Annotated in this window: 188 protein-coding genes and 1 other RNA gene (1 of these 189 only partly in view); 111 read left to right on the forward strand and 78 right to left on the reverse strand. The window is 40.8% G+C overall.

Annotation, left to right across the window (positions count from 1 at the left end; all coding sequences use genetic code 11):
• The 3 genes in view from ATK78_RS19495 to ATK78_RS19500 are tightly spaced (at most 7 nt apart) and all read left to right on the forward strand, a layout consistent with a single transcriptional unit that may run on beyond the window.
• On the forward strand, positions 1–1,663 hold the 3' portion of the coding sequence (locus ATK78_RS19495; protein WP_133577806.1) for a PIG-L family deacetylase. It extends 776 nt beyond the left edge of the window; the window shows 1,663 of its 2,439 coding nt (coding positions 777–2,439); its start codon lies off the left edge, out of view; it ends in the stop codon at positions 1,661–1,663.
• A 7-nt stretch (positions 1,664–1,670) separates the two neighbouring features.
• Positions 1,671–1,817, forward strand: coding sequence for a hypothetical protein (locus ATK78_RS22805; RefSeq protein WP_166664920.1), 147 nt, complete (start codon positions 1,671–1,673; stop codon positions 1,815–1,817).
• Positions 1,814–3,529, forward strand: a complete 1,716-nt coding sequence (locus tag ATK78_RS19500) for a sodium:solute symporter (protein ID WP_133577807.1) — start codon at positions 1,814–1,816, stop codon at positions 3,527–3,529. Before ATK78_RS22805 ends, ATK78_RS19500 begins: the two co-directional genes overlap by 4 nt.
• A 134-nt stretch (positions 3,530–3,663) precedes the next feature.
• Here the strand turns inward: ATK78_RS19500 and ATK78_RS19505 are convergent, their stop codons facing one another.
• Positions 3,664–4,512: a DUF2911 domain-containing protein gene (locus ATK78_RS19505; RefSeq protein WP_133577808.1), complete on the reverse strand. Its 849-nt coding sequence runs from the start codon at positions 4,510–4,512 to the stop codon at positions 3,664–3,666.
• A 135-nt stretch (positions 4,513–4,647) separates the two neighbouring features.
• On the opposite strand from ATK78_RS19505, the gene ATK78_RS19510 reads away from it, so the two are divergent.
• Positions 4,648–7,218 (forward strand): M1 family metallopeptidase, encoded by a 2,571-nt coding sequence (locus ATK78_RS19510; protein WP_133577809.1) that lies wholly within the window; start codon positions 4,648–4,650, stop codon positions 7,216–7,218.
• Positions 7,219–7,226: 8 nt separating this feature from the next.
• On the opposite strand, the gene ATK78_RS19515 is transcribed toward ATK78_RS19510, so the two are convergent.
• On the reverse strand, positions 7,227–8,015 hold the full coding sequence (locus tag ATK78_RS19515) for a hypothetical protein (protein ID WP_133577810.1): 789 nt from the start codon (positions 8,013–8,015) through the stop codon (positions 7,227–7,229).
• Positions 8,016–8,166: 151 nt separating this feature from the next.
• On the opposite strand from ATK78_RS19515, the gene ATK78_RS19520 reads away from it, so the two are divergent.
• A complete protein-coding gene (locus ATK78_RS19520) occupies positions 8,167–8,529 on the forward strand; it encodes a BlaI/MecI/CopY family transcriptional regulator (protein ID WP_133577811.1) in 363 nt (120 codons plus the stop codon).
• A 4-nt stretch (positions 8,530–8,533) separates the two neighbouring features.
• Positions 8,534–10,048 carry a M56 family metallopeptidase gene (locus ATK78_RS19525; protein WP_133577812.1) on the forward strand — a complete coding sequence of 505 codons (1,515 nt, stop codon included), beginning with the start codon at positions 8,534–8,536 and terminating at the stop codon, positions 10,046–10,048.
• Here the strand turns inward: ATK78_RS19525 and ATK78_RS19530 are convergent.
• Entirely contained in the window at positions 10,038–12,710 is a 2,673-nt protein-coding gene (locus ATK78_RS19530; protein ID WP_133577813.1) for a carboxypeptidase-like regulatory domain-containing protein, read from the reverse strand. The two genes, ATK78_RS19525 and ATK78_RS19530, sit on opposite strands and share 11 nt — an antisense overlap.
• Positions 12,707–13,645, reverse strand: coding sequence for a GLPGLI family protein (locus ATK78_RS19535; RefSeq protein WP_166664921.1), 939 nt, complete (start codon positions 13,643–13,645; stop codon positions 12,707–12,709). The genes ATK78_RS19530 and ATK78_RS19535 overlap by 4 nt, the downstream gene beginning before the upstream one ends.
• Positions 13,646–13,863: 218 nt before the next feature.
• Between ATK78_RS19535 and ATK78_RS19540 the strand changes: the two genes are divergently transcribed.
• The 13 genes from ATK78_RS19540 to ATK78_RS19600 all read left to right on the forward strand — a co-directional run bounded on the left by ATK78_RS19540 (position 13,864) and on the right by ATK78_RS19600 (position 36,136).
• Positions 13,864–15,192 (forward strand): cytochrome ubiquinol oxidase subunit I, encoded by a 1,329-nt coding sequence (locus ATK78_RS19540; protein ID WP_133577815.1) that lies wholly within the window; start codon positions 13,864–13,866, stop codon positions 15,190–15,192.
• 4 nt (positions 15,193–15,196) lie between these two features.
• Positions 15,197–16,216 (forward strand): cytochrome d ubiquinol oxidase subunit II, encoded by a 1,020-nt coding sequence (locus ATK78_RS19545; RefSeq protein ID WP_133577816.1) that lies wholly within the window; start codon positions 15,197–15,199, stop codon positions 16,214–16,216.
• A gap of 79 nt (positions 16,217–16,295) precedes the next feature.
• Positions 16,296–16,703, forward strand: coding sequence for a hypothetical protein (locus ATK78_RS19550; protein WP_133577817.1), 408 nt, complete (start codon positions 16,296–16,298; stop codon positions 16,701–16,703).
• A 332-nt stretch (positions 16,704–17,035) separates the two neighbouring features.
• Complete coding sequence (locus ATK78_RS22930; protein WP_208112405.1) at positions 17,036–18,007, forward strand: hypothetical protein; 972 nt, start codon at positions 17,036–17,038, stop codon at positions 18,005–18,007.
• 62 nt (positions 18,008–18,069) lie between these two features.
• Positions 18,070–20,907: a TonB-dependent receptor gene (locus ATK78_RS19560; RefSeq protein WP_133577818.1), complete on the forward strand. Its 2,838-nt coding sequence runs from the start codon at positions 18,070–18,072 to the stop codon at positions 20,905–20,907.
• A 110-nt stretch (positions 20,908–21,017) separates the two neighbouring features.
• On the forward strand, positions 21,018–23,936 hold the full coding sequence (locus ATK78_RS19565) for a triple tyrosine motif-containing protein (RefSeq protein ID WP_133577819.1): 2,919 nt from the start codon (positions 21,018–21,020) through the stop codon (positions 23,934–23,936).
• A gap of 219 nt (positions 23,937–24,155) precedes the next feature.
• Entirely contained in the window at positions 24,156–27,275 is a 3,120-nt protein-coding gene (locus tag ATK78_RS19570; protein ID WP_133577820.1) for a SusC/RagA family TonB-linked outer membrane protein, read from the forward strand.
• Positions 27,276–27,291: 16 nt separating this feature from the next.
• A complete protein-coding gene (locus ATK78_RS19575) occupies positions 27,292–28,791 on the forward strand; it encodes a RagB/SusD family nutrient uptake outer membrane protein (RefSeq protein ID WP_166664922.1) in 1,500 nt (499 codons plus the stop codon).
• A 12-nt stretch (positions 28,792–28,803) separates the two neighbouring features.
• On the forward strand, positions 28,804–30,210 hold the full coding sequence (locus ATK78_RS19580; RefSeq protein ID WP_133577822.1) for a PKD domain-containing protein: 1,407 nt from the start codon (positions 28,804–28,806) through the stop codon (positions 30,208–30,210).
• A gap of 89 nt (positions 30,211–30,299) precedes the next feature.
• Complete coding sequence (locus ATK78_RS19585; protein WP_243732577.1) at positions 30,300–31,178, forward strand: glycoside hydrolase family 16 protein; 879 nt, start codon at positions 30,300–30,302, stop codon at positions 31,176–31,178.
• 89 nt (positions 31,179–31,267) lie between these two features.
• The gene (locus tag ATK78_RS19590) at positions 31,268–32,698 is read left to right on the forward strand and encodes a glycoside hydrolase family 30 protein (protein WP_133577824.1); all 1,431 of its coding nucleotides are present in this window, start codon (positions 31,268–31,270) and stop codon (positions 32,696–32,698) included.
• 1 nt (position 32,699) lies between these two features.
• Positions 32,700–34,472, forward strand: a complete 1,773-nt coding sequence (locus tag ATK78_RS19595) for a cellulase family glycosylhydrolase (protein WP_243732578.1) — start codon at positions 32,700–32,702, stop codon at positions 34,470–34,472.
• A 131-nt stretch (positions 34,473–34,603) separates the two neighbouring features.
• Positions 34,604–36,136 (forward strand): TlpA family protein disulfide reductase, encoded by a 1,533-nt coding sequence (locus tag ATK78_RS19600; RefSeq protein WP_133577825.1) that lies wholly within the window; start codon positions 34,604–34,606, stop codon positions 36,134–36,136.
• 102 nt (positions 36,137–36,238) lie between these two features.
• Here ATK78_RS19600 and ATK78_RS19605 read toward each other — a convergent pair whose 3' ends face one another.
• Both ATK78_RS19605 and ATK78_RS19610 read right to left on the reverse strand, forming a co-directional pair.
• Positions 36,239–36,568: a DUF3276 family protein gene (locus tag ATK78_RS19605; protein WP_133577826.1), complete on the reverse strand. Its 330-nt coding sequence runs from the start codon at positions 36,566–36,568 to the stop codon at positions 36,239–36,241.
• A gap of 69 nt (positions 36,569–36,637) precedes the next feature.
• Positions 36,638–38,425 (reverse strand): ABC transporter ATP-binding protein, encoded by a 1,788-nt coding sequence (locus ATK78_RS19610; RefSeq protein ID WP_133577827.1) that lies wholly within the window; start codon positions 38,423–38,425, stop codon positions 36,638–36,640.
• 111 nt (positions 38,426–38,536) lie between these two features.
• Here ATK78_RS19610 and ATK78_RS19615 point away from each other — a divergent pair, with 111 nt between their 5' ends.
• The 9 genes from ATK78_RS19615 (at position 38,537) to ATK78_RS19650 (ending at position 44,621) form a co-directional block, all read left to right on the forward strand.
• Positions 38,537–39,625: a Glu/Leu/Phe/Val family dehydrogenase gene (locus tag ATK78_RS19615; RefSeq protein ID WP_133577828.1), complete on the forward strand. Its 1,089-nt coding sequence runs from the start codon at positions 38,537–38,539 to the stop codon at positions 39,623–39,625.
• A 34-nt stretch (positions 39,626–39,659) separates the two neighbouring features.
• Positions 39,660–40,610 carry a transcription antitermination factor NusB gene (nusB, locus tag ATK78_RS19620; RefSeq protein WP_133577829.1) on the forward strand — a complete coding sequence of 317 codons (951 nt, stop codon included), beginning with the start codon at positions 39,660–39,662 and terminating at the stop codon, positions 40,608–40,610.
• 5 nt (positions 40,611–40,615) lie between these two features.
• Positions 40,616–41,068 carry a DUF1573 domain-containing protein gene (locus ATK78_RS19625; protein ID WP_133577830.1) on the forward strand — a complete coding sequence of 151 codons (453 nt, stop codon included), beginning with the start codon at positions 40,616–40,618 and terminating at the stop codon, positions 41,066–41,068.
• Positions 41,069–41,087: 19 nt separating this feature from the next.
• Entirely contained in the window at positions 41,088–41,435 is a 348-nt protein-coding gene (gene yajC, locus ATK78_RS19630) for a preprotein translocase subunit YajC (protein ID WP_133577831.1), read from the forward strand.
• A gap of 147 nt (positions 41,436–41,582) precedes the next feature.
• On the forward strand, positions 41,583–42,464 hold the full coding sequence (locus tag ATK78_RS19635) for a YbbR-like domain-containing protein (RefSeq protein ID WP_243732580.1): 882 nt from the start codon (positions 41,583–41,585) through the stop codon (positions 42,462–42,464).
• On the forward strand, positions 42,464–43,060 hold the full coding sequence (coaE, locus tag ATK78_RS19640; RefSeq protein ID WP_133577833.1) for a dephospho-CoA kinase: 597 nt from the start codon (positions 42,464–42,466) through the stop codon (positions 43,058–43,060). The genes ATK78_RS19635 and coaE overlap by 1 nt, the downstream gene beginning before the upstream one ends.
• Positions 43,060–44,001 (forward strand): exonuclease, encoded by a 942-nt coding sequence (locus ATK78_RS19645; RefSeq protein WP_133577834.1) that lies wholly within the window; start codon positions 43,060–43,062, stop codon positions 43,999–44,001. Before coaE ends, ATK78_RS19645 begins: the two co-directional genes overlap by 1 nt.
• 1 nt (position 44,002) lies before the next feature.
• On the forward strand, positions 44,003–44,158 hold the full coding sequence (locus ATK78_RS22810; protein ID WP_166664923.1) for a DUF5522 domain-containing protein: 156 nt from the start codon (positions 44,003–44,005) through the stop codon (positions 44,156–44,158).
• A 13-nt stretch (positions 44,159–44,171) separates the two neighbouring features.
• Positions 44,172–44,621: a MarR family winged helix-turn-helix transcriptional regulator gene (locus tag ATK78_RS19650; protein WP_133577835.1), complete on the forward strand. Its 450-nt coding sequence runs from the start codon at positions 44,172–44,174 to the stop codon at positions 44,619–44,621.
• On the opposite strand, the gene ATK78_RS19655 is transcribed toward ATK78_RS19650, so the two are convergent.
• From ATK78_RS19655 to ATK78_RS19665, 3 genes are read right to left on the reverse strand one after another with little or no spacing between them, the layout of a single operon-like run.
• A complete protein-coding gene (locus ATK78_RS19655) occupies positions 44,618–45,343 on the reverse strand; it encodes a ZIP family metal transporter (RefSeq protein WP_133577836.1) in 726 nt (241 codons plus the stop codon). The two genes, ATK78_RS19650 and ATK78_RS19655, sit on opposite strands and share 4 nt — an antisense overlap.
• Positions 45,343–45,906 (reverse strand): phosphatase PAP2 family protein, encoded by a 564-nt coding sequence (locus tag ATK78_RS19660; RefSeq protein ID WP_133577837.1) that lies wholly within the window; start codon positions 45,904–45,906, stop codon positions 45,343–45,345. Before ATK78_RS19660 ends, ATK78_RS19655 begins: the two co-directional genes overlap by 1 nt.
• Positions 45,903–46,634, reverse strand: coding sequence for a class I SAM-dependent methyltransferase (locus tag ATK78_RS19665; protein ID WP_133577838.1), 732 nt, complete (start codon positions 46,632–46,634; stop codon positions 45,903–45,905). Before ATK78_RS19665 ends, ATK78_RS19660 begins: the two co-directional genes overlap by 4 nt.
• 174 nt (positions 46,635–46,808) lie before the next feature.
• On the opposite strand from ATK78_RS19665, the gene glmM reads away from it, so the two are divergent.
• The 5 genes from glmM (at position 46,809) to ATK78_RS19690 (ending at position 52,794) form a co-directional block, all read left to right on the forward strand.
• The gene (gene glmM / locus ATK78_RS19670; protein WP_133577839.1) at positions 46,809–48,197 is read left to right on the forward strand and encodes a phosphoglucosamine mutase; all 1,389 of its coding nucleotides are present in this window, start codon (positions 46,809–46,811) and stop codon (positions 48,195–48,197) included.
• A gap of 4 nt (positions 48,198–48,201) precedes the next feature.
• Positions 48,202–49,350: a cysteine desulfurase family protein gene (locus tag ATK78_RS19675; protein WP_133577840.1), complete on the forward strand. Its 1,149-nt coding sequence runs from the start codon at positions 48,202–48,204 to the stop codon at positions 49,348–49,350.
• Positions 49,351–49,432: 82 nt separating this feature from the next.
• A complete protein-coding gene (locus ATK78_RS19680) occupies positions 49,433–49,627 on the forward strand; it encodes a hypothetical protein (RefSeq protein WP_133577841.1) in 195 nt (64 codons plus the stop codon).
• Between the two features lie 174 nt (positions 49,628–49,801).
• Positions 49,802–50,479 (forward strand): basic secretory protein-like protein, encoded by a 678-nt coding sequence (locus ATK78_RS19685; RefSeq protein WP_133577842.1) that lies wholly within the window; start codon positions 49,802–49,804, stop codon positions 50,477–50,479.
• Between the two features lie 23 nt (positions 50,480–50,502).
• The gene (locus ATK78_RS19690) at positions 50,503–52,794 is read left to right on the forward strand and encodes a GH92 family glycosyl hydrolase (RefSeq protein ID WP_133577843.1); all 2,292 of its coding nucleotides are present in this window, start codon (positions 50,503–50,505) and stop codon (positions 52,792–52,794) included.
• Positions 52,795–52,867: 73 nt separating this feature from the next.
• Here the strand turns inward: ATK78_RS19690 and accD are convergent, their stop codons facing one another.
• Entirely contained in the window at positions 52,868–53,713 is an 846-nt protein-coding gene (gene accD / locus ATK78_RS19695; protein WP_133577844.1) for an acetyl-CoA carboxylase, carboxyltransferase subunit beta, read from the reverse strand.
• A gap of 120 nt (positions 53,714–53,833) precedes the next feature.
• On the opposite strand from accD, the gene fbaA reads away from it, so the two are divergent.
• On the forward strand, positions 53,834–54,913 hold the full coding sequence (gene fbaA, locus ATK78_RS19700) for a class II fructose-bisphosphate aldolase (protein ID WP_133577845.1): 1,080 nt from the start codon (positions 53,834–53,836) through the stop codon (positions 54,911–54,913).
• Between the two features lie 81 nt (positions 54,914–54,994).
• Positions 54,995–55,420, forward strand: a complete 426-nt coding sequence (locus ATK78_RS19705) for a GNAT family N-acetyltransferase (protein ID WP_133577846.1) — start codon at positions 54,995–54,997, stop codon at positions 55,418–55,420.
• An 11-nt stretch (positions 55,421–55,431) separates the two neighbouring features.
• Here ATK78_RS19705 and ATK78_RS19710 read toward each other — a convergent pair whose 3' ends face one another.
• The 4 genes from ATK78_RS19710 to ATK78_RS19725 form a co-directional block, all read right to left on the reverse strand.
• Positions 55,432–56,292, reverse strand: coding sequence for a hydroxymethylglutaryl-CoA lyase (locus tag ATK78_RS19710; protein WP_133577847.1), 861 nt, complete (start codon positions 56,290–56,292; stop codon positions 55,432–55,434).
• Positions 56,293–56,413: 121 nt separating this feature from the next.
• Positions 56,414–59,368, reverse strand: coding sequence for a protein translocase subunit SecDF (gene secDF / locus ATK78_RS19715; protein WP_133577848.1), 2,955 nt, complete (start codon positions 59,366–59,368; stop codon positions 56,414–56,416).
• A 113-nt stretch (positions 59,369–59,481) separates the two neighbouring features.
• Positions 59,482–59,967 carry a dihydrofolate reductase gene (locus tag ATK78_RS19720; protein ID WP_133577849.1) on the reverse strand — a complete coding sequence of 162 codons (486 nt, stop codon included), beginning with the start codon at positions 59,965–59,967 and terminating at the stop codon, positions 59,482–59,484.
• Positions 59,964–60,758, reverse strand: a complete 795-nt coding sequence (locus tag ATK78_RS19725) for a thymidylate synthase (protein WP_133577850.1) — start codon at positions 60,756–60,758, stop codon at positions 59,964–59,966. The genes ATK78_RS19720 and ATK78_RS19725 overlap by 4 nt, the downstream gene beginning before the upstream one ends.
• A 463-nt stretch (positions 60,759–61,221) precedes the next feature.
• Between ATK78_RS19725 and ispE the strand changes: the two genes are divergently transcribed.
• The 3 genes from ispE to ATK78_RS19740 are packed head-to-tail and all read left to right on the forward strand — an operon-like array spanning position 61,222 to position 63,642.
• On the forward strand, positions 61,222–62,025 hold the full coding sequence (gene ispE / locus ATK78_RS19730) for a 4-(cytidine 5'-diphospho)-2-C-methyl-D-erythritol kinase (RefSeq protein ID WP_133577851.1): 804 nt from the start codon (positions 61,222–61,224) through the stop codon (positions 62,023–62,025).
• Between the two features lie 29 nt (positions 62,026–62,054).
• The gene (locus ATK78_RS19735) at positions 62,055–62,474 is read left to right on the forward strand and encodes an OsmC family protein (RefSeq protein WP_133577852.1); all 420 of its coding nucleotides are present in this window, start codon (positions 62,055–62,057) and stop codon (positions 62,472–62,474) included.
• A gap of 1 nt (position 62,475) precedes the next feature.
• On the forward strand, positions 62,476–63,642 hold the full coding sequence (locus ATK78_RS19740; protein ID WP_133577853.1) for an O-succinylhomoserine sulfhydrylase: 1,167 nt from the start codon (positions 62,476–62,478) through the stop codon (positions 63,640–63,642).
• Here ATK78_RS19740 and ATK78_RS19745 read toward each other — a convergent pair.
• The 5 genes from ATK78_RS19745 to tgt form a co-directional block, all read right to left on the reverse strand.
• Entirely contained in the window at positions 63,635–63,913 is a 279-nt protein-coding gene (locus ATK78_RS19745) for a LapA family protein (RefSeq protein WP_133577854.1), read from the reverse strand. The genes ATK78_RS19740 and ATK78_RS19745 overlap by 8 nt on opposite strands.
• A gap of 3 nt (positions 63,914–63,916) precedes the next feature.
• A complete protein-coding gene (locus ATK78_RS19750; protein WP_133577855.1) occupies positions 63,917–66,727 on the reverse strand; it encodes a TolB family protein in 2,811 nt (936 codons plus the stop codon).
• Between the two features lie 354 nt (positions 66,728–67,081).
• On the reverse strand, positions 67,082–67,969 hold the full coding sequence (locus ATK78_RS19755) for a DMT family transporter (protein ID WP_133577856.1): 888 nt from the start codon (positions 67,967–67,969) through the stop codon (positions 67,082–67,084).
• On the reverse strand, positions 67,969–69,072 hold the full coding sequence (locus ATK78_RS19760) for an LptF/LptG family permease (RefSeq protein ID WP_133577857.1): 1,104 nt from the start codon (positions 69,070–69,072) through the stop codon (positions 67,969–67,971). Before ATK78_RS19760 ends, ATK78_RS19755 begins: the two co-directional genes overlap by 1 nt.
• A complete protein-coding gene (gene tgt / locus ATK78_RS19765) occupies positions 69,073–70,203 on the reverse strand; it encodes a tRNA guanosine(34) transglycosylase Tgt (RefSeq protein WP_133577858.1) in 1,131 nt (376 codons plus the stop codon). It lies immediately after the preceding gene.
• 244 nt (positions 70,204–70,447) lie between these two features.
• On the opposite strand from tgt, the gene ATK78_RS19770 reads away from it, so the two are divergent.
• Both ATK78_RS19770 and rsmG read left to right on the forward strand, forming a co-directional pair.
• Entirely contained in the window at positions 70,448–71,452 is a 1,005-nt protein-coding gene (locus ATK78_RS19770) for a glycosyltransferase (RefSeq protein ID WP_243732581.1), read from the forward strand.
• Positions 71,443–72,075, forward strand: coding sequence for a 16S rRNA (guanine(527)-N(7))-methyltransferase RsmG (gene rsmG, locus ATK78_RS19775; RefSeq protein WP_133577860.1), 633 nt, complete (start codon positions 71,443–71,445; stop codon positions 72,073–72,075). The genes ATK78_RS19770 and rsmG overlap by 10 nt, the downstream gene beginning before the upstream one ends.
• Before the next feature lie 86 nt (positions 72,076–72,161).
• Here rsmG and ATK78_RS19780 read toward each other — a convergent pair whose 3' ends face one another.
• The 3 genes from ATK78_RS19780 to ATK78_RS19790 all read right to left on the reverse strand — a co-directional run bounded on the left by ATK78_RS19780 (position 72,162) and on the right by ATK78_RS19790 (position 74,849).
• Entirely contained in the window at positions 72,162–72,941 is a 780-nt protein-coding gene (locus tag ATK78_RS19780; protein WP_133577861.1) for a TlpA family protein disulfide reductase, read from the reverse strand.
• Positions 72,942–73,044: 103 nt separating this feature from the next.
• Positions 73,045–74,298: a M56 family metallopeptidase gene (locus ATK78_RS19785; protein WP_166664924.1), complete on the reverse strand. Its 1,254-nt coding sequence runs from the start codon at positions 74,296–74,298 to the stop codon at positions 73,045–73,047.
• Between the two features lie 182 nt (positions 74,299–74,480).
• Entirely contained in the window at positions 74,481–74,849 is a 369-nt protein-coding gene (locus tag ATK78_RS19790; RefSeq protein ID WP_133577863.1) for a BlaI/MecI/CopY family transcriptional regulator, read from the reverse strand.
• A gap of 142 nt (positions 74,850–74,991) precedes the next feature.
• Here ATK78_RS19790 and dprA point away from each other — a divergent pair, with 142 nt between their 5' ends.
• Together dprA and ATK78_RS19800 are read left to right on the forward strand one after the other, a co-directional pair.
• Complete coding sequence (gene dprA, locus ATK78_RS19795; protein ID WP_133577864.1) at positions 74,992–76,092, forward strand: DNA-processing protein DprA; 1,101 nt, start codon at positions 74,992–74,994, stop codon at positions 76,090–76,092.
• 139 nt (positions 76,093–76,231) lie between these two features.
• Positions 76,232–77,593, forward strand: a complete 1,362-nt coding sequence (locus ATK78_RS19800) for a pyridoxal-phosphate dependent enzyme (protein WP_133577865.1) — start codon at positions 76,232–76,234, stop codon at positions 77,591–77,593.
• Between the two features lie 148 nt (positions 77,594–77,741).
• Here ATK78_RS19800 and murA read toward each other — a convergent pair whose 3' ends face one another.
• From murA to ATK78_RS19820, 4 genes are all read right to left on the reverse strand, one after another.
• Positions 77,742–79,067: a UDP-N-acetylglucosamine 1-carboxyvinyltransferase gene (murA, locus tag ATK78_RS19805; RefSeq protein WP_133577866.1), complete on the reverse strand. Its 1,326-nt coding sequence runs from the start codon at positions 79,065–79,067 to the stop codon at positions 77,742–77,744.
• A gap of 34 nt (positions 79,068–79,101) precedes the next feature.
• Positions 79,102–79,800, reverse strand: coding sequence for a DUF4290 domain-containing protein (locus ATK78_RS19810; RefSeq protein ID WP_133577867.1), 699 nt, complete (start codon positions 79,798–79,800; stop codon positions 79,102–79,104).
• 67 nt (positions 79,801–79,867) lie between these two features.
• Positions 79,868–82,186 (reverse strand): ATP-dependent helicase, encoded by a 2,319-nt coding sequence (locus ATK78_RS19815; protein ID WP_133577868.1) that lies wholly within the window; start codon positions 82,184–82,186, stop codon positions 79,868–79,870.
• Between the two features lie 361 nt (positions 82,187–82,547).
• Positions 82,548–83,051 (reverse strand): DUF6169 family protein, encoded by a 504-nt coding sequence (locus ATK78_RS19820; protein ID WP_133577869.1) that lies wholly within the window; start codon positions 83,049–83,051, stop codon positions 82,548–82,550.
• Positions 83,052–83,530: 479 nt separating this feature from the next.
• Here ATK78_RS19820 and ATK78_RS19825 point away from each other — a divergent pair, with 479 nt between their 5' ends.
• Positions 83,531–84,901, forward strand: coding sequence for a dipeptidase (locus tag ATK78_RS19825; RefSeq protein WP_133577870.1), 1,371 nt, complete (start codon positions 83,531–83,533; stop codon positions 84,899–84,901).
• Positions 84,902–85,042: 141 nt separating this feature from the next.
• Positions 85,043–85,885: a glycoside hydrolase family 25 protein gene (locus ATK78_RS19830; protein ID WP_243732582.1), complete on the forward strand. Its 843-nt coding sequence runs from the start codon at positions 85,043–85,045 to the stop codon at positions 85,883–85,885.
• Between the two features lie 57 nt (positions 85,886–85,942).
• Here the strand turns inward: ATK78_RS19830 and ATK78_RS19835 are convergent, their stop codons facing one another.
• Complete coding sequence (locus tag ATK78_RS19835) at positions 85,943–87,043, reverse strand: mandelate racemase/muconate lactonizing enzyme family protein (RefSeq protein ID WP_133577871.1); 1,101 nt, start codon at positions 87,041–87,043, stop codon at positions 85,943–85,945.
• Between the two features lie 51 nt (positions 87,044–87,094).
• Between ATK78_RS19835 and ATK78_RS19840 the strand changes: the two genes are divergently transcribed.
• A complete protein-coding gene (locus tag ATK78_RS19840) occupies positions 87,095–89,110 on the forward strand; it encodes a thioredoxin domain-containing protein (RefSeq protein ID WP_133577872.1) in 2,016 nt (671 codons plus the stop codon).
• Positions 89,111–89,117: 7 nt separating this feature from the next.
• On the forward strand, positions 89,118–89,618 hold the full coding sequence (locus ATK78_RS19845; RefSeq protein ID WP_133577873.1) for an FKBP-type peptidyl-prolyl cis-trans isomerase: 501 nt from the start codon (positions 89,118–89,120) through the stop codon (positions 89,616–89,618).
• 66 nt (positions 89,619–89,684) lie between these two features.
• Here ATK78_RS19845 and ATK78_RS19850 read toward each other — a convergent pair whose 3' ends face one another.
• The 6 genes from ATK78_RS19850 to ATK78_RS19875 form a co-directional block, all read right to left on the reverse strand.
• A complete protein-coding gene (locus ATK78_RS19850; protein ID WP_133577874.1) occupies positions 89,685–90,119 on the reverse strand; it encodes a Fur family transcriptional regulator in 435 nt (144 codons plus the stop codon).
• Positions 90,119–90,556, reverse strand: coding sequence for a hypothetical protein (locus ATK78_RS19855; protein WP_133577875.1), 438 nt, complete (start codon positions 90,554–90,556; stop codon positions 90,119–90,121). The genes ATK78_RS19850 and ATK78_RS19855 overlap by 1 nt, the downstream gene beginning before the upstream one ends.
• 152 nt (positions 90,557–90,708) lie before the next feature.
• A complete protein-coding gene (locus tag ATK78_RS19860; RefSeq protein ID WP_133577876.1) occupies positions 90,709–91,896 on the reverse strand; it encodes an ABC transporter permease in 1,188 nt (395 codons plus the stop codon).
• Positions 91,893–92,522, reverse strand: a complete 630-nt coding sequence (locus ATK78_RS19865; protein ID WP_133577877.1) for an ABC transporter ATP-binding protein — start codon at positions 92,520–92,522, stop codon at positions 91,893–91,895. Before ATK78_RS19865 ends, ATK78_RS19860 begins: the two co-directional genes overlap by 4 nt.
• A 217-nt stretch (positions 92,523–92,739) precedes the next feature.
• Entirely contained in the window at positions 92,740–93,117 is a 378-nt protein-coding gene (locus tag ATK78_RS19870; RefSeq protein ID WP_243732583.1) for a MerC domain-containing protein, read from the reverse strand.
• A gap of 466 nt (positions 93,118–93,583) precedes the next feature.
• Complete coding sequence (locus tag ATK78_RS19875; protein WP_133577879.1) at positions 93,584–95,206, reverse strand: ABC-F family ATP-binding cassette domain-containing protein; 1,623 nt, start codon at positions 95,204–95,206, stop codon at positions 93,584–93,586.
• Between the two features lie 134 nt (positions 95,207–95,340).
• Between ATK78_RS19875 and ATK78_RS19880 the strand changes: the two genes are divergently transcribed.
• The 3 genes from ATK78_RS19880 to ATK78_RS19890 all read left to right on the forward strand — a co-directional run bounded on the left by ATK78_RS19880 (position 95,341) and on the right by ATK78_RS19890 (position 97,143).
• Positions 95,341–95,904 carry a hypothetical protein gene (locus tag ATK78_RS19880; protein ID WP_133577880.1) on the forward strand — a complete coding sequence of 188 codons (564 nt, stop codon included), beginning with the start codon at positions 95,341–95,343 and terminating at the stop codon, positions 95,902–95,904.
• Positions 95,905–96,108: 204 nt separating this feature from the next.
• Entirely contained in the window at positions 96,109–96,687 is a 579-nt protein-coding gene (locus tag ATK78_RS19885) for a nitroreductase family protein (RefSeq protein WP_133577881.1), read from the forward strand.
• A 3-nt stretch (positions 96,688–96,690) separates the two neighbouring features.
• Positions 96,691–97,143 (forward strand): 3-oxoacyl-ACP synthase, encoded by a 453-nt coding sequence (locus tag ATK78_RS19890; protein WP_133577882.1) that lies wholly within the window; start codon positions 96,691–96,693, stop codon positions 97,141–97,143.
• A gap of 10 nt (positions 97,144–97,153) precedes the next feature.
• On the opposite strand, the gene ATK78_RS19895 is transcribed toward ATK78_RS19890, so the two are convergent.
• The gene (locus ATK78_RS19895) at positions 97,154–98,032 is read right to left on the reverse strand and encodes a polysaccharide deacetylase family protein (protein ID WP_133577883.1); all 879 of its coding nucleotides are present in this window, start codon (positions 98,030–98,032) and stop codon (positions 97,154–97,156) included.
• 130 nt (positions 98,033–98,162) lie between these two features.
• Here ATK78_RS19895 and ATK78_RS19900 point away from each other — a divergent pair, with 130 nt between their 5' ends.
• On the forward strand, positions 98,163–100,667 hold the full coding sequence (locus ATK78_RS19900; RefSeq protein WP_133577884.1) for a S9 family peptidase: 2,505 nt from the start codon (positions 98,163–98,165) through the stop codon (positions 100,665–100,667).
• Positions 100,668–100,832: 165 nt separating this feature from the next.
• Positions 100,833–102,314, forward strand: coding sequence for a glycoside hydrolase family 130 protein (locus ATK78_RS19905; RefSeq protein WP_133577885.1), 1,482 nt, complete (start codon positions 100,833–100,835; stop codon positions 102,312–102,314).
• Here ATK78_RS19905 and ATK78_RS19910 read toward each other — a convergent pair.
• Positions 102,311–103,315: a glycosyltransferase family 4 protein gene (locus ATK78_RS19910; RefSeq protein ID WP_133577886.1), complete on the reverse strand. Its 1,005-nt coding sequence runs from the start codon at positions 103,313–103,315 to the stop codon at positions 102,311–102,313. The two genes, ATK78_RS19905 and ATK78_RS19910, sit on opposite strands and share 4 nt — an antisense overlap.
• A gap of 3 nt (positions 103,316–103,318) precedes the next feature.
• Positions 103,319–105,613, reverse strand: a complete 2,295-nt coding sequence (locus ATK78_RS19915; protein ID WP_133577887.1) for a glycosyltransferase family 4 protein — start codon at positions 105,611–105,613, stop codon at positions 103,319–103,321.
• Between the two features lie 184 nt (positions 105,614–105,797).
• Between ATK78_RS19915 and ATK78_RS19920 the strand changes: the two genes are divergently transcribed.
• Positions 105,798–107,006: an MFS transporter gene (locus ATK78_RS19920; protein ID WP_133577888.1), complete on the forward strand. Its 1,209-nt coding sequence runs from the start codon at positions 105,798–105,800 to the stop codon at positions 107,004–107,006.
• 158 nt (positions 107,007–107,164) lie between these two features.
• Here the strand turns inward: ATK78_RS19920 and clpB are convergent, their stop codons facing one another.
• The gene (gene clpB / locus ATK78_RS19925; RefSeq protein ID WP_133577889.1) at positions 107,165–109,774 is read right to left on the reverse strand and encodes an ATP-dependent chaperone ClpB; all 2,610 of its coding nucleotides are present in this window, start codon (positions 109,772–109,774) and stop codon (positions 107,165–107,167) included.
• A 287-nt stretch (positions 109,775–110,061) separates the two neighbouring features.
• On the opposite strand from clpB, the gene ATK78_RS19930 reads away from it, so the two are divergent.
• Positions 110,062–111,162: an NADH:flavin oxidoreductase gene (locus ATK78_RS19930; RefSeq protein WP_133577890.1), complete on the forward strand. Its 1,101-nt coding sequence runs from the start codon at positions 110,062–110,064 to the stop codon at positions 111,160–111,162.
• 81 nt (positions 111,163–111,243) lie between these two features.
• Here the strand turns inward: ATK78_RS19930 and ATK78_RS19935 are convergent, their stop codons facing one another.
• A complete protein-coding gene (locus ATK78_RS19935) occupies positions 111,244–111,642 on the reverse strand; it encodes an SRPBCC family protein (protein WP_133577891.1) in 399 nt (132 codons plus the stop codon).
• A 9-nt stretch (positions 111,643–111,651) separates the two neighbouring features.
• On the reverse strand, positions 111,652–112,311 hold the full coding sequence (gene pyrE, locus ATK78_RS19940) for an orotate phosphoribosyltransferase (protein ID WP_133577892.1): 660 nt from the start codon (positions 112,309–112,311) through the stop codon (positions 111,652–111,654).
• 314 nt (positions 112,312–112,625) lie between these two features.
• On the opposite strand from pyrE, the gene ATK78_RS19945 reads away from it, so the two are divergent.
• Positions 112,626–113,234 carry an NUDIX hydrolase gene (locus ATK78_RS19945; protein WP_133577893.1) on the forward strand — a complete coding sequence of 203 codons (609 nt, stop codon included), beginning with the start codon at positions 112,626–112,628 and terminating at the stop codon, positions 113,232–113,234.
• A gap of 129 nt (positions 113,235–113,363) precedes the next feature.
• Here ATK78_RS19945 and coaD read toward each other — a convergent pair whose 3' ends face one another.
• Genes coaD through ATK78_RS19960 form a run of 3 tightly spaced genes read right to left on the reverse strand, consistent with a single transcriptional unit; the run spans position 113,364 to position 115,244 of the window.
• Positions 113,364–113,825, reverse strand: a complete 462-nt coding sequence (coaD, locus tag ATK78_RS19950; RefSeq protein WP_133577894.1) for a pantetheine-phosphate adenylyltransferase — start codon at positions 113,823–113,825, stop codon at positions 113,364–113,366.
• A 28-nt stretch (positions 113,826–113,853) separates the two neighbouring features.
• A complete protein-coding gene (locus ATK78_RS19955) occupies positions 113,854–114,423 on the reverse strand; it encodes an RsmD family RNA methyltransferase (protein ID WP_133577895.1) in 570 nt (189 codons plus the stop codon).
• Positions 114,414–115,244 (reverse strand): DUF3822 family protein, encoded by an 831-nt coding sequence (locus ATK78_RS19960; RefSeq protein ID WP_133577896.1) that lies wholly within the window; start codon positions 115,242–115,244, stop codon positions 114,414–114,416. The genes ATK78_RS19955 and ATK78_RS19960 overlap by 10 nt, the downstream gene beginning before the upstream one ends.
• A 53-nt stretch (positions 115,245–115,297) precedes the next feature.
• On the opposite strand from ATK78_RS19960, the gene ATK78_RS19965 reads away from it, so the two are divergent.
• Positions 115,298–116,734, forward strand: a complete 1,437-nt coding sequence (locus ATK78_RS19965; protein ID WP_133577897.1) for an ATP-dependent DNA helicase — start codon at positions 115,298–115,300, stop codon at positions 116,732–116,734.
• Positions 116,735–116,773: 39 nt separating this feature from the next.
• Here the strand turns inward: ATK78_RS19965 and ATK78_RS19970 are convergent, their stop codons facing one another.
• On the reverse strand, positions 116,774–118,084 hold the full coding sequence (locus ATK78_RS19970; protein ID WP_133577898.1) for a sensor histidine kinase: 1,311 nt from the start codon (positions 118,082–118,084) through the stop codon (positions 116,774–116,776).
• A gap of 84 nt (positions 118,085–118,168) precedes the next feature.
• On the opposite strand from ATK78_RS19970, the gene ATK78_RS19975 reads away from it, so the two are divergent.
• Positions 118,169–118,579 carry a GtrA family protein gene (locus ATK78_RS19975; protein WP_133577899.1) on the forward strand — a complete coding sequence of 137 codons (411 nt, stop codon included), beginning with the start codon at positions 118,169–118,171 and terminating at the stop codon, positions 118,577–118,579.
• 15 nt (positions 118,580–118,594) lie between these two features.
• Positions 118,595–120,349 carry an ArnT family glycosyltransferase gene (locus ATK78_RS19980; protein ID WP_133577900.1) on the forward strand — a complete coding sequence of 585 codons (1,755 nt, stop codon included), beginning with the start codon at positions 118,595–118,597 and terminating at the stop codon, positions 120,347–120,349.
• Positions 120,350–120,593: 244 nt separating this feature from the next.
• Here the strand turns inward: ATK78_RS19980 and ATK78_RS19985 are convergent, their stop codons facing one another.
• A complete protein-coding gene (locus ATK78_RS19985; protein WP_133577901.1) occupies positions 120,594–120,890 on the reverse strand; it encodes a Dabb family protein in 297 nt (98 codons plus the stop codon).
• Between the two features lie 286 nt (positions 120,891–121,176).
• On the opposite strand from ATK78_RS19985, the gene ATK78_RS19990 reads away from it, so the two are divergent.
• From ATK78_RS19990 to ATK78_RS20025, 8 genes are read left to right on the forward strand one after another with little or no spacing between them, the layout of a single operon-like run.
• Positions 121,177–122,205 carry an AAA family ATPase gene (locus ATK78_RS19990; protein WP_133577902.1) on the forward strand — a complete coding sequence of 343 codons (1,029 nt, stop codon included), beginning with the start codon at positions 121,177–121,179 and terminating at the stop codon, positions 122,203–122,205.
• 3 nt (positions 122,206–122,208) lie between these two features.
• Entirely contained in the window at positions 122,209–123,084 is an 876-nt protein-coding gene (locus ATK78_RS19995; protein WP_133577903.1) for a DUF58 domain-containing protein, read from the forward strand.
• Positions 123,085–123,088: 4 nt separating this feature from the next.
• Complete coding sequence (locus ATK78_RS20000) at positions 123,089–124,066, forward strand: BatD family protein (protein ID WP_133577904.1); 978 nt, start codon at positions 123,089–123,091, stop codon at positions 124,064–124,066.
• Entirely contained in the window at positions 124,053–125,057 is a 1,005-nt protein-coding gene (locus ATK78_RS20005; RefSeq protein ID WP_208112406.1) for a vWA domain-containing protein, read from the forward strand. The genes ATK78_RS20000 and ATK78_RS20005 overlap by 14 nt, the downstream gene beginning before the upstream one ends.
• Before the next feature lie 4 nt (positions 125,058–125,061).
• Positions 125,062–126,102, forward strand: coding sequence for a VWA domain-containing protein (locus ATK78_RS20010; RefSeq protein ID WP_133577905.1), 1,041 nt, complete (start codon positions 125,062–125,064; stop codon positions 126,100–126,102).
• On the forward strand, positions 126,099–126,854 hold the full coding sequence (locus ATK78_RS20015; RefSeq protein ID WP_133577906.1) for a tetratricopeptide repeat protein: 756 nt from the start codon (positions 126,099–126,101) through the stop codon (positions 126,852–126,854). Before ATK78_RS20010 ends, ATK78_RS20015 begins: the two co-directional genes overlap by 4 nt.
• Positions 126,855–126,864: 10 nt before the next feature.
• The gene (locus ATK78_RS20020) at positions 126,865–128,667 is read left to right on the forward strand and encodes a BatD family protein (RefSeq protein WP_133577907.1); all 1,803 of its coding nucleotides are present in this window, start codon (positions 126,865–126,867) and stop codon (positions 128,665–128,667) included.
• A 4-nt stretch (positions 128,668–128,671) separates the two neighbouring features.
• Complete coding sequence (locus tag ATK78_RS20025) at positions 128,672–129,430, forward strand: tetratricopeptide repeat protein (RefSeq protein ID WP_243732584.1); 759 nt, start codon at positions 128,672–128,674, stop codon at positions 129,428–129,430.
• Position 129,431: 1 nt separating this feature from the next.
• Here ATK78_RS20025 and ATK78_RS20030 read toward each other — a convergent pair whose 3' ends face one another.
• The 8 genes from ATK78_RS20030 to ATK78_RS20065 form a co-directional block, all read right to left on the reverse strand.
• The gene (locus tag ATK78_RS20030; protein WP_208112407.1) at positions 129,432–130,361 is read right to left on the reverse strand and encodes a helix-turn-helix domain-containing protein; all 930 of its coding nucleotides are present in this window, start codon (positions 130,359–130,361) and stop codon (positions 129,432–129,434) included.
• Between the two features lie 74 nt (positions 130,362–130,435).
• Positions 130,436–131,530 (reverse strand): efflux RND transporter periplasmic adaptor subunit, encoded by a 1,095-nt coding sequence (locus tag ATK78_RS20035; protein WP_133577908.1) that lies wholly within the window; start codon positions 131,528–131,530, stop codon positions 130,436–130,438.
• A 22-nt stretch (positions 131,531–131,552) separates the two neighbouring features.
• Positions 131,553–134,831, reverse strand: coding sequence for an efflux RND transporter permease subunit (locus ATK78_RS20040; RefSeq protein WP_133577909.1), 3,279 nt, complete (start codon positions 134,829–134,831; stop codon positions 131,553–131,555).
• A 12-nt stretch (positions 134,832–134,843) separates the two neighbouring features.
• Entirely contained in the window at positions 134,844–136,238 is a 1,395-nt protein-coding gene (locus ATK78_RS20045; RefSeq protein WP_133577910.1) for a TolC family protein, read from the reverse strand.
• Between the two features lie 182 nt (positions 136,239–136,420).
• Complete coding sequence (locus ATK78_RS20050; RefSeq protein WP_133577911.1) at positions 136,421–136,612, reverse strand: cold-shock protein; 192 nt, start codon at positions 136,610–136,612, stop codon at positions 136,421–136,423.
• A 141-nt stretch (positions 136,613–136,753) separates the two neighbouring features.
• Positions 136,754–137,200, reverse strand: a complete 447-nt coding sequence (locus ATK78_RS20055; protein ID WP_133577912.1) for a nuclear transport factor 2 family protein — start codon at positions 137,198–137,200, stop codon at positions 136,754–136,756.
• A 69-nt stretch (positions 137,201–137,269) separates the two neighbouring features.
• On the reverse strand, positions 137,270–138,274 hold the full coding sequence (locus tag ATK78_RS20060; protein WP_133577913.1) for an SPFH domain-containing protein: 1,005 nt from the start codon (positions 138,272–138,274) through the stop codon (positions 137,270–137,272).
• Between the two features lie 49 nt (positions 138,275–138,323).
• Complete coding sequence (locus ATK78_RS20065; RefSeq protein ID WP_133577914.1) at positions 138,324–139,670, reverse strand: hypothetical protein; 1,347 nt, start codon at positions 139,668–139,670, stop codon at positions 138,324–138,326.
• Positions 139,671–139,850: 180 nt separating this feature from the next.
• On the opposite strand from ATK78_RS20065, the gene ATK78_RS20070 reads away from it, so the two are divergent.
• The 12 genes from ATK78_RS20070 to ATK78_RS20125 all read left to right on the forward strand — a co-directional run bounded on the left by ATK78_RS20070 (position 139,851) and on the right by ATK78_RS20125 (position 154,663).
• The gene (locus tag ATK78_RS20070) at positions 139,851–140,567 is read left to right on the forward strand and encodes a 3-keto-disaccharide hydrolase (protein ID WP_133577915.1); all 717 of its coding nucleotides are present in this window, start codon (positions 139,851–139,853) and stop codon (positions 140,565–140,567) included.
• Positions 140,568–140,655: 88 nt separating this feature from the next.
• Positions 140,656–141,804, forward strand: coding sequence for a DUF3095 family protein (locus tag ATK78_RS20075; RefSeq protein ID WP_133577916.1), 1,149 nt, complete (start codon positions 140,656–140,658; stop codon positions 141,802–141,804).
• A gap of 734 nt (positions 141,805–142,538) precedes the next feature.
• Positions 142,539–143,123: an RNA polymerase sigma-70 factor gene (locus ATK78_RS20080; RefSeq protein ID WP_133577917.1), complete on the forward strand. Its 585-nt coding sequence runs from the start codon at positions 142,539–142,541 to the stop codon at positions 143,121–143,123.
• Positions 143,124–143,189: 66 nt separating this feature from the next.
• Positions 143,190–143,471, forward strand: coding sequence for a hypothetical protein (locus ATK78_RS20085; protein WP_133577918.1), 282 nt, complete (start codon positions 143,190–143,192; stop codon positions 143,469–143,471).
• A gap of 220 nt (positions 143,472–143,691) precedes the next feature.
• On the forward strand, positions 143,692–144,237 hold the full coding sequence (locus ATK78_RS20090) for an RNA polymerase sigma factor (RefSeq protein WP_133577919.1): 546 nt from the start codon (positions 143,692–143,694) through the stop codon (positions 144,235–144,237).
• A 143-nt stretch (positions 144,238–144,380) separates the two neighbouring features.
• Positions 144,381–145,580, forward strand: coding sequence for a FecR family protein (locus tag ATK78_RS20095; RefSeq protein ID WP_133577920.1), 1,200 nt, complete (start codon positions 144,381–144,383; stop codon positions 145,578–145,580).
• Positions 145,581–145,824: 244 nt separating this feature from the next.
• Complete coding sequence (locus ATK78_RS20100; protein ID WP_243732585.1) at positions 145,825–149,130, forward strand: TonB-dependent receptor; 3,306 nt, start codon at positions 145,825–145,827, stop codon at positions 149,128–149,130.
• A gap of 50 nt (positions 149,131–149,180) precedes the next feature.
• Entirely contained in the window at positions 149,181–150,773 is a 1,593-nt protein-coding gene (locus ATK78_RS20105) for a RagB/SusD family nutrient uptake outer membrane protein (RefSeq protein ID WP_133577921.1), read from the forward strand.
• A gap of 49 nt (positions 150,774–150,822) precedes the next feature.
• Positions 150,823–152,679 (forward strand): alkaline phosphatase, encoded by a 1,857-nt coding sequence (locus ATK78_RS20110; protein ID WP_133577922.1) that lies wholly within the window; start codon positions 150,823–150,825, stop codon positions 152,677–152,679.
• 147 nt (positions 152,680–152,826) lie between these two features.
• Complete coding sequence (locus tag ATK78_RS20115; RefSeq protein ID WP_133577923.1) at positions 152,827–153,477, forward strand: hypothetical protein; 651 nt, start codon at positions 152,827–152,829, stop codon at positions 153,475–153,477.
• 182 nt (positions 153,478–153,659) lie between these two features.
• Positions 153,660–154,064, forward strand: coding sequence for a hypothetical protein (locus ATK78_RS20120; RefSeq protein WP_133577924.1), 405 nt, complete (start codon positions 153,660–153,662; stop codon positions 154,062–154,064).
• Positions 154,065–154,069: 5 nt separating this feature from the next.
• A complete protein-coding gene (locus tag ATK78_RS20125; RefSeq protein WP_133577925.1) occupies positions 154,070–154,663 on the forward strand; it encodes a GNAT family N-acetyltransferase in 594 nt (197 codons plus the stop codon).
• 92 nt (positions 154,664–154,755) lie between these two features.
• On the opposite strand, the gene ATK78_RS20130 is transcribed toward ATK78_RS20125, so the two are convergent.
• Together ATK78_RS20130 and ATK78_RS20135 are read right to left on the reverse strand one after the other, a co-directional pair.
• Positions 154,756–154,980, reverse strand: a complete 225-nt coding sequence (locus ATK78_RS20130) for a helix-turn-helix domain-containing protein (protein ID WP_133577926.1) — start codon at positions 154,978–154,980, stop codon at positions 154,756–154,758.
• Between the two features lie 355 nt (positions 154,981–155,335).
• Positions 155,336–156,490: a PstS family phosphate ABC transporter substrate-binding protein gene (locus ATK78_RS20135; RefSeq protein WP_133577927.1), complete on the reverse strand. Its 1,155-nt coding sequence runs from the start codon at positions 156,488–156,490 to the stop codon at positions 155,336–155,338.
• A gap of 129 nt (positions 156,491–156,619) precedes the next feature.
• Between ATK78_RS20135 and ATK78_RS20140 the strand changes: the two genes are divergently transcribed.
• Complete coding sequence (locus tag ATK78_RS20140) at positions 156,620–157,057, forward strand: hypothetical protein (RefSeq protein WP_133577928.1); 438 nt, start codon at positions 156,620–156,622, stop codon at positions 157,055–157,057.
• Positions 157,058–157,769: 712 nt separating this feature from the next.
• Here ATK78_RS20140 and ATK78_RS20145 read toward each other — a convergent pair.
• Both ATK78_RS20145 and ATK78_RS20150 read right to left on the reverse strand, forming a co-directional pair.
• A complete protein-coding gene (locus ATK78_RS20145; protein WP_133577929.1) occupies positions 157,770–158,978 on the reverse strand; it encodes an MFS transporter in 1,209 nt (402 codons plus the stop codon).
• Between the two features lie 87 nt (positions 158,979–159,065).
• A complete protein-coding gene (locus tag ATK78_RS20150; protein WP_133577930.1) occupies positions 159,066–160,178 on the reverse strand; it encodes a Gfo/Idh/MocA family protein in 1,113 nt (370 codons plus the stop codon).
• Positions 160,179–160,250: 72 nt separating this feature from the next.
• Here ATK78_RS20150 and ATK78_RS20155 point away from each other — a divergent pair, with 72 nt between their 5' ends.
• The 10 genes from ATK78_RS20155 to ATK78_RS20200 all read left to right on the forward strand — a co-directional run bounded on the left by ATK78_RS20155 (position 160,251) and on the right by ATK78_RS20200 (position 173,776).
• Positions 160,251–160,694, forward strand: coding sequence for a GNAT family N-acetyltransferase (locus ATK78_RS20155; protein ID WP_133577931.1), 444 nt, complete (start codon positions 160,251–160,253; stop codon positions 160,692–160,694).
• A gap of 8 nt (positions 160,695–160,702) precedes the next feature.
• Positions 160,703–161,932: a BamA/TamA family outer membrane protein gene (locus tag ATK78_RS20160; RefSeq protein WP_133577932.1), complete on the forward strand. Its 1,230-nt coding sequence runs from the start codon at positions 160,703–160,705 to the stop codon at positions 161,930–161,932.
• A gap of 69 nt (positions 161,933–162,001) precedes the next feature.
• Entirely contained in the window at positions 162,002–162,586 is a 585-nt protein-coding gene (locus tag ATK78_RS20165; RefSeq protein WP_133577933.1) for an RNA polymerase sigma factor, read from the forward strand.
• A 120-nt stretch (positions 162,587–162,706) separates the two neighbouring features.
• Complete coding sequence (locus tag ATK78_RS20170; protein WP_133577934.1) at positions 162,707–163,915, forward strand: FecR family protein; 1,209 nt, start codon at positions 162,707–162,709, stop codon at positions 163,913–163,915.
• 225 nt (positions 163,916–164,140) lie between these two features.
• Positions 164,141–167,512: a SusC/RagA family TonB-linked outer membrane protein gene (locus ATK78_RS20175; RefSeq protein ID WP_243732589.1), complete on the forward strand. Its 3,372-nt coding sequence runs from the start codon at positions 164,141–164,143 to the stop codon at positions 167,510–167,512.
• An 11-nt stretch (positions 167,513–167,523) separates the two neighbouring features.
• Positions 167,524–169,014, forward strand: a complete 1,491-nt coding sequence (locus tag ATK78_RS20180; protein WP_133577936.1) for a RagB/SusD family nutrient uptake outer membrane protein — start codon at positions 167,524–167,526, stop codon at positions 169,012–169,014.
• A gap of 13 nt (positions 169,015–169,027) precedes the next feature.
• Positions 169,028–169,876 carry a DUF4843 domain-containing protein gene (locus ATK78_RS20185; protein ID WP_166664925.1) on the forward strand — a complete coding sequence of 283 codons (849 nt, stop codon included), beginning with the start codon at positions 169,028–169,030 and terminating at the stop codon, positions 169,874–169,876.
• A gap of 20 nt (positions 169,877–169,896) precedes the next feature.
• Positions 169,897–171,336 (forward strand): PKD-like family lipoprotein, encoded by a 1,440-nt coding sequence (locus tag ATK78_RS20190; protein ID WP_133577938.1) that lies wholly within the window; start codon positions 169,897–169,899, stop codon positions 171,334–171,336.
• Between the two features lie 5 nt (positions 171,337–171,341).
• Positions 171,342–172,508, forward strand: coding sequence for a TlpA disulfide reductase family protein (locus tag ATK78_RS20195; protein ID WP_133577939.1), 1,167 nt, complete (start codon positions 171,342–171,344; stop codon positions 172,506–172,508).
• A gap of 128 nt (positions 172,509–172,636) precedes the next feature.
• A complete protein-coding gene (locus tag ATK78_RS20200) occupies positions 172,637–173,776 on the forward strand; it encodes a sialidase/neuraminidase family protein (protein ID WP_133577940.1) in 1,140 nt (379 codons plus the stop codon).
• Here the strand turns inward: ATK78_RS20200 and ATK78_RS20205 are convergent.
• The 4 genes from ATK78_RS20205 to ATK78_RS20220 form a co-directional block, all read right to left on the reverse strand.
• Positions 173,773–174,651, reverse strand: coding sequence for a DUF6266 family protein (locus ATK78_RS20205; RefSeq protein ID WP_133577941.1), 879 nt, complete (start codon positions 174,649–174,651; stop codon positions 173,773–173,775). The two genes, ATK78_RS20200 and ATK78_RS20205, sit on opposite strands and share 4 nt — an antisense overlap.
• 365 nt (positions 174,652–175,016) lie before the next feature.
• Positions 175,017–175,475, reverse strand: coding sequence for a hypothetical protein (locus ATK78_RS20210; RefSeq protein WP_133577942.1), 459 nt, complete (start codon positions 175,473–175,475; stop codon positions 175,017–175,019).
• 56 nt (positions 175,476–175,531) lie between these two features.
• The gene (locus ATK78_RS20215; protein ID WP_133577943.1) at positions 175,532–176,047 is read right to left on the reverse strand and encodes a hypothetical protein; all 516 of its coding nucleotides are present in this window, start codon (positions 176,045–176,047) and stop codon (positions 175,532–175,534) included.
• A 10-nt stretch (positions 176,048–176,057) separates the two neighbouring features.
• A complete protein-coding gene (locus tag ATK78_RS20220; RefSeq protein ID WP_133577944.1) occupies positions 176,058–176,507 on the reverse strand; it encodes a toxin-antitoxin system YwqK family antitoxin in 450 nt (149 codons plus the stop codon).
• A 268-nt stretch (positions 176,508–176,775) separates the two neighbouring features.
• Between ATK78_RS20220 and katG the strand changes: the two genes are divergently transcribed.
• Positions 176,776–179,046: a catalase/peroxidase HPI gene (gene katG, locus ATK78_RS20225; RefSeq protein WP_133577945.1), complete on the forward strand. Its 2,271-nt coding sequence runs from the start codon at positions 176,776–176,778 to the stop codon at positions 179,044–179,046.
• A 160-nt stretch (positions 179,047–179,206) separates the two neighbouring features.
• Here katG and ATK78_RS20230 read toward each other — a convergent pair whose 3' ends face one another.
• Positions 179,207–180,763 (reverse strand): TPM domain-containing protein, encoded by a 1,557-nt coding sequence (locus tag ATK78_RS20230; RefSeq protein WP_133577946.1) that lies wholly within the window; start codon positions 180,761–180,763, stop codon positions 179,207–179,209.
• A gap of 392 nt (positions 180,764–181,155) precedes the next feature.
• Here ATK78_RS20230 and ATK78_RS20235 point away from each other — a divergent pair, with 392 nt between their 5' ends.
• The 8 genes from ATK78_RS20235 to ATK78_RS20270 all read left to right on the forward strand — a co-directional run bounded on the left by ATK78_RS20235 (position 181,156) and on the right by ATK78_RS20270 (position 194,803).
• Complete coding sequence (locus ATK78_RS20235) at positions 181,156–182,532, forward strand: IPT/TIG domain-containing protein (RefSeq protein WP_133577947.1); 1,377 nt, start codon at positions 181,156–181,158, stop codon at positions 182,530–182,532.
• A gap of 101 nt (positions 182,533–182,633) precedes the next feature.
• The gene (locus ATK78_RS20240) at positions 182,634–185,714 is read left to right on the forward strand and encodes a SusC/RagA family TonB-linked outer membrane protein (RefSeq protein WP_133577948.1); all 3,081 of its coding nucleotides are present in this window, start codon (positions 182,634–182,636) and stop codon (positions 185,712–185,714) included.
• A gap of 11 nt (positions 185,715–185,725) precedes the next feature.
• A complete protein-coding gene (locus tag ATK78_RS20245; protein WP_133577949.1) occupies positions 185,726–187,726 on the forward strand; it encodes a RagB/SusD family nutrient uptake outer membrane protein in 2,001 nt (666 codons plus the stop codon).
• 20 nt (positions 187,727–187,746) lie between these two features.
• Positions 187,747–188,748 carry a DUF4973 domain-containing protein gene (locus ATK78_RS20250; RefSeq protein ID WP_133577950.1) on the forward strand — a complete coding sequence of 334 codons (1,002 nt, stop codon included), beginning with the start codon at positions 187,747–187,749 and terminating at the stop codon, positions 188,746–188,748.
• A gap of 261 nt (positions 188,749–189,009) precedes the next feature.
• Positions 189,010–190,641, forward strand: coding sequence for a DUF6377 domain-containing protein (locus tag ATK78_RS20255; RefSeq protein WP_133577951.1), 1,632 nt, complete (start codon positions 189,010–189,012; stop codon positions 190,639–190,641).
• A gap of 24 nt (positions 190,642–190,665) precedes the next feature.
• Positions 190,666–191,136, forward strand: a complete 471-nt coding sequence (locus tag ATK78_RS20260) for a response regulator transcription factor (protein ID WP_133577952.1) — start codon at positions 190,666–190,668, stop codon at positions 191,134–191,136.
• Between the two features lie 114 nt (positions 191,137–191,250).
• A complete protein-coding gene (locus tag ATK78_RS20265) occupies positions 191,251–191,775 on the forward strand; it encodes a DUF4199 domain-containing protein (RefSeq protein WP_133577953.1) in 525 nt (174 codons plus the stop codon).
• Between the two features lie 115 nt (positions 191,776–191,890).
• Positions 191,891–194,803 carry a glycoside hydrolase family 2 protein gene (locus ATK78_RS20270; protein ID WP_133577954.1) on the forward strand — a complete coding sequence of 971 codons (2,913 nt, stop codon included), beginning with the start codon at positions 191,891–191,893 and terminating at the stop codon, positions 194,801–194,803.
• Here the strand turns inward: ATK78_RS20270 and ATK78_RS20275 are convergent, their stop codons facing one another.
• A complete protein-coding gene (locus ATK78_RS20275) occupies positions 194,804–195,817 on the reverse strand; it encodes a LacI family DNA-binding transcriptional regulator (protein ID WP_133577955.1) in 1,014 nt (337 codons plus the stop codon).
• Between the two features lie 146 nt (positions 195,818–195,963).
• The gene (locus ATK78_RS22815; RefSeq protein WP_166664927.1) at positions 195,964–196,227 is read right to left on the reverse strand and encodes a hypothetical protein; all 264 of its coding nucleotides are present in this window, start codon (positions 196,225–196,227) and stop codon (positions 195,964–195,966) included.
• On the opposite strand from ATK78_RS22815, the gene ATK78_RS20280 reads away from it, so the two are divergent.
• The 7 genes from ATK78_RS20280 (at position 196,226) to ATK78_RS20310 (ending at position 209,053) form a co-directional block, all read left to right on the forward strand.
• Positions 196,226–199,207 carry a SusC/RagA family TonB-linked outer membrane protein gene (locus tag ATK78_RS20280; protein WP_166664928.1) on the forward strand — a complete coding sequence of 994 codons (2,982 nt, stop codon included), beginning with the start codon at positions 196,226–196,228 and terminating at the stop codon, positions 199,205–199,207. The genes ATK78_RS22815 and ATK78_RS20280 overlap by 2 nt on opposite strands.
• An 11-nt stretch (positions 199,208–199,218) precedes the next feature.
• Complete coding sequence (locus ATK78_RS20285) at positions 199,219–200,877, forward strand: RagB/SusD family nutrient uptake outer membrane protein (protein ID WP_133577957.1); 1,659 nt, start codon at positions 199,219–199,221, stop codon at positions 200,875–200,877.
• 46 nt (positions 200,878–200,923) lie between these two features.
• Positions 200,924–201,766 carry a sialate O-acetylesterase gene (locus tag ATK78_RS20290; RefSeq protein ID WP_133577958.1) on the forward strand — a complete coding sequence of 281 codons (843 nt, stop codon included), beginning with the start codon at positions 200,924–200,926 and terminating at the stop codon, positions 201,764–201,766.
• Between the two features lie 85 nt (positions 201,767–201,851).
• On the forward strand, positions 201,852–204,131 hold the full coding sequence (locus ATK78_RS20295; protein WP_133577959.1) for an FAD-dependent oxidoreductase: 2,280 nt from the start codon (positions 201,852–201,854) through the stop codon (positions 204,129–204,131).
• Between the two features lie 16 nt (positions 204,132–204,147).
• Positions 204,148–205,821, forward strand: a complete 1,674-nt coding sequence (locus ATK78_RS20300; protein WP_166664929.1) for a sodium:solute symporter family protein — start codon at positions 204,148–204,150, stop codon at positions 205,819–205,821.
• Positions 205,822–205,830: 9 nt separating this feature from the next.
• The gene (locus ATK78_RS20305; protein WP_133577960.1) at positions 205,831–207,771 is read left to right on the forward strand and encodes a sialate O-acetylesterase; all 1,941 of its coding nucleotides are present in this window, start codon (positions 205,831–205,833) and stop codon (positions 207,769–207,771) included.
• Positions 207,772–207,964: 193 nt separating this feature from the next.
• A complete protein-coding gene (locus ATK78_RS20310; protein WP_133577961.1) occupies positions 207,965–209,053 on the forward strand; it encodes a serine hydrolase domain-containing protein in 1,089 nt (362 codons plus the stop codon).
• A gap of 222 nt (positions 209,054–209,275) precedes the next feature.
• Here the strand turns inward: ATK78_RS20310 and ATK78_RS20315 are convergent, their stop codons facing one another.
• Positions 209,276–210,364, reverse strand: a complete 1,089-nt coding sequence (locus ATK78_RS20315) for a nuclease-related domain-containing protein (RefSeq protein ID WP_133577962.1) — start codon at positions 210,362–210,364, stop codon at positions 209,276–209,278.
• A gap of 791 nt (positions 210,365–211,155) precedes the next feature.
• Here ATK78_RS20315 and ATK78_RS20320 point away from each other — a divergent pair.
• Positions 211,156–211,533, forward strand: coding sequence for a VOC family protein (locus ATK78_RS20320; RefSeq protein WP_133577963.1), 378 nt, complete (start codon positions 211,156–211,158; stop codon positions 211,531–211,533).
• Complete coding sequence (locus ATK78_RS20325) at positions 211,526–212,371, forward strand: helix-hairpin-helix domain-containing protein (protein WP_133577964.1); 846 nt, start codon at positions 211,526–211,528, stop codon at positions 212,369–212,371. The genes ATK78_RS20320 and ATK78_RS20325 overlap by 8 nt, the downstream gene beginning before the upstream one ends.
• Positions 212,372–212,483: 112 nt before the next feature.
• Here the strand turns inward: ATK78_RS20325 and ssrA are convergent.
• The 3 genes from ssrA to ATK78_RS20340 form a co-directional block, all read right to left on the reverse strand.
• Positions 212,484–212,849, reverse strand: a transfer-messenger RNA (tmRNA) gene (gene ssrA / locus ATK78_RS20330).
• 68 nt (positions 212,850–212,917) lie between these two features.
• Positions 212,918–214,120: a pyridoxal phosphate-dependent aminotransferase gene (locus tag ATK78_RS20335; RefSeq protein WP_133577965.1), complete on the reverse strand. Its 1,203-nt coding sequence runs from the start codon at positions 214,118–214,120 to the stop codon at positions 212,918–212,920.
• Positions 214,121–214,183: 63 nt separating this feature from the next.
• On the reverse strand, positions 214,184–214,576 hold the full coding sequence (locus ATK78_RS20340; protein ID WP_133577966.1) for a DUF1573 domain-containing protein: 393 nt from the start codon (positions 214,574–214,576) through the stop codon (positions 214,184–214,186).
• A gap of 130 nt (positions 214,577–214,706) precedes the next feature.
• Between ATK78_RS20340 and ATK78_RS20345 the strand changes: the two genes are divergently transcribed.
• Positions 214,707–217,130: an alpha-ketoacid dehydrogenase subunit alpha/beta gene (locus ATK78_RS20345; RefSeq protein WP_133577967.1), complete on the forward strand. Its 2,424-nt coding sequence runs from the start codon at positions 214,707–214,709 to the stop codon at positions 217,128–217,130.
• A 173-nt stretch (positions 217,131–217,303) separates the two neighbouring features.
• Here ATK78_RS20345 and aroC read toward each other — a convergent pair whose 3' ends face one another.
• The 6 genes from aroC to ATK78_RS20375 form a co-directional block, all read right to left on the reverse strand.
• Positions 217,304–218,395, reverse strand: a complete 1,092-nt coding sequence (aroC, locus tag ATK78_RS20350) for a chorismate synthase (RefSeq protein ID WP_133577968.1) — start codon at positions 218,393–218,395, stop codon at positions 217,304–217,306.
• Positions 218,396–218,411: 16 nt separating this feature from the next.
• Positions 218,412–219,671 carry a 3-phosphoshikimate 1-carboxyvinyltransferase gene (locus ATK78_RS20355; protein ID WP_133577969.1) on the reverse strand — a complete coding sequence of 420 codons (1,260 nt, stop codon included), beginning with the start codon at positions 219,669–219,671 and terminating at the stop codon, positions 218,412–218,414.
• Positions 219,672–220,814 carry a chorismate mutase gene (locus ATK78_RS20360; protein ID WP_133577970.1) on the reverse strand — a complete coding sequence of 381 codons (1,143 nt, stop codon included), beginning with the start codon at positions 220,812–220,814 and terminating at the stop codon, positions 219,672–219,674.
• Positions 220,815–220,864: 50 nt separating this feature from the next.
• A complete protein-coding gene (locus tag ATK78_RS20365; protein ID WP_133577971.1) occupies positions 220,865–221,698 on the reverse strand; it encodes a prephenate dehydratase in 834 nt (277 codons plus the stop codon).
• A gap of 261 nt (positions 221,699–221,959) precedes the next feature.
• Positions 221,960–223,039, reverse strand: coding sequence for a 3-dehydroquinate synthase (aroB, locus tag ATK78_RS20370; RefSeq protein ID WP_133577972.1), 1,080 nt, complete (start codon positions 223,037–223,039; stop codon positions 221,960–221,962).
• A complete protein-coding gene (locus ATK78_RS20375) occupies positions 223,039–223,245 on the reverse strand; it encodes an RNA-binding S4 domain-containing protein (protein ID WP_133577973.1) in 207 nt (68 codons plus the stop codon). The genes aroB and ATK78_RS20375 overlap by 1 nt, the downstream gene beginning before the upstream one ends.
• A gap of 95 nt (positions 223,246–223,340) precedes the next feature.
• On the opposite strand from ATK78_RS20375, the gene ATK78_RS20380 reads away from it, so the two are divergent.
• Positions 223,341–224,525, forward strand: coding sequence for a proline dehydrogenase family protein (locus ATK78_RS20380; protein WP_133577974.1), 1,185 nt, complete (start codon positions 223,341–223,343; stop codon positions 224,523–224,525).
• Between the two features lie 216 nt (positions 224,526–224,741).
• On the opposite strand, the gene ATK78_RS20385 is transcribed toward ATK78_RS20380, so the two are convergent.
• The 3 genes from ATK78_RS20385 to ATK78_RS20395 all read right to left on the reverse strand — a co-directional run bounded on the left by ATK78_RS20385 (position 224,742) and on the right by ATK78_RS20395 (position 226,483).
• Positions 224,742–224,936, reverse strand: a complete 195-nt coding sequence (locus ATK78_RS20385) for a hypothetical protein (RefSeq protein WP_133577975.1) — start codon at positions 224,934–224,936, stop codon at positions 224,742–224,744.
• Positions 224,937–224,944: 8 nt separating this feature from the next.
• On the reverse strand, positions 224,945–225,214 hold the full coding sequence (locus tag ATK78_RS20390; RefSeq protein WP_133577976.1) for a 4a-hydroxytetrahydrobiopterin dehydratase: 270 nt from the start codon (positions 225,212–225,214) through the stop codon (positions 224,945–224,947).
• Positions 225,215–225,334: 120 nt separating this feature from the next.
• Positions 225,335–226,483, reverse strand: coding sequence for a TlpA disulfide reductase family protein (locus ATK78_RS20395; protein WP_133577977.1), 1,149 nt, complete (start codon positions 226,481–226,483; stop codon positions 225,335–225,337).
• Between the two features lie 218 nt (positions 226,484–226,701).
• On the opposite strand from ATK78_RS20395, the gene ATK78_RS20400 reads away from it, so the two are divergent.
• The 3 genes from ATK78_RS20400 to ATK78_RS20410 all read left to right on the forward strand — a co-directional run bounded on the left by ATK78_RS20400 (position 226,702) and on the right by ATK78_RS20410 (position 229,336).
• Positions 226,702–227,490 (forward strand): carbon-nitrogen hydrolase family protein, encoded by a 789-nt coding sequence (locus ATK78_RS20400; RefSeq protein WP_133577978.1) that lies wholly within the window; start codon positions 226,702–226,704, stop codon positions 227,488–227,490.
• A 113-nt stretch (positions 227,491–227,603) separates the two neighbouring features.
• Positions 227,604–228,368, forward strand: coding sequence for an SDR family NAD(P)-dependent oxidoreductase (locus ATK78_RS20405; protein ID WP_133577979.1), 765 nt, complete (start codon positions 227,604–227,606; stop codon positions 228,366–228,368).
• A 50-nt stretch (positions 228,369–228,418) separates the two neighbouring features.
• A complete protein-coding gene (locus ATK78_RS20410; RefSeq protein ID WP_133577980.1) occupies positions 228,419–229,336 on the forward strand; it encodes a helix-turn-helix domain-containing protein in 918 nt (305 codons plus the stop codon).
• Between the two features lie 15 nt (positions 229,337–229,351).
• On the opposite strand, the gene ATK78_RS20415 is transcribed toward ATK78_RS20410, so the two are convergent.
• Complete coding sequence (locus ATK78_RS20415) at positions 229,352–230,197, reverse strand: hypothetical protein (RefSeq protein WP_133577981.1); 846 nt, start codon at positions 230,195–230,197, stop codon at positions 229,352–229,354.
• Positions 230,194–230,643, reverse strand: a complete 450-nt coding sequence (locus ATK78_RS20420) for a DinB family protein (protein WP_133577982.1) — start codon at positions 230,641–230,643, stop codon at positions 230,194–230,196. The genes ATK78_RS20415 and ATK78_RS20420 overlap by 4 nt, the downstream gene beginning before the upstream one ends.
• Positions 230,644–230,686: the final 43 nt, after the last annotated feature.

Raw genomic sequence — 230,686 nt, forward strand, 5'->3', positions numbered from 1 at the left:
TGGTTCCGGTGTTGAATTCTTTAGTCCGATAGCAGGTATACAAGCTAAATCAGATCTGTTTGAAGGCGTAGATTTTACATTAAACCGAATGCCCGGCAGTTCGGCCATCCAGCAGCAGCTGTCGGCAATTAACCTTGAATACCAGGTTTCTGATCCTTCCAAATCATTACCCAAACTGCTTAAACTTAAACAACTGGTAAGCGGAAAGGCTTTTAAACACGAACAACTGGATGATCTGATCCTTGCCTGTGCAGGTATTTGGTTTGAGATTGCAGCGGTAAATCCAGTCTATGCCATTAATGATCCGGTAAATGTGAGGGTACAGGCAATTTCAAGGATCAAAGAAGGATCGCCTTTCGTCATATCCATTCAGGAAACAAATAGTGCCACTTCTTTTGATTTAAAGCCAAACCGCTTGATGAGCCGTGATGCAACCGTATCTTCTTTAAATGTAGGCATCACACAGCCCTACTGGCTGGAAAAAAAACATCCTGCTGGTTTATATACTGTTGATTCCCTTTCTAAGATCGGATTGGCCGAGATTCCTGTTGGTCTTAACGGCACATTTAAAATTAAGATCGGCGATCAGATCATTGAAAAGAAACGCCCGGTAATCTATAAATATACAGACCAGGTACGGGGCGAAATTTATGAGCCTTTAGTTATTGCTCCGCCCGTAACGGCTACCATGGCCGATAAAGCTTTTGTTTTCAATGGCAATGAGCCTAAAAAAATAACGGTACTGATCAAAGGTTTTAAGGATAATGCCTTGGGTATATTGAAACCTGAGGTGCCGGCGGGATGGAAGGTTAATCCACAGCAGGTTAATTTTGCCCTTGCTAAAAAAGGGGAGGAGCAGGTTTTAGAATTTGTAGTCACTCCTTTCGGAAATACACCAGGCGGCAATCTGTTATTAAACATAGTTGTTGATGGCAAAACCTACCACCAGGGGTTGCGGGTAATTGATTATGAACACATCCCTACCCAAACGCTTTTTCCTTTTGCTGAAGCACGGGTTGATCAGGTTGATCTGAAGTTTGCAGGTAAGCGCATTGGTTATATTGCCGGTGCGGGCGACCTGGTTGCAGAATCGTTGAAGCAGATCGGTTATGAGGTGGTTAACTTAAGCGTGAATGAGGTGATCAATTCTGATCTTTCCGGCTTTAATGCCATCGTTACCGGGGTAAGGCTGTACAACATCAATGACCAGATTAAAAGTATGCAGCCTAAGCTGATGAAATATGTAGAGAATGGCGGTACTTTGCTGGTTCAGTATAATGTGAACTCACCATTGAAAATTGAAAATATCGGCCCTTATCCATTCCGGCTTTCGAGGGACCGTGTAACTGAAGAAGATGCAAAAGTTACTTTTCTTGCCGCCAATGACGCTGCCCTTAATTACCCGAATAAAATAACGGATAAAGATTTTGAAGGTTGGGTACAGGAACGCGGATTGTACTATGTTACAGATGCAGATCCAAAATACGTACCGGTGCTTGGCATGAACGATACTGCTGAGCGTACCCAAAACGGTTCTCTAATTGTTGCGGATTATGGAAAAGGCAGATATGTATATACCGGCCTGTCTTTCTTCAGACAGCTTCCAGCTGGCGTACCTGGTGCTTACCGTTTATTTGTAAACCTGATCTCCGGCAAAAAATAACAGCGATATGGAACAGGATAAGCAGATACCCAGCAAACCGGATCAGGATTTACCTCCATTCGTTAAAACCTGGAAACAATTTTACCGGTTACTGATTGGTTGGCTGATCTTTCTGATCATTGCCTTTTACATCTTTACCGTGTATTTCCAATGAGTGTTATAGATTGGTCGGTTTTAATTCTTACCCTCGTTGTAATTGTGGTTTATGGCATTTACAAGAGCCGTGGTACGCAAAATATCCAGGGTTATTTATTGGGCAATCAATCCTTGCCCTGGTATCATGTATGCCTCTCGGTGATGGCTACACAAGCCAGTGCCATTACTTTCTTGTCTGCTCCGGGCCTGGCCTATTCTTCAGGGATGAGCTTCGTGCAGTTTTACCTCGGACTGCCACTGGCCATGATCGTATTGTGTATCACCTTTGTACCCATATTTCACCGTTTAAAAGTATATACCGCCTATGAGTATCTGGAACAGCGCTTTGATCTTAAGACCAGGGCATTAACTGCATTTCTGTTCTTAATACAAAGGGGCTTATCTACGGGAATAACCATTTACGCCCCATCGATCATCCTGTCTACGATCTTAGATATCAACACCACCTATACCACGTTGTTTATTGGGAGTCTTGTGATCTTTTATACCGTTTATGGAGGTACTAAAGCGGTTTCTTATACCCAGATGCTCCAAATGAGCATTATATTCTGCGGCTTGTTTGCTGCGGGGATCATGGTGGTGCATTTACTTCCGGGTGATATTGGCTTTGGGCGTGCCATCAGCATTGCCGGAAAGATGGGCAGGACCAATGCAATAGATCTTAAGTTTGACCTGGATAATCCCTATACGGTGTGGACGGGTTTAATTGGTGGTTTCTTTTTACAGCTATCTTATTTTGGTACAGACCAAAGCCAGGTAGGCCGTTACTTGTCCGGGGCTTCAGTTAGCCAAAGCAGACTAGGTCTGCTCATGAATGGGCTGGTAAAGATCCCGATGCAATTTCTGATCCTGCTGATCGGTGTACTGGTATTTACTTTTTATCAATACAACAGACCTCCAATATTCTTTAACAGCTTCGAACTAAATAAACTGGAAAACAGTAAATATGGCCCCGAACTGAATAAGATCAAAGCAGATTTTAACCAGGCTTTTGAGGATAAGCAGGTTGTTGTAAATCAAATGAATGCTGCGCTGGATCAGGATGATCAGGTTGCTATAAGCCGTCAGCGGGATGCCTTAAAATTAGCAGATGATAAAGAAAAGGCGATAAAGCTGCAGGTAACAGACCTGATGGAAAAGAACGACAAGCAGGCCAATACCAAAGACAATAATTATATCTTTTTAAGCTTTGTAACCCAGTATTTGCCCAAAGGCTTAGTGGGACTGCTGATTGCAATCATCTTTCTGGCCTCTATGGGATCAACAGCCAGCGCTTTAAACTCTCTGGCTTCTACCACCGTAATAGATATTTATAAGCGCTTGATTAAAAAGGATGCTTCCGACAGCCAGTATTTACGGGCATCCCGGCTGGCAACGGTTTTTTGGGGAGTAGTGTGCATCATTATGGCACTATTTGCGAGTAAGATTGGTAATCTGCTGGAGGCAGTAAATATTCTCGGATCGTATATCTACGGAACTATACTTGGGGTATTCCTGGTTGCATTTTATTTAAGGCATGTAAATGGAAGAGCAGTATTCTATGCCGCTTTGCTGGCTGAACTGGCCGTAATTGTGATTGGCAGGATGGAACTGGTTGCCTATCTGTGGCTAAATGTAATTGGCTGTTTGCTGGTTGTGCTTTTTTCAATTGTATTCCAGACCATGATGCGGGCAAAAAGTAAGCACATCACAACGTCCGTAAAACAATAAGATCTTAAAAGCGAAAAAGCCTAAGATCCATAGGGTCTCAGGCTTTTTCGATATCATTACACTGTAGGTAATTGATGCCTCATCTGTTTTGGTAATGGTTAATCACGCTACATCAGCAGATCAGATTAAACTCCTTATTTTTTAGCTTCTGCCAATAATCCAGTATGCAATCTAACGTACTCCTGGTTTTTAGTTTCGGTAGCTAATTTAAGGCCAGATTCAGAAGTAGCAACTGCACCGGCCTTGTCGCCCATTTTCAATTGGATACGTGCTTTCCATAATTTAATGTAGGTTGCTTTTGGATCAGCTGTTTCAGCTGCACTTGCCCATTCTAAAGCTTTATTGATGTCTTTTCCATTTTCAAAATAATACTGAGCAGCCTGGAAATAAGGTTTTTTATCTCCTTTCATGGCTTCATCAATGCTGGCCATTACTTTAGTGTCTACATCAGTGGTTAAATTCAGGGTAATGCCTGTGTTTTCCCACATTAACTGCAGCTTGGCAGTGGTTGGGTAAACATCAGTAAACTGAATGGTAAAAGTTTCCACCTTTTCTTTCAGCTTAGCTGCTTTAACGGTTACGCGTAAAACATCTTCACTTTCTTTGTATTCGTACGCACCCCATTGTTTTGCACCTTTGTTGATGATTACGGCCCACTCGTCTTTTCCTGGAATGGTAAATAAACCATATTCGCCAGCAGGAAGGTCTTTCCCTTCAATTTTAACAGCCTCTGTAAAGGTGATCATGGTTGCAGAGTTTGCTCCGGTACGCCATACCGTTCCATAAGGTTCAAGGGCACCGAATATTTTACGGCCTTTGGTATTTGGACGGGAGTAGTTTAATGTGATCTTTCCAAGACCGAAGTTTTGGGTGATGGTCTGTGATGTACTAGCCTGGGGCATTTTAACACCTTGTGCCTTAATTTCAGACTGCAGGGTTACAATTAAAGCGATGAGTACCGCCGTTCTTAATAGTGTTTTCATTAGATCTTGTTCGTTTGATGAATAAAGTTTTGTTGATGCTAAATTACAGTATTGATCTGTTAATGTGAATAAAAATCAAATACGCATTTAAAACTTGAAGGATAAATTAGAAAATCATTACTTAAATTAGCCGCTATGGTTCATATTCGTACGGTTCTACCGATTGCTGCTCTTTTCTTTTTTTCATGTTCAGGATTAAAGCATCATACAGATCCGGGGTTGGAGAACGGGGTTTCAAAGACACTGGCAATCTATCGTAAATCAGTTTTAAGTCAGATCAATTATGCCCTGCAACTCGATATTCCAGGAGAAAGAAAGTCGGCAATAGGGGCTAAAGAAACCGTTACCTTCCAGTTATCGGCTAATAAATACCCGCTTCAGTTAGATTTTAGAGAAGACGCCCGCAAGATTACTGCGCTGTCTGTAAATAACGAAATCATTGCCGTACACCACGATCAGGAACACCTGATCATTGACCAGAAATATTTGAGGGTGGGTGAAAATAGAATAAAGATGGATTTTCAGGCAGGAGAAGGTGCTTTAAACCGCAATGCTGATTATTTATATACGCTGTTTGTTCCGGACCGCGCCAGAACCGTATTTCCGTGTTTTGATCAACCAGATCTAAAGGCTACGTATACGCTAAGCCTTAAAATTCCGGCCGATTGGAAAGCGGTTGCGAATGCTGCTTTGGAAGATTCTGTGCTGCTAAATGGCCGTAAAACCTATCGCTTTAAAGAGTCAGATACCATAAGTACCTATTTATTTGCCTTTGCTGCAGGTAAGTTCGATTTGGCAACAGGAAATACAGGCGGCATGACTGCTGATTTTTTATACCGGGAAACCGATACTGCAAAAATTAAAAGCAGTGTAAAGGAAGTTTTTACCATTCATGATTCATCTTTAAAATACCTGGAGCACTGGACTGGGATTGCTTTCCCTTTTCAGAAGTTTGGATTCGTTGCTATACCCGATTTTCAGTTTGGCGGTATGGAGCATCCCGGAGCAATCCAGTATAAGTCGGCCTCGTTATTTCTGGATGGTGGTGCCACTAAAGACCAGATCAATGCACGGAGTAATTTAATTGCTCATGAGACGGCACACATGTGGTTTGGCGACCTGGTAACTATGAACTGGTTTACTGATGTGTGGATGAAAGAGGTTTTTGCGAATTTTATGGCAGATAAAAGCATGGAGCAGGCAACGGGAAAAGAAGTGTTTGACCTCAAGTTTTTAGTAGACCATTTTACTGCGGCATACGGTATTGACCGGAGCAGGGGCGCTAACCCCATTCGTCAGGATTTGAGCAATCTTAAAGATGCCGGAACCATGTATGGAAACATCATTTACCATAAGGCCCCTGTAATGATGCGGCAGCTGGAACGCTTAATGGGTAAGGATAAGTTTCAGGAAGGCGTTCGGGAATACCTCAGGAAATTTGCAAACGGAAATGCTTCATGGCCAGACCTGATCGCCATTCTGGATAAGTATGCAGATGCAGATCTTCAGCAATGGAATAAGGTGTGGGTAAATGAAAGCGGCCGGCCTGTGGTGTCTTATACCATGGAGCAGCAAAACAATATCATCACGCGCTTTAATATTAAGCAGGCCCCTGAATATGGCGCCGCAAGGATCTGGCCCCAGTTGTTTGAGGTTACCTTTTATTATAAAGGATCTCAAAAGGAGCTTACTGTAAACCTGACCAGTGCAGGCATGGACCTGAAAGAAGCTGAAGGTATGGATGTTCCGCTTTTTGTCTTGTTTAACTCATCCGGACAGGGATATGGTGTATGGCCGCTGGATAAAAATATGTTTGCTGATCTGTATACCATTGATAAACCTTTAAACCGTGCGTCTGCCTATATTTCATTGTATGAAAATATGCTGAATGGCAGATCGGTAAAGCCAAAAGAATTATTGGATCTTTTTGTTGGCGGGTTACAAAAAGAGAAAGAAGAGCTAAACCTAAAACTGATCACCAATTATATCAGTACCATCTATTGGGAGTTTATTTTTGCTGCTGATCGAAATGAATTAACCGCTGCTCTTGAAACTGCTTTGTGGCAAGCCATGCTGCTGCAAAGTGAGCCTAATCATAAAAAATTGCTTTTCAAGACCTATCAGGATGTATTTTTAACTAAATCTGCAAGAGACAATGTGTATGAGGTGTGGAAGGACCAAAAGGCTCCTGCGGGTTTAAAACTTACAGAGGACGATTATACTTCCATGGCTTTTTCACTGGCACTTCGGGATGATGCTGATGCTTCTATCCTTGCGCAGCAATTGAAACGGATCACAAATGCAGACCGGAGAAAAAGGTTTGAATTCATGATGCCGGCTGTTTCTTCATCAGTTGCAGAAAGAGACAGTTTCTTTAAAAGCCTGGAACTTAAAGCAAACCGGGAAAAGGAGGCAAACGTAGCTTCGGCCTTGTATTACCTCCATCATCCGTTAAGACAGGCAACCTCCATAAAATACCTTGGAAAAAGCCTGGATCTGCTAAATGAAATTCAAACAACAGGTGATATATTCTTTCCTCAAAACTGGCTGCAATCAACATTTGGTTATTATCAAAGTCCGGAAGCTGTACAGATCGTTACAGCGTTCTTAAAGAAGAATCCGGATTACAACCCGAAGTTAACCGCTAAGATCCTGCAGACTACTGACAACCTTTTTAGAGCGGAACAGTTGTTAAAAAAGAATTAATGCATGGCTTACTTATAGCTTATTTTAAAAGTCTGGCTATTATTCTTACTGTTAAGGGTCATTTCTGAAGGATAATCATCGATGTCATAGGTATAGGTGATGGCCTGGTTATCCAGGGCCAGGTTTGCATTTGTAGTACTCAGCCTGTTATTGATGCCAAAATAAAAGAACGGATAGTCCATCTCCAGAAAAAGCAATTGCGCAAAGGGTACATTTTTAAAAATGCCCTTCCTGGTATCATAGCTGTATTGTAAAGAGCGAACGTAGCCCGAAGGTTCTATGATGCTGAGGGAGGATACATTCCCAGAAATCAGGTAGGAATTAACCCTTTCCATCAATACCTTATTTGGGTTAACCTGTTGATTAATGATGCGGACCAGCTGGCGCTGTAGATTGTATTCTAACGTATACAGTCCAAATGGGGTATAGACAATTCCTGATTTAGAATTCTGTGTAGCCTTGGTGATCAGACCGTCGGTTATCCAAAAATCAGTGAAATTGATCAGTACCTCATGCTTATACGTTTCAATCTTAACAGGGATCTGGCCTTTATAACTGATGGAATAGCTTGTTCCATCCGAACAGCTTACTCCCGTTAAGCGGGTTTGATCTTCTGCATATATTAAATCGACCACTAAGCCTGCCGAAGCCATTTGAACAGGTACATGCAGTTTGCTGACGGGATCGGGTGCCGGAGGTGTTTCTTTTTCAGCAGTTACAATGGTTTTCCTGCAGCTGCCGGCTAAAAATAGCTGGCTGATCATCAATAGGCAGAGTTGGGTTTTGAATATTTTCATGTCTGTTCTTTTTAGTGTTTGTAACCTTATCCATTCTTTTTTTAATAAACCAACTCTGGTGTTAAATATTTAAAATTCAATTTTTTACATCATGTTTAAACCGGGTTGTTTTTTAAACGTGATGTTCGTATATTTACGATGAAATCGTATTATGGAAAAGTTAACAATACAGGAAGAAGAAGCCATGCAGGCTGTTTGGCAGTTTGGTGCAGGATTTATTAAAGACTTTATGGAGTTACTTCATGAGCCGAAACCCCCATATACCACGCTGGCATCAACCATTAAAAATCTGGAACGAAAAGGGTTTTTGAAAAGCGAGAAGTTTGCAAATGCGTTTCGCTATAGCGCAAAGGTTAAGGAAAGTGATTATAAGAAGCGCTTTATGAGCGGCTTTGTGAATGATTATTTCCAGAACTCCTACAAAGAACTGGTTGCTTTTTTTGCCAAAGAGAATAAGATAAGTGCGGATGAATTAAAAGAGATTATTAATCTGATCGAGAATCCTAAAAATTAATACCATGCCTGAGTTTTTTATTTTTCTGCTGAAAGTAAATGCGGCCCTGATCCTGTTTTGCCTTGCGTATTATCTGATCCTTCGCAGGCTCACCTTTTACACGTTAAACCGGTTCTTTCTGCTTGCCGGTATTATCTTTTCTTCTGTATATCCTTTTGTAGATCCATCAGTTCTTTTTGCTGAACATAGCCAGCTTATAGAGCCGATTACCACTGTAGTACCTGTGGTTATGGCCAAAGCGGTATCGGCATTCAATTACTGGTTACTGATCAAGGTCGTTTTCTGGACTGGCGTGGCCTTTATGGCTATCCGTACGGGTGTACGCTTTTACTCACTTTATAAAGTTCATGCTCAATCTGTACCTGGCAGTATCAGTGAATACCCGGTAAGGTTGCTGGATGGGGATGTAAATACATTCTCGTTCTGGAAAAATATCTATTTAAATCCAACCCTGCATAACCCTTCAGAGATCGATGCGGTACTGGAACATGAGCATGTGCATGTAAAACAATTACATACCCTTGATATTCTGCTTGCAGAACTGACAACGGTGTGCTATTGGTTCAATCCAGGTGTATGGTACATGCGGAAAGCCGTAAAGGAAAATGTAGAGTTCATTACAGACCAAAAAATTCTGCAAAAAGGGGTAGACCGCAAAGCCTATCAGTACAGTATGCTGCATACCGCTGTGGTTGCCCAGCCTTCTGTGTTGATGAATAATTTTAACATCACGGGTATAAAAAGGCGTATCATTATGATGAACAGCAGACGTTCTTCCAAAGTACAACTGGTTAGGTACCTGTTCCTGCTTCCTGTATTATTGGTGTTAACCACTGCCTTTACCTTGTTTAAAACAGAGATTAAAAGCAGCCAGGTGTATCAGAAGACGCTGGAAACTGCATCCTATTTACTACCTGCAGAACCGAAGGATTCTGTTATTGTCACTCCGGTAAAAGTAAAGCCAGTTCGCCTAAAACGTGCAGCATCTCCTAAAAAGCTAAGTGCAGAACTGACCTTAAGGGTATCCGAAAGCGATCATTCAGCAGAAAATGAAGAACTCGTTGTGATAGGACGTTCTATGCCGAAAATTGAGAAGCCGTCTTCGGACGAGCGTGTTTTTGTGATTGCGGAAAGCCCTTCAGGTGACACCATTAACGTACGCAAACGGATCCACGTGGTTGCCAGGATGAACATGGAGCGCAATTCTTTCTCCGCAGATCCTGAACCTGCAGACGTTTCTAATACCATTAAGGGCGTCGGTGCCATCAAAGGTGATTTGAAAGAGATCACGGTAGTCGGCAAGCCTTCAAAATCCAAACAGACACAAATTTTGCATTTAAATTATTCCACCAAAACGGGGATGAGCGGGGCCAAAATGTATATCGATGACCAGGAAGCTTCGCCAGATCAGGTTAAGGGTTTGGTTACTTCAGAGATTGCGGGCATCAACGTAAATAAGGATGATGCGGACCCTGCAAAAAGCAGCATCCGCATCTATACCAAAAACTTTAAAAATTAAAAGTGGCTTTCAGCATCGCTATCCTTCCGGGAATTTCATAAGTTCCGGATGTAAACGCATTGCTCGACAGGTATACTGCTCTGTATGTTTTAATATTGGCCAGGTTGGTTACGCCCAGTTCAAGGTCTGTCCTGATCTTATTGAACTTGTACCTGGCAGACAGATCAGAGAAGAGATAACTCAGGCTGTTTTGTCCGGATTGGCTGGTATACAGGTGCTCTCCGGTTAAATTTACAAAGACATTATTGAGCATTGTTACGGAAAGCTCAACCTGTTGGTTAATCTGATCATAACGCGTAACCGCCCGGTTATTTGCAGAAGTTTTAGAGTTAATCTGATTGTAATTGATGGAGTAATTGAAATTGATGTTGTTGTTGATCTTGGTTTGAATGCCGCTCTTAAATCCGTTGTTCGTATTCTTATAAGGGAGCAGTTCTCCATTTTGAATCTGATTGGCTGTATTTTCTGACCAGCTCAACCCCGCACTGATGGTCGTTTTAAGGGAGAACAGGTACTTACTGATGCTTCCGGAAAGGCCGTAAGATTCAATATCGTTTTCAAATGGCAGCACAATCCGTTGCTGCAGGTTATCGGTGATGACACTGGATGAAATGGTGTTCAGGTTAACCTGGCTATAATTGGCCTGAAGACTAAAAAAGAACATCGTAATGGCTTTCTTATAGTTGAAGCTTAGGTTGGCACCATTGGTTTTCTTTTCTGAAAGCGGCGCATCATTTGCGAACAAACTTCGGTAATTTCTTAAGATGCCACCTCTGTAGATGTCATCCATTGTACCCAGCTCGTTTCTTTTATTGTAAGAAAGCTGAACATAGTTTTCTATTCCCGTTTGGTATTTAAAACTCAGACCGGGGTTTAAATAAAACCGTTCTAATGTTTGATCCAGTGCATATCCCGGATCCTGATAATTGATATTTTGATAAGTAGCTGGTAATTTTACCGTGGCCTGGATCTTCTCATCAATACTCTTAAACTCATATATACCCTCAACATAAAGATTTGAACGGTTCCAGTCCAGGTCATTTACTGCATTGGTTGTAGCGGGGCTTGATGTGTTATTTGCCTGAACTGCATTTAAAGTTGTGATCAATTGTTTGGACTGTAAACTAAAGCCGGTCTTGTAAGTTTGAACAAGCGTTGATGAGGCGTGTTTCAGCGAAAAATAATTGTTGGTATAATAGGAGGGTGCCTTTGAATTTTGCGTTAACCTGGCGTAAGGTTCGCCATTATTAAATTGCGGTTCATTAAGGCCGGGTGTGATCGATAGCTGCTCTGGTAAGTTGGCGTAGTTTAAATAGGAATAGATATAATAGATCTTCCCTGACTTTAAAGTATTCATATAACTCAGCTCATTAGAAACGTCAAACATCTTTTGATTGAGTTGCTGACCAAGGGGAGCGTTGTTCGTGATTAGTCCTACCTGATAATTAACAGGGTTATAATCAACCATAAACGTGTTGTTTAGATAAGACTTATCCCTGTTTACATTTAAATTGGCTTGTGCATGAAACAAATCCGGCCTGGACGTATTGTTCTGGTTTTCACTATAACTGACATCACCGGTAGGTAAATAGATCTCTGTATACTTATTGTAATCCCTCTGTTGCCGGTCTTTCATGTAATAGATGTTTGTCTTCAGTTGAACTTCTTTTCGCAAGTTAAAAAGGTTGTTGACATTGATCAGACCCGCCCTGTTAAAAAGGTACCGGTTCTGGGGAAGGTCTGGTACGCCCGCTGCACCGCTGGAGAGCATCGCGTTTGGTTTACTCCCATCAAGTCTTTTCAAATAATCAGACATATTGTGTGATATAAGGTCCTGAGCTGGATCTTTCCCGGTGTTGTTGGCTTTAATGTAGTTGATGCCCTTATATCGTTTGTTAAACATCATTCCGTTTGCACTTTCATCAAAATGGGATGGTAGGCCCGCACCAAGGCTGGCTTGTCCGATGAGCTTAAGTTTGGCTTCATCTTTAATGGTAATGTTTAGCGCCACATCGTCACTATTGGATTTCCCTCTGAGCATTTTTATGGGCTGGTCATTTTCAATTACCTGTACTTTATCTACCGCTTCTTTGGGAATAGTTCGGGTTGCGATATTGTACTTATCGTCGAGCAGGTTATCGCCGTCAATATAGAAATTAGAGATCCCTTTTCCATTGTAAGATATTTTTCCGTTTGCTGCAACTTCTATTCCAGGCATCTTTTTCAATACATCACCCAATACACGGTCTTGTTTATTGCTGAAGTCAGAAAGCTGATAACTCAAAGTATCGCCATTAAGCTTCAACTTTGGCCGGTTATTGATGACCACGGTAGGTAAATCAATTGCCGCATCCGTGAGGGTAAAGTTATAGGTCTTTTGCAGTTCCGAAAAGGGGAGTACTTCCCGTTTATATCCCAGGCTGCTCACCTCCAGGGTTAGTGCGGCCGTATTTGCCGGTACCTTTAATGTAAAAGTACCTTTGTCATTGCTGCGGGAATATGCAGCGATCTTGCCGTCGCTGCTTTTCAAGGTAACAGTAGCGGAGGCGACCGGTTTATTCTTCGCGTCTTTAACTGATCCGCTTACTTCTGTCTGTGCAGATGATTCCAAATAGAACAATACGAATACAAGGCTAATGAGCAGTTTGATCATGATTTTCATTTCCTTTCAGGTAATTCTATAGGGTTATTCAGTACGGTTACTTTCTTGTTTGGATCGGCAGGCGGAAGATTGGATCTTTGAACAGATTTGACCATCGTGCCGGAACCTGCGAATGATGAATTGATAAATCCTGAAGGGTCTTTTTTCATGGCCTCACTTAATTTATCGTATTCTTTTTGGGTGGCTTTAATGCCGTCTTTAGGGAGGGTGATGGTTTGGGATTTCAGCATGTCGCTGCTGCCAATGCCGCCAAGTTTGATGATGTTGCCGCCAATCTGTTTTTCATCGGTCTCCACAGGAGCAGCATTTTTAACTTCCTCAAATCCCTCGAACTTAAATATAACTTCCTTTTTGGTATCGTAAGCCTCAACAATAAGTCCTGGCAAACCATTCAGCTTCCATGGACCGGCCTGAAAAGGGAGGTCTTGGGAAAACCACGCAATGTAGTCCCTGCCTTTAAAGTGTGCGGTTGCTTTTTGGCAGTTTAAACCCGAGATGGTAGAAGTTTCATTGCTGATGTTCCAGTCTATTGCAGGAAGTGGTTCTTCAATCAGGTAGTTGTTGACCAGCCTCAACTTGGTTATTAACTTTTTCTCTTCTGCAAACTGAAAGATCTCCTGCGCGTTTACCTTTCTTTCTCCGGTTTTATTGATGTTGATGCTCATCTTTCCAGGTGCGGAATTTTTGATCTGCTCCTCAATTTGTTTTTTCATCTTTTCATCTTGTAAAACTTTCTCCAGGCTTAAGTAAACACTGGCATTGCGGCCAAGCAGCAATACCATTTGTTCGGTGTAGGATGTGTCCCGCTGATTGGTGTCCTGAATGTGTGTAAATGTATAAGTTGCCTTGGCCCTTAGCGTATCTGCTTTTTGAGCATAAGCATTAACCATAGCCAGTAAGGCGATGCAGGCCGTTATTAAAATACTCTTTTTCATGTGCTGATTCATTTTTTGTAGCATTGTTATAAGGTGTTTAAGTTTGATTATTTACGATGATATTGTAAACATACGAAATATTCGTAATAGTATGAATTGTTCGTAAATATTTTACGAACAGGTGTTATTAAATCGGTTTAAAAAGGGCTGATCCTGCAGATTAACATGTACTTTTGGGTTTTCGTATTTCTTATGCTCAACGTTTATTCTATTTTATTATGGACGATTTCTTAGCTGCCAGGCTCCAGATGGCTTTTTCTCTGGGCTTTCATATTGTGTTTGCGTGTATTGGTATGGTGATGCCCTTTTTTATGTCGGTAGCTCACTTTTACTGGTTAAAAACCAGGAAGGCAGTTTATAAGGATGTAACTAAGGCCTGGAGTAAGGGAGTGGCTATATTTTTTGCCACGGGCGCGGTTTCGGGAACTGTTCTTTCATTTGAGCTGGGGCTTTTATGGCCAAAGTTTATGGAACATGCGGGTCCGATATTTGGGATGCCCTTTTCGTTAGAAGGGACGGCCTTCTTTATTGAGGCGATTGCGCTGGGTTTTTATTTATACGGATGGAATAAGGTCAATGCCTGGTTTCACTGGTTTACCGGTGTTGTAGTTGGCATCAGCGGATTACTGTCCGGCATATTGGTTGTTGCCGCAAATTCATGGATGAACAGTCCGTCGGGTTTTGATTATATCGATGGAAAATATCTGAACGTAGACCCCATTAAAGCCATGTTTAACGATGCCTGGTTTTCTCAGGCGCTGCATATGTCTGTTGCCGCATTTGTGTCTACCGGTTTTGCCGTAGCCGGGGTACATGCGCTGATGATCTTGCGTGGCCGGAATGTGATCTTTCACAGCAAGGCGTTTAAAATAGCAGCTATATTTGGTACAGTTGCAGCTTGTCTGCAGCCTTTAAGCGGTGACATTTCTGCAAAAGATGTAGCGCAGCGGCAGCCAGCCAAACTTGCTGCGATGGAGGCCCACTTTCATACGGAGAAGAATGCGCCTTTAATTATTGGCGGAATACCCGACACGTTAAACAAGAAAGTAGATTATGCGATTAAGCTGCCCGGAGTTTTGAGTTTTATGGCCACAGGCGATTTTAACGGAGAAGTAAAAGGCCTGGACCAGATCCCTAAAAAAGATCAGCCGCCCGTTGCAGTTACCCATTATGCGTTTCAAATTATGGTGGGTTTGGGCATGGCGATGGTATTGATTGCACTGCTGTATTTTATCGCACTTTGGAAAAAAAGGAGTTGGTTGGGCAGTAAGTGGCTGTTGAAGTTATTTATATTGGCCACGCCGCTTGGGTTCATTGCACTCGAAGCAGGGTGGACGGTTACTGAAGTTGGCCGTCAGCCATGGATCATTCATGGCGTAATGCGTACTGCAGATGCCGTTACCCCCATGCCGGGCATTGCCTATTCTTTTTACCTGTTTACCGGTGTTTACATTTCACTGGCCATTATTGTGAGTTTGTTGTTATACCGCCAAATCACCATGGTTGGCAAATTGTACGATTCATCTTCAGATCACCCTAAAAATTAAGATTATGATCTATGTAGTTATTGTTTTCCTGTGGACATCCATCTTACTGTATATTCTGCTTGGAGGTGCTGATTTTGGTGCAGGGATCATTGAGTTATTTACTTCCGAGCAAAACCGTTCAAAAACACGGAAAACGATGTACGAGGCTATTGGGCCGATCTGGGAAGCAAACCACATGTGGCTGATCATTGCGATTGTGATCCTGTTTGTTGGTTTCCCAAAGATCTATACAACAATTTCAGTTTATCTGCATATTCCACTGGTCTGCATGCTGCTCGGTATCATTGCCCGTGGAACTGCATTTGTATTTAGAAATTACGATGCGGTAAAAGACGATATGCAGAAGCTGTATACGCCAATTTTTGTGTACTCCAGTCTGATCACGCCTTTTTTTCTGGGCATTATTGCCGCAAGTTCCGTATCGGGGCAGATTGATGTACAGGCTCCCGACTTTTTATCCGCTTACGTTTTTAGCTGGCTAAACTGGTTTTCAGTTACTGTTGGAATCTTTACGGTAAGTATCTGCGGTTACCTGGCTACTATTTTTATCATCGGTCAGGCAGATAATGAAGAGAGTAAGGCACACTTTATCCGCAAGGCAAAACGGACTGTGCTGGTGGTTATGGCCAGTGGAGCCCTGGTTTTTATTGCTGCATATTTTGAACACATCCCATTAACAAACTGGATCTTTGGTGGCTGGCCCGGAATAACGGCTATTGTTGCGGCAAGTATCTCTTTGATTGTGCTGTTTTACATGTTATATAGAAACAGGCCAATCTTACTTAGGCTATTGGCCGGGTTCCAGGTAACCATGATCTTGTTTGCGGCAACCTACACGCATTTTCCAAATATCGTGTTATTAAAAAATGGCCCTAATTTATCACTACTACTACATCAGGGACAAACGAAGACCATTGATACCCTTGGTTATGCCTTATTGACCGGTAGTCTTTTTATCTTGCCAGCCCTATTTTATCTGATTTATATTTTTCAGCAAAAAGGGTCTGAGACTGATGATCATTAGATATAAATATTAAATAATTGAAACAATCCCAGACCTAAAATCCTTTTCATAGTATTATACATTTATACGACAATATATTATGGACCGACTGATTATAGAATCTACCTTATCTGATGTTAACGAAATCTTTTTATCAAAAACCAATGAGACAGGATCTGCGGAGCTTTCTGTAGTACTGGGTTTTAAAGCGGCAAATACCGATCAGATCCTTCATGCTTTTTCTGCACTTAAAGAAGTTGCCGCAGAGAATGAGGTAGAATTTATGATCTGTAAAACCAGGGTATCGGGAATTTACGATCTGGAAATAAAAACGGATGGTTTAGATGAACCTATACGGATCATGAATAAATCTGTAACCAATGAAGTACTGGGTGCTATAGAAGATGCGATCAATAAAAATGAAGAAATGCTATTGAGTACTAACGTGTCAAAAGACGATTGCTGGATCAGGGTGCATACGGCTCACATTCGGGAATGTGATTTTTAAGAGCAGCTTATTGTAACATTTTTATTGAGCATTTAACTTTTTGCCGGATCAATTCATTTGTTCCGGCATTTTAATGTGAACTAGATTTTAAGTTGACCAATTCCTGTACTTTATATTAAAAAAGTGATCCTTTACTTAGAAACAAGGATTCTAAGTGTTTTTAGTACAATAAGCCAATGGTCATGGACTGATTTTCATGTAACAAATTAAACTATCGAGGTCTAAAAGACTAAAATTTATATTTAATTTCTGCGTTTAAACCTTTTAAAAGTTATTTATTGGCGATTAAACCTAAATCAATAACCCTAGTCATATCCACAAATAAAGCTTAAATGAGCATATTCTCAATTCATATGAAAACAAGATCCTTAAAAAATACCGCGGCTACTTTGATGCTTGCCGGTTTAAGTTTAGCTGTACAAGCCCAGAAAGTTACCGAATTACAAGAGGTTAGCATATTTGCTCCTGCAACTATTAAGATTGATGGAAAAAATATTGAATGGGGCAATTCTGTTTTTGCAGAAAATAAAAGGACCACTATTTCCTACCTGATCAGTAATGATGATAAAAACCTGTATCTGGTTGTTAGATCTACAGATCTGGCGAATAATACTAAGATAATGGCCGGTGGAATTACTTTTTCAGTAAATCCTGATGGTAAGAAAAAAGAGAAAGAAAGCATCACGTTAACCTATCCATTAATTAACCGTGCAAATTTTAGAGGCGGTCAACAAGGCAGACGCCAGGGAATGGGCGGCGGCGGTGGTGGCGGCATTGCAGTTGTAGGAGCCCAAATGGGTGCTGGTGGTGGCGGCGGTGTTCAACAAACACCTAAGCAAAGAGATTCGGCAATGGCCGCTATGCAGAAAACACAATTGGCTTTGGTTAAAGAGATTAAAATTAAAGGATTTAAAGTAACAACAGATACACTGATATCTATCTATAATACTTCTGGTATTAAAGCGGTAGCTAATATTGATAAAGACAATGCCTATTTCTATGAAATGGCCATACCACTTTCAGAGCTGGGATTAACCGTAGAGTCTGCCAAAGAATTTGCCTATAACATCAAGTTAAACGGACTGCAGATGCCTGATTTTGGCGGAGGTGGTGGTGGCGGCGGAGGCGGCTTTGGAGGCGGCGGCGGCGGTGGCGGTGGAAATAGAGGAGGAGGCGGCGGCGGCTTTGGTGGCGGCGGCGGCGGAGGTGGCAATTTTGGCCCAAGAAATTCATCCGGTATAGATTTTCAAGCCCTGTTTAGTCCAACAGATTTTTGGGGTAAGTATACGCTAACTAAGAAATAAACAATACATCTCAACACACACAGACACAACACACACACAAATTAAACCATACAAACTAACGAATGAATTATTTACACCACTTAAAGGGTTTTAAGTTATTAAAGATAGCTTTGTTTCTATTTTTAATAACTTTAAGCTCCTCTGCGCTCTTTGCCCAGGTAAGGCCAGCAACAACACCACCAACGCCTGCACCACCACTTCCAACACGTGAGATCAGTGGTATCATTAAAGACAGTACCGACCTTGCAGTGATTGGTGCAACAGTAAGCCTTACTTCGGATAAGGATACGTTAAAAACCAGTACCAATACAGATGGTGTTTTTGTATTCAAAAATGTAAAATCTGCCACGTATACCATTGTTGTTAAAAGCATCGGCTTTGTGAATTCGCCGGTAATGCGCTTTAAACAAAATGACATGATCCCAAGGATCATTATGGATCCGATTGTTCTTAAAGAAGAGTCAAATACTTTGATCGGTGTAACGATTGAGGGCACACCATCTATCACCTATAAGACAGATACAGTAGAATACAAAGCAAGTGATTACGTGGTTAGGGCAAATTCAACTGTGGATGAATTGCTTAAAAAGATGGAGGGTATGGAAGTTGGAAATGATGGTACACTGGTGCATCAGGGACAGTCTGTTACCCGGGCAAAGGTTAATGGTAAGGAATACCAGGGTGGTGATATCGCTACTGCGATAAAAAATCTTCCTGCAGAAATAGTAGATAAGATCCAAATCGTTGATGATTATGGCGATCAGGCTGCACGTACGGGCATTAAAGATGGTGACCCCACAAAAGTATTGAACATTACTACCCGAACGGATAAATCTGTCGGCAATATGCTGAATTTAAATGCCGGTGTAGGAAGTAATGAAAGGGTAGAGTCTGGTGCCTTTGCAACCCGTATTAATGGAAACCAAACGATAGGTGCCAATGGACGCTATAACAATACTGTGAATGGTGTTGCTGGTTCAGATAACGGTGGCGGTGGTGGAAATGGTGGTGGCGGCAGCGGGAGCGGTGGCACAACCAGTTCTGGAAACGGATCTTTTAGCTATCGTGATCGATTGGGCAAAAAGATAGAGGTCAACTTGAATTACGGATACACTGGAACGGGCGTTAACTCTATAAATAGCACTGAATCGTTAACCAACAGTACTATAGGCTCAACATTTTCAATTCGTGACAGTGAAAGTGATAATCTTTCTAAAAATCATAATTTTAAACTGGAACTTGAATCTGAATTAGACAGTAATAATTTTCTGCGTGTTATTCCAACCATACGGTACACCTCATCAGATGTGTCGTCATTTTCTTCATTGAAGCAAACAGGTTTATTGAACCAGCTTCGTGTTGGTAACAATACGAATGTAAATACAAGACCTGAATTGGGAATTTCGGTTTTCTATCAGCATATTTTTGAGAAGCCAAGAAGGAATTTTAGTTTACAGGCCGACGTAAATAGTAATGACCAAAAGGCAGAACAAGAGCAGGATACAAAAATATTGTACTATGCAGATGGAACAGAAACAATAGTAAAGGACTCTTTAATTAACCGGATCATTGCAAGAAATAACCTTAGGGACAATTATAGAGGTAGCTTAACTTACGTAGAACCGTTGAGCACCAATACCCAAATGGAATTAAATGCTCAGATAAATTACAATGGTTACGATAATACAGCAACAACAAGGAATATCGTAAATGGAGGCCCTTCTTCCGTGATCGATTCATTGAGTAATATTTATAATTACTCCTTTACACAGGCACGTATTGCGTTGAACTTTAGATATGGATTAAGCAATACTTCTAAATTCAGGTTCTCTGCTGGTATGACAGCCGTTCCCGCAGTACTTTCCGGAACTAAAGCCAGTCTGGGTACCAGTACAGACCGCAAAAGTTTTAATCTGATCCCGATTGCGCGTTTTGATTATTTATGGTCAAGACAACATCGTTTCTCCATTAATTATTCCGGTAATGCAGTTGAACCAACATTTGATCAGATCCAACCCGTAAGAGACGTTACCAACCCTCAGAATCCAATAATCGGTAATCCGGATTTGAAAGCTACGTTCGCACACACCATTAGGGCTGATTATAACAACTACATCGCAAATTCAAAGTTAAACTATACCGTAAACATAACCTCATCTGTAACAGAGAACGCAGTAATCCGGAATAATGTAGAGGTCAGAGATTTTAGTGTACCCAATGATACAGTTTACATTACTGAAACCCGCTATTTAAACATGAATGGTGTATATCGGGTAGGAGGTAACTATTCGATCAGTAAACAGATTAACAATAGAAAATATAACCTGTCATTTAGTGGCTCTGCAACATTTGATCACCGTATATCGATGAGTAATAATGAGAAGAACTTAAATACTGTTCAGACTTTTATTGAACGTTTCGGTCCGCGGATCAATCCAACAGAATGGTTTGAGATCAATCCGAATGTTTCTTATAACTATACCAAATCAACAAACACCATTGAGCGCTTTATTGATAACGAAACCAACACGCTGGCACTGAATCTGGACGGAAGAATGTATTTCTGGAATACCTATCTGTTTGGTTATAGTGCAAGTAAAAATTATGTAAGGGGAATAAGCTCTAATGTTAATAACAATCCTTTGGTAGTGAACGTCTATTTTGAAAAAGAGTTGTTTAACCGTAGAGGAAAAGTTACCGTACAGGCTTTCGATTTATTCAACCAAAACAACTTTGTAAACCGGAACAATAGTGACGATGGTGGTTACACGGATACGAAATCAAATGCATTGAGCAGATATTTCATGGTTCGTTTAAGCATGCGTTTACAAAAATGGACCGGTGCACAAGGCCGTAACGGAAGAGACATCAGACGCAGAGGTGATGGTAGCTTTATGTAGAACAAAATAACGCAGTATTCCTTAATAGATCAATTTTGTTCGGGAGATTGTAATTAAATCCGTATTTTGGTGAACTAACCAAATACGGATTTTTTATTTTGCAGCTTTTTATGAGCAAGTCCCTAATCATCATTCTGCTTTTATGCGCTTTTACCCATTCAAGAAGCCTTAGTCAGATCGCTACACCCCAGATACTTAACTACACCAATGACAATTATAAGGCAGGGATCCAGAACTGGGATCTGGCGCAGGACCGTAACGGAATTCTGTATTTTGCAAATAACGAAGGGCTGCTCACTTTTAACGGAAGATTTTGGAACCTGATCAGGCTCCCTAACTTAACCTGTGTAAGATCTGTTGAGATTGACCATAAGAACAGGATCTTTGTAGGCGGTCAGGATGAGGCAGGGTATTATTTCCCCGAAGAGAACGGGATCTTAAAATACCATTCCATCATTCCGCTGGTACCGGAGAAGTACCGTAAATTTGCCGATGTATGGAATGTATCCATCCTGGAAGATGCCGTTGTTTTTAGAACCACAAACGTGATCCTCTATTACAAAGATGGTGTAGTGAAAGCTTACCCGCCAGATGTTTCCTGGGAATTTGCAGGCAAGGGCAACAATAAATTGTTTGCCCATTCCAAAGGAAAAGGACTAATGATCTTTGATGATGGCGCCTGGATGCCTTATTGCAATGATCCGGTATTAAACCGGTCTGCAGTTACCTCCATGATGGAGTATAATAAGGATACACTGCTGGTATCTACCTTAAAGAACGGGTTATTCTTAATGGTCAATGGTCAGCTTATCCCAAAAAAGACAAGCTTTGATCAGACTTTTTATAACGACAGGATTTACGCAGCAAGTAAAATAGATACGGATAAATACGTGATAGGAACTACTTCCGGGGGGATCATGGTTATCAACAAGAATGGCAGGCTAATTCAAAAATATACCTATAAAGACGGGCTTCAAAACAATAACGTAAGAGGCATTATCACCGATAAGAATAAAAACCTATGGCTGGCCCTTGATGATGGGATAGATTATATCGCGATCAACAGCGCGGTTAAAAACATCTTTCCAGATAAAAATAAACAGGTAACCAGCTACGCAATCAGAAGCTTTAACCAGACGCTTTATATTGGAACTTCCAATGGCTTATATGCTACACCTATTGAACCCGGCATTAAAGACCTTAGCCTTTCTAAGGGATCCTTTTCTGAAGTTCCAAATTCAAAGGGGCAGGTCTGGAACCTGGATGAAATCAATAATAAACTTTTAATGGCGCATGAAGACGGCTTCTTTATCGTTGAAAACAATAAGGCCAAACAAATCTATGCGGTTCCCGGTACCTGGTTGTTTGAACCGGTATCTGATGTTTTTCCATCAAACCATATCATTGCGGGTACCTACCTTGGTTTACAAAAGATCAGTTATGCCAATGGGAATTTTACCAATGGCGGAAAGATTGAAGGGCGGCGGGAAGAATCGCTGCGGTTTATTGCGTTCGATTCCAGCAACCACATCTGGGCATCACATCCTTATCATGGGGTTTATAAAATGGAACTGTCTGCAGACTATCGTAAAATTAAAAAATATACGTTGTTTACAGACCGTGAAGGATTGCCTTCCCATCTTTATAATTATGTATTTAAAATAAAGAACAGGGTAGTTGTGGCCACTGAAGATGGTGTTTATGAATATGATGAAGCCAAACGCAGGTTTAAGCCATTTCAACTACTTTATAGTGCACTTAAAGGTTTAAGTCTGCAGTACCTTAAAGAAGACAATTTAGGAAATGTATGGTTTGTATCCGATAAAAAAGTTGGAATACTGGACTTTAGCCAGCCTTCGAAAAAGCAGCCTTTCTCCGTCCACTATTTTCCGCAGCTGGATGGTAAAGTGGTTGGGGGCTTTGAATCGGTCTATTTTTTAAACCCTGAAAACATATTCATCGGTGCAAATAAAGGCGCTTACCATGTAAATTATAGCAAATACCTGCAGAATATATCCAAGCCCACCATATTAATTGGCAGCGTTAAGCTTTTCGGTAAAAAAGACAGTGTAATTTTTGGCGGGTACTTTATGAAAGGAGACGGCCTTACCGAAGCTCAGGACCTTTCTAAGATCATGAAATTATCCAATGGATACAGCTCGCTCCATTTTGAATACTCATCCACCTTATTTGAGCATCAAACCAATATTGAATTCAGCTACCAGCTCATTGGCTTTGATAAAAGCTGGTCGCCCTGGAACCAAAAAAGCGAAAAAGACTACACCAATCTTCCTGCTGGTAAATATACCTTCAATGTAAAGGCCAGGAACAGCTTCAGCAATGAATCTGAGATCACATCGTATACCTTTGAGATACTTCCTGCCTGGTACCAAACGATTTGGATGTACCTGTTGTATATCATTATCCTGGCCATTATTATTCATGTGTCTTTTAAATGGCAAAAAGAGAAACATACCATTGCGCAGGCCAGGTTAAGTTATCTGCATCAGCTGGAGCTGGACAGGTCAGAGAAGGAGATTGTAAGGCTGGAATACGAAAAATTAGAGGCCGATGTAAATTATAAGAACAGGGAATTGTCTAACATGACAATGCACCTGGTTCAAAGAGGTAAGGTATTGGCAAGGATCAAGGAGGTGATCTCAACCATCATTAAGAACCATGACATCAATGACAGCTCACCAAGCTTCAGGCATTTGATCCGGTTGATCCGGGATGTGGAGAAAAGTGACCAGGACTGGGATAATTTCTCGATGCATTTTAATACGGTAAATACAGATTTCTTCAATACACTTAAAGACCAGTTTCCGGATCTGACCCCAAATGAACTCAAGCTGAGCGCCTATCTTAAAATGAATCTCTCCACTAAGGAAATTGCCCAGCTAATGAATATAACCATTAAAGCAGTAGAAATAGGACGGTACCGGTTAAGAAAGAAACTGCATTTATCTCCAGAAACCAACTTGTACGATTTCCTGATAAAAGTATCAAGAAATACAAAACAGGTATAAAAATATAACCTTTTGATTATTAATAATTTAATTATCTGCTGTAGTGGTGTTGTAGGGCTTATTTAGCCTGAATAACTAATTTATTAGCCCGATTGTAGTGGCTGTGTAGGGGGGCATATTTATACAATCTATCGTGCCCTGCTATAGCTTTGACCTTAGCTGCAACCGCCAGGGAGCAGTTAATTAACCAAATATTTAACCAAATATAAATCTTAGTGTATGAAAAGAAGTATTACGCTTATTTTCTTTGTTTACTGTTTACTAATAGCACCTTTTGTCGCCCAGGCACAGGAAGTAACAGTAACAGGCAGAGTAACGGACAAGGCTGAAGGAAAACCTTTACCCGGTGTTACCGTAACCTTGCAGGGAACAACCCGGGCAACAATGACAAACGCTTCCGGAGTCTTTAGTATTTCAGTGCCAGCAGGTTCAAAACTTGAATTTAAAATGCTGGGAATGAAACCACAAACCGTTACCATAACAGGTAACACAGCCAATGTAACTTTAGAAGAAGATCAAACGGACCTGACCGAAGTGGTCGTAATTGGTTACGGTACTCAAAAGAAGAGTGTGGTAACCGGTGCGATTTCCAGTGTTAAGGCCTCAGATCTGGAAAACATGCCAGTTACCCGTATCGAGCAATCCTTGCAGGGTAGAACAGCTGGTTTAACCATTACCGGTGCTTCCGGTCAGCCAGGTTCGGGCGCTACGTTACGTATCAGGGGTACAACAACCATTGGTAACAGCGACGCCCTTTACATTGTTGACGGGGTTCAGGTAGACGGTGGTATAGATTATCTGAACCAATCGGATATTGAATCCATCGAAGTGCTTAAAGATGCAGCATCTGCATCCATCTACGGTGCACGTGGTGGTAATGGAGTAGTACTGGTCACTACAAAAAAGGGAAAAGATACAGATGGCAGGGTACGGGTTAACTACAATGGATTTGTAGGCACCCAGGCTCCTGACCACAGGCTTGACCTGTTAAATGCAACGCAGTATGCCATTCTTTACAATGAGGCTGCGGTAGCAGGTTCAACCGCTGCAGATCCAACAACCGCCATCCGCTTTGCAAACCCTTCGTCTTTAGGCGTGGGTACAGACTGGCAGAAAGAGGTATTTAACAACAGTGCCTTATGGCATAATCAGGAATTGAGTTTTCAGGGCGGAACAGCCAGGTCTACTTATTTCAGCTCTTTCGGTTATTTAGACCAGGAAGGTATTGTTGCCAGCAAAAATTCCAGATACAAAAGATTTACCGCACGGTTCAACTCACAGCATAAAATAACCAATGCCATTACTTTTGGTAATAACATCGGTTATACACGGATCAATAATGTCGGCGTAGCAACAAATGATGAATACGGATCGCCATTGGTTCGTGCCATCAACATGGATCCGATCACGCCGGCTGTGGAAACGGATCCGGCTAAATACAATGCACCTCCATATACTACCTTCCCGGTGGTTAGGAACAGTGCTGGCCTGCCATATGGAATTTCTCCTTATGCACAGTCAGAAATATTAAACCCGCTTGCAGCACTTGCTGTTGCACAGGGAAATAGCTGGTCTGATAAGATCGTAGGAAATGTATTCATAGAAGTTGAACCTATAAAAGGTTTAAAACTGAGATCATCAGGTGGTGTGGACCTGGCTTTCTGGGGCGACCAGAATTTCAGACCGGTTTATTATTTATCACCTACATCTGAATCGAAATTAAATGCCTATACCCGTAACTCCAATCGTGGCTTATTCTGGAACTTAGAGAATACGGCAACCTACACAAAAACCATTGGCAGCCATAACTTCCAGGTTCTTGCCGGTATATCTGCACAAAAGAACCGCGGAGAAACCCAGGGCGGAGTTAAAGAAGGCCTTCCGGTAAATACGCTCAAAGAAGCCTCACTTCAGTTCCCGGTAGCACGTACCAATACTGATTTTTATGGCGGAGAGTATTTAAGTACACTGAACTCTCTATTTGGTCGTTTAACTTATGATTATCAGGAGAAGTACCTGTTTACAGGGATCATTCGCCGTGACGGTTCTTCCCGTTTCGGACCAAACAATAAATATGGTTATTTCCCGTCTGCATCATTGGGATGGGTAGCCTCTAAAGAAGAATTTTTCCCGGAGAACAAAGTTGTTTCGCTGTTGAAATTCAGAGGATCTTATGGGGTAACGGGTAATGACCGGATCGGTGATTTCAGATACCTGCCAACAGTGAGCGGAGGCAGAAACTATAGTGTGGGTACCGGACTGGTTCCTGTACTGGTAAATGGAGTGAGTCCGAATGCGTTGGCAAATCCTGACCTGCAGTGGGAAGAGACCTCTTCAACAAATATTGGTGTAGACGCCATATTGTTTGGTGGCCTTACTTTTACTGCAGACTGGTTTACGAAAAAAACTACAGAGATGCTGCTTGATGTTCAGGTGCCATTGTATGTAGGTAACAATGGACCGGTTGGTAACATTGCTACATTAACCAACAAAGGTTTAGAATTTGAACTTGGCTATAGCAGAACAATTGGTGAGTTTAATTTTAAAGCCAACGGTAATGCCACCTTCATTAAAAACAACATTGAGTTTCTTGGAGATGATAAAGAGTTCTTAAACGGAGCAAGGATCACGCCTCAGGGTTTGGAGATTACACGTACTGCTGTTGGACACGCAATCGGTTCATTTTATGGATACCGTTCTGAAGGTCTGTTCCAGAATGCCGCAGATGTTGCCAACTATAAAAATGCTGCAGGAACACCTATCCAGCCGAACGCAAAACCAGGAGATATCCGCTTTGCAGATATCAATGGTGATGGAAGCATCAGCGATGCCGACAGGGAGTTTTTGGGTGATCCAACGCCAGATTTTAGTTATGGTTTAACCTTATCTGCCGCCTGGAAAAGTTTAGACTTCCTTGTATTCGGACAAGGTGTTGCCGGAAACCAGATCTTTAACGGTTTACGTCGTTTTGACTTGCCTTCTTCAAACTTTACCACCGCTGCACTGGGCCGGTGGACCGGTGAAGGATCAACAAATACATTTCCAAGATTGACCACTGCCGATAATAATCAAAACTTTAGCAGGGTATCAAAAATGTTTATTGAAAAAGGAGATTATTTTAGAATAAAAACCATTCAGCTAGGTTATACGCTCCCAAATGCAACCAGCAAGAAAGCAGGTGTAGACAAGGTTAGGCTTTATATAATGGCAAATAACCTGTTAACATTTACAAAATACAGCGGTTACGACCCGGAAATTGGTGGTGGCAGCTACGGTATTGACCGGGGTTATTATCCTCAGGCAAGAAGTTTCTTTGTGGGTTTAAATGTTGGCTTCTAATCTAATACGTAAGATCATGAAATTTAAGAATATAAAATATACCATCGCTGTTTTAGCGATCATGCAGGTCACAGTTTCCTGTAAAAAAGATTTTTTGGAATTAACGCCAAGAGGTACGGCCCTGGAAGGCAATTTTTATAAAACAGAAGAAGAAGTTTATCAGGGTTTAATTGCGGCTTATGATGTAATGCAATGGGGAACATCCGGCGGTTATACCATGAAGATGCCTTTGCTTACTGCAGCATCTGATGATTCTTATGCCGGAGGGAGCAGTCCTTCAGATCAGCCTAACTGGGTGGCATATGATAACTTTAAAATGGATTCCAGGTTAGGGCCACAGGTTGGTCTATGGTCTAAAAGCTATACTGGCATTAACAGGGCCAATTTATTGCTAAGCAAGATGGAAGGCAATACGGCACTAAGTGCGGCTTTTAAAGACCGTGTTACCGCCGAAGCTAAATTTATCCGTGCTTATTTCTATTTTGATCTTGTTCGCTTGTTTGGCCGTGTTCCATTGATCACTAAGGTTTTACCTACCAGTGAGTTGTATACACAGCAGCAATCTGCTCCTGCAGAGATCTATGCACAAATAGAAAAAGATCTGAAAGAAGCCTATCCGGCTCTTCCGGCTCCGGTTGCCGCTGCCGAAAAAGGAAGGGTTTCTCAGGGAGCTGCGAAGGCACTGCTTGGAAAAGTACTTTTATATACCAATGACAATGCAAAAATTGCCGAAGCAGCAACGCTTTTAAGAGAGGTAAACTCCAATTATGGATATGCATTACTGGGTAGCTTTGCGGCCATTTTTGATCCAAATAACAAGTTTAGCTCAGAATCGATCCTTGAAATTCCACACTCAAATAATGCAGCCTGGGGAGACTGGGGTTGGGTTAATGGTGGTGAAGGTAATGTTGCCCCTCAATATGTAGGAGCAGACAGCTATAAAGGACCGGTTTATTCCAATGGATGGGGTTTTTGCCCGATTACCGAAAGCCTGGTTGATTTCATGAAAAATGATCCGCGTTTTCAGTATACCATCATTGATGGTAAAGCATTGAAAGCGGAAGGGGCAACCTATACGGCAAGGTACCAGAATACGGATTATTTCATTAAGAAATATGCCCCGGTAGCTGCAGTAAGGGCAACCAGTGGTACTGCTGAACTGAACTGGCCGATCAATGAAATAGAGATCCGTTTGGCTGATACGTACTTAATGGAAGCAGAAGCTTTAGTGAGATCCGGAGGAGATGTAACCCGCGCCAAGACCATGCTAGACCTGGTTAGAGGAAGGATGAATCTGGGAAGCGTAGCACCTACACTGGATAATATTTACAACGAACGCCGTATGGAACTGGCCACAGAAGGCCACCGTTTCTTTGATCTGGTACGTACCAACAGAGCTGTAGCGGTGCTTGGCCCGGTAGGCTATACAGCGAATAGAAGTGAATATCTGCCCATTCCACAAGGTGAGATTGATATCACTAAAAACGCAATTAAACAAAATCCTGGTTATAATTAATCATTTCAGCATATGAAAACTAACAATATTTTTATAAAATCATTCCCTTACCTGTTAATGGGTTTAATTTTAATAACGGGGGCCTGTAAAAGAACAGAATTTCCGGATGAAGGGATGGCTGCACCCGTAGCTGCCGACGTGAAGTTCTCCGCTACTCCTAAAAGTGCCAATGCAAACATCATCGACTTTAAAAATGAGTCGGAAGGATTTAAAGCAATCTGGGACCTTGGTAACGGTGCATCTGGTGAGGGAAGTACCATCTCAGGGTCTTATCCTGAAGCGGGTACTTATACCGTGAAACTAACCATCTTTACCAAAGGCGGATATGCAACAACAACAAAACAAGTGATCATTGCACAAACCAATACATCCATGCTGACTGGTCCGGATTACGACCTGCTTACTGGTGGTGCGGTGAGTGCAGCAGGTAAAACCTGGGTAGTAGATAAAGAAAAGTCAGGCCATTTGGGCGTAGGTCCCATCGGTTCCGGAAGCGCAGAATGGTACAATGCTGACCCGAATGAAAAGGCAACTGCGGGTTTCTACGATGACGAGATGACCTTTAATACCAATGGGTTAAAATACACGTATAAAAACAATGGTACTACATTTGTAAACGGGGCCAATGGTGCAGGTTTGGGCGGAACTGTTCAGGCTAATGACTTTACGGTCAACTTTACGCCGCCAACAAATATGACCTGGAACTTTTCGCAAACCGGTTCTCAGCGCTTTATCAATATCTCAAATAACGGATTCCTGGCCTATTATACCGGAGTTTCTAAGTTTGAAATTATTACGCTGACTGAAAATGAACTGTATGTGAAATTTGCAGACCGGGCAAATGCTGGTAATGCCTGGTGGGTTCGCATGGTTCCAAAAGGATATGTTCATCCGGTAATTCCTGTAGAACCTAAACCATTAAGAGCAGCGAGCTTAAATGATGATTTTGATGCAAATGGTAATGTAACCTGGCTTGCAGAAAATATCAACTATAAAAGAGCTTACGATAACCCGGCACCAGTACCAATCAATGCATCAGCTAAAGTAGGTTTTTATGCCAAAATGGATGGAGACAACTTCCAGTATGGTAACCTGCAGACCACATTGAACCACCGCTTTGACCTGACTACAAAAAATAAGATCAAACTGAAAGTGTTTATTCCCGGCTATAATGACTTTACCAAAGTAAATCCTAAAGTCGCCATTAAGCTGCAGAATTCACTATTAGGCGGTAACTCATGGACTACCCAGAGGGAAGTTGCCCATGTTATTACTGAATTTAATAAATGGATAGAACTCGAATTTGACTTCTCTGCATTTGCTGCCGACGATGTTTACGATAAGATCGTGGTTCAGCTGGGCGGAGAGGGACATCCATTCCCTGGAATATTCTACATTGATGATTTTGAATTTAAATAACACGATAACGTGTACAGGTTGGAATAATCCCGGCATAGCCCGGGGTTTCCAATCTGTACACTTATTTTTCCTATCTTAAACAGCCGCATATGCCTTTATTAAAAAAAACAGTCATGTTAACATTCTTTACAGCCCCAATAGCGCTCCTGCTTTCATTAACTTCCTGCTCTGGTGGCGGTGAAGGAGATCCGATCATCACTCCGCCAAAACCGGTAGAGCAGGTTGATAAAAACTGGAAGTTTGAATCTACAGCAACCTGGAGTGATGAATTTGATTATGACGGATTGCCGGCAACTGCAAAATGGGATTACGATCTAGGCGGCAGCGGATGGGGAAACAATGAAAAACAAAATTACACCAACAGCATTGCGAATGGAAGTGTAGGGAATGGAATGCTGACCATTACGGCTAAAAAAGAAAGTAGCGGAAGCATGGCTTACTCTTCTGCAAGATTGGTTACCCGCAACAAGATGGATGTGCTTTACGGCAGAATTGAAGTAAAGGCCAAGCTGCCTTCGGGTAAAGGAACGTGGCCAGCCATATGGATGCTGCCAACAGACCGTGCTTATGGCGACTGGCCTAAATCTGGTGAGATTGATATTATGGAGCATGTAGGTTATGATCAGGATAACGTTCATTTTACTACCCATTCAGAAGCCTATTATTTTAAAATAAATACACAAAAGTCAAGTACCAAGAAAATTGCAGGGGTAAGTACTGCTTTTCACACGTACCGTGTAGACTGGACCCCTTATGCCATTCGGGGATACTTTGACGGTGAAAAGGTGTTTGAATTTGTAAATGAAGGAAAGACCTATAAAGAGTGGCCATTTGATAAAAGGTTTCACCTGCTGCTGAATGTAGCAGTTGGCGGAGATTGGGGTGGTGCACAGGGTATTGACGACACCATATTCCCTCAGAAGATGGAAATCGATTATGTCCGTTATTTCAAAATGATCGATCAGTAAGTAAAATTTTAATGCATGGATTTGATTAACAAGGGTTTATTTCCTTGTGTTGGATTGATATGCCTTTTAAGTTCTAAAACAACACACACATGAAAGCATTCTTCTTACCGGTATTCATTTTGTATGCGTCCTTTTCTTATGCCCAGCAGGAAAAAGCAAGAACAGGAACCGTTTATACCACCGCTGAAAAAACGGCATTGCGCATCTCAGAAAATGGAAAATTAACTTTTAAACCATTAAAACAGCCTGTTGAAACTCAGGTATGCATTTTCGTTGATCCTTCTAAAACCTTTCAGTCGGTTACAGGGATCGGTGGTTCAATTACCGATGCCGTGGCAGAAACCTTTGCAAAGCTTCCTAAAGCTTCGCAGGATGAATGGCTAACTGCCTATTATGATAAACGTAAAGGTATTGGCTACTCATTAGCCAGAACGACGATCCATAGCAGCGATTTTTCCAGTGGAAGTTATACTTACGTACAAGATCATGATGCTGATCTGAAAACATTTAATCTTGCTCACGATGAGGTAAACCGCATCCCTTTAATTAAAAAAGCGATTGCTTCTGCCGGAGGCAAACTTCCTTTGTATGTGAGTCCGTGGAGTCCGCCGGCCTGGATGAAAACCAATAGCAGTATGCTGCAAGGCGGAAAGCTTAAGCCAGAATTCAGGCAGAACTGGGCCAATTACTATGTTAAATTTATTAAGGCGTATGAAGCTAAAGGAATCCCGGTATGGGGCCTTACCGTGCAAAATGAACCGATGGCAACCCAAACCTGGGAGTCCTGCATTTATACAGCCGAAGAGGAGCGGGATTTTATTAAAGAATACCTTGGGCCAACCTTAAAGAAAAATGGACTGTCAGATAAAAAACTAATTGCCTGGGACCATAACAGGGATCAGATCTTTCAGCGTGCGAATACTTTATTGAGCGATCCTGAAGCTGCAAAATACATTTGGGGTATTGGTTTTCATTGGTATGAAACCTGGACAGGAAGTGATATGCTGTTTGATAATGTGAAACTGGTACACGAAACTTTTCCGGATAAGCAGCTTGTTTTTACAGAAGGATGTGTAGAAAAATTTAACCTGGACAGTGTAGCGAACTGGTCGCTTGGAGAACGGTATGGATATTCCATGATCAACGACTTCAGATCGGGCGTTACTGCGTGGACAGACTGGAATATGCTGCTAGATGAAAAGGGCGGGCCTAACCACGTCGGTAATTTTTGTTTTGCACCGATCCATGCCGATACGAGAACAGGTAAGCTGATCTATACCAATTCTTATTATTACCTGGGACATTTTTCTAAGTTCGTTAGCCCGGGTGCTAAAAGGATAGCAAGCTCGGCTAACCGGGATAAATTGCTAACTACAGCTTTTATCAACCTGGATGGTAAAGTGGTTGTCATCGTAATGAACAAATCAAAAGACACCATTCCTTATTATTTATGGATAAATGGGAACGCTGCCGAGACAACCAGCTTGCCACATTCTATTTCCACCCTAATAATTGAATAAAATGATGCGGATATATCAAATAATTAGTCTTGCTGTAATTTGCATCGCTTTTAGCCTGTCTGCAATTTCCCCCGCTTCTGCCCAGGGATTTTTAAAGGCTGATGGAAAAAGAATTGTAAATGAAAAAAGAGAGAATGTATTGCTTAGGGCCATGGGACTTGGCGGCTGGATGCTGCAGGAAGGGTATATGCTGGGCATTGATGGCCACGGGCAGCAGCACTTGATCCGTAAACGGATTGAAGAACTGATTGGAAAAGAACAAACACAGATCTTTTATAATAAATGGCTGGCCAATCATACCACCAAGGCTGATGTAGATGCGATGAGATCATGGGGATTTAATTCAATCCGGTTGCCCATGCATTATAACCTGTATACCCTGCCCATAGAGGAAGAACCGGTAGCCGGACAAAATACCTGGCTTGAAAAAGGTTTTGCAATGACAGACAGCCTGCTTTCCTGGTGTAAAAGCAATGGGATGTATCTGATTCTGGATCTACATGGTGCACCAGGCGGACAAGGAAATGATTTTAACATTTCAGACCGTGATCCTGCCAAGCCATCCTTGTGGGACAGTGAAGCCAATAAGAACAAAACCATTGCACTATGGCACAAACTGGCTGAGAAGTACGCCAATGAGCCATGGATAGGTGGATATGACATCATCAATGAGCCCAACTGGGGATTTGAAAACAGGGAAACGGATCAGCATGGCCTGCAGGAGAAAAAGAACGAACCACTGCGAAAGCTAATGATTGATATTACCAAAGCCATCAGATCGGTTGATCAAAAACACCTGGTTATTATTGAGGGTAATGGCTGGGGCAACAACTACAACGGTATTTTTCCACTATGGGACGATAACCTCGTATTGAGTTATCATAAGTACTGGGCATTTAATGACCAGGGATCTGCACAAGGAATGCTGGATGCCAGAGATAAATATAATGTTCCGGTTTGGTTGGGAGAAACCGGTGAAAATTCAAACGTTTGGTTTACCGAAGCCATTCGGTTATTTGAAAAGAATAACATTGGCTGGGCATGGTGGCCATTAAAAAAATTAGGACACAATAACCCATTGCAGGTACGCTCTAATCCGGATTATGATGCCCTGAAGGAATACTGGAATGGTAAGGGTGCGAAGCCGGCTTCGGCTAAGGCACTCAAAGGATTAATGAAACTGGCCGATGATTTGAAAATAGCCAATACTATTGTTCACCGCGATGTAATTGATGCCATGTTCCGTCAGCCCTTTTCTATAGAGACCAAACCATTTACAACCCATTCAGTCAAAGATAAGACGGTTATTCAGGCGGTTGACTATGACTTAGGAATCCTTGGGCAAGCTTACTTTGATACGGATACCGCAGATTATCACGTGTCTACCAACAAAACGACCATTGGGAACCGTGGCCGTATCTATAGAAATGATGGCGTAGATATTCAAAAGCATGCTGCTCCTTTAAGCGGTTATTATATCAGCGATATCGAAACAGGCGAATGGCTTCAGTATACGGTTGATCTTGCAAAACCTGGTAAGTATGCGCTTAAATTTAACGTAGCATCAGAAAATAATAAAGGGAAGTTGACATTCCTGGTCAACGGAAAACCAGTGATTAAAGACATGGCCATTGCCAATACAGGAAGTTGGGATAAATTTGAAACGGTAACACTTAAAAATATAAACCTTGCTGCAGGCAAGCATCAATTCAGGGTGCTCGCCGCGGAAGGAGGGTTTAACATCAGCAGTATCGCGTTTGAAAAACTTCCATAATCAGAAATTGCTTTTCAGGGAAATATAATTATATGCTAATATCCATTAAATAACTTGTTTGAAGTATTTAATTGTGAAATTTTTATCACATATTACACTAATAATTAAATCCTTTTAAATTATAGTTTCGTATGATTAAGTTAGCTCCTATTCTGCTTTTAATAGCATTATTTACATTAGCCAATAACCTGGCAACAGCTCAGGAACAAAAAGGAATTCTGGTAAAAGGTCATGTTGATTACCAGGCAAGCAAAACTTTGCGTATTAAATCGGGTAATGAATTAGAATGGATATCCAGCAAAGTTTCCTTAAGTAAATCGGGTGACTTTCGGTTTTATATCCCTAAAAGATCTTCTACAGAGTACTTGTCAATAAATGATGGCAAAGGAGTTGAAGTCGGTTTATATACTAATTTTTCAGACTCAGTAGAGTTGAGCTGGTCAGATAAAGATCCATTTGGTACATTAAAGATTAAACTAAATGACACCCCCGAGCCACAATTTGTAAAATGGCTGGGAAGTATGAACCAACTTAGAGGTCCTAAAAAAGCCGCCCTCGATAGTTGTAAATCGTTAGCAGATTATTGTACAAGATTATGGCATTTTCAGGATCAGGAAATTGCACTGCTAAAGGGCGCTTTATCTAAAAAAGAAAGTTGGTTTTACGATAAATATGCTACCGATATATTTTATAAAAATATGGATTTGCTCATCAGTTCGCCTTTTTATAAAGATCTGAATTTTTCTTCTCCAACAGGTTCATTTGTCTTTCCGGGTATTGCTTTAAAGAGCCGTCAGTTTGATAAGGAAGTAGATTCGGTTTACCAGTTCAGAAAGATAAAATACCCACAGGTTGATACCCTAACTTCATACAAAATGGCAAGTTCTCAAGCTGAAAATAAATTTAAATCAAGATATTGTGTTATTGATCCAATTGCGTTTAAAAGCAGCCATAGTTATAGAATATTTATAAAAGAGTACTTTCAGAAAATTATGCTTGAAGTATACTACCGCAAGTTAAGTAATGATATCATTTTTAATGTTTCCGCATATTCAGACCTCATGAAGCATTTAATAAGTGATCCGGCTATTCATAACTGGTTAGTAGCATCTCAGGTTGAGAGTAAAATAACCACTAGCCAATTTAGGAAACCAGGGGAGTTTCTGGAAGATTTGAAGTCTGTAAACGATTCTTTGTTAAAAAGTGAACTAAACTTTTATTTGGCGTCAATGAAAAAGTATACACCTGGGACGCCAGCTCCTGATTTTATATTTGTTAATGAAAAGAATCAAAAAGTATCCCTTTCTTCTTATAAAGGTAAATATGTGTATGTGAATTTTTGGGATTCAGGATGTGGCCCATGTATTGATGATATTATGAGAAACAGTAAAGATGTTTCTGGAAAGTATGCTGGAAGAGATGTTGTATTCCTATATATTTCTCTGGATAGAGAAAGTACAGGCTGGAAAAAGACTTTAAAACGGGTTAACCCTATTGGAATAAATGGAAGAATTGAAATTGGTTGGGCAGGAAAACCAGTTATAGATTACTCGATCAATGCTGTGCCGCGTCATCTGATTATTGATCCTGATGGAAATTTAATAGATGACCATGCTGACGATCTGTATTCTTTAAAAGGCGCAGATCCATTTAAAAGCAAATAATTTAATCCTGGTTGATGAATCGCATTGTTTATTAAAAGAAACCAGATTACATAAAAAAAGAGAATACTGACGGTATTCTCTTTTTTTATTGGTTATATATTTTTAGAATGAAAAATCGTCGTTTTGGATTCTGGTTGGGGCACCTTCTTGATTTTCAGAGTATTCGTAGCGTTTTTCTACAACTTCCTGATGGTTTTTAATGTATTCAACTGTTTCAGTCAAACCCTCAGTAAACTTTTCAAAGTCTTCTTTGTATAAGAAGATCTTGTGTTTTACAAAGACTCCATCGTCAAGTCTTTTCTTGCTTTCTGTTAAGGTTAGGTAATAGTCACCTGATCTAGTTGCTTTTACGTCAAAAAAATAAGTTCTTTTACCTGCTCTTACTTTCTTAGAAAATACCTCTTCTCTCTCTTTGTTTTCAAATTCTCCCATGGTTCTTGTGGCTCTTGGTTTTGGCTTTGGTAAATATAAAGCAATAATTATTAAACTTCAAAATAGAAATTAAACAGATTGTTCTTCTTCCAGCAATTGATTTTGGTACATTTCAGCGTATATTCCTGCTGCTTTCAATAATTCATGGTGTGTGCCCTGCTCCACGATCCTGCCATCATCAAGAACAAGGATTTTATCTGCATTTTTAATTGTTGAGATCCGGTGAGCAATGAGGATACTGGTTTTGCCGTTCATTACCCGGCCAAGATTATTGAGGATCTCCTCTTCGGTACGGGTATCAACCGCAGAAAGGCAATCGTCAAAAATAAGGATCTTAGGCTCTTTGATCAATGCCCGGGCTATAGAAACCCGTTGTTTCTGTCCGCCAGACAAGGTAATGCCCCGTTCTCCAAGCATGGTTTCAAACTTATATTCAAAATCAATGATGTTTTGATAAACTGCAGCATTCCTGGATGCCGTTTCTACCTCCTGATCGGTAACGGTATCCAGCCCAAACGCAATATTGTTCTTAATGGAATCAGAGAAAAGAAACACTTCCTGAGGCACAAAGCCAATCTGGTTCCGGTAGTTTTGTAAATTCAGCTCTTTTAAGACCTTCTCGTCAATTGTAATCTGTCCGGAGTCGCAATCATACATGCGCATGATTAAATTAGCCAGGGTAGACTTTCCGGAGCCCGTGCGGCCGATGATTGCTACAAATTGTCCGGCCTCAATTTCGAAGCTTACTTCTTTCAGCGCTTTAATTCCGGTGTCCGGATAGGTAAAGCTAACCTGATTGAAACTGATCCTTCCCTTAATTTCAGGGGTTTCCAGATTTGAGGACGAGATATCTGGCTGCAGCTCTAAAAATTCATTGATTCTTTTTTGAGAAGCCGATGCACGCTGAATGAGAGTAGTTACCCACCCAAGCATGGATACCGGAAAAGTAAGCTGATTTACATACACAATAAACTCAGCAATATTACCAGGTGTGATGGAGCCGCTGATTACTTGTCCGCCACCAACATAAATGGTCAGTATGGTGCTTAAACCAACCAACAGCAGCATGGTAGGAAAGAAAAGCGCCTGCACCTTAACCAGGCTTAGCGCGTTGTCTTTATATCCCTGACTTTCCCTGGCAAAAATTTCTTTGGTATGCCCTTCACGAACATATGATTTAATAACCCGGATGCCAGAAAACCTTTCCTGTACAAAAGATGACAGTTTGGAAAGCTGCTCCTGGATCTGTTCACTCTTTTCATTGATCATCGTGTTTACGAAATAGATGATCACCACCAATACGGGGAGCGGCAGCAAGCAGAACACCGCCAGCTTTACGTTTACGCTGAACATGGCATAAATAACCAGTACAAATAAAACGGCTGTATTGATCGCGTACATAATGGCAGGGCCTACATACATTCTGATCCGGTTCACATCTTCTGTTGCCCGGTTCATTAAATCGCCGGTATTGTTTCTGCGGTAAAAACCCAGACTGAGTTTCTGATAATGCGCATAGATCTCATTTTTCATATCGTACTCGATATGCCTGGACATCAGGATAATGGTTTGGCGCATAAAGAACAGGAATAATCCCCTCAGCAGATAAAGGAACAAGACCAATGTACCGAAGTACAACAAGCTGTAGCTAAAGATCCGGTAGATGATTTCTCTGCGTTCAAAGCCATCAAATAGACCATAAACCTGGATATTATCGGTAATTAAATTGAACGCATGACCAATTACCTGGGCAGGTATTACCCCGAAAATATTGGATATGATCACAAAGAAAATCCCTGGAATAATCCACCATTTATATTTATAGAAATATTTATTTAAAAACCGCAGATGTTTCATGAGCAGGTAAAGTTAACCAAATGAAGATAATTTTTTTAAAGACTTTGGTTAAAACAATGTAAATAATGTTTTTTTAACTAGTTTTGCGAGATATCCCGTTAACAAAATTCTATGTCTGCTAATAGCGCTGTTGTGAATTCCGTGTTAGATCAAATTGGGGCCTCAGGGCATAAGAAAGTTGTTTATTGCAACGATCCCGATACTGGTTTAAGAGCAATTATTGCCATTCACGATACCACATTGGGGCCGGCATTAGGCGGTACACGCATGTGGAGCTATGCATCAGAAGGCGAAGCTCTGGAAGATGTACTCCGCTTATCACGTGGAATGACCTACAAAGCAGCAATTACCGGACTAAATCTTGGCGGTGGAAATGCCGTAATCATTGGCGATTCGAGGAAAGATAAAACAGAATCCATGATGCGCAGCTATGGCAGGTTCATCAAAAATTTAAATGGTGAGTTTATCACCGCAGAAGATGTTGGTACTACAACCCGCGATATGGAATATATCGGTATGGAAACGCAGCATGTTACCGGTGTTCCTGAATCTATAGGTGGGGCAGGAGATCCTGCACCGCATACGGCTAAGGGGGTATACTTAGGGATAAAAGCTTGTGTTAAAGAAGTTTTTGGTACCGATATGCTGGCTGGCCGTTCAGTTGTTGTGCAGGGTATTGGCCGTGTTGGTGAACACTTAATAGAATTATTGAGGGCAGAGAACGTAGAAGTTTACATCAGCGACATCGATGAAGAGCGTGTGCAGCACATTGCACGCACTTATAAAGCCAAACCCATTGCTGCTGATAAAATATTCGGATTAAATGCAGATATTTACGCGCCGTGTGCATTGGGAGCAACCGTAAATGAAAAGACCATTCAAAAAATGAACTTTGCAATTATTGCAGGTTCTGCAAATAACCAGCTTGCAGATGAGCAGGCACATGGAAAGTTATTGCTGGATAAGGGTATTTTGTTTGCGCCGGATTACCTGATCAATGCAGGTGGATTGATCAGCTGTTATTCTGAACTTACCGGTTATGGAAAGAAAAGGACCATTCAGCTTACAGAAAATATATATAATGCCACACGTGATGTGATTAAAATGTCTAAGAAGGATAATATTCCAACCATCTGGGCTGCAAATCGGATCGCTGAACAACGAATCATTGACATTAAAAAAATAAAATCATCATTTTAAATAAACAGGTAATTTACCACTCGTTCTTACATTCATGTTAAACAGAAGGCACTTAAGAATTAAAGCTCTGCAAAATATTTTTGCTTGGCACATGACAGACAAAAGAGATTTGACTTCCTCAAAGAAGGCACTCATGGAAAGTATTGACAATGTATATGAAATGTACATTTGGATGCTTTCTCTATTGGTTGAAGTCACAGAATACACCGGGATCGATGCAACCGAAAGGGCTAATAAGCATTTGCCAACAGCAGAGGATCTAAATCCTAACCTCAAACTGCTTAATAACAAATTTGCGGTAGTACTTAAGCAAAATCCTGAGTTCATCTCTGCGGTTCACAAATACAGGATCAACTGGATGTCTGATCCGGAATTTGTGAAAACAATCTTTAACACGTTAAAGGTTACACCAGAATACATCGCCTACCTGGCTGATGAAGATAATAGCCTGGAAGAGTCTAAGAACATCATTAAATATGTTTTTAGAAAGGTTATTCTTAAAAGCCATAACATTATCCAGGTATTTGAAGACAAATTTATCAACTGGTCTGTTGATAAAGAAGTGATGCAGGGAATGGTGGCCAAAACACTTAAAAATTTCACTTCAGAAGATCCGTTAAGAAATAAACTTACCCCAATAAGCCCGGACTGGGATGAGGATAGCAAATTTGTACAGGACCTTTTTATCTACACCCTTAAAAACGATAAGGAATACCAGGGATATATTGCTGAGCGTACCAAAAACTGGGAGTCTGAGCGTATTGCATTAATGGATACCATTTTAATGAAAATGGCCATTTGTGAACTCTTAAACTTCCCATCCATACCGGTTAAAGTTACCATCAATGAATACCTGGACCTTTCAAAAGATTACAGCACACCGAAAAGTAATTCATTTATTAACGGTATCCTGGACAAGATCATGGGCGATCTTAAAAGAACAAAAAGCATCACAAAAATTGGTCGCGGACTTATAGAAGAATAACAATTATGAAACGAATCCTCTTAATGGTACTGGTTGCTGCTACATTTGCATCATGCCAGCAGAAAAAAACAGAAAACGCGTCTGCATTAACATCAGACACGGCCTTAAATCAACCGGCAGCACAATCTTCTGTTCCCGCAACAGATGCACCGGTAATTGTATTTGAGAAAACGAGTTATGATTTTGGTAAAATAGCACGTGGAGAGAAAGTTTATTACAGCTATAAATTTACCAATACCGGTAAAAGCCCTTTAATCATTACAAACGCTGAAGCAACTTGTGGCTGTACCATTCCTGAAATTCCTAAAGAACCAATTAAACCAGGTGCACAGGGTGAGATCAAAGTGGTATTTGATAGCACCAGCAAAATGGGTTTACAGGATAAAGTGGTTACCATCACTTCTAATGCTGCAGAACCGATGACGCAGGTACACTTAACCGGAGAGGTTACAGAATAATAAATATATAAATAACAATATGATGTCAACAGTAATCTTACAGGCTGCCGCAGGTAGCAGCAATATGTTAACAACCCTGATCCCTATGGTTTTAATCATGGTGGTGTTTTATTTTTTCATGATCAGACCACAGGTTAAAAAAGCCAAAGACCATAAAAAATTGGTTGAAGATTTGAAAAAAGGGGATAAAATAGTAACTACAGCCGGTATTCATGGCAGAATTGCAGATATGAATGAAACTACCTTTTTAATCGAAGTTGAAGGCGGTACTAAGATCCGGTTTGATAAATCTGCAGTTTCTGTAGATGCAACCAAAGCAGCAGTTCCTGCTCCGAAGGTTGAAAAGATCGATACTACAAAGGCATAGTTCACCGCGAATGATCTTTAAAAGCCGCTCTATATTTGGAGCGGCTTTTTTGTTTTAGTAAGTTTGCTTACTTTACAGCCCATGCCGTTTATAAAACTTACAAAAATAGAACGAAAGCGTTTCCTTGTTTTAATTACCTGTTTATTAATGGCAATTGGAGCATGGTTGTTTATGGCGTTGAACAACAAATACGTCTATACGGCTAAAACAGTATTGGTCTACAAGAATTTCCCCCAAAAACGAGCATTTCATGCCTTGCAGTCAGATACAGTAGATCTGCAGGTGGAAGGAACAGGATGGCAGCTGCTCTTTGCCAGGTTAAGGGTAAAACCACAATCTATTACCATCGGACTGGAAAAGCTAAATACCCGGAATTTTATCCTTTTCTCCGAACAGCTTTATGGCGTTAACAACCAGCTGGAAACGTCGCAAAAGATTATATCCGTAAAACCCGATACCCTTTATTTCGATTTCTCTGAAAGAACCGTGAAGCGTGTTCCGGTAAAGCTGGTTTCTAACCTGAGCTTTGTTAAACAATATGGCATTGCAAATAAAGTAGAGATCATACCGAGCTATGTTACCCTATCTGGCCCAGAACAGGAACTTAAACAGATCCATGAATGGCCTACGGATACCCTGAAGCTGTCAAACATTCAAAACACACCGGTTACCAGGATTGCAATGGCCCAGAACAAGATGAAGAATGTCAGCATTTTTCCTACCAGTGCAGAGGTAAAGGTCCCGGTAGATGAGTTTACAGAAAAGACCATTGAACTTCCGCTCCGGATTGTAAATAATAAGGAATATTATAACATCAAATTATATCCAAAGAAAGTTAAGATCACCTTCCTGGTTGCATTGTCAAAATACCAGCAGATCAATGAAGATTTTATAGAACTGCATGTAGATCTTAATGAATGGAAATTACTTAACCACAATAAATTGAGCGTTAAAATAACCAGATTTCCTGAGTATTGTAAACTGGTTAAGCTGGTTCCTGAGAAAATTGATTTTATTATTGAGCGCTGATGTTAAAGATAGGGATTACAGGAGGGATAGGCAGCGGCAAGACTACCGTATGCAGGATTTTTGAAACATTGGGAATCCCCGTGTTTTATGCGGATACCGTTGCCAAACAGATCATGGTAGAGGACGCCATCCTGATTGAAGGAATTAAAAGCACTTTTGGACCAGAGAGCTATACCACAGATAGCCTGTTAAATAATAAACACATTGCTGCAATTGTATTTAACAATGCAGAAGAGCTGGCTAAACTAAACGCGCTGGTTCACCCCGCAGTTTTTAGGGCATTTGATACCTGGGTTGAGAAACTGCCCGGTGGCATACCCTATATTCTCAAAGAAGCAGCACTGCTTTTTGAAAGCGGTTCCTATAAACTGTGCGATAAAAGTATCCTGGTTACTGCTCCGGTTGAATTAAAGCTGCAGCGTGTAATGGAACGGGATACGGTAACCACTGAACAGGTTAAAGCCCGCATGGATAAACAATTTTCTGATGAGATTAAGCAAAATATGGCTGACTATCTGATCACGAACAACGAAACAGAATCACTGATCCTCCAGGTTTTGGAGCTGCATCAGGCATTTCTAAAAATAAACCCTTAATGATATTAGATGATTTTATTGTGATCGATAAGACCGGTCTGTTCTGCAGGTACGGTGATTTTTATCTTGATCCTAAAGAAGCCGTTAAAAATGCAGTGATCTCCCATGCCCATGGTGATCATGCCATTGGCGGAAATGTAAATGTATATTGTACCGAAGCTACTTCCTTATTTATGCTGCACCGGTATAAGAAATTCGCAGCAGGCGAATTTAATATCAAAAAGTATAACAGCGCTTTTGAGGTTAACGGGGTAAAGATCACATTTGTTCCAGCCGGACATATATTAGGCTCGGCAATGGTTTTAATGGAGTATCAGGGTGTTAAATACCTGTATACCGGTGATTATAAGTTGCAGCCCGATAAAACCTGTGAACCCATTGAATTTGTGGAAGCCGATGTGCTGATTACAGAAACTACCTTTGCAGATCCTGCAACACAGCATCCCAATGCTGAAGAAGAAATCAGCAAGCTAAATACCACAACAACCAACATCATGCTCGGTGCGTATTCGCTTGGTAAATGTCAGAGGTTGATTAGTTTAATAAATGACCATTGTATAGAAAAAAGGATATTGCTGCATCACAGCATGGTTCCATTTGTAAAAATATATGAACAGATGGGGGTCAGCTTAGGAAAGTATGAAGTGTACGATCGAAAAGTGATGAAAAATAACCTTACCGGGATGATTTATATGGTTCCCCCTATGGTTTTTCGTAGCTATTTTAAGGCAATTAATGTAATTCGGGTATTTGCTACGGGTTGGAAACATTTACAGAATAATCATGAAATTCAATTGTATATCTCTGATCATGCAGATTGGAATGATATCATTTTAACTATACAAAAGGTGAATCCACAACAAGTTTGGACCAATCATGGCAACGGTTTACAATTAAAAAATTATTACGAAAAAAGTTTGGTAGTTAAATTGCTTAACTAACATGGAACAGGGTATTGACTACTATTTCAATGAAGATGGACTAATGGTCTTTACAGAAGCCTACCATCTGAAACGTGGCCATTGCTGCAAGAATAAATGCAGGCATTGTCCATGGAAATATGGTAAACCCAAGCCAAAAGACACCAATAAAAAATAATTAACGTTGAGATATGCAGTTGCAGAAAGAAATTAAGATTGCGAGGTTTGAAAGCGTGCACCAACAAGCTATTGTTAATGTATTTTACACCTATGGATGGTGTAGCGATAAGATGAAGCAAACCATGACACCTTATGACATTACCACCCAACAGTTTAACGTTCTGAGAATATTGAGGGGACAGTATCCCAATCCGACTACCATTAGCGAACTTAAGTCCAGAATGCTCGATAAAATGTGTGATGCATCAAGAATTGTTGATCGCCTGGTACAGAAAGGACTGGTTGTTAAAGACAGCAACGAATCTGATAAACGCGCAGTAGACATCATGATCAGTAAAAAGGGACTCTCATTGCTGGATAAAATAGACAATGAAGTAAATATATCCAGCCTCATCTCTTCCAATCTAACAGAAAATGAAGCAATGGAATTAAACCTGCTACTGGATAAATTGAGGGGTTAATGCGCGTGACCGGATGTAAAATATCCAATGAGTGCAATGGATATACCACACAATACAGCAACCATTTTGCGTTTCGATACCTTATGATCTACACTGGATTCAAATAAGATCGTGGTAGAGATATGAAGGAATATACCAATTACGATACCCATCATCCGGTTAAAATACTCTTCAACCCCACCAATGCTTCCATTACTGATCCCATAGCTCAGGTAAAAACCAAGCGGGGCCATAACGGCAAATATTCCGATGTACAATACGATATTGCGTTTCTTGAAACCGTTTTGCATCAATATGCTGGCTAATGCGAAAGCTGCAGGTATGTGATGCAGCGAGATGCCGAAAATGAGCGCATTGTGCTGGTCCTTTGCAAGCGGCATGCCTTCAAGAAATGCATGAAGGCATAGACTAATCATAATGCCATAAGGAAAAACAGTTGTTTCGTGGTGCTTATGGATGTGTCCATGCTCTACCCCCTCAGAAAATTGTTCCAGGAATATTTGAAGCAGAAAACCAATCAGGATAAACACACCAATTTCCTGGTGCTCTGCGCCATGGTAAGCATCAGGTATTAAATGCAGTACCGTGATGGCAAATAAATAAGCCCCACTAAAGGATAAAATCAGTTTTAGCAGCTGTGACTTGTCACTTTTTACCAGGAAGATTGCCGAGCCCCCCAGGAATGCACTAAAAAATAAGATGAATATCTTCCAAATTTCCATTATAGTTGTGGTTGTAGTTTTTTATAGATTTTTGAAGTAGTTAAGCCGATCAGTGTACCCAGTATGGCACCCGCCATGGTATCAACAGGGTAGTGGACACCCACATAAACTTGTGAAAAGGAAATGATAAATGCCCATAGTAGTGCGATAGGTAAGATGGGTTTCCATTTGTCATAAAATAAAAAGATTAAAAATACAGCAATTGCAAAGTGATTGGTTGCATGCGCAGAAGGGAAGCTGTAGCCGCTTCCGCATGGTACCCTGTGAATAATGTCCGTTGCAAGACTGATATCGTTGCAGGGTCTTATTCTTCCTGCTAATGGTTTGATCAGCCTTGATGCCATCAGATCGCCGATCGCAAAGGTGACAAGCAGCATCCCCACAATATACCAGCCTTTTTTGCGGTATTCTATAAAACAGAAAACAACGATAAATAAATATAACGGAGCCCAAAAATACCTGTTGCGCATTAAAGGTAACAGCCAGTCAAAAAAAGGATTGGAAAACCCGCGGTGGATCTTCAGAAAGAGTTCTGCATCAAACTGCTGTAAACTCTCGATCATACCTTTTTACAGATTAATAACAACCGGTCTGACTTTATTTCATCGTAATCATCCAGATTATAACTGCCAAATGTTTTTGTGATCTGAAGGCCGCTCTTTTCAAGCATCCGCTCAAAATCTGCTAAGGTAAAAGCCTGCACACGTTCTTCAAAAGCATGTGGCTTGCCCTTATGCTCAAAATTGATGTGCTTGATGATCTTTCCCTCTGAAACAAACTTGTGGAGGTGAAACTCAATGCCGTCTACCGTTTTGATCTCCTGATGGGTTAGATTTTTAAGGATCTTTTGCGTATTGAAATAATCGATTACCAATGTGCCATCAGCCTTAAGTCCTTTTCTAAAAGACTTGAATGCATTTACATGGTCCTTTTCTGTTTCAAAATATCCAAAGCTGGTGAAAAGATTTAACGCAATGTCGAAATAATTGATGAAACACAATTTGCGCATATCGTGCACAAAGAAATGCAGGTTCTTTTGCTCAAACTGCTGTGCATACTTGATGCTTTGTTCTGAAAGATCAATGCCGGTTACGTCATATCCCTTTTTATTCATATATATGGCATGCCTGCCCCTGCCGCAGGCGATGTCTAAAATCCTGGAATCTGCAGTTGGTTTTAGCCAGGCTGATAAGTTATCAATTAAATACTCGGCTTCGGCGTCATTTCTTTGACTATATAGAATGTGATAGAAAGGGGAATTAAACCAATATTGAAACCATTTTCGCTGCATAGAGCCCGTATTTTGATGTTTTAGAAAAATACAAATATAGTATTTTGAACTGCATACGGCGGGATTAATTATCTCGTCACTGCATTTTTAAAACACAATGATTTTATTGATCCGCTAAGTTAAACACACTTGTTTTGCTGTTTTTTTGTTATTTTTGGAAAAAAACTGAATAAATTGACATTAATAAAATCGATCTCCGGAATTAGGGGAACAATAGGCGGCGCAGCGGGTAATGGCTTAACCCCCATTGATATTGTGAAATTTACCGCTGCTTATGGCTCATGGGTAATCAGCAGAACATCTATTAAGAAAATTGTATTGGGCCGTGACGCAAGAATATCAGGCGAAATGGTGAATAACCTGGTCATCGGCACACTGCAGGGATTGGGTATTGAAGTGATTGACCTGGGCCTCTCTACCACGCCAACCGTAGAAATTGCGGTTCCATTGGAACAGGCCGGGGGCGGTATTATCTTAACGGCAAGTCATAATCCGAAACAATGGAATGCGTTAAAGCTGTTGAATGAATCTGGTGAATTTATCAGTGACGAAGATGGGAAGGAGGTTCTTGATATTGCAGAACGTGCAGCATTTGAATTTGCTGATGTAGACCAGCTTGGAAAGGTAATTACTGATAATTCGTATTTGCAGAAACACATAGACAGTATCCTTGCCTTATCATTGGTTGATGTAGAAGCGATCAGGAACGCAAACTTTAAAATTGCTATTGACTGTGTAAACTCAACAGGCGGTATTTTTGTTCCTGCGCTGTTAAAGGCTTTAGGTGTGGAGACGGTATACGAACTCTACTGTGAACCCAATGGCCAGTTTCCGCATAACCCGGAACCTTTGCCTGAAAATTTAACAGAGATCGCAAAGCTGGTGCAAAGTAAGAATGCCGACCTGGGTATTGTAGTAGATCCGGATGTGGACCGTTTATGTTTCGTAAATGAAGATGGTACCATGTTTGGTGAAGAATATACGCTGGTAGCTGTTGCAGATTATGTTCTGAAAAATACACCGGGTAATTCGGTTTCGAACCTTTCTTCAACACGGGCATTGAGAGATGTAACCGAGAAAGCGGGTGGAATATATAATGCGGCTGCAGTAGGTGAGGTTAATGTAGTGAATAAAATGAAAGCTACCCAGGCCATTATTGGCGGTGAAGGTAACGGAGGGATCATCTATCCGGAATCACATTACGGTCGCGATGCATTGGTAGGGATTGCATTATTTTTAACCCATCTGGCAAAATTTGGTAAATCCATCTCTTTGTTAAGAAGCAGCTACCCTGAATATTATATTTCTAAGAATAAAATTACACTGACACCAGAGATGGATATTGATGCACTGCTGATCAAAGTTCAGGAAAAATATAAAAGCCAGCCAAACAGTACCATCGATGGTTTGAAAATTGAATTCGATAAAGAATGGGTTCACCTGCGCAGATCTAATACAGAGCCGATCATCCGCATTTACAGCGAAGCCGGTAGTGAAACTGTGGCAGAGAACCTGGCCTCAAAAATTATATCAGATATCAAAGAAATTTTAAAATTGAATTAAGAAGATGAACAGGATTTATTTAGATAATGCCGCTACTACACCTTTAGATGCAGTGGTAATCGACGAAATGGTGAATGTGATGAAATCGCATTATGGTAACCCATCTTCTATTCATGCACAGGGACGTGAAGTGAGAACACTGATCGAAAAGGCAAGGAAAACAGTTGCCGGCCTTTTAAATGCAACCCCTGCAGAGATCTTCTTTACTTCTGGAGGTACTGAAGCAGACAACACCGCAATAAGATGCGGTATTGCTGCCTATCACATTAAACATGCAATTACCTCTAAAATAGAACACCACGCCGTTGAGCATACGCTAACCATGCTTTTACAGCAAGGCGTGATCGATAAGCTGAGCTTTGTTGATATTGATGAAAAAGGTAATGTTGATCTAAACCATCTGGAACAGCTTCTGGAAAATAATGAACGTTCTTTCGTATCCCTGATGCATGCCAATAATGAATTGGGAACATTAACAGACATGGAGAAGGTAGGGGATATCTGTGAAAAATACAATGCCATTTACCATTGCGATACCGTTCAAACGATGGGACATTATGTACACGATGTAAGAAAGCTCAAAGCCCACTTCATTGTTTGTGCAGCACATAAACTTCATGGCCCTAAAGGGGTGGGGTTCTTGTTCGTTAACCATACGATAAAGATCAGTCCGATGATCTTTGGGGGTGCACAGGAACGCAACATGCGTGGCGGAACTGAAAATGTGTATGGAATTGTTGGTTTAGCCAAAGCCCTGGAAATTGCATATGCAGAAATGGATGCACACCAGCAGCACATTCAGGAATTAAAAAGCTATATGATTGAGCAGCTGACCAGTGAAATTCCTGATCTTTACTTTAATGGAGAAATAGAACCTGCTAAAAGTTTATACACCGTTTTAAATGTTTCATTCCCGGCTATGGAAATGTCAGACATGCTGTTGTTTAACCTGGACATTAATGGTATCTCTGCATCTGGCGGAAGTGCCTGCTCTTCCGGTTCTAATATCGGATCTCATGTGCTGAACGGAATATCCGCAGATCCAAACCGTCCGTCAGTACGTTTTTCATTTAGCAAATACACCACAAAAGAAGAGCTGGATTTTGTAGTTCAGAAGGTAAAAGATATTGTGAGCCAGAATGTAATTGCCTAACGAGTTTTCAATTTATGTAAACAATACAAGTTTAAGAGGTGTTATTAGTTTGATTATTATTATTTAACTAATCTTTTGAACTATGAAAACTACAGATAAAGAAGAACCTAAAAAAACCGTTTATAAAGAAACGGATAAATCGAATGAAGAACTTACCAATGGAGAGACCTCATCGGTATCTCATTTGGACAGATCCAGTTTTACGAAACAGCCGGCACGTAAAAACAAGCCGCTGGGATCCGGACATGAACCTGGTGTAATGCCAGGGAGCGAATAGGCAAGATTCACAATAACTTAAAAAAAAGCAGTACCAAACCGTACTGCTTTTTTTAGTTTAATAATATTTGGTAAAAAACTTTATATTGCCTTTGATTTTGTTACGATTGATCTATATAAATTTACATTATATTATGTTTATTTGTGTGCTAAATCGTTTAAACTTAAAAAGCATATGAACAAAACCACTAAATTGATCGTTTTAACCGCTCTCGTTACTTTATGCGGTTACCAATCAAACGCTCAGGAAAAAGAAACTATTAAAAGAGACGGACTTACCCTAAATTTTACCAGTTTAGACAGTTCCTTTGATCCGAGATTAAAACAAAGGATGATTGAAACCTTTTTTACAGTTTATCCGCTTCTAAAAAAAGAATACAATGAAAATGCAGCTACTGAACTGAACTTTGTAATTGATACCGCATACAAAGGCGTTGCAGCAACAGGAGGAGGCAGAATTGTTTACAGCCCTGCTTATTTTAAACAGCATCCAACAGATGTTGATGTGGTAACGCACGAAGTAATGCACGTGATCCAGTCTTACGGACGTGGTGCCGGACCAGGATGGCTTACAGAAGGTATTGCTGATTATGTACGTTATAAATTTGGTGTTGATAATCCGGGAGCCAAATGGGCACTTCCAGAATATAAAGATACCCAAAGCTATACCAATAGCTATAGAATTACTGCCCGCTTCCTGGCCTGGTTAGAAAGTCACGGAAATAAAGGCCTGGTTAAAAAATTAGATGCTAACTTACGCGCTCATACTTTTACCGCTGAACTTTGGAAAAAAGAGACCGGCAAAACACTAGATGAGCTATGGGTAGCTTATTCTGCAAATCCAGCATTGTAACACATTAAATGAAAATTATAAATATGATTAAAAGATTCCTAACCGCCTCACTGGTTTTAGCATCGTTTAGCACGTTTGCTCAAACAGTAGGAAAGATCACAGATCCTGTAGAATGGATCAATCCGTTAATGGGTACGGCAAGTAAGCCTGCGCTGTCTAACGGAAATACTTACCCAACCATCGCGTTGCCATGGGGTATGAACTTCTGGACTCCCCAAACAGGTAGAATGGGTGATGGATGGGCATATACTTATGAAGCTGATAAGATCAGGGGATTCAAACAAACACACCAGCCTTCTCCATGGATGAACGACTATGGTCAGTTTGCCATTATGCCGGTAACTGGTAAAATGAAATTTAACCAGGATGACAGGGCCAGCTGGTTCTCTCACAAGGCTGAAATTGTTAAACCTTACTATTACAGTGTTTACCTGGCAGATGCCGATGTAACTACAGAAATTGCACCAACAGAAAGAGCTGCTCAGTTCCGTTTTACATTTCCTAAATCTGATGATTCTTATGTAGTTGTTGATGCATTTGATAAAGGTTCTTATATTAAGATCATTCCTGCAGAACGTAAAATTGTAGGATACAGCACCAGGTACGCCCGCGGACCATTACCTAAAAACTTTAAAAATTACTTTGTAATCTATTTTGACAAGGCATTTACCTCTGCCAATGCAACAAGAGGCAGAAACCTTGCAAAAGATACCCTGGAATTAACCAGTGATCACTCTGGTGCAATTGTAGGTTTTAAAACGGCTAAAGGCGAGCAGGTAAACATGAAGGTTGCCTCTTCTTTTATCAGCATCGAACAAGCTGACATCAGTTTAAAAAGAGAGTTGGCTAACGATAACTTTGAAACCACAAAAGAAAAAGGTAAAGCCGTTTGGAATAAAACATTGAGCAAAATCAGTGTAGAAGGCGGATCAATTGATCAAACCCGCACTTTTTACTCGAGCTTATACCGTACGTTATTCTTCCCGAATAAAATGTACGAATTGGATGCCAGCAATAAAATTGTTCACTGGAGCCCATACACTGGTGAGATAAAACCAGGTTATATGTTTGCAGGTACAGGCTTCTGGGATACTTTCAGAGCTTTATACCCATTCCTTAACCTGATGTATCCTTCTATTAACAAAGAAATGCAGGAAGGACTGATCAATGATTATAAAGAAGGCGGATGGTTACCAGAATGGTCCAGCCCCGGATATGCCAATATCATGATCGGCAATAACTCTGCTTCTGTTGTTGCAGATGCATACATTAAAGGGATCCGTGGATATGACATCAACACCTTGTGGGATGCCGTAACTCATGGTGCAAACAATGAAGGCCCGATCCAGGCAGTTGGACGTGCCGGTGTTAAATATTACAATGAACTGGGTTATGTTCCTTATGATGTAAAGATCAATGAGAATGCAGCAAGAACATTGGAGTATTCTTATGATGACTTTACCATTTACCAATTGGGTAGGGCGTTGAACAAGCCAAAAGCAGAAATTGATATCTATGCAAAACGTGCATTGAACTATAAAAAACTCTTTGATCCGGCTACCGGGTTAATGCGCGGAAAGAATAAAGATGGAAGCTTCCAGTCTCCATTCAATCCATTTAAATGGGGTGATGCATTTACTGAAGGTAACAGCTGGCATTATTCCTGGTCAGTATTCCAGGATATTGATGGCTTATCTAAGCTAATGGGTGGAAAAGATAAGTTTGTAAGCAAACTGGATTCTGTATTTACACTTCCTCCAGTTTTTGATGACAGCTATTATGGTGGTGTGATCCATGAGATCAGAGAGATGCAGATTGCAAACATGGGCCAGTATGCGCATGGTAATCAGCCAATTCAGCACATGATCTATTTATACAACTATGCTGGTGCGCCATGGAAAACCCAATACTGGGTTCGTGAAACCATGAACAGAATGTATAAAGCAACTCCAGACGGATATTGCGGTGATGAAGATAACGGTCAAACTTCTGCCTGGTATGTATTCTCTGCTTTGGGATTCTATCCGGTAACGCCTGCAGTTGATCAGTATGTTGTAGGTGCTCCATTATTTAAGAAAGTAACCTTAACCCTTGAGAACGGTAAAACTGTGGTGATCAATGCGCCAAATAACAGCGATGATAACCGGTATGTTCAAGGACTGAAATACAATGGTAAAGAGCAAACCAAAAACTGGTTGAGCCACTCTAATTTATTAAAAGGTGCTACCCTTGATTTTGACATGACGTCAAAACCAAATAAAACAAGAGGAACAAGTGAATCTGATTTCCCTTATTCACTGTCTACAGAAAAATAATTGTAGCGAATACAAAAAAATCCCGCTTTTGCAATTGCAGAAGCGGGATTTTTTATTTCTGTTAATTTAGTATTTAATTCTTCATCATTTTAAGGAACGATGCCAGCTTAGCTTTCATTGACCTGCGGTCTACAATGAAATCCAGGAAACCATGTTCCAATACGAACTCGGCAGTCTGAAATCCTTTAGGCAAATCCTTTTTAATGGTTTCTTTAATTACCCTCGGACCGGCGAAGCCGATCAGTGCACCTGGTTCAGCAATGTTAATATCGCCAAGCATGGCATAAGAAGCAGTTACACCGCCTGTAGTAGGATCTGTAAGCAAAGAGATGTAAGGAATTTTAGCCTGGCTTAGAAGGGCTAATTTTGCCGATGTCTTGGCCATTTGCATCAATGAAAATGCAGCTTCCATCATTCGTGCGCCGCCAGACTTAGAGATCATGAGGAACGGGATCTTATGCTTAATGGAATAATCAATAGATCTGGCGATCTTTTCGCCTACAACTGATCCCATTGATCCGCCTATAAAATTGAAGTCCATACAGGCAATAACCAGGTCTTCACCTTCTACTTTACCATATCCGGCACGGATGGCATCTTTTAAGCCGGTTTTAGCCATGCTCTCTACCAGTCGCTCCGTGTACGGTTTACTGTCTGTAAAGTTTAGCGGATCTGCAGATGTGAGGTCTGCAAAAAGCTCTGTAAATTGATTGTCATCAAACAGAACCTGGAAATATTCTTTGGAGCCTACCCTTAAATGGTAGTCACAATATTGACAAACGTATTTATTTTCTACCAGGTCTGCGCTATGAAGTGCTTTCTTACAGTTCGGACACTTGTTCCATAAACCATCCGGTGCTTCTTTTTTTTCTTCTGTTAGCGTACTGATACCTTTTTTTTCTCTCTTAAACCAAGCCATGTTATTTCTTGAAAAATGCGAGTACAAAGAAACGAAAAAAAATTAGAACAGTTTATGCTTGTTTAAGGATAACTTTAGTTAAAATATTCATAACTTCGGCGTACATATAAAATATTAAAGATGAGTTTAAAAGGCTATAAAGGCGTAATTTACGGAGATGCCGTTCAAGAATTATTTGAACAGGCTAAAAAACATCAGTTTGCATTGCCAGCGGTAAATGTTACAGGTACAAATACCATCAACGCGGTAATGGAAACTGCTAAGGCAGTTAATTCGCCGGTAATTATTCAATTGTCTAATGGCGGAGCACAATTTTATGCAGGTAAAACATTAAATAATGATAATTTAAATGCATGTGTACTGGGCGCGGTTTCTGCTGCTAAACATGTTCATTTATTAGCTGAGCACTATGGTGTTGCAGTTGTTTTACACACAGACCATGCCGCAAAAAAGTTATTGCCATGGATCGATGGATTGTTGGATCATGGTGAGAAATTCTTTGCTGAACATGGTAAACCTTTGTTTTCATCACACATGCTTGACCTTTCTGAAGAGCCTATTGAAGAGAACATGGAAATTTCAGCAAAATATTTAGCGCGTATGGCTAAATTAGGAATGACCATTGAAATTGAACTTGGTGTTACAGGTGGTGAAGAGGATGGTGTAGACAACAGTGATGTAGACAGCTCTAAATTATACACACAACCTTCTGAAGTTGCTTATGCCTATGAAGAATTGAGCAAAGTGAGTGATAAATTTACTGTTGCTGCTGCATTTGGTAACGTTCACGGCGTTTATAAACCGGGAAATGTTAAATTACAACCTGTAATTCTTAAAAACTCTCAGGACTTTGTAAAAGAGAAATTCGGACTTACTGCAGAAAAACCAGTTAATTTTGTATTTCATGGCGGATCTGGTTCTTCTCAGGAAGAGATCAGAGAGGCAATTTCTTATGGTGCAATTAAAATGAATATTGATACCGATATGCAATGGGCATACTGGGAAGGTATTTTGGAATATTATAAAGCAAATGAAGCTTATCTTCAAGGTCAGATCGGTAACCCGGATGGAGAAGATAAACCAAATAAGAAATATTATGATCCACGCGTTTGGTTGCGTAAAGGGGAAGAAAACTTCGTTACCCGTTTAAAACAAGCTTTTGAAGATTTAAACTGCAAAGACGCAAGCGATAAATTATAATTTACTAAAAATAATCGAAGCGTCGCAAGAATCTACTTGTGGCGCTTTTTTGTACAATTGACAAGCTAACCCCAACATAAAATGGAAACTCTTCAGGTAATTAAAATAAAAAACAAAGAAGAACTGGAACAGGCATTTGCCATTCGTAAAATTGTTTTTGTTGAAGAACAGAATTGCCCACCCGAACTGGAATGGGAAAATGAAGAGGTCTCAACCCATTTTCTGGCCCTGATCAATACCAATCCATGCGGGGCTTGCAGGTGGCGTAAAACAGATGCTGGTTATAAGCTGGAACGCTTTGCCGTATTAAAAGAATATAGGGGAAAGCGGATCGGACAGGCACTTGTTGCTGCGGCCTTGCATGATCTGCCTGCTGATGCCAGCTACATTTATCTGAATGCCCAGATCGATGCGATGGGATTATATGCAAAATTCGGCTTTGTGGCTGAAGGTGATCAGTTTGAAGAGGCCGGGATCCAGCATTTTAAAATGGTTAAGAAAAGCTAAAGACAGGCTGCTTAAAAAAAGATCTCCCGGGATAACAGCAAAGCCTGATTCCATTTGTCCATATTCAGGTTTAAAGGTTCGCCCTTACTATTTAAATAGCTGATCAGCTCTTCGGTAGCCATATTTCCGGTAAGATCATCAGCAGCCATCGGACAACCGCCAAATCCTTTTAATGCGCTGTCAAAGCGTCTGCATCCGCATTGATAAGCGGCTTCGATCTTTTCAAAACGGGTATTTGGCGTACTGTGTAAATGAAGACCTATTTCTACATTTTTAAAGGCACTTACAAGTGCTGGTAAGATCTGTTTTATTTTTTCCGGTGAAGAAATACCAGTGGTGTCAGATAAAGACAAGATCTTAACCCCATGACCGACTAGTACAGTTGACCATTCTTCAACAATCTCCGCATTCCATTCATTGCCGTAAGGATTTCCGAAACCCATAGACAGGTATACTACCGCCTTTTTATTGTTCTGATCACATAGTTCGAGCATCTGTTTAACGGTGTCCAGCGATTGTGCAATGCTGGAATTGGTATTCCGTTGCTGAAACGTTTCTGAGATGGAAAAAGGAAATCCAAGATAATTGATCTCTTCATGTTTTACGGCTTCCTGTACACCTCTTAAATTCGCTACAATAGCCAGCAGCTTAGAAGTCGTATTACTTAGATCCAGCTTTGACAATACTTCTTTGGTATCTCTTAACTGCGGAATGGCTTTTTCAGAAACAAAGCTTCCAAAGTCAATGGTATCAAACCCAACCTGCAGCAGGAGGTTAATGTATTGAGCCTTAAGATCGGTGTCAATAAAATGGTGAATACCCTGCATCGCATCGCGCGGACATTCAATGAGTTTAACAGGGTTTTGGGTCATTATTTGGTTTTCCTGGTCATGTATGCATTCAAAATTACATATAATCCGCTACCAAATGGAATTTATGGCAAACAAAAAAGGCATCCAACCGGATGCCTTTTAATATTATATGTATTGTTTCTTATTTGTTTTTACCCAGGTCAATTACGATAGGGGTAGAGATACATAATGAAGAATAAGTACCGATCACACGACCGATCAACAAGGCAAATATAAAGCCTCTGATGCTGGCACCACCGAAAATAAAGATCACCAACAATACAAAGAATACGGTTAATGAAGTTAAGATGGTACGACTTAAGGTACTGTTCAATGCGAAATTGATTAGTTTATTACGTTCTTCACCATGAAGATCTTCTTTACCGCTTTCTGCAAGTTTTTCACGGATCCTGTCAAATACAACCACTGTTTCTGTCATGGTGTATCCCATTACGGTTAATATTGCCGCGATGAAATCCTGTCCGATCTCTAATGAGAATGGCATAACTCCATCCAGAATGGTATAGAATGACAATACCAGTAAAACATCATGGAAGAGGGCAATTACAGCACCTAAACCGTAGTTTAATTTTTTAAACCTCACTACGATATAGAAGAACATCACTAAACAAGAGAATAAGATTGCTCCGTAAGCTCCGTAAACGATGTCACTTGCAATGATAGGACCAACCTTTTCATTACTTTCAATGGTATACTTAACACCAGTTTTAGCCAATCCTGCTTTTAACGCATTTTCGACAATCTTATCCGCTTTAGTATCCGGATCTGTAATGTGGAAAGTAGTGGTGATCTTTAATTCATTATCAGCACCTGCGGTTTTAACGATGGTCTCTGATTCAGGGAATACAGCGGTTAACTGAGATTTTACATCTTCAGTATCCATTCCTTTATCAAAATGAACGATGTATGTTCTGCCACCTTTAAAGTCAATACCCAGATTTAAGCCGCCGTTTTTGAAATAGAAGATAAAACCAAGTATAATGATTGCTGATGAAATGATATAATAGATCTTTCTGCGTCCAACGAAGTCAAAAGCAATGTTTTTGAAAGCGTGAATGGTTACACTGTTTCCAAACGTAATGTCTACTTTTTTATCAAGCAGGAATTCAAATACCAAACGGGAGATCAGTACCGCACAGAATAATGAAGATAAGATACCGATACATAGCGTGGTTGCAAAACCCTGAACAGGTCCGGTACCAAATATGTAAAGGATCACACCCAATACCAATACGGTTACGTTTGAATCGATGATTGAAGACATGGCATGTTTAAAACCTTCACGGATTGCAACTGGTGTTGGCTTACCTAAGGTTAATTCTTCACGTACCCGTTCAAAGATCAGGATGTTTGCATCAACAGAAAGACCAATTACCAACACGATACCGGCAATACCAGGCAAGGTTAGTACAGCTCCCAGTGATACCAATATTCCCATAATGAAGAACAAGTTGATTACAAGTGCCAGGTTAGCAACCCAACCTGCTTTATTGTAATATAAAGCCATAAAGATCAGGATCACCACAAACGCAAGTACGAATGAAAGTAAGCCGTTATCAATAGCTTCCTGTCCTAAAGACGGACCAACCACAAACTCACCTACAATCCTTGCAGGGGCAGGAAGTTTACCTGCTTTTAAGATATTGGCTAAATCCTGTGTATCATTTACGGTAAAGTTACCGGTAATTGAAGAGCTTCCGTTAGGAATCTCATCTTGTACGGTAGGGGCAGAGTAAACTGCATTGTCCAATACAATGGCAATTGATTTTTTATTGTTTGGATCTGCTGAAGCTTCAGCAGTAATTTTTTTCCACTTGATAGAACCTTCACCAGTCATCCTCATGGTTACCTCAGGTTTGTTGCCATCCTGGAAGTCTGCACGGGCATCGCTGATCGCATCACCAGAAAGATCTGGCTTACCATCAGTAGAAGTTACTTTAATGGCATACAGTTCAAAAACTTTAGCACCACCAGATATAGAGATATCCATTGGCTTAACGCTCCACATGAATTTGTAGCTCTGAGGAATGATCGATGCAATTTCAGGTCTTCTGAAATAAGCGTTTACCTTTGAAGTATCTTTTTGAGCAACCCAACCCACTACGGGTCCCGGACGTAAAGATTGCTGTCCGTTTTCGCCCTGGAAGGTAGGGATATTTAAAACTGCGAATAAAGGATTCGATTTGGTGAGTTCCTGTGTTTTAACCGCCGAAGAGTCTTTAGCATCATTGGTTTTTGCAAGACCGGCTAATTTACTTCCTGATTTTGCAGCAGTATCTGTTGTTCCGGCAGCCGGAGCTTCAACTTTTAAGGTTGATGCCAGTGTTTTGTTGATGTTTTCTAATACGGAATATACTTCTTCGTTGTTGTAAACTTTCCAGAACTGCAATTCTGCAGAACCTTGTAAAAGTTTATGAACCCTTTCAATATCCTGAACACCCGGCATTTCAATCAGGATCCGGTTGGTGCCTTCTTGTTTCTGCATATTCGGGCTCACTACACCAAATCCATCAATACGGCTTCTGATGATAATGAATGAGCGGTCAATTGCACTGGTTGCTTCTTTAGATAAAAAGGTTTTTACCTCAGAATTGGTTGCATTTGGTTTGATAACCGTTGCATTGTCCTGGTTAGAGAAGAAGTCAGCAAGTTTTACATTCGGAGAAAGTTTTTCAAATTCATTTACAAATAAGGCGATGAAATCTTTACCACCAGCATTCAGTTGCGTTTGAGCAAGAGAAAGTGCTTTGTTAAAGTTAGCATCATCAGTATTGTTTGCTAATGATTTAACCAATTCTGCTAACGATATCTCCATCGTTACGTTCATACCACCTTTAAGGTCTAGCCCAAGGTTAATTTCTTTTTCTTTACAGAACTGATAGTTAAATCCAAATACAGGATAAACTGGTACTGTTGCCATAGAGTCCAGGTAAGCCTTTTCTTTGATTGGATCACCTTTGGCGTGAGCTTTTGCGTCTTTTTCAACTTTCGATGTGACGAAGTTGAATGAGAGAGAATACACACAGACAATACCTAATAGTATTGCCATAAATTTAATAAAACCTTTACCCTGCATTTGTTTGTAATTATTAGTCTATATAAGCTATATATTTTTTTAACAAGTCGGCAAATCTAATTATTTTTTTAATTAATAGACCACGTTGTTAAAGTTTTTATTATGGTGCTGTACTATTTGCGTTCCAGTGTTGCAAATGTGTATGCCACCTTGTTTTTTTCATCTGGCTGATGTTTTTCGGAACTGATCTCTTTCCATACATTAGGATCTATCTCAGGAAAGAAGGTATCTGCTGAATAGCTTTCGTGTACCCTGGTGAGGTATATCCGGTCTGTTTTGCCCAATGCCTGCCTATAGATCTCTGCACCGCCAACAATAAATACTTCATCATCCTTGCTGCAAAGCTCCAGCGCCTGGTCTAATGTATTCGTTACTTCGGCCCCTGGAATGCTGAGATCCGTATTCCTTGTAATTACGATGTTACGTCTGTTTGGCAAAGGCTTGCCAATAGAGTCAAACGTTTTACGGCCCATAATGATCGTATGGTGGTTGGTAATGTCTTTAAAATGCTTTAAATCTGTCGGTAAATACCATAACAACTGGTTGTCCTTACCAATGGCATTATTCTCAGCAATGGCAACTACTATGGTTACGATCATACGGCAACAGCTCCTTTAATGTGCGGATGTGGTTCATAACCTGTTAAATTGAAGTCTTCGAATTTAAAGTCGAAGATGTTCTTTACTTCAGGATTAATTTCCATGACCGGTAATTTCTTTGATTCCCTGCTCAGCTGGAGTTTGGATTGCTCAATATGATTGTTGTACAAATGTGCATCACCAAGCGTGTGTATAAAATCCCCATAGGCCAGTCCGCATACCTGCGCAACCATCATGGTTAATAACGCATACGATGCAATATTGAACGGGACGCCTAAAAATATATCGGCACTTCTCTGGTAAAGCTGGCAGCTCAGTTTTCCGTCTGCCACATAAAATTGAAAGAAGGCGTGGCATGGGGGTAGGGCCATATGTCCAATATCGGCAACATTCCATGCGGATACAATGATCCTTCTGGAGTCCGGGTTATTTTTAATGGTATCAATGATCTGGCTGATCTGATCGATGTGTGTTCCATCGGGAGCAGGCCATGATCTCCATTGAGAACCATATACGGGGCCAAGGTTTCCGTTTTCATCAGCCCATTCATCCCAGATCTTTACACCATTTTCTTTTAGATACTGAATGTTGGTATCTCCGCTTAAAAACCAGATCAACTCATGAATGATTGATTTAAGGTGCAGTTTTTTAGTGGTAACCATAGGGAAGCCCTCCTGCAGGTTAAAACGCATCTGGTAACCAAACACGCTAATGGTGCCTGTACCTGTACGATCATGTTTTTGTGTGCCATGATCCAGCACATGCTGCATTAAATCTAAATATTGTTTCATCGAATGGTTTAAACAGATGGCAAATGTTAAATATACACCTGCAAAGCTAAAAACTTTGTAGTCAAAAATTCAGTTTCTCACAAAAATAAGCAGCGGCAATTTGAATAGATCAATAGAGGTGTAAAGCGAATTCAGGAAAATAAGACACAGTGTATGGCTTGGGACTGAGTTGCTCAGGAGTTCGGGTAGCGTAGTACCCTTATTCACGTCTCCTTCACACCTTGCTCACATTTAGTTCACAAAAAGGTACCTTTTTGTGAAGAAGAAGTGAATGAGACGTGTATAGTGTGAGGAGATGACCTTAACACAACCCGAACAGTTATGCTGCTCAACCTGGATCGTTTGCGCTCAATTTCACAAAAATATGGCTTCAAACCTGCAGAAAAAACGCTGAATATTTAAAATTTCCCGGTAAATAACATTTGGCCTTGATGATTTTGTAAGTTTGCAGAAAAATAGACAGATGCTTGCTTTTGCAAATGCCAAGATAAACCTTGGTTTGAACGTTATAGAAAAAAGGACGGACGGTTATCACAATCTTGAAACTGTTTTTTATCCGGTTAAATTGTATGATGTAATTGAAATTACGGACGCACCGCAAACCCGTTGTTTCATCAAAGGTATTGACATACCAGGTGGTACTACAGATAACATTTGCCTGAAAGCTTATCAACTGCTTAAAAATGATTTTGATCTTCCTCCGCAGCAAATTACCCTGCTTAAGAACATTCCGGTAGGAGCAGGTCTTGGTGGCGGCTCCTCTGATGCTGCATTCCTGATTAAGCTGCTAAACACGAAATTCAACCTGTCTTTATCTGATCTTCAAATGGAAGCATATGCGGGAAAGCTTGGAGCAGATTGCCCGTTCTTTATTCGCAATAAGCCAGTTTTTGCTACAGGAATAGGTGATGTATTCAGTCCGATTGAAATAGAACTGTCAAATTATTACATCGTTCTGGTAAAACCAGCGGTTCACGTATCTACTGCGGATGCATACCATGGAATAAAGCCAATGGATGCTATTACTTCGCTAAAAGATTTAATACATTTGCCGTTGAAGGACTGGAAATCAAATTTAAAGAATGATTTTGAAAATACCGTATTTTCAAAATATCCTGAAATTGAACGGGTAAAAAACGAGCTGTATCGTTCAGGCGCATTGTTTGCGGCCATGAGTGGAAGCGGTTCCTGCGTTTTTGCGGTGTTTGATCAGGACATCAAACTTCCTGAACTTGAAAAAAATAACAAAGTATTTTACAACGTATAGTCAGCTATACAGATCTTAATAACATAACGATGGAGATTAACCTGGTACGCAAAAACAATAAATTCAATTTTGAGGCGGAGAATGCTATGGGCCAAAAAGTTGAGATCGACGCTAAACCGGAAATAGGCGGTGAAGGCAAAGGTTTCAGACCAATGGAAATGCTGCTTGTTGGTCTTGGTGGCTGCAGTGGTATTGATATGGTCAATGTGCTGAATAAACAAAAAGAACCATTGGATGATATTAAGATCACCATAAACGCAACACGTAAAGACGAAGAGATGCCGCCAATATTTGATGTGATCGACATTCATTTTAATCTTTATGGTGCATTAAATGCACAGAAAGTAGAAAGGGCACTGGCCTTAACTTTCGAAAAATATTGCTCAGTATCCAATATTCTTGGGCGTTCCGCTCAACTTAATTTCTCATATACCATACATCAAAACTAACATGCAAGAAGATAATTTCGAAACCTTAGCCATACGTTTACAAGCAGAAAGAACCCAGTTTAAAGAACATTCCGTTCCGTTATACCTCACTTCGAGTTATAAATTTGATGATGCTGAGGAGATGCGTGCACTTTTCGCCAATGAGAAGGAAGGAAATGTATATAGCCGGTACGCCAACCCGAATACTACAGAGCTGATTGATAAAATGGCCGTTTTAGAAGGAGCAGAGACCGGCTGGGTAACCGCTACCGGGATGGCTGCGATATTTACCACATTTGCGGCATTCCTTAAATCCGGCGACCATGTGCTTTCCAGCCGTTCGGTTTTTGGTTCTACTCACCAGCTTTTAAACGGGATCTTTCCCAAATGGGGGATCAGCTATACGTATGCCGACCTCGATAACCTGGAGCAATGGGAAAATGGAATACAGCCGAACACAAAAATGATCTTTGTGGAAACCCCTTCCAATCCTGGTATTGATATTATTGACCTGGAGTGGCTGGCCGGACTTGCAAAGAAACACAACATCCTCTTTGTTGTGGATAACTGTTTTGCTACGCCATATCTGCAGCAACCCATCAAACTCGGTGCAGATATATCGATCCATTCGGCAACCAAGTTTATTGACGGACAAGGAAGAACATTAGGCGGGGTTATACTTGGCTCTAAAGAATTGATTCTTGAAATTGAAGGGTTTGCCAGGCATAGCGGCCCGGCGATGTCGCCATTTAATGCCTGGTTGCTGTCTAAAAGTCTGGAAACCCTGGCTGTTCGTATGGACAGACATTGTGAGAACGCATTAAAAGTAGCTAACTTTCTGGAAAGTAATGAAGCGGTTAAACAAGTAAGATATCCGTTTCTTCCATCACACCCCCAGTATGAGATCGCTAAAAAGCAGATGAAACAGGGTGGTGGTATTGTAACGTTCGTAATTGCAGGCGGTGTTACTGCTGCTGCTCAGTTTATGGATAAACTGAAGATGTTCTCCATCTCGGCCAACCTCGGTGATACCCGTTCAATTGCAACACACCCGGCAACAAGTACGCATTCCAAATTAACTGAGGAAGAAAGATTGCAGGTGGGTATTGAGCAGGGAACAATTCGTCTTTCTATCGGTTTAGAACATATTGACGATATTCTCGGTGATATTAAACAAGCGCTTAGCTAATATAATCGCGGTCTTCATCACTCAATTCATTTCTACGGTCCTCAGGAGTTTCCTGGGGATTGTTTGTATCATAGGAACTTACCGTAGTTTTAGGCTTCCCGGCCCAATAGCCCAGAATAAAACCGATAAAAGTACAAATACCTACGATCACTAATTTCGAGATGTCCTTTTTAACAAAGATCAGGTTGAATTCAACAGCATCTGTATTGAGCATTAAAAAGATGCTGATGATGGCGGTAATTGCAATGATAAAGATGGTTTTGGCGGTCATGGTCTAAAAACTATAGTTTAAAATTAATTCTAAGATAGGATTCTGGTGATATATTTTATTCACGAATACAAATCTTGCGCCAACATCAACAATTGGTTGATAACGCAGCAGGTTCATACTACTACGCAATTCAAAGCCAAAAGTTTTAGGCTGCCCAAGATTTGTTTCGGTACCGATGTTCTCGTAATGACAGAAAAGACCGCCCCTTAAGTTGCGGATATAGGCCAGAGGCCCGACTTCGGCATCAGGAAAAGCAAATGGGAAACGATAATTAAAAAGCAGCGTATTGTTTAGCCTGTGCTTTGCCAGAATGTTGTTGTAACCATAAACGGTACTGATCTCCTGATCATATTGGCGGATGCCTGATGAACGCTGATAATTGAAACTGGCCAGGAAAGAGTGATTCTTTGCAATTCCGGGAAAATAGGCGAAGCTTTCTGCCGCGAATAAGTTTCCTTTCAGATTATTGTCAAATGGCTGATGCAGATAGGTGATCCGGAGTGTTTGTGCCCACCGGGGTGCGATGTCTCTTTCTGCAGCCCTTAAAGCGTGTGTGAGCGTAAAGCCGTACTGCATAGGGAACCGGAGTGTACGGATATAATTTTCAGGCATGTTCTCACCCATGTATCTTTCAGTATAGCTGGTTAGCGTGTTGAAAGAGAGGTTGTACGTGTGGTTGCGGGCTGTGAGGCTTAATGGGAGGGAAGCCTGAAGCTGAAAGTTATGCTCTCTCCAGTCTCCCTGCTGAATGCCGGCCTGGCTGTTATAAAAAGTGCGTCTTGGCCGGTTTCTGTAGGTTGCGTAAAAAACAGGGTAAAAGCTTTTTAGTGAAAACCCGCTGCTATACTCAAAACGGTTTAGGTCCCGGTGATAATCTGCACCGGCAAAAAAATCGAAGGTGTTCAGCAGGTTATTTGACGTAAACTGTAATCCACCCTGGTATTCGTCTTCAATAACCGGGGCAACGCTGTGGAGATTGAACAGGTTGCCGAGGGTTTTATATTTCCTCGTGGTATATGTGCTGTCGGGGATGTTCGAAAATACGTTTCCGGTATTTTCCTGTTTTTCTGCGGCAGCCCCGAAATAAACGAAATTGTTCTTTTGAAGCTCCTTGCCGTCAAAAGGTGTTTCTGCAATGTCGTAGCCATCCGCAGAATAATTGTTAAATAGTATTTGGTTTGTGGGAGCATGATAGGCAGGATTGAATCCGCCGTATTTAGAGGCGCTCAGAGCGCTTATCTTTTTTGTAGCGGTGTCAATGTAGTAAACGTTATCGATGCCTTCATAGTGAGCGTTAAAAGCTATTCCTTGCTTAATGTAGATCGGCCTGGTTATCTGCTGTTGAGTTTCAGCAATCAAAGTGGTGATTCTGTTATCGCTGTCAATGATCCGCAATGCCTTTCCCTTTTCGCTCACAGATACAAAACTGATCTTTGTACCACTGGCATCAAAAGCAGGTGTCTGCAGGATCTCGTTTCCGGGATTTGGATAGACTTTGATGATTTTGCCATTAGCTGCATCGAGTTCGATCAGGCTGCAGTTGTTGGACAGATCAAACTGAACGGCAATGATCCTGCGTGCATCCATGGACAATGACGGGGAGAAGATCCGGCTTCTTGCGCTTAGTTTGGTGATCTTTTTTGTTTGAAGGTCGTAGCTGCAGATCACGCTGTAACTTCTCTGACGGAACCTGGGATCGTATCTGATCTCGTCCCAAACAATAAGTCCGTTGGCGTAGCTAAACCAGGGTTGTTCCTGGTAGCCGGTCCCGATCAGTTTGGTTTCATTTTTACTGCTGTCTGTGATCGTAAAATGGGCAGCTTCAGCTTTGCTTTGTTTGAGGCTCAGGATCCGTCCGTCGTCTAATTTTACAGGCAGGAAATGGGAGCTGGCATAACTGGTTTTTTTATTTAAAACAGTATAGGTTTTGGTGGTTGTTTTTTGACTTTGTGCTGTCCACTCTTTTTGCAGGATACCGGTCGTATGAAGGAACCAGTCTTTGCTTCCGCGGTCAGTAAATTTTTTTAGACTGCTGGAGAACGGATAGAGGCGGAGTGGTCTGTTTCGGATGTCGGTAAGCACGCTGTCAAAAATGTCACGGCCGGATTCTTTCCGGATGGCTGATGAGATCAGATAACCCAATTGGTAATAACCGGGAGTGACGTCTTTGTCTGATCCAAAATTGATCTTGCTATAGGTGTAATTTTTTCCTTCCAGCAGGTTGGCCCGGTAGGGCATCACCCATGACGGCTGCCTTCCTCTGCCTGCATTTGTTAATGCCGTTTCGATGGTTACCGCGTCTCCTTCAAAATACCAAAGCGGAAGGCTTACGCCAAACCATGCAAAGTAAACATCTTCCGGAAACGGATGTGCTTTTCCTCCGGTCAGTTTATCAAATTGTGCAACGTGTCTCAGCTCATGAACGGCAAGGTTGTTCAGCCAATCCTGGCTGTCAAATTGCTGGGGCGGGGTGGTGTAGAATTCTGACTTTTTTGGAGCAAGCTGAACGAAGCCATTTGCAATGACCCCGCGGTTTTGAAGCACAATGGGGATGGATGTTTTTTGCCGTCCTAAGCTTCCGCCAACATAGGGAAAAATATAGCTGATCGTATTGGCCATCCGCTGCGCCTCTTTTTCAAGTTCGACCGGATAGATCAGCTGGAACCCGGATACATTTATTTGCCTCCATTTTACACTAAGCGGGTTCTGGTCCGCACTAAATATCTGTGAAAAAGCAGTATGTGAAATTAAACTTAATATAATGAGTATTAAAAATTTGATTTTCAGTATCTTGATTGGTTTAATAATACCCATAAATTTGTATTGCTAAAATATTTAGTATAGTTTTGTGTTTATAGTGTTCTTTATGTGGTTTTTTTAATGATATATAATTATTTAAATAATTGATATTCATTTATATATAGATTTTATATAATTATTCAAATAGCTTTGTTTTTTGATGATTTAAACTATTTTTACCCCTGTTTTATAAAGAACCCTATCCAGGATCAGTATACCTGAAAATCTGCAATCAAGATACACTATTTAGGTTATAAATACAATTAAATTTCTTTGGTGAAATGCGTGGATGTATATGGAATATACTCTTTTTGGGACTGCTGTTTGCCGGGAAAAAGACTCCCCTACCCTTGGGGATTGGATAGAAAACTACTGTAAATTCTTGCGTTTTTTGTAGATTGGATACAAGAAAACTGACCCGATGATCAGTGCTGCCCCAAGGTAAAAACCGGTGGACATGGTCTCTTTTGTTCCGAAGAAAATGAAGGCCAGAAGGATGCCGTATACGGGTTCAAGATTGGTGATCAGGGCAACTCTGAAAGCCGAGAGTGTACGCATTACCGAGACTCCGGCAACGTAGGCAAGGGCCGTACAAATGGTACCTAAAACGCCCAGGTATGCCCAGTCTTTCAGACTTAAATTGAAGGTCTCTGTAAGCAGGCTCTGGTCAAATAAACGGTATAAGGTGATCCAGAAAAATGCACCGGTCAGTTCATAAAAACCAATAATTTTAGGCTCGCTTTTTTGTACCAGAGCGGAGTTGATCGTTGCAAATAAGCTCGAGGCTAGTGCTGATGAAAGCCCAAATATAATGCCTGATGTGTACTGGGATTCGAACTTAAAAATAAGATATATTCCTAAAATAATGATCAATCCGACGATCACATCGGGGATTAAAATGGCCTGTTTTTTTATGAGCGGTTCGAGTATTGCCGTGAAAAGGGTGAAGGAAGAAAGGCATACCAGGGTTACAGAAACAGTAGAAACTTTGATGGCATGGAAGAATAAGATCCAGTGTATGGCAACAATACTGCCGGTAAAAAAGAACTGCAGAAATTGCTTTTTAGTCACCTTTATACTGGTGCCTGTAAGCATGAAATAAGCGAATAGAGTGAGGCTTGCAATCAACACCCGGTACCATACCATTTGGACTGCACTGATAGAAATAAGGGCTCCCAGTATTCCTGTAAAGCCCCATATAAATACAGTGAAATGCAGGATCAGTAAGTTCCTGGTAACTGATGTTTTTCCGTTCATTATTTTGGCGCTTTTCTGAGTAAATAATAGCCCAGTAATCCAAAGAAAATAGTAGGTGCCAATACAGCAAATAAGGGTGAAATCCCTCCTTTTAAAGAGAACATTTTGGCAAACTGATTCAATACGATATACCCAAAGCTTAATAGTATGCCGATCCCGAGCGGCAGACCTACGCCTCCGCGTACTTTACGTGAGGACAGGGCAACGCCTATCAAAGTCAATACGAAGGCTGAGAGCGGATTTAAATAGCGTTTATAGCGTTCAAATAGCAGGTCGTTCCAAATACCCGTTCCGCGGATCTTTTCTTTCCTGATCTTGTCGCTCAACTCCCTGTTGCTCAGGTTCTCGAATATATTGTCATATGCAGAGAAATCATCGGGCCGCATATCAAGGATCGTATCTTTTGGCTTGGAGAATTCGCTTACAAAGGTCTCCTTAAGGCCATTGATGTACCGGATCGAATAATTGGTGAGTCTCCAGTTGTGTTTAAGTGAATCGTATTTAATCTCCTGGGCTACCAGCTTTTTGGTAAGTACATCTCCGTTGAAGTTATCCAGTGAAAACTTAAGTCCAACCATGGTTTTGTTATCAAAGTTATCCATGTAAATGTACGTCTTCTCATCCAGCCTCATGTGGATATTGGTTTTGCTTGACGATTCGTTCTTCTTTACGTAATTGTTTTCAAAGCTATTCTTTAACCGGTTTGTATACGGTAATATATACAGGTTTGCAGCCAGATTGACCGCAAAAATGATAAATGCAGATACGAAATAGGGTACCAGGAAACGGTTAAAGCTGACGCCGCCGCTTAATATGGGTACGATCTCTGTCTGATCGGCCATTTTAGCGGTAAAGAATATAACCGCAATAAAGTTGATCAGCGGGGAAAGCATATTCACGTAAAACGGAATAGAACCTGCATAATACAAGGTGATTACCTGCCAGAAAGTAAGGTTTGCAGTTAAAAAATCATCCAGTTTTTCCGACAGATCGAAAATGATAATAATGATAACAAACAGTGTTAAGGTATATAAAAAAGTACCTAAATATTTACTGATGATATACCAGTCTATGATCTTAATCCTGTTTTTTATAAAGTTCATCTATAATTTATTCCCTAATATAGTTACCATTTTGTTTTTCCAGGCGTAAAACTCACCACTAATAATTTTTTCTCTGGCTTGTTTTACCAGCCATATATAGAAATGAAGGTTATGCAGGGTAGCAATTTGTGCACCCAGCATTTCTTTTGAATGCATCAGATGCCTTAAATAGGCCTTTGAGTATACCTGGTCGGCATATAGATCGCTATCCGGCTCAATGGGTGAAAAATCATTCTCCCACTTTTTATTACCGATATTAATAATGCCATTTTTGGTAAAAAGCATACCATTCCTTGCATTTCTTGTTGGCATAACGCAATCAAACATGTCAACCCCAAGTGCTATATTCTCTAAAATATTGATCGGTGTGCCTACGCCCATTAAGTAACGGGGTTTCTCATAAGGTAGTATATCGCACACCACTTCGGTCATGCCGTACATTTCTTCTGCAGGTTCGCCTACTGACAAGCCGCCAATGGCATTTCCTTCACGATCCATGGACGCAATGAATTCTGCAGATTTAACCCTCAGGTCTTTATATACCGATCCCTGGACAATTGGAAACAGGGTTTGGTTAAACCCATACTTAGGTTCTGTGGTATCAAAACGGTTGCAGCATCTTTTTAACCAGCGGTGGGTCATGTTGATGGAAGAAGCGGCATACTTGTAATCACATGGGTAGGGGGTACATTCATCAAATGCCATGATGATATCGGCACCAATGGTGCGTTGAATATCCATTGCATATTCTGGTGTAAATAAGTGTTTTGACCCATCAATATGTGAACGGAAAGTGACACCTTCTTCTTTAATTTTTCTTACTTTGCTTAAAGAATACACCTGATAACCCCCGCTGTCCGTTAAAATCGGACGGTCCCAGCCAATAAATTGATGCAGTCCGCCTGCTTTTTCAATAATATCCAGCCCTGGCCTTAAATATAAATGGTAAGTATTTCCAAGAATTATTTTGGCATCGATGTCATTCTTCAGCTCGCGCTGGTGTACCGCTTTAACGGTTCCTGCTGTTCCTACAGGCATAAAGATAGGCGTTTGTATCTCTCCGTGATCTGTTGTAACTGTTCCTGCCCTTGCCTTCGAATGGGTGTCTTTTGCCTGTAAACTAAATTTCATATGTACGATCTTCAAAAATCTGGGCAAAAGTAGCAAAAAACCAGCTATTTACGCTCTAAATTTTTTATCAACATAACCGTACATTACAGATTAAAAATCGGAAATTTGGCGGCTACAAAAATACATCGTGGATTTAACCTTATTAGAGAACTGCCTGTTCGGCGCCTTAATCTTTTGTTTCTTAATACAGCTATATTTCAGTCTTTTTATTCATTTGAAACTGGCGCTGATTAAAGTAGAGCCTATGCCAGATCGTGGTAGAAAGCCAATTAGTGTGATCATCAGCGCCCGGAATGAATTGAAGAATTTACAAGAATATCTTCCTGCTGTTCTCGAACAAAATTACCCTGATTTTGAAGTTGTTGTGGTCAATGACCGGTCATGGGATGGAACTGCTGACTTGCTGGAAGAGTTTTCTAAAACCTATGCGCGACTTAAAATAGTGACTGTATCAGAAGGAGAGAAGTTCATTGCAGGTAAAAAGTTTGCGATCACAATGGGCATAAAAGCAGCTTCTAATGAATGGCTGGTATTTACCGATGCAGATTGTCTCCCGGCTTCAAAGGATTGGTTAACAGGCATGCAGCAGCCTGCTGATGACCGTACAGAAATTGTTTTGGGTTATTCTCCATATCAGAAAAAATGGGGGATATTAAATGCCCTGATCCGTTTCGAGACCTTTTTTACCGCCGTTAATTACCTTTCATTTGCAATCAAAGGGATGCCTTACATGGGGGTTGGCAGAAATATGGCTTATAAAAAGTCACTTTTTTTTAAGAATAAAGGCTTTGCAGCACACATACATATTCCTTCTGGTGATGATGATCTCTTCGTAAATGCGAATGCAAACGCTGTAAATACGGCCATCCAGTTTCATAAGGATGCGCAGGTTTGGAGTGTTCCTAATACCAGCCTTAAAAGTTACCTGAAACAAAAGAAACGTCATTTTGGAGCGGGAAAGCTATATAAGCCGAAACACAAGTTCATTCTTTCGGCACAGATCATCATCCAGTTCTTATTTTATGCATTCTTTATCATTTTAATCTGTTTTAAGGCTACTTTATATCCTGCACTGGCTGTGCTGGGGATAAGTATCATCGTTAGGTGCTTTGTTTATCCGAGGCTTCTTAAACGGCTGAATTGTGGTAATCTGAGGTGGTGGTTTCCGTTATTGGATATACTATTATTCATTTTTCTGGTGTTTAATGGTGTAGTTTCTATATTTGTTAAAAAAATACAGTGGAGATAAAATCAGCATTAATTCAGGAATATTTTAAAGGCCTGACTGAAAAACAGGTTAGTCAGTTTGATCAGTTATATGATCTGTATAGTTTTTGGAATGCGCAAATCAATGTGATTTCCAGAAAGGATATCGAAGAACTTTATGAAAGGCACATCCTGCATTCTCTTGGTATTGCTAAATTTTGTACGTTTAAACCAGGAGAGCGGGTTCTTGATGTAGGTACGGGAGGAGGTTTTCCTGGGATCCCATTGGCCATTCTGTTCCCGGATACCCAGTTTCACCTGGTTGATTCCATAGGTAAGAAGATCAAAGTAGTTACTGAAGTTGCTGAAGCTTTGGGTTTAACGAATGTTAAAGCAAGCCATTTGAGAGCAGAGCAGGTTACTGATAAGTACGATTTTGTAGTATCCAGGGCAGTAACCCGGTTGATTGATTTCTATCCCTGGATAAAAGATAAGTTTAATAAAGAATCCAAAAATGCCATTCCAAATGGGATCTTATATTTAAAAGGAGGCGATCTGGCTGAAGAGATTGCAGAATCCAGACTAAAGGCACAGCTGTACCCGCTTTCTGAGTACTTTAAGGAAGATTTTTTTGAAACCAAATACGTGGTTTATATTCCTGGGTAAGCTACTTTAGATCTTATCCTTAAGCGGCTATAATTAGTGACTAACTTTTAAAGTACCTGTCGGCACTAACTGAGAGGTATTGATTTTTAAAGGCTCGCTTCTTTGGTTAGTTCTTTAAGAATTACATCAGCATCGCCAACTTTTGCAACCAATCCTGTTTTATTCACGATCAGATGGGTTGGGAATTGGTTTATTTTTAAGATGTCTGCCAGATAATCGGCCTGATCAGCAACGACTGCATAATCAAATTTCGTTTTTTTAAGAAACGCATTAAGGGCTTTTGGATCATCAAGCGCCAGGCTTACAAAAAGAATGTCTTTGCGGTTCTTATATTTTGCCACCCAGCTGTTAAGTTCCGGCATTTCCTGCCTGCATGGAAGGCATTTAACAAACCAGAATTTAAATACGACTATTTTTCCTTTGGTTGTCGTCTCATTATATTTCTTGCCATTTAAATCTATAAAATTGAACCCGGGTAATTTTTTGCCTTCCTTCTGATAATGTGCATAAAGCGTTTTTCCGTAGTCCTGGATCACGGCCTTAGTTGCCTGATCAGTAGTAGCCGGCATTTTATAGAGTTTGTAGGAAGCGGATGCATTTTTTGCAATGAGCCTTACAGGGAGATAGCCTCCGGCTGCAATTTGCTTTAGAAACTGTCCTTTGGTAATTGATTTCGATGTTTGATCAAAAGCACTAAAGTCTTCTGATAACCGGAGGTAGTCCCTGTCGTAATAAAGCCAATTCATTGTATTTGCTAAGACCTTTGCAGGTTCTTCAACGGGTTTACCCAACTGATTTTGGGCATTAACGCCATTAGAAAAGTATACGAGCATGATTATGCCGCATAGTATGTTCTTTAAATTCATATGTATTTAGAATTGGGAAATGCGTTTGTTTCAAAAAAAATCAGGTCAATAATGAAATGATGGTTTTATTACTGACCTGATTTAATGGATTGGTTAATTGAATTTATTGATTGCCGGCTGACTTAGGTTCAATTGGCGGTGGTGGAACTTCTCTCTTGATCGGCTTTACAATTGGAGGCGGAAACTTCACCTGGTCCTTTTTTACACCTGTTGCAGGGCTTTTCTTCCCTGGTATGACCTTTCCTTTGACCGTTTTAGAATTGGGTTCTATTGGTGGCGGTGGCGGAAGTATAACCTGATCCTTTTTTACCCCTGAAGATGCCTTTTTCCCTTTGATCGTTTTAGAATCGGGCTCAACAGGTGGAGGTGGCGGAAGTTCTTCTCCATCTCTTGTTACAATTGGAGGCGGAAACCTAACCTGCTCTACTTTTGGTTCCGGAATTTTTTTACCTGTAACTTGTTTCCCTTTAACTGTTTTAGTATTGGGCTCAATTGGTGGCGGTGGTGGAATTCTTTGTCCATTTTTCTTTACAATTGGCGGCGGAAATTTAACCTGCTCTACCTTTGGTGGTGGAAACTTAACCTGTTCCTTTTTGGTTGTTGTTTTTTTCTTTACTACAGTATCCTGAACTACATTCTTTACTGCCTCGTATTTCTCCGGATACAAGTCGAGCATGGTGTAGTCTTTACTAAATGCCATGGTAGATGCGCAGAGCATTCCTCCTACAATGGGTAGTACAAGCAGGAGTTTGAGCCTGGCCCGGTCTCCTGATCTTTTTTGGTTTAACATGTTAATTCTCCTTTTTAATATTGATTGATTGAATATTTGATTGGTTAACTGGTTCGGTGTTACCCCAAAAGAGTTCTGGATCAAAAACATCGCATAATCATGTTTTTGAATATCAGTTTTTGTGGTGATGTCATCAGCAATGTACTCATGAACCAGTTTAATGTCTTTTTTTATAAAATGAGTAACCGGATTAAACCAGTTGATGATCTGAATGAACTCAAAAAATAGAATGTCCAGGCTATGTTTTTGCCTGATGTGTACCATTTCATGTTTTAGAATGGTTTCTTTTTCCGTAATGGCAGGGTTAATAAACAAGAGATTGAAAAAAGAAAAAGCGGTTTCGGAACTATTTAATTCTACAAAGTTTACTTTGTCATGCCGTGTTCTTTTGGCATTGAGGGCAAGCACGATCAATTTATATACCCTTGCCATTAATTTTACAGCGAGAAAAGACGCCATAGCAAGGTAAGCAATAGTAGATACCAGCTTTAAGAGGTCATATTCACTGCCTGCTTCGGCCATATGCACAGGGATTTGGTTCAGGTCGGTTTCCCTGTTCTGTTCCATTCCCAAGAGGTTATAGAAATATCCAATCTGCAGAAAGGGCAGACTAAAGGAAATTAATGTACATAAAATCAGATAGTACCTGTTTACTGAATAGAAGGTCTCATTATGTAGAAATAAACGATAAAACCCATAAAATACAGCCAGGTAAATATTAGCCTCGATTAAATAATATAACCAACTCATCATTTCTTGTTTTTAAGTTTTTCTGCCATTTGAATTAACTCGTCCAGCTCATTCATGTCCATATTTTTCTCTTTTACGAGAAAGGAGACCAGACTTTGGTAAGAATTTTCAAAGTAGTTGTTCATCACTTTATCAAATGCAAAGTGCTTATAGTCAGCTTCTGTGATTATCGGAAAATAAATATGTGTATTTCCTATTGCCTTGTGATCAATAAATCCTTTTCCTTCAAGTACACGAATTACAGTTGATACGGTATTGTATGCGGGTTTTGGTGGATCCATCCTGTCAATAACTTCTTTTACCAGCCCCTCTTTAATCTCCCATAGGATCAACATCACCTGTTCTTCTGCTTTTGTAAGTTCTCTCATTCCTTATTTTTTAACGTTGATTAAAGTTACTACTATTTTTATAGTTTACAAACTATTTTTGTAGTTTGTATTTATAGTTCTGATTTTCAGTATATTAATTTTGTTTGGTGGTTGTGTTAATAATAAATATCTAGTTTAGCCCATGAGTTTAATCCATAAAATAGCCTTAACCTTTATTAGGTCGGTCGGGCATGTAACAGCCAGAAACCTGGTCAGTCACTTTGGTACTGCTGAGGCCGTATTTAAAGCGAGTAAGAGAGAATTAATAAAGATCCCGGGTGTTGGCCCGGTTACTGCAGCACAGATTCTGAGCAATGATGCGTTAAAGATGGCCGGACAGCAGATTAAGCTGATCCGGAAATATAAGATCAATGTTTTGTTCTATACCGATGAACAGTATCCGAAAAGGCTTAGGAATTGTTATGATGCACCAATATTACTTTATTACAGGGGTAATGCTGATCTCAATCATCACCGCATGGTCAGTATTGTAGGTACCCGGAATGCAACAGAATATGGCCGGCAGCTTTGTAAGCAACTGGCTGAAATTTTATCTGCTTACGGTGTAATGATCGTTAGCGGTTTGGCTTACGGAATTGATATTGCCGCACATAAAGAGAGTTTGCATCAAAATATACCGACCATAGGCATTTTGGCCCATGGCCTGGACCGGATCTATCCCAACATACATCGTAGTATTGCAGCAAAAATGGAGTTAAATGGTGGGTTATTGACTGAATTCCCGATTGGGACCATTCCCGACAAGGAAAATTTCCCTAAGCGTAACCGGATCATTGCCGGGATTTCTGATGTCACCATAGTAGTTGAAGCAACAGCGAAGGGAGGTGCGCTGATCACTGCAGATCTTGCAAATTCATACCACCGGGATGTATATGCATTCCCTGGAAGAACCACCGATCTTTGTTCTGAGGGCTGCAACTTCCTCATTAAAACGAACCGGGCAGCACTCATTAACCATGCAAAAGACCTGGTTTACTACCTGGGCTGGGAAGTAGTGCCAAATGTACTTCCAAATAAGGCAGCACCATTAGAGGTACCCGTATATTTAACTTTAGCAGAAGAAAAAATCATTAAGCGGTTAAGGACTTCAGCAGCTGGCATTGATGATCTTTTACTGGATACCAGCTTACCACAAAGTAAACTGGTGCTGCATTTATTGGATCTGGAGATCCGTGGAATTCTGGTTTCCCTTCCGGGTAAAGTATATCAGCTTCTGTCTTAAGTTCAAATATAATGTTTGCTTTTTAGTCTATTAAATAAGTAGATTAAAATAATATTCTGTTTAATTTATATATGCAATATTAAGTTTTAAATATTTAATTAAAAATGAAATTCTGATCTTCATTCTGTATTTTTGTGCTATGTGGTACAATAATATTTTAGAGACCATCGGTAATACACCGCTGGTAAAATTGAATAGCATTACGAAGGCAATTCCTGCTACCGTGCTGGCAAAGATTGAAACGACCAATCCTGGTAATTCAATAAAGGACCGCATGGCAATTAAGATGATTGAAGATGCCGAGCAGAGCGGAAAGCTAAAGCCAGGCGGAACGATCATTGAAGGAACATCTGGAAATACGGGTATGGGATTGGCTATGGCCGCTATTGTAAAGGGATATAAGTGTATTTTTACAACGACAGATAAGCAGTCTAAAGAAAAAGTAGATGCGTTGCGTGCGTTTGGTGCGGAAGTCATTGTATGCCCTACAAATGTTGAGCCTGAAGATCCACGCTCTTATTATTCGGTGTCTTCGCGTCTTGAACGTGAGGTTCCAAATTCCTGGAAACCTAACCAGTATGATAATTTAGCGAACTCTCAGGCACACTACGAGCAAACTGGTCCTGAGATTTGGGCCCAGACGGAGGGTAAGATCACACATCTTGTTGTTGGCGTGGGTACCGGCGGTACGATTTCTGGTACTGGTAAATATTTAAAAGAACAAAATCCGAACATTAAGGTATGGGGTATTGATACCTATGGTTCTGTTTTTAAGAAATATAAGGAAACTGGTATCCTTGATAAAAATGAGATCTATCCGTATATCACTGAGGGTATTGGAGAGGATTTTCTACCTAAGAATGTTGATTTTGACGTTATCGATCTTTTTGAAAAAGTGACTGATAAGGACGCTGCATTGATGACCCGTGACATTGCCAGGAAAGAAGGGATTTTTGTTGGTAATTCTGCCGGATCGGCCATTGCCGGTTTATTGCAGTTGAAGGATAAGTTGACTGCTGATGATGTGGTTGTTGTAATTTTTCATGATCATGGAAGCCGGTATATGGGCAAAATGTACAATGAGGACTGGCTGAGAGAACGGGGATTCTTAAAAGATGAGAAACTTACTGCGAAGACAATCCTGGCTAAAAAAGGAAATACAGAAATCGTGACCATTGATTGTGAAAAGACCATCAATGAGGCTATTAATACGATGCATATGCTGAATATCTCTCAAATCCCGGTCACCCAAAAGGATATGGTTGTTGGTAAATTGGGAGAAGGGGATATATTAAAGGCATTGATGGAGAATCCGGCACTTAAATCGGCAAAGGTTGAAGAGATCATGTCTGCTACCTTTCCTTTTGTAGATCTGAATACTTCTATCGACAAGATCTCTGGTTTAATTAATAAGGAGAATAGTGCGGTACTGGTTGAAGATGCCAATGGAAAGATTGAGATCATCACTCAATATGACATCATCAATGCGATTTCAGCGTAATCAGGTTATTGTGTTAAGTACGTTTCTGATTAAAAAAGTAAAGCGGATACACATAAATTGATTAACCTATCGCATTTGCTTTGCACCGAGTTAAAAGTAAAATACCATTAAACTAAAAAAAGCCAATTTTAAATTGGCTTTTTTTAGTTTAATGTCCCGGACTGGATGCTTCAACACGCTTAATCTGTGCACCAAGTGCACGTAAGCGGATATCGATGTCCTGATAGCCTCTTTCAATCTGTTCAATATTGAATATTGTTGATTTTCCTTCTGCAGATAATGCTGCAATTAATAGGGAAACTCCTGCACGGATATCCGGTGAGGTCATACTGATCCCTCTTAATTTATAGGTTTTATTAATTCCGTTTACGGTAGCCCTGTGCGGATCGCAAAGTATGATCTGGGCACCCATATCAATTAATTTATCGACAAAGAATAACCTGCTTTCAAACATCTTCTGGTGGATCAGTACTGATCCCTTGGCCTGTGTAGCTACGACCAATACGATACTCAATAGATCTGGTGTAAAGCCAGGCCATGGTGAATCTGCAATGGTGAGCATGGATCCATCTATAAATGATTCAATTACATAATGCTTTTGAGAAGGGATATAGATATCATCACCGCGTAATTCAAACTTTATACCCAGTTTTTTAAATACATCAGGTATTACGCCAAGTTCTGAATAGCATACATTTTTAATGGTTATTTCAGATTCCGTCATGGCAGCCAGTCCGATGAAAGAACCAATTTCTATCATGTCCGGCAACATCCGGTGTTCCGTTCCGCCTAATTTCTCCACACCTTCAATGGTAAGGAGGTTAGAGCCTACACCAGTAATTTTTGCACCCATGCGGTTAAGCATCTTGCACAACTGCTGTAAATAGGGTTCGCAAGCGGCGTTGTATATTGTGGTAACTCCTTTAGCCAATACGGCTGCCATTACGATATTTGCAGTTCCCGTTACGGATGCTTCATCCAGCAGGATATAAGCACCTTTTAGGTTGGTTGCATCTACGTTGAAAAATTCTTTCTTGGCATCGTACACGAATTTGGCTCCTAGTTTTTCAAATCCCAGGAAGTGGGTATCTAATCTTCTTCTGCCAATTTTATCGCCACCTGGTTTAGGGATAGCAGCGGTGCCAAAACGGCCTAAAAGCGGGCCAACTATCATAATAGAACCTCTTAAGCTGCCACCTTTTGTTTTAAAGGTATCCGATAGAAAGAACTTAAGATCTATGTTTTTGGCCTCAAATGTATAGGTGTCTTTTGACAGACGCTCTACTATTACACCCATATCACCCAAAAGTTCAATCAGTTTATTTACATCTTTAATGTCAGGGATATTACTGATCGTAATCTTCTGATCGGTTAATAAGACAGCAGCAATAATTTGTAAAGCTTCATTCTTAGCCCCTTGTGGGTGAATTTCGCCTTTTAATTTCTTTCCACCAATTATTTCAAATGCATTCATGGTATTCGTAAGGATCTATTTTAAAAAATGGTGATTAGTGTCTTTGCTTAGGATTGTTATTGTTGCGCTGCTGGCGATTGTTGTTGTTATTATTGGTGTTTTGTCTGCCTTTACCGCCACCATTGTTGTTTTGCTGTCTGCCACGGTTATTGTTGTTTGAAGCTCTGGCAATAGCAACCGGTTTAAACTCAACTTTATTCAAATTAATGTTGTCGTCAAGTTCCAGTTGTCCGCCTGATAGTTCGCGGAGGTTTTTAAAAATGGTTTCGTCGGCTACACTGTCTTTATTCCAGGTTACATAAGCCATTTTCATGAAATTTGCGATGCCCTGAACCATTGCAGCACGGCGTTCCGGCTCGTCAACAGCTATAGCTTTTTCAATCATTACTTCAACGGTTTTGCCGTAATGTTTGTATTTAATTCTTTGCTGCGGGTATCCGATGTGCTGTGGTTTTACCAGTGCAGCTTCGGGAGTTGGCTTTGGATAGGGGCTGTCCACTTCGATCTTATAACCAGATATGATGTGCAGGTGATCCCATAATTTATGTTTAAAGTCTGCTACATCACGCAAATGGGGATTTAGGAATCCCATTAGGTCTATAACAGCCTGAGCATATTTATTGCGTTCTTCAAGATCGGGTAATTCAATAATGTACTTCACCATGTTCTGTACATTGCGGCCATATTCGGCCAGGATTAATTCGTTTCTTGTGGTATTATAATCAAAATTCATGCTTATTTATTTCTATGATTGTGCTGTTATTGCGATTAAGCGTGTGCAGTTTCAACAAATATATGTCTTATTTAACAATTCGCAATTTAGCAAATTTTAATAACAACTGCTTATTACCCAATCCCTGGAAAAAAACCGTTGCTTTTACATCTGGTAAAGTGCCTTCGAGGCTTACAATCTTTCCAAAACCAAACTTTTCATGCTCAACATCCATTCCATTTTGAAATGCATTGGCCGGATCTGGTGCAAAACCTGGTGTAGGAACGTGTGCCTTTGGTAACAATGATGTGGTTTTAGGACGGGGCGGGGCACTGCTTGTACTTCCCGATCCTGAATTGCTGGACATAGATGGCTTTGGTTTACTAAAGCTATCGCGTTGTTGTGTCCAGGTTCTTCTCTCCTGATCAAAGCTATCATCACTTAAATTGCTCTTTGCCGGTTTTACGACTTCAATTTCCAAGTAACGGGCGTTGATCTCATTGATAAAGCGGCTGGGTTCACAGTTTGTCAGCGTTCCCCATCTGTACCTGGACGTAGAGTAGGTAAGGGTAAGTTTCTTTTCTGCCCTGGTAATGGCTACATAGAACAGACGGCGTTCTTCTTCCAGGTCTGTTCTGGAATTCAAGCTCATTTGCGAAGGGAACAGGTTTTCTTCCAGTCCAACAACGAAAACATTTTTAAACTCCAGGCCCTTTGCAGAGTGGATCGTCATTAGTGAAACCGTATCTTTTTCTTTATCGTCCTGTCTGTCGTCATTGGTTAACAGTGCAATATCCTGCATAAATATAGCCAGACTGCGGTCTTCTATATCTTCACGTTCTGCAAATTCTTTGATCCCGTTCAGAAGTTCCTGTATATTTTCATACCGGCTCCGGCCTTCAATGCTATCATCGGTATGCAGCTCTTTTAATATCCCGGAGTGTTGTGAGATGTATAATGCCGTTTCATAAGCATCCAGCTTTTTCGACTCTGCGGCAAAGCTTTGGATGAGCATGGCAAAATCATTTAACTGATTTGCAATCCGTCCTTCTATATACTGCTGCGGGTTACAGATGACCTGCCACATGGTAATGTCATGTTTATCTGCGGCAACTATAATTTTTTCTACCGTGGTATCACCCAAACCACGTCTGGGATAATTGATCACCCTTTTTATAGCTTCTTCATCACTAGGATTAAAGGTTAGCCTAAAATAGGCGATCAGATCTTTGATCTCTTTACGCTGATAAAATGAAAGACCGCCATAGATCTTATAGGGTACGTTCAGCTTTCTCAGTGCCTCTTCCATGGCCCTTGACTGGGCATTGGTTCTGTATAAGATGGCAAAATCATTGTGGTTATAACCTTTAGAGGTACGTTCCTGTATAATGGATTCTGCAACCAGCTTACCTTCTTCATTGTCTGTAAATGCACGCTGAACCTTAATCCGGTCGCCCGCTTCATTCTCAGAAAATACATTTTTTTTCAGCTGGTTCTTATTGTTTGCAATGATACTGTTGGCTACCTGTACTATGTTTTGTGTAGACCGGTAGTTCTGTTCTAATTTATATACTTTAAGGTCCGGATAATCGCGTTCAAAGTTCAGGATGTTCTGGATATTGGCACCCCTGAATGCGTAGATACTCTGTGCATCGTCACCCACCACACATATATTCTGATATGCAGCGGCCATCTTTTTAACGATGGTGTACTGTGAAAAGTTTGTATCCTGGTACTCATCTACCATCAGGTATTTAAATTTCTGCTGATATTTGTTCAACACATCCGGATGGTTTTTAAGCAAAACATTCGTTTTGAACAACAAGTCGTCAAAATCCATCGCTCCTGCTTTAAAGCAGCGCTTGGTATAGGTTTCGTAAATGCTTCCGAGAAGCGGGCGTTTATTCCCTGCATCCTCGGCCTGGATCTCTGCACTTTCCAGATATTCTGAATAAGATATCAGGTTATTTTTTGCGGAAGAGATCCTGTTGTACACAAAATTGGCATTGTACAATTTATCATCTAGCTGCATTTCCCTCAGGATAGACCGGATCAGGCTTTTACTATCGTCGGTATCGTAAATGGTAAAGTTTGACGGATAGCCTATTTTCTCTGCTTCTACCCTTAATATTTTTGCAAATACGGAGTGAAAAGTACCCATCCAGATATTTTTAGCTTCGGCTCCAACTACCTTCATGATCCGCTCACGCATATCCTTTGAAGCTTTATTGGTAAAGGTCAATACCAGGATATTAAAAGGATCTACACCTTTTTCAATTAAATATGCTACTCTGTAGGTAATTACGCGTGTTTTACCAGAACCAGCACCTGCAACAATCATTGCCGGTCCTTGTGTGTTCTCTACTGCTGCGCGCTGTTGTGGGTTTAAACCTGCTAAATAATCCAAAATCCGTTCCTGCTGTTTAATGGTGCTCTTGAAATTCTGTTCAATTTCTAATTTACAAAAGTAAGAAATTCTAAGTTTCTAATGGAATATGTTTATAAATACTAAGTCAATTACATCCAATCTTTTTCAGCAGTTGTACTTTGTGCATCTAATAGTTTACGGGGTGGTTAATGTGGAGATAATTTTCTTTTAAACAAGTTAGTTACTTGCCAACTTGTTACTTATGTTTGACTTGAGACAGATCAATCATGATTTGTAAAAAAGAAAATGATGAACAAGCCACAATGTTTTTTAATAGAGTGTGAGCAGGATTATAAATATTTAGCTAGACCGGATTGGAACTTCAGTTAAGTTGCCATTATTAATTATCTCCTATACGTTGAAAGGTGATTTTAATGGTGTATTTATATGCCCTTACAATGCGGTCCTTTAAAGGATTATTTAATGCAACTACCAGACAACTATACCAGTTTGCATCAAGATGGGTAACATGTGATATGTGCCGTTCATATATGTCACCTTCATTCTCTTCACTAAACCACCGACCAAATGTTATCCGTCTTGCTCGTTCCCGATCATCAGAGTTATCACATATATATATAAATGCACCATCTGGGTTATTGCCCATAAAATCTGAGTAGATCCTTAAAATGGTCTTTTTTGTTTTATTATCAAATCGGTGTTGTTGATTTGGTTCACGTCTGATGCAATTAAATCCAATGGAATAAATAGGTACAAAATCTTCTTCTTCGCCGTCAGGATCGAGCAAATAGTAAACTATTATATAGACATTATATTGATCACCGGAAGCGTTGACAAAATGATATCCCTGATCATCATCAGTTATATCATATAGGCTTGACAAAACTTATTTCTTTAAGAGTAGATAATGACTTACCTTCTTTAAGTGTTTCAGCAATACGTTTCTTATCCTCTATCATTTTGATGAAGGGATTAACGAAATTGGATATTCGTTTTTTTGAATCTGTATTTGACTTTACTTGTTTCACAATACAAATGTACTTAATATTTTGGATTAAAGCAAAATAAAATAATTCATATATTACTCTTATACAGTTAGATACCCTTGTGTGTTTTTGATATATCATGACAAGTTTAACGCTTTTTAAACTTGTTGGCTGTACGATTTTAAGTGCGATAGATAGTTAATGTTTTCAAGAATTAGAATTATTTGTCTAGTTTTATCCCCGTAATTTGAACATCTTTTTTTACAAAAATGTAGAATAGACTATTTAAGTAGTGGTGTTAGAGCTATAGATTAAATTTCGTTTTTTTACACATTATAAAAAAAATCTGTTTTAAATACCTTAGTAATCATTTGTTATGCAAGAGATCAAAAAATATGTAGAAGAAAACAAACAGCGTTTTTTAGATGAGCTGTTTGAATTGTTGCGTTTCCCATCGGTTAGCGCAGACCCGAAATATAAGGACGATGTGCTTAAAACTGCCGACTTTGTAGCTCAAAAGCTTAAAGATGCTGGTGCAGACCAGGTAGAAATTTGTGAAACGGCGGGATATCCCATCGTTTATGGCGAAAAGATCATCGATCCGGCATTGCCTACCGTATTGATCTATGGTCATTATGATGTTCAGCCTGCTGATCCGCTGGAGCTTTGGAAAACACCACCTTTTGAACCTACTGTTCGCGATGGTAAGATCTATGCCCGTGGTGCGTGTGATGATAAAGGGCAATTTTATATGCATGTAAAGGCTTTTGAACTCATGATGCAAACCAATACCCTGGCTTGTAATGTGAAATTCATGATTGAAGGTGAAGAGGAAGTTGGTTCTGCAAACCTGGGTATTTTTGTCAATGCAAATACAGAACGCTTAAAGGCAGACGTGGTATTGATCTCTGATACCTCGATGATCAGTATGGAAAACCCTTCTATTGAAACTGGATTACGTGGTTTAGCTTATATGGAGGTTGAAGTTGTTGGTCCTAACCGGGATCTGCACTCCGGTGTTTATGGTGGGGCTGTTGCCAATCCAATTACCATTTTATGTAAAATGATCGCTTCTCTGCACGATGAGAACAATCACATTACCATTCCTGCATTTTATGATAAAGTGACTGAACTGACTGACGGCGAAAAAGAAGCATTAAATGCTGCTCCTTTTGATCTGGAGGTGTATAAAAAAGATCTTGATATTGCCGCTGAGTGGGGAGAAAAGGGATATTCTACGTTAGAACGTACTGGTACAAGGCCTACATTGGAAGTAAATGGGATCTGGGGCGGTTATATTGGTGAGGGTGCTAAGACTGTGTTGCCTTCTAAAGCCAATGCTAAAATTTCCATGCGCCTTGTTCCGCATCAAAGCTCTGAAGAGATCTCTGAAATCTTCAGAAAGCATTTTGAAAGTATAGCTCCTGATTTTGTAAAAGTTAAGGTTACAGCACATCATGGCGGTGAACCAGTAGTTACGCCTACAGACAGCGTTGCCTATCGTGCTGCTGAACAAGCCATCGAAGAGTCTTTTGGTAAAAAGCCTATCCCTACGCGTGGCGGTGGAAGTATTCCAATTGTTGCTTTATTTGAAAGTGCCCTGGGTATTAAATCGGTATTGTTCGGATTTGGTTTGGATAGTGATGCATTGCACTCACCAAATGAAAAATATGACATTTTCAATTATTATAAAGGAATTGAAACGCTGCCATTGTTCCATAAATATTATGCTGAATTGAGTAAATAGTTACTTGTTTTTTGGTAAATTATTAAAAAAGTCAAAGTGTTTTATCGACATCCGGATTTTATTTCTAAATCCCCATAGATCAAAACACTTTGACTTTTTTATTTGGATGCATACCTGTCAACTTTGTATTTTTGTGATCACATGGCGCCAGCACCGAAACGAACACCAATCCCCAGAAAAACTTCTATACCCCGTAAAAAGCCCATTGCGAGGAAAAAACAGGTAAAACGTAAAGGTTTGCCAATGCAGGTGAAATTCCTGATTGCCGGGGTGTTGCTTGTGTTGCTGTCTCCGCTGTACTATGGTTATATTATAAAAGGTTTTACTTCTACCTGGCGTTGGGTTAAGGATTGGGGAGAAGATCCCAATTATAGAACTTACAGTAGTTTTGATATCCGCATCCCTAAAAATTACTCCATTCATGGTATTGATGTTTCCTATTACCAGGGTAAGATAGACTGGAAAAAGGTAAAGGCTATGAAAGAGGATGATGTAAAGATCAATTTTGCATTCATAAAGGCTACCGAAGGAATGTTCAATGTAGATCCTTATTTTCAGCGCAATTGGCGGGAGGCTCCTAAAGCTGGGATCATCTGTGGAGCTTACCATTATTTCCGGCCTAAGAAATCAGGAGCATGGCAAGCCAAATTCTTTCTGCAAACGGTTAAGTTTGAGGCTGGCGATCTTCCCCCTGTAGTTGACGTGGAAGAACTGAATGGTGTGCCGGCATCGAAAATGAGAATTGAGCTTAGAGATTTTGTCAGGCATATTGAAAAGAAAACAGGGGTAAAGCCGATCATTTATACCGGGCTATCCTTTTATAAAGACTACCTGCAGGGGCATTTTGAAGACTATCCGTTATGGATTGCACATTACTACCAATCAAAATTAAAGATAAGCAAGGCCACGAAATGGCATTTTTGGCAGCATTCTGATAAAGCTAAAATATCAGGAATTAATCATGTGGTTGATTTTAACGCTTAACGGCGACAGTTTAGCATTTGACCGAATGCTGATTCGATAATATGAATGATGAGATGCTTAATTAATTACCCATTTCTCACAGGTTTCCAGGAATTCAGGATCTGCGTCGGCTCCAATGCCTGGTTCGTCTGATATATCAATGATGTACCCATTATAACTAATTCCGCCTATTACCGGATCAATTAAATGTCCCAGCAGGCAAGAGTCCATATCAAAAAAGGTAACATTGGGACTGGCCAATGCAAAATGCATGCTTGCACTTAATGCAATCCTGCTTTCTAGCATTCCGCCCATCATGCATTTTGTTCCGGTTTGAAGTGCAACCTCGTGGATCTTTTGCGCTTCCAGTATTCCGCCAGATTTTGAAAATTTGATGTTCAGGTATTCACAGGAGTTGCTGTTGATCAGTTTACGTGCATCATGGTGGTTGTAGCAACTTTCATCGGCCATTATTTTTACCGGAGAATTTGCACACAGCTCGGGTAATCTGTCGTCATACCAGGTACGCATTGGCTGTTCACAAAATTGGATATCGTAGGGGGCTATCGCGCCGAGCGCAAATAAGGCTTCGTCAAAACTCCAGCCCTGGTTTGCATCCAGGCGAAGGATCATCTCCGGGCCAACGGCTTCCCTGATCCGGCGTACCCGTTCTACATCTTCATGTGCATCTTTACCGAGTTTGATCTTGATTAGATTACAGCCATTTGATTTAAACTTTATGGCTGTGGCAGCCATGTGATCCGGCGTATCAATACCTATAGTAATGTCTGTTTCTATACTTCGTTTTTGTCCGCCGAGATATCGATATAACGGCAATTTTTCATTTTTCGCTGCGATATCGAACAATGCAATATCAAATGCACTTTTTATGGTGCTGTTATGTGCAGCGTGGCCCAGTAAGTCGTTCATCCGTTCTGGAATGTCCAGCGGATCTTTTCCAATCAGGATCTTTGCAAAGTCTTTTGCCATAGCTATGCAAGTTTCCTGCGTTTCACCTACGATCATTGGAAATGCAGAACATTCTCCAACACCATGGATACCCGTATCGGTATAGATTCTAATGAGCACATTTTGAGCGAAATACATTGTTCCTGTTGCAATAACAAATGGCTCTATAGGTATACTAAACCGGTAAATTTCGATATGGGTGATCTTCATGGCACAAGGGTTGTACGGTAAAAGTACAACTTATCTTTTTATCTTTATACTATGAATACGGAACCTAACAGTTTAATTAAAGCCTCTTCTCCTTATTTATTGCAGCATGCCTATAATCCTGTAAACTGGTATGAATGGGGCCCTGAAGCTTTACAAAAAGCAAAAGATGAGAACAAGCTAATCCTCGTGAGCATTGGTTACTCTGCATGCCATTGGTGCCATGTGATGGAGCGCGAATCTTTCGAAAACTTCGAGGTAGCTGAGGTTATGAACCGTCATTTTATTTGTATTAAGGTTGACCGGGAAGAGCGGCCAGATATTGATCAGATCTATATGCTGGCTATACAACTGATGACCGGTAGCGGTGGATGGCCTTTAAATTGCATTTGCTTGCCCGATCAGCGGCCGGTTTATGGTGGTACTTACTTTAAAAAGGAAGATTGGATCAATGTTTTACTCAGTGTATCCGATCTATGGACCAATGAACCCGATAAAGCAAAACAATATGCAGACCGCCTTACTGAGGGGATTGACAATGCCGAGAAAATAGTCCCTGGGGTTACTGGTAAGACCTATACCAGGGAAAATCTAACAGAAATCATCGATCCCTGGAAACGATATTTTGATATGGCTGAAGGCGGATATAACCGGGCGCCCAAATTCCCGTTGCCCAATAACTGGCAGTTTATGCTGCGGTTTAGCCATTTGATGGAAGATGATGCAACCCATGTTTCGGCTTTAATGACGTTGGAAAAGATGGCCATGGGCGGTATTTATGATCATATAGGTGGTGGTTTTGCACGATATTCTGTGGATGGGAACTGGCATGTGCCTCACTTTGAGAAAATGTTATACGATAACGGTCAGCTGATCAGTTTATATGCTGAAGCTTTCCAATACACCAGGTCTTCATTATTTAAAGAAGTTGCTGAAGAGACGATAGCCTGGCTTGAAAGGGAGATGACTTCTCCGGAAGGTTTGTTTTACTCTGCGTTAGATGCAGACAGTGAAGGTGTTGAAGGTAAATTCTATGTGTGGGCTAAATCAGAGTTTGAGGCTGTTGTTGCAGAAGATGCAGATCTGCTGTTAGATTATTTTCATGTTACCGAACATGGTAACTGGGAGGAGGAAGAAACGAATATTCTGCTCAATAAGTTTAGTGAAGAGGAATATGCCGGGGTTAAAGGCATTACTGTTCTGGAGCTTCAGCAAAAAATAAGAACTGCTAAGGCTAAATTGCTGGAAGAACGCAGCAAAAGGATCAGACCCGGACTGGATGATAAATGCCTCACAGCCTGGAATGCTATGGCTATTAAAGGTCTTGCAGAAAGTGCGGTCCGTTTTGAAAATGAACATTATTACGATTTGGCTAAACGAGCAGCAGACTTTATTTTAAAGAACCTTGCCACTGCTGACGGTGGTCTATATCGGAACTTTAAAAATGGTAAAGCTTCTATAAGCGGATTTTTAGATGATTATGCGTTTTTTATTGATGCATTAATCGCACTTTATCAGTCAGATTTTGATGAGCAATGGCTGTTGGAGGCCAAACGGTTAACGGATTATGTGATCCTGAATTTTGAAGATCCGAATACTCCAATGTTCTTCTACACATCCGGTACAGGCGAGGCTTTAATTGCACGTAAGCATGAGATCATGGACAATGTGATTCCGTCTTCAAATTCTGCAATGGCCCAGAATTTAAATAAGCTGGGTCTTATTTTTGATAACGATAACTATATCAATAAGGCAGCAGCGATGCTTGCTGCAGTTTATCCTCAAATTAAGACCTATGGGTCTGCGTACTCAAACTGGGCCATTCAGCTGATGGATGAGATCTTCGGTATCAATGAAATTGCGATTACAGGAGCGGATATCAGCGATGCCAAAAGAGCGTTGAACAGGCATTACATTCCGAATAAAATTACCTTGTGGGGAACAAATTCTGATCTTCCTTTGTTAAAAGATAAGCAAAGCATTGAAACAAAAATCTATATTTGCCGAAATAAAGCATGCCAGTTGCCCGTATCTACGGTAGATGAAGCATTACAATTGATAACTAAATAACATCATAATGAGTATTAAACCCAATACAGTAGTATCATTAACGTACGAATTGCATACGACTAATGAAGAAGGACAGCAAGTTTTTGTAGAGAAAGCCGATGAAGAAAATGCATTAGTATTTCTATATGGTACAGGAATGATGCTTCCAAAATTTGAAGAACATTTGACCGGTTTAAATGTAGGTGATGAATATAGCTTTGAGCTTACTGCAGCTGATGGTTACGGTGAATTAGATCCGGGAGCTTATGCTGATTTGCCAAAAGATATGTTTAAAGAAGTGGAACTGCCTGCTGTAGGTGATGTTATTCCATTACAGGACAATCAAGGCAATCATTTCAGAGCTGGTGTTACCGCAATTGGTGAGGATACGGTTTCTGTAGATCTGAACCACCCTATGGCTGGTAAGAACTTAATATTTGCCGGTAAAATTTTAGCAGTACGTGAAGCTACCCAGGACGAATTAAGTCATGGTCATGCACATGGTGCTGATGGCCATTCTGGTCATTAATAATTACCGGATATAAAAAAAACCAATCTATAAGATTGGTTTTTTTTATATCCTATATTTTCGTTCTTAATTTTGAACTACTGATTTGACATTGCATTTTTCACAGATGCCATATGCGGTTGAAGTAACGCTGGATGCAGTAAAACCACCCGGCATTTTTATTCTCGGAACATTTACTTCCAGGCAGTAGATCTTTGAGCAGCTGGTACAGTTGAAATGTACATGCTCATCATGGTGGTGGTGTTCTGTACAAGCTGAAGAACATATCGCATAATTAGCCGTTCCGTTCAGATCCATGATCCGGTGTAAAATGCCTTTATCTTCGTAGATATTTAATATCCTGTAAAGGGTTACCCGGTCTATTTCTTTCCCTAATTTCTTTTCAAGTTCCGGCTGAGAGATTGCAAAAGGATCCAGCGCAATTTCTTCCAGTACCCGTACCCGTTGCTTCGTATGTTTTAAATCGTGTTCGCGGAGTATATTTATCGGATCCTGCTTCATTATATTGACTTTGCTGCTACTAATGATATTGGCGGATTATCCATTGCATTGCCAGCATTTAACTTTAATATTCCCTTAACGGTAACTGTTTGATAGGTAAACTTGATCGGTTCTGCCAATTCTACCAGCACCATGATCGGCACACCGTTCTTACCACAATAAAAACACTGGTTGATTGGGAGGGTAGACAGCATGAACTTGGTTTGTTTCATTCCGTCTTTGATCGGAACAATATAGCCTTCCAGTTCAAAAGTCTTATTGGCATGCTTCTTTATATTGTCGTTAAAAATGGCATACATCTCTACATCCTTAACAATTTTAAAGTCTACACTTCCAACAACATCCCAGTTGTCAGACATGATCTGATCATCAGGATTGTGCTGAGCTTTAACAGCAAAGCCTGTAAATAGTAAAAAGACAAAGATTATTTTTTTCATGTTTATCGTATTAATCGTTATTGTTAACCGGTTTTTTAAGAGTCTGTATCTGCGCTTTAGCTGACGTGCCTCACTTAATCATATCTCACAATCTTTCGTATTAAAGCTGGATTAAGAACTGATCTATCCTCAGTTTGCTTCGGCACTACCTGTTAGTTCTTAGATAAGATCTTTGAAATATTTGACCGGTAAGCCTGAATTCCAGGTATAACACTAGCAAATATACCAATTGCAAGGCCAGCAGCAAACAAATAAATTTCATCCCAAAGTAAAACTAGTCCGCTTAACCGTGCCTGACTGCTTTCCTGGTAGCTTCCTATAAACTGCAGTGCCAGGTGACCTAATGCAATTCCAGCTAAGGTACCAGCCAGGGTGAGCATGATGCCTTCTGCAATTACTATGACAAATAATTTACTTCTCGATGCACCCAGTGTCCGCATAATGGCCAGGTCGTAATTGCGCTCCTTGAGTGAATTGTAAAGGTTTACAAATACACTAATTGCAGCAATTAGCATGATCAGTACAGCAAACCACTGCAGGGTATCTATCCCCACGCCAATCAGAGAAAATAGCCGGGTGCTTTCCTGGGCAGGAGAGGCAGCCTGCATATTTGTAGATTCATTAACCATGCGGGGAAACAATACCACAGACATTGGCGACCGGTATTGGATCAGCAGTGAAGTAAGCTCTCTCGGTTCTTCATGATGGTGTTCACGTTCTCCGGGTTCTTCGTGCATACCCCAGATGCTTGATATATTGGTTAGGATCAGGTTATCGGTTACATTTCCCTGCGGAGCAAGAATGCCGGCAACACGGTACTGATGGTCTTTATGTACATCAGTACTTCCGGTAAGCCCGTGTGCCCCATAAAAGGTATCACCGATGTTTAATTTTTGTGTTGCAGCAACCGTAGATCCGATGGTAGTTTCGAAGTCGTCATGCCAGAATTTACCTTCACTGAGCGTCAGTTTATAGATGCCAACGAAATTGCTGTCTGTACCCACTATACGGATGCCATTGTAATTATCACCCAGAGCTAATGGAACGGCCTTTTTTACCAATGGATTGTGCGCCAATTCGGTAGCTTCTTTTAATGGTATGTTTCCTGTTGGAAAATCAATGTAGTATATACTGCTTAGTATCAGCTGCAGCGGACTCCCTTTTGCACCTACAACCAGGTCTATGTCTTTAGAGTTATTCTCCAGTTTATCGCTGATCTGTTTGGAGGCCAGTAATAAGATGGTCAATATGCCTGTGCCAAAGGCGATCAGCAAGATGTTCAACGCAGAAGATAATGGTTTAGACCATAAGCTTTTCCAGCTAATCTTTAAAGGACTCATGATAATTCGTAGGTATTTGTAAATGCATCCTTCACTCTTTTGTCGTGTGTGGCAACCACCAGTGTTGCCTGGTTTAAGCCCGATTGCTCCATCAAAAGCGATAGCACAGCTGCTGCATTCTGGTCGTCTAAACTTGAGGTGGGTTCGTCGGCAATCAGCAATGCTGGTTTATTGATCACTGCGCGGGCAATAGATACACGCTGCAACTGACCCTGACTCAGCTCACTGGGATAGGCATTTTTCTTATCTGCAATTCCCAATGAGGTTAAAACTTCATTTACACGAACAAGATCGGTAGGCAGCTTGGCAAAACTTTGCGCCATAACCAGGTTTTCAGATATCGTCAAACTCTTTATTAAATGGGGACGCTGAAAGATGATCCCGATGTTGCGGCCTCTAAACTGATCCAGCTTTTTTGACGATAAGCCATATATTGCAGTTTCATTGATCATTACATCACCTTGTTCCGGCTTTAATATACCGGTAAGAATATGGAGTAATGTCGTTTTTCCGCTACCCGATGCACCCAGAAGCAGCCATTGTTCCCCATCTTTGATCTGCCAGTCTTTAAACCCAATTCGATGTTGGTTACTATAGCTGTGAGAAACGGATTTTAATGAGATCATATGGGTTTCTTATTTTCTAATGTGGCTTTTCAGGTACTTTATATACAATGATTTACCATTAACCTGCTCGTGTTTACAACCCGGGTTAAGCACACTTATGCCTAATAATATCAGTCCAAAAATTAGCTTTTTGTTCATGTTAATCGGTTAGTTACAAAAGTAGTACATGCCATAATATTGCAGCTACCAATCCTGTAAAGTATTTGCTACTGTTGTGTTAATTTGTATGTGAACAATTACGGCTGTACCTCCAGTTGATCAGATGGGCTGCTGCAATGGTAAACCCGCCAAGCGGGATCAATACGGCTTCGAGATCTTCTGCCAGGTAATGCCCGGCCCCGATCAGTACAAACCCGGCAATGAGCACGATCAATGGTATTTTCTTTTTATGCTTTGGATAAGACACACTCAATGAATAAACGCCTATGGCCAGTGACAGACAAATCATAGTGATCTCTACCCAGCTGTCTGCAAGGAAACTTAATCCCAGCAATGGGAGGGTACCGATTAAAAAAGGCAAAGCGGCACAATGTATGGCACAGGCGATAGAGGCGGTCATGCCCAGCTGATCTAACTTCTCTGATTTTAAACTCATTTTCATGGATCTTTTTTATTGAATGCGGTTTCAAATACACATATGGTGTCTTATAGATTAGCCAACCGGTTAATCTGCCTGCAAATATAAAAGCAATATTGTTGCATTTGTAATAAAATGTGAAATAAGTTTACAACTTAATTGCATTTACTTGAAAAAAGAATACCTGTAGTGATGTTTAGCCGTTTTATGGGGCAGTATGGGCATTAATAATCATTTACAGAATGAATTTGCTGCTTACTGAATAGGAGATCGTAAATTATAAGAGAAAAGAGCGTTTTAACAATTCATTTGAAAAAGTACGTTGATTCGGCATCAATCTATAGATTGATAAATATAACTAAATGCATTAATGCAATAAAGTTGCAATTGATACATTTAGTTATATATTTGTACTTCATTATTTAGTTAAGCAGAAGGCACCTGCAACCGATCTCATCAATCTGTTGCGGTGCTTTCATTATTTTTAAGCATACATTTCTGCGCGTAGTTTTGCAATCTCTTCGCTGGTAATGTATTCATCGTAAGTCATCATTTTATCAATGGCTCCTTTAGGGGTAAGTTCAATGATCCTTGTTGCCACAGATTCTGTTAAGGCATGATCCCTTGATGTAAACAGGGCTGTTCCTTTGAAATCTTTAAGACCATTGTTTAGTGCCGTGATCGATTCCAGATCCAGGTGATTCGTTGGCTCATCAAACAGCAGCAGGTTGGCATGTTTAAGCATCATCTGAGAAAACATACACCTCATTTTTTCGCCCCCGGATAGGACTTTAACATTTTTCAGTACTTCTTCTCCGGAGAAAAGCATCCTGCCTAAGAAACTTCTTACAAATTGTTCATCCTGATCAGTACCTGAATACTCACGTAACCAATCAACCAGGTTTTCATCTTTCCCTTCGAAATAAACAGAATTGTCGTTCGGAATATCTGCCACGTTTATCGTTACCCCAAATTTAAATTCACCGGTATAGGTCTTTTCACGCCCTGTTAGCACATTATAGAATGCAGTTGTAGCCAGGCTGTTTTGTGAAAGCACCGCAACCTTATCTCCTTTATTGACCATGAAGCTAACGTTTTTAAACATCACTTCTCCATTAGAGGTGTTGGAAAGGTTTTCAACCTGCAAGATCTGATCTCCTGCTTCTCTGCCGAGGTTATTGAATAATATTGCCGGATATTTTCTGCTTGAAGCTTTAATTTCTGAAATGTCGATCTTATCTAAAGCTTTCTTACGCGATGTAGCCTGCTTTGATTTGGATGCATTTGCGCTAAAGCGCTGAATAAATTCCTGAAGTTCCTTAACTTTTTCTTCCAGTTTCTTATTCTGGTCACCACGCTGTTTTAAGGCCAGCTGACTGGATTCATACCAGAAGCTATAGTTACCGGAGTAAATACTCATTTTACTGAAATCGATATCAACAATATGGGTACATACCGCATCTAAAAAGTGCCTGTCGTGAGATACAACCAGTACAATACTCTGGTAATCTGCCAGGAAGTTCTCCAGCCACGCAATGGTATCGATATCCAAATCGTTGGTAGGCTCATCCAGCAGTAATATATCCGGGTTACCAAATAAGGCCTGGGCCAGTAATACCCGTACCTTCTGGTTACCATCCAGTTCTTTTAATAGTTTATAGTGATGTTCTTCTTTGATGCCCAGGTTGCTTAGCATGGTTGCGGCATTGCTCTCCATGTTCCAGCCATCCATTTCTGCAAAACGGTTCTCCAGTTCACCGGCACGCTCGCCATCTTTATCTGTAAAATCTTCCTTAAGATAAATGGCATCTTTCTCTTTCATGATGTCATACAATTCCTTGTGCCCCATCATGACTGTTTCTATAACTGTAAAATCATCAAATTCATAGTGATTTTGTTTTAGAACAGCCATTCTTTCACCAGGTGTAAAGGCCACGCTTCCTGTAGTTTGATTTACTTCACCCGACAGGATTTTTAAAAAGGTAGACTTACCGGCACCATTGGCGCCAATTACACCATAACAGTTGCCATGGGTAAACTTTAAGTTTACATCTTCAAATAAGGTGCGCTTTCCGTAACGGAGTGATAGGTTAGATACTGAAATCATATTGCTGAAAAATAAGCCGCAAAGGTAGTTATTATTTATAAAATGAATTAACAGGGAGATTTATTAGTTTTCTGTTTTAAATTTACAACTGTATATTTAATTACATAATATTTATACCCATAAAAAGATATGATTTGCAAAGAGATGAGCTAATAGCCCGGTTGGATGTTTCTATGGAGTTTCAGATGGTTGCGTATTTAACTGGTCTGATAGAAAACAGTAAACCTGATGTAAATGATTTGCTGGATCTTACCTTTCATCAAAAGAAGGAGGTCTGCTTTAGGGCTGCATGGATGCTGGAGCATATTATGGTTAACCATCCGCTGGATTTTTACGACCATGTGATCCGGTTCCTTGAATTGCTCCCCCAGCAAGAAAATCCTTCCGCAATGCGCCACTATGCTAAAATCGTAGCGCTGATGACTGCAAAAAAATCCAGCCTGCTGTATAAGGAAGTATTAACCAGGGTTGATCATATGCCAATTATTGAACTGCTTTTTACCTGGCTTATTGATCCGGATGTGCTTGTGGCAACCAAAGTTCATTGTATGCAGTCATTGGCAAATTTGGCTCCCGTTCATACCTGGATCAAGGACGAATTGCTGCAGACCATTGATTATATTCAGGATCTGGAAAGCGTTGCTTTTTTTGCAAGGGCAAAGATGGTAAAAAGGGAGTTGTTAAAAATTGACACCTAGAAACGCTGTCTGTAGTTGTATTGGGTAAAACTTTTACATAGCATCAACATATCAATGGCTTTTTAAGCCTGTTTGAGCGCATTTGAGAAACGCTTAACAATGTTTGAGTACGTTTAAATTCTATCTTTGCATTTTAGCTTAATCAAGCCATAAGGATTCGATAATGCTTTTAACAGGCACATTTATAAAATAAAGACAGATGAAATGGAACAGGATATAGATATTCTAAGTAAGATCATTAAACGAAGACGCAGTGTTTTTCCGGCGAGTTATACATCCGAAGAAGTACCTGTGCAAATTATTAAACAGATCATTGAAAGTGCGAATTATGCACCTACCCATAAATTAACGCAACCCTGGCGCTTTATCGTGTTTAGAAACGAAGGAAAGGTAAAGCTTGCTACTGAACTTGCCCGGTTATATAAGGAAACTGCACCTGCCCACTTGTTTCTTCAAAAAAAGTACGACAGCATTTTGGAGAAAGCAGAACAGGCGAGTTGCATCATTACTTTGAATGCACAATTACATCCGGATAAGCTTCCAGAGTGGGAAGAAATTGCCGCATTGGCATGCGCAGTACAAAATATGGCCCTTACTGCTGAGGCACTAAACGTTGGTGCTTACTGGAGTTCTCCGGGTATGGTTGCAGATTTGAAGGATTATCTTAACTTAGGGGAACGGGAAAAGTGTTTCGGTCTTTTTTATATGGGTTATCATCAGGAAAACCCACGCGAAGCCGCACGTACACCAATTGAGGATAAGATTAAATGGATAGAATCGTAATTTATGAAGCAAATTAAAGAAACTTTGTACCAGCTTTGTTTAAGTTTTATTGAGCAGAGAATTCAAACTGCGCAAACTGCCCTGGATCAGGCACGTGAAGCCAGTAATGACGATACCAAAAGCAGTGCTGGTGATAAGTATGAAACGAGCAGGGAAATGATGCAGCAGGATATTGACAGAAATAAACGGCTGCTGATTGATGCACAAGAGAACCTGAGACTGCTTAAGGCAGTTGGTACCAGTGATGACAACGACACGGTTACACATGGAAGTCTGGCCTATACCAACCAGGGAACATTCTATATCAGTGTGAGTGCCGGTCAGTTAAATGTAGATGGCAAGTCTATCTTTGCCATATCTCCTTCATCACCAATAGGCAAACTATTGCTGGATAAGAAAAAGGGAACGGCCTTTAATTTTAATGGTAAAGATTATAAGATTGAAAGTATAGTATAAAGAATAGCTTTTAAAAGCTATTCTTTATACTGTTACTTAGTGTTTTAGGACTCCAGTACCCACTTGCTATAATTCTTCTGATCGTAAATAACGGATCATTCTCATCACGCTTTGTAGATAGGATATATGCCGCTTTGAAACCTCGTTTCTTAAGCTCCGGAATTGCTTCTTTATTCCATAATCCAAAAGGATAGGCAAACTCAGTCATTTTCTTACCGGTAATTTCTTCAAGCTTCTTTGTTGGTTTATCCAATTGCTCTTCCCAATCTTTTCCCTGGTATTTTTTAACGTTCTTATGATCGTAAGTATGGCTTCCTATCACGTTGCCTTCATCAGACAGTTGTTTGATCTGTTCTTTGGTCATGTATTCTATTCTTCCTTTACGTCCGATAGAAACCGTCATGATAAAATAAACTGCCTTAAAACCATATTTTTTTAAGGTTGGTGCGGCTACGGTAAACTGGTCCATATCGGTATCATCGAATGTGAACATGATCGGTTTGCTTGGTAATGCTGCACCTGTATTTAAATACGCATAAAGCTGATCCGGTAAAATAGAGTGGTAGCCGCTGTCTGCAAGCATTTTAATCTGGTCTTTAAAGTTTTGCTCTTCTACAATGTAATCCTTGCCAACTTTTCCATCGGTTGCTTTCCAGTTCCGGATCTGATGGTAACATAAAATAGGTACTTGTTTGCGGGCAAGGATGGTTTTGGCATCCGCAACCTTAATGGTATTTACATCAATTGGTGCAGCCGGGGTTTCTTGTCCGGCAACTTGTGCCAATGTGTCTTTAGTGCTGGTTGTATCTGCACTTGTTTGAGATTTTGACTGGCACGCTGCGGTAAAGATTACTGCTGCTGCCAATACTGGTAGGAGATGTTGCTTCATTAATAAATATTTGCTGCAAAACTATACAATCAGATGAAATATTATTGCATTAACTATCATATTTATTACAAAAAAAACGGCTGCTCAGACGTATTAATCAATAATTTAGACCTTTTAATCAAAAGCATACATGAATAGACTTTACATTTTATTTTTATTGATTCTCTCTATCGGTTTTAATGCCAGCTCGCAAACAAAAACCTTTACGATCACAGAGGCCACAGTGGCTGGTCCGAAGGCTAATTATCAACTGGCATCCCGGTTTTCACCGAATAAGATCCGCAAAATGGTTTATTCTACGGCCATTGATCCGCACTGGTTAAAACTGAGTAACCGGTTTTGGTATGAATATGAAACGCCAAACGGTAAGGAATGGTATATTGTTGATCCTGTTGTAAAGAGCAAAAAGAAGATCTTTGACAATGCGTCGCTCGCTGCAGAGATCACCACAATTATCCGTGATCCCTTTGATGCACAGCACCTGCCTTTAGAAAATCTAAAGTTCTCCAGCGATGAGAAAAATATCAGCTTTGAGGTAAGAAGTACGGTTGATGAATTAAAGAAAGACCGTAAGGACAAAAAAGCTGCAGACTCACTTCAGAAAAAGGTATTCTACTTTAATTATGCACTTTCAAGTTCAGTACTTACAGAGGTTCCTAACTATTCTAAACCAAAAGCTAAACCAGGCTGGGGTTCGGTAGCACCGGATTCTTCTGCCATCATCTTCACCAAAAAATACAATTTGTACTGGATGGATAAAGAGAATTATAAAAAGGCAGTTAAGAATGAAGATGACAGCACCATTGTAGAGCATGAGCTAACCAAAGATGGGGTAAAATTCTATTCATACGGTAGTGACGGTGATGGTGAAAATAATGAAGATATACTTAAAAGTGACAAAAAGAGACGCCGGGCATTTGTGCTTTGGTCGCCGAACTCTAAATATTTTGTTTTAAACCGCACAGACTCCCGCAAGGTAAAAGACCTTTGGGTAATCAATAACATTACGGCTGGCAGACCAACCCTGGAAACCTATAAGTACCAGATGCCAGGTGAAACTGAGGCACCAATAGATGAGATGCTGCTGTTTGATTTTGGTGCAAAAACCTATAAAAAATTGAATACTGCTGCATTTAAAGATCAGAGTGTTTCTGCATGGTCTGCACCTTCATTGAATAAGGACCGCGACAATGAATTCCGCCCTGCTGTCTGGCTGGGTAACAACAGCAAGATTTATTTTTCACGTACCAGCAGGGATTTGAAAAGAGTAGACATCTGCACGGTAGACATCAATACGGGTACGGTTTCTCAACTGATCGATGAGCGTTTTAATACGTATGTAGAAATTGTACGTCCGGGACTTGTAAATGATGGTAAAGAGATCATTCACTGGTCTGAGCGCGATGGATGGGGTCATTTCTACCTGTTTGATGCGAATGGTAAACTAAAGAACCAGATTACCAAAGGTGCATTTCATACAGAAAGTATCGTGAATATTGATGAGAAGAACCGGATTCTATACTTTACGGCTAATGGAAGAGAAGCCAAAGAAGATCCTTACTACTACCATTTATACCGCATTAATTTTGACGGAACTGGGCTGAAGTTGCTAAATGCTGGTGATTTTGACCACGCTATAAATATGAATGATGAGGCTAAGTTCTTTGTCGATAACTATTCAAGAGTAAATACCGTTCCTAAATCAGTATTGATGGACAATACCGGTGCCGTGGTTATGAACCTGGAAACAACAGACCTTTCTCTTTTGATGGCTACTGGTTATAAGTTCCCTGAGCCTTTTAAAGTTAAGGCCGATGATGGAATTACCGATATCTATGGTGTGATGTACAAACCTTTTGATTTTGATCCGGCTAAAAAATATCCAATCATTGAATATGTATATCCTGGTCCGCAAACGGAAGCTGTAAATAAATCATTCAGTAAAAGTATGGACAGAACGGAGCGTCTGGCGCAGTTCGGTTATATTGTAATCACAGTAGGTAACCGTGGCGGAAACCCTGCACGTTCTAAATGGTACCATACTTTTGGTTATGGAAACCTTCGTGATTACGGATTAGCTGATAAAAAAGCGGCAATTGAACAGCTGGCTGACCGAAATAAATTCATTGATGCAAGCAGGGTAGGTATAACCGGGCATTCTGGTGGTGGCTTTATGTCTACCGCTGCGATGCTGGTTTATCCCGATTTCTTTAAAGCAGCGGTATCCAATGCCGGAAACCATGACAACAGCATTTACAATCGCTGGTGGAGCGAGAAGCACCACGGTGTAAAAGAGATCATTTCTGCAAAGGGTGATACCACCTTTAAATACAGCATCGATAAGAACCCTGACCTGGCTAAGAACCTTAAAGGTCATTTGATGCTGATGACCGGTGACATTGACAACAATGTTCACCCGGCAAATACCATTCGGGTAGCCAATGCATTGATGAAAGCCGGTAAAAGGTTTGAATTTGTTATTGTTCCCGGACAGCGGCATGGCTTTGGTGACCTTACCGAATATACGTTCTGGAAACTTGCTGATCACTTTAACAAATACCTGATCGGTGATTTCTCGCAATCCGATGAGGTAAGTATCCTCGAAATGGACCGGGAGATTGAACAAAAGAAATAATTAATCTGATCCTGAAACAGATTGCCATACCATGCCTCCAAAAGTTAAATGCCTTTTGGAGGCATTTTTACGAATAATCTTTAAGAATCAGCGAAATGATTATATATTTAATTAAAAAAGTTAAATTCATAAAACCTTTATACCCATCCCAAACGTTATATCACTATGAGATTATTAATAGAACGAAAACCCGTTAAAGTATATCCAGATCCAAAGCGTGTAATTGCAAGATTTTTTTTTAATGGAGATGAAAGGGCTAAAGATGTTGTTAAACATGTAATGAGTCTTTCTAAGGAGGAAGTTTTTGGGATCATTTCTCCATTGCTTCAAGAATATTCTAAACGACACAGAAACATTACCAAGATATTAACCAGGCATTGTAAAAAGATAAAGAAGAATATCGAAGATGCCGGATACGATTTTGAGGACCTGGAAAAGTACTGCAGGCTGCTCATTGGTTCGTATTTTACCCATGAATATTCTATTGAGTCTGCTGCGTTCTTTAACCCTTCAATTGTAGAAGATCCGGACCAGTCGGATCTGGTTGAGGGTGAGAAGAGAGTGATCATCAGTTTCCGGGCAGTAGGTGAGGGCCACATCTCTTCTGTCGTGTTTAGAAGAGCCCTGATAGACCGCAATAATGATATTACTGTAATACCTGCCGGTAATTATATCGATGAAGCAGAGGTTATTAAAAATGCGATATATAATAAGAAGCTTTTCTTAAAAAAGGCAGTTGATTCGAAAATTGCTATTGAGATCCTGGATGAGGTAGGAAATAAACTGGAAGAGAAGTTTGATTACTCTACGCTTAGAAAGATCATCCTTGATTCTAAGAACCTGCAGCAAAATGATCTGAGTAAACTGGAATACGATAAGATCCTGTGGTTATCTGATACCTATCATGAGATCAGTTTTTCAAGAGATACCGATATTTCGGACCGTGTTATTTTTCCAATCTCTGAGTTTGAACGCAAAGGTATTGAAGATGCCAGGTTTGTCCGTTTTGTTAAAGATGATGGAAGTGTGGTTTATTATGCAACCTATACGGCTTTTGATGGTGCGATGATCATGCCTAAGCTTTTGCAGACCACAGATTTTTATGATTTCAAGATCAGTCCGCTTCATGGTGTTGGTGCCCAAAATAAAAACCTGGCCCTGTTTCCAAGAAAGATCAATGGCAAATATGTGATGATGTCCAGGATTGATGGCTGTAACAACTACCTGATGTATTCTGACCGCTTAACGGTATGGGATAACCCGGTAAGACTTCAATCGCCTAAGTTTCCATGGGAATTTATCCAGATCGGTAACTGCGGCTCTCCGATAGAAACGGAAGAAGGCTGGCTGGTAATCACACACGGCGTGGGTCCTATGAGACGTTATTGCCTGGGTGCAAGTCTGTTCGACCTGAACGATCCATCTATCGAAATCGGAAGGTTAAATGAACCATTAGTGATTCCAAATAATGATGAACGTGAAGGCTATGTACCTAATGTGCTTTATTCATGCGGATCTCTGATCCACAATGGAGAGCTGATCATTCCTTACGGATTATCAGATTACTGCTCTTCATTTGCAGGTGTTAAAATAGATGTTTTGCTGGATAGACTGAAAAGCTCCAGCTGCGCAATAGCGGCAGATTAATCTAATATTTTATGGTAGAGGCTAATGTAATCCTCTACCATTTTTTCCATTGAAAACTTCTCCAATGCCCAGTTTCGGCAATCTTCCCTTTTAATTGTGGATAGGGATGACACGGCGGTTACTGCCTGTTCTACAGTACCAACCAAAAAACCGGTTTCTCCATCTTTGATGAGTTCTGGCATCGATCCCCTGTTAAATGCAATAACCGGAGTTCCGCAGAGCATTGCTTCTGCAACACTTAAGCCAAAAGGTTCATCAAAGCTAATCGGATGCAGTAATGCTGCGGCATTGCGCAAAAGCTGATTCCGTTTTTCGGGACCTGCGGACCCAATAAACTCTATGTTACCATTTAAAAAGGGTTTTACTTTTTCATCAAAGTAATTCGCATCCTGTATAATTCCTGCTATTACAAGCCGTTTGTTCGCATTTATCGCAATTTGAATCGCTTCTGCGGTTCCTTTATCGGGGTGGATCCTTCCAAAAAAAAGCAGGTATTCATCTGGCTTATCATTAAACTCAAATTCATCGGTTTGTAAGCCATTGTATACCGTGGCCAGATAGTTTAATGAAGAGTGCCTGTTGGCATTGCTAATGGATACATAATGGCTATTCTGATTGTATTTTTGATATACCCTCAGGATCTTCTCCGATGAAAAACCATGAATGGTTGTAATTACCGGTGTTTTAATCAGTTTTGAATAGCTCAGCGGCAAAAAGTCATAATGGTTATGGATCAGGTCAAATTCATTTGCCTGTTCCATTAAATTACTGATGTGCAGGCATTCTACCACTTTGGCATCAAGCGTTCTGTCTTCTTCGTAGCCGGTTTGGATCACGGCATTTAAATTTGCATTGGTCACCGAATCCCCGGTGGCAAATAAGCTTACCTCCAGGCCAGATGCAACAAGCCCTTCAGTCAGGTTTGAAGCCATCTGTTCCCATGGTCCATAGTGACGTGGCGGGGTACGCCAGGCCACAGGAGCCAATACTGCTATTTTCATGTTTTATATCGCTTGTTTTTGTCCGGATGCAGCAAAGTCATTATTACTCTGTGTAAACTCATACTCGTATTCACTTTCCAATGCTTTCAGCACAACTAAATGGGAAATCCAATAGGCCAGCGTACTTTCAGCACCCTGGTTACGGTTTATTCCATGCGGCTGTAATCCATCTCCGCAGCCTTTAGTTTCATGATCATAAAGCGGAAGGTGTAAACTGTTCTCGCCTAAAAACCATTGATAGCTTAAATACATCTGTTTGATATAGGTAAGGTCATGGGTAATTTCATACGCTTTAAAGTACATCATCACCATGGCCATGGTTTCTATGGCCTGTTGATCAAATACGGCCATTTCAGCACCATCTCTATACAGCCAGCCATCATTACCTACCGGGTTTAAATAACCGTTGATCAGCGTTTTCCGGGTAAGATATTCCATACTTTCAAATGCAATGTCTAAAGACTCTGCATCTTTGGTAATTTCATAATGAGACAATAATGCCAAAGGCAGAATCCCATTATCATAGGTCAGCTTTTCTTCAAACCAGTGCCAGTGACCTTGTTTATTTTTGCGATACGCAGCTTTTAAAGGTTCTGCAAGCAAGTTTAATTCATTTATAATGTGTTCATCGCCGGGATGGGCTTTAATAAAATGGGTTAAACCAATTATGGTATTTGCCAGACCGCGTAAGTGCTTCAGATCTTTAAAGTGTGGTATAGACTTTAAGAAGAGTTCTTTTCCAAATTCACGATAAGAGTTATTTGGTGCATTATTGATCAGGTATCCGAGTGCCCAAATGGTACGTCCGAAAGAATCTTCTGTACCCACTTCATCCAGGTACTCCCGTTTAAAGCTTAAGAAATTTCTGAAGTTACCATCATCGCACTGCATGTATTGAATGTAGCTAAGATATATGGGCAACAGTTCAAGCGCAATCTTACTTTTATTTTGCTGGTATGTCAATATGGTCAGGATCAATGCTCTGGCATTGTCGTCCAGGCAGTAACCTTCTTTTAAGTTCGGAATTCCGTATTTGGCATGCTGAACGATCCCGGTATCATCCGTTAACCGCTGGATGTGTGCCAGTGTAAATGCAGGCATCATATCCGGATCTATAATGGGCTTTACACCAACTTCTTTTTCCATTAAGTACTTAGAGATCGCTTCATCCAGCACATCAATAAATACTTCGCCGGTACTTGGCCAGCGCAGATGAAGTCCATAGTCGTACGCGTTGGTCTTTAAGGTATTTAGTTTAGAAGGATCATCAAACAGTTCATTTACTATATCTGCCAGCTTATTGGCGTCTTTAAAATCAAATAGCATTCCCCGCTGATCGGCCAATAATTCCTGGGCATGCCAGTAAGGGGTAGAGATAACAGCGGCACCTGCACCTACTGCATAAGAGAGCGTACCACTTGTAATCTGCGCTTCATTTAGATATGGCGTAATATACATATCACATGCAGTCAGATAGTCATGCAGATCTTCTTCAGATACAAATTTATTGATGAAGGTTAAGTTATTCTCTACATTCAGTTTCTTAGCCAGGCGTTTTAAGCTGTCGCGGTATTCTTCTCCTGAATTACGGATCACACCGGGATGTGTTGTACCCAGTATGACATACATGACATCCGGGTGTTTGGCTACAATTTTAGGCAGGGCCTCAATAACTGTTTCCAGTCCCTTGTTCCTGCTGATCAAGCCAAATGTAAACAGTACTTTCTTATTTTTAAAAGCCAGTGAGTTGTTTACCGGATTGTCTTTTTTAGGTTCCAGATCCGGTACACCATGCTCAATCAGCTGGATCTTATCAAACGGAATTCCATATATGCTGGTTAAAAAACCAACTGCCCTATGGCTCATGACAACAATTCGGGATGAGTGCTTGGCAATTTCCCTTAAAATTGTAAGCTGCATGTAATTGGGATCTTTCAATATGGTATGAAAGATCGTAATCAGCGGTTTCTGCAGCCTGGCAAGAAGCGGAAGGATGTATACCCCACTTTCACCACCATAGATCCCATATTCATGTTCCATGATACACGCATCGGCCAAACTGGTATTGATATAGTCGGCAGCCCTGATGTAATCTTTTTGATTTTCCTGTCTGATGATGTATTTTACTTCTTTCGGATATTCGTATTCATCCAAAGTTTCTGAATCATTCATTGCCACTACAAAACTGTCTTCTGAAACTGCATTTTTGTTGAAGCCAATGGCCCTTAACAGGTTATGGTTAAAGGTTGCGATACCACATTCGCGGGGGGGATAAGTAGATATATAGGCAATTTTCATAATTATATTAATATTCTTACATAATACAACAATTATTTGGTTATAATGTTCTTTAGGAATCTAGTTTATTTATGTAAATCCATTAAAGGTTAAACAAAATGAATATTTATTGTTAAACTGTCTGAATAATGACAAAACGATTCCTTAGTTTATTTTTACCTTTGGACTTTATTGATTTTTAAACATGAATACGCCAGTTTCTTTAAATAGCACGGTAGAAAAAACCGTCTTTCCAATTCTTTTTGCCATTAGTTTTTCCCACTTATTAAATGATACCATTCAATCGCTGATCCCTGCCATTTATCCGATCATAAAAAACAGCTATCACCTTAGCTTTTCTCAAATCGGGTTAATTACGCTAACCTTTCAGATGGCCGCTTCCTTATTTCAGCCGTTTGTAGGCATGTATACAGATAAAAAGCCACAACCTTATTCATTAGCTATAGGTATGGGTTTTACGCTTATTGGTTTGGTTACCTTATCACTTTCAAAAGATTTTTATACCGTGCTGATCTCTGTTGCACTGGTTGGTACTGGTTCATCGATATTCCATCCGGAGGCTTCCAGAATGGCGCATGCTGCATCTGGCGGTCGTCGTGGACTGGCACAATCCATCTTTCAGCTTGGTGGCAATGCCGGTAGTTCTATTGGGCCGTTGCTGGCTGCCTGGATCATTGTACCAAACGGACAAGTCAGCATCATTTGGTTCTCTGCCATTGCATTACTGGCTATATTGATCCTGAGCAGGGTTGGTAAATGGTACAAAGCATATATTGTGGTGTTAAAGGCGAAACAGGCATTAAAGCAACAATCGGTTACGGCAACATTCTCTAAAAATAAGGTTATATTTTCGGTGGTCATTTTACTGGTACTCATCTTTTCGAAATACTTTTATATGGCCAGTTTAACCAGTTATTTTACATTCTATGTCATTGATAAGTTTCATGTTTCTGTACAAGGCTCACAGATCTATCTGTTTGTTTTCTTAGTGTCTGTTGCAGCTGGAACATTGATTGGAGGCCCGGTAGGAGACCGGTTTGGGCGTAAGTATGTGATCTGGTTTTCTATATTAGGTACTGCACCATTTGCGTTGCTGTTGCCTTATGCTAATCTATTCTGGACGGGTATTTTAGTAGTTCCGATTGGGATGATATTGGCTTCGGCATTCTCCGCGATCCTCGTTTATGCACAGGAACTGATCCCGGGCAAGGTAGGCCTGGTTTCTGGCCTTTTCTTTGGTTTTGCATTTGGAATGGGAGGCATAGGTTCTGCACTATTGGGTAAACTGGCAGATGGCACAAGCATCGGGTATGTATTTCATATTTGTTCATTTCTGCCTTTAATAGGCATATTGACTGCATTCCTGCCTAATATTGAAACTAAAAGGAAATAGCTGTTAGCTGGCAATGCTTATGATTGCGGTATTGAATTGCCATTGATGAATTGATCAGGAGCTAACCATAAAGATTGGTTCTAAAAACAAGATCCCGGCCTTTTGCTGTTTGGCAAATGACCAGGATCTTTTATCATAATGGGTTCTTTAAATAAACCTTACGCAGGCGTTTGTTGGGTATTATTTAAGAATACAAATTGCTTGTCGAACATATCGAGTTTGATCTTGCTGTCTTTATCTACCTTTCCTGCTAATATTTCTTTAGATAACTCATTTAAAATACGTTTCTGAATCACACGTTTTAACGGTCTGGCACCAAACTGAGGATCATAACCCAATTCAGCAAGCCAATCGAGTGCTTCTACAGAGGCTTCTATTTCCACACCCATTTCAGCGAGTGTGTTCTGAACTTGTCTAAACTGCAGATCAACAATGTTCCTGATCTCGCTGCGGTTAAGTGGTGTAAACATGATCAGCTCATCTATCCGGTTTAAAAACTCAGGCCGGATTGTTTGTTTCAGTAATTCAAACAACTCATTTTTAGTCTTGGCAATTACATTGTCCCGGTTTTCATCATTCAGGTTTTTAAAGTTGTCCTGGATCAGGTGCGAACCGATATTTGAGGTCATGATGATGATGGTATTCTTAAAATTCACCACGCGGCCTTTATTGTCTGTTAACCGGCCATCGTCTAATACCTGAAGTAAGATGTTGAATACATCAGGATGGGCTTTTTCAATCTCATCCAGCAATACTACAGAATATGGTTTCCGGCGAACGGCTTCAGTCAGCTGACCACCTTCTTCGTATCCTACATATCCCGGAGGCGCACCAATTAACCTGGAAACGGCATGACGTTCCTGGTACTCGCTCATATCAATGCGGGTCATTGCATTTTCATCGTTAAACAAGAACTCCGCCAGTGCCTTTGCCAACTCTGTTTTACCTACACCAGTAGTTCCAAGAAAGATGAATGAGCCAATTGGCTTCCGTTTATCCTGTAACCCTGCCCTTGATCTGCGGATGGCGTCAGATATGGCCTCAATGGCCTCATCTTGTCCGGCAACACGTTTATGAAGTTCAAGTTCCAGGTTCAGCAGCTTTTCACGTTCACTGGAAATCAATTTAGTTACCGGAATTCCGGTCCATCTTCCAACTACGCCTGCAATATCATCTGCTGTCACTTCTTCTTTCAGCATGCGGCTTTCGCTTTGCTGACCTTCCAATTGCACTTTTAAGGTTTCTACCTTGTCCTGAGATTCTTTGATCTTACCATAACGGATCTCTGCTACCTTACCGTAATCTCCTGCACGTTCCGCCTGGTCGGCCTCCAGTTTATAGTTCTCAATCTGTTCAAGCTCATTATTTATCCCATCTACAAGGTCTTTTTCACCTTGCCATTTGGCTCTCAGTTCATCACGTTCTGCAGATATATTGGCAATCTCTTCCCCTAAAGACTGTACCTTTTTAGTATCGTTTTCCCTTTTGATGGCTTCGCGTTCAATTTCAAGCTGCATGATCTTCCGGTTCAGCTCATCTACCTTTTCCGGTACGCTATCCATCTCCAACCTTAATTTTGATGCGGCCTCATCCATTAGATCGATGGCTTTATCCGGTAAGAACCGATCAGCAATATAGCGCTGCGACATTTCTACCGCTGCAATAATAGCCTCATCCCTAATTCTTACTTTATGATGGGTTTCATAACGTTCTTTCAGTCCCCTCAAAATTGAAATGGCATCCTGTGTATCCGGTTCTTCTACCATTACTTTTTGGAAACGGCGTTCCAGGGCTTTATCCTTTTCTAAATATTTTTGATATTCATCCAGTGTTGTAGCACCAATAGCGCGTAATTCGCCACGTGCCAGTGCAGGTTTCAGGATGTTGGCAGCATCCATAGCACCCTCTCCACCTCCAGCGCCAACCAGGGTATGGATCTCATCGATGAAAAGAATAATATCGCCATCACTTTGAGTAACCTCTTTAACAACCGCTTTTAGCCGTTCTTCAAATTCTCCTTTGTATTTTGCGCCTGCAATCAGTGAACCCATATCCAGGGAGAACACGGTTTTTGTTTTCAGGTTGGTAGGTACATCACCTTTAATGATCCTAAAAGCAATTCCTTCTGCAATGGCCGTTTTACCTACACCCGGTTCACCAATTAAGATGGGGTTGTTCTTTGTCCGCCTGGAAAGGATCTGTATCACGCGCCGAATTTCTTCATCCCGTCCAATTACCGGATCCAGCTTACCGGATTCTGCATATTCATTTAAATTACGGGCGTATTTATTTAAGGCATTGTAAGTTGCTTCCGCATTTTGATCGGTTACACGATTATCGCCTCTCAATTCGATGATGGCTTTTTTAAGGTCTTTTTCTGTTACACCCTGATCTTTTAAAAGTTTACTGGTATTGTCGCTTATGGATAATATCCCCAATAGTAAATGTTCAACGGAAACAAATTCATCTTTAAACTCTTTGAGGTAAGACTGTGCTTTTTGCAATGCGGAGTTACTTCCAGAGGTTAAGTATGGACTGCTGCCGCTGGCCTTTGTAAATTTTTCAATCTGATTGTCCAGATTTTGATTTAATGTATTCAGGTTAACGTTTAGTTTTTTGAGTACATAAGAAACCACATTTTCATCAACAGTGAGCAAACCTTTTAAAAGGTGAGCAGTTTCAATAGCCTGTTGCTGGTTGCCCTCGGCTATTGCAGAAGCCTGTTGAATCGCTTCCTGGGCTTTTATAGTAAAGTTGTTGAAATTCATATACAGACTTAAACAAAGCAGATGCCATGTTGGTTTTTTGTCCAATATCGGAAATTTTGTCGGTTCATTTTATTTAATCAGGATTAAATGTCTGGTAAATAGCTTGTTGTAATGAAATTTTGTCATTTCAACTGGAGAATTTCTATTGTATTTGCCAACTTGTTTCCTGATTTTGTATAGAGGCGAAAATCTGATGCATCAATTTAATGTCACGTGTTTTGCCGAACTGCTTTTTATCATAAATGCGGTTCTATCTTTGTTAAATAAAGGCATAAAACAATATATATATGAGTACGTCTAGTTTATTCAGGCCATTTAGTCTGAAATCATTAAATATTAAAAACAGGATCGTTATGGCGCCGATGACGCGTTCATTTTCTCCTGGAGGGATTCCAACACCGGATGTTGCAGCATATTACAGCAGAAGAGCAGCTGGTGATGTTGGCTTGATCCTATCTGAAGGAACCGTAATTGAGCGGGTATCTTCATCAAATGATAATAACATACCACATTTTTATGGTGAGCAAGCATTAAATGGATGGGCTTCAGTAATTGATGGTGTTCATGCTGCAGGCGGCAGCATGGGGCCGCAGATCTGGCACATGGGGATTATGGATAACCACCATTCGGGCTGGCTTCCTGCAGAACCTTTCGAAGGTCCGTCGGGAATCCTTAGACCAGGTGTTTCCAATGGAAAGGCAATGACTGAAGCAGATATAGCTGATGCCATATCCGCTTATGGACGTGCTGCTGCAGACGCAAAGAGGCTCGGTTTTGATTGCGTGGAGCTTCATGGTGCGCACAGTTATCTGATTGACCAGTTTTTCTGGAACGAGACCAATAAGAGAACCGATATTTATGGAGGTGATTCCATTACCGCACGGAATAAATTTGCAATAGATGTAATCAAAGAAGTGCGCAGACAGGTGGGAGAAGATTTTACGATCATCATTCGTCTGTCACAGTTTAAGCCATCTGATTATAATTTTAAATTGGCCAAGACCTCTAAGGAGATGGAAGAATGGCTGCAGCCGCTTGCTGATGCGGGTATTGATATCTTTCATTGTTCACAGCGCCGTTTCTGGGAGCCTGAATTTGAAGGTTCTGATCTGAATTTTGCAGGATGGGCTAAAAAGATAACTGGTAAAGCAACCATTACTGTAGGTTCAGTAGGTTTATCAGGAGAGTTTCTTGCCGCCTTTAGAGGTGAAAGTTCTGAACCCAGCTCTTTAACGGAACTAATCCGCAGAATGGACCGCGGTGATTTTGATCTGGTAGCGGTAGGACGCGCCATACTTGCAGATCCGCTATGGGTACAAAAGATTAAAGAGGACCGGACATCAGAGCTTAAAGGCTTTTCTAAAGAAGCCCTTGGGCAGTTGCTATAACCTAAAAAAGTCCGGAACTCAATCAAAATGATTAGACGTTCCGGACTTTCTTTTTAAATGCCTTTCAGCATTGGTTATATCTTATTTTAGCACTTCAGCTAATTTTTGTGTTTGGTGATCGGCAAGTTTTTGCAGCGGACCAGCAGCAAGCATCTTCATCATCATGTTCAAATCTGCAGAGATGATGTGTTTGGCAATTGTGCCGCCGTTACCGTTATCCGTAACTGTCCATTTTAATTCAACATCAAAAGGAGGTTTCTCTGTTGGTATTGCAGTTATTTCCTGGTTTTCCACGCGGTTAGAGATCTTAATGGCAAGCTTGGCCATGTTTTGAATCGTAAAACTAGCTTCATCTTCTGTTGAAGACCAGTTGTAGATGTTTTCAGGCATTAACTGCTTGTGATTGTTAAGGTCGGCTAAAAATGAGTAAACTTTTTCTACGGGTAAGTTTACTTCTGTAGTGCTTTCAATAAGGGTCATGATGATGTGTTAATTTAGTTTTTCTAATTCTTTACCCCACTCAGCAGGGTTTCTGCGCCATTTGGTTAACAGATCAACATCATCCTGTGCAATAAAGCTATGCTCAGCAGCGTAATCAATTAAGGTATTGTAGTTTGATAAAGTTGAATACCGGCATTTAGCTTCCTTAAAGTTTTCTTCTGCCTGATCTAAGCCATAAGTAAAGATAGCGACTAATCCGGCAACAGAAAGACCAGCATTTCTCAAGGCCTCCACAGCTTGTAAACTGCTTTTTCCTGTAGAGATCAGATCTTCGATCACAACCACACGCTGACCTTCAAAAATTTCACCTTCTATTAAGCTGCCGGTACCGTGTTCTTTGGCTTTAGCCCTAACATAGGCAAAAGGTAAACCCAGTTCCTGTGCAACAAGTGCGCCCTGAGGGATTCCTGCTGTAGCAACTCCTGCAATCAGATCTACAGAACCATATTCTTCCTGGATCAGTTGGGTAAGCTTTTGTCTGATGTATGTTCTAACTGAAGGATGGGATAGTGTGATCCTGTTGTCACAGTAAATAGGGGATTTCCAACCTGAAGCCCATGTAAATGGGTTAGCTGGTTGTAACTTGATCGCTTTTATTTGTAATAAAAATTCAGCTACCTTTAATTCAATATCACTTTTATTATACATGTTCCAAAATTACAGATTTCATGAACTCGTTCAGACACTACTTTTAAACAATATTCATTTAAAATGTGTAGAAAAAATGCAGAATATCTTTGTTTAACCCCTAAATAGATGCGTCTAATATCAACATTAAAAACCATTGGTAAAAGTTATTTTTTGTCAGTAATTGAAAATCAGCTTTATACAAACTGGATATAATTCCTTTTTTTATTATTCAGGAAAAATATCAGAATTATATTTACTTTCGGTTTTTTAAGAATTTATAGCTGAAAATCCACCTTCTACAAAATCAAAGCTGAATATATTTTAAATATATTATGAAACACTACAGAATTTATATCAACGATAATACGCTTTTCATAGGTGGATCAATTCCTAAACAGGAGAAAAAGATACAGCAGCTGGAAACTAAGGATTTTGATTTTCAAACCTTTTATAAGACCATAAGCAAAGAGTCTGGTGCTTCATATATGCTGATGGATCTTAATCCGGTATTCTTATTTAAAAAGATCAAGAAAAGCTGTGAGTTGATTAAAGCTGCCGGCGGCCTCGTTAAAAGTGCGAAAGGAAACTACCTGTTTATTTTCAGAAATAAGAAGTGGGACCTTCCAAAAGGGAAAGTAGAGAAAGGCGAGAAAATGAAAGAAGCCGGTCTCCGTGAGGTTGAAGAGGAATGTGGTGTTAAAATTCTGACCAATGATGAAAAGCTATGCAAAACCTATCATGTGTATGTTTTAAATAATAAATTGGTATTGAAGAAAACAAACTGGTACAGCATGACGGTTAAAGGTGAACCTAAGCTGATCCCGCAAAAAGAAGAAGGGATCACTAAAGCAGTTTGGCTGGCTAAAACTGACCTTAAGCCTGTTCTTAAAAATACTTACCCATCAATCATGCAAGTGCTGGAAGCAGGAGAATTGCTTTAACGGTATTTATTTAAACGTTAATTTTTACAAGGATCGATCCAGGTGTGGTCTTTATTAAATGGCGATCTGCCTTTAAGTGCAGATTGATTTGAACGGCCTTATCTACAAAGGTCAGCTTAAGTATGGTCTTTATAAAAACGGGATGGCCTGTTCCGGCAGGAATTGCCTGACATCTCCGTTGTTACGTAAAATATCACGTACAATTGTTGAGCTGATCGCTGAATATTCAGGCTTACTTAAAAGAATGATCGTTTCCATCTCCGGCATCATGGTCTGGTTAATCTGGGCAATGGCCTTTTCATATTCAAAGTCACCCACAGAACGAACACCCCTTACCATATAAGTAGCATTTATTTTTTTGCAGAAATCGACTGTTAAACCCTCATAGGTCTGTACAGCTACATTGGAATAACCGGCAAAAACAGTCTTTACAATTTCCTCCCGTTTTTCTGCTGACAGATAGCCTTGCTTAGAACTATTTAATCCAATGCCTACTACAATCTTGTCAAATAGGGGTAATGCACGCTTCAGGATGTCTACGTGTGCGATGGTAATTGGATCAAAAGAACCTGGAAAAAGGGCTATTTTCATACGCTAAATGTACTAAGAAATTTTAGGATTATAATTGATCCGATGCGGAAGTGGTTTCTCCTTTAACAGGTTCAAAAAAGCTGAAAGATGAATTTCCGTATCTCCTGGTTTCTGTAAATCCTGGCATGTCTTTTAACTTTAACAGGGATGGATGCTCTACGATGAGCATTCCATTATCCGCTAAAAGGTTGTTCTTGATCACCAGTTCAGGAATCTTTGGTATGTTCGTTAAATCATAAGGAGGGTCTGCAAAAATAATTTGATACGGACCATGCTTTTGCTCCAAGAACTTAAATACATCTGCTTTCTGCACCTCAATTTCATTCAGCTGGTGTTTTTCAATCACAGATTTTACCCAGTAGATGCATCCGGAATGTTTATCTACTGCCGTTACGTGTTTAATTCCGCGTGATGCGAATTCAAAACTTATATTACCTGTGCCGCAGAAAAGATCAAGGACATTACAATTGTCAAAATCATAGGTGTTGTAGAGGATATTGAACAAGGCTTCTTTAGCCATGTCTGTAGTTGGCCTTACGGGTAAACTTTCCGGGGCATTAAAACGGATGCCTTTTAGTCGGCCGCCAATTATACGCATAGGTCAAGGGCTAATAAGCTGCTGTAATAGTGAGCAGGCATGTCATCTAAAATGGTGCTGTCGGTTTCGTTGGCCGTTGTATTGCTGAAAGTAATGGAATGAAAATACTTTTCGATACATTGATAATATACATCATCAGCATGGATAATACCACTCAGGTATACATCCGTTTCTGACGTATTCATATTCAGTTGGCTTACAATAAATAACAGGTAATAGTTAAACTCTTCGGAGTTATCGGTTTGATAATAGTTTTGAAATATCAGCTTACCGTTTTTGGTATAGGTCGCATTAAAAGATCCGACCGTAAAATCAAGTATTAGCAAAGTTGCGTCTTTCTTTTCGGCAAGGGCCAAAACCGGCGCAGCCTGATCATAAAGTTTATAATTACTTAAAGAGTCGCGAAGGATCTCTTCAATGAACTGATCTGGTGTAAAAATAGACGTAAAGCCAAAATTAGCAAATGGCTGTGTATACAGGTTATTTGATTGCGCTGAGGTAAAGTACTGTGCGTAGGCATTAAGGTCGCCCGCATCAAATAACTCATTGGGGATGTTCAGTGTATTTTCTGTGTATACTGAAGCCTTAATTTCTTTAAAGGGTAGCGCGAGATAGCTATCGTTCTTTATTTTTGCAGAAAGCGTAGCCAGCATATCTTCACATTCCTGCTCATCGTATACGGCCTTAACCTGGTTGTTGCTCTTGTCTATGATTGCGTAAGAAAAGCTATCTATAGTCATCTTCAGCAATAAATTGCAATCTCCAGCTGTATTGGGATCAAATTCCGGGTCAACCAATAAAATGCTATTTCTACTGTTCATATAAAACAAAATTAATCCTTTTTTCTATAAGATCACCATCGCATATTTGTTAAATGGATAAAGCATCAATAATAGCCGCTTCATATCAATTCAGTCCGACTGCAGAACAGCTTGTGTTTTGTACGGAGATGGCTTCTTTTTTATCCAGGCCGTTAGATCGTCAGTGCTTTATATTAAGGGGGTATGCAGGTACCGGAAAAACCACTTCTGTAGCTGCATTGATTAAATGCCTGCATAAATTTTCGGTACGCGGAGCACTGCTGGCCCCAACCGGACGTGCAGCCAAGGTGATGAGTACCTATACAGGCAGAAAAGCACTGACCATCCATAAGCGGATCTATAGAAAACGATCTGCTGTGGCTACGGATATGAGTTTTCAGCTTGCTCCAAACCTGGCTGAGCATACGTTATTTATTGTGGATGAGGCCTCGATGATTGCGGATGAATGGAATACAAAAACAGGTTCTTCTTTTTTAAAGGACCTGATGGAGTTTGTTTACAATGGAAAAAATTGCGCGGTTCTGTTTGTTGGCGATACTGCGCAGCTGCCCCCGGTTGGCAGTATAGATAGCCCTGCATTAAATAAGCAGCATGTAACTGCTCATTTTAATCTTCAGGTGCAGGAAGTTGAGTTGAGAGAAGTTGTACGTCAGGAAAAAAAGTCGGGTATACTGGCCAATGCAACTATGCTTAGAAAATTGATCAGTGACGAGCTGAAAGAAGACCAGGAAAAGCCCGAACTTCCAAAGTTTATGACCAAAAGCTACAAGGATATTTTCCGTATGAATGGGGTTAAGCTGGTAGAAGGACTGGAATATGCTTATCATAAATTTGGTATGGAGAACTCGCTGGTGGTATGCAGGTCCAATAAATCAGCAAATATTTATAACCAGCAGATCAGGGCCAGGCTGCTTTACAGGGATGAAGAACTAACCGGGGGAGATCAGATCATGGTGGTTAAGAATAACTATTTCTGGCTTCCCGATAATGAAGCCGCTGCATTCATCGCCAACGGCGATATGGCTAAGATTGTACGGGTAAGAAATACGGAAGAGCGGTATGGCTTCCGGTTTTGTGAGGTGAACCTTGAATTTTTAGATCTCCCTGATGCTGGTGTGATTACCTGTAAGGTAATGCTGGATACGCTCACTTCTGAAACCCCAAATCTTTCTTATGAATTGGGAAATAAGCTCTTTGAAGAATTAAATATAGACTACGAACACATTAGAAATAAAAAAGAACGTTTTAACGCAATTAAAGCAGACCCTTATTATAATGCATTACAAATTAAGTTTGCCTATGCCGTAACATGCCATAAAGCACAGGGGGGACAATGGGATGCGGTGTTTGTTGATCAGGGTTATTTAACAGATGAAATGGTTGATATGGATTTTCTACGCTGGTTATATACTGGTATTACGCGGGCTAAAAAGGAATTGTTCCTGGTAAATTTTGCCCCGAGTTTATTTGTTTCTCCATTGGAAGAGTAAGCTGGATAAACCCGGTGATTAAGGCAGTGGTATTGGTAATTAAGCCAGCGGCATAAAGATCGTGAAGGTAGAACCTTCGTTTTCTTTGCTTTCTACCACCAAACTTCCACCATGCTGTTCAATGATGTGCTTAGAGATGTGCAGGCCCAAACCGATAGATTTCTCTCCCCTCAAACCGGGCCTTCCTGCTTTAGAGAACTGGTCGAACAATAATTCCAGCAGAGGAGGAGGGATACCGATTCCAAAATCACGGATCCTGATCTGACAAAAGTTGTCTGCCTGGATCACTGCAATGTTGATCGATGTGCCCGGATCGGAAAATTTAAGGCCATTGCTGATAAGGTTGTCTATAACCCTGGTAAATTTAGAGGCGTTGATCGAAATGAATACCTCGTTTTCAATGGAAAACAAGTTGATGATACGGGGATGATCGGCATTGGTTTTCCAGTTACCGATTAAGCTCTTTAGGTATTGCATGGCATCCGTTCTTTGTACTTCCATGGCCACCACCTCTTCCTGTATCACCTCGATCAGGTCATTGATGATGTTTTTGGCATGGGCCGCTGAACTCAGGATCATTTCAACCTCGGTGTTTTCGGCATCGTCAGACAGGATTAGCCTGCTCAACGATTCTATATTGTTTAATGGGTTTCTAAGGTCATGTGCCACAAAGCCCAGGATCTCGCCTTTCTGGTGGTTTAGGTTTTGTACTTCCTCATTTTTTTGCTTCAGCTGGCTCACCTGAACAAAATGCTGTGATCTGATGTAATAATTATACCTGGAGCATAAATACAATACAAAAGCCAGGATGATCGCTGCAATGATGTTAAAAAGTTTTTGCTGGGTATCTAAATTTGGAATATACATGCCAACAATAAACAAGATGATGATATAGCCTGAAATGATAATGATCTGGTTAATTTCAACAGCAAAGAATATACAAACCGCTACAATCCCTAATAAAAATACGGTTAACGTATTTTTGGTATTGTGAAGAGAATAAATGTAACTGATATTAAAGGTAGTGGTTAGGATAAAGATGATAAAGAAAAATACCAGGATTTCCCTGTGCCGCTGTTTACCCTGGGTATATTTTAAAGCCAAAGTGCTCAATATAATGAATACAAGGCTTCCGAATAATAACACAAGGTTACCAATATTGTATTCTGTAAAGTTGGTCAAATTGACAAAGGCTTCCTTATAAAACAGGTATATTAGGCGTACAATACCAGAAATCAGCAGTAACATGGAGCTGAGTACCCGTACTTGTCTCACATTAATATAGCCATAGGTTTCTATAAAATCTCTGGAATATTTAGCTGGTGTTTGGTATTTAAAGAGATTGAACAATTTTAAATTTTAAAATCAAAAATAGTCAAAGGAAATGAAGTTGTGTTATTAAATGTTATTTTTGCTGAAAAGCTACCTCCTGATATGACCAAAATAGCAGCTATTGAATTTAATAATACCTTCTTTTTTAAATTCTTAAAATTCGGCCTGGTTGGTTTTTCTGGTCTTATCGTAGATTTTAGTATCACCTATTTCTTTAAAGAAAAGCTTAAAGTTCATAAGTATCTGGCCAGTTCACTGGGCTTCATTGTGGCTACGGGTACAAACTATACTTTAAATCGTTTCTGGACTTTCAACAGTCATAATCCGGACACGGTAATTCAGTTTGGGAAATTCTTTATGGTTTCACTGGTTGGCCTTGCATTAAGTAATGCGTTGATATATCTATTGAACGATCGCTTAAAATGGAATTTTTATTATGCTAAAGGCTGTGCAATCCTGTTGGTTTCCTTGTGGAATTTCTTCGCCAATTATCTTTATACCTTTACAGGCTAAACGTCAACAGTTCTTATGATACAGCAACAACAGAGTTCTGAGCGGATCTTATTTATTTTTTTAAGTATCTGGACACTGCTTAACATCATACAGGCCTGTTTTGTTGAACTCCATGCAGACGAGGCATATTACTGGATGTATTCCAGGTTTCTTGACTGGGGTTATTTTGATCATCCGCCAATGGTGGCCTTGTTTATTAAAATTGGTGATGCCCTTTTTCCTTCTGCATTGGGGCTGCGTCTTTTAACCATTATTTCAAGTACGCTTTCCATTTATCTGCTTTGGAAGATCGTGAGTCGTTACGCACAAAACATCCTGCTTTTTATATTGCTGTTTTCGTGTATTGTACTTTTTCATGTCTATGGCTTTATTACCACTCCAGATTCTCCATTGTTCTTTTTTATGGTGCTGTTCTTTTATATCTATCAGCGCTATGAGCAGGAAGATAAACTGAAATGGGCCATTCTGCTGGCATTGGTAATCGCATGTTTGCTTTACAGCAAGTACCATGCAATTTTAGTTTTGCTGGTTACCATACTGGCTAACCTTAAATTGTTAAAGAGGCCGTCTTTCTGGCTTATTGTTGGTGTAGCCATAGTCGCCTATATACCGCATATATTGTGGCAGGTTAAAAATGATTACCCGTCTTTTCATTACCATATTATAGACCGGTCTTCTGATCTGTATCAGTTTAACTTTACCTATGAATATTTACTGGCACAGCTTGCACTCGCCGGGCCATTGATTGGCTGGTTCCTGTACAGATCTGCTATTCAACTGAAATCTTCCGATGTATTTCTAAGGGTAATGAAATTCAATTTCTATGGTATATTTATATTCTTCCTGTTTAGTACGTTAAAGGGTAGGGTTGAGGCACACTGGACCTTACCGGCTATGCTTTGCCTGTTCATTTTAGCCTATATAGGTATTGCCAGGCGTTTTCAGGATACAGCTGCGCAAAATGTACCCGGCCAGCGTACGCTTCCGGCATGGTTTGTCAGACTGGCTGCAGCCAATGTTGTGCTTATTGTTTTGGTGCGGCTAATCCTGATCTTTCCTTTTCCCGGCTTGGCAGATCTTGGTATTGTTAAAAACTACTTTGGTACTAAAGAATGGGCGCATCAAATACAGCAGAAAGCAGGTGATGCCCCGGTTATATTTTTGAATTCATTTCAGGTACCATCCAGATATAATTACTACAACCGGACTACTAAAGGGTTTGGCTATAATTCCAGGTATTACAGAAAGAACCAATACGACATATGGCCTCTTGAAGACGGCTTCAGGAATAAAAAGGTTTATTATGCTTTACAGCACAGCCATCCCGAAGATGGAAATGGGCTTGAAGATACCATAAGTACCTCCAAAGGATTATTTTACGGTACGTGGATCCAGCACGTCAGAATGTATCAAAAAGTTTCTATAGCTCCGTTAGCTATCCCATTAAGGTTTAAAAAAGCAGAATTAATAACCTTGAAGCTAAAGATTACCAATCCATATTACGAACAGATCTCCCTGGGCAATGCAGGTCAGGAATGGAAATGCTTTTTAGAGTATGGTTATAAAAAGGATGGCCTTCTCGGTGATTTTAACCTGGTAGATGCAGATACAGAGCATGTAGTGATCCCGGCCGGTCAATCTATACTTTTAAACTGCAGGATTAAAACTCCTGATGCTGCAGGGAAATTTAAATTGATTTTCTCCTTAAGAACAGAGCCATTTAGCGGCAGCCGGAACAGTGGTATGATCGCTGTTGAAGTTGTGCCTTAGCAGCTGTAATCCTTAAGTTTTAAGACAATTGTAAACGTTTTCCAGTATCGGACATGATGCATAGCTATATCAGGACGGGATGGCCTATCGCTGTTTATCTCAATTATACACTATTAAAGTTAGCCAGACTGAATGCATCATTCAGCCCGGCATATTGTCTAACTCCAATTTAAGCCCTTCAAAGTATTTGATGAAAGGAATATCATATGCTCTGCAATGCAGACGATGCTTCATTGACGCAAAATTAGTGTGCGTCGTAAATGACTACTTTTTCGAAAAAGCCTCTGAATTCATCTAAGAATGCTTTATGCAGGTCATGAACCTGGTAAACATCGTGTCCGGCAAGGTCTTCAAAAAACAGGATTAACGAGAAAGTATAGCTGGTATCTACAACGGCTCTTTCAATTGGGGCTGCCGTGCCTACATGAAAGGTTTTAACCGATTCGATTTTTTCCAGCGATTCTAGGCCTTTTCTGAAGCTATTTTTCTGATCTTCGGTTGTGTCGGCTTTTAGCCAAAATAAAACGTGATGAGCTAACATATATTAAGTATTTTCGGCAAATATAGTGATGCGCGCTTTAATTTATCAGCTATACTAAAAGAATAAATCAGGAGAGAAGTGGATAAGTTCTCCCCTCCCGGATTTAACTAGCTTGCCTGAATAAAACGTAAGCAGCTGATAAAACGCAACAGCTAGCATGAAAAATAATAATCAATTCTATATATGGGTTGATGCTTATAATTTAACATATTTTAACAATTATCCATGCTTCTGCATTTGCTAAAAAAGTATGGTTTGTCTAATTTTCGCAGCGAAAAAAAAGTAAATGGAAGAATTAAATCAAGCTACAGATAATTCATCGTACGGAACAGATATCCGTGCGTTAAATGAAATGATACAAAAGGAGAGCGCTTTTATTGATCTCCTGTTTATGGAGATGGATAAGGTAATTATTGGCCAGCGGTATATGGTTGAACGGCTGATGATTGGCCTGCTTGCTGATGGTCATATCTTGCTGGAAGGTGTTCCCGGACTGGCAAAGACACTGGCGATCAATACGCTGTCTAAAACTATTGATGCAGGCTTTAGCCGGATCCAGTTTACACCCGATCTGCTTCCGGCAGATTTGTTGGGTACCATGATCTACAACCAGAAGAAAGAAGAGTTCATTGTACGTAAAGGGCCGTTATTTTCTAATTTTATCCTTGCAGATGAGATTAACAGGGCACCGGCCAAGGTACAAAGTGCATTATTGGAAGCCATGCAGGAACGTCAGGTTACCATTGGCGACAATACCTTTCCGCTACCCAACCCCTTCCTGGTTTTAGCTACGCAAAACCCGATTGAACAGGAAGGAACTTACCCGCTGCCAGAAGCACAGGTAGACCGTTTTATGCTTAAGGTAGTGATCGGATATCCAAAGAAAGAGGATGAGAAAAAGATCATGCGTGCCAATATTGCGCCGCAGGGTATGCTAAAACCGACTGCTATTTTGCATCCTGATGATATCATCAGGGCCAGAAAAGTAGTTAGAGAGGTTTATATGGATGAAAAGATCGAACAATATATCATTGATATCGTTTTTGCAACCCGTTTCCCGGACCAGTACAAATTGGCCGAGTATAAGAACCTGATTAGTTTTGGTGCATCACCAAGGGCAAGTATCAACCTGGCACTGGCTTCAAAAGCGTATGCTTTTATTAAAAGACGGGGTTATGTGATCCCTGAAGATGTAAGGGCTGTTTGTCACGATGTGTTAAGACACCGGATTGGCCTTACTTATGAGGCCGAGGCCGAAGATGTAACTTCAGAAAAGATCATCACCGGAATATTAAATGCAATAGAAGTACCATAATTTATGGATACCAAAGATCTCTTAAAAAAAGTAAGGAAGATTGAAATCAAATCCCGGGGTTTGAGTAACCAGATCTTTTCCGGAGAGTACCAGTCTGCATTTAAAGGACGCGGTATGGCCTTTAGCGAAGTTAGGGAATACCAGGTGGGCGATGAGATCAGAACAATAGACTGGAATGTTACCGCCCGCTTTAACCATCCGTATGTAAAGGTATTTGATGAAGAAAGGGAGATGACCGTGATGTTGCTGGTTGACGTAAGCGGCTCTAAGAACTTTGGTACCCAGGTGCAGCAAAAACAAGAGATGGCTACCGAGCTGTGCGCCGTACTCGCTTTCTCTGCAATTCAAAATAACGATAAAGTAGGTGTTCTTTTTTTTAGTGATATCGTAGAAAAATTTATTCCGCCCAAAAAGGGCAGGAGCCACATCCTGATGATCATCCGCGAACTGATCAATTTTAAACCACAACATACCGGTACCAATGTTGCTGAGGCACTTCGCTATTTTACAGGTGCCATTAAAAAAAGATGTACCGCTTTTTTGATCTCCGATTTCATGAGCAGTTCTTTTGAAAATGAGATCAAGATTGCCAACCGGAAACATGACCTCGTTGCATTAAGGTTATATGATATCCATGAAGAGGAGTTTCCTGATCTGGGGATCATTCCGATCCGTGATGAGGAAAGTGGTGAAGTGGCATGGGTAGACACCGGTGATCAGCAGGTTAGACATGCATTTAAATCTGCAGCACTGGAAAGGAATGGCAGGCTTGGGGATCTTTTCAAAAGATCCGGGGTCGATTTTACTAAAATTGGTACGCATCAATCTTATATTAAACCATTGATGACATTATTTAAAAAACGTGAGGCCAGAAGATAAGAACATGAAGCAATATTTCACTTGGAGCTGGTGTTTGCTGTTGTGCCTGCTTATGCTGGGTTACCGCTGCACTGCGCAAAGCATCCGTGTAGAAGCCAAATTAGACCGGTCTGCCATCGTTCTTGGTGACCAAACAACCCTGCGGCTAAATGCTTTTTTACCTGCTAACGGTCTTGTTGGTTTTCCTGCGTTAGCAGATACCTTGTCTTCGAAGATCCAGATCGTTGAAGCTGGTAAAACGGATACGATAAAAGATCCGAAAAACCCATCCCTATGGTTAATCAGCAGGCAATACACCATAACATCCTTTGACGCGGGTGTTCATGCCGTTCCATCGTTGACTTTTAATTACCAGGGAAGCACCTATGCTACAGAAGCACTGCCTTTGGAAGTTAAAAGTGTAGCTGTTGATACCACGAAATCAATTTATGATATCAAACAGCCGTTAGCGGTATCCTATACTTTTATGGACTGGCTAAAGGACAACTGGCTGCTGGTAGTATTAGCCGCAGTGGCTATACTGACCATTATTGCGGTATGGTATTACTATAAAAAGATCCGTAAGGCTAAACCTGTTCCGCAAAAAGTAAAAGAAATCGTTCCGCCTCATGTAGAAGCCCTGGATAAGTTAAACCAGCTTCGGTCAAAGAAATTGCTGGAACAGGACGAGGTAAAGTTATACCACATTGAACTGACCGATATTATTCGTGAATACCTTGAAAAGCGGTATGGTATTATGGCCCTTGAGCAAACGAGTGAAGAGATCTTTGCTGCTCTTAAACAGAGTGCAATTGGAAAAGAAGAGCGGGGCATGCTGAAGCAAATGCTTACACTGGCCGATCTTGTGAAATTTGCTAAAGCCAAACCAGATCTTGCAGAGAATGAGCAGAGCATGATCTACGCCTTGAACTTTGTGTCTAAGACTAAAGAAATAACACCATTACCCGGAAATAAAGCGCAAAATAACGATGAACTTATTTAGAGGTATAGAATTTGCCAATCCGGGATTTTTCTGGTTACTCCTTCTGATCCCTGTAATGATCGGATGGTACATCTGGAAGAATAAGAATCTGCAGGGAACGCTAAGGATGTCTGCGTTAAGCGGCTTTTTAAAAGTTAAAAAGAATAAATACTTGGTATTAAGGCATTATGGTATTGCGCTGCGGTCGCTGGCACTCATTGCCCTGGTTACCGCATTGGCCAGACCGCAATCTGCATTGAGCTGGCAGGATTCAACAACTGAGGGTATCGACATTGTTATTGCTACCGATATTTCGGGAAGTATGCTGGCAGAAGACTTAAAACCCAACCGGCTTGAAGCCAGTAAGGAGATTGCTACAGAATTTATACAAAACCGTCCGGATGACCGGATCGGCCTGGTGGTTTTTAGTGGTGAAAGCTTTACACAATGTCCTTTAACCATTGACCACGATGTATTGATTAACCTGTTTCAGGATATTAAGAACGGGATGATCGATGATGGTACTGCCATTGGTATGGGACTGGCAACAGCGGTGAACCGCCTTAAAGAAAGCGCCGCTAAAAGTAAGGTGGTCATTTTATTGACGGATGGAACCAATACTACAGGATCGATCCCGCCGATAACGGCTGCAGAAATTGCCAAACAAATGAATGTAAGGGTGTACACTGTTGGTGTTGGTACCAAGGGTTTTGCTCCATACCCTGTTCAGACTCCATTTGGAACGCAGTATCAAAAAGTGCCTGTAACTATTGATGAAGCTACCTTAACCAAGATTGCTGATCTAACCGGTGGTAAATACTTTAGAGCGACCAATAACGAGAAGCTAAGGGCCATTTATGACCAGATCGATAAACTGGAGAAGGCAAAAATAGACGTTACCCAGTATCATAAGAAAACAGAACGCTTCCTGCCTTTTGCGCTGATTGCACTTGTTCTTTTACTGATTGAGTTTTTATTAAGAAATACCCTGTTTAAAGGAGCTTTAACCTAAAGATATGTTACGTTTTGAACACCTGCAATTTTTATGGGCACTGGCCGCTCTGCCTATATTTATCCTCATTTATCTGAGGGTTCGCTATTGGAAGAAAAAAGCCATCGCCAAACTTGGTGATCCGTCTACTGTTAAAAAAATGATGCCCGAAGTTTCTTTTTCAAGACCGGGAATAAAGTTTGTATTTTTCCTGATTGCCTATGGCATGCTGGTTGTTGGTATAGCCAACCCGCAGATCGGCACCAAGGTTGAAGAAGCAAAGCGGAGTGGTGCTGATCTGATGATCCTGCTGGATGTATCTAACAGTATGCTGGCCGGAGATTTGGCCCCCAACAGGCTGGAAAATGCAAAAAGGGCAATCTCACAACTTATAGATAACCTTCACAATGACCGGGTAGGCATCATCATATTTGCCGGTGAGGCCTATGTGCAGCTACCCATTACTACGGATTATTCTGCTGCCAAACTTTTTTTAAATAACATCACCACAGACATTGTACCCACCCAAGGTACTGCAATTGGTGCAGCGATCAATATGGGGATGAAATCATTTGATTTTGTAAATGGCGGCAGTAAAGCGATGATCATCATGACAGACGGCGAGAACCATGAAGATGATGCCGTAGGGGCGGCAAAAAATGCAAGGTCTAAGGAGGTTACAGTGCATGTTGTTGGACTGGGATCGCCGGAAGGAGCCCCGCTGCCAATCTACCAGAACGGTAACCCGGTAGGTTTTAGAAAAGATGAGGCCGGAAAAACGGTGATCAGTAAACTCAATGAAGACATGTGCAAGCAGATCTCTTCTGCCGGGGATGGGGTTTATGTGAGGGCTTCTAATGCCAATAGCGGATTAAATATCATTATGGGGCAAATAGATGGCATGGAAAAGAAAACATTCGATAGTAAAGTATTTAAAAATTATGAAGATCGTTTCCAGTTCTTTCTCGGCTTTGCATTGATCCTGCTGCTGGTTGAATTTTTTATATCCAACCGCAAAAATTTAAAGTTAAGTGGTCTGAATTTGTTTGAAGTAAAAAAGTCATGAAGCAATATATCTTAATCGTCTTTATCATAGGCTGTGGTTTTCCGGTTTTCGCCCAAAAGGAGAAGAAGGATATCCATACCGGGAACAAGCTTTATGAACAAAAGAAGTTTGCAGAGGCCGAAGCCAGCTATATGAAATCGGTAGCCAAAAATAATCAATCTGTAACCGGTAATTTTAACCTGGGAGATGCCCTGTTTAAACAAAAGAAGTTTGAAAATGCAGCCCGGAAGTTTACAGAGATCGCGGCCTCATCAAATGATAAAGCCGTAAAGGCTAAGGCCTATCATAACCTTGGGAATGCTATGTTTCAGTCCAACAAGCTGGAGGAAAGTATTGATGCTTATAAAAAGGCACTGATCAATAATCCTAAGGATGATGAAACGCGCTATAATCTTGCCTATGCTCAGGAAAAGCTAAAACAACAACAGCAGCAAAATAAAGACAACAAAGACAAGAATAAGGATCAGGATAAAAAGGATCAGAATAAAGACAAGAACAAAGATCAGGACAAAGACAACAAGGATAATAAAGATAACAAGGATAAGCAGGATCAGAATAAAGATAAAAAGGATCAGGACAAAAAAGATCAGGATAAAAAGGACGAGGGACAGCAGCCGCAACCCGACAAGCTGTCTAAAGAAGATGCAGAACGGATGCTGGAGGCCTTGAAGAATGAAGAAAAGAATACCCAGGATAAGCTGAAAAATAAAAAGGCAAAAGGGGTAAAGGGACGTATTGTTAAAGATTGGTAGTTACCGCCCTATGAAAATAAAATACTATGTATGGTTGGTCCTGCTGTTCATCTCAAATGCAGCAGCTGCACAGGATATAAAATTTGTAGCTTCTGCGAGTAAAACGCAGGTGGCTACCGGTGAAACTTTTGAAGTAACCTTTACAGCTAATGGTAACATTGACAATTTTAAACCTCCTGGATTTGGGGGCTTTCAGGTATTGTCTGGTCCCAATCAATCTTCAAGCATGTCGTCCATTAATGGAGTAACCAGTGTTAACATCGGACTTAGTTATTACCTGGTGCCCATTAAAGAAGGTGAATTTGCCATTGGCCCGGCCATTGCCATCGCTAATGGAAAACAATACCGATCTGCTCCATTAAGAATTAAAGTAACCAAAGGCAGGGCTGTTCCTCAAAATAATCAATCTGCTGCTGATCCAGTTAATGCACCTGCCACAGGTAATTCAACAGACATTTCAAAACGCATATTTATCAGGGCCGTAACGAATAAGTCGAACGTGTACCAGGGTGAACAGCTTTCGGTGAGTTATAAGCTGTATACAAATATTGAAATTGTAGACAACGGATTGGATAAACTGCCGGATTTTAATGGATTTTGGAGCCAGGAAATTAAAAACAACAGCCAAACGGTAAAGTGGACAACGGAAACTTATAAGGGAACAAGGTATAATGTTGCCCTGCTTAAGGAGATCATCCTGTTTCCGGAGCGTTATGGAGACCTTACCTTAGATCCGCTTGCCATGACTTTTGTAGTGAGACAGTCCTCAGCTAAATCCAATGATCCTTTTGATCTGTTCTTTGGCTCTTACGAGGATGTAAAATACAAGATTAAAAGTGCCCCAATTGCCATTCATGTTAAACCACTGCCCGAAGCGGGCAAGCCGGCAGGTTTTCAGGGTGCAGTGGGTAACTTTGCACTGTTAACTGCTGCGGATAAAACTGAACTTAAAGCCAATGAAGCCCTAAACTACAGCATCCGGATTACCGGTTCTGGGAATTTAAAATTACTTAAAACACCTGAAATTACATTTGCTGCCGACCTGGAAAAGTACGATCCAAAAGTAAATGACCGGATTACGGAAACGGTGAGCGGTGTATCTGGTACGCGTGAATATACGTACCTGTTAATACCCAGACATCAGGGTAATTATAAAATAGAGCCGTATAAATTTTCTTATTTTAATCCTGTTAGCCGTAAATATATAACCCTTACGGGAAGTGAGTTTAATTTAAAAGTAGCTAAAGGCGCTCCGGGATCAGCTGTTGCTGCATTCCCTGCAGGCAGTCAGCAGGATGTGAAAATGATCGATAAAGATATCAGGTACATTAAGACTGAAGGCGACCTTACTAAAAGCGGAGACGACTTTTTCGGCTCATTGGGTTATTATATGCTACTGGCAGCCGGACCAGTTCTGTTCATTGCTGCCTTTGGGTATCGTAAATGGCATCGGGAACACAATAAGGATGTGGTGGTTGTAAAGGAAAGAAAAGCGGGTAAACTTGCTGTAAAGCATTTGGAAACGGCACAAAAACAATTGCAGGCTGGTAATCAGAAAGCATTTTATGAAGCCATTTACAGGGGCTTGTATGGTTATCTCGCAGATAAATTCAACATTGCCGCTGCAGCGCTAAATAAAGATCATATTGCGGTTCAGCTGCGGGAAAGAAAGATGAGTGAAGGCCTGATCACGCAGCTCATAGAAACATTGGATCTCTGCGAAATGGCACGCTATGCACCTGTATCAGGTACTGGTGAGCAGCAGGTATACGAAAAGGCCAAACAAATTATCAATGACATCGAAAATGCATAAACTTATGAAATGTAACTTATATGTTCTGTTTTTCATTACATTACCCTTGTTCTCATTGGGTAAAGAAACGCAGGAAGAACTTTTTTCAAAAGGAAACGCACACTATGCAAAAGGCCATTACACAGAGGCCGTGCAAGCCTACCAGCAAGTGCTGGATTCTGGTTACCGCTCTGCAGCAATTTATTTTAACCTGGGTAATGCACATTATAAAGAAGACGAAATTGCGCTGGCCATTTTAAATTATGAAAGGGCTTATAAACTGGCACCTGGTGATGAAGATATTGCCGTAAACCTGCAGTTTGCGAATCTTAAGATCACAGATAAGATAGAAGCCGTTCCGGAATTCTTTCTCTCTAAATGGGGACGGTCGGCATTGCTTTTCTTTTCTCTGAAAACCTTATCTGTGTGGAGTATATTGTTGAGCATAACCGGGTTTTTACTACTTGTTGTATACCTTTTCTCCGTTAGTTACGCACTAAAGAAAGTATCATTTTACAGCGGTGTGGCCGCCTTAGTGTTTGCCATACTGGCTATCGTATTTAGTTATATGCAGCAGGGGTATTTTGACAGCCACCAGCAGGCCATCGTATTCAACGGAACCGTTAATGTAAAGAGTGCACCTGCAGATCATCAAAAAACATTGTTTGTTATTCATGAAGGTACCAAAGTAAAGATCAGTAAAAGAGATGCGGGCTGGATCCGGGTAGAGCTTCCAAATGGCAATACCGGATGGATTGAATCTGCCTCAGCTCAGGAAATCTAAGTTAAACGACCTTTCGAAGGTGCGTTTCCGTAGTTTTTTCCCTAAATGATTTAGGGATGGCCAGGGTTTGGCGTTTAAAGAACAGGTTAAAATTTGCCGGATACTGAAACCCAAGGCAATAGCCAATTTCAGCAATATTCCAGTCGGTATGCTGCAGCAGGGCAATGGCTTCATTGGCAATACGTGCCGATATGTGTTCAGAGGTCGTTTTACCGGTAACTTCTTTTACGGCGTGGTTTAAATGGTTTACATGCACGTTTAAACGCGCTGCAAAGTCATTTGCTGTTCTTAGATCCAGGATATGGTCACTCGAATAAATGGGAAATTGCTGATCCAGCAAATCAAAGAATAAGGAAGTAATGCGGGCAGCTGCATTGTTAGACCTGATAACAGGGGTTTTGGGCTGCAGCTTAATGGCTTCATGGATCAGCAGGTTGATATAATTGCGGATCATGTCATTCTTATACAGGTAATCTTCTCCCATTTCAGTGATCATCTTTTCAAAAAGGGTGCAGATATCCTGTTTTTGCTTTTCATTGGGAAAGAATACCGGGTTTTCCTGGATCTTACCTAAAATGGAATCTTTAAAAGGCTCGGCACGCTGGCGGATAAAGTTCTCCGTGAACAGACAAAAATAACCGGATTGAAACTCAGAGGTTGCTTCCCATGAATAGGGGATTGTGGTATTTGTAATAAATAAGGCACAGCCATCTATCTCAATACGTTGGTTTGGATAGTGAAGTACACCCTTTCCAATTACAAAACTAATTTTATAAAAGTCCCTTCTGTTGAAAGGGGTAGGGTTTATGGAACAATAACCATGTCGCTTAAATACATTGAAATGCCCAACGTTTGCAACGTCCGTTAAGTTAGGTATCCTAACATCCGGGCGGTTAACGGAGAACATCTCATAAAATTCCTTGAGGGTCATGATCTTTTTCACATCCTAAAAATGCGGAAATTTTCAGGATTATTTTTTATTGTAACTGTAATGTAACTATAAAATTATGGTTTGATTACAGTTCCCGGTCTAATCTCTTCACTGGCTTTACTTACTATGCGGTCACCTTCTTTTAAATCTCCAAATATTTCAACTTTATCATCACTTTCTCTTCCTTTTTTTACCATAACCCTCGATGCCTTATTGTTTTCATCTTTAATGACATAGATTCCTTCATCACTGTCAATAATTGCAGTTTTAGGAACAGAATAAGTTCCTTTAATTGCCGGTAAGGGGATAGAAACTTCGGCAATCATTCCCGGTAATAGCTGTTTATCAGCATTAAATACATCAATTTCTACTCTTTCTGCACGCAAACGCTGGTCTAAAGCACCAGACAATCTTATTATTTTAGCTTTGAAAACTTCAGATGGTTTAGATCTGACTGTAAAGCTTACCTCATTTCCGGTTTTAAGATATCCGGTGTAGATCTCCGGAATGGAGATTGCAAGGCGCAGATGTTTTTGTTCCTGCAGGGTAAATAAGGGAAATTCAGAACCCTTTCCGGATGGACCTACAAAAGCACCCAGGTTTACATTTCTGGAAGAGATGATGCCGCTAAACGGTGCTCTAATCTCCAGGTAGTTTTGGATATTGCCAACTTCTTTAAATGCAGCTCTGGCTGCACTTAGCTGCGCAAAATCCGCATTTCTTTTGGCTATGGCCTGGTCCAGGTCATTCTTTGAGATAGTACCTGGTGTTTTACTGGTCTCAAATAAACGATCGTAGTTTGCTTTACTAGCTGTATATACCGCCTCCTGTGCTTTAAGTCTGGACTCGGCGGCTGCAAGCTGCGATGAAAGTTCGGGTGCCTCTAATGTCATTAAAAGCTGTCCCTGGCTAACTTCAGATCCAATGTCTGCCTTTAAGGTCTTTACAAAGCTGCTTACCTTTGCATACAGGTCTACCTGCTGATAGGCAATCAGTTCTCCAGGCATTTTTAGTGAGGTAGCCATCTTTTGTTCTTTCAATACAAAGGTTTCAATCTCTGGTACTTTTTCTGCAGTGGTTTTTTTCTTTTCCTCCTGGCAGCTGCTGATCAGTAATACCGATGCGGCAATGCTTAAAAGAAATCCTGCTTTATTTATTCTTGTATTCATCTTTTTATGTGCTTAACCTTTGTTAATGATCTAATCCTTTAATGTAGTGAATGCTTTCCGTATCCTCAGGGTCGAGAGAAAGTGATGTGGTAGAAACCTTTCCCTGTACCCATGCAAAAACCAGCGGAAGTATAAATAGTACAGCAAATGTTGAGGCAATAAGACCACCAATTACAGCCCTTCCCAGCGGTGATACCTGATCTCCTCCTTCGCCATGTCCTATCGCCATTGGCAGCATACCGGCAATCATAGCCAGACTGGTCATGATGATTGGTCGTAACCTTAGCCCTGCCGCTTCGCGTGCCGATTTTAATGCATCTCCGTTTACCTTTCTAAGTTCTTCTGCATTGGTAATGAGTAAGACCGCATTGGCAATGGAAACCCCTACAGACATGATAATTCCCATGTATGACTGCAGGTTGAGTGTTGACCCGGTGATGGTAAGCAGCAATAAAGCACCCAATACTACTGCCGGTACCGTGGCTAATATCACAAGCGGCACCCGGAAGGATTGGAAATTTGCCGACAACATGAGGAAGATCACTACAATGGCAATCAGTAATCCGGATTGCAGGCTGCTCAGCGTTTCATCCAGCACCTTGCCCATACCAATGGCCTCAATGTTTAATCCCCTCGGCAATTCGCCAATCTCATCTATGGCGTTTTTAACAGCGGCATTGGCTGTACCAAGATCTGTTTTATTCAAGTTTGCTGTTATCGAAAGGTAGGGCATGGCACCCAGGTTGTCATTCTCACCATAAGTAGTATCTGCAGTAATGGTTGCTACATCACTCAATACCGGTCTGCTATTATTTCTCGATACCGGGATCTCACCAAGATCTTCTATACTGTTCATCTGGTTAAAAGGTACCTGTACCTGTACACCATAGGAAAGGCCTACTTTTTCATCCAGCCAGTTGTTTTTTTCTGTATACCTGGATGAAGAGGTTGACGCAATCAGTGACCTTGAAATGTCGCCCAGGTCTACACCAAGCTGAGCCGCTTTAACACGATCAATGTCAATATTTAAAGCCGGGTATTTGGTGGACTGGGCAATCTGCACATCGCGCATATACTCCACCGCCTTTAATTTGGTTACCAGTTTGTTGGCATATTCTTCATTCAGTTTCTTATTTCTGCCGGTAATCCTGATCTCAACCGGGGTTGGAGATCCCTGGCTCAGTACTTTATCCGTAAGTTCTATGGGTTCAAATGACATTTTAAGATGCGGATCTATTTTCTTTACCCGCGCTCTTAACTGGTCTTTAAACTCGTCCATATCTTCATGGTAATCTTTAAGTGAAACCTGGAACACGGCTTCATGCGGGCCTGCCATAAATAAGTAGATCGGGTTTACAGAGAAGAGTGCCGGATGCTGACCAACATAGGCTGATGAAATACCAATATGCTCCGGCCCCGCAATTTCTTTGATCTGGCTTAATACCATATTTGCTTTTTCTTCAGTACGCTCTAAACGGGTACCGTCTGGTGCTCTCATGCGAAGCTGAAACTGGCTGGAATTAACTTTAGGCAATACATCACGGCCAATATTTAATAACAGCAGTGCGGCTGCCCCAATGATCAATACCAGGTAAACCAATACTGCTGCTTTTCGAAAAACAAATATCCGGTCAAGGAAACGCATGAACCAGTTTCTAAACCGGTCGAACAACGTGATTTTTCCGTCATCATTAAAATCTTCGCGTTCAACAAGGATCTTCTTTTGCTCAAAAGTCGCGTGTTCCGATTCGAGTGTTAAACCGGTTTGGTTAAACTCGTCTTCATCATCAGTAATAGATGGATCTGTTTTTACATGTTTTTTGGGATGCGCAACCATCAGCCAGTTGGCAAGGACCGGAACAAAAGTTTGCGACAATAAAAATGAGATGACCATAGAAAAACCTATGGCGAGGGCTAAGGGTAAGAATAAGGCCCCGGGTATACCAGACATGGTAAAGGCTGGAGCAAATACTGCAAGGATACAAAACAGGATCAGTAATTTGGGGAATGCAATTTCACGGCAGGCATCCCAAATGGCCAGTGCCTTGGGTTTACCCATATCAAAATGCTGGTGGATATTTTCTATGGTAACGGTGGATTCATCCACTAAGATGCCAATGGCCAGGGCCAGTCCGCTGAGCGACATGATATTGATGGTTTGTCCAAATAGTTTCATGAAGAGCACACCGGCAATGATTGAGGTTGGTATGGTGAGGATTACAATCAGGGCGGCACGTTTATCGCCTAAAAATAACAAGACCATTAATCCGGTTAATACAGCTCCGATTACACCTTCACTGATTAAGCTTTTTACGGCATTGATCACGTAAATGGACTGGTCAAACTCATAGGTCAGCTTTACATCTTCCGGTAAGGTACTTTGAATGGCAGGCAAGTTTTCTTTAAGCTTGTTGACCACCTCCCAGGTTGAGGCATCTGCAGATTTTGCTATATTTAAATATACCGATCTCTTCCCGTTAATGAGTGCGTATCCTACGGTTGCATCGGCACCATCTTTTACCGTAGCTACATCGCGAAGGTATAGGTTCTGAACGCCTCCTTTAAACAGTGGAATACTTTCAAAGTCCTTAACCTTTTTTATGTTATAATTGGTAGGGGTAAGGTAGTTTATATCTCCTATGCGGACATTTCCGGGAGGAGAGGTGGGGTTGTTGATCCGGATGGCTTCAATCACCTGGTCTATGGTCAGGTTGTGGGAGCGCATCAGACCCGGATTTACATTGATCTCTATGGTACGCGGACTACCTCCGGATGGTGCAGGTGAAAGCAGGCCAGGTATGGAAGTAAAGGAGGAACGTACATAGGTATTGGCAATATCCTGCAGTTCATTATTGGTTTTAATGGGGCTGCTGAGTACGAGCTGGCCAACGGGCAGGGACGAGGCATCAAACCGGATGATAAAAGGAGGTTGTGATCCGGCTGGGAAAATAGCCTGGGCACGGTTAGATAAGGCACTAAGCTCAGATGCAGCCTGTGCCATGTTTGTTCCTTCATAATAGGTAAGCTTCATCAGCATCAGGCCCTGGGTATTCTTGGTTTCAATGGTCTTTATACCATTGGCAAATAGCAGGATATTGATGTAGCCTTTACCAAAGTAAGACTCCATTTGTGTTGGTGTATAGCCACCAAAAGGGTGCGCAATGTAGATTACCGGCAGATTCATCTGTGGCAGGATATCTACTTTGATGGTTCTCATGGCATTGATGCCGAAGAAAAGCAGGCCTGCAACAAAAACCATGATGGAGATGGGCTTACGAAGGGCAAAACGGATTAAATTCATGGTTATGCTGGACTAAAATTCATTAATAAAAACGTTAAAATCACCCAGGGCAGCAGATTTAAGCAATACGGCCTGCCATACATTGGTATAGGCAATGTCACGGTCGGTTTCTGCCCTGTTGAGGGTGTAAAGGGCCTGTGTAAGGTCAACTATGGTTGTTAAGCCATTCTTATAAAGTACGCTTTTTTGAAGGTAGGCATCAGATGCTGCCTTTACCTGAACTGGTGCTTCGAGGTAGTTGGCCATTGCATTTTTAATTTTATTGTCTGCCAATGCCAGTTGCGCATGAAACTGCTGGTTAACCAGTTCATATTCGTTTTCTAAGCCGTTTGAAATGTAGCGCTGTGCCCTAACCTGGGGGGTGTTCCTCAATATGCTGGTTAAGTTCCAGCTCAAACCAATCCCAAACAGGTAATTGGTACGGGTAGGGGTTATGCCATCGGCATAGTTCCGTGTAAACTCATTTTGATTTAACAGGTAATCGGCCCTGAAGCCGGAGCCCCTGCCCTGAAGTACGCCAATAAAGGTGAAGGTAGGATACATCAGTTTTTTATAATAGTCCATTTGCTCGTTACTCAGTGCTACGCGGTCCCTGTAAAATTTTAAAACCGGATGGGTGCTCAGGTCGGTGCTGGTATCGGCAGTGCTGAGCAGCTTGGGAACATGGTTGATGGACCCGGTATCAACGGTAAGTTCAGTCACATTTATACCCATCAGGATGCCGAGTTTGTTGGCTTGTTCTTGCTCAATATCTCTGGCCTTGGTAAATGCGATCCTGGCACTTGATACTTCTGCGCTGGCCAGCGATGAATCTACGCCGGCAATTAGGCCATTGGCAGCGCGAACGGTGGCATTGTTTTTAAAGATGATGGCCCTTTCGAGATTGTTTTTTTGCGATCTGGTTAACCGCTGCGCGGCAACAAGATTCAGATAGGCTGCGGAGACACGGATCTGATGCTGGAATTTTTCCTGTTCCAGATCTTCCGTGTCCCGTTTAAAGACTGCTTTTGAAACATTTATCCGCTGCTTTGCTCTTCCAAAGGTAAAGAAGTCCCAATTGATATTGCTGAGGTATAACGCACCAAATGCAGCATTCCAATTTTGCTCAGACAGGCCTGGGCCAGATGATGCAACGTTTCCACCGAGGGCGGCCAGTGGTCCGTTTTGTCCGTTTATGGTTCCGAAACTTTGCTGGGCAGACAGGGTAAAGTTGGGCAGATATTCGCGCCTGCTTTGTATAATGCCTTCTCCTGATGCATTTGCATAGTTTTCTTTGGCTTTTATGGTGCCGTAATTTTTAAGTGCAGTTTCAATGGCGGTCCTTAAATTTAAGGTTTGAGCCCTGGCAGATACCGCACCGGAAAGAAAAAAATAAAGAACAATAGTATATAAAGATAGTTTGGGCATCTTTGATCTTTTAAGGATATGCGATTACTTAGTGTTTATTTTACACTACAAATCTATTCCTTAGTTGATGAATGAAAATATGCTTTTCAAATCAAAACTTATTAAAATCAAATAATTACAAAAAAGAGGGCAAAAAAAAACACCCACGAGGTGGGTGTTTCGTACGATTTATGTATTGATCCTTAGATTACTTTAACATTTACCGCGTTCAGGCCTTTTTTGCCTTCTTCTACATCGTAGCTTACCGTATCGTTTTCACGAATGCTGTCGATTAAGCCTGAAACGTGTACAAAGATTTCGCTACCGCCATTAGATGGTACGATAAATCCAAAACCTTTAGTCTCATTGAAAAATTTTACTGTTCCTTGTTGCATTATATTATATATTAATTTTTACAAATATAAAAACTAAAACTCTATGTATCAAATATTTTCGCCTCTAGTTTAAAAAATATTTTAATATTGCAAATAATGCCTAATATTTCGCTGTAATTGGCATATTTTGTTGTCAATCTGTTATTTAGGTTTGGGCACAACGGTAGAGTGCATGAGCTTTATTTTCCAAATGCCACCCTCCATGACCAATACTGCGCTTTCAAGCCAGTTAATTTTGACGTCACGATCTTTAATTTTAATCGCCGCAGAATTGTGATAAGCCACCCATGCTGTTTTTCCGGTCACTTCAGTTTTTATAAAATCAAATGAATTTACCCGGATCATGTTCCTTGATCTATACTGTTCAAAATTCTTTGTCAGTGAATCGAGGTTCCAGACCTCTGCATTTTCCAATAACATAAAATCATTTGTAGAGTACATTTTTAATTTTGCAGCGTCAAGTTCCGAAAGTCCGTCAAAGAATTTAACAATGCTTTCCTGTACCTTGCTTTGTTCATTTTTGGAAGCCTGGGCATTGACCAGCAATACAGAAGCGGAGAGCATCAGGCTAAGTAATATCTTTTTCATTATTTAACTATATCGTATTTAAATAGATTATATTTAAATAAAGGTATAATTTTAAAGTTACTATAGAAATTACATCTTACTTAGGATCTCTTTCTTTTTTGCATCAAACTCTTCCCGGGTAAGGATCTCTTCATCAAGCAGTAATTTTAGCTTTTGAAGCTGAACTACAGGATCTGCTTTGGGATCGTAAGCCGTAACTTCTTCTTTTTTGTCTTCTAAAACTTTACCCATCTCCATTCCGAAGCCCAGTTGTAACCCGGCACCTGCCAGACCGCCTTCGTTTCTTGCAGCATCACGGAGTGCTTTAAGTTTTTCTATCTCCAGGTAAGTCAAGCCGCCTTCTGAAGCAGCCCTGCTATCGGCAGTTATATCGGCAATTCTGTTCATGCGCTCTTGTGTTGAAACGTCAAATGAAGTTCCCTGGATCTTAAAGTCTTTTAATTCGAGTCCCACTTTTGTGAATTCTGAATTTAGTTTTTCCTTTAATGCTTCAGCAAGGACCATCAGCTGTGCATCAATGTCAATATAAGATAGTTTTGCCTGTGCCAAATGCGAAATAAGGGTTTGTGGTAAACGGGAAAGGAGGAGGTCTTTGGCATCAGCTGTGGAATATATATCCTTAGAACCGATAATTTCTTTGAAAAGAAGCAATGGATCGGAGATCCGCATGCTGTAATTACCATAAATACCGAGTTCAACCGGGATTTTATATTCACTATCCAGATATTTTACCGGAGATGGCGTTCCCCATGGCTGGTTTACACTGTCCGCCTTGCGGTAAAAATACAGATGTGTTTTATGCTCGCTTTCAAATAGCTGCATATACTTCATCAGGTTTGTAATAAATGGTAAATTGTCTGTATTTAAAGTGTATAAACCCTCCTCATTAAGTACATCTTTGATTTGGCCTTCATAAACGAGAATACAGCCCTGGCCTGGAGAAATAAGCAGCTGACTGTTGTCTTTAATCTCTGAAGTAGGTACAGGGAATTTGTACAACAACAGATCTGGTTGCTGGTCTTTCCATTCAATAACGGTACGCAGCTGTTTTCTGAAAAAATCTCCTAATCCCATATTTTATTTTTTTTATGCTATCCTTAATAGGATGCGGTTATGTTGGTTGTTAATTAATTTTAAAAGCGGTTTTTTTATGGCCTTTAAAGTCAAGTAGTTTAATGCTATCCTGTCTGGTAACGACCAGATACCCGGTTTTATATTTAATGACCTTGCTGAAATTCTCTTCATCATTTAGGGTTAAGGTCCACTCTGCAGCATTGGTGCTGGTATTTAGTTGTTGGATCTTATATGGACTTTTAGGATTTGCATCCGCTTTAAACTGAATTAGCAAAGAGCTGCCATCGTCAAATACAACATCCGGAGAAAAGTAGGATCTTCCGGGAGTAAAATCTTTCCAACTTATGATCCGGCTCTCAGCAGGAGAACCGATCAGCTCTTTAGTATATGGATCACGATCTGTGAAGATGCCAGAACCACCATAATCCTTTCGCCAGGATGGTTTTTCGACCATGTCTTTTGGGCCGCCAACATTATCCTTATACCGGATTTTTAACAACTGGATCTTTTCATTTGAAAAGTCGGTGCTTTCCTTTGTAAATGTAAAATAGTCTTTCTCTTTAGAGCCCGGCAATAAGGAATCAAACCCTTCCTGAGCGCGGTCGAGTTCATCTTCACTGTATAATTTCTTTACCAGCGGATAGTAATATAGTTTCTTACCGTCATTGGTCATCAGGATCAGACCATCGCCATAATCATCATAAATAAAAGTTGCAGTAGCTATGCCCACCTGAAGTTCAGTTTTTGATGCAAACCATAGCTTTCCAACATCGGTAAGTTTACCGGCTTTTCGGTCTGCCTGATATAATATATTCCCAACAATGATATAGGTATTGCCATCAGAAAATGTTTTTACTTTTATGTCTGAACTGCTTAGATCGTCATTCCCTACTTTCTGTTCACCAATTTGTTGTTTGGTCAGCACATCATAAAAAGCAACGTACAAGCCATCTTTTGTTTTGTCACCTTCCGCATTGTAATCCCTGTTTTCTACAGCCATTGCCATTGGGTTTAAGGTTTCTGAATGCAGCATTGGATAAACGTCATAAGTAGAAGCATCGAATTCCTTTTCTTCATTACCATCAGCAGATGCGGTTACATAACCGGAAGTGGTTTTATCTTTTGTAAGAAGAGAGATGACAAATACGGTTAGAAAAAGAATCCCAAATGCCAGGCTAACAATATTTAGTGTTTTTCTTAATTTAGGATATGGTGTTAGACCTGAATTATTTGGATAATTATGATTGTAATTGTGGTTATAATTTACGGTAATGTTATTGTCGTCCAGAAAATATTCAGTCTGACAGCTGGTACACCGGTAAACTTCTGGTCTTATTTCTGTTTTGGCTGTGCTTCCGCACTGCGGACATTTGATCGCTTTAATTTCTTTAGCCATTGCGCTTTAGTAGAGGGATAATTTAACTGAGTACAAAACGCATTTGCGTCGTATATTGTTTCAATTATTAATTGGGGTCTGATTAAATCCAAGTTCTGTAACAGATTTGACTAATTTTAAGTGATGGTAAAAGAAATGTTTACTATTTATTACCTTCGGACATTCAAAAACATAAAACAAATGAAAAAGAACCTGATTATTTTTACGATACTGGCATTATTCTGCAGTGCAAGTATGGCCCAAAAGCCAAATACCCTTACTAAAAAAGAAATTAAACAAGGCTGGAAGCTATTGTTTGACGGAAGTACAACCAAAGGATGGCACACTTATCTTAAAGATACTGTTGGTGCTAAATGGAAGGTAATAGAAGGAGCGATCGTATTTGATGAGACACAACGCAGAGGCGGTGGCGACATCGTTACGAATGAAGAGTTTGAAAACTATGAGTTAAACCTGGAATGGAAGATCTCTAAAGGTGGTAACAGCGGGATTATTTTCAATATTCAGGAAGATAAAAAATTCCCATATACCTGGATGACAGGTCCTGAGATGCAGGTTCTTGATAACATAGATGCCGATGATAATAAAAAGGAAAATCACCTTGCAGGTTTATTATATGATATGTCTGGTGATGCCAGTCTTTCTAAACCTAAACCGGTTGGTGAATGGAACCAGGTTAAACTGATCCAAAATAAAGGGCACTTAACTTTCTGGTTAAACGGAATTAAAACATTTGACGGACAAATTGGTAGCGAAGCCTGGAATGCGCTTATTACTAACAGTAAATTTAAAGGCAATATGTTCGCCAATTTTGCTAAAGTAAACAAAGGTAAGATCGCCTTACAGGAGCACCCTGGATCCAGCCAATGGAGAAATATTAAAATCCGGACGCTATAAAAAAAGCCCACATGTATTCGTTAACGGATATTAATCTTATAGAGCCCTGTTTACGTAAGTAGACCGGGCTTTTTTTATAAACTTGACTATGTCGACAATCACCAATCAATTTTATTCGGAATTACCCGCAAACGACGTTCCTCTTCGTGATCTGTTTGGTGATGATGCATTTTTTAATGTCGTTCCTGCCGATTGGCATGTGATCATTACTGACATTAAAAATTCGACAAGTGCCGTGCTTAATGGTCTGCATGAAACGGTTAACCTCATTGCTACAGGCAGTATTGTTACTGTTCTTAATATTGCTTTTAAAGCGGGGATAACCATTCCTTTTTTCTTTGGGGGAGATGGGGCGACTTTCCTGGTGCCGCCACTGATCATGGATGCATCCATGCGGGCACTGCTTTTATATGAAACAAATACCCTGGCTAATTTTAATCTGACCCTTCGGGTTGGAACCGTACCGGTAACCAAACTGTATGAGCATGGAGAGGAATTAAGGATCAGCAAGCTCAGGCGGTCAGGTGCCTTTGCCGTACCGGTAGTTTTGGGTAACGGACTAAGTTTTGCAGAGAAACTGATCAAAGGTGAAAACTATCTGCGTGCCGATTTTGAAGCATCAACAGAAGAGCTGGATCTAAGTGGAATGCAATGCCGCTGGGACAAGATTGCTCCTCCGGAAAGTAATTTCGAGGTGGTTACTTTATTGGCTATTGCGGCTAAGGGTGCTAAGCAATCTGAAGCCTTTATCAAAGTGATATCCCACATTGATGAAATTTATGGTTCACCAGAAAAAAGGCAGCCCATCTCAGTCCCTAAGCTCAAGCTTAAAACCAGTTTTAATAGTTTTCGTGTAGAGATGCTGGCCAAATTGGGTAAGATCAGGATCTTTAAACTTCTTCAAAACTGGTTTATTACCTTATACGGATATATCTATTTTAATACAGAAAGCGGGAAGAATTATCTGAACAGCCTGGTAGAAATGTCTGATACACTGGTGATAGACGGACGGATCAATACGGTTATATCCGGTACGGAAACACAACGGATATTATTACAAAAGTCGCTTGATGCGTTAGAAGAGCAGGGAGAAATTTTGTACGGCCTTTATGTAAGCAGGGAATCTGTGATGTCATGCTATGTACGCAACCTGGAAGACGATCACATCCACTTTGTAGACGGATCTGAAGGTGGTTATACAAAGGCAGCGGGGTTAATGAAACTCAAATTAAGGTGATTTATGCTGTATGTAGTACGGAGAAGATTCAGGAATGTAGATTGATTATAACCTGTCAGTTAATTCATTTGGAGGATTGCATGTTAATTAGAATTGCACTTAAAATTAATACTATTATTATTAATTATGTTGATTAATATTTAATAATAAGCAGCGCGTGGTGTTTAATTTAATTATTCTGATTTTCACTAAGTTGTATTTCTATTGTTATTACATATGTTGGAATTTTTTGAGAAATTCTGTAATTTATTACAATCTTTTATTTTTTAGCTTATTTTTGCGGTAATTTATTACCGCTATATCAAAAATTATATTTACCTTAGCATTGTTAAACATAACACCAAATATCGAATGATATGAAGGTGTTCACTTAGAACTCGTCCGGGTTATGTAGGAATTTCATGGGGCGCGAGGAATAAGTGGGCACCGGCCACCTATAACATACGTTATGAGGCCGGGGCAGCTTATTGATTGCGTCCTGAACAGTGTTAAAACTGTTCCTCCCCTTCCTACGGAGAACCTGGTCAGTCAATAAGAACTACTGCCCCGGGCCTTATAGCATTTTAGCAGTTAATGCAATCTAAAAGGCTCATTGTAATTAATCAATTAAATGAGATACTATAAATACTTTAATATTCAAAAACCAATCAAATCCTTTATTTTCCGATCAGTAATGGTCAATTCTATTATACCTTAACGTATCATTTTGATATCCGTTATTCAATACGCTTTTTATGCCGGTAGATGATTATAAGACTTTTTCTGATGTTAAGTTATGCACTTTGTTAAAGGCATCTGACCATGTTGCTTTTAGCGAATTATTTTTGAGGTATAACCGGATACTATATATCCATGCCTATAAGCTTCTTAATCACCATGAGGAGGCAAGGGATGTTGTTCAGGAACTTTTTACTGCGTTATGGGATAACCATTCTACGCTCATCATCCAGCATAATTTTGCCGGGTTTCTATACGCCAGCATTCGAAATAGAATTTTTGACATGCTTGTTCATCAAAAGGTAAAATCCAAATATGTTGAATCCATACAGCGCTTTATAAATATCGGGGTAACTCAAACCGATCATTTGATCCGTACTAAAGAATTGAAGGCAATCATAGAGAAAGAGATCTCCTTTCTTTCTCCAAAGATGAGAACGGTATTTGAGCTAAGCAGAAAAGAGCATTTATCAAATAAAGAAATTGCTGAACGATTGGATATTTCTGAACAAACCGTAAAAAATCAGATTTCAAGCGCACTTAAGATCTTAAGAAAGAAATTGGGCCTCTTTAATTTTCTCATCTATTTACTATTTTACTGAATTGATTTAATGTTTTCTTAGTACTATTCTTTGCGTTTGCCGTCTTGATATATAAACCTATATATCATGGGACAAGATGCCGTATCAGAATTGATAAAAAGATACCTGAATGGGACGAGTACTGATGCCGAGAATGCGATATTGGAATCCTGGTATCTGGAACAATCTACAAAATCCAGTCCGCTTAGTTTGGAAGAAGTGGAAGCAGAAGAAATACTGATGTGGAGGCATTTACAGCAAAGTATCAAGCGGCCATTCATCATTTTGTTCTTTAAACGTACGGCCTCCGTGATATGGATAGCCGAAATCATTTTGAGAATGAAGCAGTTGTTGAAAGACACACCCTAGATGAGCAAGTTAAAAGTCCTTTTACGCGTGAAAAAAGCTATTATTTTGTGAATTAATCCTTTCTTTTGGATTAAAGTTTACTTAAATAGTGAAATTTTTGATTCAAATCAGTCCATTTCTTTCCGTAAATCGGTCGTAAAAAATAATAGTTGCATAATCTTTACTTAATAGCAATAGACTTTTTTTGCTCAGGATTTAACGACTATTATTTGATCTTTTAATGCATAGCACAGACATATCTAATCATGACGAGAAGTACCATTTACTTCAACTGCATAACAATTGCAGTAATGCATTTGATATATTGTACACTAAATATTGGGAAGTAGTATACGCCAATGCCTATAAAAGGTTGAATGACGCCGATCAGGCAAAAGACATTACCCAGGAAATATTTCTTAAATTGTGGAATAACAGGCAATCTGTTAAAATAGAAAACCTGCCGGCCTATTTACATACAGCCGTAAAAAATGCAGTATTCAACTGGTTTGAGAAAGAAAAAAAATATATACCCGTAAGCGACCTGTTAATTGAAACAGAAGCCGCAACGGAACAAGCAGATTCTGGATTATTAAGAAAGGAACTGCTTAGAACATACGAAGCGTTACTCAAAACATTGACAAGTTCACAGCAGATCATTTTTCGGATGCGTTTTCAGCAAGATGAAACCACAACGATGATCGCTCAGAAATTAGGGATATCCCGTAAAACCGTCCAAAATCAATTGGGAAAAAGCCTGATCCATCTTCGGGAATCTATACTTTAGAAATAAAAAGAGGGGCCACCTTTCGATGAACCCCCCATATTAACGCTCTCTGGTATAAAGTTAGAAAAAGAATATAAAACCCCAATATTCATTTTATTCATTTCTTCGTGGGACTTTTTCAATTTCGGCTGTCATATCTATATATGCCATCAAACCACAAACTAGAAAAAGAGCAATTCCTCAAGATCCTGTCTAAGTACAGGGCTGGTACGGCTACTCCGGAAGAGAAACAATTCCTTGATGCATATAATAACTCATTTGATGCCAGGGAGAATGTTCTCGAAAATATGAATGCCGATGATAAAGAGAAATTAAAAAGCAGTATTCGTAATCAAATTATGGCAGACGTTAAGAAAGACCAGGAAAATGATTCATTGAAAAGCCGTTCATATCTTGCCAAGCCAATAAATATAAAATCAAATGGTAAAGGATTTGGTAACACCCCGGTCTTTAACAGCATCTCGTTGATCCGATTAATCAGTGCAGCAGCCTGCCTGGTTGTTGTTTCTTTCGCAGCTTATTTATTTATAAACAAGGGAGCAGTTAATAGCGCGCTTGATAATGCCAGTGCCAGAAATTCTTTGCCCATTACACCAGGAGTAAATAAAGCCATATTTACTATGGCAAACGGTTCAAAGGTGGTCCTCGATGATGAAAAAGATGAACAGCTTATTTATCAGATGATGGATTCTGTAAATGAACCAACTGAAGCTTATAATTCTGTGGTAACCCCCAGAGGAACCCAGTACAAACTTACCTTGCCCGATGGTACAAAAGTTTGGCTTAATTCGGCATCTTCCATCCGTTTCCCATCCTCCTTTACCGGGGCTCAACGCCGGGTAGAGATGACAGGAGAGGTGTATTTTGAAGTTGCAAAGAAAGCACAGCCATTTATTGTACAAACAGAAATTCAGCAGGTAGAGGTGTTGGGAACTCATTTTAATATCAACGCTTATTCGGATGAGGCTGAAATAAAAACCACTTTGCTGGAAGGAAGTGTAAAGGTAAGTGGGCCGGATCAAAAAGCAAATATTCTTAAACCAGGTCAGCAGTCGGCAATTACCCTTTCAGGATATTTTAAAGGAATTACGGAAGTAGACGTAGAAATGGTTGTTGCCTGGAAAAATGGCTATTTCAAGTTTAACCGGCAGGACCTTAAAACGGTGATGCGGCAGATTTCCAGGTGGTATGATGTTGAGGTTGAATACTCAGGAACAATACCTGAAGATGAATATGTAGGGAAGATTAAACGAAGCGAAGATGTATCTGATGTATTAAATGTACTCCGTTTAAGTAAGCTGAACTTTACGGTGGAAGGGCGGAAGATCATTGTGAAAAATTGAATTAACAGATCCAATTAACTTAAAAAAATAAATTATGAAAGCATAGCTACCAGCCCTAACAATCCTTATAAAAACCGGAAGTGCTACGAACACCCCCGGCTATATCCCCATAGGGGAGCAGGATTACAAAATCTCTTGACAGAAATCTATTATTTAATCCAAACAGAACAAAAGTATGCAATTAAATTCTTATGGTAAAATGTCGTTTAAAACGCCTTTTTTATCATTTAAAACGTTTCTAATTATGAAACTAACAGCTGTATTCCTATTGGTTACCTGCCTCCAGCTTAGTGCAAAGGTGTATTCCCAAAATATCAGTTTATCGGGTAAGAATATCTCTTTTGAGCAGGTGCTTAGCAGCATAGAAAAGCAAAGCGGGTATTACCTTTTTTATAAGTACAATGAAATAAGGAATGCGAAACCAGTGAACATTGATTTTAAGAATGTCACTGTAGTTCAGGCATTGGAGCAAAGCTTTAAAGATCAGCCGTTCGATTTCGTGATTGATAATAAAACCATCATCATCACCAAAAAGGGAAGTAAGAAAGAAATATCCAGGGTTGTATTTGTGGATATCAAAGGAAAAGTGACCGACGAAAAAGGCGAGCCTATGGTTGGTGCTACGGTTAAGGTAAAAGGCCGTGATCTGGGTGCAGTTACCGATTCAAAAGGAGAGTTCAGCATCAGCAACATCGACGATAGTGCCATATTGATCATTTCTTATTTGGGATTTGTATCGCAAGAAGTACCAGCAAGTTCAAAATCCGGCTTTACGATCATCCTTAAAGAAGAACAGCATAACCTGGATCAGATTGTTGTGATCGGATATGGGGCTGTTAAAAAGCAGGATCTATCGGCAGCAGTTTCTACTGTTCCAGACATGCAGCAGATTAAAAACAGACCGGTGTTAAGCGTACAGAGCATGATCCAGGGTAAGGTTCCTGGTGTAACGGCAGTAAGTAATGGCGGGCACCCAAACAGTGCACCCAGCTTAACCATTAGGGGTATGGGTTCAAGAAGCGGTGAAAGTGTATTGTATGTTGTGGATGGTGTACCAAATGCACCTTATAACCCGGCAGATGTAGAATCGATCACCATCCTTAAAGATGCGGCTTCGGCAGCAATTTACGGAGCCTTTGCAGGTTCATCAGGTGTGGTATTGATTACGACCAAACAAGCAGCAGCAGGGAAGACCTATATTGAATATTCTGGTTTTACCGGTACAAAAACAGCATGGAAATTGCCTAAAGCCTTAACTGCTGAAGAAGAGGCGAGGGTATCTAACCTTGCCTATACCAATGCGGGTCTTAATCCATTGGATGGATGGGATGCAGCAAAGAACCCATATGCACAGGTTAACCGCACGGATTGGGTAGACGAGATTTTCCGCACAGGCATCATTCAGCGTCACAATGTGAGCATCAATGGTGGTACGGAAGATTTTAAGACTTTATTGCAGGGCCGTTATGAGCGTGAAGAAGGTACATTGTTAAACACATATAATGAAAACCTGTCGCTTCGTTTTAACACCAGCTATACCTTTAACAAACACTTAAAAATAAGCCAGAACTTATTTTGGAATAACAACGACAATAGGGGTACAACCACATCCGGTGGATATAGCGGTACCATTCTTTCGGCTATTTACATGCCAAGCTCTGCAACACCTTATTATGCAGATGGAACCTTTGGTGGTGTAGGACCAAGAGATTCCCAATATTTAGGGATCCATGGCGATGCCATTAACCCGGTTGCTACCTTATTAAGAAACAAGCCTTTTAATAAAAGCAGTGATCTTCAATCGGCAACAGAATTAAATGTAACGGATATTGTTAAAGGATTAAGTTTCCTTTCCAGGTTCTCGTACAGACAGAATAGCAACCTGTATAAAAACTTTGAGCCATTAAGAACAGAACCAGGTAAACCGGTAAGCCAGAATTATTTGTCTTATTCTACCGGTCGTGGTTACCAGTGGATCTGGGAAAATACCCTGAATTACAGTCGCCAGTTTAACGGGCATTCCATTGGTGCAATGGCATCCATGACTTCGCAGGAAGAGGGAGCACGTGGCTTCAGTGCAAGGGCACAAGGCTTTGTTAATGAAGAAGAATGGGCCCAGTTCTTTCAAAATGCTGCGGTATTCAGTGCAGACCGCCCTGGAGACAGCGACTGGAAAGACCGTAACAACTCTTATGTTGCCCGTTTGTCATACAGCTATTCTGATCGTTATTTCCTTACGGGAAGTTACCGGTATGATATTGCAGGAAGGCTTCCTGAAGGCAATCGTGCCAAAGGATTGCCGGGTGTAACGGCAGCATGGAAACTAAGTTCAGAACCATTCTTTAAAGTTGAAGGAATAGACCTGTTGAAATTTAGGGCCAGTTGGGGTAAGATCGGTAACTTAGGGTCTATTGGCCGTTATTACGGATATTCCACACTAAGCGGTAACAATACCTACCAAATTGGTGATGGTGCACCTCAAAGCCAAACCCTGTATATTGACAGCCGTAAAAACCTGGATCTTTCCTGGGAGACTTCCAGACAGACAGATATTGGTGTTGACATCAGCATCTTAAAATCAAGACTGAACGTTACTGCAGATTACTTTGATAAATTAACCTACGATCTGATCAAACAACAGGATAGTGAATGGCCAAATACTTATGGATTAGGCAGACCATTCATCAACCAGGGAGAGATCAGCAATAAAGGCCTTGAATTCTCTGCTTCATGGAAGGATAAAGCAGGAGACTTTACCTATGAATTTGGCGGAAACTTCGCTACATTAAAAAACAGGATCCAGATCATCGACAATAACCCTTTATCTTATTGGGGAGATGGAGACAGCTGGAGAGGTGTTTTAAGTCCGTACCGCTCCACTGTTGGTCAGCCTTTGTATTCGTACTGGTTAATCCGTACAGCAGGTATTTTCCAGTCGGATGCTGAAGCAACGGCTTATGCAAAGGACGGAAAAGCGATTCAGCCAAATGCTAAAGCAGGTGATCTTAAGTTTGTAGATTTAAACAATGATGGTCTGATTGATGACAAGGACCGCGAATACAGAGGCAGTGCATTTCCAAAGATCACTTATGGATTTACAACCAACCTAAACTATAAGAACTTTGATTTTAGCTTGTTCCTGCAAGGTGTGGCTGGTGTAAAGCTATTCCATGCATTTAAAGAATCTACACTTAACGGTGCAGAACAAGGATACAATAGATGGAACAAGATCCTTGATGCCTGGTCTCCGGAAAATCCAGGAGGTACCATTCCACGGATCCGTGCAAATGACCCGAATAAAAACTTCCAGCAGCCTTCAGACTTTTTCCTGGAGAATGGCGACTATTTAAGGATTAAGAACGTATTGTTGGGATATACTTTCAAAAAAATGCCATGGAATACCAATCTGAGAATCTTCTTTAGCGGAGATAACCTGCTAACGGTAACCAAATATTCAGGTATGGACCCGGAAGTAGGCGGTATTGGTTTTGATGGCGGACAGTTCCCGGTTTCACGCACGTATTCATTGGGTTTAAATCTTAAATTCTAAAACAGGTTTTAGTTAACAATCATATCGAGAGATCTTAAGAAATAATTATTATGAAATTAAAATATATACTGGCACTATTGCCATTTATTGCCGGACTAAACAGCTGTAAAGAATCGTGGGTTGATACCAAGCCAAATGGAGCCCCAACGGATGCTTATTTTTGGAAAACTGAAGAAGATATTCAAAAAGCTGTGGCTACCATTTATGTGCCAATGCGGTATGAGTCTACCTGGGGCAGGGATTTGTTTTGGGTGCAAAATGCAAGTGACGATCTAATTGTTGGCCGTGTTAAGGCAGATGGAGAAAACATCAAGAACTTTATCCCCAGCGGAAGAGAGGGTTATTTAACTGGTGGATGGAATGATCTGTATTGGATGATGAACAAAGCCAATCAGGTGATTGCAAATGTACCTAAAGTAGCCACTGTTTCAGATGCGGTAAAAAACCGGGCAATGGGTGAGGCGTATTTCATCCGCGGGTTTGCTCATTTCTGGCTTGCCTACGTTTGGGGACATAAAAACCAGGGTGTTCCATTTGATATGCCGGAGAATCCGGAATATGAAAAACGTATGCCGCCACAGCTTCCTTCAGTAACTGATAATTATGCGCAGGTGATCAGTGATATGCAAAAGGCTGCAGACCTGCTTCCATTCTTTGAAACTTACGGAGCAGCAGATCGCGGCCGTGCGCATAAAGCAGCAGCATGGGGTTACATGGTAAAAGCGTATGCCTATTGGGCACAATACGATCAAACAAAATGGGAGCAGATCCCGGCGCTTGCAGACAAGATCAAAAACGAGGGTAAACGTGCATTAATTATTGGTAAAGCTACTTCGGAGCTTAATTACCGTTCTGTGTTTACCGTTGAAAACAACTGGAGTTCAGAATATATTTGGTCGGTAACATCTGGTATCCAGGGAGGATCTGAATTTCCGGGTGTAATTCTGGAGAATAAAGGATGGGGAATTTATAACGGATGGGGATATTTCCAGCCCACTGCAGAGCTTTATGATGAGTATGAAGCAAATGACCCAAGAAGAGAAGTAACCATCTTAAAGTTTGGTGATAAGTTTACCTTTTTTGGTGTTGAGCGTACTTACAACTCAACCAACAGCTTGTCGGGGTTTCAGATCAATAAATATATGGAGCCTTTTAGTTATGGAACAGGTGGAAGTGCGGGTACGAACAATATGGTCAATCCGAACGGTGATTATCCAACCACACGCCTCAATTTGCCTTTAATGCGCTATTCTGAGATCTTATTATTTAAGGCCGAAGCACTGATCCAGCTTGGAAGAAATGGAGAAGCAGAAGCACCTCTAAATGAAGTACGGGCAAGGGTTGGTTTGGGCGGAATTTCGAATCCAACATTGGCTAACCTTAAACATGAAAGACGTGTAGAGCTTGCCTGTGAATGGACAGACCGTTTTGCAGATTTAAAAAGATGGGGTGATTTTGCAAAGATCAACGCTCCGTTACATGGCCGTATCCATCAAAATAAAACGGATTCCAACTCACCATATACCATTCAGGTAATTTGGCCTGCGCGTAATTTTGACCCAAATAAACACATGGCATGGCCAATTAGCCCGGACGAAATCAGTAGAAGTAATAATACGTATAAACAAACTCCTGGTTGGTAAATTTGGCCTGATGTGCTGTAAATTGCATAACAATAAATAAATATAATTGATGAAGTACTTAGTAATCATTGCATTCTCAACGCTCTCAACGCTCTTAATGCTTAACCTGTCTGCAAATGCACAGGTTAAGCGTACAGAGAATTCTGGTCATAGTCACAATGACTATAACCAGAATTTTCCTTTTTTTATGGCTTATTATGCAGGTATGGGTTCTGTGGAAGCCGATGTTTTTATAAAAAATGGTAAACTGCTGGTAGCACACAACGAAGAGGATACAGATCCGGATAAAACCCTGGAAAGTCTTTATTTGTTACCTATAGCAAAACTATTCAAACAGAATCAAGGTCATATCTATACAGATACCAGTAAAAAAATGCAGCTTGTTATTGATATTAAAGCCAATCATAAAGATGTGCTGGCCGTGCTGATTAATGAGTTAAAGCCTAATCTGGCTGTTTTTAATCCAAAGCTAAATAAAAATGCCGTCCGTATCGTGATCAGCGGCGATGTTCCTCCGGCAGTAAACTTTAAAGATTTTCCAGATTATATTTATTTTGACGGTCGCCCGGATAAAATCTATACACCAGAACAGCTTGGCAGGATTGCAATGATCAGTGATGACATTAGCAGCTATGTAGTTTGGAATGGTAAAGGAACACCAACACCTCCAGATCGTAAAGCACTGGTTGAGGTAATTGGTAAAGCGCACAGTTTAAATAAACCGTTTCGTTTTTGGGCTACGAAAGATAATCCGAATACCTGGAAAGAATTGGAACACCTTGGTGCAGACTGGATCGGCACCGATCATCCTCAAAAATTAAATGAGTTTTACAGCACCAGGGACAGACTGGAATACATCAATCCTTTAGGCTATAAACCATACGAGCCAAGCTATAAGCGTGATGGCAGTACCGGAAATATCAGGAATGTGATCTTACTTATTGGCGATGGAATGGGGCTGGCACAGATCCAGGCAGGTCTTAGCAGTAATTTTGGAACTTCAAACCTATCGAAGATCAGATATATCGGTTTGTCGCGTACAGAAGCAATGAATTCTGATTTTACGGATTCTGCGGCAGGGGCTACCGCAATGGCCAGCGGTGAAAAGACAAACAACAGGTATATTGGTGTTGATATTGATGGTAGGCCCATGGGTGCTCTTCCTGATACCTTAGCCGCATTTGGAATGAAGAGTGGAATTATCAGTAGCGGCGACATTACAGATGCCACTCCGGCCGCATTTTATGCGCACCAGATTGAGCGTTCGATGTCGCAGGAGATTGCCGCAGATCTTGCAAACAGTCATGTAGATATCCTGGTAGGTTCTAACCGCAAAAGCTTTGTGGCCAATAAAGACAAAACCTTAATGAGCAGGCTTACAAACAATGGCTTTAGCTATTCTAAAACCCTGGAAGAATTTAAAATTGCTAAATCAGGTAAACAGCTGGTTCTACTAGACGATTCAGCAACCAGAAGGGTGTTGGACGGCCGGGGTGAAATGCTAAAAACATCTTTATTGAAAACCATTGAATTGCTTTCGGCAAACAAAGCGGGATTCTTTATCATGGCAGAGGGTGCACAAATTGACCATGGAGGCCATGCCAATGATTTGCCATTTGCAGTGACCGAGCAGCATGATTTTGATAGATTGGTTGGCGAAGCACTTAAGTTTGCAGACCAAAACGGAGAGACATTAGTTATTGTAACCGCAGATCATGAAACTGGTGGATTATCCCTATTGGATGCATCCTATAAAAAGGGGATGGTACGCGGTAATTTCAGTACGGACGACCATACCAATATTATGGTTCCGGTATTTGCCTATGGCCCTGGGGCGACTAATTTTATGGGTACGTATAATAACAACCAGATTTATTATAAGATCCTAAAAGCACTTAAAAAGTAAGTATAGATTGTATTTATCAGTCCTATTTTTAATATCCCGGTCCTTGCATCTTTTGCGGGCCGGGATTTTTATTATTGGGTAACGCAACAGATGACCACTTAAAGACGTTGGATAAGTAATCAGTTAAAGTTCAGGAAATGTATTGATATGAAAATTTTCACGATAACCGTTGCCTTATTCTTGTTGGGTAGTCATGCCATTTATAAATCACCCGTTCAGGACACGATGCCTGGAGGATTTGAGAAATTTGATATGGATGATTTTACACGAAAAAGCCGTGCATCAACCCCGGGAAAAGTAAACCTGAATGATTTTAAGACGGGCAATGGAATTCGCATTGTCAGAAAAGCAACGGCTGACGGATATAGTGAAGAGCAAATTCAAGCCCTTCCATTTTTCTATAAAACTTCAAAGAAGTTCTATGCTTCTGGGTTTATCAAAGAAAAAGGACAGGAGTTTGGCGATTTAACCATAGATGGTAAAGGGATTAAAATCGGTAAATGGTATTATTTCAATGAGAGCGGCAAGCTGGAAAAGGAGATTGATGAAGATAAAAAATTTGGAAAGTTCGGTTATCTCCAATTGTTGGAATTTCTTGATCTGGAAGGCGTCATAAACATCAGAAATGGTCAAAACCGCGATCATTTATTTGCCGGCTTTGAGTCAGGGACAAGTGGCAATAAGGTCTGGAATGTAAAAGTAATTAAAGCATCTGTTCCTGCAATTCAGGGTTGGGTATATAAAATTGACGGTGATACCGGTAAGGTATTGGAAAGTAAAGCACTTTCTGCAGATTAAAAAAATTGAATACGAGCATGAATGTATTGAATAAAATGAATGCAAAATCATTAAACTGATTTATTTACTTTTAGGTTCGAGAGCGTTAATAATGGGGTTCACTGGATGGTGGCCCCTTTTTTTATGGGGCGTCAGTCTGATGGTTTTTACGCCAAAATCCTTATCTTTAATCAAAAATTTTTATGAGATTAATTGCATTTGTATGCTTTATAATGCTGGCATCAACTGGCCTGAAGGCTCAATCTGTAGATATCATTTATTCCGGTAAGGAGCTCAAAGACATAAAAAGATATGTTGGAAAAGAGGCTCTTGTTGTAGATTCGGTTTATGGCGGCAGGGCGTTTGAAAACCACACGTTATTAAATTTAGGCGGTCTTCATCCAAATCAGCTTTTAACGATCTTTATCTCCAAAAAAGATTATAAGAACTTTGAAGGTGATGTACTTAAATTCTATCTTAATAAAAATGTTGAAGCGAAAGGTATATTGACAGATTATAATGGCAATACCCAGATGATGATCAGCGATCCAAAACAACTCACGATCCAAAAAGTTAATAAGAAAACTTTATTTGTACGGTTTGATTAGTAATCATGGAGATTGCTAAAACTTACAGAATTGAAACAGGGCGGTTGATCATTCGGTGTTACGAGCCGTCTGATGTACTGCTTTTTGTTGATGCGCTAAATGCAAATAAGGCTCATTTAATACCCTGGATGCCCTGGGCAACAGATACCCCCGAAAATCTGGATTTCAATGTGGAAAGAATCCGGATGTTCAGGGGTAAATTTGATACCGGACTCGATTATGTATATGGGGTTTTTGATAAAACAAATACCCAGCTGTTAGGCTCTTGCGGATTACATACCCGGGCAGGGGATGGTGCAAGGGAAATTGGCTATTGGATTGGTGAATCACATGTTAATAACGGATATGCAACTGAGGTGGTTGCTGCGCTTACAAAAGTAGGGTTTGAGATCGAGCAGCTTTTAAAAGTTGAAATTCATTGCGATCCGGAAAATTCCAGGAGTTTGAAGATCCCGAAAAAACTAGGATTCCAATTAAACGAAGATCGTATCAATGGAAATACAGTATGGGTTTTATGGAAAGAAGATTATCAGGATCACCTGATCCATAAAACTACATTAAGGGCCTTAGACTTTATAGGACGGGAGATTCCATTGTAAAGGATGCAGCTTTACTAAGCTTCGAAGAATTGGAATAAGTTATGACATTGATAATTTGCACAGAAATGTCCCGTAAGAGGAGATAAATCGATTTAAAAATTCAACAGATCTCTTGGGTCTATACCCAGCCCCTTTCCCAATTCAATAATTGTTGACAGCTGGATGTTGAGTTTGCCATTTTCAATTTTGGAAATATTGCTGTCATCAAGGTCGCAATTGGCAGCAACGGCACGCAGGCTTAGACCTTTTTGGTCCCTGATCTTTCGGAGATTTTCTCCGAATTTATCTTGTAATTCCTGGTGATTTTTCTTGGACATTCTTGCTTCGGCTATGAAGAAGTTAAGGTGTTGATATATATTTTAAATTTTGCGGTCATATATTACCGCAATTCAAATATTTTTTATACCTTAGCTTTATATTATTAAAGAAATTGGAACTGAGATAAAATAATTCGAAACACTAAATATCGATTGATATGAGGTGTTCACTAAGAACCTTGTCCGGGTTATGTAGGAATATTCATGGACGCGAGGAGTAAGTGGGCACCCGGCTCTTAATGGCGTAAGCTATTAGGCCGGGGCAGCTTATTGATTGCGTCCTGAATAACTGAAAGGTTATTCCCTCATCCTACGAGGAAACCCGGCAATATCAGTAAGAACAACTGTCCCGGACCTAATGGCGTATTGGGACATATCCGGTTCGTTCTACCAATTGCTGTCCCTGTGGGGAGAGCACCCATTCAATTAATTTACGGGTGTTTGGTGTAGCTTTATCAGTCGTAACGGCATAGAATGCTGCAGTAAATGGATAAGAATCATTGCCAATCGTATTTTTATCCGGGTATATGCCGTCAATACTTACGATTTTAATGTCTTTGTTCTTTACCATTCCGGTTACAAAATAAAGGAACGAGAAACCCATTGCATTGCGATAATTTAAATAATTGGCAGTTTCATCAATGATGCGGCCCATGCTCATCTTCACCTCATTGGTTAGTGGAGGTGCCAGCCTGGTTCCTTTCATTACTTTAATTAGCATGGTCTGACTGCCGCTTCCGTCCGGGCGTTGAAATGGTTTGATATCAGAATTGCCGCCGCCAACTTCTTTCCAGTTGTTGATCTTTCCCGAATAGATCCCTTTGATCTGTTCAAATGTTAAATCACTGACTTTGTTCTTTGCATTCACAAAAAATACAAAGGCTTCTTTACCAATTGGTGTAAATACAAGCTTAACTCCCTTTTTTTTGGCAAATGCCGATTGTTCTTTTGAGGGTCCGGCAACAAAGATCACATCAGACTTACCTTCAACCAGGGATTCATAGGCAAAAATAGTATTGGAGCAGCTTACCGTACTATTCACATAGTTGTACGGATAATCCCCCTTTGGGTAAACTGCCATCGCAAATGCAGAATACAGCGGGTAAAGTGCTGTCGCTCCATCCATAACAGGCAAATTGGTATTTAGCTTAAGCGTAGATGCCGTATCTAAATGTACGGCCTTAGTATCTTTTATGTGCGGTCTGTATTCTTCTAAGTTGAACTCGTCATTTACGGTAGCCAGATTATTAATATAATACTGGTTGCCTTGATAGATTAAAACTGCCAGTGCACAAATTGCCAGAAATATGCCCATTCCTTTATCCAGGTATCTGGGTACCGGATCGCTAAAGAGCCAAATACTGAAAAAGACAACTGTAGCGATGGAAATTAAAATGGTCAGGATCATATATATTTCTATTCCTACAAAGGAGGCCCATAATGTAGCAATGAATCCAAATAGGATCAGGAAAATAAGTAACAGCAGTTTAAGAATTTGTCGGAATATCATGTGATTGCTTTTTATGCAATATACCCTTGCAAATATGAAACCAAATATTGAGCTAAAACTTAACTGGGCTGAAATAAATATAATTAAAAAACTACTATATTTGGGTTGTAAAATAAATTACTCTCTAATATGAAAAAGATCATTCTCGGTTTGATAGTAGCTGTACTAACACTTGGCTCTTGTAAAAAAGACAAAAAAACTGATCTGGAAACTCCGCTGACTTTATTAACCGCTAAGAGCTGGAAACCTGCATTGGTAGATAAGAATCCAGGTACCAATCCTGCCAACAAGAATTTATACCATGCTCCGCTGAACTGCGAACTTGATGACGCCTATCAATTTGATGTCAATAAGAAATTAAACTTAAAACGCGGAAGTTCACAATGTGATGCCGATGAGTCTGTAGAGGAATGGACGGATTATAGTGTAGATTTCGATAAGGGACAAATCACAATAAAGGGAACGACCTTCCTTATAGCAGAAATTTCTGCTACCCAGTTAAAGTATTATTTCCCCACCAATTCAAGTGCTGCAGTAGATAATGTCGTCTTCATATTTGAACATTAATAACACAACCACTTCTTATCCTTTAACTTACAACAGACAGATTCCATTCAGTTATGTAAGTTTCGAGTATTAAAATTAATTTTTGCGTAATGTATTCTTTACAAAGCGAATGCTTGGATAATAATAATTGAAATTTATTTTTGATGCCGTGCAACTTTTAAAGATTGTGTGCGTCTAATAAGGGAGAAAATAATACATCGATTATATAAGACACTTTTAATTAAGTACGCAGGTGAAGTAGTTAGCTCCTGTTAAACAACTCATTATTTTTTTATAAAATAATGAAATTTAGGTTAAACAGCAGGTAATTTCTGGATGGAAACCCTGCTGTTTTGTTTTTATAGAAAAATCGTTTTAGCAATTTAAATTGCAAATGTGCTTTTCTGTAGAAAAGTATCAAGAAGGGAAGTGTAAAATATTAAGAAAAAGTAGAAAAAACGAAAGGGAGCCATCTCTCGATGAACCCCCCTTAACGCTCTCGATATAAATGTATGAAAATTATTGTTAATAATTAAAAAATTAGTAAAAATTTATTTATTTATTTTTTAGATAGGTTTGTAAGGCTGTTCAGAAAAACATCTGCTTTACAACTTAAGGGAATCCTTTTAGTGCATTTTTTATATACAGGCAATGATTATGTTCCTATATTTGTACCCGAGAGCGTTAATTTAACGGGGGTAAGTCGAAAGATTTATCCCCGTTTCTTTTTATATTAAAAAGTCTTATTATTCTTTGTAACTCTTCCGATCAGGAACATCACAGCTACAGAAAATAAAATCAGCACGATGTAGCTGTGACTTAAATTACGCTCATCCTTTGCCGGAATCAGATAAATGATCCCATAACTCAAGAAAGATACGATCACATAATTAATACCTCCGGTAAGTCCGCCGGCAATCCCTGCATTTTTAGGGAACCTGCTTAAGCAGAAGGTAAAGAAACTATTAAATGTATAACCGCATGCAGCATGGATAATAAATGCAAAGAAGATCATAGCATATAAGTTAGAGACGTAGTTAACGCTTACGATCATTGCGAAGCCAAATAAAAGCTGTATACCCAGATTGATAGATAGCTTTTTTGTAAATGGCTTGTTTATAGTTGATTTACTGATCAGTCCGCCTACCATCATGGCAGCACCGAGTAACAAAGAACTATATCCTGCAACTACAGGACTCATGTTCAGTTCATGCTCTATAATAAATGGTCCGGTCATGTTGTAGATCATTACCATACAATAAGACAGTCCAAGCATCACAATACCGAGAGTAAAACTTGTGGTCATGATCATATCTGCATAGATGATCCCGATCTTCTTTATATTAAATTCCATGCGGTTCTTTATGGTTTCACCACTAAAGATGAGTTCCAGAACCAATATGATTAGTGCAAAGGCTGCTAAAAAGTAAAAGTTTGCCTGCCAGCCAAAATATTCCTGCAGATATCCGCCTGCAAAAGGAGCAATGATTGGTGCCGTAGCCCAAATAATGGAAAACATGCTTAAATAATTTTTTAGCTTATCGCCGCTGAAGACGTCAACAAAGTAGGCCCGTTTAGACACTACGATAGCACCTACTGTGATCCCATGGACGATCCGCATGAGGTAAATTAAATAGATATTCGCCGTATTGGCAATGACAATGCTGGCAAAAGCAAAAATAACAAGACTGATCAGATTGATCTTATATCTGCCAAAGCTATCCAGTAAACTGCCAACAAATAGCTGAGAAATCCCATAGCTGATCAAAAACAGACTTAGTGTAAGTTGTACCTGTATATTACTTACCTGCAGCGTTGCCGCCATTGTTGGGAGTGAAGGAATATAAATATCAGTTGCAAAGCCAGACAATGGGATTAACGCAAATGCAAGTATGGTAGATACTCCCTGATGCTGGGGGTTTAAAGATTTATTAAGAATCAAAGTTGTGCTATTTAGAAGCGCCAAAGTTAGCCTTTCACCTTTCCAATACCCAACTTACTCAAACATGGGATTGTAATAATGTTGGCACTAGATCGTAACCCTTTTGCCGGTTTTTGCAGCGAGGTATATGGCATCGATGATCTTTAGGTCCTTTACTGCTTCTTCACCATTTACCGGTACGACAGGGCTTTTGCCCGATAGGATTATATCAGCCATTTCTTCCATTTGGATGGTTTGATGTGTACTATGAGGCTGTGTAAGTTCACCTTTGTGGGTACGTCCTTTAATTGGACCGTATCCGGTTGAAGGCTGCAGTTCTGCAAATCCTTTTTCTCCGGTTAAAAAGAAGCGGTCAAGGTGGTTCATGGCGTAAGTGGACAAGCAAGAAGCTATTGCGCCACCCGGAAAGCCGAGTTGAAACTGAACGGTTTCGTCTACGCCTTCTTTAAACCGTTCGGGCTGTGTCTTTGTTTCCTGCGCAGTTACCCAAATTGGATCTTCGCCAACCATATACCTGGAACCATTAATGGCATAGATACCAATATCCATTAGTGAGCCGCCACCAGCCAGCTGCTTATTTAGCCGCCATTGATTCGGATCTCCAATATTAAATCCACACTGTCCCTGGAAGAACATGATCTTACCAAATTCTCCGCTGTTTCTCATGCGGATCACTTCCAGTGTTTTGGGTTCAAAATGCATGCGATAGCCAACAAGCAGTTTTACATTGGCTTTTTTACATGCATCCACCATTTCTTCTCCCTCTTTGGCATTTAGTGCCATAGGCTTTTCACATATTACATGTTTACCGGCTTTGGCTACCCGGATCACCTGATCATGATGCAATGCATTTGGTGTAATTACATATACGGCATCAATATCCGGATTGTTTTTAATGGCGTCGAAATTCTCATAAGAATAGCAGTTCTTTTCAGGAATGTTGTATTTGGCTTGCCAGTTTTTAATTTTTGAAGGAGTTCCACTGATTACACCAGCCAATACTGCCTTTGTGCAAGCCTTCATGGCTTCTGCAACACGGCTGCCATAACCGCCCAGGCCCATGATTGCTACCCGGAGCACCGGACCATCATAGGATTGATCAACTTTGGACAGGTCATTTGCTAATCCCGATAAAGGAAGAAAAGGGAGTGTTGCAGCCGAAGCGGCAAGGATCTGGAGGAAATCTCGGCGTGTGTTCATTGTTAAATGGTTTACTGTCAGTAAATAACAAACAATATACGGCATGGTTTGTTAAAAATATATCTTTGCGCAATGATTTATGAGATAAGTGAGGTTGACAGTGCAGAATATGTGGTAGTTGCAGATCTTTGGGAAGTTTCTGTACGGGAGACACACGATTTTTTAACCGAAAAAGATATCTTGTATTTTAAGCCTCGGATGTTTAATGCCTATTTACCAGAAATAGATCTAAGGTGCTGCAGGGATGAAGATCATGAGATCATTGCTTTTCTTGGTGTTGAAGATCATAAAATTGAAATGCTGTTTGTGCATCCGGATCATTTCGGAAAAGGCATAGGTAAACTGCTCGTAAATTATGCTATTGAAGAGATGAAAATAATTTATGTTGATGTGAACGAACAAAACCATGCCGCATTACGTTTCTATGTGAAGATGGGATTTAAAACTTTTAACCGCATACCATTAGACGGCTTCGGCAAACCTTATCCCATTTTAAATATGACCCTTTTCCAATAACAAATCCTATGTATTATAAAGTCATTGCAAGCCTGATCTTGTTGTCTTGTGTTCCTGTTGCTTTATCAGCACAAGACGCCACTTCCATTATTCCACGGGATAGTATTATAAGAGATACGTCTGCACAAACAGACTTAATTGATCTTGCCAAGAAGTTCTTTCGTATCCGTCCCCAGAAAATAAGGGTAGAGCGGGATAAGAAAATTTATTTTTCTATCCTCCCGGTTGGGGCAGGCGTTCCGGGTGGTAGTGGAAGGGCATTGATCACTTCAACTACCGCGGCAACCTACCTTGGTCCGCAACGTACCACGAATATTTCAAGTGCTACATTTATGCCTTACTGGAATTTTAAAGGACGCTTTGGATTGCCATTAAGAACCAGCATCTGGCTTCCTGATAATACATGGACCATACAAGGCGACACCAGGTTCCTGGTTTACCCGCAATATACCTGGGGATTAGGCAATGGCCGCGATTACGGAGAAGAAACCCTTGTTAATTATAAATATATCCGTTTTTACCAAAGTGCCTTAAAACGTATTAAGCCCTATTTGTTTGCAGGTATGGGTTATAATTTAGATTATCATTTTAACGTTAAAAGTGACGATCCCAATGTTGATCTGGGCGAATACACGGGTTATGCTAATGGAACAGATGGAAATTCATTCTCTTCGGGCGTTACGCTGAATGTATTATATGATACCAGAAACAACTCCATCAATCCGTTGCCGGGAGCTTATGCCAACCTGATTTACCAGATAAACCCAACCTTTCTGGGCAGTAAAACGAAATGGAACTCACTTTATCTGGATGTTAGAAAATACCTTTCTATAAACCCTGAAAATCCTAACCAGCAGAATACGCTGGGTTTTTGGTCTTATTTGTCGACCGTATTCAATAGTAATGCTCCTTATCTTGATTTACCAAGCATAGGCTGGGATCCTTATAACAGGTCTGGCAGGGGAATAGATCAAAATCGTTATCGTGGAAAAACCTTGTTTTATTTGGAAAGTGAATACCGAAGGGACATCACCAGAAATGGTTTACTGGGCTTTGTTGTATTTGCGAATGCAAATACGGTAAGCGGATCAAAATCTTTGTTTACATCGTGGCATCCGGCAGCTGGTACCGGTTTAAGGATTAAATTCAATAAAGGTTCCAATACGAATATTGGTATAGATTACGGGGTTAGTAAAGGCTATAATTCATTTATATTTGGGCTTGGTGAAGCATTTTAATGTATTTCTGTCATTTATGAATTAACTATATTTAGGAATTATAGTTAAGTTTGGATTAAAAGGGGCAGCATGCATCAGGATAGATCGGATTTTGCAGAGGATGCGGAGCTTTTACTTAAGCTAAGTGAGGGGAGTAAACCGGCTTTCGATACTTTATACAACAAGTATTGGAAACAAGTTTATAATACGGCATTTAAACGATTATATGATGCTGAAAGGGCACAGGATGTTGCACAGGATGTCTTTGTACAACTTTGGGTTAGAGGTACCAAATCACCAATTGAAAATCTTCCGGCTTATTTAATGGTATCTGCCAGGAATGGCGTATTTAAACTTTTAGAGAAGGAAGGGAAATATGCGCAACTGCCGGATGACACCGCTAATCGTTTAGAAGACCCCTTAGACCGGGCAGATGCAGCTGTTCTCCATGAGGAATTTATGAATGCATTTAATCAGCTTGTTAATTCATTGCCCAATCAACAACGGATTATTTTTAAGCTGCGCTTTGAAGATGATATGTCCAGTCAGCAAATTGCCGATCTGTTGCAAATTTCACCTAAAACGGTAAGAAATCAATTGGGTAAAGCTTTATCTTCTTTAAGAGATACCCTTCTTTTGATGAATTTGCTAATTATTTTGTATTCCAGTAAATAAATATCCCGATTATGGGTTGTTTTCTGCTCATCTAGCGGATTTTTGAATAAATATTGAAATTATTTTCAATTGGCGTGGGCTATTTTGAATTTTCTGACTCATGTAGTTAGAATACTGACGATGAACAACCCGTACAAATCCTATTTTCAAAACTTATTAAAGAAATACAGGCTTGGAAATGCCACTTTTGAAGAACAAAATTTCCTGGAAAAATACTACAATTTACACGATTCTGAAGAAGATCTGATCAACGCTGAAAATGAATCTGACTTTAATCCGGTTAAAGATTCGATAAAGAAACGTATTGATCTAGAGATTCTAAATGTTGCAGAAAGAGAATCAGCAAGGCGTACAAAAAAGCTTTGGTCCAGGTATGCTGCTGCGGCAGCACTTTTTTTTGTTGTGTCTGCTACAATTTATTTATTAACCCAGCCCGGGTCAATTAATACATACCTGGCATCAGGTTCCGACGATCTGGCTCCGGGCGGCAATAAGGCTATCCTTACGCTTGCAAATGGTAAAAAGATCATCCTTGATGATGTAATCAAAGGAGAAATAGCCCAGGAGTCTGGGATCAGCATCCGGAAGACTGCCGACGGGCAAATTATCTATACCGTAAGCGATGACCATACCTTAGATGCATCGTTACCAATTCCTACAAACACCATAACTACGCCTAACGGGGGTAAATATCAAATCATTCTACCTGATGGTACCAAAACCATGTTAAATGCTGGTTCTTCCCTTACTTTTCCAACTGCTTTTATAGGTACTGAACGTTTGGTTTACTTAAATGGGGAAGCCTATTTTGAAGTTACTAAAAATAAAGAAATGCCTTTCCGTGTCAATGCCGCAATGCAGTCCATCGAAGTTTTAGGTACACATTTTAACATCAATGCCTACGGTGATGAGCCGGCCATTAAAACTACACTGCTGGAAGGCTCTGTTAAGGTTTCGTCAGGTCAAAATTCGGCAATACTTGTTCCTGGACAGCAAAGCCTGATCAAGTGGGATGACTCCCGGAATATTGTGAAGCAATTTGCTGACCTGGAGAAGGAGACGGCCTGGAAGGATAACCTGTTTTCTTTTGATAACGATGATCTTCGCGCCGTTATGCGCCAGATTTCTAGATGGTATGATGCAGAAGTGGTCTATGTAGGCGATTTCCCTGATGAAAAGTTCTTTGGAGAAATATCAAGGAACAGCAACCTTTCTGAAGTAGCTAAAATATTTGAACTTAATAATATCCACCTGAATATTTCAGGTAAAACCATAAAAGTGTCCTACAACCAGACGCTCAATACAAAAACCAGTCAACTAAATCTTTAACAAACTAAACCAAATTTATGATTCGAAAGCTACTCATTATTTAGAACCACACGAAGAAAAAAAGCCGAAAGTGTCTCACCACTTCCGGCATCAAAAAGGTCTGCAGCAACAGTTGATCCTAAGCTGCATTTTTTTAACCTAATCCTATTCAAAAGTATGAAATTAACTTTTCTTTACAAACCCGTGTGCAAAATGCGGAGTGTAAAGTATAAATTCCTAATAGTGATGAAATTAACTGCTATTTTATTACTGATCGGCACCTTACATTTGTCTGCCGCAAGCTATTCGCAAAAAGTAACCATCTCCAGGCGCAATACCACCTTGAGTGCCATTTTTAAAGACATTAAGAAACAAACCGGTTACCTGTTTTTCTACAATGGAAGCGTAAACATAAATGGTCAGAAGTTAGATGTTGAATTGAATAATGTGCCTCTTGAAGAGGCCTTGAATACATTTTTAAAAAACCAGAACCTCAATTTTAGTATCGTTGATAAGACCATCGTAATCCGTAATGAAATTCTGAATGTGATCAAAGACCTGAATGTTAATAAGCAGATCGAAGTCACAGGTAAGGTAATTGACAGCAAAACTCAAACGGGCATTCCGGGTGTAAATGTTTCTATCAAAGGAAATAAGAACATCAGGGCACAAACCAATGATAAAGGTGAATTTAGAATTAATGCCGAACCAACTGATATCCTCGTATTCAGTTATATTGGCTTTAAAGAAAAAGAGGTAAAAGCCGGCGATAGTAAGTTCTTCACCATTAGTTTAGAAGAGCAGATCAATCAGATGAACGATGTGGTAGTAACTGGTTATCAGACCATTAAAAAGGAAAGCTTTACCGGGAATGCGGTAGTGATTAAGGGGGCAGACCTGAAGCGGACCAACCCAACAAATCTGTTAAAGGCCATTCAATCCTTTGATCCATCATTCCGGGTGCTGACCAACAACCTTGCAGGTTCTGATCCAAACGCATTGCCAAGGATCAATGTTCGTGGTGCTACAGCCTTACCGGGACTTCCAAACAGCGTTGATGAGATCCTGGACCGGAATAATCTGGCCAGTTCTTATAACCTTCCGGCTTTTATATTGGATGGTTTTGAGGTTAACCTGCAAAAGATCGTCGATCTTGACCTAAACCGTATCGAGTCTGTTACCTTATTGAAGGATGCTGCGGCAACTGCTGTTTATGGTTCAAGGGCTGCCAATGGTGTAATGGTCATTACTACTAAAGCCCCGGTAGCTGGTAAGCTCCAGTTATCTTACAACTATGAGCTGAACTTTACCGCGCCAGACCTTTCAGATTACCATGTGCTGAATGCCAAGGATAAGATTGCTTACGAGCAGCTTGCAGGTTTGTATAATTCAAATACCCCTGGTAGTGGTGATACACAGCAGGATGTGCTGGATGCAGAGTTGTTTACCCGTCTTAGAAATGTAGCGAGTGGGGTAAACACCTATTGGCTTTCTCAGCCGCTTAGAAACACCTATGGGCAAAAACACTCTTTAAATGCGCAGGGTGGTGATCAGACTTTCCGTTATGGCGTAGATGTTCGTTACCAGACCCAACCGGGAGTAATGAAAGGCTCAACAAGAGACCGCTACAGCGGGGGAATGAACTTTACCTATAATCCCAGCCCAAAGATCATATTCAGAAATGATTTGTCCATTAACCAGACTAATGCGGCCAATTCACCCTATGGCAGCTTTTCTACCTATGCGGAAATGAATCCGTATTTCCCTAAAACAGACAGTACCGGACGTACCATTCAGGAACTTGCAAGTTGGAGGATAAATACGTTTAGAAATGGCAATGATCAATATCGTACCGACAATATCTTTAATCCGCTTTTTGAAGCAGGTCTGAACAATTTTGACAAAAGCGCTTACACGGAAATACTGGATGCATTTTCTGCCGATTACAAGTTGTCACCTAGCTTCCGCATTAAAGGATTGATCAGTTTGAACAAAACGATTTCTAAAGCAGATATTTTCCGCTCTCCGTTGAGTAAGGAGTTTTATAATTATGCGACCGATAAACTGAATAACCGCGGCTCATACGACCTGTACAATACGGAAAGGACTGCAGTGGATGGAAACCTGACCATTAACTACAACAAACAGATTGGAGAGCACTTCTTCAATATGGTGCTGGGTGCAAACGTACTGTCTTCAGAATCTGACTATAAGTCGGTCAGTGCACAGGGATTTTCTAACGACAGGTTCACAAACATCGGGTTTGCACGGATCTATAAAGAAAATTCGGCACCAGGAGGCAGTGTATTGATCAGTCGTACTGCCGGGGCATTCTTTTCCGGTAACTACTCGTATCAGAATAAATATTTAATGGATGCTTCATTCAGGATAGATGGATCTTCTAATTTTGGTTCTAACAAACGTTTTGCACCTTTCTGGGCAGGCGGTTTAGGATGGAATGCTCACAATGAAGATTTCCTGAAAGAATCTGACGTAATCAGTCAGCTTAGGTTAAAAGGAAGCATTGGTGTATTGGGATCTGTCGGTTTCTCTCCATATATGTCACGCTCAATCTATCAATACCAAAGTCAAAACTGGTATTCAACAGGTGTTGGTGCAACAGCCCTTGGTTATGGAAACAGCAACTTAGAATGGCAAAAAACGCGCACCTATGATGCAGGCTTAGACCTGGGATTTCTTAAAGATCGCTTTGTGATCAGTCCGCGGTATTATTATAAGCTTACCAAGGGTCTGATTACGGACATTAACCTGTCTCCATCAACCGGCTTTACCAGTTACAAGGAAAATCTGGGGGATATGGCAAATAAGGGCTATGAGATCTATTTTCAAGCCAATGTTTTAACCAATAAGGATCTGAACATCAATCTGACTGGTAACCTTGGACATAACACCAATACCATTGTTAAGATCTCAAATTCGTTAAAGGCCTTCAACAATAAAATTGATGATCTGCAGAACAATGTAGACAGTAACCTATACAGTCTTCCAATTCTCCGTTACAATGAAGGACAATCATTAAACACCATATATGGTGTTAAATCTTTAGGGATTGATCCGGAAAATGGCCGGGAGATCTATGTAAAGAAAGACGGCTCTTTGACCTATGATTACGACATTAAAGATACACAGCCTATTGGTAACAGCACTCCGGCTGCAGAAGGTAACTTTGGCGGTAACATCAGTTACAAAGGGTTTATGTTCAGCTTTAGCCTGTACTACAAATTTGGCGGACAAACCTACAATCAAACCTTGATTGACCGGATTGAAAATGCGAACCCACGTTTAAATGTAGATAGCAGGGCATTGACCCAGCGCTGGGTTAAGCCGGGAGACCAGGCCCTGTACAAGAACATTACCGACCTTACACTGACGCGTGCGAGTTCCCGCTTCATTCAGAAAGATAACCTGATCGACTTGCAGTCTGTGTATTTATCATACGACTTTAAAAAAGACTTTATTAAAAGGGCAGGTTTCCAGAATTTAAGGGCTGCAGTTACGATGAATGACATTTACCGGGTATCCAGTGTAGAGATTGAACGCGGAATTGATTCACCTTTTGCGCGGAGTTTAACCTTCTCATTACAAGCCTCATTTTAACACCTAGCAACATGAAAAAATATTTATATATACTTATCTCCCTGCTGGTATTCTCATCATGTAAGAAATTTCTTGATGTTCAGCCAGAATCTGATGTGACTAAAGAACAATTGTTTAGTACAGAAGAAGGTTTTAAAGAAGCACTTAATGGGGTTTACACCTATTGCGCAAGTCAGGGACTCTATGGTGGCAACCTGACTTTTAGTAACCTGGATATCATGGCTCAAAACTATGATCTGACTAATGCTAACTATCAAAAAGTTGCAGCATTTAGGTATTCTGATTCGTTTCTGATTGGAAAAAATGACCAGATCTGGGCCAATTGTTACAGTGCCATTGGCAATTGTAATGCTATACTGGAAGCTATAGATGCTAAAAAGGGAATCTTTCAGGATAAGAACTATGAGCTGATCAAAGGGGAGACACTTACGCTTAGGGCTTATCTGCATTTTGATCTGCTGCGTATGTTTGCACCGTCATTTAAAAATAACCCAACTGCACCTGCAATTCCATATGTAACTGTTGTTTCTATCAAGAGCACAGCCTTTTCAAATGTAACCGAGGTGCTGACTAAAATAATTGAGGATCTTGATGCTGCGAAGACGCTTTTAAGAGTCTCAGATCCTATTATATCGGCAGGCTATGTTGTCGGTTATGCCGATAAAACGTATGATAGTTCTGTTCCAATAGATCAAAGATCTACAGAAACCAGCAATGGTTCTTTGTTTCTCCAAAACAGAAGGCACCGCATGAATTATTATTCGGTATGCGGCGAACTTGCCCGGGTCTATCTGTACAAAGAAGACCTGGCAAACAGTTTGTTAAATGCAAATGTGGTGATTGATTCTAAAAAGTTCCCATGGACTCTTAAAGAAGATTTCTTCAAGACAGATATCGGGCAGCGCGATAAGATCTTTTACCCGGAATTGATCTCAGCATGGTATATTCCAGATTCTAAACAACATCTGGAAGGATTATTTTCTAATGCTGATGCGGGCTACACACCGAGCATCCCTCAAAAGGATATCATCTATGAGAAGGGTACTGTTGGTGCTGATGACTGGCGCTGGCTGCGCTGGTTTCAGGATGTGCCATCATCCAATTCATCCGGTCGCGCTTACCTTCAGAAGTATATGGTCAACTCTTCCCCAATCCGGAATATGCACCCCCTGGTAGCTCCGGCAATCCGGCTAACAGAAATGTATTACATCGCTGCTGAAGCAAGCTTTGACCTGGATAAGCCGAAAGCGCTGGCGTACTTTAATACCGTGCGCAACCACCGTGGTATAGGAGAGGCCCTTCCGGCTGATATTGATAAGAGCACCTTTATTAACAAGCTTGTTGCAGAATGCCGTAAAGAGTTTTATGGAGAAAGCCAGATCTTCTTTATGAATAAACGCCTAAATAAGGAGATCATCAATACCAATGGACTGGTTTATCCGGCAACCAACAGCATTTTTGTGTTCCCAATTCCGCTTGATGAACAAGCATATAGAAACTAAACCAGAAAAGATTATGAAAAAGAATATATGCTATATTTTTCTGCTAAGTGTACTCTTATTTGCGTGCAAAAAGGATGATGACTTTGCTTACAATTCTCCGGATAACATTTATCTGAACTACTTTGATGAAGATGGTGTTTTAGATACCTTACCGGTAACGTATTCCTTCGCATCTAGTCCCGGGCTTTCCAGGGATACGGTTTGGATTCCGGTAACCATTTCCGGAAAACGGGCTTCCAAAGACAGAAAGTTTGTTTTAACGGAGGTAGACAGCACCTCCACTGCGGTTAAAGATCTGCACTACGAAGCCTTAAAGCCCTATTATATTATGCCTGCAGATTCCGGTAGTATTAAAGTACCGGTAATCATTAGAAATATTGATCCTGAACTGGCCAATAAATCCGTTGCTTTAACCATCCGTATCGTTGGGAATGAAGATTTTGGGCAGGGTCTGCCAATTCGTTTAAGAACAAAAACCATCTTTTATTCTAACCGGCTGGAACAACCATCATGGTGGATCTATTGGCAGGGTAACTTAGGTCCGTACAGCAGGGTAACCCATCAGCTGTTTTTAATCTCTGGCGGACAAGACCTGGTCAATCCTGGTGCTCCGAACGGCTATCTGCAGATACCGAGAACACTGTATTATCTTGAAAACCTGAGGCAGTTTGTAAAAGATCCATTTACCTGGGTATCCAGAAATCCTGCAAAAGGATATGTACTCACCAAGAGAACCGATGGTACGAATGATTATGATTTTTATAATACCAGTTCACCGGAGATAAAGTTCTATGTGAAGTACTTTCCGCAGGTAAATGGTTATTTCTTTATCAATGAGGCTGGTTCTCAAATTGTAATGTAGCTCATATAAAAATTAAGAACATGAGATTTAAACAGATCTATCTATTGGCTTTTGTGGCCATACTTTATACTTCCTGTAAAAAGGACCTGGGTAATTATACTTACTCCCCACCTTCATCCCCGGTAATTGTGGGTATACAGGATGTCACTTTTTCGGCTCTGATTGGTGATTCACTGATTATAAAACCTACGGTAAGCCTGGCCGATGCAGATCCATTGAAAGACCTGGATTTTGAATGGCGCATCCTTATTCTTGAGGACCTTAAAGAAATTGTTTTTAAGGGATATCCTTTAAGAATGCTTTATAACCTGGGCCCGGGAGAACGTTCTTCAACGCTTACCGTTACCGATAAGAGAAATGGTTTAAAATACAAATATCCTTTTAAGGTAGCAGGAACGACCCAGTTTTCAATTGGTAAGCTCGTTTTAAGTTTAGATAATGGTGTTTCTAAATTGTCGTTTGTTAAGCCGGATAATGTTACCATTCTTTCCGATGTATATCAAACGCTCAATGGGGCATCCTTAGCAGCCAATCCTGTTCAGCTTTATTATTCAAAGCCGCTGCCATACCAGGTACTGACAAAAGAAGAATACTGGATACTAAGCAATGACCCATCCAAAAGCGGCGTAATTCTGGATGCAAGTACGCTGCTTCGTAAAAGTGATTTTACATCCCAGTTCTTTTTACCTCCGGCTACCATAACGCCGGGGTATTTAGAACCTTTTTTAGGGCCTGTACAAATGGGTACAGTGCCAACAGGTGTAATCAACGGAAAGTTATATGTAGGTGTACAATCAACGGCTCCTTTTGCGCCTGACTATGGGAAGTTTGCCAATGAACAAGCCGGAGATTACATACTGTCCAGTTACTTTACCCACGGTGGTTCATTCTTTTTTGGATTTGATACCAAAGCCAAGGCATTTGTTATATTTGGAGGCGATGGAAGCTACCTCGGAACCAATTACCTGGTGCCTGCAGTAACCATCTTTGATCCAAAAAACATCGGCATGGATAACCTCATTTATATGAAAGCTGTGGAAACGGGTAGTTCTTATGCATTTTTCAGACAGGATGGAACTACTACTGAACTAAAATTCAGCCTTTCACTAAATTCAACAGACAAGAAGATCGAACCAGAAAGTAAACGTATATTTAAGGGCTCAGCCATGGTTGATGCAGATACCAAATGGGTACGCAACAGCCTGAACGTGTTTTACTTTTCATCCAATGATAAGATCTACCGGTACAACCCGATCAATGAGGAGATCAAAGTATTGGAAGCCGGTTTTGGAGGTAAAAAGGTTTCGATGTTAAAGATCAGTGATGATGACAATACATTAACGGTTGGTGTTAGCGGTTCTGTTTATTCACTGGATGTTAGCGTTGGTAAGAATGGAAATATTACTCAAACTATAAACGGAATCCCGGGATCTCCTGTGGATATTTTAATTAGAAAATAAATAAAATGAAATTAAGATTTTTAATACTTGCTGCGGTGTCTCCTGTAATGGCTATTGCGCAAACCCCTAAAGTTTCAACTCCTGCAGCAGCTGCTAATTTTACCATGTCAGGTAAGATTGGCAACCTGAACAAACCTGCCAAGATCTATATTGATTATATGGATCAGGGTACCAGCTATACAGATTCTGTTGAACTGGTAAACGGGGCTTTTAAATTTTCAGGTCATATTGAAGGAATCGTTTCTTCGAGAATGACACTTGCCCGTGAAGGTGGTAAAGAACGGGAGATCTATGGTAAAGGAGCAGGAGATGTAATTTACTTAAGCTTTGGTAAGGAGAATATTAAGATCAATTCTGCCGATTCTTTGTTCAATGCAAAGTTTACCGGCTCTAAAGTTCACGATGACATGCTGGCTTATGAAAAAGAAGTGGGCGAGTCGGTGATGACCACCAACAGGACTGCCAATTTGCAGCTGGAACGTGCAACGCCAGAGCAGCAGAAAGATACTGCGTTCTTTAAGGTTATAGACAAAAGGGTAAAAGGAATGCGGGCTGCCAAAAAAGAGAAGCTCATAGCCTATGCTAAAAGCCACCCAAATTCTTACTTTGCATTACAGGCTTTGTCAGAGGCTGTAAGCGGTTATTCATTACCCGCTCCGGTTGCAGAACCAATTTTCAAGAACCTAAGTGAAGAACTACGCTTATCGTATGGAGGCCAGAGCCTTTATAAAATCTTAAGTGCGCATACGGTAGCAGCATTAGGTGCTTCTGCTCCAAACTTTACACAGAATGATGTAGATGGAAAGCCTGTTTCCTTATCCGATTATAAAGGTAAACTAGTCCTTGTTGAATTTTGGGCGAGCTGGTGCCATCCCTGTCGCGAGGAAAGTCCTAACCTGTTAAAACAATACAGCTTGTATAAAGAAAAAGGTTTTGAGATCCTTTCTGTATCTGTAGACAGCGATAAAGGAAGATGGCTGGAAGCGATTAAGAAAGACGGACTTACCTGGAGACAGGTTTCTGACCTTAAAGGTTGGGAAAATGAAGCCCGTAAACTTTATGGCATATCTGGTGTTCCAGCAAATTTTCTGGTTAGCAAAGATGGTAAGATCATCGGAAGCCATCTAAGAGGAGATGCGCTAAATAAAAAGCTTGCGGAAATATTGGATTAATTTAACGAACCTTAATTATCCCTATTATATTAATGGTTTACGGGCTTATCTTAACGGATAAGCCCGTTTTATGTTAACTATTTTGTGACTTAGCGGAAATGCACGGATAAAGCTTTATTTTACAGATCATGAAGCAGAAATGGATCGGTTTATTTTTTAGTTTAATGCCAGCAATAGTTTTAGGGCAAGCGGCTAACCCACAGTATACAAATGTGATATGGGACCAGTTATCTTTAAAGCAAGTTGCCCCGTTGATGGGTAAAAGCAGCGCAAATTATGCCCGCATTGTACAGTTAAACAATGGTCATTTAATCTGTGTTTATGAAACCAGGGGTGGTGTGGAATGCTTAACCAGTGTTGATCTGGGTAATACCTGGATAAATCCGGTGGTTATCGCTTCAGCTATAGATGGCGTAAACATGGCTGTACCTGAGATCATAGAATTGAAAGATCATTCACTGCTGGTGTCCTATAATCCAAGACCACGAAGAAGCAATGCTGCAGATACGACCAAACGTTTTGGCATCCGGACTAAAAAAAGTTACGATCAGGGCAAAACCTGGAAAGATGAACGGCTGATCTATCAGGCGGGTACTAAGTTTGAAGATGGCTGCTGGGAGCCTGTTCAAATACAATTGCCTTCTGGTGAAATTCAGCTGTACTACTCAGATGAAGGTATCTATACGAAGACGAACGAACAAAATATATCGATATTCAGATCTTATGACAATGGTTTAAGCTGGACTAAAAAGCCGGAGATCGTTTCTTTCCGGGCAGGCCATCGGGATGGAATGCCCGTTCCCATACTTTTGAGGGGGAAAGACGAAATCGTTTTTTCCATTGAAGACAATGCCAGCGGACAATTTAAACCTTCGATTATTCGTAATCGTTTAACTCAAAACTGGCAAAAACCAGTAGGTGCAAATGATGCTGAACGCAGCGCTGCATTTATTCCTGGCTTACCAGACACAGTTTATGCAGGAGCTCCTTATCTCCGCCAGCTAAAAAACGGACATACTTTGTTGTCTTACCAAAGTACGATGAACAGGAGGCACAACTGGGAACAGGCTTGTATGCAGGTTGCCATTGGAGACTCTGATGCACGCAACTTTAAACCTGTGAATACGCCATTTCAAATTCCGCTTGATAAACAAGGTCTATGGAATTCCATCTGTATTCTGGATGACGATACCGTGATTGCGATCACATCAACCAATGCCTATACCAGTTCTAATTCAATCTGGATGATCAAGGGTAAGTTAAATTAAGATCTGTTTTTAATTTTTTTCATAACCGTTTTGATCCTTTGGCCAGGCTTATCTTTTGGATCCGTCTGAATTGCTTTCTTCTTCTTTATATCCAGAGCAGCCTCAATCGTCGTATCGGTGCTGATTTCTCTGTTTGTCTGTTTACCTGATTCTGATGTCTTTTTACTTAATTCTGCGTGTTGTATTGGCTTTTCGGGCACAATGAATGCAGTTGTTAATGCAACTGGCTCCTCTTCATATCCCACACTTCCAACATACACACTGTTAGAAATTTCATTCTTATCATCTGTGATAAAAGACATATAAGCATGTAGCTTGTGACCCATAAAAGTGTCTGGCAGCTCCATAAAGTTAGTTCCGGCATTCTTGCGGGCACCGCTAAGTGTATAGTAAGATTTCTTTAATGCTGGTGCATATACCAATAACATAACCCGGGGTGTAGCCCGATCGTAAGATTGATCTGCATCTACCTCCCAGCTAAATTCTATGCCATTATCTGCAAGGTTCACCGATGCATTTACAGCTATTGGAAGCTGCCCTTCAGACAGTCTAACTTGCGCATAATCTATAGCCAAATGGGGATATTCGCCCTGTAAACTGTGTTTTAACTGGTATGATTTTACTGCATTATTAGCGGAAAAAGACTGATTTTTTGAAACCAGTCCGAAGCCTAATGCCACAAACGTGGTCATGCTGTGGATCATCTCACCAACCACACTCATCTTCTGCATATTTGCCAATTGCTTTCTTGAACGCGGTACCGTAGATTTTTTCTTTTTCTTTCTGATAAAAGCTTCACCGTTTCTAATAAAACCTTCTACATCACCTACACATCCCTGTACTCCACCGAGTATCCCATTTTTAATCCGTGCCATAATTCTAAATTTAATTTTTATTTAAAACAACAACATATTGATTATCAATTTGTTTTGCAATTGAATTTAGGCTCGTGTCTACTTTAAGGAAAATGAACGGAATTATTTAGCCAGATTACCAGCAACTGTTTACCAGTCCCGACTGAAAAACCTCTGAACATATACTGGTTAAAAGCTGGAAATAAGCTGGTCAGATATAATTAACCAATAAGAAATTTGGCGGTGCTTTTTATTTGAAAAAAAGTTAAAAATTTATAAATGGCACTTGTTTACAAGAGATACATGTTTGTAGAAGGTATTTGCAATGAAATATAAAAGTGGAGAAAACATAACTGTTCTTAGATGGGAGCAAGCAACCGGTATGTTTAAGGATAAAGTACCCGTTGGCGAATTAACAGCCCGTGATTTCCTTTCGTATATCTGATCAGGGCGATTAAGTTGTCTTTGTAATCCGAGAGCGTTCCGTTTTCCTCATCACGGGCAGCTTCGTAAACATGACCTTCATAATTCACCAGAAATGCTTTCTTGTAAAAAAGAATGGTGAAGTTATTGGCAGCGGCTATATCCCGTATCGTATACTGCTGTTTTACGAAATCATCTAATTTTAACTGAAAATCTACTGAAGAAAACTGACTGTAGTTTGAAATCTCGTAGTATTGAAAAACCTCTTTGGTACTAAATAACCGCAGATCTAATCCTTTGCCAGTTCTTAACCGCTCATTAAGGCTGGAGTCAATGGGTTCAATTTTAAGATTGCCGCTTTTGCATCCAAAATAATTGATTGCCAGTAGAACCATGAAAAGTATCCTATATTTTTTGATCATTGCGATGTTAAAGATAATGATTGTTAAATTGTTGAATCATACTTCAGATGCATTTTTCAGGGCTTTGAATACTGCTTCATTAATTCTTCATATATATTATAGAAATCAGTTCTTTTAACGGATAAATATCCAGTTGCCCCGTTTTTAAATTGCTCCTTATCAATTTCCTGGAAATCGATAACTATAGCATTGTCTTTATAAGTGTAAACAGTCACCAATCTTGATTTTCGGATAGTGATGTTTTTATATTTATCTTTTATAAAAGTTGCTAATTTGTTTTGATCAGTCAGTGTCCTAATCTTAAACGCGTAACCGGCCAGTGTACCTTTATACGACAAGATCTCGATATGGTCCGGTATATAGCCGTTAAACGACAGCGTTTTATTTTGAACGCCATATGAAATCATATCGGCATTGTCGAACATTTTCCCTTCCCTGATATCTGAATTGCCATTCATCAGTACCTTAGGGTCTTCATTAAATTTAACATTGCTTAAGTCGGTCTTATTTTGAGGATAAGCAGCCATATTCGTAAATATTAAAAGCGTAAACAAAATCTTTTGTAATCCCATATGGTTTCGTCTAGTGTGTGATCGTTTTAATTAGCTTCCCGGTAGCATCAAAGTATTGCCAGGTGCCGATAGCGTGAATTTCTGATTCATATAACTCATAATTATTGAACTTTTCTACGGACTTGATCTTTCCGTTCGGATGATACTTTTTCTTTAGGATATAAGCCTGTGTAATGGTACCATTATGGTAATAGATGGATTCAAGCAACTTACCATTGGGATCATAAGTGTTCCAGGTTCCTACAAATGTCCCTGTGGAAATTCCTTGATCTGAATAATATCCCTGATACCCCCGTTGTTTGATCTTCCCGTTGGGATGATAGGTCGCAATTAATCGCTTGCCGGCAATCATCGCCGGTTTACCGGGTTGTTTTTTTGGTTTTTGGAAAGCGGTTGAGTAGCCCATATCCGCTGCCAAAATGAGCAGTGCCGCGATTGATGTCATCAGTGCTTTTTTCATATTGCCTATTTAAATAGGTTGGCTAACCTATTATTTAGATAAGGTTGGAAATGGGATTAATGTTTTTTTTTGCATAAAAATAACCCATTTCAATGCCATTATCCAATGGCTGGTATTGAAAAAGTTAGTATAGTTATTACGATCATAATAGATTTTAACTATTTGACATAGAATTTATTGATTGGTTTTATCACAATCAATATCATAAATTTATAGTAATTTACAAGTACACAGACGCAAGTAAGTGTTCAAATATAAACTTATAACTATGGAAAAAGAATCAAATGACATCAGCAAATGTCCGTTTCATAATGGCAGCATGAAACACAATACTGGCGGTGGCGGTACCCGGAACCACGATTGGTGGCCCAATCAGCTGAAGCTAAATATCCTGCGTCAGCATTCTGCTTTATCAGATCCAATGGGAAAAGATTTTAATTATGCTGAAGCGTTTAACAGCCTGGATCTCGCTGCTGTGAAAAGCGACCTTCATGCGCTAATGACTGACTCACAGGACTGGTGGCCGGCAGATTTTGGCCACTATGGTGGTTTGTTTATACGTATGGCATGGCATAGTGCAGGAACCTATCGGGTTGGCGATGGACGTGGTGGTGCTGGTGCCGGGCTTCAGCGTTTTGCACCGCTTAACAGCTGGCCAGATAATGTGAGTTTGGATAAAGCCCGCAGGTTGCTTTGGCCAATCAAACAAAAATATGGTAATAAAATTTCATGGGCTGATCTGATGATCCTTACCGGTAACGTTGCATTAGAGTCGATGGGTTTTAAAACCTTTGGTTTTGCCGGTGGTCGTGAAGATGTGTGGGAAGCAGATGAATCCGTGTATTGGGGTTCTGAAAGCACCTGGCTCGGTGGCGACCTTCGTTATGCACATGGTTCACCAGGGGTGGAAGAAGGGCATGGTGTATTGGTGTCTGATGATGATGCCGATGGCGACATCCATTCCCGTAACCTGGAGAAACCACTTGCTGCCGTTCAAATGGGACTGATCTATGTAAATCCTGAAGGTCCGGATGGTAATCCAGATCCCGTAGCTGCTGCGAAAGATATTCGTGATACGTTTGGGCGGATGGCCATGAACGATGAGGAAACCGTTGCATTAATTGCCGGCGGACATAGCTTCGGTAAAACTCATGGTGCTGCATCTGCAGACCATGTTGGTAAAGAGCCGGAAGCAGTAGATGTTGAAATGCAGGGCTTTGGCTGGAGTAACAGTTATGGTTCTGGCAAAGGTGCCGATACCATTACCAGTGGACTGGAAGTAACCTGGACCAAAACACCGACCCAATGGAGCAATAATTTCTTTGAAAACCTGCTGGGCTTTGAATGGCAGCTGTCTAAAAGTCCGGCTGGCGCGCAGCAATGGGTAGCTAAAAATGCTGATGCCATTATTCCTGATGCTTACGACAGTTCAAAAAAACATCTCCCTACAATGCTTACCACGGATCTTGCGTTAAGGTTTGATCCGGCTTATGAAAAAATATCACGTCGCTTTTTAGAAAACCCGGATGCATTTGCAGACGCTTTTGCAAGGGCCTGGTTTAAGCTGACGCACCGTGATATGGGACCTGTTTCCCGTTATTTGGGACCAGAGGTTCCTCAGGAAGAATTGATCTGGCAAGATCCCATTCCTGCAGTAGATCATGCGTTGATCACTGAAAATGATGTTGCCGCATTGAAAGCTAAAGTATTGGAATCTGGTTTGAGTGTATCCGAATTGGTTACTACCGCATGGGCGTCGGCTTCTACCTTCCGTGGTTCTGATAAACGTGGTGGTGCCAATGGTGCCCGCATTCGTCTTGCCCCACAAAAATACTGGCAAGTAAACAACCCATCGCAACTGCAAAAAGTACTGGACGTACTGGAAGGCATTCAAAAAGAATTTAATGATGTACAGGCAGATGGTAAAAAAGTTTCCCTGGCAGATTTGATCGTGCTTGCGGGTTGTGCAGGTATTGAAAAAGCAGCTAACGATGCAGGAAATGCCGTTACTGTTCCTTTTACTGCCGGCCGTATGGATGCTTCGCAGGAACAAACTGATGTAGAATCATTTGGGTATCTGGAGCCTGCTGCCGACGGTTTCCGCAATTACCGTAAATCAAAGATCCCGGTATCTACCGAAGAATTGCTGATTGATAAAGCTCATTTATTGACACTCACCGCACCTGAATTAACCGTGCTGCTGGGTGGTATGCGTGTCTTGGATACAAATTTTAATGAATCTAAACATGGTGTTTTTACATCGCGGCCAGGTTTACTTACCAATGATTTCTTTGTAAACCTGCTTGACATGAGTACGGTGTGGAAAGCACTATCGGGAGATAAGGAACTTTATGAAGGGCGCGACCGTGCCACAGGTGATGTAAAATGGACAGCTACGCGTGCAGATCTTGTTTTTGGTTCTAACTCAGAATTGAGGGCTGTTGCTGAAGTATATGGAAGCGCAGACGGACAGGATAAATTTTTAAAAGATTTTGTGGCTGTTTGGAATAAAGTGATGAACCTGGACAGATTCGATTAAGGGTTATAGATTGAACTAAAAAGGCGTCATTATGATTGCCGCTTAGCAGTTGGAAGACCCGATAGTTTGTGGACTGCCTCAAACAGGTTAGACTGGAATGCCCCTTATAAAGTATCTAACTTTTCGGGGGCATTTCATTTTTTTAGGCATTTTTAATTTGTTACCAGCTGCTTCCTGCACCACCGCCTCCTGAGGAACCTCCGCTACTGCTTGAAGAAGAGGAACTGCTGCTGGATGAACTGCTGCCGGAAGAGGATGAACTGCTCGATGATGTTGCGATCTTAGCAATGGTGTACATCACTTTGTCGTTAAAATTGCAATTCTTGCAAACATGCAATGTATATCCCGATCCTTCGCTCGAAGTGGTTGCACTCTGGATAATGTGACTTTCTTTATACATCCTGGTCTGAAAGTGACATTTGGTACATTCAGTGGCTTTGGATTTTACATTTCTATAATCAAGGATCAATTTATCCTTACAGTCGCTGCAGGTCCACACATCATAATCTATCGAATCAATCCGCTCTTCGGTGAGCTGTCCTTTTGATAAATAATGATCATCCTGATCCTCATCCAGACGTACCATATCCTTTTTGCAGGTATGGCAGGCAACAGGTGCATCTCTTAATGCCTGCTGCCGGTCTGTATATTTTTTCCAATAGGATTTAAAAAATGGATAGGGAAAAGCCAGGGCTGCCCAATCCATTGTGGCATGTGTTTCCTGCCATTTGAGGTATTGCTCGTGATTACTCAAACCGGTTAATGAACGGGAAAGTCTGCTGCTTAAAATCCAAAAGTGGATCTGTATATAAAAGAGCAGAAAAACATAAAGCAGAATCACTTGTCTGACCTCAATCCATGAAACCGGAAAGTATATATTGAGCACTATTATTCCTGTAGCAGGAATTAGGACCAGGAACCAGAGCACAGGGTTAAGGAAGAAGTTCTTGTAACGGTTTGCAGTAATGTTCGCGGCAACTTTACCAGCCAGGATAAAATATACAATTAAAATGCCGAGAGTTATCCAGCCGCCTGGTGATCCCAAAGATTTTTGCTGATTTGATGCCGCAAGTGCCTGCCGTGATTCTGCTACGCCATACGGTTCTACGATGTCATATTCCGGAACTACTTCAGGAGGCGATATCGTATCAACTGTTGTTGCATCTGGAATTTTTACAGTTGCTGTTGAAGATGTCCCGTCGTCTTCTGTCTTTAAGTGATTGATTACCGCATCTACACCGGCTGTTATGGCGAGGTCAAAGTTGTCTTCTTTTGCGTGGGGAACCATATATTCCTGTTGAATCTGATAACAAATTACATCTGGTAATGTGCCTTCCAGCCCATAACCTGTTTCGAATTCCATTCTTCTCTGGTCTTTTACCACCAGGATCAACAAGCCATTGTCCTTTTCTTTATCTCCGATTTTCCATGTATTGAAAAGCTCATGAGCAAATACTTTAGGTACATTTTCTCCAATGGTGTTTACAAATACCACGTCGATATGTGCAGTACCTGACTGATCAAGGGGGCTTAACTTTGCATTCAGATCTGATACCGTTTGATCAGAAAGCAGGCCGTCTGGATTGCTTACGTAAGTTTCATTCAGCGTCTTGGGATCTGGAATGGAACTTAAGAAATCTTGTTCTGTGGGATGGGGGTTACAGCCAAACAGCAGGATGCTGATGCATAAAAGGAGCGGGAACTTTATATTTTGCATAAAACATCAACAGTGAAACGCTATATATTGTTTATTTTCATTCCCTTTTCTCACCTCGCAATTAGCTGCTTGGATCATTTCTGCCTAATTACATGATAACCATATAAAATAATTTTATGAAGATCAATTGCCCGTTATCCAGAGAAGATTGTTTATCTGTGTGTTAAGCCCCTATTGCAGCTAAATTGGCTAACTACTAGTCAAAAGTATAAGTTCTGGTTGCTTATAATAGAAAAAAGGATTAGATTTTACTCGTGTTTTTTAAAGTTAACTATTTGATAATTATTAAATTATCTTTTTTGTTATCTGGATTTTTCCGATTAACCACCAGTAGTCAAGAAGGATGTAAAAGTAATTATTGAGTTTTGCATCCTAACCTTATAAACCACTGTATGAAAGATTTTACCAAGCATTTAATTTTTTTGCTCGTCTGTCATTTGTTCTTAATTGGATGTAAAACGGATGAGATTAATATCAAAGGACGTGATCCTGGCAAGCCGACTGTAATCAGCGACTTCTTTCCGAAAGAAGGTGCAGTCCGCACAAGGTTCTATATTTACGGAAGCAATTTAGGTAACGACATTTCAAAAATAAGGGTTTCAATAGGCGGTCGCGATTTAAGTGTGATCGGAGCTTCAGGAGACAAGATTTATTGCATTGTTCCCAGGCAGACCACTTCAGGAGAGGTAAAAGTAGTAATTACTGGCGATGATGGAAAAACCATTGCTGAGCATGTATTTACTGAAAAGTTCAATTACGAAACCAGGACTACAGTTGGTACTCTTGTAGGAAAGGTGGACGTATACGGAAACTCTGCCGTTGTTAACGGTACCTTTGAAGAAGCCGGTTTCAATGACCCGACCTGGATGCTCTTTGAACCCAATACCAATTCACTTTTTGTAGTGGAAAGAAGTAAGCTTGTTCGAAGGGTTGATATCAATGAAAAACAGGTAACTACACTCATTACTAATGGACAAGCTTCTTTTAAAGGTTTGCAAACTGCAACGATGAGCTTTGATAATGATACCCTGTTTATTGTTGACGACAATGGGCAAAACAACAAGAATTTTGTGGCCATAGCTTATACGTTGCGATCAGAGAACTTTAGAAGGGTGCATCCGTATCTGTACGACCGTACCAGTTACGCATGTGCACATCATCCTATAGATCGTGTTATGTTTTTCAATACCTGGTGGGGTGGAGGCGTAATGAAAGCGTTCTATGATCCTGCACTTGGCGGTTTAAATTCAAAGGAACTTTTTAGAGTAGGTGGGAATAATGATATCAAGACAACCATTCACTTTCATCCCTCCGGAAATTACGCTTATTTCCTGGAAGGGGGCTGTGTGTATAAGAGTAATTACAATTGGACTGCAAAGGAATTGACTGCACCGATTGTTTTTGCAGGGCAACCAGGTACCACGGGTGATATAGACGCAATAGGCACCTCAGCCAGATTTTCTTCGCTCTATCAGGGTGTGTTTGTTAAGAATCCGGCATATGCCGGACAAGCTGACGAGTATGATTTTTATCTGTGTGATATCAATAACCACAGTATCCGGGTCGTATCGCCAACTGGTGAAGTTGCCACATATGCTGGTAAAGGAAGTCCGTCTTCTGATGGGAAGAAAGAAGGGTATATTGATGGCGATCTGAGAAAGGAAGCCCGATTTAACAAGCCGAGTGGTATAGCCTATGACGAAGGTCGGAAAATTATGTACATCTCAGAACAAATCAACAGACGGATTCGCACGATAAGTGTAGAATAGTTTAAGCCATTTAAATAAGTTTTTCAGAAAAATTACCTGCTTTGTTCATGGGTTAAAACACGCCCATGGAACTGTCAACGCAGGAATACAAACAACAGCACATGAGAAAATATATTATTATCCTTTTATGGGTATGTGGATGCTTTTGCCAGGTATTTGGGCAGAATGAAACAACACCTGTTACAATTACAGGAAAGGTAGTCGATAAAGACAACCAGCCTTTGCCAGGAGTTTCTGTAGTGGTCAAGGATCAGCCCGGCCTGGGAGTACCAACAAATTCTGATGGAAAGTACACCATTAAAACGAACAAATACAGATGGCTTGTTTTCTCCTTTGTTGGGTTTGAACCCCGGGAGATATTGATTAAAGATGATCTTGTGATCAATGTCGTAATGCAGGAATCTAAGTCCAGCGCACTTAATGAAATCGTAGTAACTGCAACAGGGCCCCAGAAGAGGATAACCGTGACCGGCGCGGTGACTACTGTAGATATGAGTACCATAAAAACACCAACTTCAAGTATCACCAATGCATTGGCCGGAAATGTTGCAGGGGTTTTAGCTACGCAGCGTTCGGGACAACCCGGAAACAACTCATCCGAATTTTGGGTGCGTGGTATTTCTACCTTTGGTGCAGGTACTGCCGCCCTTGTCCTGGTAGATGGCTTTGAACGTAGCCTGAATGAGATCAATATTGAGGATATCCAGTCCTTCTCTGTACTTAAAGACGCTTCTGCGACCGCGATATACGGCTCAAGGGGTGCAAATGGTGTAATTTTGATCACTACCAAACGGGGAAAAGATGGTCGGGTTGCGATCAGCGGAAAAGCGGAGACTTCATATAATACCAGGACATTTACTCCTGAATTTGTAACGGGAACTACCTACGCCCAACTGATGAATGAAGCACGCAGCACACGTAACCAGACATCGTTTTACACAAATGACGACCTGGCACTGATACGTGACGGTCTGGATCCGGATCTTTTTCCTGATATCAACTGGATGAAAATGTTTCTCAAAGACGGCGCCGCTACCAAAAGAGGTTCATTGAACTTTGACGGCGGCGGGGCTACGGCGCGTTATTTTGTGTCCGGCAGTTATATTGACGAGGGCGGTATGTATAAAGTTGACGATGCGTTGAACGGTTATAACAGCAATGCGAATTACAAACGCTGGAATTACAGGACAAACGTGGATATGAACCTAACCAAAACTACAGTAGTGAAGGTGGGTGTGGCTGGCTCTCTGGGCAAGCAGAATCTCCCCGGGGGTACTTATGATGAAATTTGGTACTCATTAATGGGTCAAAATCCGATTTCAATTCCAATTCAATATTCGGATGGGAAAATAGCTTCCCGGGGCGGAGCTGGACGAAATAACCCCTGGACGCTGATCACGCAGCAGGGTTATATCGAAAACTGGGAAAATAAGATCCAGACTAATGTGACTTTGGAACAGAACATGGACTTTTTAACTAAAGGCATGCGTTTTCTTGGAAGGTACGGTTACGATACGAATAACAGAAACAATATCAGAAGAATGAAATGGCCGGAGGGCTGGGAAGCAGAGCGGTTAAGAGATTCGAATGGGGACCTGATATTTCAGCGTCGTATCTCTGAGCAATTGCTGACACAGACATCGTCTGCAGAAGGTGAGCGTTTAGAGTTCATGCAAGGCGAACTTCACTATGCAACAAGCATCGGCAGCCATAATATGGGAGGTATGCTGCAATATACCCAGGAAAAGAAAGTGAATACCTCCAACTTTGGCGGAGACTTGATCCAGGGTATTGACAGACGTAACCAACGATTTGCCGGACAGTTTACGTATGGTTTTAAATCCCGGTATTTTGTAGATTTCAGCTTTGGATACAATGGCTCGGAAAACTTTGCCCGTGGTCACCAGTTCGATTTCTTTCCAGCCGTTTCCGGAGCCTGGAACATTGGCGAGGAATCTTTTATCAAAGAACACCTGAAATGGATGAATATGTTCAAGATCCGCTATTCCTATGGTAAAGTGGGGAATGATTATATGCCGACCCGTTTTCCTTACTTAGCTTCATTCAGAACATTCAATGCTACCGGTGATCCAAATAAGGGATATAATTGGGGAGATATTGAGAGTAATTTTGGATTTCCGGGCTTAACCTATGAAAATATCGCATCAAACTCCGTAACCTGGGAAGTAGCTACCAAGCATAACCTTGGCCTGGATATTTCATTCTTTAATGACAAAATAGGCGGATCTCTGGATTATTTCCATGAACAACGGGACGGAATATATATGACACGGAATTTCGTGCCATCAAGCGTTGGTCTGCAGGCCGCAAATCCCAGGGCCAATGTTGGGTCTGTTTTGTCCAAAGGATTTGACGGACAGATCAAAATTTCTCAGAATATAGGCCAGGTGAATTTTACCATGCGTGGTACGATGACCTATAGCAAGAATGAGATCCTGGAAGCGGATGAACAATTCAGTAATTATCAGTATAACACTCAAGCGGGGTTCAGGGTTAACCAGAACAGGGGACTCATTGCCCTCGGGCTCTTTAAAGACTATGAAGATATCAGAGATAGTCCGATCCAAACCTATGGACAGGTTATGCCAGGGGACATCAAATACAAAGATATCAATGGCGATGGTAAAATAGACGACACCGATATACTACCGATCGGAGCAACTTCTTATCCAAACCTTGTTTACGGTTTTGCCCTGGTAACTCAGTGGAAGAGTTTTGACTTTAACGTACATTTTCAGGGGGCGGGCAAATCATCATTTTTTATCAATGGCTATACGGTGTATCCCTTCAGTCAGGGTGACTGGGGAAATATCCTGACAGACTTTAATGAGTCTAACCGTTGGATCCTGGACGAGAATGAAGATGTAAATGCAGATTATCCCAGACTGAGCTATGGTGGTAACACCAACAATTATAGACCTTCGTCGTACTGGCTTAGGGAAAGTACTTATTTGCGCCTTAAAACAGTAGAAGCAGGATATACATTGCCAAAGAGCCTGGTTAACAGGGTTCATGTAAACAGCCTGAGGCTGTTTTTTATGGGCACGAATGTATTTACATTCTCCAAATTCAAATTGTGGGATCCTGAAATGAATAGTTCTAACGGTCAGGCATATCCTTTAGCGAAGACCTTTACCATTGGCTTAACTGCCACCTTATAAACTTAAAGAGAATGAAAACAAAATATATCAAAATTACGCTGTTTGCTTTTACACTTTTCACTGCTTCGTGTAAAGATTACCTGAGTGTAGATCACTTCTTTTCCGACAGACAAAGTGAAGAGCGCATATTTAACAGCAGGGATTACACAGAGCAATGGCTGGCGAATTGTTATAACCAGTTATTAGATTACAATCTCGAAATTGGACATAAGAATTTTACGGTCTCCAATTATGCAGATGATATGTACTACAACGAAGGGGGGAATGGTGCTGATTACAGAAGGTTTAAATTTGGTGAGTACGATTATAACTGGTACAAGCAGTCCTGGTCGCAATCCTACGCAGGAATTCGCCAGGCTTCTGTAATGATCAATGCAATGGCTGGAAGCAGCACTTTTACCGCGCAGCAAATCGCACAGTATAAGGCTGAAGCGCGTTTTATCAGGGCTTACCTGTATTGGTTACTGCTGAGGAAATACGGACCTGTCCCAATTATGCCTGAAAATGGAGTAGACTATGATCAGAGTTATGGTAGTTTGTCTTATCCGCGTAATACGTATGATGAGGTGGTCGATTTCATTTCTTCGGAAATGGTATTAGCCGCCAAAGACCTGCCAATGAGGCAAGATAACCGGAATATTGCCCGCCCAACCCGTGGTGCTGCTTTGGCTACCCGGGCAAAAGCATTGCTGTATCTGGCAAGCCCATTGGCAAACGGCAATGCAGATATGGCAGATTTCATGGATGACAAGGGAAGATCGCTCATACCGCAGCAATACAGCGAAGAAAAGTGGGCGAGGGCAGCAGCAGCAGCTAAAGATGTGATTGATTTAAATATATACAGGCTTTATACTGCTGAGCGGAAGATCAAGGGTACAGAAACCTATCCGGTAACAATAATACCGCCCTATCATCCGGTACATTCGGACAAAAGTTTCCCGGAGGGCTGGGCCAATATAGATCCATTTGAGTCATACCGGGCCTTGTTCAATGGTGATCTGTATGCTGCCGAAAATCCGGAAATGATCTTCACACGAGGGGAAAACCAAACCGATCAGGAACATGGCGTAATCTCATTAACAAGACATCAGATGCCACAGATGGCCGGAGGATGGAACTGTCATGGCCTTACATTGAAGCAATGCGATGCTTACGATATGGCCGATGGTAAGCCCTTTAACCGGGAGGAGATCTTAGCTAAATATGGCTCCAAAATGTTCGTGCAAAGTAACGAACTGGAACAATTCAAGCCATTAAAGGCGAATGTTTGGAAAGAGTTTGCAAACCGTGAACCCCGGTTTTATGCGTCAGTCGCTTTTAGTGGAGCATTATGGACAATGTCAAGTGCTACCAATGACCCGGGCAACAACACCAATAAACAGGTATTTTATTACCGTGGCGAGTCTGAAGGAAGAGTCAATGGTGATCGGTGGTTGCCGACTGGGATTGGCATGATGAAATATGTAAATCCGAAGGACAATGCTACGAACGGTGGTACCATCTATCCAAAAGTAGAAATTACGATCCGCTATGCAGATATTCTGCTCATGTATGCGGAATCGTTAAATGAACTGTCGGCATCATTTGATATTCCATCATGGGACGGGGCGACTAAACACATTGTCTCAAGGGATGTAAACGCCATAAGTAAAGCGATTGGACCGGTTCGGATCCGTGCAGGGGTTCCTGATTATGAAATGCCGGTCTACATGGATCAAAAGAGGTTGCGCAACAGCATTAAGCACGAACGACAATTGGAATTGCTTGGTGAGAACCAGCGCTACTATGATTTAAGACGCTGGAAAGATGCGCCGGTAAAGGAGGCTGAACAAATATACGGGTACAATACATTGATTACCAAGCAAAATGCAGCGCTATTCTACTCACCTGTACGGGTCCCTCTGTTACAAACTGCATTTTCTAAGAAGATGTATTTCTGGCCTATCGATTGGGATGAGTTGCGTGAGAACAAACGGATGACTCAGGCACCAGGCTGGCAGTCTTTTGATTAATTTAATAATTGATATATATCATGAGAAATTTTTATAAATGTATCGTCGCACTTGCATTGATTGCTTCTTTCGGATCATGTAATGACGAGTGGACAGATGAATTGTATGTTAAGATGGTGTCTTTTAAAGCACCTGTAGGAACTGAAGGTGTAACGGAAGTATATCTCCGTTATAAAAAGGATGGCGAGGTAGAGTATAATCTGCCGGTAATTGTGAGCGGGTCACAAGAGAATGATAAAGATATGCAGATACAAATTGGGGTAGACAACGATACGCTAAACGTACTTAATCAGGAAAAATATCAGTATCGTACTGATTTATATTACAAGCAGTTAACGAATGATTTTTTTGATCTGTCTTCCGCTTCATGCTTTATTCCTAAAGGATCGCATACGGCGAATTATAAGATTAAATTTAAGTTTTCGAATCTTAATCTTGTTGAACGTTGGGTGCTTCCTCTTACTATAAAGGATGATCCCTCGTATATAGCCAACCATCGCAAAGGATGGAGAAAAGCATTGCTGTATGTGAAACCATTTAACAACTATTCAGGGAGTTATTCTTCGACGTCGATGAATATTTATTTTGATAAAGAAAACTCGGCTCCCATGGTGATGAGTACGAAGACCGCCTGGGTGGTAGATGAAAACACCGTATTTTTTTATGCAGGCATGGTTGAAGAAAGATCTGAAGAGCGTGGTCTTTATAAAATTTCTATGCAGTTTGGAACACCGGTAGAAAATAGTGACGGAAGCAAAACAGGCACCCTTACCTTAAGAGCAGAAAATGGCGCTATAAACTTCGAGGTATTGGGCCAGCCTACCTATCAAATCAGAAAGGTTCAGGATGCGGTATTGCCTTACCTGGTCAGTGAATACTGTACCGTGAATATCCGATATAAATATGATGACATCACTTCTATTTCGAATATGCCCATCCGATACAGAGCTGAAGGAGCGATGACGATGGAGCGGAAAAAGAATACGCTAACTCCAGACGAAGATCAGGCCATCCTGTGGTAACTGGAAACAAAATATTTTTCTAAATTTTATGTTCATCAATGGGGGTGTCACACACAGCACTCCCATTTTTTTGTTTTATCGCAGTTGATATACATGCAATTGCTTAAGAGGAAAAGTGGGTGAGCCGTCACTGAGATGATTTGCTGTTAGCGGCATAAACAATTATGTTTTTTACATTAGAGTCAATTGATAAATAGTTTGAGAATGTCTGATAAAAGGTTAAACTTGTGTAACCAAATATTAGCCTAATCTCTTGCTTCAATGTTAAAGAAAATTAACCTTTTGACTTTATGTATCGTAGTACTGCTTGTTTTGAAAGGAGACCTGGCATTTTGCCGCTCCAGTAAAGATAGCTTGCTTAATATCCTTAAAATAGAACTTAAGAATAACGTTTACGACCATCAGCATGAAAAAAAGGTTAATAATTTAAAGCGTACCGCCAAGGCGACCTCAAAATTAAACTACCAGGAAATATACCGCATATACAGCATTATTCTGGAAGAGTATAAATTCTATCAATTTGACTCTGCCTATGTCTATGTTCAAAAGATCATTGATCTTAGTCAAAAACATAAAGACGAATTTAAAGTCAAAGAAGGCAAGATCCAACTGCTGCAAATTTTAACACCTTCGGGAATGTATAAAGAAGGTAGTGAACTGATAGCGGAACTTGATAGTGAAACGATCCCTTTAGAACTCAGAGCAATCTATCATGGCCATAAAGCACGATTTTACGAATCTCTCGCAAAATACAACAACGATCAATTTTATGCAGCGCAATACCGGGCCAAGGCTACAGCACAATTCAGTGAAATGTATTCGGTTTCTCCCCCAAATAAATTTGAAGAAATAATCGGCCATTCTGCAGATACCAGCAGCTCGGCGAGACGTCTGCGTCCGCCTAATTTTTATTTACATTTCATTACACATAATGGATTGTCGGATCATAAAATTGCAATGGTAGCCATGAGATTGAGCTATAACTATTCCGGGGACGACAGAATTATGTTTTTAGCGCTTTCCGCAATCAGTGACATCCGCTCATCAACTAAAGACACCCAGGCCATTCTTAAGTTGGGAGAAGAATTATATAAAGCTGGTGATCTCAGTATGGCCTATGCGTGTATCAATAAGGCTATTTCTGATGCAGAGTTTTATGGTGCCAGAGGTCATAAAATAGACATTCAAAATGTATTACCACTAATAGCCGGAAAAACCATTTTGGAAACTGAACGGCAAAGAGATAAGTCTATTATATACACTTTAATATTTGCTTTTATAGTCTTGATTGTGCTCTGTGTACTGTTCATTGTTTATGTACAGCTTAAAAAAGTAAAAGTCAGTGAACAGCTAATTAATAAAAAGAACGATGAACTGGCTTCGATTAACATGAAGCTTATGGAACATACCCGAATAAATGAAGAATATATTGGTTTCTTCTTTAAAAGATCTTTTTCCTACATCAGTATGCTTGAGAAACTAAAAAGGAAGATAGAACACAATATTAAAACGAAGCGCGTTAATGAAGCGCTTGATATCGTGACGTCCATACAAATTAGCAAGGAACGGGAATATTTGTATCATACCCTGGATCAGATATTTCTGAAATTATTTCCGAATTTCGTTCCTGCATTTAATGAGTTGCTAAAACCTGAAGATCAAATCTGGCCGCAAAAGGAACATTCTCTGAATACGGTGCTGCGCATATTTGCCTTAATAAGATTGGGAATAAAAGATGATGAAACCATTGCTGGAATATTAGACTATTCTGTGAGTACGATTTACACGTACAAAATCCGTATTAAATCTAAAGCTATAGTTAAAGGTGAAGAGTTTGATAGAAGGATACTAGGTATTAAATTTATCAATCATCAGGAAAATAAAAAGACTTAAATTTAAAGCATAACCCATAAATAGATGACATTCAAATTCCTAAAGCGCAACCGTTCTATTATCCTTTATGGAGCATCGCTGGCTATTTTGTTATTGATCATGAAATGGCTTGAATGGCGTATTGTCGTTCTTGATAATGCCTTTGAATTGTATGCGGGTGCTGTTGCGGTGTTGTTTACCGGACTGGGTATTTGGCTGGCTAACAAATTAACCAGCCCTAAAACCAATACCGTGATCATAGAAAAGGAAGTGTTTGTTAAAAGGGATAATTTCGTACTAAATGAAACTGAAATAATCCGTCTGGGGCTAAGCAAACGTGAACTGGAAGTATTGCATTTGATGGCTGACGGTTTAAGTAACCAGCAGATTGCTGAGCGCTTGTTTGTGTCCTTAAATACTATTAAAACCCATTCGTCCAGAATATTTGAAAAGCTGGAAGTGAAACGCCGCACTCAGGCTATTGAAACAGCGAGGAAGCGGAACATTATACCCTGATCTTGTTCACCCTTTGGTATTAAAAATACTATTTTTATTAAAATCACCCTAAAGTATGAGGGAGATGATGCGTCGATCATTCAACTTTGCGTCCTAAACTTTAATTAAATCAGTATGAAAAAAAATGTACTTGTCTACGGCTTGATCTCTGGCATCTGCGTAGCCACCTTTATGTCTTTCTCTATTGCCTATTGTTATAATAAAGGCTCGTTCGATGGCAGTATGCTGCTAGGTTATGCCGCCATGCTGCTATCCTTCTCCTTAATATTTGTAGGCGTAAAAAACTATCGTGATCAACATAGCGGAGGCCTGATCAGCTTTGGTAAAGCATTTATAATGTCCTTATATATGGCGCTTATCGCCTCAACCTTATATGTTGCGGGATGGATGATCGCTTATTATAATTTCTTTCCTGATTTTATAGATAAACTGGCCGCCTATCAGTTGAGTCCGGCTAAGGTAAGTGGAATGAGTTCTCAGGAAATAGCTGGCATTCGCGAGCAGATGGAAATGTTTAAAGAATGGTATGCTACCCCACTTGGGGTAGCTGGTGCGACTTATATGGAGATCCTGCCTGTAGGAATTGTCGTGGCGCTGATCACTGCGCTCGTTTTAAAACGAAGGGTGCTAAAGGTATAATGGGAGCCGTCCCAAAAGTGGGAGCGTTCCCATGAACGGGTTAATGCATAATATTTGTTTTTTATGGTTATTAGTGAATAGATTTGATCACCAATTATAAATTAAAGTATTTGCTATGGGGAAATTTCTATCATCCATTCTTTTGTTGTGGATAGGTTGTCAGACTACTGTTTTTTCAAAAGACCATCTCGTGAATCGTTCGGCAGGAACTGGCCAGCAAGTGGAAGAAGGCAGCTTAACCGGTGTTAATGAAATTTCTTTAAATGGAAAATGGCTGTTTAAAACAGATCCTGCCAATGAAGGAGAAAAGCAGGAATGGTTTGCCAGCGACCAGGTTAAATTTCCAGACGTTTTAACGGTTCCCGGCAATTGGAATACCAGGAATGAATATGCCAACTATACCGGTAAGGCTTGGTACAAAAAGACAATCGATATCCCCGCCCGTTTAAAGGGACAATTAATACGGCTTCACTTTGAAGGTGTAAGTACCGATGTTAAGGTTTGGGTAAACGGAAAGTTCGTGATTGCCAACGATTTGGGATACCTTGATTTTGAACAGGATGTTTCCGGATTACTAAAATACGGAGAAAGCAATACAATCACCGTTAGTGCCGATAATGGCTTTAAAGTAGGCGCACTTTGGAACTGGGGCGGAATCAGGAGGCCTGTTAAATTACTGATCAATAATTCGGTATACATTAAACAGAACCATATTTCATCCGTAGTGGATTTGACTAAGAAAACCGCTCGTATTGATTTTGCTGTAGGTATTTTCAATACAGAGAAATCATCCCAAAAATTACAGGGTAGTGTGTTGATCTATCAGCAAAAGAAACTCATCAGTACGATCCCATTCCAGACTTCGGTTGATGCCAACAGCATGCAGATGGTAAACCTTAAAAAGCAACTCAACGCGCCAAATGTTAAACTTTGGAGCCTAGACAATCCACAATTATATACTTGTAAAGTGATTTTAGTGAACAATAAGGTCACTATTGATGAACATGAAGATCGGTTTGGCCTGCGTAAAATTGAACTGGATAACGTAAAATATCAGCTTAAATTAAATGGTGAAGTCATCAGGCCGATTGGCTTTAACCTGGTGCCGGACGATAGGACCAATGGAAATGCATTGCCGCTTTGGCGCGTGAAAGAGGATATTGACCTCATGAAAAGCCTGGGAGCTGGTATAGCACGGTTGTCTCACGTGCCGTATCATAAAGAACTGCTTGATTATTTAGATGAGAAAGGGATTTTGATTGTAGAAGAGATTCCGGTTTGGGGGGAGACAGACCTGGTAAAGAAAGACAATGCGGTTACCAATTCCTGGCTTAAAAGAATGATCAATGATCATTTTAACCATGCGTGCATCATGGGCTGGAGTGTTGGCAATGAAATTGGCCGCAATGCTGACGTAATGGACTATGTGGAAACCAGCATTAAATACTCGCGTCCGTTAGATACTACCAGAATGCATGTGATGGTGAGCCATACGGCTGCCCGTGAAAAAGATCCTTTACAATTTTCTGATCTTGGTTTTATAAACTGGTATGGCATAAGCGGCAGCTATGCCGATAAAGTGCATGGGTTTCATCCAAAAAGTACACTGTTTTTTTCTGAGTTTGGCTATAACCAGTTGAATGAAGATCTCTCGACCGATTTTGCAATCAAGACCCTGATGGAATCCATCTCGCAGAAGCCTTATCTTATTGGTGCTTCGCTCTGGACATTTAACGATTACCGAAGCGATTATAGCGGAACTAAAGAGTTCTCGCAAAACCGTCCCTGGGGTATTGTAGACGTTTTTCGCCAAAAAAAGAATGCATTTTATTCTTTCCGAAAAGCAACGATGCCTTTTGCAGAAATTACCCTGAGTAATGCGTCTTTGCATGCAGGCAACCAATTTACTGCTAATTTACTGTTAAAGCCCCGTGGTGTTCTAGAAATTCCGGCTTATCCGCTGCACCAATATAGTGTGGTTTGGAAGGTGCTTAATGACCATAACGGTTTATCAGCCGCAGGCAGTAAAGAATTGCGGGATATCGCTCCAGGAGATGCTGCCATAGAGATACTGTTGAATGGTAAAGTGACCAGCCAAAATTCGCTGAAAGCTATCGTGAGTATTATTTCACCATTAAATTATACACTGTATGATACCACTGTATATTTTAGAAAGCCACAAGCTGCAAAGGTGATCTCCGCTTACGCTGCATGGTATCCATCGGGTGGGACTGCAGATAAAAACTGTTTAATAAAGGTATTGTATGAAAAAAACAATTCTGCAGCATCCTACAAATTAAGATATACCATAGATGGTGGAGCGGAAAGGGAAACCCCAGTTTCGACGACCAATAACGTATCTATAAACGGGTTAACGCGTGGCCAATTGGTAAAGGTAAGTCTCGTTAGTATGAACAATGTGGGCGAAACCATCACCAGTTTACCTCCAATTGAAGTATCTGAAGCAGTTTTACGTCCGTTTATACAGTACACTGAACCCGCAGATGGCGGCTTTTTTATCGGGTTTTCAACCTTGAAAGACGACGACAAATTCACCGTTCAGGTCACAGAGATTCCGGGCAATTACACCAATGCCAAAGAAGTGACCGCCACCACCAAGGGTGTGATCCATGTAGATGGCCTTACCAATGGCAAACAATATCATTACCGGATGAAACGAGGGCTGCAAAATGACAGTTGGTCGGCAGAGATAGCCGTTATGCCTGATGGTGGAATTAAGCCCGCAAAACCGGTTATCCAAGGGGTAATCTTAAATGACAGCGATGCGATCATCTGCTTTGAACCCGTTAAGAAAGCTACTGGATACCAGCTTCAATATAAACTTGGGTTGGAAAAGAACTGGCGTACCGAATGGATTACTGCCAGCCAGATTGATCAGTATCTGTTCAAGTTCAAAGGCAATCCTGAAATACTACAGGTTAGACTGGCCACACTTAACCAATACGGGCAATCGGATTATACGGTGTACGCGCGCGGTCAACTAAACAAGCCTTTTTTTATACACTGATCAACTGGAATCGCGTACAATTAACTGGGTCTTTAAAACCACAGTGGGCGCTTTCCAGTTGGCAACATCGCGGTCAATCTGATCCAGTAACAATTGGGTTGCCGTTCTGCCCATTTCTTTTATAGGCTGCTCCACGGTTGTTAATGCGGGTTCAATGATGGAGGATGCAAAGTCGTTGCTAAAGCCGATTACGGCAATATCTCCGGGAATGGCCAGGCCCGTTTTTTTAATCAGCTGAATGGCCTCTATTGCTGTCGGATCGTTGATGCAAAAAATAGCATCTGGCCTTTCCTTCAGGTTCAGAAAATAATTGATATAAAATTTCACCTTATTGATGGCCAGGTCGTAATGTACCACCAGGTCCTCGTCAAATGCAATGTTGTGTTTTGCGAGGGCTGCGGTATAGCCGGCTTTCCGGCGTTTGCAAATACTTAATGACTCGGGGCCAGACAGGTGGGCAATCTTTCGTTTGCCGCGGGCGATCAAATGTTCCACGGCTGCAAACGCACCTTCATAATCTTCTACAATTACTTTGGGTACGATCATTTCATCGCACACCCGGTTAAAGAAAACGATGGGGATCCCTTTACGCTGAAACAGCTTCAGGTGATCAAAATTATTGGTTTCCCGGGTAATAGATATCAATAGGCCATCAACCTGGTGGGCCAGCATGACCCGGGCATTTGATACCTCTGTTTCGTAACTTTCGTCGCTTTGGCTGATGATCAGGTTATAGCCTGCTTCTTTCGCTCTTTCCTGAGCACCAATGATCAGCTGCGGAAAAAATGAACGCGAAAACTCCGGCACTATGATGCCCAGTGTGCGACTGGCCCTTTTCATTAATCCGATAGAAAACATATTGCGCTGGTACTCCAGCTCATTGGCTAGCTGCAATACTTTATCGCGTGTTTGCTCATGTACACTTGGGTGTCCGGTTAAAGCCCTGGAAACCGTAGATTTTGAGATGCCCAATTCTTTAGCAATGTCAATTATGGTGGTCTGATGTTTTTTCACTTTACATTTTTATTATAAACTTAATCCATCCTAAATTTTGCAGCTATCCTAATGTAAGGCATTTATTTGTAATGATTTAATTTTTCAGCAGATTAACTGTAACTATAATGGGAACCCTCCCAAATTTGGGAACGTTCCCAAATGTATTATTTGCGATTTGCCAGATTAAAATGGTTATTTCTGTAATACATTCGAATAACCAAATATGATCTGGAACTTTTGCTATCCCAAATGGCCAGTTCTGTAAAACCAAATGTATGATGAACGTTAAAAATTTCTGGCTTACCAGCCCCAATGTAAAGGTGTATACCAATTGCATGCTGCGCTCTCAGTATCACCTTAATCCAGCCATCCTTTTCTTCAAACCTAAAGATTAATCCAATGATCAGAAAACTTACTTTTTTAGTCATGTTAGTCTTATCCCATCATTTGCTTCTTGCGCAAAGCTCGCAAATGATTAAAGGCAGGATCATTGACAACACAGGCTCGCCCCTGGTTGGGGCAACTGTTTTTCTTACCGTTGAAAAGAAAGCTGTGGCTACGGATGTTAAAGGCGACTTCAGTATTGCTTCAAACGATCCAAACAACCGGCTCCGCATTACTTTTGTTGGCTATAAAACCCAGGAAGTCGGGTTAGATGCCTTTAAAAATACCGGTACGGTGGCCCTTCAAAATGACGGAAATAACCTGGATGAGATGATCATTGTTGGTTATGGCACCGCAGCGAAGAAAGACCTTACCGGTGCGGTGAGTACGCTAAGCGGCGACTTAATTACCGAACGTAAAACTACCCGCGTAACCCAGGCACTGCAAGGTGCCATACCTGGTGTACAGGTAACGCGTAATGCCGGTACGCCGGGTGCAAGCGGTACCATCCTCATCCGCGGAATCACCACTTTAGGGGTGAACGACCCATTGGTGATCATTGACGGTGTTCCGGGAAGTATTGATAATCTAAACCCAGATAACGTGGAGAGTATCTCTGTGCTTAAAGACGCTGCATCTTCTGCCATTTATGGTTCACGTGCAGCTGCCGGAGTGATCTTAATTGCCACCAAGCGGGCCAAAGATGGCCAGTCTGAACTTACTTACAGCGTTGATTTTGGTTTGCAGAAACCGATTACCATGCCAAAATTTGTTGATGCACCCACTTATATGGCCTTGTTTAATGAGTTGAAGGTCAATGACGGTGCAACACCGATCTATGATGCGGCAACCATTGCAAATTATGCGGCGCTGAGTGCGGCATCTCCTGACCTGTATCCCAATACAGACTGGCAAGATGGTTACTTTAAAAAAGATGCGTTCCTGCAAAGGCACGACCTTAATTTTACCGTAGGAACCAGAAATGTAAAGACCAAAGTGATTGCCGGATACATCAATCAGGGCGGACTGGAGCCTAACCGCTCTTTTAACCGCTATTCTTTTCGTGTGAACAACGATTTAAGGTTCAATGATAAATTAAGCGGTAATGTTGATTTCTCTTATTACAGGGCTCAATCGTTATCTGCCACCACTTCTGATATTAGCCTGGTTAGGCAGTTGCCTGCAATTTACGATGATTATTACAGCGATGGCCGTTATGCCCCGGGCAAAGATGGTGCAAATCCAATTGCAAATAACAGGACGGGGGGACGTAATAACGTACGCAATAACCAGTTTAGTGCCCGCATGCAGTTAAACTATGAGCCCCTGAGCGGTCTTAAGTTCAGCGGTATTTTTGCGCCGCAGATCGGTTTCCTGAATTCGAGTGTTTTTTCGCAAATCGTATCGTATACTTCCTTACAAGATCCATCGGTTGTTGTAAACCGGTTTAACAATACCAATTCATTGACACAGTCCCAGGCGTACAACCAGGCATTGAACGCCCAGTTTTTAGCCAACTATAACATTACCGTAGCAGATGATCATTCCTTCACCGCGTTATTGGGTTATGAAAGCAATGATTTTCGGGATGAAAACTCAAGCGCATTCCGCGATGGTTATGTGCTGCCGGACTACCAGGTAATTGATGCGGGTGCAAAACTGAATGCCACAAATTCCGGTAACGCATCTGAAAGTGCATTACGTTCATTTTTTGGACGCATAAACTACAGCTACAAAGGAAAGTACTTGTTACAGGCCAATGCCCGTTATGACGGTTCTTCGCGTTTTGCGCCTTCAAATCGCTGGGGTTTCTTTCCTTCGTTATCAGCCGGATGGGTCGTATCTGAAGAATCTATCTTTAAAGACAAGCTGCCATTTTCTTTCCTGAAAATCAGGGGATCATGGGGCCGCAATGGTAACCAGCAAATCGGCAACTACAGTTACCAGTCGCTGATCAACTTAAATACGATCTTGTTTTACAATTCGGCGGGACAAGTTGTTCCGGCTACCGGCGGGAACCAGTTAAACTATGCCGTTAAGGACATTACCTGGGAGACCAAACAGGATTTTGACATTGGTCTGGATATGGCTTTCTTCGGAAACCGCCTTTCCGCAACGGCCGATTATTTCAATAAGACCACTTTTGATATTTTGCTGAATTTGCCGATCCCTTTAAACACCGGATTACTGGCTACACCTCAAAACGGGGGTAAGATGTTGAACAAAGGCTGGGAACTGCAGGTGGGATGGAGCGATAAAATTGGCAGCGACTGGAAGTACAGCTTTTCTGCCAACGTATCTGACTATACCAATAAAATTGTTGACCTGAAAGGCACATCTACCCTTGGATCATTGGCTTTGCTGGAGCGCCAGCCTTATAACGTTTGGTACGGTTATAGAAACCTGGGATACTTTAGGGATGCCGATGATGTTGCGGCCTCCGCCAAACTGACCGGTGCTGAAAAGCCTGGTGATGTGAAGTATGCCGACCTGGATGGCGATGGTAAGATTACAGCCGATAAAGACCAGGTGCCGCTGGGCAACTCTTTGCCGCGTTATCTATTCGGCGGCCAGGGTAATGTAAAATACAAGAATTTTGATCTTGGGTTCTCTTTCCAGGGTATCGGGAAGCAGCGCAGTCGCCTGAGCGGGTTCATGATCCAGCCCTTCGACAGTAATTTTGGCAACGTAAATACCTATTACCTGGATAACTATTGGACGCCAAGCCGTCCCGATGCCAAATATCCGAGGCTGAGCTATAACAATAAGAACATCAACTACGATCAGAGTTCAGACTTTTGGTTCTTTAACGGGGCATACCTCAGGATCAAAGACATCACCCTGGGCTACACTTTTGAACCCACACTGCTTAAACGGGTTGGAATTAAGAATGCGCGGCTGTTTGTAAGCGCCACGGATGTGTTTACCCTAAGCCATTATCCACAAGGCTGGGACCCGGAAGGTACACAGGGTAACAACCCGCTGGTGGTTACCTACTATTCTGGTTTAAGTGTTACTTTTTAATTCGTTACATCATGAAAAAGACCTACACCTATACAATATTGCTGTTGATCTTATTAACCACAGCAGCTTGCCGCAAACTGGATCGTTTTCCATTGGACAGCCCCAGTTCATCTACATTTTATGCCAACAGAACCGAGCTGGATCTGGCAGTTAATGCCCTGTATAATGGCGGACTTTATCCGCAGGACTGGGAAGAGTGGACTGACAACTTCTGGAACAGATCGAACCTGGGTAACGAGATTATCCATAGTACGGCCACGATCCAATCGTTTAACTTTTCAAACACCTGGCTGACCTGCTATAAGGGGATTGCCCGGGCAAATGGAATTTTAGACAATATCAATAAGGCAACTGACGTTACCGAGGCTTACCGGCAGCAGATCGAGGCACAGGCTAGGTTTGCCAGGGCTTATGAATATTCGCTGCTTATTGTTCACTTTGGTGATGTGCCACTGATTAAGACGACACTTTCCCTTGCCGACTCTTATACCATTAAAAGAAGCCCTGCTAAAGAAATCCAGGATTTTATCAACAGCGAATTTGATTTTGCCGCATCGGTATTGCCGGCTACCTATACATCCGGTCTGCAGTACTTTACGAAAGGAGTGGTGCTGGGTATGAAAGCCCGCTTAGCGATTTCCCTAAATGACTGGAAAACGGCTGCCGACGCTGCAAAGAAAGTAATGGATTTGAAGGTATATGCATTGTATCCTTCTTACCGCAATTTGTTTTTGAGGGCTGGTCAGCATAGTTCGGAAGTGATTTTGTCCTTTCCCCGTTCTGTAACTTATCTCAATACGTATGATATCCAGTATACCATATCGAGGTTAGCCGGGGGCTTTGCATCGAGCATCCCATCGCATGAGCTGATCGACAGCTACGAATGTACAGATGGCAAAACCATTGATAAATCACCGTTGTATGATGTTAAAAACCCATTTGTTAACCGTGATCCCCGTTTAAATGCAACCATTGTTACGCCGGGCGATACCTTCCTGGGTTATGTTTTTCAAAATCATCCGGATAGTACCATGGTTTTTAGTGCCAAAGACAACAGAAAGGTGGTGAATAAGGATAATAAAGGTGCGGCGAACCCTTTTGCGAGTTTTACCGGCTATCTCTGGAAAAAAACGATTGACGACAGCCAGCTGGCCAATATCAACAAGGTTGATCTGGATCAGATCGTGCTGCGTTATGCTGAAATACTCCTGATCTACGCCGAAGCTAAAATAGAGTTAAACGAGATCGATCAGACCGTTTTAGATGCGATCAATGCGGTTAGGGCAAGGGCGTACGGTGTAGCTGTTGGTGCAACAGGATCTTATCCGGCAGCAACGACAACGGTACAGGCGGATTTGAGAAAGATCATGCGCCGGGAGCGCCGGATAGAGCTGGCGTTTGAAGGCAGGAGATATCTTGACCTGCTGCGCTGGAAGATCATTGATAAAGTTTTCAGTAAGCAAATGTATGGGGTGCCGCTCAATAAGGCTGATTATCCATATCCGGGGATACCTGTTTTTGATGAGGATGACATTCCATCTTACGAAGCTTTTGCTTCAAAACTGACCATTATTGACAAACGTGTTTTCGATCCTAAATATTATTTATGGCCGGTGCCTTACAATGAATCGGCTTTGAACAATGGGTTGGGACAAAATACAGGCTGGTAAAATGGGATTAAACTAAGATGAATTGTATCTGCATAACGCACAGTTAATGAATTTATTAAGGACCGTAATTTTAATGGGGATCTCTGGGCTGGTTTACACTACTTGTCTGGCACAGGAGAAATTAGTGTTCCTGGTAGCCGGGCAAAGCAATGCGGTTGGTCAGGGAGATTCCAGTAAGTCGGTAAGAACAGCTTTAGCAGGAACCTTTGAATACAAATATACGGGTGATGTGCTGGAGCCTCTGGCTGATCCGGTTGGTATGAACGAACTGAGCTTTGAACGTGCCAACACGGGCAGTGCCTGGCCTGCTTTTGCAGCGCAGCTGCAGTTGCTCAGCCAAAAAAATATCATCATTATCCCGGCAGCCAGAAATGGCAGTTCGTGCAATGGTAAAGCGGAGCTGGATCCTTATGGAACATGGGACACCACGGGTGTGCTATTTAAAAATGCCTTACTTAAAACGCGTAAAGCGGTTGAGAAGGTGGGCAGGCCGTTAAACGGGCTGATATGGATGCAGGGAGAGCGGGATGCCAATGCAATTAACAGCGGTACCATTTCTGCGGCCGACTATGAGGTAAGCTTAAGAAAGCTGATTGAGCGGTTCCGGCAGCATTTGGGTGCCGAAATGCCGTTTTACATCGTTCAGACTGGTTATTATTTAAACCATCCCAGGGCTGGATTTGATGCCGTGCAAGCGGTTCAGCGGCGTGTTTGTTTATCCATGCCCCATGTTTTTATGGTGTTTAAGACCGCCAGGTTTGCTGACGAAAATAAACTGAAGGATGAGATCCATTATGATCAGGGTGCGTTGAACGACTCGGGAAAAGCCATTGCAGATGCGATTTACCGGCTTAATCTGCCAGGGGGGATTGCCGGCGGCAACTTTTAAAACAGATTCATATGGACACCTTAAGATCTCATGCCCTTTACCAGGCAAAAATTAATAGAACTAAACACGTTTAATCATTGGAAATATGTTGACAGCGGAATTTATATCGCAAAGAGAATTAAAAGTAGCGGAACTTGCTGCAGACCTGGTCATTGCAGGTGGTGGTTTGTCGGGTGTTTGTGCGGCAATTACAGCAGCCAGGGCCGGATTGAACGTGATCCTTGTTCAGGACAGGCCGGTGCTGGGTGGCAATTCATCAAGCGAGGTGAGGTTGTGGATCCTTGGCGCAACATCGCACATGGGCAACAATAACCGCTGGGCCAGGGAAGGTGGTTTGGTAGATGAGCTGCTGGTAGAAAATATGTACCGCAACCCGGAAGGTAATCCATTGATTTTTGATACCATTTTATTGGATAAGGTTGCCGCGGAAAAGAACATCCGGCTGCTGCTGAATACAGCGGTTTACGAAGTTGGCAAATCTGCCGCCGATGTGATCTCCTCTTTAACGGCTTTCTGCAGTCAGAATTCTACCCGGTATATCCTTAAGGCCCCCACGTTTTGTGATTGTTCAGGCGATGGTATTGTCGGTTTTTTATCAGGGGCTGCCTTCCGTATGGGAGCTGAGGCAAAGGACGAGTTTGATGAGAAGTTTGCGCCTACTGAAACGTATGGCCAGCTGCTCGGACATTCCATCTACTTTTATTCTAAAGATACCGGTAAACCCGTTAAGTACATTGCTCCTGATTTTGCGTTGGATGACATTGCTAAGATCCCGCGTTTTAAGAGCTTTAATGCACAGGATTTTGGCTGTAAGCTGTGGTGGATAGAATATGGCGGCCGTCTGGATACGGTTCATGATACAGAGGAGATCAAATGGGAACTTTGGAAGGTGGTTTACGGTACCTGGAACTACATTAAAAACTCTGGAAATTTTCCTGAGGCGGAAAACCTAACGCTGGAATGGGTAGGTACGGTTCCGGGAAAAAGGGAGAGCAGGCGTTTTGAAGGCGAATATATGCTGAACCAAAAAGACATTGTAGATCAGCATACGCACTTTGATGCGGTAGCTTATGGTGGCTGGTCGATAGACCTGCATCCCGCCGACGGAATATTTAGTGAGAAGCCCGGATGTAACCAATGGCACAGCAAGGGTATTTTCCAAATCCCATACCGATGCTTATACAGTAAAAATATAAAGAACCTTTTTCTTGCCGGGCGGATCATCAGCGCCAGCCATATTGCATTTGCTTCCACGCGGGTGATGGCTACCAGTGCTTATGTGGCGCAGGTTGTGGGTGTGGCGGCAAAAATTTGTAAAGACCACGCCATAGATCCTGCCGACATCATCAGGGAGGAGAAAATTGGATTGCTGCAAACCGCACTACTTAAATCTGGTCAGCACATTCCCGGATTTTCGCTGCATGACGAGACTGATCTTGTGCAATCTGCAACGATACAAGCCTCAAGTGAACTGGTTATTGATGAAATGGATGGTCCTGCACAGTTCCTGCCCTTAGACATTTCTACGGCACAGCTGATTCCTCTGCCTGCGGGCGAATTCCCTGTGGTTGTTTTGCAGGCGATGGCCGAAGAAGATACCCAGTTGACGGTAGAACTGCGTACGTCTGTAAAGGCGGGCAATTTTACACCTGATCATACGGTTACTTCTATGGTTTTCGATCTTAAAAAAGGCAGCAATTCCCTGACGCTTAATTTTGATCATACGCTGTTAAACGCGGCTTATGTTTTTTTAATGTTCATAAAAAACCCGTTGGTGAAATTAAAGTTTACGGAGCGGCGCATTACGGGAATGCTGTCTGTGTTTAACCTGGTGAACAAGAGTGTTTCGAACTATGGGCGACAAACCCCAACGGAAGATATCGGGGTGGATGATTTTGAATTTTGGTGTCCGCAGCGCAGGCCAAACGGGTTGAATTTGTCTCTTGGTTTTACGCCTGCCCTGAACGTTTTTAGCGCAATTAATATCCGCAATGGGGTAGACCGGCCAACGGTGCAGCCCAATGCCTGGGTTGCGTCTTATCATGATCCGGAGCCGAAGCTGATATTGGATTGGGAGGAGCCGCAAAGCATCAGCACCATTCATTTGCTTTTTGATACGGATTATGACCATCCGATGGAAACGGTATTGATGCACCATCCCGAATCTGTAATGCCTTTTTGTGTCCGCAGTTTTAGTCTATCGGATGAGCATGGGGTGGTGATCTACCAGGAGGATGGCAATTACCAGACCCATAAGGTAATCAGGCTTGCCAAGCCGGTGCTTACAAAGAAACTAGTTATTCATATGAAACATCCATCGGACCTGGTACCGGCTGCGTTGTTTTCAGTCAGATGTTATGCTTAAATTGCTTTTATAAATTATGGAACGAACAGACTTTTACGTGATGGCGATCTTCGCCTTATTGATCTTTGCAATTGGCTTAACCTTTACAAAAGCGGGGAGTAAAAACGGCCAGGCTTTTTTTGAAGCCGGCGGCGCAACGCCCTGGTGGATCAATGGCTTATCGTTATTTATCAGTTATTTTTCGGCCGGTACTTTTGTGGTATGGGGTTCTATCGCTTACAAAAGCGGACTGGTGGCTAACGTGATCCAGCTGACGATGGCCATCAGCGGTTTTCTGGTTGCCCGTTTTATTGCCGGCAAATGGAAACAAACGGGGGCGATGACGGCAGCGGATTACCTGGGCAGAAGGTTCGGGGTAAAAACGCAGCAGTTTTATACGTATTTGATTTTACTGCTCAGCTTATTCTCTACTGCGGCTGTTCTTTACCCGGTGGGCAAGATGGTGCATGTGGCTACCTTGTTTCCGCTCAATACCTGTATCATTGTGATCGGGTTAATTATTGTGTTATATACGGCTGCCGGCGGATTGTGGGCCGTACTGGTTACCGATGTTGTGCAGTTTGTAATTCTCTCTGCCTCGGTATTTATTGTAATTCCGATTGCATTTAGTGAGATAGGAGGGGTTTCTGAATTTTTTAAAAGGGCACCGTCCGGTTTTTTTCAGCCTTTTAATGCCGATTATACGTTCGAATTTATGCTGGCCTTTGTGGTTTACCAATTATTTTATATTGGCGGCAACTGGGCCTATGTACAGCGCTATACCAGTGTGGCTACGGTTAAGGAATCAAAGAAAGTCGCTTACCTGTTTACGATATTGTATTTGGTGAGCCCTATTATCTGGATGCTGCCCCCAATGATCTACCGCATTATCAATCCGAACCTGCAGGGTCTTGAACCCGAAGGGGCGTATATGATGATCTGCCAGAAGGTGCTGCCTGCCGGCCTGATCGGCCTGGTGCTTGCCGGAATGATCTCGGCCACGTCAAGCAAGGCAAACACGACCATTAACCTGGTGGCAACGGTTTTTGCGAATGATATTTATAAACCTTTACTGCGCCCCAAATCGTCTGACAAGGAACTGATCCTGATGGCGCGTTTGTTTACGCTGCTGTTTGGCGCGGCTACCATTATTGTTGCGATCCTGATCCCGAGGGCGGGCGGAGTGGTTGAGGTGGTTTTAAGTACGGCATCCATTGCGGGCGGCGCATTGTTTGGTCCGATCATCTGGTCGTTGTTTACCAGGCGGCAAACGGCATCATCGCTGGTTACCATTTCTGTGGTGTCTTTATTGGTGAGCCTGTTTTTTAAAGTGGTTACCCCTTCTTTATTTGACCTGAAATTTAACCGCACGGTTGAAACTATTGTTGGCGTTGGTCTGCCGGTTTTATTGCTGCTCGCATTTGAACTTTATAGTAAACTGAATGACAAGTTAGGTCCTGATTATATGAAAGCCCCGGTAGAAACAACGGGTACGCAGACCATTGCAGAACATGCTGCTTCGCAGCGGCAAAACGTTTTTGGGGTAAGGGTGATTTCAATATCTATGGCGGTAATCGGTATTGGTGTGATTGTATTGGGCATTTTGGCACCACGTTTTTCAGGGATCGTGAGTGGTGTTGGGTTATTTATTTTAGTCATGGCCGCTATGATCTGGTACAAAATAAGGGTTACGAAACCTGTTCCTGCTTAATTCTGCACCATGAAAAATAAATTCTTCCTGTTTACGGGATTGTTATTGCTGGCTTGTTCTACGGTAAGTCAGGCTAAAATTGTGGTCTCGAGCCTGATTAGCGACCATATGGTTTTGCAGCGGGGCGTAGATGTCCGCATTTGGGGCACTGCTGATCCGCAGGAAAAGATATCTATAGTTTTTAAGGGCCGCAATTACCAGACCCGTGCTTCAAGAGATGGCGCATGGGCAGTGATGATTGCGCCTTCTGAGGCCGGCGGTCCATATTTACTGACGATTCGTGGGAAAAGTGAAGTTCTAAAGATCAATGATCTCGTTGTTGGCGATGTGTGGCTGTGTTCTGGTCAGTCGAATATGGAATTTACGGTATCTGGTGTGTTCAATGCTGCGAATGAACTTGTGGCAGCCAATGATAACCAGATCAGGCAATTTAAGGTGCCGAAAGCGAATGGCCCGTTACCTGTGAATGTGTTAACCGCGGGGGCATGGAAAAGCAGTTCTTCTGCGACCACTGCTGAGTTTACAGCTGTTGGATATTTCTTTGCCCGTGAAATGCGTAGAGTTCATCCGGATGTGCCTGTCGGCATCATTAATGCCAGCTGGGGCGGTTCGGGTATCGAAGCCTGGTTAAGTAATGCCGGGTTTGGGTGGAAGGGGTTGGCTGATCTGAAGAAATACCATGAAAGTGAGTACACCCGCCGCCTGAACCTATTGAAAGATAAAAACGACTGGACGCCTGGTCCTGGTGATGCCGGTATAAGCAATGGCAAACCTGTATGGATTGCTACTGATTTTGATGATTCTGGATGGAAAGAATGGAATGCTCCCGGCTGGTGGTGGGGCAATGGTCTTGAATTTTTTGGTGGTGTACTGTGGATGCGTAAATCTTTTGAGCTTCCTGCTGATGTGGCTTCCTCGCACATTGCGTTATCGCTAGGGTACTTTGATGACTCCGCCCGTGTTTGGATCAATGGTCATCTGATTGATTCGGCGAATAACAGATCGGGTCAGGTCCGCAGATACCTGGTTCCTGCTAAATATTTACGGACTGGCAAAAATACGTTGACGTTACAAGTTACGAATCTCGATGCGACGGGAGGGGTATATGGAGAGAAGGAAAGCCTGAAGATCAATGCTGACTTTTTTCAATTGTCGCTTGCCGGCGCCTGGAAATATAAGATAGGTAATTTTGTTTACCGGCCGGAAAGTCAGCCGTTAACTACGCCGGTTGGATTGTTTAATGCGATGATCTCGCCATTGACAAATTATACCATTGGCGGCGTGTTGTGGTACCAGGGAGAGCAAAATGCGTCTGACATACGAACCGCTTATCAATATCGCCAATATCTGCAGGGTTTGGTTAAAGACTGGCGCGGACAGTTTAACAGCGGCGACGTTCCTTTCGTTGTTGTGCAGCTGCCCAATTTTAATAAGCCTGCACAGATGCCCATGCCGAGTAATTGGGCGGTGTTAAGGGAATCTCAATCCCGGGTACTTGAACTGCCTAATACTGCTGTTGTGAATACGATAGACTTAGGGGACGCTGATGATATACATCCGCGTAATAAGCAGGATGTAGGTAAACGGGTTGCACTGGCGGTGCAGAAACTTGTTTTTGGCAAAATGGAGTTGGATACCGGACCGGCTTATTTGTCCAGCCAAGTGATTGGTGATTCTATTGTGATCACGTTTGACAATAAAAATTTGATTTCTAAAGACAGGTATGGATATGTTACCGGTTTTACAATTGCAGGAACGGATAAGAAATTTGTATTGGCCAAAGCAAGAATAGCAGGGAATCAGGTTGTAGTGTGGAGTGAGGCTGTAAAAGCTCCGGCAAGCGTTCGTTATGGCTGGGCAAATAATCCGGCCGATGCGAGCTTGTACAGTGATCATTTGATGCCCGCGTTTACTTTTCGTACTGATGGTTGGGATCCGTGTTTGTATTAGGTATTGGATATATTTGTAGCCGATCCTTAAATATAGAAAATAGTAATTAATTTCTTCAGAAATCCAGCGTTTGCGTCACAACCTTCAATGTTCCCTGAAATAGACACATTGCAAAATCAAAAATGCAACATTTCCTAAATTTCTTTGTCTCTTCTAATGATACAGATTCAGATCTAATTTTTAAATTTTGTTTATGAAAAGTTTTAAAACTTATTACTTGTTGCTTTTGATTGTAATTGTTTTAGTCAGTTCATTTTCTTTCCAAATTGGGAATCCAAAAAAAATAAAAAGCTTAAGTGGTAAAAAAATAAATGTTGAGGATATTGATAAATTTTTAAAAACCCAGATGGATTCCTTTAGTATACCAGGATTGTCCATCGCTATCATTAATGATGGTAGAATTACTTATCACCGGAATTTAGGTGTAACCAATTTTAATACAAAAGAAAAAGTATCTGCGGAAACACTTTTTGATGCGGGATCAATCTCTAAAACAACTTTCACTTACCTGGTTCTAAGAATGGTGGATCAGGGAATATTGAATTTGGATCAGCCATTGTACACTTATTTGCCCTATTCAGATATTGCACATGACGACCGTTACAAATTGATCACCGCACGGATGATTTTATGCCATACATCCGGCTTTCCCAACTGGAGGTTTTTGAATGCGGATAGAAAGCTGGATATTAAGTTTACTCCCGGCACCCAACATCTCTATTCCGGGGAAGGCTTTGAGTATTTGGCAAATGTGATAGCTCATCTAAAAAATATTAAAAAAAATGATCTGCAGCACTTATTTGAAAATGAAGTTGCTAAACCTTTAGGAATGAAATATGCTTTTTATACATGGAATGACTATGTTAAAAAGCATCAGGCAACTGGACATATTGATGGTAAACCGGCTGCTGGGTGGGGTATAAATGCAAATAGACCAGATTTTGCTGCCTCTTATAGTTTACAGACGGAGGCACTAAGTTATAGCAGTTTTATAATTGCCCTGATGAATGGAAAAGGATTAAGTAAGACAGTTTATAATGAAATGTTAAAAGGACAAGTACGAATACCTTCCAGCGAAGACGGTAGCTCTTATTGTTTTGGAATAAAAATAAAGCCTACAAAGTTTGGTAATGTATATATGCACGATGGATATAACCAAAATTTTTATTCCGCTTATTTATTTAGCAAAAGCAAGAAAATAGGGTATGTGTTTTTCACAAACTGTAATAACGGTTTAGATTTTAATGAAAAATTAGAAAATTTCCTGACAAATGGCAGGTAAATAATTATCTGTATCTAATGGAATTCTATCGATGGCGTAATTTTCTCATATCTTGGAAGATGATAAATCCTGCTGTATGTTGTAGTCAGAGTTCTTTACTTCTTTCGTCTTTTGGAGGATTGTTAAGTTTAAAGTACATACGGTTTTCATTTATAGATTTGCAATGAAATAATTTAAATGATGCCTAACGCCGCCAATTTTGTCAAACCCTGTTAAGTGCAGCTAGTCAACAATTGCTCTAAAATTTCTGGCAAGCAAATAGTCGGCTATCTTTTGTGTTTCTCTTGTTGAAAAAGTTGGCTCAAAATATTTGATATAACCAAGCAATTGATTCAGCGTTAAAACTTTCACGTATTTGAATTCTTCAATTGGTTTTTGGTTAATGAGAACAATAATATTTTTTAATGGAACTTTTCTTTCGCCCCAATGGTGTCGGCTAAGCATTAAATCAGAGTACGATTCCTCTGATACCAACATTTTATATAGAGCTAAGTTTGTTCTTTTTATTTGTTCAACTGGAGAACGAAGGCTTAGGTTATTTTGCGATTCCTTGCTCCAATTCTTTGTTTCTATTATAAAAACTCCAAATGGAGAGATTAGAATATGGTCAACCTGAATTGATCTAATGTAATTTCTTTCTCTTGAATTATAAAGTGGCGGATCAAATGTGCAATTAAAATCATTTATTAAGATGTAGTCGTCAGCTAACGTTTTTAATTCCTTAACCACCATTTGTTCGCCGAGTGCCCCGTAAATTGAATTATTGATTTCGTCAATTACAGCTTTCTTTTTGTCAAGATGTTTTGTTTGAGATAAGCTACTTTCTTCTACTGCATCATTGAAAAATGAAACTATATATTCGTATCGTTCTGTCTTTTTTGTAAGGAAATGGATTAAATGCTGGATAGATTTTTTAATTCTGAAACTGAAAAGAAGTTTGTTAGTCCAGATCTTTAGTTTAAGAATAATTTTTTTACAAAATCTGGTGAGTACTCGAAAAACAGTAACATTCTTAAAAATCAGGTTTGTTAATCTGTATTTTAATTTCTCAATTTCTTGTAGTAGCTGTTCCCTGACTTCATTTTCCTTCGCTATGATGGAATCTTTTAAATGTGAAATTTCTTCTTCAAGTATTTTTTTTTCCTGTTCGATTAAAAGCGTGTGATGTGATATGATTTCTTTCCGAACATCAGCATAGCTATTTTTGAAGTCAATTATTTCTTTTAAGGATTTAAGATCATTTATATTATTCCTAATTAAATGGGAATTTATTGTCGTTATGCAACCTACTTCATTATAAACCTTGCACATACTTGTCCTTGAATTTTTCTGTTGTTAATATTTTTGATTTTAAAGAACTAATATACAAAAATTTAATAAAATTAGGCGATTTTATCCTCCTATCAAGTTAGAAACCGAATAATTATTCTGAGAAATGTCGGTACTCTAGAGTTGTCGGCAGTTTGCGTAAAACTGGAAAGGTTTGCGTCATTAGGGATATGCGGCAATAGTTGCGCTTAACGTTTTGGGATTTGGCGAAGGTGGCGTTAAGATAAACTTTTATGTAATATATTTGATTTAAGTATTTATTTGACAATCAATTTGTTATAAATATGTGTATCTATATGAATTGATAATCGGAAATAATCCGATTATTGTAACATTATTTAGCATAATCGTGTCTGTCTAATTAGTTTATTCGTCGTTGCAGGAGTATCCGGGATAAATTAAATCCGGTAGAAGATCAACTGACAAACAGTGAGAAACACATAATTTTTACCAAAGAAAAAGGGGTTTCAACTGATGAACATCCTCTTGGTGGAGATGAGGGGGTTACAATCGAACACCTTATACCTATTTAATTTTTTTTGATAACCTTAAAATTATATAAGAATAGGTGCTTTTAGGTATGATTTACTTCATTTACATGAAAAAGAAGTTTTAATATGAAAACTTCACCCGACAAATAAAACCGTGTTATCTGTGTTACTCTTTGCATTTTTTCGTTGCCCCCTCTGCGTTTAATTCACTTTAGCAATTTCAGCACATTTCCACATTCACCTTTTCCCTACTTTTGCATAAACTAATAACTAATTCAATTTATGAAGTCCATCTCGCCAAACATCTTTATCAATGACTTACAAGCAACCATGACCTTTTACACCAAACTCGGCTTCACAGTAACCGATGAAGTGACTACTCCCGAAGGTGAAAAAGTATTTGCCCTGATGACGAACGAAAGTGTTACCATCATGTTTCAGACCTTTGCCAGCATTGAGGGTAAGCACCCGATGGTGAATCGTACCGCTGGAGGATCGCTTTTGTTTTACATCAGTGTGAATAACATCCGTCAGTATTATGATGATATAAAAGAACACGTAACCGTGCTCACCGGCCTGGAGAAAACTTTTTATGGTGCTACTGAATTTTCGCTTTGCGACAATAATAATTACCTGCTAACTTTCGCAAAACATGACTAAAGATGAACTCAATCCACTGGAAGTAACACCCGCAGAAGTGAAAAAGCTGCGCGCTCTGAAAATCAAAAAGAGTGAAATGCACCTGCACAAAATAGAGATATTGCAAAAGTTGCTTGATACTACAAAGATCAGGGCGATGGAGCTGTTTGCGCTGTCCGAGTTTCAAAGTCTTCCCTCAATCGGGATACGCTTTGCGCATGACCTGATCGGTATGGGATATTATTCCCTACACGACCTGAAAAGAAAGGACGGAGCAAAGCTCACCGATCAATATGAACTGCAAAAAGGGGTATGGACAGATCCATGTGTGGAAGATCAGTTTCGGCTTGTGGTACATTTTGCCAACCACCCAGATAGTAAACTCAACTGGTGGAACTTCACTCCCGAGCGCAAAATCTTCCGCGAAAATAATGGCTATCCTTCCACGCGGCCAGAGAAACCTTGGTTTGAGTCGCCTCAATATCAAACGGGCAAACAAATACCGGCCACACATGAGCAGACCCAAAAAGACCTGCATAAAAAACTGAAACTCGCATTGGCGTACATGACCAAACATCCCGAAGAAAAAATCACCATCGCTCAACTGGCTGATTTAGCACACCTCTCACAATATCATTTCATCCGCTGCTTCCGCAGTGCCTATGAACTGACACCACTGCAGTACCTCACGCGATTACGATTAAAGCAAGCGTCTTTACTATTAAAGAAATCAGATGACACGGTAGGCAATATCGTTCCCAAATGTGGCTTTGAAAACGAGAGCGCTTTTATACGCCTGTTCAAAAAAGAATTCAGAATGACACCAATAGCTTACCGGAAGGAGTTTGGAAAGAAGTAGGCGTCTATCGAACACCTGCCATGCTGAATATATTATCGCCTAATTCATTGATAATGAATGGAAAAGACTATCTATTTATGAAAAAAAGGGATGATTTTTCAATCATCCCTAAATGTGGAGCCGAAGGGGTTCGAACCCTTGTCCAGTTGTGTGGCAAATTATGCCTTCTACATGCTTATTTTCCAATTTATTTTCGAGATCAGACGGGCCGGAAACCTACCTTGTCTTTCTCCTTAGGTACTTTATCTCGCAACTGTACCATACCTTACAATTGCCAGCGTTGTTATTTCGATGCCCCATATTCTAACCTAACATCGCAGCAGTTAGAGGGACAAAAGCTATCTAATTCTAAATTAGGCAGCTAAGGCGTAGTTATTTTCGCCAATCAAAGTGTGAACGTTCACTTTTAAGTGCTCTCCGTACAACGCACTGCATGCTAACATACGTACCTCCACCCTGTCAAATCCAAAACGGCCCCAGGTAACGTCCTGATGGTGTGTGGCTAACTAATCCTTTCCAACCATCAGGGGTACAAAAGTACTAAAATTATGCCATAGTTCTGCCAGGGTATTGCGTTAATGCAATTTCTAAGCAGTCCATAGCCTTATTCAGGTCGTTTATATTTAATACATACGCCATTCTAACCTCATTTTTTCCAGATCCTTCTGTAGAATAAAATCCGGTAGCAGGTGCCATCATGACCGTTTCTCCGTTGTTTTCAAAACTTTCAAGCATCCATTGGCAAAAACTGTCTGAATCATCAATAGGGAATTTAGCCACCACATAAAATGCGCCGCCCGGATTCGGACAAAATACACCTTCAATGTTGTTTAACCGTTTAACTAAGGTATCCCGGCGCAGCGTATATTCTTTATTTACTTCTTCAAAATAACTATCAGGAGTATCAATCGCTGCGGTACCTGCAATCTGCTCAACCATACCCGGACTTAACCTTGCCTGGGCGAATTTAAGCCCTGATTTAATCACTTCCTTATTCTTCGTGATCAAACAGCCTAACCTGGCACCACATGCGCTATAACGCTTAGAAACCGTATCCATGATCACTACGTTTTCATCAAGACCATCCAGATGCATCGGAGATATAAATTCGCGGCCATCATAGCAGAACTCACGATAAGCTTCGTCAGAGAACAAGAACAGATCATATTTTAAACACAGCTCTTTTAAGGCTTCCAATTCTTCTTTTGAATATAAGTAACCAGTAGGGTTATTTGGGTTGCAAATGATGATCGCCTTTGTCTTTTCTGTGATCAGTTTTTCAAAATCAGCGATAGCCGGCAATGCAAAACCATTTTCGATATGAGATAGGATCGGCTTAACCACCACATTGCTCATACATGCAAAACCATTGTAATTGGCGTAAAAAGGTTCAGGAATGATGATCTCGTCGCCTTCATTAACGCAAGTCTGCATCGCAATGGTAATGGCTTCAGAACCACCAACGGTAACCAATATGTCTGATGGGGTAATATTGTATCCCAATTTGTTGTAATATTCTGCCAGTTTAGTACGGTAAGATAGGGTACCTTCAGATGGAGTATACGCCCATACATCAAAATCAATATTCTTAATGGCATTAAGCATCACCTCTGGTGTTGCAATATCTGGCTGACCTATATTTAGGTGGTATACTTTTTTACCGTCCTTTTTTGCTTGGTCAGCATATGGTGTTAACTTTCTTATTGGTGATGCGGGCATTTGTACCCCTTTTTCTGAAATTCTTGGCATGGCGCAAAAATAAAAAACCTCGTTGATTAACGAGGTTTTTATTAAAAATATCTTGGAATTTTTTTATTTACTAGCTGCAGCTACCGTTTCACCTTTAATGTAAAGTACTTTAGTAGTCGTTTTTGCATTTGAAGTGATGGTAATCGCTTTGCTGAATGGCAATGCTGCTCCAGTTGGATTGTAAGTAACTTTAATGGTTCCGGTTGCTCCCTTTTTTACAGGCGTTTGCGTGTATTCTGGTACAGTACACCCACAAGTGGTCTCTACTTTAGTCAATATTAAAGGCGTATCGCCAATATTGGTAAACGTAAAGGTAATGGTAGCCGGTTTGTTCAAAGGAATTTTACCAAAGTCATAAGTTTCTTTGTCGAACTTAAATTCAGCTGGTTTAGTCTGAGCATTTGTCGCAACAGTTACTCCTAAAATTAATGTAAATAACAATATTAGCTTTTTCATCTTATTGGGTTTTAAAACAAATTTAATGTTTTCGTTGGTAATTCAAAAAGTATTCCACATTATAAATTACTCCACACCATAAAGTCATACTTTAGAAAATATGTATCTTTGTCCCATAACCAAAATGCTTATGATGTCAAATGTCAAATTAACAACTAATCCAATTGACGCTTCTGAGTTAAGTTTTGATGACTTCAAAACGATTGTCATTAACGACTATAAAATAGCCTTTGAAAGCAGACAGGCCAGTTTATTGGGCCGAAAGGAGGTGTTAACAGGTAAAGCGAAGTTTGGTATTTTTGGTGATGGTAAGGAGGTTCCGCAGATTGCAATGGCGAAAGCCTTCAAAAATGGCGACTGGCGTTCCGGTTATTACAGAGACCAGACATTTGCCTTTGCTACAGGCATTTGCACCCTCAAAGAATTTTTTGCACAGCTCTACGCAAACCCAAGTGTAGAAGCAGATCCGGCATCGGCAGGCCGACAAATGAACTGTCACTTTGCAACGCGCTCTATCAATGACGACGGTACCTGGAAAGATCTGACTGAAATGAAGAACTGCTCTTCAGATATTGCACCCACAGGCGGGCAGATGGCCCGTTTAGTTGGCTTAGCTTACGCTTCCAAATTATACAGACAAAATAAAGAACTGAGTTACCTTAAAAATTTTACGGTTAATGGTAATGAAGTGGCCTTTGGTACCATTGGTAATGCCTCTACCTCTGAAGGGGTGTTTTTTGAAGCCATTAATGCCGCCGGAGTCTTACAGATCCCGATGGCCATCTCCATTTGGGACGATGCCTATGGAATTTCTGTTCCTGCAAAATATCAAACCACTAAAGAAGACATATCGGAGATTTTAAAAGGTTTCCAAAAAGATGAAAATAACCCTGGATATGAGATCTATAAGGTAAGGGGATGGGATTATCCTGCCCTTTGTGAAATGTACCAGCGCGCCATTGACGTATGCAGAACTGAACACGTTCCTGTAATGATCCATGTTACTGAAGTAACGCAGCCTCAGGGCCACTCTACTTCTGGTTCTCATGAACGTTATAAAAGTAAAGCCCGTTTAGAATGGGAAAAAGAATTTGATTGCCTTGTTCAAATGCGCAAGTGGATGCTCGAATCGGCCATTACTACCGAAGATAAGATCTCTGAGCTGGAATCAACCGCAAAAGTTTATGTTCGTGAAACGCAAAGGGAAGCATGGAATGAATTCCTGGAATCTATAAAAGATGAAAAGGATCATGCCATCGCAATGATCAATGCCATTGCATCCGGCAACCCGGTTCTTGGAAAAATTACAGCGCAGCTTGCTGCTACACCAGATGCCATGCGCAAAGAGGTAATCTCCAGTGTTAGAAAGGCATTGAGGTTTAGCATCAGCGATACTTCTCCGGAACGAATGACTTTACTGAACTGGTACAATGAACAGGCTGAAGTAAACGAAGAAAGATACAATTCTAAATTATTTACTGATGGCAGCGAAAGTCCATTCTTAGTAGAAGTTAAGAATACAGAATATACGGACGACAGTAAAATGGTGGATGGCCGTGAGCTTCTGAATGCCTGCTTTGATGCCAATTTTGCCCGCGATCAGCGTTTGGTTGCTTTTGGTGAAGACCTGGGTGCCATTGGCGATGTTAATCAGGGTTTCGCTGGCTTACAGGCTAAATACGGCGACCTGAGAGTTACCGACACCGGAATTAGGGAAATGACCATTGTAGGGCAGGGAATAGGTCTTGCCATGCGCGGACTAAAGCCAATTGCAGAAATCCAATACCTCGATTATCTGTTATATGCATTGAACATTTTAAGTGATGACCTGGCCAGTTTATCGTATCGCACTAAAGCCGGACAAAAAGCACCACTAATTATCAGGACCCGCGGGCACCGTTTAGAGGGAGTTTGGCACTCCGGATCACCAATGTCCATGATCTTAGGTTCCCTTCGCGGATTGCACATTTGTGTTCCAAGAAACATGACACAGGCTGCCGGTATGTACAATACGCTTTTTAGATCTGATGAACCAGCACTGGTTATTGAATGCCTCAATGGATACCGCCTAAAAGAAAAACTGCCTGATAACGTGGGGGAGTATACCGTGCCACTTGGTGTTGCCGAAGTAATTAAACAAGGAACTGATATTACCATCGTTTCTTATGGGTCTACCTTAAGGATTGTGGAAGATGCAGCAGAAGAACTGGCTCAGTTTGGAATCTCTGTTGAAATTATTGATCCGCAAACCCTGCTTCCTTTTGATAAGGAACAACTCTGTGCACAGTCTTTAAAGAAAACAAATAAATTATTGGTTGTGGATGAAGATGTACCTGGTGGTGGTGCAGCTTATATTTTACAGCAGATCATAGAAGAGCAGGGTGGTTACTACCATTTAGATGGACAGCCGAGAACACTTAGTGCTAAGGCACACCGGCCTCCGTATGGTTCTGATGGCGACTATTTCAGTAAGCCTTCTGTTGATGATGTTGTCGAAGCCGTTTACCAGATCATGCATGATCACAACGCGGCTAAATACCCGTCTATATTTTAAATCAAATCTCTGAAAATTAATTATGAAAGCCTCAGTAAGATGCGGGGTTCATTAAATAGCCTTGTGCTTGTAAACTAAAAAAGATCCCAAACGGGATCTTTTTTAGTTTCAATAAATCTGGTATTCATTGAACAGAATCTTTACTATTCATTAAGTAAAACCAGGTTTAATATCTAGTCGATTTTACTCGTTTTATTTCTTAGCAAATGGTCTGCAAGTACCAACGCAGCCATTGCTTCTACAATGACCACCGCGCGTGGTACCACGCAGGGATCGTGTCTGCCCTTACCTTTAATTTCTGCAGCTTCTCCTGCAGCATTGATGGTTTGCTGGTTGTGCATAATGGTTGCAACGGGCTTAAAAGCTACACTAAAGCTAATTTCCATCCCATTAGAAATTCCTCCCTGTATACCTCCCGAAAAGTTGGTTAACGTTTTAGGAGCACCTTCATTAGCCAGGAAGATATCATTGTGTGCAGATCCCCGCATTTCAGATCCTTCAAAGCCAGAACCATATTCAAAACCATGAACGGCATTGATGCTCAGCATCGCCTTACCCAGGTCTGCATGCAGCTTATCGAAAACCGGTTCGCCTAAACCTACCGGACAGTTTCTGATGATGCAGTTGATCTTTCCGCCAACAGTATCGCCATCCTTACGGATGCCATCAATAAAATCGATCATCTGGTTTGCCGTTGCCGGATCGGCACAGCGTACAATATTCTCCTCACGTGTAACAAGCAGTTCAGTGATCGAATCTCCGCTTAAATTAGGCGCCTGTATCTTACCTACTGCAGATACATGTGCAAAAATCTCGATGCCATAATGTTTTAAAAGCAGCTTGGCAATGGCACCGGCAGCAACCCGTGCTGCAGTTTCCCGTGCCGAAGATCGTCCTCCACCGCGATAATCACGGATCCCATATTTGGCATCGTAGGTGTAATCTGCATGTGATGGACGGTATACATCGGTATTGTGGCTGTAATCTTTACTCCGCTGGTCTTCATTAGGGATCAGCATCGCAATTGGTGTGCCTGTACTTTTACCTTCAAAGGTACCAGACAAGATCTGCACGGTATCACTCTCTTTGCGCTGCGTAGTAATTTTAGATTGCCCAGGTTTACGCTTATCCAGTTCAGACTGGATAAAATCAACGTCGATAGGCAATTGCGCAGGGCAGCCATCTAATATAACACCAATGGCAACGCCATGTGATTCGCCAAAGGTTGTGATGCGGAATAATTGCCCGAAGGTATTGCCTGCCATATTCTTATGATTGTAATTAAATCTCTTCTACTGTAAATCCTGCTTTTTCCAGATCCTTCCAGAAATCAGGATATGATTTCTCTACCACCTGGTAATCTGCTATCTGCACTTCCTTGATCAGCATGCTCAATGGCGCAAAGGCCATAGCCATTCTATGATCGTCGTACGTTTCAAACGTCACCTTTTCAGGGAAACTCAGCTGCTTACAATTTAACGTATATACTTCATTGTCTTCCAATAGCTGCACACCGATTTTAGCAAGCTCCTGCTGTAAAGCGAGGATCCTGTTGGTCTCTTTGATCTTTAAGGTTTCTAATCCCGTAAAAGACAGGTTTAAGCCTTTGGCTGCCGCACATACGATGATGGTTTGTGCCAGATCCGGACAATCTTTTAAGTTCAGCACTTCTTTGATGTCTGTTGAGGTGCCGGATTTTAATTGAATGCCATTTGGTGTGCGGGAGGTACGAACACCCAGCGGAACCATGATTCCCTGGATCTTGCTGTCGCCCTGCAAACTTTGTTCTTTCAGGTTCGGAAGCGCAATCACGGCCTGATCTGCCAGTGCAGCAATACTGTACCAGTAGGAAGAAGCGCTCCAGTCTGGCTCTACCGTTAATCGAACATCTTTAAACGCTTGCTTTTCAATATGAATGGTATTGCTTTCCCATTGGTGTGCGATCCCTGCTTCTTCAAGCATGGATAACGTCATGTCCAGATAAGGCTTAGAGGTCAGCTCACCATCAATTTTAAGGGACAGTCCCTGTGGTAAAGTGGTGGCAATCATTAGCAATGCAGACAAGTACTGGCTGCTTACATCACCCTGTATATTAACGGTTCGGGTTAACTGGTTAAAATCCCTGCTAATGTCTAACGGCGGATAACCTTCTTCGCCAGCATATTGAATGCCTGCACCGAGTTTCTGAAGGGCTTCGGCCAATAACCTGATCGGACGTTCCTTCATTCTTCCGGATCCTGTCAAATGAAATGTTCCCCGGACAGTAGAAAGATAAGCGGTTAGAAAGCGCATGGCCGTACCTGCATGGCCAACGTTTACAACCAGTGCGGTATCCGCATCTGTATTTTCACTTACCTGCTTAAGTATGCCATTCAGGATCACCGTATCGGCAGCATCAGACAAGTTATCAACCTGTACCAGTCCGTTAGACAGGGCAGCTATAATTAGCGCCCTGTTACTTTCACTTTTTGATCCCGTTAAGGTAATCTCTGCATCAATTGCTTTGATCCCTTTAAAAGAAACAACTGCATTTTTTTTCATCTATTTAACTGCTTCAGTGTGTGATTCTGCAGCAATTCCTTTTTCTACTACTTTACCTGCATTCATGATCTCAGTTTGTTTACGGATAGATTCTCCATGAACCAATTCCAGGAATTTCTCTGTAAAGTTCAAATCAAGTTTCAATGCTTTTGCAAATGAAGCGCCTTTTTTAATGATGGCATCCCAACGGTTAACTTGTAAAATAGTTACCTGGTTATCGCGTTTAAACTCACCGATTTTACCAACAATAGCCATACGCTCACCTAATTTCTGTAATAACAAATCATCAATTTTATCAATTTGCTTACGCAGTTCAGCCAGTTGATCTGTAAAGGCTTCATTTTTAGATTCTGGTTCACGAACCGTTAAACGGTCTGCAAGTTCTGCCAACGCTGCAGGGGTTACCTGTTGCTTAGCATCAGTCCAGGCTACAGAAGGATCAACATGCGACTCGATCATTAAACCCTGCATGTCTAAGTCTAACGCTTTTTGCGAGATGTAAGGGATTAGCTCACGGTTACCGCAGATATGACTTGGATCATTGATGATCGGCAACTCCGGACATAATGTTTTCAACTGGATGGCAAGTTCCCACATCGGTTCATTACGGAACGAGCTTTTTTCAAAAGAAGAGAAACCACGGTGAATGGCACCTAATTTCGTAATACCTGCATTGTTGATGCGCTCTAATGCACCGATCCACAATTGAAGATCTGGGTTTACCGGGTTTTTAACCAATACCGGGATGTCAACACCTTTTAAGGCATCAGCAATCTCCTGAACAGTAAAAGGGTTTACGGTAGAACGGGCACCGATCCATAGAATATCTACGCCTGCAGCCAATGCTTCTTCTACATGTTTTGCATTTGCTACTTCAACAGCTGTAGGTAAACCTGTTTCTGCTTTTGCTCTTTTTAACCACTCTAATCCGATGCTTCCAATTCCTTCAAATTCTCCAGGACGGGTACGTGGTTTCCAGATTCCCGCTCTTAAAACAGATACTTTTCCTGTTGCTGCAAGTAAATGTGCGGTAGTTAATAATTGTTCTTCGGTTTCTGCACTGCATGGTCCGGAGATAATAAGCGGCTCATTGTTAATGTTAAGCCAGGTATTTAATGGCTGAATGTTTAATTGCAATTTCATCTTTTTTGGGGTTTTTGTTTGTGAAATATTTTAGTTAAGGGCTTAGAAGTTTATACTTTATCGTTCTTCTTGTATTCGCCCATGATGTTAAAGTTTACTGTAAATTTTAAGGCCTGGCGGATCGCTTTATCATAAGCCTCCATGTTATTCCATTCCATATCTACATAGAAGTAATATTCGCTGCGTTTGCCCAGTACAGGCATGCTCTGTATTTTGGTTAGGTTAACCTCCTGCTCAGCAAATATGTTAAGCACTTTTGAAAGCGCACCTACATGGTTTCCAACCTGGAAACAGATGGAAGCCTTGTTGATGTCTTTCATTTCATCGTTTTTATCACTTTTAAGGATTAAGAACCGGGTATAGTTTTTCTTGTTCGATTCAATGCGTCTTTCAATTATATTCAGACCGTAAAGTTCTGCAGCAAGAGAATTTGCAATGGCAACCGTATCAGTTAACTGCTCATCTTTGATTCTTTTGGCACAGGCTGCAGTATCGTTGCCTTCAATAACCTGAATCTGTGGAAAGTCGTCAAGGAAGTCAACACACTGACGGATGGCAATAGGGTGGGAGGTTGCATACTTAACATCCTTAAACTTTACTCCCGGCAAGGCCATCAGGTGAAGCTGGATGGGCAGGTAAACCTCTCCTACAACGGCGAAGTTATATTCGCGGATCAGCGTGTAGTTTGGCAGTAAGCTGCCAGCAATAGAATTTTCTATGGCCATCACTACAAAGTCAGCTTCCTGGTTTTCAAGGCGGTCGCAAGTTTGCTTAAAGGAATTGCATTCAACGGTCTGAATGTCTTTTCCGAAGAATTTAAATGCGGCTTCCTCATGGAAAGAGGCTTTAATACCCTGTATCGCTACTTTAATGGCTGTTTTCATTTTTATTGCTAATTGCTTTAAACGAAAAAAGTCCCGGCTTTAGACCGGGACTTTTCGTATACATTATATCGTTATGATTTTATTGCATATTAGTCCCGGCTCTTACTAAAATAGTAAAAGTAACCAAACCAATATGTAGTGATATTTTTCAAAATATGCTTTTTGTTTTTCCAAATGTACTAACAAAATTTAATTTGTCAATAGTTATTTAAAAAAAGATTTAAGGTTGCCCGGCTTTTCTATTTTCAGGCTACCCGAATATTAATCGTTTGCAATGTTTTTATTGATAATGTTATAATAAGAAAGACTCTCTTTAATCTCATTTTCAGTAACGCTGCAATTGATACTGCAGGTACCTATGCTGCTTAACAGGGAAAACATGATCTGTCCGTTCTCATTCTTTTTATCACTTTTCATAAAAGCAAGCAGGTCTGTAAAACTATCTTCTTTGATGGTATACTTAGGATAGGTGGTTAAGATGTAGTTACTGATGTCTATCAGTTCATCGTGACTTAAATTGTTGTTATTGCTGGATAGATAGGCTTCGCAAACCATGCCTATAGCAATAGCTTCACCATGGGTCAACGGATTTTTATCATGGATCAGGGAGTAGGTTTCTACAGCATGCCCGATGGTATGACCATAATTCAGGATCTTCCGGATTCCCTTTTCGTGCGGATCTTCGGTAACCACCTTGTTCTTGATCTCTACTGAACGGTAAATGGCATCAGAACTGATCTTTTTATAATCACTTTTCTTAAGCATTTTATAATAGTCCTGATCAACGATCAAGCCGTGCTTGATCATTTCTGCAAAACCAGAAAGGAGTTCTCTTTTAGGCAGGGTCTTTAAAAAACCACTTTCTATAAATACCGCTTGTGGAAGGGTAAACGCACCCACCATGTTTTTAACGTTATCAATATCAATCCCGGTCTTTCCGCCTACAGATGCATCTACCTGAGCAAGTAGGGTAGTTGGGATATTGATAAAGTCGATACCACGTTTATAGGTAGAGGCCACAAAACCGCCCATGTCTGTGATTACACCGCCACCTAAATTGATCATCAGACATTTACGGTCTGCTTCAAAATCCAATAATGTTTTCCAGATGCCAATGCAAAAGTCTATGTTCTTATTCTCTTCTCCCGGATCGGTTTCTATCAGGTCGAATGCTTGAAAATCACCAAGCAGCTCCTGAAACAGGGGCAGACACAATTGGGAGGTGTTGCCGTCAGCAAATACAAAGATCTTACTGTACTTACCAGATTTAATGATGTCAGTTAACGGGGCCAACTGCGTTTCAAAATGAATGGAATGTCCGGCACTGTCTATCTTATTCATTAAATTACTTTTATTTTCTGACCCATAAAATCGACTATATCACCGATCCGCACTTTTAATCTTTTGCGGTAATCCACTTTTCCATTATACTTGACCAGGCCGTCTTCAACAACAGTCTGTGCTTCGCCGCCGCTTTGAACCAATGCAGTTGCTTTTAGCAGCTGAATAAGGGGTATAAACTCACCTTCTAATTTAAATTCTATCATGGTAAGGCAAACTTACAATTATTTATAAAGTGTTTACCTCTGATAGCAAGGGAATTTATACTTTTGCAAACGATTTTACACAGCAAAACCTTTAAATGGAAATATCTCCGAAGAAAAGATTGAATTTTGACAATACTGAAATTGCTTTCCGCAATAAATCAAAGGGCGAACTAAACGCGGCTTACTGGCTTTTTAAAATGATTAGCAGTAATTTTCTAACTAATGTTGGTCCGCCGGTTACCAATTTCTTCCTGAACATTGGCCTGCCGATAAAAGGGATCATTAAAGCAACTATTTTTAAACATTTCTGCGGAGGCGAAACCATCGCAGAATGCGAACATACCATTTCACAGTTAAGCAGCGGAAACGTTGGAACAATTTTAGACTACTCCGTAGAAGGGGAGGACGAAGAGTCGGTGTTTGATTTTACCTGCGAAGAGATTATCCGTACCATTGAGCGTGCAGATGGAGATCAACGAATTCCGATCACTGTTTTTAAGGTTACAGGTATTGCCAGGTTTGGTTTGCTGGAGAAATTAGACGCTGGTATGGTGCTTACCGATGCAGAGCAGAAAGAATGGGACATTGTTAAATCGCGCTGCGAAAAGATCTGCAGATCTGCGTTTAACAGAAGTGTTCCGGTAATGATCGATGCGGAAGAAACCTGGATTCAGAATACGATTGATGAACTTTCTCTGGACATGATGCGCCTGTTTAATCGGGAGAAGGTGATTGTTTATAATACGTACCAAATGTACCGCCATGATAAACTGGCTGATCTTAAAGCTGATCTTTTGATCTCTAAAGCTGAAGGTTTCTTACTTGGTGCTAAGGTAGTACGTGGTGCATACATGGAAAAGGAACGCAAACGGGCATTGGAAATGGGGTATCCATCGCCAATACAACCTGATAAAGCGGCTACTGACCAGGATTATAACGATGCCATTATTCATTGTGCGGAAAATGTGGACCGCATTGGTTTGGTTTGCGGTACTCACAATGAGATGAGCTGCAGAATATTAGCTGAGTTATTGGATAAACATAACATCAGCCACAATCATCCTCATATTTATTTCTCACAATTACTTGGAATGAGTGATAATCTAAGCTTTAACTTATCAGATTCAGGATATAATGTGGCCAAATATGTTCCTTACGGACCAATTAAAGCGGTGATGCCATACCTCTTTAGAAGAGCCCAGGAAAATACATCCATTGCGGGGCAAACCAGTAGAGAACTGGATCTGATCGTAAAAGAAAAAACCAGAAGGAACGCTTAATCTATACAAAGAGGAGTATCATAAGTGAAATTCGGCCTCTGAGAATGAATATTTGAAAATACCCCTGTAGGGGAAGAGTAAAAAACAAACAAGAGGGTGGTCATGCTTATGATGCACCCTCTTGTTGTGATGAGGAACTGATTTATTAAATAAAACAGTTTGTAGAAATATTAAATGCGATGACACTTAGAAACTGGGTTAAAGAATATCAAATCCTTAATCCCAATCCTTCTCTAAATAATCGTGGCCAAATTCGGTTAACGCAGCGGAGTGCTGCACACTGTCACGATTGATCTTTATGTATCCCAATCGCTCCAGCTCTTCATATTTTTCTTCCATTCCACCCAGAATTGAAGAGCTTACCTGCTGGTCAATAATTTCTAACATTGATCTTATTTCTTCTGTTTCCATGATTGTTTTTATTTAATATCTGTTAAACCAAGTAACTCATCAATCTGTTTGGCGAGTACCCTGTCTTTCTCGGTAACAATATCCCCAGCGTCATGTGTACTTAGCCACATTTCTACTTTATTCCACTCATTGGTCCATTTTGGATGGTGGTTATTTTTCTCCGCCAGGAAAGCAACTTTAACCATAAAGGCAAAAGCCTCCTGAAAATCTTTGAATATGATGGCCTTGTATAGTTTATTTTCAACTTCCTGCCATTGGATCTGGATCACACTTTCCATTTTAATTAAGTTAGTTTTGATACGGTACTGTAATTTGATAGGCTGCTGTAATTGTAATAACAAAACATGCGCTACTGTAATAACAAAACAACTGCCTTTAAGTTTAGAAAGGTGTGGAATTTACTTAAACAACTGCTCCATCTTTTCTTCGACCTCCTGGATCTTGTGCGTCCGAAGGATCACTTTCCCGGTTTTGTCCACAAGCATATAAAGTGGTATGGTCTGTACGTCCAGCATCAATGCAAATTTATTGTCCATGCCTTTTAAATCGGATGCCTGTGGCCAGTTTGTCTGGTCTTCCCGGATGGCCTTTTTCCAACTGGCCAGGCTTGCATCAAGAGAAATACCCAAAATTTCGAACTTCTGCGGTTTATATTTGCTGTACATTTTTTGCAATGCCGGTGTATTGACCCTGCAGGGGGCGCACCAACTGGCCCAGAAATCGATAAGCACATAATGATTAACCGCACGCAGATCTTTTAGGCTGATTGTATTTTTAGTGGTTGTATCCGGAAGTACGATATCCGGAATGGTTTGACCTACTGCCGAACGTTTATTTCCAGCTATCAGCTGAGATACTTTGATGAATATGGGATTTGCAGCAAACTTTTTCGATAGGGGCACTAAATATTTTTCCGCTGTGTCATAGGGGATTAAACTACCCAAAAAAGCTTCCATGTTCTGCAGGGTTTGATAGGTAACAGGATGGCTGGCCATAAAATCATTTACATCGGCTTTTCTTATTTGGTTTAGGGAATCAACCTTTTTGCTGTACCTTAACGTAGTTATCGTATCTAAAGCTTTTTTTGCCTGTTGAGCAGCAGAAAGATTAGCTTCCATCTGCCGTTGGATCACCCCGTCCTTCTCAAAAAATTCATTCTTCAGTTTCTCGTCTTCGGAACCACTAACGTTGCTGCGGTATATGACATCGGCATTTCCAGCGATCGTTACCGGTGTTTGATCAAGATAGAAAATGAGAAAGGACTTTTGCCCATTGAAGAATAGTGTGTATAAACCCGGGTATTTGATCTTACCTGAAAGCTGGAAGCTGTCGTCTTTACCGATCACTACTGAATCTGATTTTTGTTTATCCGTGTTGGCAATGTACCCGTCAGCAGAAAGATACAGTGTTTTGCCCGCACCTCCGGTAAGCTTACCACTGATGGTAAATTTCTGCTGGCCAAATGTGCAGACCGCAATGAGTTGTAAACTGAAAATGAATAATCCGGATATCAGGTACCTGTTTAGTTGTAAATGTGATGCAGCCATTTCTAAGATTTTGTTTTGTATGTTACAAAGGTATATATTATTAACTAAATATTTAGTTAATTGAGATGCGTCTATTTTAGATAAATTAGAAAAATAGGGTAAAATGGCATCCTTGTATTCTTCAGGACAGTATTTTATATATCTTTAGGTGTAATTCGGTGTTGTTGATGCCGGTTCCAGAAATGCATTGACGAAAAATTTAAATGATATTAGAAACGATGAAGATTGCAGTAGCTTCCCCGCCAATTCCAAAATCGATAGCAGAAGGGTTATTCTGGCTTGAAAAACTAGTGAAAGATGCCGTAAAGGAGCAGGCTGAAATCATCTGCTTTCCGGAATCGTATCTTCCCGGTTATCCGGGTATGGAGTATCCGCCGGAAGACCGTACACATGAAAAATTAAAACTGGCGCTGGACAGGGTATGTGAAATTGCTGCCGAGCATGCTATAGCCATTATTGTTCCTATGGATTGGCATCATCCTGACGGGATCTTAAACCTGGCCCATGTTATCTCCGGTAAAGGTGAGGTTTTAGGCTTTCAAACAAAGAACCAGCTGGATCCCAGTGAAGATCACATTTGGATTCCAGGGAAAGAACGTCATATTTTCGAAGTAAACGGACTTAAGTTTGGCATTACCATTTGCCATGAAGGGTTTAGATATCCTGAATCGGTTCGTTGGGCTGCCCGTAACGATGCCAGGGTGGTGTTTCACCCTCATTTTAGCGGCAGCGATTCCAGTGGTAGAGAATTAACAAGCTGGGGCGATGTGAAAAGCCCTTACTATGAAAAGGCCATGATGATGCGGGCACTGGAAAATACCATATATTTTGCCAGTTCAAATTATGCTTCACGTTATTCCGAATCGGCAAGTTCCATTATAAACCCGGATGGCAGCTGCCTGGTGCATGAAGTTTATGGACGTGCGGGTGTAATTGTTGCAGACCTGGACCTTGCCCTGGCTACCGGTTTTCTTGCAAAAAGATTCAAAAGTGACCTCTATAAATAGCAGATATACCAACCGATAATTTTGATCATTTGAAATGTACAAGTAACCGATTGATTGTTCCTAACAGCGATTAAGCATTCTTTAGACCTTTGTATCATAAATTATAATACAAAATGGAAAATAGAAATAAGATTGCATTGATTACTGGCGGAAGCAGGGGTTTAGGTAAAGATATGGCACTTAGGCTTGCCGAAAAAGGAATAGATGTCATATTGACCTATCATACTAAAGCAGATGAGGCGCAAAATGTGGTATCGCAAATTGAGGGAGCTGGACAAAAAGCTTCAGCCTTGCAGTTGAACACAGGCGACGTGAAAAGCTTTGATTCCTTTATCGGGAAGCTTAAAGAAGTACTGAACGATAAATTTGGTGCCGGCCATGTCGATTTTCTGATCAATAATGCAGGTATTGGAATAAATGCACCTATTGTTAGTGTGGAAGAAGAGATGTTTGATGAATTACTGAATATTCATTTTAAAGGAGTTTATTTCCTTACCCAAAAGATGCTCGGTTTGATGAACGATGGTGGTGGAATTGTCAATGTATCTACCGGACTTGCCCGTTTTAGCTTACCTGGTTTTTCTGCGTATGCATCCATGAAAGGTGCAATAGAAGTGTTTACCAGATACCTGGCCAAAGAACTGGGATCACGCGGCATCAAGGCGAATACCATCGCTCCGGGTGCAATCGCTACCGATTTTAGTGGCGGCCATCTGCGTGATAGCGAAGAAATGAGCAATTTTGTAGGTAGTGTGACCGCATTGGGCCGTCCGGGTATGGCAGAAGATATTGGTGGGGTAGTGGCGTTCCTATGTTCTGACGATGCCAAATGGGTCAATGCACAGCGCATAGAAATATCTGGTGGTATGTTTGTATAATTTTTTGAGAATAGATCAGTTTTTCTGTGCAGAAGGTTATATTTGATTACATGAAAGGTATGATCGACACCACCTCTTTGGATGATTTTTATCAAAAAAATACAGTTGCTTTGCCCGAAGGTATCGACAAGGAAATTGGCCACTTCAATGTATTTGAAACGGAGACCCTGTTTAATAAAGAAACCGGTACCCGCATTATGCCTTACAGCAGAAGGGCTTATTATAAGATTAGCTGGATAAAGGGTAAAAATACCGCTGAATATGCGGACAAGGTGATTGATATCCGGGAGAATGCCCTGTTGTTCGCAACGCCTAAAATTCCGTACCACTGGCTGCCGGACGGTACCGATCAGGCAGGTATGTTCTGTATTTTTACGGCCGACTTCCTATCATCAGGCAAAACGGGTATCCAGTTGGACGAGCTGCCAATATTTAAGCCCGGTCAATTGCCAATATTTCAACTTTCTCAAACAGAGGTAACAGAAATTGAATACATTTTCCGGAAAATGCAGAGGGAACTGGTTTCTGATTATAAATATAAATTTGATCTGCTGCGGAACCTGATCTTAGAACTGATTCATTATGGGCAGAAGCTACAGCCAATCTCGGCGCTGGGCACTGCCCATAATGCATCTGAACGCATCTCATCTTTGTTCATTGAATTGCTTGAACGGCAGTTCCCTATGGAATCGCCACACCAGCGGCTCGTTTTGCGTACGGCAAAAGATTATGCAGACCAGCTTGCCGTACATGTAAACCATCTGAATAAAGTGCTAAAGGAGGTTACCGGAAGTACAACTACAGAGATTATCAGCAACAGGATCATCCAGGAAGCTAAAATTTTACTGAAACAAACTTACTGGAGCATCAGTGAAATTGCCTATGCGCTGGGTTATGATGATCCGGGACATTTTTCCAAGTATTTCAAAAAACAGACTTCTTTTGCTCCTTTGGCATTTCGTTCTTAGCCTGCAATATAGTCTTTATTCTACCGGATATTTCCCAGCCGATTCTATGCCTGAATCTGTAAACTTTAAAATTTCCGTCGAAACCGGATAGCCTGATTTTTTGTATTCATCAACGACTATTTTGCCGATCCGTTTTGAGAAAAAATCAAAATCCTTCTCTGAAAAAATATAGCAGAAATCCCTAACTGGAATTACTGCATAAAATGGAAAGCCAAAGCCATTCTTTAATTTATCTTTCATTGCAGGCGCAAATAGAAGAGCACCCTTTAAGCTCCCTCTTTCTGATTCAATTCGTCCAAGTTTGTGCCCTTCAATCCAATCAAATGAAATATCTGTTGTCTTTAAGAGACTATCGGCATTCAGATTTGCCTGGCGATCCAGAACGGTATCAGTGATCTCCCATTTTTTCAGATCATCTTTCATAATCCAGCTTAACTTATCATCTTCAACATGAACATATACTTTTCCAAATTCATCTGTAATCTTTTGAAATAGAAAATCTTTAGAAGCGCTATCTGTTGGGAATAAAGAAATATAGATGTTGTTCTTTGCATCAACCCATTTTGATGGGATTTTAATCGTGTATGATACAAGCGTCTTAACGAAGTTTGAAATACCTGCTTTTTCTTTATCTCTTTCGTAATCTCTTCTTACATTATCAAGACTAACTTTTAATGTCAATTCACCCTTTGAGATATAAATCAGACCTGAATGGTCAACCGAGTCTATTTTCATACCATGTTTTTCAATTTGATTACTGAATTCATCGAATACGTAGTCATTTTTCTGGTTATTAGTACAGCCAACTTGTGCAAGCAATAATACTATGGTTGTAATTTTCAGAATCCGGGTCACGCTCATTTCGGTTGCACTCTAATAAATTGGATATAATCGGTGTTGACAGGTTCAAGGTTATGTAATCTCATATCTCTGGCTATCTGTGCGCGATGATAAGTACCATGATTAAAAACATGGATCAAAATATCAGTAATTGAGGTTTCATAAACATCACTGTTTGTAACGCTGTACTTGATGATGGGGGAGTCTGTGGTGTCCAGATAATCTATTCTTGACAACCCCTCCATATTTTCATCGAGCAATATTCTACAGAACTCCAGATCATGTAATTGCCAAACGCCAACAGCAGGTGTGGTGTTGTTAATTCTGGCAAGCCACCTTGTTTGGGCATTTACAATGTGGCTGAACAATAAAATACAGGATTCTGGCAGCTTGGCAGAATTTGCTATTAAGGTATCTAACAGCAATGAATTTGCCCAGTTGTTATATTTATATAATTGAGTTAACATAGCAGCTGTTTTTATTTTAAAGCTAAGATTTTTTGAAAAAATA

Origin of the sequence: Pedobacter metabolipauper, from assembly GCF_004362715.1 — a bacterium.
GTDB lineage: Bacteria > Bacteroidota > Bacteroidia > Sphingobacteriales > Sphingobacteriaceae > Pedobacter > Pedobacter metabolipauper.

Coding starts and splice junctions, on each gene's coding strand:
- ATK78_RS22805 (WP_166664920.1), top strand. CDS start 1,671: ATGGAACAGGATAAGCAGATACCCAGCAAACCGGATCAGGATTTACCT.
- ATK78_RS19500 (WP_133577807.1), top strand. CDS start 1,814: ATGAGTGTTATAGATTGGTCGGTTTTAATTCTTACCCTCGTTGTAATT.
- ATK78_RS19505 (WP_133577808.1), bottom strand. CDS start 4,512: ATGAAAACACTATTAAGAACGGCGGTACTCATCGCTTTAATTGTAACC.
- ATK78_RS19510 (WP_133577809.1), top strand. CDS start 4,648: ATGGTTCATATTCGTACGGTTCTACCGATTGCTGCTCTTTTCTTTTTT.
- ATK78_RS19515 (WP_133577810.1), bottom strand. CDS start 8,015: ATGAAAATATTCAAAACCCAACTCTGCCTATTGATGATCAGCCAGCTA.
- ATK78_RS19520 (WP_133577811.1), top strand. CDS start 8,167: ATGGAAAAGTTAACAATACAGGAAGAAGAAGCCATGCAGGCTGTTTGG.
- ATK78_RS19525 (WP_133577812.1), top strand. CDS start 8,534: ATGCCTGAGTTTTTTATTTTTCTGCTGAAAGTAAATGCGGCCCTGATC.
- ATK78_RS19530 (WP_133577813.1), bottom strand. CDS start 12,710: ATGAAAATCATGATCAAACTGCTCATTAGCCTTGTATTCGTATTGTTC.
- ATK78_RS19535 (WP_166664921.1), bottom strand. CDS start 13,645: ATGAAAAAGAGTATTTTAATAACGGCCTGCATCGCCTTACTGGCTATG.
- ATK78_RS19540 (WP_133577815.1), top strand. CDS start 13,864: ATGGACGATTTCTTAGCTGCCAGGCTCCAGATGGCTTTTTCTCTGGGC.
- ATK78_RS19545 (WP_133577816.1), top strand. CDS start 15,197: ATGATCTATGTAGTTATTGTTTTCCTGTGGACATCCATCTTACTGTAT.
- ATK78_RS19550 (WP_133577817.1), top strand. CDS start 16,296: ATGGACCGACTGATTATAGAATCTACCTTATCTGATGTTAACGAAATC.
- ATK78_RS22930 (WP_208112405.1), top strand. CDS start 17,036: ATGAGCATATTCTCAATTCATATGAAAACAAGATCCTTAAAAAATACC.
- ATK78_RS19560 (WP_133577818.1), top strand. CDS start 18,070: ATGAATTATTTACACCACTTAAAGGGTTTTAAGTTATTAAAGATAGCT.
- ATK78_RS19565 (WP_133577819.1), top strand. CDS start 21,018: ATGAGCAAGTCCCTAATCATCATTCTGCTTTTATGCGCTTTTACCCAT.
- ATK78_RS19570 (WP_133577820.1), top strand. CDS start 24,156: ATGAAAAGAAGTATTACGCTTATTTTCTTTGTTTACTGTTTACTAATA.
- ATK78_RS19575 (WP_166664922.1), top strand. CDS start 27,292: ATGAAATTTAAGAATATAAAATATACCATCGCTGTTTTAGCGATCATG.
- ATK78_RS19580 (WP_133577822.1), top strand. CDS start 28,804: ATGAAAACTAACAATATTTTTATAAAATCATTCCCTTACCTGTTAATG.
- ATK78_RS19585 (WP_243732577.1), top strand. CDS start 30,300: ATGCCTTTATTAAAAAAAACAGTCATGTTAACATTCTTTACAGCCCCA.
- ATK78_RS19590 (WP_133577824.1), top strand. CDS start 31,268: ATGAAAGCATTCTTCTTACCGGTATTCATTTTGTATGCGTCCTTTTCT.
- ATK78_RS19595 (WP_243732578.1), top strand. CDS start 32,700: ATGATGCGGATATATCAAATAATTAGTCTTGCTGTAATTTGCATCGCT.
- ATK78_RS19600 (WP_133577825.1), top strand. CDS start 34,604: ATGATTAAGTTAGCTCCTATTCTGCTTTTAATAGCATTATTTACATTA.
- ATK78_RS19605 (WP_133577826.1), bottom strand. CDS start 36,568: ATGGGAGAATTTGAAAACAAAGAGAGAGAAGAGGTATTTTCTAAGAAA.
- ATK78_RS19610 (WP_133577827.1), bottom strand. CDS start 38,425: ATGAAACATCTGCGGTTTTTAAATAAATATTTCTATAAATATAAATGG.
- ATK78_RS19615 (WP_133577828.1), top strand. CDS start 38,537: ATGTCTGCTAATAGCGCTGTTGTGAATTCCGTGTTAGATCAAATTGGG.
- nusB (WP_133577829.1), top strand. CDS start 39,660: ATGTTAAACAGAAGGCACTTAAGAATTAAAGCTCTGCAAAATATTTTT.
- ATK78_RS19625 (WP_133577830.1), top strand. CDS start 40,616: ATGAAACGAATCCTCTTAATGGTACTGGTTGCTGCTACATTTGCATCA.
- yajC (WP_133577831.1), top strand. CDS start 41,088: ATGATGTCAACAGTAATCTTACAGGCTGCCGCAGGTAGCAGCAATATG.
- ATK78_RS19635 (WP_243732580.1), top strand. CDS start 41,583: ATGGCAATTGGAGCATGGTTGTTTATGGCGTTGAACAACAAATACGTC.
- coaE (WP_133577833.1), top strand. CDS start 42,464: ATGTTAAAGATAGGGATTACAGGAGGGATAGGCAGCGGCAAGACTACC.
- ATK78_RS19645 (WP_133577834.1), top strand. CDS start 43,060: ATGATATTAGATGATTTTATTGTGATCGATAAGACCGGTCTGTTCTGC.
- ATK78_RS22810 (WP_166664923.1), top strand. CDS start 44,003: ATGGAACAGGGTATTGACTACTATTTCAATGAAGATGGACTAATGGTC.
- ATK78_RS19650 (WP_133577835.1), top strand. CDS start 44,172: ATGCAGTTGCAGAAAGAAATTAAGATTGCGAGGTTTGAAAGCGTGCAC.
- ATK78_RS19655 (WP_133577836.1), bottom strand. CDS start 45,343: ATGGAAATTTGGAAGATATTCATCTTATTTTTTAGTGCATTCCTGGGG.
- ATK78_RS19660 (WP_133577837.1), bottom strand. CDS start 45,906: ATGATCGAGAGTTTACAGCAGTTTGATGCAGAACTCTTTCTGAAGATC.
- ATK78_RS19665 (WP_133577838.1), bottom strand. CDS start 46,634: ATGCAGCGAAAATGGTTTCAATATTGGTTTAATTCCCCTTTCTATCAC.
- ATK78_RS19675 (WP_133577840.1), top strand. CDS start 48,202: ATGAACAGGATTTATTTAGATAATGCCGCTACTACACCTTTAGATGCA.
- ATK78_RS19680 (WP_133577841.1), top strand. CDS start 49,433: ATGAAAACTACAGATAAAGAAGAACCTAAAAAAACCGTTTATAAAGAA.
- ATK78_RS19685 (WP_133577842.1), top strand. CDS start 49,802: ATGAACAAAACCACTAAATTGATCGTTTTAACCGCTCTCGTTACTTTA.
- ATK78_RS19690 (WP_133577843.1), top strand. CDS start 50,503: ATGATTAAAAGATTCCTAACCGCCTCACTGGTTTTAGCATCGTTTAGC.
- accD (WP_133577844.1), bottom strand. CDS start 53,713: ATGGCTTGGTTTAAGAGAGAAAAAAAAGGTATCAGTACGCTAACAGAA.
- fbaA (WP_133577845.1), top strand. CDS start 53,834: ATGAGTTTAAAAGGCTATAAAGGCGTAATTTACGGAGATGCCGTTCAA.
- ATK78_RS19705 (WP_133577846.1), top strand. CDS start 54,995: ATGGAAACTCTTCAGGTAATTAAAATAAAAAACAAAGAAGAACTGGAA.
- ATK78_RS19710 (WP_133577847.1), bottom strand. CDS start 56,292: ATGACCCAAAACCCTGTTAAACTCATTGAATGTCCGCGCGATGCGATG.
- secDF (WP_133577848.1), bottom strand. CDS start 59,368: ATGCAGGGTAAAGGTTTTATTAAATTTATGGCAATACTATTAGGTATT.
- ATK78_RS19720 (WP_133577849.1), bottom strand. CDS start 59,967: ATGATCGTAACCATAGTAGTTGCCATTGCTGAGAATAATGCCATTGGT.
- ATK78_RS19725 (WP_133577850.1), bottom strand. CDS start 60,758: ATGAAACAATATTTAGATTTAATGCAGCATGTGCTGGATCATGGCACA.
- ispE (WP_133577851.1), top strand. CDS start 61,222: ATGCTTGCTTTTGCAAATGCCAAGATAAACCTTGGTTTGAACGTTATA.
- ATK78_RS19735 (WP_133577852.1), top strand. CDS start 62,055: ATGGAGATTAACCTGGTACGCAAAAACAATAAATTCAATTTTGAGGCG.
- ATK78_RS19740 (WP_133577853.1), top strand. CDS start 62,476: ATGCAAGAAGATAATTTCGAAACCTTAGCCATACGTTTACAAGCAGAA.
- ATK78_RS19745 (WP_133577854.1), bottom strand. CDS start 63,913: ATGACCGCCAAAACCATCTTTATCATTGCAATTACCGCCATCATCAGC.
- ATK78_RS19750 (WP_133577855.1), bottom strand. CDS start 66,727: ATGGGTATTATTAAACCAATCAAGATACTGAAAATCAAATTTTTAATA.
- ATK78_RS19755 (WP_133577856.1), bottom strand. CDS start 67,969: ATGAACGGAAAAACATCAGTTACCAGGAACTTACTGATCCTGCATTTC.
- ATK78_RS19760 (WP_133577857.1), bottom strand. CDS start 69,072: ATGAACTTTATAAAAAACAGGATTAAGATCATAGACTGGTATATCATC.
- tgt (WP_133577858.1), bottom strand. CDS start 70,203: ATGAAATTTAGTTTACAGGCAAAAGACACCCATTCGAAGGCAAGGGCA.
- ATK78_RS19770 (WP_243732581.1), top strand. CDS start 70,448: ATGCCAGATCGTGGTAGAAAGCCAATTAGTGTGATCATCAGCGCCCGG.
- ATK78_RS19780 (WP_133577861.1), bottom strand. CDS start 72,941: ATGAATTTAAAGAACATACTATGCGGCATAATCATGCTCGTATACTTT.
- ATK78_RS19785 (WP_166664924.1), bottom strand. CDS start 74,298: ATGGAACAGAACAGGGAAACCGACCTGAACCAAATCCCTGTGCATATG.
- ATK78_RS19790 (WP_133577863.1), bottom strand. CDS start 74,849: ATGAGAGAACTTACAAAAGCAGAAGAACAGGTGATGTTGATCCTATGG.
- dprA (WP_133577864.1), top strand. CDS start 74,992: ATGAGTTTAATCCATAAAATAGCCTTAACCTTTATTAGGTCGGTCGGG.
- ATK78_RS19800 (WP_133577865.1), top strand. CDS start 76,232: ATGTGGTACAATAATATTTTAGAGACCATCGGTAATACACCGCTGGTA.
- murA (WP_133577866.1), bottom strand. CDS start 79,067: ATGAATGCATTTGAAATAATTGGTGGAAAGAAATTAAAAGGCGAAATT.
- ATK78_RS19810 (WP_133577867.1), bottom strand. CDS start 79,800: ATGAATTTTGATTATAATACCACAAGAAACGAATTAATCCTGGCCGAA.
- ATK78_RS19825 (WP_133577870.1), top strand. CDS start 83,531: ATGCAAGAGATCAAAAAATATGTAGAAGAAAACAAACAGCGTTTTTTA.
- ATK78_RS19830 (WP_243732582.1), top strand. CDS start 85,043: ATGGCGCCAGCACCGAAACGAACACCAATCCCCAGAAAAACTTCTATA.
- ATK78_RS19835 (WP_133577871.1), bottom strand. CDS start 87,043: ATGAAGATCACCCATATCGAAATTTACCGGTTTAGTATACCTATAGAG.
- ATK78_RS19840 (WP_133577872.1), top strand. CDS start 87,095: ATGAATACGGAACCTAACAGTTTAATTAAAGCCTCTTCTCCTTATTTA.
- ATK78_RS19845 (WP_133577873.1), top strand. CDS start 89,118: ATGAGTATTAAACCCAATACAGTAGTATCATTAACGTACGAATTGCAT.
- ATK78_RS19850 (WP_133577874.1), bottom strand. CDS start 90,119: ATGAAGCAGGATCCGATAAATATACTCCGCGAACACGATTTAAAACAT.
- ATK78_RS19855 (WP_133577875.1), bottom strand. CDS start 90,556: ATGAAAAAAATAATCTTTGTCTTTTTACTATTTACAGGCTTTGCTGTT.
- ATK78_RS19860 (WP_133577876.1), bottom strand. CDS start 91,896: ATGAGTCCTTTAAAGATTAGCTGGAAAAGCTTATGGTCTAAACCATTA.
- ATK78_RS19865 (WP_133577877.1), bottom strand. CDS start 92,522: ATGATCTCATTAAAATCCGTTTCTCACAGCTATAGTAACCAACATCGA.
- ATK78_RS19870 (WP_243732583.1), bottom strand. CDS start 93,117: ATGAGTTTAAAATCAGAGAAGTTAGATCAGCTGGGCATGACCGCCTCT.
- ATK78_RS19875 (WP_133577879.1), bottom strand. CDS start 95,206: ATGATTTCAGTATCTAACCTATCACTCCGTTACGGAAAGCGCACCTTA.
- ATK78_RS19885 (WP_133577881.1), top strand. CDS start 96,109: ATGGAACAGGATATAGATATTCTAAGTAAGATCATTAAACGAAGACGC.
- ATK78_RS19890 (WP_133577882.1), top strand. CDS start 96,691: ATGAAGCAAATTAAAGAAACTTTGTACCAGCTTTGTTTAAGTTTTATT.
- ATK78_RS19895 (WP_133577883.1), bottom strand. CDS start 98,032: ATGAAGCAACATCTCCTACCAGTATTGGCAGCAGCAGTAATCTTTACC.
- ATK78_RS19900 (WP_133577884.1), top strand. CDS start 98,163: ATGAATAGACTTTACATTTTATTTTTATTGATTCTCTCTATCGGTTTT.
- ATK78_RS19905 (WP_133577885.1), top strand. CDS start 100,833: ATGAGATTATTAATAGAACGAAAACCCGTTAAAGTATATCCAGATCCA.
- ATK78_RS19910 (WP_133577886.1), bottom strand. CDS start 103,315: ATGAAAATAGCAGTATTGGCTCCTGTGGCCTGGCGTACCCCGCCACGT.
- ATK78_RS19915 (WP_133577887.1), bottom strand. CDS start 105,613: ATGAAAATTGCCTATATATCTACTTATCCCCCCCGCGAATGTGGTATC.
- ATK78_RS19920 (WP_133577888.1), top strand. CDS start 105,798: ATGAATACGCCAGTTTCTTTAAATAGCACGGTAGAAAAAACCGTCTTT.
- clpB (WP_133577889.1), bottom strand. CDS start 109,774: ATGAATTTCAACAACTTTACTATAAAAGCCCAGGAAGCGATTCAACAG.
- ATK78_RS19930 (WP_133577890.1), top strand. CDS start 110,062: ATGAGTACGTCTAGTTTATTCAGGCCATTTAGTCTGAAATCATTAAAT.
- ATK78_RS19935 (WP_133577891.1), bottom strand. CDS start 111,642: ATGACCCTTATTGAAAGCACTACAGAAGTAAACTTACCCGTAGAAAAA.
- pyrE (WP_133577892.1), bottom strand. CDS start 112,311: ATGTATAATAAAAGTGATATTGAATTAAAGGTAGCTGAATTTTTATTA.
- ATK78_RS19945 (WP_133577893.1), top strand. CDS start 112,626: ATGAAACACTACAGAATTTATATCAACGATAATACGCTTTTCATAGGT.
- coaD (WP_133577894.1), bottom strand. CDS start 113,825: ATGAAAATAGCCCTTTTTCCAGGTTCTTTTGATCCAATTACCATCGCA.
- ATK78_RS19955 (WP_133577895.1), bottom strand. CDS start 114,423: ATGCGTATAATTGGCGGCCGACTAAAAGGCATCCGTTTTAATGCCCCG.
- ATK78_RS19960 (WP_133577896.1), bottom strand. CDS start 115,244: ATGAACAGTAGAAATAGCATTTTATTGGTTGACCCGGAATTTGATCCC.
- ATK78_RS19965 (WP_133577897.1), top strand. CDS start 115,298: ATGGATAAAGCATCAATAATAGCCGCTTCATATCAATTCAGTCCGACT.
- ATK78_RS19975 (WP_133577899.1), top strand. CDS start 118,169: ATGACCAAAATAGCAGCTATTGAATTTAATAATACCTTCTTTTTTAAA.
- ATK78_RS19980 (WP_133577900.1), top strand. CDS start 118,595: ATGATACAGCAACAACAGAGTTCTGAGCGGATCTTATTTATTTTTTTA.
- ATK78_RS19985 (WP_133577901.1), bottom strand. CDS start 120,890: ATGTTAGCTCATCACGTTTTATTTTGGCTAAAAGCCGACACAACCGAA.
- ATK78_RS19990 (WP_133577902.1), top strand. CDS start 121,177: ATGGAAGAATTAAATCAAGCTACAGATAATTCATCGTACGGAACAGAT.
- ATK78_RS19995 (WP_133577903.1), top strand. CDS start 122,209: ATGGATACCAAAGATCTCTTAAAAAAAGTAAGGAAGATTGAAATCAAA.
- ATK78_RS20000 (WP_133577904.1), top strand. CDS start 123,089: ATGAAGCAATATTTCACTTGGAGCTGGTGTTTGCTGTTGTGCCTGCTT.
- ATK78_RS20005 (WP_208112406.1), top strand. CDS start 124,053: ATGAACTTATTTAGAGGTATAGAATTTGCCAATCCGGGATTTTTCTGG.
- ATK78_RS20010 (WP_133577905.1), top strand. CDS start 125,062: ATGTTACGTTTTGAACACCTGCAATTTTTATGGGCACTGGCCGCTCTG.
- ATK78_RS20015 (WP_133577906.1), top strand. CDS start 126,099: ATGAAGCAATATATCTTAATCGTCTTTATCATAGGCTGTGGTTTTCCG.
- ATK78_RS20020 (WP_133577907.1), top strand. CDS start 126,865: ATGAAAATAAAATACTATGTATGGTTGGTCCTGCTGTTCATCTCAAAT.
- ATK78_RS20025 (WP_243732584.1), top strand. CDS start 128,672: ATGAAATGTAACTTATATGTTCTGTTTTTCATTACATTACCCTTGTTC.
- ATK78_RS20030 (WP_208112407.1), bottom strand. CDS start 130,361: ATGACCCTCAAGGAATTTTATGAGATGTTCTCCGTTAACCGCCCGGAT.
- ATK78_RS20035 (WP_133577908.1), bottom strand. CDS start 131,530: ATGAATACAAGAATAAATAAAGCAGGATTTCTTTTAAGCATTGCCGCA.
- ATK78_RS20040 (WP_133577909.1), bottom strand. CDS start 134,831: ATGAATTTAATCCGTTTTGCCCTTCGTAAGCCCATCTCCATCATGGTT.
- ATK78_RS20045 (WP_133577910.1), bottom strand. CDS start 136,238: ATGCCCAAACTATCTTTATATACTATTGTTCTTTATTTTTTTCTTTCC.
- ATK78_RS20050 (WP_133577911.1), bottom strand. CDS start 136,612: ATGCAACAAGGAACAGTAAAATTTTTCAATGAGACTAAAGGTTTTGGA.
- ATK78_RS20055 (WP_133577912.1), bottom strand. CDS start 137,200: ATGAAAAAGATATTACTTAGCCTGATGCTCTCCGCTTCTGTATTGCTG.
- ATK78_RS20060 (WP_133577913.1), bottom strand. CDS start 138,274: ATGGGATTAGGAGATTTTTTCAGAAAACAGCTGCGTACCGTTATTGAA.
- ATK78_RS20065 (WP_133577914.1), bottom strand. CDS start 139,670: ATGGCTAAAGAAATTAAAGCGATCAAATGTCCGCAGTGCGGAAGCACA.
- ATK78_RS20070 (WP_133577915.1), top strand. CDS start 139,851: ATGAAAAAGAACCTGATTATTTTTACGATACTGGCATTATTCTGCAGT.
- ATK78_RS20075 (WP_133577916.1), top strand. CDS start 140,656: ATGTCGACAATCACCAATCAATTTTATTCGGAATTACCCGCAAACGAC.
- ATK78_RS20080 (WP_133577917.1), top strand. CDS start 142,539: ATGCCGGTAGATGATTATAAGACTTTTTCTGATGTTAAGTTATGCACT.
- ATK78_RS20085 (WP_133577918.1), top strand. CDS start 143,190: ATGGGACAAGATGCCGTATCAGAATTGATAAAAAGATACCTGAATGGG.
- ATK78_RS20090 (WP_133577919.1), top strand. CDS start 143,692: ATGCATAGCACAGACATATCTAATCATGACGAGAAGTACCATTTACTT.
- ATK78_RS20095 (WP_133577920.1), top strand. CDS start 144,381: ATGCCATCAAACCACAAACTAGAAAAAGAGCAATTCCTCAAGATCCTG.
- ATK78_RS20100 (WP_243732585.1), top strand. CDS start 145,825: ATGAAACTAACAGCTGTATTCCTATTGGTTACCTGCCTCCAGCTTAGT.
- ATK78_RS20105 (WP_133577921.1), top strand. CDS start 149,181: ATGAAATTAAAATATATACTGGCACTATTGCCATTTATTGCCGGACTA.
- ATK78_RS20110 (WP_133577922.1), top strand. CDS start 150,823: ATGAAGTACTTAGTAATCATTGCATTCTCAACGCTCTCAACGCTCTTA.
- ATK78_RS20115 (WP_133577923.1), top strand. CDS start 152,827: ATGAAAATTTTCACGATAACCGTTGCCTTATTCTTGTTGGGTAGTCAT.
- ATK78_RS20120 (WP_133577924.1), top strand. CDS start 153,660: ATGAGATTAATTGCATTTGTATGCTTTATAATGCTGGCATCAACTGGC.
- ATK78_RS20125 (WP_133577925.1), top strand. CDS start 154,070: ATGGAGATTGCTAAAACTTACAGAATTGAAACAGGGCGGTTGATCATT.
- ATK78_RS20130 (WP_133577926.1), bottom strand. CDS start 154,980: ATGTCCAAGAAAAATCACCAGGAATTACAAGATAAATTCGGAGAAAAT.
- ATK78_RS20135 (WP_133577927.1), bottom strand. CDS start 156,490: ATGATATTCCGACAAATTCTTAAACTGCTGTTACTTATTTTCCTGATC.
- ATK78_RS20140 (WP_133577928.1), top strand. CDS start 156,620: ATGAAAAAGATCATTCTCGGTTTGATAGTAGCTGTACTAACACTTGGC.
- ATK78_RS20150 (WP_133577930.1), bottom strand. CDS start 160,178: ATGAACACACGCCGAGATTTCCTCCAGATCCTTGCCGCTTCGGCTGCA.
- ATK78_RS20155 (WP_133577931.1), top strand. CDS start 160,251: ATGATTTATGAGATAAGTGAGGTTGACAGTGCAGAATATGTGGTAGTT.
- ATK78_RS20160 (WP_133577932.1), top strand. CDS start 160,703: ATGTATTATAAAGTCATTGCAAGCCTGATCTTGTTGTCTTGTGTTCCT.
- ATK78_RS20165 (WP_133577933.1), top strand. CDS start 162,002: ATGCATCAGGATAGATCGGATTTTGCAGAGGATGCGGAGCTTTTACTT.
- ATK78_RS20170 (WP_133577934.1), top strand. CDS start 162,707: ATGAACAACCCGTACAAATCCTATTTTCAAAACTTATTAAAGAAATAC.
- ATK78_RS20175 (WP_243732589.1), top strand. CDS start 164,141: ATGAAATTAACTGCTATTTTATTACTGATCGGCACCTTACATTTGTCT.
- ATK78_RS20180 (WP_133577936.1), top strand. CDS start 167,524: ATGAAAAAATATTTATATATACTTATCTCCCTGCTGGTATTCTCATCA.
- ATK78_RS20185 (WP_166664925.1), top strand. CDS start 169,028: ATGAAAAAGAATATATGCTATATTTTTCTGCTAAGTGTACTCTTATTT.
- ATK78_RS20190 (WP_133577938.1), top strand. CDS start 169,897: ATGAGATTTAAACAGATCTATCTATTGGCTTTTGTGGCCATACTTTAT.
- ATK78_RS20195 (WP_133577939.1), top strand. CDS start 171,342: ATGAAATTAAGATTTTTAATACTTGCTGCGGTGTCTCCTGTAATGGCT.
- ATK78_RS20200 (WP_133577940.1), top strand. CDS start 172,637: ATGAAGCAGAAATGGATCGGTTTATTTTTTAGTTTAATGCCAGCAATA.
- ATK78_RS20205 (WP_133577941.1), bottom strand. CDS start 174,651: ATGGCACGGATTAAAAATGGGATACTCGGTGGAGTACAGGGATGTGTA.
- ATK78_RS20210 (WP_133577942.1), bottom strand. CDS start 175,475: ATGATCAAAAAATATAGGATACTTTTCATGGTTCTACTGGCAATCAAT.
- ATK78_RS20215 (WP_133577943.1), bottom strand. CDS start 176,047: ATGGGATTACAAAAGATTTTGTTTACGCTTTTAATATTTACGAATATG.
- ATK78_RS20220 (WP_133577944.1), bottom strand. CDS start 176,507: ATGAAAAAAGCACTGATGACATCAATCGCGGCACTGCTCATTTTGGCA.
- katG (WP_133577945.1), top strand. CDS start 176,776: ATGGAAAAAGAATCAAATGACATCAGCAAATGTCCGTTTCATAATGGC.
- ATK78_RS20230 (WP_133577946.1), bottom strand. CDS start 180,763: ATGCAAAATATAAAGTTCCCGCTCCTTTTATGCATCAGCATCCTGCTG.
- ATK78_RS20235 (WP_133577947.1), top strand. CDS start 181,156: ATGAAAGATTTTACCAAGCATTTAATTTTTTTGCTCGTCTGTCATTTG.
- ATK78_RS20240 (WP_133577948.1), top strand. CDS start 182,634: ATGAGAAAATATATTATTATCCTTTTATGGGTATGTGGATGCTTTTGC.
- ATK78_RS20245 (WP_133577949.1), top strand. CDS start 185,726: ATGAAAACAAAATATATCAAAATTACGCTGTTTGCTTTTACACTTTTC.
- ATK78_RS20250 (WP_133577950.1), top strand. CDS start 187,747: ATGAGAAATTTTTATAAATGTATCGTCGCACTTGCATTGATTGCTTCT.
- ATK78_RS20255 (WP_133577951.1), top strand. CDS start 189,010: ATGTTAAAGAAAATTAACCTTTTGACTTTATGTATCGTAGTACTGCTT.
- ATK78_RS20260 (WP_133577952.1), top strand. CDS start 190,666: ATGACATTCAAATTCCTAAAGCGCAACCGTTCTATTATCCTTTATGGA.
- ATK78_RS20265 (WP_133577953.1), top strand. CDS start 191,251: ATGAAAAAAAATGTACTTGTCTACGGCTTGATCTCTGGCATCTGCGTA.
- ATK78_RS20270 (WP_133577954.1), top strand. CDS start 191,891: ATGGGGAAATTTCTATCATCCATTCTTTTGTTGTGGATAGGTTGTCAG.
- ATK78_RS20280 (WP_166664928.1), top strand. CDS start 196,226: ATGTTAGTCTTATCCCATCATTTGCTTCTTGCGCAAAGCTCGCAAATG.
- ATK78_RS22815 (WP_166664927.1), bottom strand. CDS start 196,227: ATGACTAAAAAAGTAAGTTTTCTGATCATTGGATTAATCTTTAGGTTT.
- ATK78_RS20285 (WP_133577957.1), top strand. CDS start 199,219: ATGAAAAAGACCTACACCTATACAATATTGCTGTTGATCTTATTAACC.
- ATK78_RS20290 (WP_133577958.1), top strand. CDS start 200,924: ATGAATTTATTAAGGACCGTAATTTTAATGGGGATCTCTGGGCTGGTT.
- ATK78_RS20295 (WP_133577959.1), top strand. CDS start 201,852: ATGTTGACAGCGGAATTTATATCGCAAAGAGAATTAAAAGTAGCGGAA.
- ATK78_RS20300 (WP_166664929.1), top strand. CDS start 204,148: ATGGAACGAACAGACTTTTACGTGATGGCGATCTTCGCCTTATTGATC.
- ATK78_RS20305 (WP_133577960.1), top strand. CDS start 205,831: ATGAAAAATAAATTCTTCCTGTTTACGGGATTGTTATTGCTGGCTTGT.
- ATK78_RS20310 (WP_133577961.1), top strand. CDS start 207,965: ATGAAAAGTTTTAAAACTTATTACTTGTTGCTTTTGATTGTAATTGTT.
- ATK78_RS20315 (WP_133577962.1), bottom strand. CDS start 210,364: ATGTGCAAGGTTTATAATGAAGTAGGTTGCATAACGACAATAAATTCC.
- ATK78_RS20320 (WP_133577963.1), top strand. CDS start 211,156: ATGAAGTCCATCTCGCCAAACATCTTTATCAATGACTTACAAGCAACC.
- ATK78_RS20325 (WP_133577964.1), top strand. CDS start 211,526: ATGACTAAAGATGAACTCAATCCACTGGAAGTAACACCCGCAGAAGTG.
- ATK78_RS20335 (WP_133577965.1), bottom strand. CDS start 214,120: ATGCCAAGAATTTCAGAAAAAGGGGTACAAATGCCCGCATCACCAATA.
- ATK78_RS20340 (WP_133577966.1), bottom strand. CDS start 214,576: ATGAAAAAGCTAATATTGTTATTTACATTAATTTTAGGAGTAACTGTT.
- ATK78_RS20345 (WP_133577967.1), top strand. CDS start 214,707: ATGATGTCAAATGTCAAATTAACAACTAATCCAATTGACGCTTCTGAG.
- aroC (WP_133577968.1), bottom strand. CDS start 218,395: ATGGCAGGCAATACCTTCGGGCAATTATTCCGCATCACAACCTTTGGC.
- ATK78_RS20355 (WP_133577969.1), bottom strand. CDS start 219,671: ATGAAAAAAAATGCAGTTGTTTCTTTTAAAGGGATCAAAGCAATTGAT.
- ATK78_RS20360 (WP_133577970.1), bottom strand. CDS start 220,814: ATGAAATTGCAATTAAACATTCAGCCATTAAATACCTGGCTTAACATT.
- ATK78_RS20365 (WP_133577971.1), bottom strand. CDS start 221,698: ATGAAAACAGCCATTAAAGTAGCGATACAGGGTATTAAAGCCTCTTTC.
- aroB (WP_133577972.1), bottom strand. CDS start 223,039: ATGAATAAGATAGACAGTGCCGGACATTCCATTCATTTTGAAACGCAG.
- ATK78_RS20375 (WP_133577973.1), bottom strand. CDS start 223,245: ATGATAGAATTTAAATTAGAAGGTGAGTTTATACCCCTTATTCAGCTG.
- ATK78_RS20380 (WP_133577974.1), top strand. CDS start 223,341: ATGGAAATATCTCCGAAGAAAAGATTGAATTTTGACAATACTGAAATT.
- ATK78_RS20385 (WP_133577975.1), bottom strand. CDS start 224,936: ATGGAAACAGAAGAAATAAGATCAATGTTAGAAATTATTGACCAGCAG.
- ATK78_RS20390 (WP_133577976.1), bottom strand. CDS start 225,214: ATGGAAAGTGTGATCCAGATCCAATGGCAGGAAGTTGAAAATAAACTA.
- ATK78_RS20395 (WP_133577977.1), bottom strand. CDS start 226,483: ATGGCTGCATCACATTTACAACTAAACAGGTACCTGATATCCGGATTA.
- ATK78_RS20400 (WP_133577978.1), top strand. CDS start 226,702: ATGAAGATTGCAGTAGCTTCCCCGCCAATTCCAAAATCGATAGCAGAA.
- ATK78_RS20405 (WP_133577979.1), top strand. CDS start 227,604: ATGGAAAATAGAAATAAGATTGCATTGATTACTGGCGGAAGCAGGGGT.
- ATK78_RS20410 (WP_133577980.1), top strand. CDS start 228,419: ATGAAAGGTATGATCGACACCACCTCTTTGGATGATTTTTATCAAAAA.
- ATK78_RS20415 (WP_133577981.1), bottom strand. CDS start 230,197: ATGAGCGTGACCCGGATTCTGAAAATTACAACCATAGTATTATTGCTT.
- ATK78_RS20420 (WP_133577982.1), bottom strand. CDS start 230,643: ATGTTAACTCAATTATATAAATATAACAACTGGGCAAATTCATTGCTG.